The sequence below is a fragment of the Variovorax sp. Soil_C_33 genome (assembly GCF_057656935.1).
Map to the genome: position 1 here is coordinate 1 of NZ_JBDGJK010000009.1, position 222,502 is coordinate 222,502.

At 68.2% G+C, this 222,502-nt stretch carries 207 protein-coding genes, 1 tRNA gene and 2 pseudogenes (1 of these 210 cut by a window edge); 103 read left to right on the forward strand and 107 right to left on the reverse strand.

All coding sequences use genetic code 11. The annotated features are described in order from the left end of the window. Positions 1–208: 208 nt before the first annotated feature. Together AC3A6B_RS15185 and AC3A6B_RS15190 are read right to left on the reverse strand one after the other, a co-directional pair. Complete coding sequence (locus tag AC3A6B_RS15185) at positions 209–1,321, reverse strand: M14 family metallopeptidase (RefSeq protein WP_487837729.1); 1,113 nt, start codon at positions 1,319–1,321, stop codon at positions 209–211. After that, complete coding sequence (locus AC3A6B_RS15190; RefSeq protein WP_487837522.1) at positions 1,308–2,645, reverse strand: MFS transporter; 1,338 nt, start codon at positions 2,643–2,645, stop codon at positions 1,308–1,310. The genes AC3A6B_RS15185 and AC3A6B_RS15190 overlap by 14 nt, the downstream gene beginning before the upstream one ends. Before the next feature lie 110 nt (positions 2,646–2,755). Here AC3A6B_RS15190 and AC3A6B_RS15195 point away from each other — a divergent pair, with 110 nt between their 5' ends. After that, complete coding sequence (locus tag AC3A6B_RS15195) at positions 2,756–3,442, forward strand: alpha/beta hydrolase (protein WP_487837523.1); 687 nt, start codon at positions 2,756–2,758, stop codon at positions 3,440–3,442. Here AC3A6B_RS15195 and AC3A6B_RS15200 read toward each other — a convergent pair. Continuing rightward, the gene (locus AC3A6B_RS15200) at positions 3,403–4,623 is read right to left on the reverse strand and encodes a DUF2252 domain-containing protein (RefSeq protein ID WP_487837524.1); all 1,221 of its coding nucleotides are present in this window, start codon (positions 4,621–4,623) and stop codon (positions 3,403–3,405) included. The two genes, AC3A6B_RS15195 and AC3A6B_RS15200, sit on opposite strands and share 40 nt — an antisense overlap. A gap of 143 nt (positions 4,624–4,766) precedes the next feature. On the opposite strand from AC3A6B_RS15200, the gene gshA reads away from it, so the two are divergent. Continuing rightward, positions 4,767–6,347, forward strand: coding sequence for a glutamate--cysteine ligase (gshA, locus tag AC3A6B_RS15205; RefSeq protein WP_487837525.1), 1,581 nt, complete (start codon positions 4,767–4,769; stop codon positions 6,345–6,347). Here the strand turns inward: gshA and AC3A6B_RS15210 are convergent. Then, a complete protein-coding gene (locus AC3A6B_RS15210) occupies positions 6,322–7,359 on the reverse strand; it encodes an ornithine cyclodeaminase (RefSeq protein ID WP_487837526.1) in 1,038 nt (345 codons plus the stop codon). The genes gshA and AC3A6B_RS15210 overlap by 26 nt on opposite strands. Positions 7,360–7,498: 139 nt before the next feature. Between AC3A6B_RS15210 and AC3A6B_RS15215 the strand changes: the two genes are divergently transcribed. From AC3A6B_RS15215 to AC3A6B_RS15225, 3 genes are all read left to right on the forward strand, one after another. Then, the gene (locus AC3A6B_RS15215; RefSeq protein WP_487837527.1) at positions 7,499–7,879 is read left to right on the forward strand and encodes a response regulator; all 381 of its coding nucleotides are present in this window, start codon (positions 7,499–7,501) and stop codon (positions 7,877–7,879) included. Positions 7,880–7,981: 102 nt separating this feature from the next. Continuing rightward, positions 7,982–8,395, forward strand: a complete 414-nt coding sequence (locus tag AC3A6B_RS15220) for a nuclear transport factor 2 family protein (RefSeq protein WP_487837528.1) — start codon at positions 7,982–7,984, stop codon at positions 8,393–8,395. Then, a complete protein-coding gene (locus tag AC3A6B_RS15225; RefSeq protein ID WP_487837529.1) occupies positions 8,385–8,840 on the forward strand; it encodes a MerR family transcriptional regulator in 456 nt (151 codons plus the stop codon). Before AC3A6B_RS15220 ends, AC3A6B_RS15225 begins: the two co-directional genes overlap by 11 nt. Positions 8,841–8,849: 9 nt before the next feature. Here AC3A6B_RS15225 and AC3A6B_RS15230 read toward each other — a convergent pair whose 3' ends face one another. Next, a complete protein-coding gene (locus tag AC3A6B_RS15230) occupies positions 8,850–9,206 on the reverse strand; it encodes an HPF/RaiA family ribosome-associated protein (protein WP_487837530.1) in 357 nt (118 codons plus the stop codon). Positions 9,207–9,315: 109 nt separating this feature from the next. Between AC3A6B_RS15230 and AC3A6B_RS15235 the strand changes: the two genes are divergently transcribed. Next, entirely contained in the window at positions 9,316–10,224 is a 909-nt protein-coding gene (locus AC3A6B_RS15235; protein ID WP_487837531.1) for an aminotransferase class IV, read from the forward strand. 1 nt (position 10,225) lies between these two features. On the opposite strand, the gene bamE is transcribed toward AC3A6B_RS15235, so the two are convergent. Both bamE and AC3A6B_RS15245 read right to left on the reverse strand, forming a co-directional pair. After that, positions 10,226–10,816 (reverse strand): outer membrane protein assembly factor BamE domain-containing protein, encoded by a 591-nt coding sequence (gene bamE / locus AC3A6B_RS15240; RefSeq protein WP_487837532.1) that lies wholly within the window; start codon positions 10,814–10,816, stop codon positions 10,226–10,228. 83 nt (positions 10,817–10,899) lie between these two features. Then, a complete protein-coding gene (locus AC3A6B_RS15245; protein ID WP_487837533.1) occupies positions 10,900–12,075 on the reverse strand; it encodes an acyltransferase family protein in 1,176 nt (391 codons plus the stop codon). Between the two features lie 153 nt (positions 12,076–12,228). Between AC3A6B_RS15245 and AC3A6B_RS15250 the strand changes: the two genes are divergently transcribed. The 3 genes from AC3A6B_RS15250 (at position 12,229) to AC3A6B_RS15260 (ending at position 14,535) form a co-directional block, all read left to right on the forward strand. Continuing rightward, positions 12,229–13,098 (forward strand): LytTR family DNA-binding domain-containing protein, encoded by an 870-nt coding sequence (locus tag AC3A6B_RS15250; RefSeq protein WP_487837534.1) that lies wholly within the window; start codon positions 12,229–12,231, stop codon positions 13,096–13,098. A 46-nt stretch (positions 13,099–13,144) separates the two neighbouring features. Then, positions 13,145–14,095, forward strand: coding sequence for a ribosome biogenesis GTPase YlqF (gene ylqF, locus AC3A6B_RS15255; RefSeq protein ID WP_487837535.1), 951 nt, complete (start codon positions 13,145–13,147; stop codon positions 14,093–14,095). Between the two features lie 152 nt (positions 14,096–14,247). Next, complete coding sequence (locus tag AC3A6B_RS15260) at positions 14,248–14,535, forward strand: putative quinol monooxygenase (RefSeq protein WP_487837536.1); 288 nt, start codon at positions 14,248–14,250, stop codon at positions 14,533–14,535. On the opposite strand, the gene AC3A6B_RS15265 is transcribed toward AC3A6B_RS15260, so the two are convergent. From AC3A6B_RS15265 to AC3A6B_RS15280, 4 genes and pseudogenes are all read right to left on the reverse strand, one after another. Further along, the gene (locus AC3A6B_RS15265) at positions 14,532–15,737 is read right to left on the reverse strand and encodes a restriction endonuclease subunit S (protein WP_487837537.1); all 1,206 of its coding nucleotides are present in this window, start codon (positions 15,735–15,737) and stop codon (positions 14,532–14,534) included. The genes AC3A6B_RS15260 and AC3A6B_RS15265 overlap by 4 nt on opposite strands. Next, complete coding sequence (locus tag AC3A6B_RS15270) at positions 15,734–16,093, reverse strand: hypothetical protein (RefSeq protein ID WP_487837738.1); 360 nt, start codon at positions 16,091–16,093, stop codon at positions 15,734–15,736. Before AC3A6B_RS15270 ends, AC3A6B_RS15265 begins: the two co-directional genes overlap by 4 nt. A 71-nt stretch (positions 16,094–16,164) precedes the next feature. Further along, positions 16,165–16,416 (reverse strand): annotated as a pseudogene (locus AC3A6B_RS15275) (HsdM family class I SAM-dependent methyltransferase); the annotation flags it as partial. Then, positions 16,353–17,402, reverse strand: a complete 1,050-nt coding sequence (locus AC3A6B_RS15280) for an HsdM family class I SAM-dependent methyltransferase (protein WP_487837538.1) — start codon at positions 17,400–17,402, stop codon at positions 16,353–16,355. The pseudogene AC3A6B_RS15275 and the gene AC3A6B_RS15280, both read right to left, overlap by 64 nt. Positions 17,403–17,530: 128 nt before the next feature. Between AC3A6B_RS15280 and AC3A6B_RS15285 the strand changes: the two genes are divergently transcribed. Then, positions 17,531–18,469 carry a M14 family metallopeptidase gene (locus AC3A6B_RS15285; protein ID WP_487837539.1) on the forward strand — a complete coding sequence of 313 codons (939 nt, stop codon included), beginning with the start codon at positions 17,531–17,533 and terminating at the stop codon, positions 18,467–18,469. Positions 18,470–18,483: 14 nt separating this feature from the next. Here AC3A6B_RS15285 and AC3A6B_RS15290 read toward each other — a convergent pair whose 3' ends face one another. After that, a complete protein-coding gene (locus AC3A6B_RS15290) occupies positions 18,484–20,277 on the reverse strand; it encodes a glutamine--tRNA ligase/YqeY domain fusion protein (RefSeq protein WP_487837540.1) in 1,794 nt (597 codons plus the stop codon). Positions 20,278–20,413: 136 nt separating this feature from the next. On the opposite strand from AC3A6B_RS15290, the gene AC3A6B_RS15295 reads away from it, so the two are divergent. Then, a complete protein-coding gene (locus tag AC3A6B_RS15295) occupies positions 20,414–20,764 on the forward strand; it encodes a hypothetical protein (protein WP_487837541.1) in 351 nt (116 codons plus the stop codon). A gap of 77 nt (positions 20,765–20,841) precedes the next feature. On the opposite strand, the gene AC3A6B_RS15300 is transcribed toward AC3A6B_RS15295, so the two are convergent. The 4 genes from AC3A6B_RS15300 to AC3A6B_RS15315 are packed head-to-tail and all read right to left on the reverse strand — an operon-like array spanning position 20,842 to position 23,601. Continuing rightward, entirely contained in the window at positions 20,842–21,672 is an 831-nt protein-coding gene (locus AC3A6B_RS15300) for a LytR/AlgR family response regulator transcription factor (protein ID WP_487837542.1), read from the reverse strand. Further along, positions 21,669–22,733 carry a sensor histidine kinase gene (locus tag AC3A6B_RS15305; RefSeq protein WP_487837543.1) on the reverse strand — a complete coding sequence of 355 codons (1,065 nt, stop codon included), beginning with the start codon at positions 22,731–22,733 and terminating at the stop codon, positions 21,669–21,671. The genes AC3A6B_RS15300 and AC3A6B_RS15305 overlap by 4 nt, the downstream gene beginning before the upstream one ends. After that, complete coding sequence (locus tag AC3A6B_RS15310) at positions 22,730–23,023, reverse strand: 2TM domain-containing protein (RefSeq protein ID WP_487837544.1); 294 nt, start codon at positions 23,021–23,023, stop codon at positions 22,730–22,732. Before AC3A6B_RS15310 ends, AC3A6B_RS15305 begins: the two co-directional genes overlap by 4 nt. Before the next feature lie 44 nt (positions 23,024–23,067). Continuing rightward, entirely contained in the window at positions 23,068–23,601 is a 534-nt protein-coding gene (locus tag AC3A6B_RS15315) for a DUF6622 family protein (protein WP_487837545.1), read from the reverse strand. A gap of 235 nt (positions 23,602–23,836) precedes the next feature. Between AC3A6B_RS15315 and AC3A6B_RS15320 the strand changes: the two genes are divergently transcribed. Genes AC3A6B_RS15320 through AC3A6B_RS15335 form a run of 4 tightly spaced genes read left to right on the forward strand, consistent with a single transcriptional unit; the run spans position 23,837 to position 32,946 of the window. Next, positions 23,837–25,120, forward strand: coding sequence for an efflux RND transporter periplasmic adaptor subunit (locus AC3A6B_RS15320; protein ID WP_487837546.1), 1,284 nt, complete (start codon positions 23,837–23,839; stop codon positions 25,118–25,120). Positions 25,121–25,134: 14 nt separating this feature from the next. Further along, entirely contained in the window at positions 25,135–28,269 is a 3,135-nt protein-coding gene (locus AC3A6B_RS15325) for an efflux RND transporter permease subunit (RefSeq protein ID WP_487837547.1), read from the forward strand. After that, the gene (locus AC3A6B_RS15330) at positions 28,266–31,523 is read left to right on the forward strand and encodes an efflux RND transporter permease subunit (protein ID WP_487837548.1); all 3,258 of its coding nucleotides are present in this window, start codon (positions 28,266–28,268) and stop codon (positions 31,521–31,523) included. Before AC3A6B_RS15325 ends, AC3A6B_RS15330 begins: the two co-directional genes overlap by 4 nt. A 7-nt stretch (positions 31,524–31,530) precedes the next feature. After that, positions 31,531–32,946: an efflux transporter outer membrane subunit gene (locus AC3A6B_RS15335; protein WP_487837549.1), complete on the forward strand. Its 1,416-nt coding sequence runs from the start codon at positions 31,531–31,533 to the stop codon at positions 32,944–32,946. A gap of 1 nt (position 32,947) precedes the next feature. On the opposite strand, the gene AC3A6B_RS15340 is transcribed toward AC3A6B_RS15335, so the two are convergent. Beyond that, a complete protein-coding gene (locus AC3A6B_RS15340) occupies positions 32,948–33,817 on the reverse strand; it encodes a MurR/RpiR family transcriptional regulator (RefSeq protein ID WP_487837550.1) in 870 nt (289 codons plus the stop codon). 125 nt (positions 33,818–33,942) lie between these two features. Here AC3A6B_RS15340 and AC3A6B_RS15345 point away from each other — a divergent pair, with 125 nt between their 5' ends. The 6 genes and pseudogenes from AC3A6B_RS15345 to AC3A6B_RS15370 all read left to right on the forward strand — a co-directional run bounded on the left by AC3A6B_RS15345 (position 33,943) and on the right by AC3A6B_RS15370 (position 40,435). Further along, on the forward strand, positions 33,943–35,271 hold the full coding sequence (locus AC3A6B_RS15345) for an aspartate aminotransferase family protein (protein ID WP_487837551.1): 1,329 nt from the start codon (positions 33,943–33,945) through the stop codon (positions 35,269–35,271). A gap of 29 nt (positions 35,272–35,300) precedes the next feature. Further along, entirely contained in the window at positions 35,301–36,206 is a 906-nt protein-coding gene (locus tag AC3A6B_RS15350) for a transporter substrate-binding domain-containing protein (RefSeq protein WP_487837552.1), read from the forward strand. A gap of 10 nt (positions 36,207–36,216) precedes the next feature. Continuing rightward, the gene (locus AC3A6B_RS15355) at positions 36,217–36,861 is read left to right on the forward strand and encodes an aspartate/glutamate racemase family protein (RefSeq protein ID WP_487837553.1); all 645 of its coding nucleotides are present in this window, start codon (positions 36,217–36,219) and stop codon (positions 36,859–36,861) included. Positions 36,862–37,034: 173 nt separating this feature from the next. Then, positions 37,035–37,388: an ESPR domain-containing protein gene (locus AC3A6B_RS15360; protein ID WP_487837554.1), complete on the forward strand. Its 354-nt coding sequence runs from the start codon at positions 37,035–37,037 to the stop codon at positions 37,386–37,388. Between the two features lie 196 nt (positions 37,389–37,584). Further along, positions 37,585–39,542, forward strand: a pseudogene (locus AC3A6B_RS15365) (autotransporter family protein); the annotation flags it as partial. Between the two features lie 68 nt (positions 39,543–39,610). Next, on the forward strand, positions 39,611–40,435 hold the full coding sequence (locus AC3A6B_RS15370) for an undecaprenyl-diphosphate phosphatase (RefSeq protein ID WP_487837555.1): 825 nt from the start codon (positions 39,611–39,613) through the stop codon (positions 40,433–40,435). A gap of 37 nt (positions 40,436–40,472) precedes the next feature. Here the strand turns inward: AC3A6B_RS15370 and AC3A6B_RS15375 are convergent, their stop codons facing one another. From AC3A6B_RS15375 to AC3A6B_RS15410, 8 genes are all read right to left on the reverse strand, one after another. Next, positions 40,473–41,312: a proteasome-type protease gene (locus AC3A6B_RS15375; protein WP_487837730.1), complete on the reverse strand. Its 840-nt coding sequence runs from the start codon at positions 41,310–41,312 to the stop codon at positions 40,473–40,475. 24 nt (positions 41,313–41,336) lie between these two features. After that, positions 41,337–43,970 (reverse strand): DNA mismatch repair protein MutS, encoded by a 2,634-nt coding sequence (gene mutS, locus AC3A6B_RS15380; RefSeq protein ID WP_487837556.1) that lies wholly within the window; start codon positions 43,968–43,970, stop codon positions 41,337–41,339. Beyond that, positions 43,967–44,365, reverse strand: coding sequence for a PIN domain-containing protein (locus tag AC3A6B_RS15385; RefSeq protein WP_487837731.1), 399 nt, complete (start codon positions 44,363–44,365; stop codon positions 43,967–43,969). The genes mutS and AC3A6B_RS15385 overlap by 4 nt, the downstream gene beginning before the upstream one ends. After that, a complete protein-coding gene (locus AC3A6B_RS15390) occupies positions 44,365–44,577 on the reverse strand; it encodes an AbrB/MazE/SpoVT family DNA-binding domain-containing protein (protein ID WP_093102362.1) in 213 nt (70 codons plus the stop codon). Before AC3A6B_RS15390 ends, AC3A6B_RS15385 begins: the two co-directional genes overlap by 1 nt. Positions 44,578–44,692: 115 nt before the next feature. After that, positions 44,693–45,331, reverse strand: coding sequence for a GDSL-type esterase/lipase family protein (locus AC3A6B_RS15395; RefSeq protein WP_487837557.1), 639 nt, complete (start codon positions 45,329–45,331; stop codon positions 44,693–44,695). 82 nt (positions 45,332–45,413) lie between these two features. Further along, a complete protein-coding gene (locus AC3A6B_RS15400; RefSeq protein WP_487837558.1) occupies positions 45,414–45,932 on the reverse strand; it encodes a hypothetical protein in 519 nt (172 codons plus the stop codon). Between the two features lie 112 nt (positions 45,933–46,044). Further along, positions 46,045–46,884, reverse strand: coding sequence for a siderophore-interacting protein (locus AC3A6B_RS15405; RefSeq protein ID WP_487837559.1), 840 nt, complete (start codon positions 46,882–46,884; stop codon positions 46,045–46,047). Between the two features lie 140 nt (positions 46,885–47,024). Beyond that, complete coding sequence (locus AC3A6B_RS15410; protein WP_487837560.1) at positions 47,025–47,573, reverse strand: PadR family transcriptional regulator; 549 nt, start codon at positions 47,571–47,573, stop codon at positions 47,025–47,027. Between the two features lie 74 nt (positions 47,574–47,647). On the opposite strand from AC3A6B_RS15410, the gene AC3A6B_RS15415 reads away from it, so the two are divergent. Next, a complete protein-coding gene (locus AC3A6B_RS15415; RefSeq protein ID WP_487837561.1) occupies positions 47,648–48,607 on the forward strand; it encodes an AraC family transcriptional regulator in 960 nt (319 codons plus the stop codon). On the opposite strand, the gene AC3A6B_RS15420 is transcribed toward AC3A6B_RS15415, so the two are convergent. From AC3A6B_RS15420 to AC3A6B_RS15430, 3 genes are read right to left on the reverse strand one after another with little or no spacing between them, the layout of a single operon-like run. After that, entirely contained in the window at positions 48,608–49,924 is a 1,317-nt protein-coding gene (locus tag AC3A6B_RS15420) for a sulfatase family protein (RefSeq protein ID WP_487837562.1), read from the reverse strand. It abuts the gene before it with no gap. A gap of 7 nt (positions 49,925–49,931) precedes the next feature. Continuing rightward, a complete protein-coding gene (locus AC3A6B_RS15425) occupies positions 49,932–50,897 on the reverse strand; it encodes a Bug family tripartite tricarboxylate transporter substrate binding protein (RefSeq protein WP_487837563.1) in 966 nt (321 codons plus the stop codon). 15 nt (positions 50,898–50,912) lie between these two features. Beyond that, entirely contained in the window at positions 50,913–51,899 is a 987-nt protein-coding gene (locus AC3A6B_RS15430; protein WP_487837564.1) for a Bug family tripartite tricarboxylate transporter substrate binding protein, read from the reverse strand. Positions 51,900–51,990: 91 nt separating this feature from the next. On the opposite strand from AC3A6B_RS15430, the gene AC3A6B_RS15435 reads away from it, so the two are divergent. From AC3A6B_RS15435 to AC3A6B_RS15450, 4 genes are all read left to right on the forward strand, one after another. After that, positions 51,991–52,482 carry a MarR family winged helix-turn-helix transcriptional regulator gene (locus tag AC3A6B_RS15435; protein ID WP_487837565.1) on the forward strand — a complete coding sequence of 164 codons (492 nt, stop codon included), beginning with the start codon at positions 51,991–51,993 and terminating at the stop codon, positions 52,480–52,482. A 127-nt stretch (positions 52,483–52,609) separates the two neighbouring features. Further along, positions 52,610–52,786 carry a DUF3606 domain-containing protein gene (locus AC3A6B_RS15440; RefSeq protein WP_487837566.1) on the forward strand — a complete coding sequence of 59 codons (177 nt, stop codon included), beginning with the start codon at positions 52,610–52,612 and terminating at the stop codon, positions 52,784–52,786. A gap of 56 nt (positions 52,787–52,842) precedes the next feature. Next, positions 52,843–53,565 (forward strand): sugar transferase, encoded by a 723-nt coding sequence (locus tag AC3A6B_RS15445; RefSeq protein WP_487837567.1) that lies wholly within the window; start codon positions 52,843–52,845, stop codon positions 53,563–53,565. 140 nt (positions 53,566–53,705) lie between these two features. Continuing rightward, positions 53,706–53,894 carry a DUF3606 domain-containing protein gene (locus AC3A6B_RS15450; RefSeq protein ID WP_487837568.1) on the forward strand — a complete coding sequence of 63 codons (189 nt, stop codon included), beginning with the start codon at positions 53,706–53,708 and terminating at the stop codon, positions 53,892–53,894. 128 nt (positions 53,895–54,022) lie between these two features. Here AC3A6B_RS15450 and AC3A6B_RS15455 read toward each other — a convergent pair whose 3' ends face one another. The 3 genes from AC3A6B_RS15455 to AC3A6B_RS15465 are packed head-to-tail and all read right to left on the reverse strand — an operon-like array spanning position 54,023 to position 58,346. Next, positions 54,023–55,087, reverse strand: a complete 1,065-nt coding sequence (locus tag AC3A6B_RS15455; RefSeq protein ID WP_487837569.1) for a mechanosensitive ion channel family protein — start codon at positions 55,085–55,087, stop codon at positions 54,023–54,025. After that, complete coding sequence (locus AC3A6B_RS15460) at positions 55,087–57,321, reverse strand: FUSC family protein (RefSeq protein WP_487837570.1); 2,235 nt, start codon at positions 57,319–57,321, stop codon at positions 55,087–55,089. Before AC3A6B_RS15460 ends, AC3A6B_RS15455 begins: the two co-directional genes overlap by 1 nt. Beyond that, positions 57,321–58,346 carry an inositol monophosphatase family protein gene (locus AC3A6B_RS15465; protein WP_487837571.1) on the reverse strand — a complete coding sequence of 342 codons (1,026 nt, stop codon included), beginning with the start codon at positions 58,344–58,346 and terminating at the stop codon, positions 57,321–57,323. Before AC3A6B_RS15465 ends, AC3A6B_RS15460 begins: the two co-directional genes overlap by 1 nt. A gap of 88 nt (positions 58,347–58,434) precedes the next feature. Here AC3A6B_RS15465 and AC3A6B_RS15470 point away from each other — a divergent pair, with 88 nt between their 5' ends. Together AC3A6B_RS15470 and cysE are read left to right on the forward strand one after the other, a co-directional pair. Beyond that, positions 58,435–59,187 carry an RNA methyltransferase gene (locus AC3A6B_RS15470; protein WP_487837572.1) on the forward strand — a complete coding sequence of 251 codons (753 nt, stop codon included), beginning with the start codon at positions 58,435–58,437 and terminating at the stop codon, positions 59,185–59,187. Positions 59,188–59,222: 35 nt separating this feature from the next. After that, a complete protein-coding gene (gene cysE / locus AC3A6B_RS15475) occupies positions 59,223–59,996 on the forward strand; it encodes a serine O-acetyltransferase (protein WP_487837573.1) in 774 nt (257 codons plus the stop codon). Between the two features lie 4 nt (positions 59,997–60,000). On the opposite strand, the gene mog is transcribed toward cysE, so the two are convergent. Together mog and yjgA are read right to left on the reverse strand one after the other, a co-directional pair. Next, positions 60,001–60,597 carry a molybdopterin adenylyltransferase gene (gene mog, locus AC3A6B_RS15480; protein ID WP_487837574.1) on the reverse strand — a complete coding sequence of 199 codons (597 nt, stop codon included), beginning with the start codon at positions 60,595–60,597 and terminating at the stop codon, positions 60,001–60,003. Beyond that, positions 60,594–61,250, reverse strand: coding sequence for a ribosome biogenesis factor YjgA (yjgA, locus tag AC3A6B_RS15485; RefSeq protein ID WP_487837575.1), 657 nt, complete (start codon positions 61,248–61,250; stop codon positions 60,594–60,596). Before yjgA ends, mog begins: the two co-directional genes overlap by 4 nt. A gap of 58 nt (positions 61,251–61,308) precedes the next feature. Here yjgA and pmbA point away from each other — a divergent pair, with 58 nt between their 5' ends. Next, positions 61,309–62,679: a metalloprotease PmbA gene (pmbA, locus tag AC3A6B_RS15490; protein WP_487837576.1), complete on the forward strand. Its 1,371-nt coding sequence runs from the start codon at positions 61,309–61,311 to the stop codon at positions 62,677–62,679. Positions 62,680–62,694: 15 nt separating this feature from the next. Here the strand turns inward: pmbA and AC3A6B_RS15495 are convergent, their stop codons facing one another. The 13 genes from AC3A6B_RS15495 to nirB all read right to left on the reverse strand — a co-directional run bounded on the left by AC3A6B_RS15495 (position 62,695) and on the right by nirB (position 76,795). After that, positions 62,695–63,423, reverse strand: coding sequence for an alpha/beta fold hydrolase (locus AC3A6B_RS15495; RefSeq protein WP_487837577.1), 729 nt, complete (start codon positions 63,421–63,423; stop codon positions 62,695–62,697). Between the two features lie 91 nt (positions 63,424–63,514). After that, the gene (locus tag AC3A6B_RS15500) at positions 63,515–64,471 is read right to left on the reverse strand and encodes an AraC-like ligand-binding domain-containing protein (protein ID WP_487837578.1); all 957 of its coding nucleotides are present in this window, start codon (positions 64,469–64,471) and stop codon (positions 63,515–63,517) included. A gap of 36 nt (positions 64,472–64,507) precedes the next feature. After that, on the reverse strand, positions 64,508–65,263 hold the full coding sequence (locus AC3A6B_RS15505) for an alpha/beta fold hydrolase (protein ID WP_487837579.1): 756 nt from the start codon (positions 65,261–65,263) through the stop codon (positions 64,508–64,510). 180 nt (positions 65,264–65,443) lie between these two features. Then, positions 65,444–65,920, reverse strand: coding sequence for an NUDIX domain-containing protein (locus AC3A6B_RS15510; RefSeq protein ID WP_487837580.1), 477 nt, complete (start codon positions 65,918–65,920; stop codon positions 65,444–65,446). 2 nt (positions 65,921–65,922) lie between these two features. Continuing rightward, on the reverse strand, positions 65,923–66,372 hold the full coding sequence (locus AC3A6B_RS15515; RefSeq protein WP_487837581.1) for a GatB/YqeY domain-containing protein: 450 nt from the start codon (positions 66,370–66,372) through the stop codon (positions 65,923–65,925). 98 nt (positions 66,373–66,470) lie between these two features. Beyond that, entirely contained in the window at positions 66,471–66,683 is a 213-nt protein-coding gene (rpsU, locus tag AC3A6B_RS15520) for a 30S ribosomal protein S21 (RefSeq protein WP_007833691.1), read from the reverse strand. A gap of 111 nt (positions 66,684–66,794) precedes the next feature. Next, on the reverse strand, positions 66,795–67,997 hold the full coding sequence (locus tag AC3A6B_RS15525) for a BaiN/RdsA family NAD(P)/FAD-dependent oxidoreductase (RefSeq protein ID WP_487837582.1): 1,203 nt from the start codon (positions 67,995–67,997) through the stop codon (positions 66,795–66,797). 64 nt (positions 67,998–68,061) lie between these two features. Further along, positions 68,062–69,192, reverse strand: a complete 1,131-nt coding sequence (locus AC3A6B_RS15530) for a sterol desaturase family protein (RefSeq protein WP_487837583.1) — start codon at positions 69,190–69,192, stop codon at positions 68,062–68,064. A gap of 80 nt (positions 69,193–69,272) precedes the next feature. Then, complete coding sequence (gene cobA / locus AC3A6B_RS15535; RefSeq protein WP_487837584.1) at positions 69,273–70,070, reverse strand: uroporphyrinogen-III C-methyltransferase; 798 nt, start codon at positions 70,068–70,070, stop codon at positions 69,273–69,275. Beyond that, positions 70,067–70,981 (reverse strand): DNA-binding protein YbiB, encoded by a 915-nt coding sequence (gene ybiB, locus AC3A6B_RS15540; RefSeq protein WP_487837585.1) that lies wholly within the window; start codon positions 70,979–70,981, stop codon positions 70,067–70,069. The genes cobA and ybiB overlap by 4 nt, the downstream gene beginning before the upstream one ends. Positions 70,982–71,067: 86 nt before the next feature. Next, complete coding sequence (locus AC3A6B_RS15545; RefSeq protein ID WP_487837586.1) at positions 71,068–73,866, reverse strand: nitrate reductase; 2,799 nt, start codon at positions 73,864–73,866, stop codon at positions 71,068–71,070. A gap of 29 nt (positions 73,867–73,895) precedes the next feature. Further along, entirely contained in the window at positions 73,896–74,321 is a 426-nt protein-coding gene (nirD, locus tag AC3A6B_RS15550; protein WP_126836737.1) for a nitrite reductase small subunit NirD, read from the reverse strand. Between the two features lie 17 nt (positions 74,322–74,338). Continuing rightward, positions 74,339–76,795, reverse strand: a complete 2,457-nt coding sequence (nirB, locus tag AC3A6B_RS15555) for a nitrite reductase large subunit NirB (RefSeq protein ID WP_487837587.1) — start codon at positions 76,793–76,795, stop codon at positions 74,339–74,341. 58 nt (positions 76,796–76,853) lie between these two features. On the opposite strand from nirB, the gene AC3A6B_RS15560 reads away from it, so the two are divergent. Beyond that, positions 76,854–78,560, forward strand: a complete 1,707-nt coding sequence (locus AC3A6B_RS15560; protein ID WP_487837588.1) for a bifunctional protein-serine/threonine kinase/phosphatase — start codon at positions 76,854–76,856, stop codon at positions 78,558–78,560. Positions 78,561–78,592: 32 nt separating this feature from the next. Here AC3A6B_RS15560 and AC3A6B_RS15565 read toward each other — a convergent pair whose 3' ends face one another. Beyond that, entirely contained in the window at positions 78,593–79,870 is a 1,278-nt protein-coding gene (locus AC3A6B_RS15565) for an MFS transporter (protein WP_487837589.1), read from the reverse strand. A 265-nt stretch (positions 79,871–80,135) separates the two neighbouring features. Between AC3A6B_RS15565 and AC3A6B_RS15570 the strand changes: the two genes are divergently transcribed. After that, on the forward strand, positions 80,136–81,401 hold the full coding sequence (locus AC3A6B_RS15570) for a type IV pili methyl-accepting chemotaxis transducer N-terminal domain-containing protein (protein ID WP_487837590.1): 1,266 nt from the start codon (positions 80,136–80,138) through the stop codon (positions 81,399–81,401). A 21-nt stretch (positions 81,402–81,422) separates the two neighbouring features. On the opposite strand, the gene AC3A6B_RS15575 is transcribed toward AC3A6B_RS15570, so the two are convergent. The 4 genes from AC3A6B_RS15575 to AC3A6B_RS15590 all read right to left on the reverse strand — a co-directional run bounded on the left by AC3A6B_RS15575 (position 81,423) and on the right by AC3A6B_RS15590 (position 86,025). After that, on the reverse strand, positions 81,423–82,229 hold the full coding sequence (locus AC3A6B_RS15575) for an ABC transporter ATP-binding protein (RefSeq protein ID WP_487837591.1): 807 nt from the start codon (positions 82,227–82,229) through the stop codon (positions 81,423–81,425). Then, the gene (gene ntrB / locus AC3A6B_RS15580) at positions 82,226–83,152 is read right to left on the reverse strand and encodes a nitrate ABC transporter permease (RefSeq protein ID WP_487837592.1); all 927 of its coding nucleotides are present in this window, start codon (positions 83,150–83,152) and stop codon (positions 82,226–82,228) included. The genes AC3A6B_RS15575 and ntrB overlap by 4 nt, the downstream gene beginning before the upstream one ends. Positions 83,153–83,162: 10 nt before the next feature. Then, the gene (locus AC3A6B_RS15585) at positions 83,163–84,407 is read right to left on the reverse strand and encodes a CmpA/NrtA family ABC transporter substrate-binding protein (protein ID WP_487837593.1); all 1,245 of its coding nucleotides are present in this window, start codon (positions 84,405–84,407) and stop codon (positions 83,163–83,165) included. Between the two features lie 316 nt (positions 84,408–84,723). Next, positions 84,724–86,025, reverse strand: a complete 1,302-nt coding sequence (locus AC3A6B_RS15590) for a nitrate- and nitrite sensing domain-containing protein (protein ID WP_487837732.1) — start codon at positions 86,023–86,025, stop codon at positions 84,724–84,726. Between the two features lie 84 nt (positions 86,026–86,109). Here AC3A6B_RS15590 and tsaD point away from each other — a divergent pair, with 84 nt between their 5' ends. Beyond that, positions 86,110–87,162, forward strand: a complete 1,053-nt coding sequence (gene tsaD, locus AC3A6B_RS15595; protein WP_487837594.1) for a tRNA (adenosine(37)-N6)-threonylcarbamoyltransferase complex transferase subunit TsaD — start codon at positions 86,110–86,112, stop codon at positions 87,160–87,162. On the opposite strand, the gene AC3A6B_RS15600 is transcribed toward tsaD, so the two are convergent. Further along, positions 87,107–87,838 (reverse strand): alpha/beta hydrolase, encoded by a 732-nt coding sequence (locus tag AC3A6B_RS15600; protein ID WP_487837595.1) that lies wholly within the window; start codon positions 87,836–87,838, stop codon positions 87,107–87,109. The genes tsaD and AC3A6B_RS15600 overlap by 56 nt on opposite strands. On the opposite strand from AC3A6B_RS15600, the gene AC3A6B_RS15605 reads away from it, so the two are divergent. Beyond that, positions 87,824–88,066: a hypothetical protein gene (locus tag AC3A6B_RS15605; protein WP_487837596.1), complete on the forward strand. Its 243-nt coding sequence runs from the start codon at positions 87,824–87,826 to the stop codon at positions 88,064–88,066. The genes AC3A6B_RS15600 and AC3A6B_RS15605 overlap by 15 nt on opposite strands. On the opposite strand, the gene AC3A6B_RS15610 is transcribed toward AC3A6B_RS15605, so the two are convergent. Beyond that, positions 88,059–88,430, reverse strand: a complete 372-nt coding sequence (locus tag AC3A6B_RS15610; protein ID WP_487837597.1) for an Hsp20/alpha crystallin family protein — start codon at positions 88,428–88,430, stop codon at positions 88,059–88,061. The two genes, AC3A6B_RS15605 and AC3A6B_RS15610, sit on opposite strands and share 8 nt — an antisense overlap. A gap of 122 nt (positions 88,431–88,552) precedes the next feature. Between AC3A6B_RS15610 and AC3A6B_RS15615 the strand changes: the two genes are divergently transcribed. The 25 genes from AC3A6B_RS15615 to AC3A6B_RS15735 all read left to right on the forward strand — a co-directional run bounded on the left by AC3A6B_RS15615 (position 88,553) and on the right by AC3A6B_RS15735 (position 112,325). After that, positions 88,553–89,839: a branched-chain amino acid ABC transporter substrate-binding protein gene (locus AC3A6B_RS15615; protein WP_487837598.1), complete on the forward strand. Its 1,287-nt coding sequence runs from the start codon at positions 88,553–88,555 to the stop codon at positions 89,837–89,839. Between the two features lie 18 nt (positions 89,840–89,857). After that, positions 89,858–91,015, forward strand: a complete 1,158-nt coding sequence (locus AC3A6B_RS15620; RefSeq protein WP_487837599.1) for a pyridoxal phosphate-dependent aminotransferase — start codon at positions 89,858–89,860, stop codon at positions 91,013–91,015. A 152-nt stretch (positions 91,016–91,167) separates the two neighbouring features. Continuing rightward, on the forward strand, positions 91,168–91,434 hold the full coding sequence (gene rpsO / locus AC3A6B_RS15625) for a 30S ribosomal protein S15 (RefSeq protein WP_007837783.1): 267 nt from the start codon (positions 91,168–91,170) through the stop codon (positions 91,432–91,434). 205 nt (positions 91,435–91,639) lie between these two features. Further along, on the forward strand, positions 91,640–93,931 hold the full coding sequence (pnp, locus tag AC3A6B_RS15630) for a polyribonucleotide nucleotidyltransferase (RefSeq protein ID WP_487837600.1): 2,292 nt from the start codon (positions 91,640–91,642) through the stop codon (positions 93,929–93,931). Between the two features lie 80 nt (positions 93,932–94,011). After that, positions 94,012–95,010, forward strand: coding sequence for an NAD(P)H-quinone oxidoreductase (locus AC3A6B_RS15635; RefSeq protein ID WP_487837601.1), 999 nt, complete (start codon positions 94,012–94,014; stop codon positions 95,008–95,010). 11 nt (positions 95,011–95,021) lie between these two features. Next, entirely contained in the window at positions 95,022–95,774 is a 753-nt protein-coding gene (gene tpiA, locus AC3A6B_RS15640) for a triose-phosphate isomerase (RefSeq protein ID WP_487837602.1), read from the forward strand. Between the two features lie 39 nt (positions 95,775–95,813). After that, on the forward strand, positions 95,814–96,245 hold the full coding sequence (gene secG / locus AC3A6B_RS15645; RefSeq protein WP_487837603.1) for a preprotein translocase subunit SecG: 432 nt from the start codon (positions 95,814–95,816) through the stop codon (positions 96,243–96,245). 119 nt (positions 96,246–96,364) lie between these two features. After that, positions 96,365–96,449 (forward strand) — tRNA-Leu (locus AC3A6B_RS15650). Positions 96,450–96,506: 57 nt separating this feature from the next. Then, complete coding sequence (locus tag AC3A6B_RS15655; protein WP_028248911.1) at positions 96,507–96,866, forward strand: NADH-quinone oxidoreductase subunit A; 360 nt, start codon at positions 96,507–96,509, stop codon at positions 96,864–96,866. A 15-nt stretch (positions 96,867–96,881) separates the two neighbouring features. After that, positions 96,882–97,361, forward strand: a complete 480-nt coding sequence (locus AC3A6B_RS15660; protein ID WP_021008163.1) for a NuoB/complex I 20 kDa subunit family protein — start codon at positions 96,882–96,884, stop codon at positions 97,359–97,361. A gap of 13 nt (positions 97,362–97,374) precedes the next feature. Further along, positions 97,375–97,983, forward strand: a complete 609-nt coding sequence (locus AC3A6B_RS15665) for an NADH-quinone oxidoreductase subunit C (RefSeq protein WP_214692652.1) — start codon at positions 97,375–97,377, stop codon at positions 97,981–97,983. Between the two features lie 7 nt (positions 97,984–97,990). Further along, positions 97,991–99,244, forward strand: coding sequence for an NADH-quinone oxidoreductase subunit D (locus AC3A6B_RS15670; protein ID WP_487837604.1), 1,254 nt, complete (start codon positions 97,991–97,993; stop codon positions 99,242–99,244). An 8-nt stretch (positions 99,245–99,252) separates the two neighbouring features. Then, the gene (locus AC3A6B_RS15675) at positions 99,253–99,777 is read left to right on the forward strand and encodes an NADH-quinone oxidoreductase subunit NuoE family protein (protein ID WP_487837605.1); all 525 of its coding nucleotides are present in this window, start codon (positions 99,253–99,255) and stop codon (positions 99,775–99,777) included. After that, on the forward strand, positions 99,777–101,150 hold the full coding sequence (gene nuoF, locus AC3A6B_RS15680; protein WP_487837606.1) for an NADH-quinone oxidoreductase subunit NuoF: 1,374 nt from the start codon (positions 99,777–99,779) through the stop codon (positions 101,148–101,150). The genes AC3A6B_RS15675 and nuoF overlap by 1 nt, the downstream gene beginning before the upstream one ends. A 4-nt stretch (positions 101,151–101,154) precedes the next feature. After that, on the forward strand, positions 101,155–103,308 hold the full coding sequence (nuoG, locus tag AC3A6B_RS15685) for an NADH-quinone oxidoreductase subunit NuoG (RefSeq protein WP_487837607.1): 2,154 nt from the start codon (positions 101,155–101,157) through the stop codon (positions 103,306–103,308). Then, positions 103,305–104,381 carry an NADH-quinone oxidoreductase subunit NuoH gene (gene nuoH / locus AC3A6B_RS15690; protein WP_487837608.1) on the forward strand — a complete coding sequence of 359 codons (1,077 nt, stop codon included), beginning with the start codon at positions 103,305–103,307 and terminating at the stop codon, positions 104,379–104,381. Before nuoG ends, nuoH begins: the two co-directional genes overlap by 4 nt. 11 nt (positions 104,382–104,392) lie before the next feature. Continuing rightward, the gene (nuoI, locus tag AC3A6B_RS15695; protein ID WP_093102433.1) at positions 104,393–104,911 is read left to right on the forward strand and encodes an NADH-quinone oxidoreductase subunit NuoI; all 519 of its coding nucleotides are present in this window, start codon (positions 104,393–104,395) and stop codon (positions 104,909–104,911) included. Between the two features lie 39 nt (positions 104,912–104,950). Next, complete coding sequence (locus AC3A6B_RS15700) at positions 104,951–105,598, forward strand: NADH-quinone oxidoreductase subunit J (RefSeq protein ID WP_214692663.1); 648 nt, start codon at positions 104,951–104,953, stop codon at positions 105,596–105,598. Further along, positions 105,595–105,903: an NADH-quinone oxidoreductase subunit NuoK gene (gene nuoK, locus AC3A6B_RS15705; RefSeq protein ID WP_086922746.1), complete on the forward strand. Its 309-nt coding sequence runs from the start codon at positions 105,595–105,597 to the stop codon at positions 105,901–105,903. The genes AC3A6B_RS15700 and nuoK overlap by 4 nt, the downstream gene beginning before the upstream one ends. Positions 105,904–105,912: 9 nt before the next feature. Further along, positions 105,913–107,949: an NADH-quinone oxidoreductase subunit L gene (gene nuoL / locus AC3A6B_RS15710; RefSeq protein ID WP_487837609.1), complete on the forward strand. Its 2,037-nt coding sequence runs from the start codon at positions 105,913–105,915 to the stop codon at positions 107,947–107,949. A gap of 27 nt (positions 107,950–107,976) precedes the next feature. Further along, on the forward strand, positions 107,977–109,455 hold the full coding sequence (locus tag AC3A6B_RS15715) for an NADH-quinone oxidoreductase subunit M (RefSeq protein ID WP_487837610.1): 1,479 nt from the start codon (positions 107,977–107,979) through the stop codon (positions 109,453–109,455). Between the two features lie 24 nt (positions 109,456–109,479). Beyond that, positions 109,480–110,967 (forward strand): NADH-quinone oxidoreductase subunit NuoN, encoded by a 1,488-nt coding sequence (gene nuoN / locus AC3A6B_RS15720; protein WP_487837611.1) that lies wholly within the window; start codon positions 109,480–109,482, stop codon positions 110,965–110,967. 12 nt (positions 110,968–110,979) lie between these two features. After that, positions 110,980–111,285 (forward strand): DUF2818 family protein, encoded by a 306-nt coding sequence (locus AC3A6B_RS15725; RefSeq protein ID WP_126836764.1) that lies wholly within the window; start codon positions 110,980–110,982, stop codon positions 111,283–111,285. A 1-nt stretch (position 111,286) separates the two neighbouring features. Continuing rightward, positions 111,287–111,877, forward strand: a complete 591-nt coding sequence (locus AC3A6B_RS15730; RefSeq protein ID WP_487837612.1) for an NUDIX domain-containing protein — start codon at positions 111,287–111,289, stop codon at positions 111,875–111,877. A gap of 10 nt (positions 111,878–111,887) precedes the next feature. After that, positions 111,888–112,325: a DUF1178 family protein gene (locus AC3A6B_RS15735; protein ID WP_487837613.1), complete on the forward strand. Its 438-nt coding sequence runs from the start codon at positions 111,888–111,890 to the stop codon at positions 112,323–112,325. 6 nt (positions 112,326–112,331) lie between these two features. On the opposite strand, the gene AC3A6B_RS15740 is transcribed toward AC3A6B_RS15735, so the two are convergent. After that, positions 112,332–114,116, reverse strand: a complete 1,785-nt coding sequence (locus AC3A6B_RS15740) for an ABC transporter transmembrane domain-containing protein (RefSeq protein ID WP_487837614.1) — start codon at positions 114,114–114,116, stop codon at positions 112,332–112,334. Positions 114,117–114,191: 75 nt separating this feature from the next. Between AC3A6B_RS15740 and AC3A6B_RS15745 the strand changes: the two genes are divergently transcribed. The 10 genes from AC3A6B_RS15745 (at position 114,192) to AC3A6B_RS15790 (ending at position 124,885) form a co-directional block, all read left to right on the forward strand. Further along, positions 114,192–114,722: a MarR family winged helix-turn-helix transcriptional regulator gene (locus AC3A6B_RS15745; protein WP_487837615.1), complete on the forward strand. Its 531-nt coding sequence runs from the start codon at positions 114,192–114,194 to the stop codon at positions 114,720–114,722. A gap of 16 nt (positions 114,723–114,738) precedes the next feature. Beyond that, on the forward strand, positions 114,739–116,172 hold the full coding sequence (locus AC3A6B_RS15750) for an efflux transporter outer membrane subunit (RefSeq protein WP_487837733.1): 1,434 nt from the start codon (positions 114,739–114,741) through the stop codon (positions 116,170–116,172). A gap of 28 nt (positions 116,173–116,200) precedes the next feature. Then, positions 116,201–117,517 carry an EmrA/EmrK family multidrug efflux transporter periplasmic adaptor subunit gene (locus tag AC3A6B_RS15755; protein WP_487837616.1) on the forward strand — a complete coding sequence of 439 codons (1,317 nt, stop codon included), beginning with the start codon at positions 116,201–116,203 and terminating at the stop codon, positions 117,515–117,517. A gap of 17 nt (positions 117,518–117,534) precedes the next feature. Further along, positions 117,535–119,097, forward strand: a complete 1,563-nt coding sequence (locus tag AC3A6B_RS15760) for a DHA2 family efflux MFS transporter permease subunit (protein ID WP_487837617.1) — start codon at positions 117,535–117,537, stop codon at positions 119,095–119,097. Positions 119,098–119,267: 170 nt separating this feature from the next. Then, on the forward strand, positions 119,268–120,038 hold the full coding sequence (locus AC3A6B_RS15765; RefSeq protein ID WP_487837618.1) for an ABC transporter ATP-binding protein: 771 nt from the start codon (positions 119,268–119,270) through the stop codon (positions 120,036–120,038). Beyond that, on the forward strand, positions 120,038–120,748 hold the full coding sequence (locus AC3A6B_RS15770) for an ABC transporter ATP-binding protein (protein WP_487837619.1): 711 nt from the start codon (positions 120,038–120,040) through the stop codon (positions 120,746–120,748). The genes AC3A6B_RS15765 and AC3A6B_RS15770 overlap by 1 nt, the downstream gene beginning before the upstream one ends. 48 nt (positions 120,749–120,796) lie before the next feature. Then, on the forward strand, positions 120,797–121,993 hold the full coding sequence (locus tag AC3A6B_RS15775; protein ID WP_487837620.1) for an ABC transporter substrate-binding protein: 1,197 nt from the start codon (positions 120,797–120,799) through the stop codon (positions 121,991–121,993). 86 nt (positions 121,994–122,079) lie between these two features. Beyond that, positions 122,080–122,955 carry a branched-chain amino acid ABC transporter permease gene (locus AC3A6B_RS15780; RefSeq protein ID WP_487837621.1) on the forward strand — a complete coding sequence of 292 codons (876 nt, stop codon included), beginning with the start codon at positions 122,080–122,082 and terminating at the stop codon, positions 122,953–122,955. Next, positions 122,952–123,938, forward strand: a complete 987-nt coding sequence (locus AC3A6B_RS15785) for a branched-chain amino acid ABC transporter permease (RefSeq protein WP_487837622.1) — start codon at positions 122,952–122,954, stop codon at positions 123,936–123,938. The genes AC3A6B_RS15780 and AC3A6B_RS15785 overlap by 4 nt, the downstream gene beginning before the upstream one ends. A gap of 8 nt (positions 123,939–123,946) precedes the next feature. After that, the gene (locus AC3A6B_RS15790) at positions 123,947–124,885 is read left to right on the forward strand and encodes an SMP-30/gluconolactonase/LRE family protein (protein WP_487837623.1); all 939 of its coding nucleotides are present in this window, start codon (positions 123,947–123,949) and stop codon (positions 124,883–124,885) included. 21 nt (positions 124,886–124,906) lie between these two features. Here AC3A6B_RS15790 and AC3A6B_RS15795 read toward each other — a convergent pair whose 3' ends face one another. From AC3A6B_RS15795 to AC3A6B_RS15820, 6 genes are all read right to left on the reverse strand, one after another. Continuing rightward, entirely contained in the window at positions 124,907–125,905 is a 999-nt protein-coding gene (locus AC3A6B_RS15795; protein ID WP_487837734.1) for a transketolase family protein, read from the reverse strand. 11 nt (positions 125,906–125,916) lie between these two features. Further along, a complete protein-coding gene (locus AC3A6B_RS15800) occupies positions 125,917–126,753 on the reverse strand; it encodes a transketolase (protein WP_487837624.1) in 837 nt (278 codons plus the stop codon). Positions 126,754–126,790: 37 nt separating this feature from the next. Then, a complete protein-coding gene (locus AC3A6B_RS15805) occupies positions 126,791–128,050 on the reverse strand; it encodes a TRAP transporter large permease (protein WP_487837625.1) in 1,260 nt (419 codons plus the stop codon). Positions 128,051–128,052: 2 nt separating this feature from the next. After that, positions 128,053–128,514 (reverse strand): TRAP transporter small permease, encoded by a 462-nt coding sequence (locus AC3A6B_RS15810; protein WP_487837626.1) that lies wholly within the window; start codon positions 128,512–128,514, stop codon positions 128,053–128,055. Between the two features lie 164 nt (positions 128,515–128,678). Then, a complete protein-coding gene (locus AC3A6B_RS15815; RefSeq protein WP_487837627.1) occupies positions 128,679–129,656 on the reverse strand; it encodes a TRAP transporter substrate-binding protein in 978 nt (325 codons plus the stop codon). Positions 129,657–129,686: 30 nt separating this feature from the next. Next, positions 129,687–130,436: an SDR family NAD(P)-dependent oxidoreductase gene (locus AC3A6B_RS15820; RefSeq protein WP_487837628.1), complete on the reverse strand. Its 750-nt coding sequence runs from the start codon at positions 130,434–130,436 to the stop codon at positions 129,687–129,689. A 119-nt stretch (positions 130,437–130,555) separates the two neighbouring features. Between AC3A6B_RS15820 and AC3A6B_RS15825 the strand changes: the two genes are divergently transcribed. Beyond that, the gene (locus AC3A6B_RS15825) at positions 130,556–131,476 is read left to right on the forward strand and encodes a LysR substrate-binding domain-containing protein (RefSeq protein ID WP_487837629.1); all 921 of its coding nucleotides are present in this window, start codon (positions 130,556–130,558) and stop codon (positions 131,474–131,476) included. On the opposite strand, the gene AC3A6B_RS15830 is transcribed toward AC3A6B_RS15825, so the two are convergent. The 5 genes from AC3A6B_RS15830 to chrA form a co-directional block, all read right to left on the reverse strand. Continuing rightward, positions 131,473–132,513 (reverse strand): lipocalin-like domain-containing protein, encoded by a 1,041-nt coding sequence (locus AC3A6B_RS15830; protein WP_487837630.1) that lies wholly within the window; start codon positions 132,511–132,513, stop codon positions 131,473–131,475. The genes AC3A6B_RS15825 and AC3A6B_RS15830 overlap by 4 nt on opposite strands. Positions 132,514–132,564: 51 nt before the next feature. Then, a complete protein-coding gene (locus AC3A6B_RS15835) occupies positions 132,565–134,358 on the reverse strand; it encodes a cytochrome c biogenesis protein DipZ (RefSeq protein ID WP_487837631.1) in 1,794 nt (597 codons plus the stop codon). A gap of 24 nt (positions 134,359–134,382) precedes the next feature. Then, positions 134,383–135,699, reverse strand: coding sequence for an ATP-binding protein (locus tag AC3A6B_RS15840; protein WP_487837632.1), 1,317 nt, complete (start codon positions 135,697–135,699; stop codon positions 134,383–134,385). A gap of 23 nt (positions 135,700–135,722) precedes the next feature. After that, the gene (locus AC3A6B_RS15845) at positions 135,723–136,142 is read right to left on the reverse strand and encodes an organic hydroperoxide resistance protein (protein ID WP_487837633.1); all 420 of its coding nucleotides are present in this window, start codon (positions 136,140–136,142) and stop codon (positions 135,723–135,725) included. A gap of 149 nt (positions 136,143–136,291) precedes the next feature. Further along, entirely contained in the window at positions 136,292–137,476 is a 1,185-nt protein-coding gene (chrA, locus tag AC3A6B_RS15850) for a chromate efflux transporter (RefSeq protein WP_487837634.1), read from the reverse strand. Between the two features lie 106 nt (positions 137,477–137,582). Here chrA and AC3A6B_RS15855 point away from each other — a divergent pair, with 106 nt between their 5' ends. Next, positions 137,583–138,323: a response regulator gene (locus AC3A6B_RS15855; protein WP_487837635.1), complete on the forward strand. Its 741-nt coding sequence runs from the start codon at positions 137,583–137,585 to the stop codon at positions 138,321–138,323. Positions 138,324–138,458: 135 nt separating this feature from the next. Here the strand turns inward: AC3A6B_RS15855 and AC3A6B_RS15860 are convergent, their stop codons facing one another. After that, on the reverse strand, positions 138,459–139,019 hold the full coding sequence (locus AC3A6B_RS15860; protein ID WP_487837636.1) for a thioredoxin family protein: 561 nt from the start codon (positions 139,017–139,019) through the stop codon (positions 138,459–138,461). 153 nt (positions 139,020–139,172) lie between these two features. After that, positions 139,173–139,964: a DUF2182 domain-containing protein gene (locus AC3A6B_RS15865; protein ID WP_487837637.1), complete on the reverse strand. Its 792-nt coding sequence runs from the start codon at positions 139,962–139,964 to the stop codon at positions 139,173–139,175. 146 nt (positions 139,965–140,110) lie between these two features. Between AC3A6B_RS15865 and AC3A6B_RS15870 the strand changes: the two genes are divergently transcribed. Together AC3A6B_RS15870 and AC3A6B_RS15875 are read left to right on the forward strand one after the other, a co-directional pair. Further along, a complete protein-coding gene (locus AC3A6B_RS15870; RefSeq protein WP_487837638.1) occupies positions 140,111–140,725 on the forward strand; it encodes a DUF1326 domain-containing protein in 615 nt (204 codons plus the stop codon). A gap of 35 nt (positions 140,726–140,760) precedes the next feature. After that, positions 140,761–141,642, forward strand: a complete 882-nt coding sequence (locus tag AC3A6B_RS15875; protein ID WP_487837639.1) for an FkbM family methyltransferase — start codon at positions 140,761–140,763, stop codon at positions 141,640–141,642. Here AC3A6B_RS15875 and AC3A6B_RS15880 read toward each other — a convergent pair. The 3 genes from AC3A6B_RS15880 to AC3A6B_RS15890 are packed head-to-tail and all read right to left on the reverse strand — an operon-like array spanning position 141,626 to position 145,784. After that, positions 141,626–144,157: an FtsX-like permease family protein gene (locus AC3A6B_RS15880; protein ID WP_487837640.1), complete on the reverse strand. Its 2,532-nt coding sequence runs from the start codon at positions 144,155–144,157 to the stop codon at positions 141,626–141,628. The two genes, AC3A6B_RS15875 and AC3A6B_RS15880, sit on opposite strands and share 17 nt — an antisense overlap. Before the next feature lie 24 nt (positions 144,158–144,181). Then, positions 144,182–145,426, reverse strand: coding sequence for an RNA polymerase sigma factor (locus AC3A6B_RS15885; protein ID WP_487837641.1), 1,245 nt, complete (start codon positions 145,424–145,426; stop codon positions 144,182–144,184). A gap of 7 nt (positions 145,427–145,433) precedes the next feature. Further along, positions 145,434–145,784, reverse strand: a complete 351-nt coding sequence (locus AC3A6B_RS15890; RefSeq protein WP_487837642.1) for a YciI family protein — start codon at positions 145,782–145,784, stop codon at positions 145,434–145,436. A gap of 281 nt (positions 145,785–146,065) precedes the next feature. Here AC3A6B_RS15890 and AC3A6B_RS15895 point away from each other — a divergent pair, with 281 nt between their 5' ends. Next, on the forward strand, positions 146,066–152,041 hold the full coding sequence (locus AC3A6B_RS15895; RefSeq protein WP_487837643.1) for an SdrD B-like domain-containing protein: 5,976 nt from the start codon (positions 146,066–146,068) through the stop codon (positions 152,039–152,041). Continuing rightward, positions 152,038–156,276 carry an OmpA family protein gene (locus tag AC3A6B_RS15900; protein ID WP_487837644.1) on the forward strand — a complete coding sequence of 1,413 codons (4,239 nt, stop codon included), beginning with the start codon at positions 152,038–152,040 and terminating at the stop codon, positions 156,274–156,276. The genes AC3A6B_RS15895 and AC3A6B_RS15900 overlap by 4 nt, the downstream gene beginning before the upstream one ends. Here AC3A6B_RS15900 and AC3A6B_RS15905 read toward each other — a convergent pair. The 10 genes from AC3A6B_RS15905 to mutL form a co-directional block, all read right to left on the reverse strand. Then, positions 156,273–157,493, reverse strand: coding sequence for an MFS transporter (locus AC3A6B_RS15905; protein WP_487837645.1), 1,221 nt, complete (start codon positions 157,491–157,493; stop codon positions 156,273–156,275). The genes AC3A6B_RS15900 and AC3A6B_RS15905 overlap by 4 nt on opposite strands. Before the next feature lie 150 nt (positions 157,494–157,643). Continuing rightward, positions 157,644–158,918: an amidase gene (locus AC3A6B_RS15910; protein WP_487837646.1), complete on the reverse strand. Its 1,275-nt coding sequence runs from the start codon at positions 158,916–158,918 to the stop codon at positions 157,644–157,646. Further along, positions 158,918–160,276, reverse strand: a complete 1,359-nt coding sequence (locus AC3A6B_RS15915) for an NAD(P)H-dependent oxidoreductase (protein ID WP_487837647.1) — start codon at positions 160,274–160,276, stop codon at positions 158,918–158,920. The genes AC3A6B_RS15910 and AC3A6B_RS15915 overlap by 1 nt, the downstream gene beginning before the upstream one ends. A 3-nt stretch (positions 160,277–160,279) precedes the next feature. After that, the gene (locus AC3A6B_RS15920; protein ID WP_487837648.1) at positions 160,280–161,155 is read right to left on the reverse strand and encodes a phytanoyl-CoA dioxygenase family protein; all 876 of its coding nucleotides are present in this window, start codon (positions 161,153–161,155) and stop codon (positions 160,280–160,282) included. After that, positions 161,152–161,847 (reverse strand): GntR family transcriptional regulator, encoded by a 696-nt coding sequence (locus AC3A6B_RS15925; protein ID WP_487837649.1) that lies wholly within the window; start codon positions 161,845–161,847, stop codon positions 161,152–161,154. Before AC3A6B_RS15925 ends, AC3A6B_RS15920 begins: the two co-directional genes overlap by 4 nt. 81 nt (positions 161,848–161,928) lie before the next feature. Next, complete coding sequence (locus tag AC3A6B_RS15930) at positions 161,929–162,576, reverse strand: ABC transporter ATP-binding protein (RefSeq protein ID WP_487837650.1); 648 nt, start codon at positions 162,574–162,576, stop codon at positions 161,929–161,931. Further along, positions 162,573–163,502: a tRNA (adenosine(37)-N6)-dimethylallyltransferase MiaA gene (gene miaA / locus AC3A6B_RS15935; protein ID WP_487837651.1), complete on the reverse strand. Its 930-nt coding sequence runs from the start codon at positions 163,500–163,502 to the stop codon at positions 162,573–162,575. Before miaA ends, AC3A6B_RS15930 begins: the two co-directional genes overlap by 4 nt. Beyond that, positions 163,492–164,739, reverse strand: a complete 1,248-nt coding sequence (locus AC3A6B_RS15940) for a multidrug effflux MFS transporter (RefSeq protein WP_487837652.1) — start codon at positions 164,737–164,739, stop codon at positions 163,492–163,494. Before AC3A6B_RS15940 ends, miaA begins: the two co-directional genes overlap by 11 nt. A 35-nt stretch (positions 164,740–164,774) precedes the next feature. After that, complete coding sequence (locus tag AC3A6B_RS15945; RefSeq protein WP_487837653.1) at positions 164,775–165,728, reverse strand: alpha/beta hydrolase; 954 nt, start codon at positions 165,726–165,728, stop codon at positions 164,775–164,777. A gap of 159 nt (positions 165,729–165,887) precedes the next feature. Further along, positions 165,888–167,714, reverse strand: a complete 1,827-nt coding sequence (gene mutL, locus AC3A6B_RS15950) for a DNA mismatch repair endonuclease MutL (RefSeq protein ID WP_487837654.1) — start codon at positions 167,712–167,714, stop codon at positions 165,888–165,890. Between the two features lie 50 nt (positions 167,715–167,764). Between mutL and AC3A6B_RS15955 the strand changes: the two genes are divergently transcribed. Beyond that, positions 167,765–168,415: a DedA family protein gene (locus AC3A6B_RS15955; RefSeq protein ID WP_487837655.1), complete on the forward strand. Its 651-nt coding sequence runs from the start codon at positions 167,765–167,767 to the stop codon at positions 168,413–168,415. A 55-nt stretch (positions 168,416–168,470) separates the two neighbouring features. Here AC3A6B_RS15955 and AC3A6B_RS15960 read toward each other — a convergent pair whose 3' ends face one another. After that, entirely contained in the window at positions 168,471–168,749 is a 279-nt protein-coding gene (locus tag AC3A6B_RS15960) for a YMGG-like glycine zipper-containing protein (RefSeq protein ID WP_487837656.1), read from the reverse strand. 210 nt (positions 168,750–168,959) lie between these two features. Between AC3A6B_RS15960 and AC3A6B_RS15965 the strand changes: the two genes are divergently transcribed. After that, on the forward strand, positions 168,960–170,420 hold the full coding sequence (locus AC3A6B_RS15965; RefSeq protein WP_487837657.1) for an NCS1 family nucleobase:cation symporter-1: 1,461 nt from the start codon (positions 168,960–168,962) through the stop codon (positions 170,418–170,420). Between the two features lie 15 nt (positions 170,421–170,435). Here AC3A6B_RS15965 and AC3A6B_RS15970 read toward each other — a convergent pair whose 3' ends face one another. After that, the gene (locus AC3A6B_RS15970) at positions 170,436–171,884 is read right to left on the reverse strand and encodes an N-acetylmuramoyl-L-alanine amidase (RefSeq protein ID WP_487837658.1); all 1,449 of its coding nucleotides are present in this window, start codon (positions 171,882–171,884) and stop codon (positions 170,436–170,438) included. Continuing rightward, on the reverse strand, positions 171,881–172,381 hold the full coding sequence (gene tsaE, locus AC3A6B_RS15975) for a tRNA (adenosine(37)-N6)-threonylcarbamoyltransferase complex ATPase subunit type 1 TsaE (RefSeq protein WP_487837659.1): 501 nt from the start codon (positions 172,379–172,381) through the stop codon (positions 171,881–171,883). Before tsaE ends, AC3A6B_RS15970 begins: the two co-directional genes overlap by 4 nt. On the opposite strand from tsaE, the gene queG reads away from it, so the two are divergent. After that, positions 172,367–173,431, forward strand: a complete 1,065-nt coding sequence (gene queG, locus AC3A6B_RS15980) for a tRNA epoxyqueuosine(34) reductase QueG (RefSeq protein WP_487837660.1) — start codon at positions 172,367–172,369, stop codon at positions 173,429–173,431. The genes tsaE and queG overlap by 15 nt on opposite strands. Here the strand turns inward: queG and AC3A6B_RS15985 are convergent. Then, entirely contained in the window at positions 173,418–173,840 is a 423-nt protein-coding gene (locus AC3A6B_RS15985) for a hypothetical protein (RefSeq protein ID WP_487837661.1), read from the reverse strand. The genes queG and AC3A6B_RS15985 overlap by 14 nt on opposite strands. Before the next feature lie 17 nt (positions 173,841–173,857). Beyond that, positions 173,858–174,763: an AEC family transporter gene (locus AC3A6B_RS15990; protein ID WP_487837662.1), complete on the reverse strand. Its 906-nt coding sequence runs from the start codon at positions 174,761–174,763 to the stop codon at positions 173,858–173,860. 105 nt (positions 174,764–174,868) lie between these two features. On the opposite strand from AC3A6B_RS15990, the gene AC3A6B_RS15995 reads away from it, so the two are divergent. The 5 genes from AC3A6B_RS15995 (at position 174,869) to AC3A6B_RS16015 (ending at position 179,033) form a co-directional block, all read left to right on the forward strand. Beyond that, a complete protein-coding gene (locus AC3A6B_RS15995; RefSeq protein ID WP_487837663.1) occupies positions 174,869–175,843 on the forward strand; it encodes a tripartite tricarboxylate transporter substrate binding protein BugE in 975 nt (324 codons plus the stop codon). A 70-nt stretch (positions 175,844–175,913) separates the two neighbouring features. Further along, complete coding sequence (gene xerD, locus AC3A6B_RS16000) at positions 175,914–176,816, forward strand: site-specific tyrosine recombinase XerD (protein WP_487837664.1); 903 nt, start codon at positions 175,914–175,916, stop codon at positions 176,814–176,816. Position 176,817: 1 nt separating this feature from the next. Next, positions 176,818–177,558 (forward strand): DUF72 domain-containing protein, encoded by a 741-nt coding sequence (locus AC3A6B_RS16005; protein WP_487837665.1) that lies wholly within the window; start codon positions 176,818–176,820, stop codon positions 177,556–177,558. A gap of 22 nt (positions 177,559–177,580) precedes the next feature. Then, the gene (locus tag AC3A6B_RS16010) at positions 177,581–178,543 is read left to right on the forward strand and encodes a Bug family tripartite tricarboxylate transporter substrate binding protein (protein WP_487837666.1); all 963 of its coding nucleotides are present in this window, start codon (positions 177,581–177,583) and stop codon (positions 178,541–178,543) included. Between the two features lie 43 nt (positions 178,544–178,586). Beyond that, complete coding sequence (locus AC3A6B_RS16015; protein WP_487837667.1) at positions 178,587–179,033, forward strand: MaoC family dehydratase; 447 nt, start codon at positions 178,587–178,589, stop codon at positions 179,031–179,033. On the opposite strand, the gene AC3A6B_RS16020 is transcribed toward AC3A6B_RS16015, so the two are convergent. After that, positions 179,030–179,833, reverse strand: a complete 804-nt coding sequence (locus AC3A6B_RS16020) for a ferritin-like domain-containing protein (RefSeq protein WP_487837668.1) — start codon at positions 179,831–179,833, stop codon at positions 179,030–179,032. The two genes, AC3A6B_RS16015 and AC3A6B_RS16020, sit on opposite strands and share 4 nt — an antisense overlap. Before the next feature lie 38 nt (positions 179,834–179,871). Here AC3A6B_RS16020 and AC3A6B_RS16025 point away from each other — a divergent pair, with 38 nt between their 5' ends. Then, on the forward strand, positions 179,872–180,396 hold the full coding sequence (locus tag AC3A6B_RS16025) for a gamma carbonic anhydrase family protein (protein ID WP_487837669.1): 525 nt from the start codon (positions 179,872–179,874) through the stop codon (positions 180,394–180,396). A 23-nt stretch (positions 180,397–180,419) separates the two neighbouring features. Next, positions 180,420–181,418 (forward strand): Hsp33 family molecular chaperone HslO, encoded by a 999-nt coding sequence (gene hslO, locus AC3A6B_RS16030; protein ID WP_487837670.1) that lies wholly within the window; start codon positions 180,420–180,422, stop codon positions 181,416–181,418. On the opposite strand, the gene AC3A6B_RS16035 is transcribed toward hslO, so the two are convergent. The 7 genes from AC3A6B_RS16035 to pyrG are packed head-to-tail and all read right to left on the reverse strand — an operon-like array spanning position 181,372 to position 187,260. After that, positions 181,372–182,367, reverse strand: coding sequence for a hypothetical protein (locus tag AC3A6B_RS16035; protein WP_487837671.1), 996 nt, complete (start codon positions 182,365–182,367; stop codon positions 181,372–181,374). The two genes, hslO and AC3A6B_RS16035, sit on opposite strands and share 47 nt — an antisense overlap. Before the next feature lie 13 nt (positions 182,368–182,380). Continuing rightward, positions 182,381–182,845, reverse strand: a complete 465-nt coding sequence (locus AC3A6B_RS16040; RefSeq protein ID WP_487837672.1) for a hypothetical protein — start codon at positions 182,843–182,845, stop codon at positions 182,381–182,383. A 4-nt stretch (positions 182,846–182,849) separates the two neighbouring features. Beyond that, positions 182,850–183,125 (reverse strand): cell division protein FtsB, encoded by a 276-nt coding sequence (ftsB, locus tag AC3A6B_RS16045; RefSeq protein WP_214692761.1) that lies wholly within the window; start codon positions 183,123–183,125, stop codon positions 182,850–182,852. 18 nt (positions 183,126–183,143) lie between these two features. Continuing rightward, complete coding sequence (eno, locus tag AC3A6B_RS16050) at positions 183,144–184,427, reverse strand: phosphopyruvate hydratase (RefSeq protein WP_126836822.1); 1,284 nt, start codon at positions 184,425–184,427, stop codon at positions 183,144–183,146. Between the two features lie 24 nt (positions 184,428–184,451). Continuing rightward, a complete protein-coding gene (locus AC3A6B_RS16055; protein WP_487837735.1) occupies positions 184,452–184,742 on the reverse strand; it encodes a DUF1330 domain-containing protein in 291 nt (96 codons plus the stop codon). Then, positions 184,736–185,593, reverse strand: a complete 858-nt coding sequence (gene kdsA / locus AC3A6B_RS16060) for a 3-deoxy-8-phosphooctulonate synthase (protein WP_487837673.1) — start codon at positions 185,591–185,593, stop codon at positions 184,736–184,738. The genes AC3A6B_RS16055 and kdsA overlap by 7 nt, the downstream gene beginning before the upstream one ends. Then, on the reverse strand, positions 185,590–187,260 hold the full coding sequence (gene pyrG / locus AC3A6B_RS16065) for a CTP synthase (RefSeq protein ID WP_487837674.1): 1,671 nt from the start codon (positions 187,258–187,260) through the stop codon (positions 185,590–185,592). Before pyrG ends, kdsA begins: the two co-directional genes overlap by 4 nt. 184 nt (positions 187,261–187,444) lie before the next feature. On the opposite strand from pyrG, the gene coaBC reads away from it, so the two are divergent. The 4 genes from coaBC (at position 187,445) to AC3A6B_RS16085 (ending at position 190,235) form a co-directional block, all read left to right on the forward strand. Next, positions 187,445–188,671 carry a bifunctional phosphopantothenoylcysteine decarboxylase/phosphopantothenate--cysteine ligase CoaBC gene (gene coaBC / locus AC3A6B_RS16070; RefSeq protein ID WP_487837675.1) on the forward strand — a complete coding sequence of 409 codons (1,227 nt, stop codon included), beginning with the start codon at positions 187,445–187,447 and terminating at the stop codon, positions 188,669–188,671. Next, entirely contained in the window at positions 188,668–189,132 is a 465-nt protein-coding gene (locus AC3A6B_RS16075; protein WP_487837676.1) for a hypothetical protein, read from the forward strand. The genes coaBC and AC3A6B_RS16075 overlap by 4 nt, the downstream gene beginning before the upstream one ends. After that, on the forward strand, positions 189,133–189,579 hold the full coding sequence (gene dut / locus AC3A6B_RS16080; protein WP_487837677.1) for a dUTP diphosphatase: 447 nt from the start codon (positions 189,133–189,135) through the stop codon (positions 189,577–189,579). Between the two features lie 164 nt (positions 189,580–189,743). After that, positions 189,744–190,235, forward strand: coding sequence for an outer membrane lipoprotein (locus AC3A6B_RS16085; protein WP_487837678.1), 492 nt, complete (start codon positions 189,744–189,746; stop codon positions 190,233–190,235). Between the two features lie 55 nt (positions 190,236–190,290). Here the strand turns inward: AC3A6B_RS16085 and AC3A6B_RS16090 are convergent, their stop codons facing one another. Then, entirely contained in the window at positions 190,291–190,815 is a 525-nt protein-coding gene (locus AC3A6B_RS16090; RefSeq protein ID WP_487837679.1) for an FKBP-type peptidyl-prolyl cis-trans isomerase, read from the reverse strand. Between the two features lie 14 nt (positions 190,816–190,829). Between AC3A6B_RS16090 and AC3A6B_RS16095 the strand changes: the two genes are divergently transcribed. The 3 genes from AC3A6B_RS16095 (at position 190,830) to AC3A6B_RS16105 (ending at position 192,831) form a co-directional block, all read left to right on the forward strand. After that, complete coding sequence (locus AC3A6B_RS16095) at positions 190,830–191,969, forward strand: JmjC domain-containing protein (RefSeq protein WP_487837680.1); 1,140 nt, start codon at positions 190,830–190,832, stop codon at positions 191,967–191,969. Continuing rightward, the gene (locus AC3A6B_RS16100) at positions 191,959–192,465 is read left to right on the forward strand and encodes a hypothetical protein (RefSeq protein WP_487837681.1); all 507 of its coding nucleotides are present in this window, start codon (positions 191,959–191,961) and stop codon (positions 192,463–192,465) included. The genes AC3A6B_RS16095 and AC3A6B_RS16100 overlap by 11 nt, the downstream gene beginning before the upstream one ends. Before the next feature lie 93 nt (positions 192,466–192,558). After that, positions 192,559–192,831: a hypothetical protein gene (locus tag AC3A6B_RS16105; RefSeq protein ID WP_487837682.1), complete on the forward strand. Its 273-nt coding sequence runs from the start codon at positions 192,559–192,561 to the stop codon at positions 192,829–192,831. Positions 192,832–192,880: 49 nt separating this feature from the next. Here the strand turns inward: AC3A6B_RS16105 and AC3A6B_RS16110 are convergent, their stop codons facing one another. The 6 genes from AC3A6B_RS16110 to AC3A6B_RS16135 form a co-directional block, all read right to left on the reverse strand. Next, a complete protein-coding gene (locus AC3A6B_RS16110; protein WP_487837683.1) occupies positions 192,881–193,657 on the reverse strand; it encodes an MBL fold metallo-hydrolase in 777 nt (258 codons plus the stop codon). A 34-nt stretch (positions 193,658–193,691) separates the two neighbouring features. Further along, on the reverse strand, positions 193,692–194,777 hold the full coding sequence (bamC, locus tag AC3A6B_RS16115) for an NlpB/DapX family lipoprotein (protein WP_487837684.1): 1,086 nt from the start codon (positions 194,775–194,777) through the stop codon (positions 193,692–193,694). A gap of 115 nt (positions 194,778–194,892) precedes the next feature. Further along, positions 194,893–195,816: a 4-hydroxy-tetrahydrodipicolinate synthase gene (gene dapA / locus AC3A6B_RS16120; RefSeq protein ID WP_487837736.1), complete on the reverse strand. Its 924-nt coding sequence runs from the start codon at positions 195,814–195,816 to the stop codon at positions 194,893–194,895. A gap of 5 nt (positions 195,817–195,821) precedes the next feature. Continuing rightward, entirely contained in the window at positions 195,822–196,328 is a 507-nt protein-coding gene (locus AC3A6B_RS16125) for a class I SAM-dependent methyltransferase (RefSeq protein WP_487837685.1), read from the reverse strand. A 29-nt stretch (positions 196,329–196,357) separates the two neighbouring features. Continuing rightward, positions 196,358–196,498, reverse strand: a complete 141-nt coding sequence (locus AC3A6B_RS16130; RefSeq protein ID WP_487837686.1) for a hypothetical protein — start codon at positions 196,496–196,498, stop codon at positions 196,358–196,360. 11 nt (positions 196,499–196,509) lie between these two features. After that, positions 196,510–197,727, reverse strand: coding sequence for an MFS transporter (locus tag AC3A6B_RS16135; RefSeq protein ID WP_487837687.1), 1,218 nt, complete (start codon positions 197,725–197,727; stop codon positions 196,510–196,512). A gap of 153 nt (positions 197,728–197,880) precedes the next feature. Here AC3A6B_RS16135 and AC3A6B_RS16140 point away from each other — a divergent pair, with 153 nt between their 5' ends. The 5 genes from AC3A6B_RS16140 to AC3A6B_RS16160 are packed head-to-tail and all read left to right on the forward strand — an operon-like array spanning position 197,881 to position 204,530. Further along, positions 197,881–199,857: a DNA topoisomerase IV subunit B gene (locus AC3A6B_RS16140; protein ID WP_487837688.1), complete on the forward strand. Its 1,977-nt coding sequence runs from the start codon at positions 197,881–197,883 to the stop codon at positions 199,855–199,857. Between the two features lie 47 nt (positions 199,858–199,904). Continuing rightward, positions 199,905–200,783: a lytic transglycosylase domain-containing protein gene (locus tag AC3A6B_RS16145; protein WP_487837689.1), complete on the forward strand. Its 879-nt coding sequence runs from the start codon at positions 199,905–199,907 to the stop codon at positions 200,781–200,783. Positions 200,784–200,788: 5 nt separating this feature from the next. Continuing rightward, a complete protein-coding gene (locus AC3A6B_RS16150) occupies positions 200,789–201,895 on the forward strand; it encodes a Kelch repeat-containing protein (RefSeq protein ID WP_487837690.1) in 1,107 nt (368 codons plus the stop codon). 49 nt (positions 201,896–201,944) lie between these two features. Further along, positions 201,945–204,335 carry a DNA topoisomerase IV subunit A gene (gene parC / locus AC3A6B_RS16155; RefSeq protein ID WP_487837691.1) on the forward strand — a complete coding sequence of 797 codons (2,391 nt, stop codon included), beginning with the start codon at positions 201,945–201,947 and terminating at the stop codon, positions 204,333–204,335. A gap of 15 nt (positions 204,336–204,350) precedes the next feature. Beyond that, positions 204,351–204,530 (forward strand): hypothetical protein, encoded by a 180-nt coding sequence (locus AC3A6B_RS16160; protein ID WP_487837692.1) that lies wholly within the window; start codon positions 204,351–204,353, stop codon positions 204,528–204,530. A 9-nt stretch (positions 204,531–204,539) separates the two neighbouring features. On the opposite strand, the gene AC3A6B_RS16165 is transcribed toward AC3A6B_RS16160, so the two are convergent. Continuing rightward, positions 204,540–205,631 (reverse strand): MBL fold metallo-hydrolase, encoded by a 1,092-nt coding sequence (locus tag AC3A6B_RS16165; RefSeq protein WP_487837693.1) that lies wholly within the window; start codon positions 205,629–205,631, stop codon positions 204,540–204,542. Between the two features lie 368 nt (positions 205,632–205,999). Between AC3A6B_RS16165 and AC3A6B_RS16170 the strand changes: the two genes are divergently transcribed. Both AC3A6B_RS16170 and AC3A6B_RS16175 read left to right on the forward strand, forming a co-directional pair. After that, complete coding sequence (locus tag AC3A6B_RS16170; protein WP_487837694.1) at positions 206,000–209,554, forward strand: patatin-like phospholipase family protein; 3,555 nt, start codon at positions 206,000–206,002, stop codon at positions 209,552–209,554. Positions 209,555–209,589: 35 nt separating this feature from the next. Beyond that, positions 209,590–210,462, forward strand: coding sequence for a GDSL-type esterase/lipase family protein (locus tag AC3A6B_RS16175; protein WP_487837695.1), 873 nt, complete (start codon positions 209,590–209,592; stop codon positions 210,460–210,462). Here AC3A6B_RS16175 and AC3A6B_RS16180 read toward each other — a convergent pair. Both AC3A6B_RS16180 and AC3A6B_RS16185 read right to left on the reverse strand, forming a co-directional pair. Further along, entirely contained in the window at positions 210,455–211,666 is a 1,212-nt protein-coding gene (locus tag AC3A6B_RS16180) for an acetate/propionate family kinase (RefSeq protein WP_487837696.1), read from the reverse strand. The two genes, AC3A6B_RS16175 and AC3A6B_RS16180, sit on opposite strands and share 8 nt — an antisense overlap. An 8-nt stretch (positions 211,667–211,674) precedes the next feature. Next, positions 211,675–213,378, reverse strand: a complete 1,704-nt coding sequence (locus AC3A6B_RS16185) for a hypothetical protein (RefSeq protein ID WP_487837697.1) — start codon at positions 213,376–213,378, stop codon at positions 211,675–211,677. A gap of 153 nt (positions 213,379–213,531) precedes the next feature. On the opposite strand from AC3A6B_RS16185, the gene AC3A6B_RS16190 reads away from it, so the two are divergent. The 5 genes from AC3A6B_RS16190 to AC3A6B_RS16210 all read left to right on the forward strand — a co-directional run bounded on the left by AC3A6B_RS16190 (position 213,532) and on the right by AC3A6B_RS16210 (position 219,187). Beyond that, positions 213,532–214,482, forward strand: a complete 951-nt coding sequence (locus tag AC3A6B_RS16190) for a sugar kinase (protein WP_487837698.1) — start codon at positions 213,532–213,534, stop codon at positions 214,480–214,482. Further along, a complete protein-coding gene (locus tag AC3A6B_RS16195) occupies positions 214,482–215,465 on the forward strand; it encodes a 2-hydroxyacid dehydrogenase (RefSeq protein ID WP_487837699.1) in 984 nt (327 codons plus the stop codon). Before AC3A6B_RS16190 ends, AC3A6B_RS16195 begins: the two co-directional genes overlap by 1 nt. A 14-nt stretch (positions 215,466–215,479) precedes the next feature. Further along, positions 215,480–216,505: a LacI family DNA-binding transcriptional regulator gene (locus tag AC3A6B_RS16200; RefSeq protein ID WP_487837700.1), complete on the forward strand. Its 1,026-nt coding sequence runs from the start codon at positions 215,480–215,482 to the stop codon at positions 216,503–216,505. A 121-nt stretch (positions 216,506–216,626) separates the two neighbouring features. Continuing rightward, complete coding sequence (locus tag AC3A6B_RS16205; RefSeq protein WP_487837701.1) at positions 216,627–217,811, forward strand: saccharopine dehydrogenase family protein; 1,185 nt, start codon at positions 216,627–216,629, stop codon at positions 217,809–217,811. 146 nt (positions 217,812–217,957) lie between these two features. Next, the gene (locus AC3A6B_RS16210) at positions 217,958–219,187 is read left to right on the forward strand and encodes an MFS transporter (protein WP_487837702.1); all 1,230 of its coding nucleotides are present in this window, start codon (positions 217,958–217,960) and stop codon (positions 219,185–219,187) included. Here AC3A6B_RS16210 and AC3A6B_RS16215 read toward each other — a convergent pair. The 4 genes in view from AC3A6B_RS16215 to AC3A6B_RS16230 are tightly spaced (at most 2 nt apart) and all read right to left on the reverse strand, a layout consistent with a single transcriptional unit that may run on beyond the window. Next, positions 219,176–219,625: an Lrp/AsnC family transcriptional regulator gene (locus AC3A6B_RS16215; protein WP_487837703.1), complete on the reverse strand. Its 450-nt coding sequence runs from the start codon at positions 219,623–219,625 to the stop codon at positions 219,176–219,178. The genes AC3A6B_RS16210 and AC3A6B_RS16215 overlap by 12 nt on opposite strands. Further along, a complete protein-coding gene (locus AC3A6B_RS16220; protein WP_487837704.1) occupies positions 219,626–220,084 on the reverse strand; it encodes a RidA family protein in 459 nt (152 codons plus the stop codon). Further along, entirely contained in the window at positions 220,081–221,082 is a 1,002-nt protein-coding gene (locus AC3A6B_RS16225) for a transglutaminase family protein (RefSeq protein ID WP_487837705.1), read from the reverse strand. Before AC3A6B_RS16225 ends, AC3A6B_RS16220 begins: the two co-directional genes overlap by 4 nt. A 2-nt stretch (positions 221,083–221,084) precedes the next feature. Further along, on the reverse strand, positions 221,085–222,502 hold the 3' portion of the coding sequence (locus AC3A6B_RS16230; RefSeq protein WP_487837706.1) for a circularly permuted type 2 ATP-grasp protein. 1,279 nt of this gene lie beyond the right edge of the window; only the last 1,418 of its 2,697 coding nucleotides appear in the window; the start codon falls outside the window, past its right edge; it ends in the stop codon at positions 221,085–221,087.

The window sequence follows — 222,502 nt, forward strand, 5'->3', positions numbered from 1 at the left end:
AACCGCCAGGAGCAGCAGCCAAGCATCCGCCACCACATTCGCTTGACAACACAGTCCTCATAGAAGGGCCTGTTCACCCCTAAATCACCCGGAGGGCCGGGGCGGCAAGGGGCGCATGGCGTCGTTGCGGTCCTTGCCCGGGGATCACCCCGGGCTGCGGCCCACGCCTAGCCCTGCACCCCTTGCCGCCCCGGCGCGCGGGGGTGATTTAGGGGTGAACAGGCTCTGCCGTCTTGAGGCCTTGCACGGTCTGCAGCAAGGCCGTGCGCGCCTGGCCCAGCACCATGCCTTTCCACTCCTCGTTGTCGCAGTAGAAGGCGTCGCGCAGCTGCTGGCGAATAGTGCGCTGCTGTTCGGCCGGCGCTTGCGCGTGGCTGCGCAGCCAGGTGTCGGCGCGCAGGCGGTTCAGCACCTCGAGGTCGGGCAGGGTGCCGAACTCCAGGCCCATCAGCGCCACGCTGGCCTGCGGGCATTCGTCATAGACGGCCGAGACCACCGGCCCCGATACGTCGGCCGAGGCCGACTGGCCGTCGAAAGGCGCGAACACGTCGGCGCCCCACCAGGCGCGCGCCTGGGCGAGGCCGTCCGGGCGGCCCGGGTAGATCTTCTCGCCGTGGCCGTAGGGGCCGAGCCCGGTGTGGATGTCGATCCAGCCGATGTGGGTGGCGGCGCCGCCGAACTTCCGCAGGATGCCGCGCACGGTGCGGTTGCTCCACGATGGCGCCCGGCCGCCGTAGAACAACCCGTCGGGCGCGACGTACTGGCCGGTCGTGACGGCGGTGCGGTACGCGCGCATGCCGTGCTTGTCGATGTAGGCTGCCATCGCCGCCTCGTCGTCGGCGCTGGGCGGCCAGGTCGCCGGCAGCACGAAAGGCTCGACCTCCGCATAGGCCGCATTGACCGGCAGCGGCGCATCGAAGTCGATGTGGTTGCGGTTGAGGTCGATGTTGTCTTCGTTGGTGCGGTGCAGGTGCGAGAACCCGTGCGGATTGATCGCATGCACCAGCAGCAGCCCGACGCCCGCCTGTTCGATGCGCGAGAGCAGGTCGTCGTCGTGCAGCGTCGCGATCTGGCAGCCCGAGCCACAGAAGCCCTCGGGCCCGTGCGTGCCGGAGCTGACGATCAGGAGCCTGGCCGCGCCCGGCGTGCCGAGATAGGCCGTGTCGGTGGCCAGCGTTTCGCCCAGGGCGCCGCGATGGGCTTCGAGCACGAAGGATTCGACAGCTGCGCCGCGCGCCGCGGCGGCGTCGAGGAACTTGCGGCGGGCTTCGGCGTAGCTGCCGGAGAAATAACGGGTGGCAGCGCTGCTATGCACGGGCAGTCCTTGCAGAGGGTTCGGCGTCCGGGCGGTGGGCCGCGGCGTCGTCGATGTCCTTGCCGGTGAAGTCCTTGAGCCACAGCAGGCCGATGAAGGACACCAGCGTCATTCCCAGCAGATACCAGGCCGGCGCCAGCTTGCTGCCGGTGGCGTTGACCAGCCAGGTGCTGACGAAAGGCGAAAAGCCGCCGAACAGCGAGACGCCCACACTGTAGACCAGCGACATGCCGCTCGCGCGCACGTGCTTGGGAAACATCTCGGGCAGCATCGTGATCGCGGGCACGGTCTGCACCACCAGCGCGATGCTCAGCAGGCCCACCACGGTGAACAGCACGGCCGGCGTGGGCGACATGTTGAGCCACAGAAAGCCCGGATAGATCAACACCATCATCGCGATGCGGCCCCAGACGATCAGCCGCTTGCGGCCGACACGGTCGGACAGGAGGCCCACCAGCGGCGCGAGCCCGAAGGACAGCAGCCCGGTGAGCGCGGCGCCGAACAGCGCCACCGTCGGCGGCAGGCCCAGTTGGCGCACCGCATAGGTGGGCATGTAGAAGGTCACGACATAGGCTGCCGCGGTGCCGCCGGTGATGGCGAGGATGGCCGACAGCACCGTCTTCCCGTGCTCGCCGCACACTTCGGCGAGGCTGCTGCGCCGCTCGGCCGACGCAGCCTGCACGGCCTCGGTATCGAGTGACTCGTGCAGGTGGCGCCGGATGTACATGCCCACCGGCGCGATCAGCATGCCGATAACGAAGGGCACGCGCCACCCCCAGCTCTCCATGCCCTGCGGCCCGAGCGCGAAGGAGAGCCCGCCCACCACCGCGGCGCCGAGCAGGATGCCCAGGCCCTGGCTCGCGAACTGCCAGCTCGCCAGGTAGCCGCGGTTGGCCGGCGTGGCGTGCTCGACCAGCAGGGTGGTGGATGCGCCCACCTCGCCGCCGGCCGAGAAGCCCTGGATCAGCCGCGCCAGCACGATGAGCACGGGCGCCGCGACGCCGATCTGCGCATAGGTGGGCGCGACCGCGATCATGGCGCAGCCCAGCGCCATCAGGAAGATCGTCAGCGTCATCGCCTTCTTGCGGCCGGCACGGTCGGCATAGGCGCCGATCAGGATGCCGCCCAGCGGCCGCATGATGAAGCCGACGCCGAAGCTCGCCACCGTCAGCAGCAGTTGGCCGTAGCTGTCGAAGGTCGGGAAGAAGAGCTTGCCGATCACCAGGGCCAGGAAGCCGTAGACGGTGAAGTCGAAGAACTCGAGGGCGTTGCCGATGGTGGTGGCGACGATGGTTCTGCGCCGGCTGATCGGCGTGATGGGAGAGGTCACAGGAACTCCTGTTGTTGTTGGCGCGTCGCGCCGGATGCTAGCAGCCGGTGGCGACAAGTGCCGCAGGCAAGGCACACTCGCGGCATCCAGGCAACCCAAGACCTTTGATCATGTCCCTCGCTCCCATCGAAATCGAAACCGGCCCCCACCCCACCGCCACCGTGCTCCTCATGCACGGCCTCGGCGCCGACGGCAACGACTTCGTGCCGATCGCCAACGAACTCGACCTGTCGGCCGTCGGGCCGGTGCGCTTCGTGTTCCCCAATGCGCCGGTGATTCCGGTCACCATCAACGGCGGCTACCGCATGCCGGCCTGGTACGACATCGCCGCAGCCGACCTGGTGAAGCGCGAGGACGAAGCCGGCCTGCGCCGTTCGCAGGCTTCCATCGAGGCGCTGATCGCAAACGAGAAGGCGCGCGGCATCGCAGCGAACCGGATCGTGGTCGCCGGCTTTTCGCAGGGTTGCGCGATGGCGCTCCTGACCGGGCTGCGCCATGCCGAGCGGCTGGCCGGCATCGTCGGCCTGTCGGGCTACCTGCCGCTGGCCGCGACCACGGCCGCCGAGCGCCATGCGGCCAACCACGACACGCCGATCTTCCTGGGCCACGGCATGCACGACGGCGTGGTGCAGATCGAGCGCGCCCGGGCCTCGCGCGATGCGCTGGCCGCGCTCGGCTACGCGGTCGAATGGCACGAGTACCCGATGGAGCACTCGGTGTGCATGGAAGAGATCGCCGATCTCAACCGCTTCCTGGATCAGGTCTTGAAGGCGCCGTCGTCGAAGGCTTCGCTGTAGGCCTTCCAGTCCAGGGCGACGTCGACGGCGCAGTCCCGCGACGCATCGAGCAGGGGCTGGCGCCACTTGCGGCTGTGGCCGTGGGCGACGAGCTCGTCGGCGATGGCCGAGCCCTGGCGGCCCGCGCTGCGCAGCTGGCCCCACGCGACCATGCGGCCCATGGTGCGCAGCACTTGCTCCAGCGTCTTCAGCTTCTGCGCCGAGCGGTCTAGCGTCACGCGGTCTTCCGAAGGCTGCAGGTGGCGCAGCACGAAGGGCGCGCCGCCCATGCGCAACGGCTGCAGCAGGCCGGCCGACACCGCCTGCACGCGCTGCTGCAGCGCCACCGCGCGCTGGGCTTCGTTCTTCCATGCCGGCTGGGTTGACTTCAGGTGCGGCAGCAGCGAAGAGGGGTTGACCCGCTTCAGGTCGAGCAGGCCGTTGCCGCCGGGCGAGCCCTTGCCGTCGATGAGGATCACATAGCGCTCCACGCCTAGGCTGCCGGTGCCGGCGATGCGCCGCGCCACGTCGAGCACCTTGTAGTAGCCCGGGTTCGGCTGTTTCTCGGCGAAGCTGCGGATGGCTTCGGTGACGCGCTCGCGCTGCGCGCGGTTCGCGGGCAGCGCTTTCTTGCCGTCGGTGCGCAGCTTGCGCCGGAACCGGCTGCGCTTGCCTGCTGTGCGCTTGAGCTTGGTGCGTTCGTCGAGGAAGGGCACGCGCTTGCGCTCGCGCAGGCCGCGCAGCAGCGCACCCACCAGCCCGTCGGCCGTGTCACGCTCCACCCAGCGCACCTCGCCCAGGGCCAGCGTCTCGGCATAGGCATCGAGGAAAGCGCGGCACAAGCGCTGCGCCTCGGCGCGGTCGACCGACATGCTGGCCGCGCCGACGCGCACGCTGGCCAGGAAGCGCACCAGGTCCCAGGCGGTCGGGGCGAGGGCGGACTCGTCGAAGTCGTTGATGTCGAAATACACCAGGCCGTTGTCGCCCTTGAAACTGCCGAAGTTCTCGAGGTGCAGGTCGCCGCATACCCAGCCGGTCGGCGAGGCGGGCAGGGCGCCGGGCGCGAGGCGCTCGTAGAAGCGGTGACAGCTGCCGCGCAGGAAGACGAAGGGGCTCTTGCGCATGGCCTCGTATTTCATCTGCAGGCGCTCTGGGTCGCGGCCCGCATTGAATGCCTGTACGCTGCGCACGACGTCGATCATGGTTTCCCCTGAGTCGCCGGAGGGATGGCCGGCACCGTCGCGGGTATAGCAGAAACGGCGTTTTCGCTTCAAATCCCGAGGCCAGCACGGCGTGCGTGACCGTGCTACCTTCCGCCCCACAAAGATTCACGGGTCATAACGACATGAGCAAACTGAACGAGCGCCTGGGAGCGCTCACACCCGCGCGACTGAAGGGAGCCCGTAGAGGCATCGAGAAGGAGAGCCTGCGTGCCGAGCCCGACGGCACGCTGGCGCTGACGCCGCATCCGGCGGCGCTCGGTTCGGCGCTCACGCACCCGCACATCACCACCGATTTCAGCGAGTCGCAGCTGGAGCTCATCACCGGCGTGCACACCGACGTGGAGGCCTGCCTGGCCGAGCTCACGCAGGTGCACCAGTTCACCTACCGCGTGCTTCATGAAGCCGGCGACGAACGGCTGTGGGTTTCGAGCATGCCCTGCGGCCTGCCGGCCGACGAGACCATTCCGATCGGGCGCTACGGCGCCTCCAACGTGGGGCGCGCCAAGAGCGTCTACCGGATGGGCCTGAGCCACCGCTACGGCCGGCGCATGCAGACCATCTCGGGCATCCACTACAACTGGTCGCTGCCCGAGGTGTCGAGCGAGCAGTACTTCGCGCTGATCCGCAACTTCCGCCGCCACGCCTTTCTGCTGCTCTACCTGTTCGGCGCTTCGCCGGCGCTGTGCTCGAGCTTCGTGGCCGGCCGGCCGCACGAGCTGCAGCCGCTGGGCGAGGGCAGCATGCACATGCCGCACGGCACCTCGCTGCGCATGGGGCGGCTGGGCTACCAGAGCGAGGCGCAGGCTTCGCTGGCGGTCAGCTACAACAGCCTCGACGGCTACGGCGCCTCGCTGCAGGACGCGCTCACGCGGCCCTGGGCGGCCTACGAGGCCATCGGCATCCGCAATCCCGGCGGCGACTACAACCAGCTCGCCACCAGCCTGCTGCAGATCGAGAACGAGTTCTACGGCACCATCCGCCCCAAGCGCGTGATCTACCCCGGCGAGCGGCCGCTGCATGCGCTGCGCGAGCGCGGCGTCGAATACGTGGAGGTCCGCCTGATGGACCTCGACCCCTTCGAGCCGATCGGCATCGCCGCGCCCACCATGCGCTTTCTCGACGTCTTCCTGCTGCACTGCCTGCTGGCCGACAGCCCGCCCGACACGCGCGAGGAGATTGCCGAGCTGGCCCACAACCAGCACCTCACGGCCGCGCGCGGCCGCGAGCCCGGCCTCGCGCTGCAGCGCGGCGGGCGCGACGTTGCGCTCACCGAATGGGGTGCCGAGCTGCTGGAGCAGTTCGCGCCGATTGCCGCCGCGCTCGATGCCGCGCACGGCGGCACCCGGCATGCCGAAGCGGTGCGCGCGGCGGAGGAAGCTCTGGCCGACCCCGCCACCCTGCCTTCTGCGCGCGTGCTCGACGCGATGGCGCGCGCGCACGACAACTCCTTCATCAGCTTCGTGCGGGCGCAGTCCGAACGCACGCGCACCGAGCTGCTGGCCTTGCCCTTTTCCGCCGAAGAGCGCGCGAACTTCGAGCGCATGACGCAGAGTTCGATCGATGCGCAGAAGGAGATCGAGGCCAACGACAGCATGCCCTTCGAGGTCTACCGCGAGCAGTACGTCTCGCCCTTGCGCCTGGGCTTCAAGAACCACTGGGCGGAGATGCCGTCGCTCGCTATGACCCAGCCTGCGGCCTGGTGAAGCGGAACAGGTCCTTGGGGTCGCCGGCAGCCGGCACGAGCTCGATGTCCCGGCCCGCCCCATGCTGCAGCGCGAGCGCGTGGATCAGGCGCAGCGCGGAATAGTCTTCCAGCGCGAAGCCCACCGAGTCGAACACGGTCACCTGGTCCTCGCTCTGCCGGCCGGCCTCGGCGCCGGCCAGCACGCGCCACAGCTCGACCACCGGGAAGCCGGCCGCCATCTGTTGGATCTCGCCCTCGATCCGGGTCTGCGGCTCGTACTCGACGAACACGCGCGCGGCGCGCAGCACCTCCGCATGCAGCTCGGTCTTGCCCGGGCAGTCGCCGCCGACCGCGTTGATGTGCATGCCGGGTTCCAGCATGTCGGGCGTGACGATGGTGGCGCGCGCCTTGCGCGCCGTCAGCGTGCTGACGATGTCGGCGCCGCGCACCGCTTCGGCGATGCTCGCGGCACGCTGCACCCGCAGAGCCGGAAAGGCCGCCAGGTTGCGCTCCAGCTTGTCCATCGCCTGGGCATCGATGTCGTGGATCCGCAGTTCGTCGATACCCAGCAGCGCATGGAAGGCCAGGGCCTGGAACTCGCTCTGGGCGCCGTTGCCGATCAGCGCCATGCGGCGCGATCCCGGCCGCGCCACGGCCTGCGCGGCCAGGGCCGACATGGCGGCGGTGCGCAGCGCGGTGGTCAGCGTGAGCTCCGACAGCAGCACCGGCTGGCCGGTCTCCACCTCGGCCAGCACGCCGAAGGCCATCACGGTCGGCAGGCCCTGCGCCGTGTTGCCGGGGTGCCCGTTGACGTACTTGAAGGCGTAGCGCTGTCCGTTCGACACCGGCATCAGCTCGATCACGCCGAGCGCCGAATGGCTGGCCAGCCGGGCCGATTTGTCGAACTCGGTCCAGCGTAGGAAATCTTCCCGGATGGTGTCGGCCAACGCGTCCAGGAAGCGGGATGTTCCCAGGGCCCGAACCAGGCCGGAAAGCGCTTGGACATCTACGAAGCGTGTTGTTGTTGCCATGTCTTGTTGCAGAACTTCCGTGCTAATCGGGTAGGCCTTCGCCTACCCGCATTGGCCGAGATGACTCACCGAGGCGCACAAGTCTCGCAGCTCATCATGACATCAACTTTCCCTACCCATCCGCATCCATGCACCCCCCATGACAACGAAGACCTATCTGGTCGAAGACAACGCCGTGATTCGCGAGAACCTCGTTGGATTCCTCGAAGACATTGCCGATGCCACCGTCGTCGCCCATGCGAGCGGGGAGGCCGAGGCAGTGGACTGGCTGCGCAATCATCGCGACAGCTGGGACGTGGCCATCGTCGACCTGTTCCTGAACCAGGGCAACGGCCTTGGCGTCCTCACTGCCTGCCGCGAGCGGTCGAGGCATCAGAAGGTGGTGGTCCTGAGCAACTACGCGACGCCCGACATGCGGGCGCGCACCAAGGCGCTGGGCGCCGACGCCTTCTTCGACAAGTCCGCCGAGATCGAGCTGCTGCTCGATTACTGCGAGAAGCTCAGTCGCTGCAACGACTGAGGCCCCGGCTTCCGCCCTGGCGGAAAAATCGCTCTTGACCTAGAGTGCGCGCTAGCATTTCCAATGGTTTCACCGGGTCGTCCGGTGAACACGGAATACGCCATGAACGCCATCGAGAACAAGAGATTCATCCAGGGCATCCACGCCGAGCTCGCCAAGGGCAACGGCAAGCCGTTCGTCGACAGCCTCGCCGAGGACTTCAGCTGGATCATGAAGGGACGCACGGCCTGGTCGCGCATTTACAAGGGCAAGCAGACCGTGCAGAACGAATTGCTCAAGCCCCTGTACGCGCAATTCGAGGGCCGCTACCTCAACACGGCCGAGCGCTTCATCGCCGAAGACGACCTCGTCGTCGTGCAGTGCAACGGAGACGTCGAAACGAAGCGCGGCAAGCGCTACGACAACCAGTACTGTTTCATCTACCGCCTGGAGGGCGGCAAGGTGGTCGAGCTCACGGAGTACCTCGACACCGCGCTCGTCGACCAGGCGCTGGAGGCGCCGGCGCGTGCCGGGTAGCGCCTTCCGCATCGGCGAACTGGCCGCGCGCACCGGCCGCAGCGTGCACGCCATCCGCTGGTACGAGGCCCAGGGCCTGGTACCCGGCGTGGCGCGCGACGAAGGCGGGCGGCGCGTCTACGGCGAGCTGCACGTGAGCTGGCTCGACCTGATGGAGCGCTTGCGCGCGACCGGCATGTCGATCGCCGAGATGCGCGAATACACCGCGCTGGTGATGCAGGGCAGCCGTACGCTGCGCCAGCGCCGCGACATGCTGGCCGCCCATCGCGAGCGCGTGAACGCCACCGTTGCCGAATGGCGGCGTGCGCTGACGCTGGTCGACAAGAAGATCGATTTCTACGACACCTGGATGCAGACCGGCCAGCGCCCGCCGCTGATTCCGGCCGACACGCCGCGCGCAGTGCGCAAGAAGGCGCTGCCCGCGCCCGCGATCAGGAAGCGCTGAAGTCGGCGCTTATTCGACGACCGTGCCGCCGTCCTTGCGGATCGATTCGCGCCCGTGCTTGCCGAGGCGGCCCAGCGCGTTGTCGAGTGCGCGCTTGAGCTTGTCGGCGGCACCGCGGAAGGCTTCGTCGAGATTCGGTGCGTGCTGCGTCACGGCCACCGGCTGATGGCGCGCGAGGCGCGCTTCCATCGCGCAGCGCTTGTCGCCGCCGCCGCTCTGGTCATGGTTTTCGTCGCTCAGGTGCACCTCGACCCGTGTCACGTCCGTCGCGAAACGGCTCAATGCCTGCCTGATCTCCTCATTGGCCCAGCGTTCCAGGGCATCCTTGTTTTCGACGCCGTTGCTGGTGTTCACTTGAATCTGCATGTCAGGTACCTTTCGTCCTCTGCTGTTGATGCGCACCACCGACTCTGCGCTCAACCCAGGCTCCCTGCGTAAGCATCTGGAGCATGCAACCGAAGGAGATTCCAAGTCCATGCCCTCCGTGTCCGACCTTTCCGCCGGTGTTGCCTTCGTCGGCGGCAGCTACGTGCCCATCGCCGAGGCCGCCATCCCCATCACCGACTGGGGCTTCTTGCGCTCCGACGCCACCTACGACGTGGTCACCGTGTGGGAGGGCGCCTTCTTCCGGCTCGATGCGCATCTGGAGCGCTTCATGCGCAGCTGCGAGCGCTTCCGGCTCGACCCCGGCCTCACGCCAGCGCAGATCACCGAGGTGCTGGCCGAATGCGTGCGCCGGAGCGGCCTGCGGAATTCCTATGTCGAGATGATCGTCACGCGCGGCCAGCCGCCCTGGGGCTCGCGCGATCCGCGCCAGGCGGTCAATTGCTTCTACGCCTTCGCGGTGCCCTTCGTGTGGATCGCCGACGAGGCGCAGCGCGAGCGCGGCCTGCACTTGAAGGTGAGCGAGGTGCAGCGCATTCCGGCGAGCTCGGTCGATCCGAAGGCCAAGAACTACCACTGGAACGACCTCACCATGGGCCTCCTGGGTGCGCTCGATGCGGGCGCCGACACGGTGGTGCTCAGCGACGCGGCCGGCAACGTGGTCGAAGGTCCGGGCTTCAACGTCTTCTGCGTGCAGGGCGGCACGATCGTGACGCCGAAGGACGGTGTGCTCGAAGGCATCTCGCGCCGCACGGTGATCGAGATCGCAGAGATGCTCGGCATGCGGGTCGAGCTGCGCGCGCTGCCGGCCGAGGAACTGCGCAGCGCCGACGAAGCTTTTCTGAGCACCTCCGGCGGCGGCGTGCTCCCGGTGACGCGGGTGGACGGCCGGGTGCTGGGCGACGGCGTGCCCGGCTCCGTCACGCAGCGCCTGCTCCAGACCTACTGGGACTGGCACCGCGACCCGGCCTACAGCCGGCCGATCGACTACGGCCGGTGAATCAGGGCAGCGAGACGCGGTTCAGCGTCGCCGGACTGGCGACGACGTTCTTCACCGTGCCGCCCGGCTCGAACACCACCTGGTACTCGGCCCAGGTGTCGAGCCAGTAACGCCAGACGGGGGCGTCCAGCTTCGGGTTCTCGCTGCTGACGGGATAGCCCAGCGCCATCAGTACCTGCTCGCGCGTCATGCCGGGCGTGACCTTCATGGCGGCGATGGCTTGACGCGTCTTTTCCGGGTAACCGGCCAGCTTGATCTTCGGGTCCTCGGTCACGACATAGCGCTGCCCGAAGGCGATGTTCGTGAGGTCGCGGCTGTAGTCGTTCTTGAGCCGCTGCGGGCGGCCGCCGACGTCCAGGTCGACCCAGCGGAAGTCGTAGCCGGTGATGCGCGCGGGCGTGCCTGCCGCCACGATGCTCATGCCCTGCTCGTCGTAGTTGATGTCGCTGATCTGCTTGCCGTAGCTGCGCATGTTGCAGCACAGGTAGCCCTGGAGCATCGGGCCCTGGGGCGGCGCGGGGCGCTGGGCATGGGCGGCGGACAGGGGAAGGGTGGCCGCCAGGACGGCGGCCAGGGCGAAGCGCTGGAACATCGGAACTCCCTCGTTGGATGTTGTTGGACGCTGCGAGCCGGGGCGACGCGCAGCGCGAGGGATTCTAGGGGTGTTGTTACAACTCAGCGCGCTACAAAGTCTCGAAATCGCGCTTCATCGGCGGCCGCCGGGGCGCGCCGCTTGAGCCCGAACAGTGGCCTGAGCCAGCCGATGCGGCGGATGAGGCCGTCGCTCAGCGCCCAGCAACCGAGCACCGTCAGCGCCACCAGCAAGACCGGCTCCAGCACCGGGCCGAGCTCCCAGGGCGCGAGCGCGACGGCGCCGGCGACGATCAGCGTCTGGTGCAGCATGTACCAGGGGTAGACCGATTCGTTGGCCCAGCCCAGCCAGGGCCAGGGGCGGTCGAGGTAACGATGGGCGAAGCCCAGGATGGCCGCGAGCGCGCTCCACAGGTAGAGCGCGCGCGGCACCCGCAGCAGCCAGGCATCGGCGCCGGCCAGTTTCAGCGCGAAGTAGGCGGCGAGGAGGGCCGCCGCCAGCGCCAGCGCCCAGCCGCGCAGCCGCGCCAGCTCGCGCCAGAGGCCGGCATCGATGCCCATCCACCAGCCGTAGAGAAAGACCGTGAAGTAGAGGGCATGCAGGTACCAATCGTGGACCAGGTCGTGGGTGGCCGGGAAGCGCGGCCCGAGCGCCAGCGTGAAGAGCACGAGCGGCAGGGCCGGCAGCACCAGCAGGCGCCAGCGCCGCAGGCCGGTGAAGGCGGTGCGCAGGCGCTGCCCCGCGGCCGAGCGCAGCACCGGCAGCAGCAGCGCCACCAGCGCCGTGTAGGCGAAGAGGTAGGGCAGGTACCACAGGTGGTTCCAGGTCATGCCGAAATCGGAACCGGCGAAGGCGCCCTTCGGCCAGGGCCCCATCGCCAGGTAGCGCGCCATGAAGGCGCCGAATCCCGGCGCCACCAGCCCCTTGGCCACGGCTTCGGCGTAGGCCTGGTAGGGCACCACCACCGTCATGCCGATCGCCAGCGGCAGCAGCAGCCGCAGCGCACGCTGTCCCACCAGGCGCAGCGGATCCTGGCCGCGCAGCAGAAAACCCAGCGCCACGCCCGACACCAGGAACACCAGGTCCATGCGCCAGATGTTGACGGCCTGCATCGGCCACTTCAGCCATTCGGCGGCATGGGGGCTCTTGAGGTGCCAGGGCCAGTCGGCCACGTAGTACATCGCCACGTGGTAGAGGATCAGCAGCCCGAAGGCCAGCGCGCGCAGCGCGTCGATGTCGTGTCGTCGGTCGGTGCTCATGGTCCGGCTCCTTGGATGGCGAGGCGGTCATGGTGGCGTCCGATGCGGCGCAGAGGGACGGCCGGGGGATGATCTGCCGGCGCTTTGTGACGAACGGCGGCTTCGGAGGGACGAAATCCGGCCGTCCCGACCCGGATTCACGAGAATCCCGCCATGCCGAAGAACCTGTTCGAACGCTACCAGCCCTACCGGCGGCGGGCCGAGATCGCCTTCTGGGTGATCGTGATTGCGCTGCAGGCGCTCTTCAACACCGCCGTCGCCGTGGTCGACGCCGGCAAGATGCAGCGCGAGGTGCCGCTGTGGCAGCCGGTGACCTGGGAGCTTTCCAGCCATCTCGTGCTGCTCGCGCTGGTGCCGGCCGTGTTCGCCTTCGAGCGCCGCTTTCCGCTGACCCTGGCCACGCTCGGCCGCAATTGGGCCTGGCACCTGGCCGGCAGCGTGGTCTTCAGCCTGGTGCATGTGGCCGGCATGGTGGGGCTGCGCCATGCGGTCTATGCGCTGGTCGGCAGCCAGTACGACTTCGGCCCCTGGGCCGAGAAGTGGTTCTACGAATACCTCAAGGACGTGCGAACCTACGCGCTGTTCCTCGTGACCTTGCTGGGCTACCGGCTCTTCATGCTGCGGCTGCAGGGCGAGGCGCGCGTGCTCGATGCGCCGGAGGGCGCGGCCGAGCCCGCGCCGCCCGCGCCCGAGGCGGCCCCGCAGCGCCCCGAGCGCTTCCTGGTGCGCAAGCTCAGGCGCGAGTTCCTGATCGCGGCCAGCGACATCGACTGGCTGCAGGCCCAGGGCAACTACGTCGGCCTGCGCGTCAACGGCCACGACTACCTGCTGCGCGCCACGCTGACCGACTTCCTGGCCCAGCTCGATCCGGCCCGCTATGCGCGCGTGCACCGCAGCTACGCGGCCAACCTGGACCGGGTGGCCGAGATCGAGCCGCTGGACGGCGGCGACGCCCGCCTGCACATGCGCGACGGCACGCAGATTCCCTGCAGCCGGCGCTACCGCGACGCCCTGCGGGCCTGAGGCGACAATCGCCAGCCTTCCCGCAGCAAGAGAAAGAACATTCCCGATGGCCATCCAGTGGTTCCCCGGTCACATGCACCTGACCCAGAAGGCCATCGCCGAGCGGATCAAGGACATCGACGTCGTCATCGAGCTGCTCGATGCGCGCCTGCCGGGCTCCAGCGGCAACCCGATGCTCGCCGAGCTCACCGGCCACAAGCCGGGGCTCAAGGTGCTCAACAAGCAGGACCTGGCCGATCCCGAACGCACCGCGCTCTGGCTGGCCCACTACAACGCACAGCCGGCCACGCGCGCGATCGGCCTCGATGCCAGCCAGACCACGCCGGCGCGGCAGCTGATCGACGCCTGCCACGAACTCGCGCCGAACCGCGGCGGCATGGCCAAGCCGATGCGCGTGCTGATCTGCGGCATTCCCAACGTCGGCAAGTCCACGCTGATCAACACGCTGACCGGCAGCCGCAAGGCCAAGACCGGCGACGAAGCCGGCATCACCAAGCTCGAGCAGCGCATCGTGCTGGCCGACGACTTCTATCTTTGGGACACGCCCGGCATGCTGTGGCCGCGCATCATCGTGGCCAAGAGCGGCTACAACCTGGCCGCCAGCGGCGCCATCGGCCGCAATGCCTTCGACGAGGAAGAGGTGGCGCTTGAGCTGCTGGGCTACCTGAAGTGCGACTACGCCGGCCTCATCGAGGCGCGCTTCAAGCTCGACTCGATCGAGGGCTTCAGCGACGAGCAGGTGCTCGAAGCCATCGGCCGCAAGCGCGGCGCGCTGCTTGGCAAAGGCCGCGTGAACCTGCAGAAGGCGGCCGAGGTCGTGATGCACGAATTCCGCAGCGGCAACATGGGCCGCATCACGCTGGAGACGCCGCAGGAATTCGCACAGTGGCTCGCGGCGGGACAGTTGCTCGATGCTGAGCGCCGGGCGAAGAAGGAGGCGCGCTCGCGCAAGAAGCGCCCTTCGGAGCGGGAAGACAATCCGCCTGAGACGCCGTAGCCTGCGCTCGGCGGGGCGCAGGCGCCGCAGTGCGCCCCAGGCCGATCCTTGTCAATAGGCCGGGAGTGCGAGCGGGAAAATCCCGGGCGCCACGATGCTTTGCCGCGCAATGATGCAACACCTGTCCGATTCCCCTCCAGCCGGAGCCGACCATGCATTACGTCCTCGCACGCATCACCGTCAAACCTGAGGTCGCCGAGCTCGCCAAGGGCATCCTCGTCGACCTGGCGACCAAGTCGCGACAGGAACCGGGCTGCATGGGCTACGAGCTCTACCAGCAGGCCGAGGCGCCGCACGTGTTCCAGACCGTCGAGCAGTGGCAGGCCAAGGCGGATGCCGATGCGCACATGGCGACGCTGCACGTGGGCGCGGCGATCGCCGCCGCGGGGCCGCTGTTTGCGGCGGCGCCGGAGATCGTGGCGTACAGCCGGCTGATCTAGGACCTGAAGGTCCTGGCGAGCAAGGCCTCGAAGGTCGCTTCGGCATTGACCAGGGCGGCCTGCTGCTGGAGCGAGATCGAGTGCAGGGCCGTCGCATGGTCCGCGAAGGCCTGCTGATGCGCGAGCGGCGGGACCATGATCGGCAGCGTGCGCAGCCGTTCCTTCGAGATGTTGAGCATCGATGCGGCCGTTCCGCTGGCCATCAGCCGAAGCCGTCTTCGCATGGCCGGCGCCGTCAGCAGCGCCCACAGGTAGAGCGGATGCGCGCCCGAATCCGGCCGCGGGCAGAGGCGGAAGATCAGGTCGGGCAGGAGAATTCGGCCCTGCGTCTCCCAGACATAGGCCGGCGTGCCCACGAGCTCCAGCGTGTTCTTGCGGCTGAGCAGCAGGTCGCCGGGCCGGACCTCGCAGCGCGCATCGGGCACTTCCTTGTCGGGCAGGGTCTTGTGCTCCGACTCGTTGTAGGCGGCATTCTTCAGCGCGCTCAGGCGCAGCACGCCCCATTCGCCGGGCGCCTTCGGCCGATCGTGGCAGCGCGGGCTCTTGCCGCTGTCGATGCGCTCGATCACATCGCCCAGTGTCGCCACCGGCCAGCCCTTGGGATTGGCGGCGGCGTCGCCGAACATGTCGGCGTGGATGGCGAGGATCAGCTGCCGGTCTTCCTGCGCGCTTCGCGCCGGAGCCGGACGATGCTTTCCGCACAGGACAGCACATCGACCATGCGGCGCTGTTCGGCCAGTTCCGGCACCGGGATGGCCGCGCCCGCCATGAAGGCTGCGGGCACGCGCTGCTGGCCGGCGGTGCCGGTGAAGCTCCTGCGCGCCTCGCGCCGAAAGCGCTGCTGGCGCACGAAGTAGTAGAGCCACTCGGGCAGAACGGATTCGCGCGCGCAGCACATGGAACTCGGTGGAGCCGAAGCCCTGTCCGCCGGCCAGGCCGCGCGCGATGGCCGCCTTGCCGTTTTCCATGCACGGCGTGATCTTCGCGAAAAGCACGTCGTCCTCGGCGAAGGGGGTGTAGCCCTTCTTCACCTCGGCGAAGCGGCGCGTCAGGCGCCGCTCGATGGTGCCGGAGGCCTCGTTCACCGCCGCCATCGGGACGAAGCCGACCTCGCAGTCGTCCTGCAGCCCATGCGCCTTCGGCAACCTCGGGTTGATGTCGCAGACCTCGCCGAGCAGCGCGGTACGGGCTGGCGGCATCATGGGATGCGCTCCGCCAGGGCGACGCGCAGCGCCTCGATCTCTTCCACGATCTCGGCCTCGATCGCCGCCAGTGCGCCGAGCAGCTCGCGCGGATCCTGGTGCTCGACCTGCGCCTGGCTCATCGGCCGGTAGCGGCTGGCCGACAGGTTGAAGTCGTTCGCGCGCAGCGCAGCCGCATCGGCGAACCACCATTTCTCGGCCCACTCGGCATCCGCATCGCGTGCCTGCCAGCGCGCCCAGGCCGCATCGCGATGCGCATAGGCCTGCGACAGCGCGGGCAGGTCGTCCGCTTCGATGGGCGTGTCGTGGTTGGCGTCGAGCCGGTAGCCGTCGTCGTCGGCATGCAGAAACTGCACGCGCTCGGTGCGCCGCCCCGGCGAAAAAACAGCACCGAGGTCTCGACGCCCGAGTAGGGCTGGAACACCCCGCTGGGCAGGCTCAGCACGGCCTCGACGCGGTGCTTCTCAATCAGCTGCCGGCGCAGCTCGCGGTGCGCCAGCGTGGAGCCGAAGAGCACGCCTTCCGGCACCACCACGGCGGCCCGGCCGTCGGGGCGCAGGCTGTCGAGCATGTACTTGAGGAACAGCAGCTCGGTGGCGCTGGTGCTGCCGATCTTCACCTCGTCGACGATGCGGTCCTTGTCGACCCCGCCCGAGAAGGGCGGATTCGCCAGCACCACGCGTGAAAGCCTTCCGCCGGCAGGCCCAGCGCGGCCTTGTAGCCGGCGTCGAGCGAGGTGGTTAGCACGTTGCGCTGCAGGATGCGCACGGTGGCCAGGCCGCGCAGCGTGAGGTTCATGGTCGCCAGCCGCACCATCTTCGGGTCGACGTCGTTGCCGAAGAAGGTGGCGGTCTGCAGCGTGGCCAGCTGGCCGGCCGAAAGCTGGTCGCCCAGGCCGCGCCGGTGCGTCTTGCCGTCGAGCTCGGCCTCCACGATGCCGCCGGGCGAGGAGTTCGCGAGCCGGATCTGGTTGTAGGCCGCCACCAGGAAGCCCGCGGTGCCGGCCGCCGGGTCGTAGACGGTCTGGCCGACCTGCGGATCGACCATCTCGACGATGATGCGGATGATGTGGCGCGGCGTGCGGAACTGGCCCAGCTCGCCGGCCTGCTTCATCTGGCGCAGCACGTGCTCGAACAGATCGCCCTTGGTGTCGGCATCGGCCTGGTCGAGCCTGAGTCCGTCCACCAGGCGGATGACCTGCGTCAGCACCGCGGGATCGTCGATGCCCAGGCGCGCGCCACGCATGAAGTCGTAGGCCGAGGCTTCGCCGATCTCGGCGAAGAAGGGGAACACCTCGTCGCGCACGAAGCGCACCAGCTGCTCGCCCGAGAGCTCACGCGACCAGCGCGACCAGCGAAAACGGCTGCGCGCGATGGTCGGCGCGCCGGTGTGCAGCACGGTGGCGGCCAGGTTGCCTTCGCGGACGGACGGCACGAGGGCATTCAAGGGATTCCGGAGCTCCCACTCGCCGTCGAACAGGCTGATGGAGCGCGTCTTCAGCATGCGGGCGCGCGCCTTGGCCTCGGCGTCGATGCCCTCGACGAGATAGAAGAAGAACAGGAAGGACAGCTGCTCGGCGTTGTTGACAGGGTCCGGGTAGCCGCCGCCAAAAAGGTAATCGCGAATCTGGTCGATGGACCGTCGCATGTCGGCAGTCAGGGGCATGAGGGCAGGGCGCTCGAAGAATTTGTGTTTGTGGGTCGCGAGTCTACGAGGCAATTGGAGGGGGTTGACGGCCTCCACCGCGCGGCGCCGCTGTAGCAAACTGGGGGACCTGTCGAGAACACCCCGCCATGCCGCCCACCCCGCCCCTGCTCGAAGTCACCCAGCCCGACCTTTCCGCCTACCGCCAGGGCAACACCGGCGTCGACTATGTCCACCGCTTCGAATCGGGCCGGGCCGGGCCGCATGTGCTGATCAATTCGCTGACCCACGGCAACGAAATCTGCGGCATGGTGGCCGCCACCCATCTGCTCGACAGCGGCGTGCGCCCCAAGATCGGCACGCTCACTGTGAGCTTCGCCCACGTGGAGGCCTACAACGCCTTCGACCCGGAGCAGCCTTTCGAGAACCGCCAGCTCGTGCACAACCTGAACCGCATCTGGTCCGACGAGTGGCTGGACGGCCCCGAGGACAGCCCCGAGCTGCGCCGCGCCCGCGAGCTGCGGCCGGTGGTGGCCGCGGCCGATCACATCCTCGACATCCACTCGACCAGCCAGCCGGTGGCGCCTTTCTGGGTCTACCCGGCCTTCGCGCGCAACACCGCGGTGGCGCTGGCGATCGGGCGCCCCCCGATCCACCTGCTCATGCCCAAGGGCCTGGGCTCGGGCACGCCGCTGATCCAGCATGGTCGCCACGGTGACGAGCAGAGCCCGGCCGGCGCCGCCATGGTGGTCGAGTGCGGGCAGCATTTCCTGCAGGCCACGGCCGACCTGGCCACGGCCGTGAGCCTGGATTTCCTGGCCCATTTCGGCCTGGTCGAACACGATCAGGCCGCGCCGGCGCCCGGCCCGCAGCAGCGCTTCGAGCTGCTGGAAACGCGCATGGTCAAGACCGAGGAATTCCGCTTCGTGCGGCCGCTGCTCGGCTTCGAGGTGTTCGCGAAGGGCGAGCTCATTGCGACCGATGGGGCGGAGGAAATTCGGGCGCCCTGCGAGGATTGCACCGTGCTGATGCCGGCGCGGGTGCCGATCGTGGGGCGGGAGGCGGTATACCTGACCCGGCCGTTGTAAAAAGCCGGGCTGGGTTACTTGCCCCAGCTGTCCTTCATGCCGGCCGCGCGATTGAACACCAGCCCGTTGCTCTGCCGCGTGTCCGGCACGAAGTAGCCATGCCGCTCGAACTGGAAGGCAGCCCCGCCGGCGGCCGTGGCCAGCGCGGGTTCGACATAGGCGCTGGTCGTGGTCAGGCTCGTGGCGTTAAGGTCTTCCTCCAGTCCGCCACCGCCGGGCTGGGGCGCCGCAAAAAGCCGCTCGTACAGCCGCACCTCCGCCGGCACTGCATCCGCCGCCGCCACCCAGGTGATGTTGCCCTTGACCTTGATCGCGTCCGCACCGGGCGTGCCGCTCTTGGTGTCTGGCACCAGCCTGGCCTGCACTTCGACCAGCTTGCCATCCGCGTCCCGCGTGCCGCCGGTGCATTCGATGACGTGGCCGTACTTCAGGCGCACCTTGTTGCCCGGGAACAGGCGGAAGAAGCCCTTGGGCTGCACGTCCTCGTAGTCGGTGCGCTCGATCCAGACCTCGCGGCCCAGCTTGAAGCTGCGCTTGCCCATCTCGGGGTGGTGCGGATGCACGGGCGCCGTGCATTCGTCCAAGAAGCCGGCGCCCATCAGCTCGTCCCAGTTGGTGATGACCAGCTTGACCGGGTCGAGCACGGCCATGGCGCGCGGGGCGACCGGGTCCAGGGTGTCGCGCAGCGCGGCTTCGAGGCTCGCGTAATCGATCCAGCCGCCGGACTTGGTGACGCCCGAGCGTTCGCAGAAAAGCTTCAGCGCCTCCGGCGTGTAGCCGCGGCGGCGCAGGCCGGCCAGGGTCGGCATGCGGGGGTCGTCCCAGCCGTCGACATGGCCATCCTCGACCAGCTGGCGCAGCTTGCGCTTGCTGGTGATCACGTGGGTCACGTTGAGCCGCGCGAACTCGTACTGGCGCGGATGCGGCGTGGCGATCAGGCCGCCCTCGGCCAGGCGATCGAGCAGCCAGTCGTAGAAGGGGCGCTGGTCTTCGAATTCCAGCGTGCAGATGCTGTGGGTGATCTGCTCCAGCGCGTCCTCGATCGGATGCGCGAAGGTGTACATCGGGTAGATGCACCACGTGTCGCCGGTGTTGTGGTGCGTGGCGCGGCGGATGCGGTAGAGCGCCGGGTCGCGCATGTTGATGTTGGGGCTTCCCATGTCGATCTTCGCGCGCAGCACGGCGGCGCCGTCGGCGAGCTGGCCGTCGCGCATGGCGCGGAAGCGATCGAGGTTCTCCTGCACGCTGCGGCCGCGGAAGAGGCTGTCGGTGCCCGGGGTGTTGAAGTCGCCGCGGGTGGCGCGGATTTCCTCGGCGCTCTGCTCGTCGACGTAGGCCAGGCCGGCACCGATCAGGTACTCGGCGGCGCGGTACATGAAGTCGAAGTAGTTGCTCGCGAAGTAGACGTGCTCGTTGGGCGCGCCGAGCCGGGCCGGATCGTCGGCCAGCACGGTGTCGTATCCAAGCCACTTCACGGCGTCGCGGATGGCGTCGACGTACTCCTGCTCTTCCTTCTCGGGATTGGTGTCGTCGAAGCGCAGGTGGCACACGCCGCCGTATTCCCTGGCCAGCTCGAAGTTGAGCCAGATGCTCTTGGCGTGGCCGATGTGCAGATAGCCGTTGGGCTCGGGCGGGAAGCGCAGGCGCACCCGCGCCGGGTCCTGCATGCCCTGGGCATGGTGCGCCGCATCGCCGGGGGAGCCGCCCCACTGGCGGCCGGCATAGTGGCCCTGTTCGAGGTCGTTTTCGATGACGTGGCGCAGGAAATTGCTCGGTTTGGCGGTGTCGTGGTCGGCAGGGGAAGTCATCCGTTCATTCTAGGTGGGCCCCTCGCGGCGTTACCTTTTGCAACTTTCTTCACCCGGGAATGTGAACGGCGTTGACAGTTGGCGCGTTCAATACGGGCATGGGCGGTTTGCGCCCTCCCCACAAGGAGTCCACAAAATGAGCCTCACTCGTTCCGCTTTCTTCAAATGGGCTGCCGCCGGAGCGGTCGCAGCGGGCGCGTTGTTCACCGCAACTTCGGCCAGCGCCGGCAACGTGAACTGGTCGGTCGGCATCCACACGCCGGGCGTGGTCGTGGGCGTGGGCGGTCCCCCGGTGTATTACGCGCCGCCGCCGGTCTACTATGCGCCGCCGCCGCCGGTCTACTACCGTCCGGCACCCGTGTACTACGGTCCGCCGGCCCCGGTTTACTACCGTCAGCCGCACGGCTACTACCGCCATCACTACTACCGCGGTCACGGCCACCGCCATGGTCACGGCCATGGTCATCGTCACGGCCACTGGCGCTAAGCAAGCAGACACGATTTCCCGCTGTCACATGAAAAACCGGCCCCCGAAGGGCCGGTTTTTTCATGGGCGCCTCGTTCTTACATGGCGCGGAACAGATGAGCGTAAAGGCGGCTGACCGGGATCTTCTCCTGGCGGCCGCGCAGTGCCAGGTGCAGCTTGCCGGCCTCGTCGCGATGCACCGACTCGATGGCGTCGCTGCGCACCACCATGGCGCGGTGCACCTGCCAGAAGACGCCGGCGTCGAGCTGCGGCAGCAGCTGCTTGAGCGGCGTGCGGATCAGGTATTCGTGGCTGGCGGTCAGCACGCGCACGTACTTGTCGGCCGCCTCGAAATACTGCACCTCGTCGATCGGCACCATGCGCACGGTGTTGCCGGAGCTGCCGGCCTCGCTGGCGGCAATCAGCTTGAGCGGCGTGGTGGCGCTGCCGCCGCCCGGCGGGGCGGCCGCCGCCAGCAGCTTGCGCCACTGCGAGAGGGTGCTTGCCAGTGCGTCTTCAGCCGGCACCGCGGGGGAATTGCGAAGTTCCAACGCGTCCTTCAGGCGCGCAACGGTGCGCTGCAGGCGCTCGGGCTGCACCGGCTTCAGCACGTAATCGATGGCCTGGGCGTCGAAGGCGCGGGCCGCGTACTCGTCGTAGGCGGTCACGAACACCAGTTGCGGCATCGGCGTCTCGTCGGCCGGCCAGGCATCCGCCAGTTCGGCGGCGGCGGCCAGGCCGTCCTGGCCCGGCATGCGGATGTCGAAGAACAGCACCTGCGGCAGCAGGCGCAGCGCCTCGCGCACCGCACTCTGGCCGTCTCCCGCGGTGGCGAGCACCTGCAGTTCGGGCCATGCAACGGCGAGTTCGGCGTGCAGGGCCTGGGCCAGCAACGGTTCGTCTTCGGCGATGAGGGCGGTGGGCTTCATGTAGGCAAGGGAAGGGTGATGGTGGCGCAGGTGCCGCCGGTGGGAAGCGCGCTCAGGCTCAGCGAGCCTTGCGGACCGTAGACCGTGGCGAGCCGCTCGCGCACCTGCGCGAGGCCGAAGCCGCCATCTTCGGACGGCGCCCGCGCTTTGTCGATGCCCGCGCCGGTGTCGCGCACCTCGACCAGGAGATTCTGGCCTTCGCGCCGCGCGCCGACCGTGATCTCGCCGCCTTGCACCTGGGCCTCGAGGCCGTGCCGGATGGCGTTCTCGACCAGCGGCTGCAGCAGCAGCGGCGGCACCGGCAGCTCGCGCAGGTCCTCGGGCAGCTCGAGCCTGTAGGCGAGCCGCGCGCCCATGCGCACCGACATCAGTTCGAGGTAGTCGCGCAGGCGCTGGAACTCGGCCGCCAGCGGATGCGCGAGCGCGCGCGAGCCGCTGAGCGTCACGCGCAGGTAGCTGTTGAGGCTGTCGAGCATGGCCACGGCGCGCTGCGGATCGGTGGTGATCAGCGCGCGCAGGTTGGCCAGCGTGTTGAAGAGCATGTGCGGCTCGAGCTGCGTTTCGATCAGCTTGAGCCGCGCGTCGGTGGCGTCGCGTTCGGCGAGCGCGATCTGGCCTTCGAGGTACTTGGCCTTGCCGCGGCTGTAGTAGTAGTAGCAGATCGCGATGGTCGCGACCAGCGTGATCACCAGCGTCGAGGCCAGCCGGTCCGGCGAGAGGCTCCAGAACTCCAGCATCGGCTTGCCGGTCCAGACGTCGCCGATCGCGTTGCCGCCGAGAAAGCCGATCGCGGCGCCTCCGAGGACCAGCAGGACGCCCGGCAGGCCCATCGGCCAGCGCGGGTCGCTGCGCCCGGCCAGCAGCAGGCGGCCGATGTCGATCACCAGCCAGCTGATCAGCCCGATCGAGAGCGAGTAGACGAGCTGCGATGCCCAACTGCTGCCGCGCGACATGGCCAGCGCCACCGCGATCACGCAGCAGAACACGGCGGTAGTGAGGCCGTGCCGCAGCAGGTCCTTGAGATTCTCCGGCGTGAAGGTGCGCGCCGGCGCGTCGATCACCCGCGGTCTCCGCTGCGCAGGGACTTGCGTTCGCGTTCGAGCAGGCGGTCGTAGAGATTGCCGCCCGGCGCGACAAAGAAAACGACCGCCCCGTGGATCAGGAGACCCAGGCCCCAGCCGAGCAGCGGGTACATGGCCCAGTCCTGCCCGCGCGAGGTGGCCAGCAGCACGAGGAAGAGGTTGACCAGTACATAGACGGTGGCATGGATGTACCAGCCCATCTTGGCGCCGGCGCGGCGGCGGGCGAGCCGCTCCATCGGATCATGGTTGGAGGAGGAGTCGTCGTTCATGGTGTCGCCTCTTTTCTGGAGGGGGAAGAAGATTCTGGCCGATCCTAGGCGCGTGCCGCCGGCAGTTCGGCCTGCGCGCGGTCGGCGCGCAGCGCCAGGGTCCACAGGCGCAGCGCACGGGCCGCGAAGATGCCGCTCGCGCCGCCATAGAGCGCGCTGATGCCGAGCGCGAATGCCGCCTGCTGCTTGAGCTCGGGATGCATCGCGAGCAGCACGCCGACCGCGTACCTGGTGAAGAAGATGCCCATCATGAGCGCCAGCGGGACCGCGCTGCCGGCGACATGGAATTCGCGCGCCGCGGCGTCGTAGCGCGTGCCGGCGGCGAGCGGCCTCTGCAGCACGGTCCACAGCGCGAGCGAAGCCGCGCCGGCCCAGGCCATGAGGGCCATCGGCGAACTGCCGAAGCCGGAAAGAACGCCGTAGACCGACAGACCGGTCATGGCGATCGGCATGAGGGCGATGCGGGTCAGGCTCACGCTGCCGGCGAGCAGTTGCTTCGCGCCCAGCCACACGAGGAAGGCGAAGAGCGCGAACACCCAGCGCGGGGTGTGGGCCAGGATCTGGGTCAGCATCAGCATGTCGTTTCTCCAGCTAGAGGGGTCGGAAGTTGTCGATGGAGCGGACTTTGCCGGCAGGCCGCGGCGCCCGCCACGCCCTTGCGACGAAGCGCATCCGGACGGCGCGAGTTGCAATCCGTCGTCGCCGGATGCATAGGTCAACGCCGGCTTTACCTTGGCTTTACGGTTCGTAAGAACGGGGCGCTACGATTCGGCGCTCCACTCAGGGCTGCCTCCGTACTGCCCTTTTTGACCGATGTCTTCCCCCACCCCCGAGCCTCCAGACGCCATCCCCGCCGGTCCACACGCGCCCCGGCCGCCATCGCGCCGCCGGCGCTGGCTGGGCAGCCTGGCCGCTCTGGCGCTGGTTCTGGCCCTGGGGGGCGGCGCCTGGTACCTGATCAAGCGCTCGAACGAACCGGCCGGCGGCCGCGGCGGCTTCGGCGGTGCGAGCTCCACCGTCGGCCATGCCGCGGCGCGCCGGGCCGAGCTGCCGGTCACCATCGAGGCGCTGGGCACGGTGACGCCGCTGGCGACCATCACCCTCAAGCCGCAGGTCGGCGGCGTGCTCACCGAGGTGCTCTACACCGAGGGCCAGACCGTCACCAAGGGCCAGCTGCTGGCGCGCATCGATCCGCGTCCTTACGAGCAGGCGCTGATGCAGGCCCAGGGCACGCGCGTGCGCGACGAGGCGCAGCTCGAGGCCGCGCGCGTGACGCTGGCGCGCTACCGCACGCTGCTCGGCCAGGACTCGATCGCGCGGCAGGACGTCGACACCCAGGCCGCGCTGGTCAAGCAGCTCGAAGGCACCGTGATCACCGACCGCGCGGCGGAGGCCGCCGCGAAGCTCAATGTCGAGTACACGCGCATCACCGCGCCGGTGGCCGGGCGCATCGGCCTGCGCACGGTCGACCCCGGCAACACGGTCACGGCCAATGCGAGCACCGGCATCGCCGTCATCACGCAGATGAATCCGATCGACGTGCAGTTCGCGGTGCCGCAGGACCGCCTGCCCGACATCCAGGCCCAGCTCGCCAAGGGCGTTCCGCTCACGGTGAAGGCGCTGGACCGTACGCGCAGCGTGACGCTCGACACCGGCACCTTCTCCACGCTCGACAACGTGGTCGACACCAGCACCGGCACCGTGAAGGGCAAGGCGCGCTTCGGCAATGCGGCGGTCACGCTGTTCCCGAGCCAGTTCGTCAACATCCAGATGACGCTGCGCACCGTGAACGCCATCGTGGTGCCGGTGACCGCGGTGCGCACCGGGCCCAACGGCAACTACGTCTACGTGATCAACGAAGACCGCACGGTCTCGATGCGCGCCGTCAAGCGCGGCGAGTCCACGGTCGACGTGGTGGCGATCACCGAGGGCCTGGAGGCCGGCGAGAACGTGGTGACCGAGGGCGGCGACCGCATCAAGGACGGCGCCCGCGTGCAACTGCAGGGCGACAAGCCGGTGACCGGCCCGCGCGCCGCTGCTTCGGGTCCGAGAGGCCCGCGCGGCGAAGGCAGGCGCCAGCGGCCCGCGTCACCTTGAACGAGGTGCTCTGAATGAGCCCTTCACGTCCTTTCATCGAGCGCCCGGTGGCGACCGCGCTGCTGATGGTCGCGATCGTGCTCGCCGGGCTGGTGGGCTTCCGCTTCCTGCCGCTGGCGGCGCTGCCGCAGGTCGACTACCCGACCATCCAGGTGCAGACGCTCTATCCGGGCGCCAGCCCCGAGGTGATGAGCCGCACCGTCACCGCGCCGCTGGAGCGCCAGTTCGGCCAGATGGCGGGGCTCGACCGCATGAGCTCCACCAGCTCGGCCGGCGTGTCCATCGTCACGCTGCAGTTCGCGCTCGACCAGACGCTCGACGTCGCCGAGCAGCAGGTGCAGGCCGCGATCAACGCCGGCGGCTCGCTGCTGCCTGCCGACCTGCCGGCGCCGCCCGTCTATGCCAAAGTCAATCCGGCCGATGCCCCGATCCTCACGCTCGCCGTGAGCTCCGAGACCATGCCGCTGACCGAGGTGCAGAACCTGGTGAACACGCGACTGGCGCAGAAGATCAGTCAAGTGAGCGGCGTCGGATTGGTCTCGCTGTCGGGCGGGCAGCGGCCTGCGGTGCGCATCCAGGCCGACACCAATGCGCTGGCTTCGGTCGGCATCGGCCTGGACACGCTGCGCACCGCGATCGCGGCGGCCAATGCCAACAGTGCCAAGGGCAGCTTCGACGGACCGAAGCGCGCCTACACCATCAATGCCAACGACCAGCTGGTGACGGCGGCCGACTACAAGAGCCTGATCGTCGCCTGGAAGAACGGCGCGCCGGTGCGCATGACCGACGTCGCGCGCGTGATCGACGGCGCCGAGAACACGCAGCTCGGCGCCTGGGCCGCGCAGCGCAGCGAAGACGCGAAGGCCGACAGCGAGGCAGCACCATCGCTGTACCGTGCCATCATTCTCAATGTCCAGCGCCAGCCGGGTGCCAACGTGATCGGCACGGTCGACGCGATCAAGAAGCTCTTGCCCGATCTCGAGGCCTCGCTGCCCGGCTCGCTCAAGGTCGAGGTGCTGAGCGACCGCACCACCGGCATCCGCGCCTCGGTGCACCACGTGCAGCTCGAACTCGCGCTGGCCGTGGTGCTGGTGGTGCTGGTGATCTTTTTCTTCCTGCACAGCCTGCGCGCCACCGTGATCGCGAGCATCGCGGTGCCGATCTCGCTCATCGGCACGCTGGGGCTCATGTACTTGCTGGGCTACAGCCTCAACAACCTGAGCCTGATGGCGCTCACCATCGCGACCGGCTTCGTGGTCGACGACGCGATCGTCATGATCGAGAACATCGCGCGCTATCTCGAAGAGGGCGACCCGCCCTTCAAGGCGGCGCTCAAGGGCGCGACGCAGATCGGCTTCACCATCATTTCGCTGACGGTGTCACTGGTGGCGGTGCTGATCCCGCTGCTCTTCATGGGCGACGTGGTGGGCCGGCTGTTCCGCGAGTTCGCCGTCACGCTGGCCATCACCATCCTCATTTCGGCCGTGGTTTCGTTGACGCTGGTGCCGATGATGTCGGCGCGCTGGCTCAAGCCGCAGGCCGAGGAGGGCGGGCGCTTCGGCGCGCGGGTGCAGCAGTTCATCGATCGCGTGATCGCGCGCTACGACGGCTGGCTCCAGTGGGTGCTGCGCCACCAGCCGCTGACGCTGGTGGTGGCGCTGCTCACGCTGGTGCTCACGGTGCTGCTCTACATCGCCATTCCCAAGGGCCTGTTCCCGACCCAGGACACGGGGCAGCTGCAGGCGCGCATCGAGGCGGCGCAGGACGTTTCGTTCGTGCGCATGGCCGAGCTGCAGCAGGCCGCGGCCAACGCGATCCTGGCCGACCCCGAGGTGCGCAGCATCAGCTCGGTGGTGGGCGTGGACGCGGCCAACAACACGGCGCTCAACACGGGCCGCATGCTGGTGAACCTGCGCGCCGACCGCGGCAACCAGGAAGAGACCATGCAGCGCCTGCGCGAGCGCGTGCGCGCGGTGGCGGGCGTGACGCTCTACCTGCAGCCGACGCAGGACCTGACCATCGATGCCGAGACCGGACCCACCGAGTTCCGCGTCTCGCTCGAAGGCGTGGACACCGCGACCGTGAACGAATGGGCGAGGAAGCTGGTGGAGCGCCTGCGCACCGTGCCCGAGGTGCGCAACCCGACCACCGATGCGGGCGCGCAGGGGATGGCCGCCTATGTGGACATTGACCGCAACACCGCCTCGCGGCTGTCGGTCACGGCCAGCTCGGTCGACGATGCGCTCTACAGCGCCTTCGGCCAGCGCATCGTCTCGACCATCTTCACCGAGACCAACCAGTACCGCGTGATCCTCGAGGCCCAGCGCGAGGCGCTGTCCTCGCCGCAGGGCCTGGGCAACCTGCAGCTGCGCACCGGCGCAGGCACGCCGACGCCGCTGTCCTCGCTGGCGACGGTGCGCGAGCAGCTGGCGCCGTTGCAGGTCACGCGCGTGGCGCAGTACCCGGCCGCGACCGTGGGCTTCGACACCGCCTCCGGCGTGTCGCTCGGCAAGTCGGTGGCGGCGATCCGCGCCGCGGCCAAGGACATCGCGCTGCCCGCGAGCGTGGGCATGACCTTCCTCGGCGCGGCCGGGGCCTACGAGAAGTCGCTGACCAACCAGCTGTGGCTGATCCTCGCGGCGGTGGTGTGCGTGTACATCGTGCTGGGCGTGCTCTACGAGAGCTACATCCATCCGCTGACGATCCTGTCGACCTTGCCTTCGGCGGGCGTCGGCGCGCTGCTGGCGCTGATGGTGACGGGCAACGACCTCGGCGTGATCGGGATCATCGGCATCATTCTTCTGATCGGCATCGTGAAGAAGAACGCGATCATGATGATCGACTTCGCGATCGATGCGGAGCGCCATCAGGGCAAGTCGCCGCAGGAGGCGATCCACCAGGCGGCGCTGCTGCGCTTCCGGCCGATCCTGATGACGACGCTGGCGGCACTGTTCGCCGCCTTGCCCTTGATGTTCGGCTGGGGCGAGGGGGCTGAGCTTCGGCGTCCTCTCGGCCTGGCGATCTTCGGCGGCCTGGTGGTGAGCCAGGTGCTGACGCTGTTCACGACGCCGGTGATCTATCTGGCCTTCGACCGGATGGGGCGCAGGTTCGGAGGGAAAAGGAGCCGGGCGGAGGGCCAGGAGGCATGAACCTCTCCAGGCCCTTCGTCGAGCGCCCGATCGCCACGGTCCTGCTGACGATCGGCGTCGCGCTGGCCGGCATGGTCGCCTTCTTCGCGCTGCCGGTCTCGCCGCTGCCGCAGGTCGACTTCCCCACCATCTCGGTCCAGGCCAGCCTCGCCGGCGCCAGCCCGAGCACGATGGCATCGAGCGTCGCCACGCCGCTGGAACGCCGGCTCGGCATCATCCCCGGCGTCAACGAACTGACCTCGACCAGCTCCAACGGCTCGACGCGCATCACGCTGCAGTTCGACCTGAAGCGCAACATCGACAGCGCCGCGCGCGAAGTGCAGGCGGCCATCAACGCGGCGCGCGCCGATCTGCCCGCCACCTTGCGCAGCAACCCGACCTACCGAAAGCGCAACCCGACGGCGGCGCCGGTCATGATCCTTGCGCTGACTTCCAAGACGCGCACGCCGGGACAGATCTACGAAGCGGTATCGAACATCGTCAGCCAGCGCCTGTCGCAGGTCGAAGGCGTGGGCGAGGTCGAGATCGGCGGCGGTTCGCTGCCGGCGGTGCGGGTCGAGCTCGAGCCCTTCGCGCTCAACCGCATGGGCATCAGCACCGAGGACGTGCGTGCCGCGATCCAGGCCAACAACGCGAACCGGCCCAAGGGCGCGATCGAGAGCGGCGACCGCCGGCTGCAGGTCTACACGCCCGCGGCGGGGCGACGCGCCGACGACTACCGCGACCTGGTGATCGCCTGGCGCAACGACTCCGCGGTGCGCCTGGGCGACGTGGCGCGGGTGATCGACAGCGTCGAGAACACGCGCACGCTGGGCCTTTTCAACGGTGCACCCGCCGTGGTCGTGCTGCTGACGCAGCAGCCCGGCGCCAACATCATCGAAACCGTGGACGGCGTGCGCAAGCTGCTGCCCGAACTGCGTGCGCAGCTGCCCCAGGACATCGAAATCCAGGTCGCCTCCGACCGCACCAACTCGATCCGCGCCTCGCTGCGCGAGATCGAGTTCACGCTGATGGTCTCGATCGTGCTGGTGGTACTGGTGGTAGGCCTGTTCCTGCGCAAGGCGCGCGCCACCATCATCCCGGCGGTGGCCACCGTGGTCTCGCTGCTGGGCACTTTCGGCGTGATGCACCTCTTGGGCTACAGCCTCAACAACCTGAGCCTGATGGCGCTCACGGTGGCCACCGGCTTCGTGGTGGACGACGCCATCGTGGTGCTGGAGAACACCGCGCGCCACGTCGAGGCCGGCATGAACCGCATGGAGGCGGCGCTGCGCGGCGCGCGCGAGGTGGGCTTCACGGTGCTGTCGATCAGCCTCTCGCTGGTGGCGGTGTTCATTCCGCTGCTCTTCATGGGGGACCAGGTCGGCCGATTGTTCCGCGAGTTCGCGGTCACGCTGTCGGCGGCGGTGCTGATCTCGCTCGTGATCTCGCTGACCACCACGCCGATGATGTGTGCCATGCTGCTGCGCAGCGAGGCGGAAGAGAAGCCGGGCAAGAAACCCGGCCGCGTGCGTGCCTGGCTCGGCAGCCGCGCCGAGGGTGCCTGGCAGTGGACCCTGCGCACCTACGCCCACAGCCTCGACTGGGCGCTCGCCAGCAAAGGTGTCGTGATGGTGGTGCTGCTGGCAGTGATCGCGCTCAACGTCTACCTGTTCAACGCCATCCCCAAGGGCTATTTCCCGCAGCAGGACAACGGGCAGCTCAATGCGGGTCTCAGGGCCGACCAGAGCATCTCGTCGGCGGCGGTCGCCGAGAAGCTGCGCCAGGCCGTGGACATCATCCGCAAGGACCCGGCGGTCGACACGGTGGTGGGCTTCTCGGGCGGCGGCCGTGCGGGCGGCGGCTTCATGTTCGTCAACCTCAAGCCGGTGTCCGAGCGCACCGAAAAGACGGCCGCGGTGATCGACCGCCTGCGCCCGCAACTCAACCAGCTCACCGGCCTGCGCGTGTTCCTGAACCCGGTGCAGGACCTGCGCATGGGCGGGCGTTCCAGCAACTCGAGCTACCAGTACACGCTCAAGAGCGACAACCTGGGCGACCTGCGTACCTGGTCGACCAAGCTGGCCGAGCGCCTGCGCCAGGAAACCGCGCTGACCGACATCGACAGCGACGATGCCGACAACGGCGTCGAGACCTACGTCGAGGTCGACCGCGATGCCGCGGCCCGGCTCGGCGTGACCTCGAGCGCGGTCGACAGCTCGCTCTACAACGCCTACGGCCAGCGCTCGGTGGCCACCATCTACGACGAGCTCAACCAGTACTCGGTGATCATGGAATGGGCGCCGCGCTTCCAGCGCGCGCCGATCGCGCTCAAAGACCTGTACGTGCCCTCGACGCTGAGCACCACCACCACCGCGAGCGGCGCGACCAGCACCAGCTCGCTGCAGGCCAACACCGACGCGACGACCGGCACCTCGACCGCCACCTCGGCCAACCCGGCGTCGCGCACCTCGTCGGCCGGCCAGCAGATCGCGACCAGTACCACGCCGATGGTCCCGCTCTCCGCCTTCGCCAAGCTGAGCGAGCGGGCCGTGCCGACATCGATCGACCACCAGGACACCGAGCTCGCGAGCACCGTCTCGTTCAGCCTGGCCGAAGGCGTGAGCCTGGCGCAGGCCAAGCGCATCGTCGCCCAGGCCGAGGCCGACATCGCGATGCCGGTCAACGTGCGCGGCAGCTTCCAGGGCACGGCCCTGGCGGCGCAGCAGTCGCAGGCGCAGCAGCTGTTCCTGATCCTCGCGGCGCTGATCGTGATCTACATCGTGCTCGGCGTGCTCTACGAGAGCCTGGTGCACCCCATCACGGTGCTGACCACGCTGCCTTCAGCCGGCGTCGGCGCGGTGCTGGCGCTGCTGCTGTTCCGCATGGAGTTCTCGATCATTGCGCTGATCGGCGTCTTCCTCCTGATCGGCATCGTGAAGAAGAACGCCATCCTGATCATCGACTTCGCGCTCGAGGCCGAGCGCGCGCGCGGCCTGAGCGCGGTGGAGGCGGTGCGCGAGGCCTGCCTGCTGCGCTTCCGCCCGATCCTGATGACCACGCTGGCGGCCGCGCTCGGCGCGCTGCCGCTCGCGATCGGATTCGGCCAGGGCGCGGAGCTGCGCCAGCCGCTGGGTGTCGCGATCATCGGCGGCCTGATCGCGAGCCAGCTGCTGACGCTGTTGACCACGCCGGTCGTCTACGTGCTGCTCGACAAGCTGCGCCGCCGCCCGGCCAACGAGAAATACCTGAGCCGTGCCGCAAGCTCGGCATGAAGACCTGATGACGACGAACAGAAGAACCCACCTGGCCCTGGCGCTTGCGGCCCTGCTCGCGGGCTGCGCCGTCGGCCCGCGCTACGAGCAGCCCTCCACCGCCTTGCCCGACACGTGGAAGGAGGCGGCCGCCGCCGAAGGCTGGCTGCCCGCCGCCCCAGCGGATGCGCTGGACCGCGGCGAGTGGTGGAAGCTGTTCGGCGACCCGGCGCTCGACGAGCTCGCGGCGCGCGTGCAGGTGTCGAACCAGAACATCGCCGTCGCCGTGGCCAATTACGCGCAGGCCCAGGCGCTGGTACGCGAGCAGCGCGCGGCGCTGTTCCCCAACGTGACGGCGGACGGCGGCGCCCGCCGCTCCGGCGCGCGCAACACCTCGCCTTCCAACACGGCCAGCGCCTCGCTGCAGGCCGACTGGGCGCCTGACGTCTGGGGCCGGCTGCGCCAGGCGGTCGGCGGTGCGCAGGCCAGCGCCCAGGCCAGCGAGGCCGACCTGGCCTCGGCGCGCCTCTCGGCCGTGGGTGAGCTCGCGACCAACTACTTCGCGCTGCGCGAAGCCGATGCCGAGCTGCAACTGCTGGCCGTGACGCTCCAAGGCTACGAACGCAGCCTGGAGATCGCTCGCAACCGCTACAACGCCGGCATCGCGGCCCAGACCGACGTGCTGCAGGCGCAGACGCTCTACGTCAACACCCAGGCCGAGCGCGTCGCGCTGCAGCGCACCCGCGACACACTGGAGCATGCGATCGCGGTGCTGGTCGGCGCCGCGCCGGCCGAGTTCGTTCTGCGCCCGGCCGACTGGACGCCCGTCGTGCCCGGCATCCCCGCCGGTGTGCCCTCGACCCTGCTGCAGCGCCGGCCCGACATCGCGGCGGCCGAACGCGCGGTGGCGGCCGCCAACGCGCAGATCGGCATCGCCCGTTCGGCCTACTTTCCGAGCCTGACGCTGAATGCCGCGCTCAGCAGCAGCGCGAGCCGGGTCGGCGACCTGTTCAATGCCTCGAACATGCTCTGGTCGCTGGGCCTGTCGGTCGCGCAGACGGTGTTCGATGCCGGCGCCATCGGCGCGCGCGTCGATGTGGCCAAGGCCTCGCACGAGGCCGCCGTCGCGAGCTACCGCCAGACCGTGCTCACTGCATTCCAGAATGTCGAAGACCAGCTCACCGCGGGCGCCAGCCTCGCGCAGCAGGAGGGCCTGCGCCGCGAGGCCTCGGCCGCGGCGGACCTCACCGAGCAGCAGTTCCTCAACCGCTACCGTCAGGGCCAGGTGAGCTACACCGACGTGGTGACGGCGCAGGTCTCGGCACTCAACGCGCGGCGCACGCTGCTGCAGCTGCAGGTCAATCGGCAGAGCGCGGCGGTGGCGTTGATCCAGGCGCTGGGGGGCGGGTGGCAGGCGGGGTGGAGCGCACCGCCCGCATCCTGAGTCACGCCCCGCGAGGCCGCGGCGCCTGCAGGTAGGCGCCTGATTCGAAGAGCTGCGACTCGGCCTCGTCGATGCGCCGGATCACCGGCTTGCCGGCGCGGCTGGCCAGCATTTCCACCAGCGCCTCGGTGACCGCGACGCCCGCCGCGACCGAAGGAAAGAAGGACGGGCTGTCGATCGCGAACAGCAAGGTCTCGTCCGCCAGCAGCGACAACGGCGAGGCGATGCTGTCCGTGACGGCCACGATGCGGCAGCCCGCCGCCTTCGCGGCCTGCGCGACCTGCAGCGCCTCGCGCGAGTAGGGGACGAAGCTGGCCACCACCAGCGCGTCGCCCTTGGCGAAGGCGCGCTGCTGCATCTCGAGCGAGCCGCCCTGGCCGTCGACCAGGTGCACGCTCGAGCGGAACATCCGGTAGACGTAGACGAAGGAGAAGGCGATCGGAAAGCAGGCGCGAAAGCCCGCAGCATGCACGGCGCCGGCCTTCTCCAGCACGGCGCAGGCCTTCTGCAGCGCCGCCTCGCTCTGGCGATGCGTGTTCTCGAGGTTGCGCCGCTGGACTTCGAACATCTCGCCGGCCAGGCCCTGGTCCTTGGCGCGGCCGATCAGGGTCTTGGCGCGCGCGCCGTAGGCGTCCGAGGAGCCCAGGCCCATCTCGGCGGCCACCGCGTCCTTGAACTGCGGCCAACCCGCGTAGCCCAGGTGCTGCGCAAAGCGCACCAGCGTGGCCGGCGTGCTGCCGGCGCGCGTGCCGACGCTGCGCATCGAGCTCGTCACCACGTCGTTCGGATGGTCCAGCACGTGCTTCGCGACCTGCTGCAGGGCAGGGCTCAGGCTCTCGTAGCGCTGGCGGAGATCGTCCTTGACACCCATGGGGCTTTCCTTCGTCGATGGAACGAATGTACCGGATGGAACAGTGGCGTTTCATGGACTTCTTGACGGAACAAATGTTCCAAACAATAATTAGCTCAATACATTAGTTCCATGCCTGAACCGCGATGACGCACGTCTTCCACCGCCACCTCCGCCATACGCCCCAGCTCGCCGTCGCCGCCCAGGGCATGACGATCCGCGACGCCGCGGGCCGCGCGTACCTCGACGCCTCGGGCGGGGCGGCGGTGTCCTCGCTGGGCCACGGCCACCCGGACGTGATCGCCGCGATGCATGCGCAGATCGACAAGCTCGCCTACGCCCACACCAGCTTCTTCACCAGCGAGGTCGCCGAGCAACTCGCCGACGAGCTGATCCGCACCGCGCCGGAAGGCATGAGCCATGTCTACCTGGTGAGCGGCGGCTCGGAGGCTGTGGAGTCGGCGCTCAAGATGGCGCGCCAGTACTTCGTCGAGATCGGCCAGCCGCAGCGCACGCACTTCATCGCGCGCCGCCAGAGCTACCACGGCAACACGCTGGGCGCGCTCGCGGTCGGCGGCAACGCATGGCGGCGCGCGCCCTTCGCGCCGATCCTGGTGCCGGCGACCCATGTTTCGCCCTGCTATCCCTACCGCGAGCAGCGCGCCGACGAAACGCCCGAGCACTACGGGCGGCGCCTGGCTCATGAACTCGAAGCGGCGATCCTCGGGCAGGGGCCCGACAGCGTGATCGCCTTCGTCGCCGAAACGGTGGGCGGCGCGACCGCCGGCGTGCTGACGCCGGTGCCCGGCTACTTCAAGGCGGTGCGCGAGGTCTGCGACCGCTACGGCGTGCTGCTGATCCTCGACGAAGTGATGTGCGGCATGGGCCGCACGGGCACGCTCTATGCCAGCGAGCAGGAAGGCGTGGTGCCTGATCTGGTCACCATCGCCAAGGGCCTGGGCGGCGGCTACCAGCCGGTCGGCGCGGTGCTGGCGCAGCGCAAGATCGTCGAGGCGATGTCGCAGGGCAGCGGCTTCTTCCAGCATGGCCACACCTACCTCGGGCATCCGGTGGCCTGCGCCGCGGCGCTGGCGGTGCAGGAGGTGATCCATCGCGACGGGCTTCTCGCCAAGGTGCGCGCGGACGGCGAGGCCTTCGGCGCCATGCTGCGCGAGATGCTGGGCGCCCATCCGAACGTGGGCGACATCCGCGGCCGCGGCTTCTTCTGGGGCGTGGAGCTGGTGGCCGAGCGCGCGGGCAAGGCGCCTTTCGCGCCGGCGCTGAACCTGCACGTGCGCATCAAGAAGGAAGCCATGGCGCAGGGGCTGCTGTGCTATCCCTTCGGCGGCACGGTCGACGGCAGGCTCGGCGACCACGTGCTCTTGGCACCGCCTTTCATCGCGACTCGGCAGGACCTGCGCGAGATCGCGACGCGGCTCGCGGCGTCCATCGACGCCGTCGTGCGCGGCCTCTGATTTCTTCCACCATTCCGAGGAGCTTTTCCATGACCTTCCCACGCCTGTCGACCCTGGGCGCCGCGCTCGTGGCCGTCTTCACCCTGATGCCTCTGGCCGCCGTGCACGCGCAGGACGGCGGCACGCTCGCCAAGGTCAAGGCGAGCGGCACCATCACCTTCGGCTACCGCGAATCGTCCTTCGGCTTCTCGTACCTCGACGGCAACCTCAAGCCGGTGGGCTACAGCATCGAGATCTGCAACCGCATCGTCGAGGCGATGAAGACCGAGCTCAAGATGCCGGCCATCGAGATCCGCTACCAGGCCGTGACCTCGGCCAACCGCATGCCGCTGGTCGCCAACGGCACGGTCGACATCGAGTGCGGCAGCACCACCAACCTGGTCGAGCGCCAGAAGCAGGTGGCTTTTTCGCCCGACATCTTCCGCTACAACGTGCGCATGCTGGTGAAGGCCGATTCGGGCATCAGGAGCATCGCCGACCTGCAGGGCAAGACGGTGGTCACCACCACCGGCACGACGTCGTTCCGCCTGCTGCGCGAAGCCGACAAGGGCAAGAACCTCGAAGTGACCAACCTGGCCGGCAAGGACCATACCGACTCCTTCCTGCTGGTGGAGAGCGGCCGCGCCCAGGCCTTCGTGCTCGACGACATCCTGCTCGCCGGCCAGATCGCGAACGCGCGCAATCCCAAGGACTTCGTCATCACCGGCGAGAGCCTGCGCACCGAGAACCAGTCGCTGATGTTCCGCAAGGACGACCCGGAGTTCAAGGCGCTGGTCGACCGCGTGGTGGGTGGCATGATGAAGTCGGGCGAGATGGAGAAGCTCTATGCCAAGTGGTTCTTGTCGCCGATCCCGCCCAAGAACATCAACATCAACTATCCGATGAATGCCGAGACGAAGGAGGCCTTCGCCAATCCGTCGTCGAAGGGCATCTGAAACCTCGTTCATGACGCGCATCGCCCTGATCCATGCATTGAGCCACTCGGTGGCGCCCATCAACGCCGCCTTCGCGCGCGATTGCCCTGAAGCGCAATTGATGAACCTGCTCGACGACAGCCTCTCGGCCGACCTGGCTCGCGGCGGCCGCGGCCTGGACGAGGCGATGCATGAACGCTTCCAGCGCTTGGCGCAGTACGCGGTCGACACGGGTGCGAAGGGCATCCTCTTCACCTGCTCGGCCTTCGGCCCGTGCATCGAGGCGGTCGCACGGCGGCATGCGGGAATGCCTGTGCTGAAGCCCAACGAGGCGATGGTTGCGGAAGCTGCGGCGGGCTCAGGGAAGCTGGGGCTTATCGCGACCTTCCAGCCGACGCTCGACTCCATGCCGCCGGAGTTTCCGGCCGGCGTGGAACTCGAGCTCGCGCTGGCCGAGGGCGCGCTCGATGCGCTCAACGCAGGCGATGCAGCGCGGCACGACGCGCTCATCGCGCAGCAGGCCGGCGCGCTGCGCGACAAGGGCTGCACCCGCATCGCGCTGGCGCAGTTCAGCATGGCGCGTGCGCGCACGGCCTGCGAAAGCGCGTCGGGGCTGCCGGTGCTGACTACCGTCGACAGCGCGGTTCGCGCGCTGCGTCACATCTGGCCTGAGTGAATTCTCGCTTTTCGTCGCGAAATCTGACGCGAACCTGGCCGCGTTTTTAGGATTTGCGGCAAGCGCAGTTGCCTCCGATCGCCCGCATCAGCGGGCCGCCGACACCGCGTGCGATGCGGGTCGCGACTGTCCATCTGCGAACAGGACCGGGTCGCTCACCAAGGTCTTGTTCGATGAATCACATCTACCGTCTCGTCTTCGATCGTGCGCTCGGCGTTCGCCAGGTCGTGCCTGAGTGCGCCAGGGCGGGGTGCGGGGCAACGAGGGGCAGCACTGTCGTGCGATGCGTTCTCTGGGCGGCCTTGTCGTCTGCCGCGTCTTCCGCTTTCGGCGCTGGCGGAGCGGGTGGCGACGTCGACTTCCTTGATCTGTTCGGCGAATTACCTGGGCGGCCGCGGCGGCAGAGGTGGAGCGGGCGGAGCCGGCTTGTCGATGGCGTCGCAAACGGCCGTTTCCAACGCCGGGACCATCATGGGTGGAGAGGGAGGAAACGGCGGTGCCGGCGGCGACGGGTACGGCGGGCGTGACGGAGCGCACGGTACAAGTGGCGGCAACGGTGGGCGGGGCGGAATCGGCGTGTCGGCGGCGTCTGATGCAACGATCGAGAACACGGGCAACATCACCGGGGGTGCGGGCGGCAGGGGCGGGCTTGGGGGGCCGGTGGTCACCGCCGTGAATCCCCCTCCTCGACGCGCAGCGCCCTCCGGCGCCGGCGGCGCAGGCATCGAGGCCGCCGGGGCGACCATCACCAACAACGGAACGATCACCGGCGGCTTGTCGGGAGACGGTGCCACGCGCGCCAGCGCGATCCGGTTCACCGGTGGCGGCAACACGCTGAACTTGCAATCCGGTTCAGCGATCGTCGGTGCGGTCGAGATCGCCAACCCGTCCACCACAGCGACGATCCATGTACGAGCCAGCGGCGTGCGGCTGGACCATGGCCTCATCCTGGGCGGCGCGGCAACAGTGAACACCGGAGGCAACCAAATGGATATCGCCGGCCACATCACGGGCGCCGGCAGCTTCACCAAGACCGGCGCCGGTGCGCTCGGCTTGTCGGGTACCAACACCTACGGCGGGGGCACCACCGTCGCCGAAGGCACCCTGCGCGCCGGCGCCGCCCACACCTTCAGCGCCGCCTCCGTCCACACCGTGGCCCCAGGCGCATTCGCTCGACCTGGCCGGCCACAGCCAGAGCGTGGCGTCGCTCGCCAACAGCGGCGCCGTCTCGCTCGTCGGCAATGCACCGGGCACCACGCTCACCGTCACCGGCCCCTACGCCGGCAACAACGGCGTGCTGAGGCTAGGCACCGCCCTGGGCGGCAGCGCCAGCGCAAGCGACCGGCTCGTGCTCAACGGCCCGAGCGCGATCGCCAGCGGGCGCACCGCCGTGCAAGTCGTCAACCTCTGCGGGCTGGGTGCCTCCACCTCGGGCAACGGCATCGAAGTCGTCAGTGCCCTCAACGGCGCCACCACCACCGCGCAGACCACCAGGGACGCGTTCTCGCTCGCCGGCGGCCACGTGGACGCCGGCGCCTACGAATACCGGCTGCACGCGGCCGATGCCGCCGGCGCGGGCGAGAACTGGTTCCTGCGCTCCACCACCACCGTGATCGTCCCGCCACCGGCCGCTCCGGGCTCGCCCGTTACGCCCGCTGATCCCCCTGATCCCACTTCACCCACTTCACCCACTTCACCCACTTCACCCACTTCACCCACTGCGCCCGCTGCGCCTGCAGCCGCTGCCGCGACTGCCGCCTTGCAGTTCGTGGAACTGCCCACCTACCGCGCCGAGGTCCCGCTCTTCGCTGCGCTGCCGCAGCAGCTGCGCCAGGGAAGCCTGGCCATGCTCGGCAACCTGCACCAGCGCACCGGCGATGGTCCGGGCGGCGAGCGGCGCGCCTGGGGCCGCGCGATCAGCGCCGACGCGAACATCCGCCAGAGCGGCACCGTCAGTCCTCACAGCGGTGGCCGCCAGAGCGGCTTCCAGGCCGGCGCCGACCTGTGGGCAGACTCGAACTGGCGCGCCGGCCTCTACGTCGGCCAGCTCGACGGCGACATGCATGTCAGCGGCTTCGCCGGCGGCATCGCCGACAAGCAAGTCGGCAGCAACGACCTGCGCAGCCGCTTCCTCGGCGGCTACGCCACCTGGGGCGGCGAAGGCGGCTTTTACGCAGACGCCGTGCTGCAGGCCGGCCGGCACCGGCAAGGGCAGCAGCATGCTGGCGTCGCTGGAAGTGGGCCAATCGTTCGCGCTGGCCGAGGGCTGGCAGATCGAGCCGCAGCTGCAGCTCGCGCATCAGCGTCTCAAGCTCGACGACGCAACCATCGCGGGCGCGCACGTGCAGCAAGGCAGCGACAAGGGCTGGTTCGTGCGTGCGGGCGTGCGCGTGAAAGGCGAAGTGGCCACCGGCGCCGGCCAACTGCAGCCCTACAGGCGCTTCGACCTGTACCGCGCCTCGGGCGGCAGCGACGTGGTGCGCTTTGCAACGCCGGCGGCGACGACGGGCATCGCGAGCAGCACCGGCGGCATCGCCACGGCGCTCGCCGGCGGCTTCACGCTGGCGCTCGGCGAGTGCAGCAGCCTCTATGGCCAGCTCGGCAAACAGTGGGCCTCGGGCGGACAGACCCGCGTCAAGTCCTCGGTGCAGGGATCGCTGGGCCTGCGGATCAAGTGGTGAGCCGCACCCGCCTGAACCGAAGCTGACTTCCGCCCTCGCGATAATCGGCGCTCTTACAAGGAGCGCGCGTGGATATCGTTTTGCTGGTCAAGGCCGCCATCATGGGCATCGTCGAAGGCTTGACCGAGTTCCTGCCGATCTCGTCGACTGGCCATCTGATCCTCGCGGGCTCGCTGCTGGGATTGAACGGCGACAAGTTCAAGGTTTTCGAGATCGCGATCCAGACCGGCGCCATCTTCGCCGTCATCCTGGTCTATTGGCAGAAGATCCATTCGACCGTCGTCGCGCTGCCGCGCCAGCCGAGAGCGCGGCGCTTCGCGCTCAACGTACTGATCGGCTTCCTGCCCGCCGTGGTGCTGGGGCTCGTGTTCGGCAAGCTGATCAAGGCGCACCTGTTCACGCCGGTGGTCGTGGCCAGCACCTTCATCATCGGCGGCTTCATCATCCTGTGGGCCGAGAAACGGCCGCCGGGTTCGGTGCATATCGAGAACGTCGACGACATGACGCCGTGGGACGCCCTCAAGGTCGGGCTGGTGCAGTGCTTCGCGATGATCCCGGGCACCAGCCGCAGCGGCGCCACCATCATCGGCGGCATGCTCCTGGGCCTGTCGCGCAAGGCGGCAACCGACTTTTCCTTCTTCCTTGCCATTCCGACGCTGATCGGCGCAGGCGTCTACAGCCTCTACAAGGAACGGGCGCTGATGTCGTCCGCCGACATTCCGCTGTTCGCCGTCGGGCTGGTCTTTTCGTTCGTGAGCGCCTGGCTCTGCGTGCGCTGGCTGCTGAAGTACATCAGCTCGCACGACTTCATTCCGTTCGCCTGGTACCGCATCGCCTTCGGCATCGTGGTGCTGGCGACGGCGTGGAGCGGGGCGGTGGTCTGGGCCGACTAGCGGGCGGCCGCCGGGCCGGATTCGCGTGCCGGCGTGTTCAGATGAGTTTCTCTTCCGGTGTCGAGATCTTGCGCAGCGCGCTGTGGCGCGTCGCAGGCATCTTGAGGGGATGGGCCGTGTAGGCGTCGTCCCAGACCGGGTCCTCGATGCTGTCGAACACCTCGCGCAGCTTCTGGCCCCAGCTGTTGTGCATCATCCGGTAGTAGGGGTTCTCGGCGTCGATGCAGACCACCTTCTCGGTTTCGAGCCGATTGGCTTCGTAGACCACGAGGTCGAGCGGCAGGCCGACGGAGAGGTTCGACTTCATCGTCGAATCCATCGACACCAGCGCGCACTTGGCGGCTTCGTCGAGCGGGGTGTCGGGCGTCAGCACGCGGTCGAGCACCGGCTTGCCGTACTTGGATTCGCCGACCTGGAAGTAGGGCGTCTCGTTGGTCGCCTCGATGAAGTTGCCGGCCGCGTAGACCAGGAACAGGCGCATGCCCTCGCCCTTCACTTGGCCGCCGAAGATGAAGGAGACGTTGAAGTCCAGCCCGGCGTGCTTGAGCGCCTCGGCGTCGCGGTCGTACACGTGGCGCACTGCCGAGCCGAGCACGCGCACGGCATCGAACATGCTCTTGGCGTTCCAGATCGTGATCGGCGGGCTGTCTTCGCCGTCCTCCCTGTTTTCGCGCAGCTCCTCGATCTGCAGGATCTCGCGCACCGACTGCGAGATGCTCAGGTTGCCGGCCGACAGCAGCACCATGAAGCGGTCGCCCGGCTGCTCGTAGACGATCATCTTGCGGAAGGTGCTGATGTGGTCGACGCCCGCGTTGGTGCGCGAGTCGGAGAGGAACACCAGTCCGGCGTTGAGTTTGATGCCGACGCAGTAGGTCATGAGGTCGTCTCGCACGAACCGGGCCTAGCCCTGCTCACGTGCATGGAGTTTTTTCAGTGTGTAGAGCGCTTCGAGCGCTTCGCGCGGGCTCATCGTGTCGGGGTCGAGCACGGTCAGCGCGGATTCTACGGCGCTCACCGGCGGCGCATCCACCGCCGGCGGCGGCGCGAACAGGTCGACCTGGGCGCGCGTCTGCGTCTGCTGCGCCTCCAGCGCCTCGAGGGCCTGGCGCGCATGGTTGACCACTGCGGCCGGCATGCCGGCGAGCCGCGCGACCTGGATGCCGTAGCTCTTGCTGGCCGGGCCCGGCTGCATCTCGTGCAGGAACACGATGTCGCGGCCGGCCTCGGTGGCGCTCACGTGCATGTTGACCGCACCGTGGTGCGTGGCCGGGAACTCGGTCAGCTCGAAGTAGTGGGTGGCGAAGAGCGTGAAGGCGCGCGTGCGGTCGTGCAGCTGTGCCGCGATGCCGGCGGCGAGCGCGAGGCCGTCGAAAGTACTCGTTCCGCGGCCGATCTCGTCCATCAGCACCAGCGAATGGGCGCTCGCGCCGTGCAGGATCTGCGCCGCCTCGGTCATCTCGAGCATGAAGGTCGACTGCGCGTTGGCCAGGTCGTCGGCCGCGCCGATGCGCGTGTGGATGGCATCGATCGGCCCGAGCCGGCAGGCCTCGGCTGGCACGTGCGAGCCGATCGAGGCCAGCAGCACGATGATCGCGACCTGCCGCATGTAGGTCGATTTGCCGCCCATGTTGGGGCCGGTGATCACCTGCATGCGTTGTTGAGGGCCCATGCGGGTGTCGTTCGCAATGAACGCGCCCGATGATTTTTCCGCGAGGCGCGCCTCCACCACCGGATGGCGGCCTTTCTCGATCTCGATGCAGGGATGGGCGACGAAGCTCGGCGCGCGCCAGTGCAGCGTATGCGAGCGTTCGGCGAGCGCGCACAGCGCATCCAGCGTGGCCAACGCACTGGCCAGCCGCGTGAGCGCCGCCACCGAGGGCTGCAGCGCGTCGAGCAGCTGCTCGTAGAGCCACTTCTCGCGCGCCAGGGCGCGGTCCTGCGCCGACAGCGCCTTGTCCTCGAAGGCCTTGAGCTCGGGCGTGATGAAGCGCTCGGCGTTCTTCAGCGTCTGGCGCCGGCGGTAGTTGTCGGGCACCTTGGCGAGCGCGCTCTGCGTGACCTCGATGTAGAAGCCGTGCACGCGGTTGAACTGCACGCGCAGGTTCGAGATGCCGGTGCGCTCGCGTTCGCTCGCTTCCAGCTGCAGCAGGAAGGCGTCGCTGTTCTCGCTGATGGCCCGCAGCTCGTCGAGCTCGGCATCGTGGCCGTCGGCGATCACGCTGCCGTCGCGCACCAGTGCGGAGGGCTCGGGCTGGATCGCCGCCACCAGAAGGCCGACGCAGCCGGGCGGCGGCGCCAGCTGTTCGGCCGTGAGTTCGAGCAGCGAGGCCGAGGCCGGCAGGGCGGGCGCCAGCTCCTCGGCCTTCGCAAGTGCCATGCGCAGCGCGACCAGCTCGCGAGGCCGCACCTGCCTGAGCGCGATGCGCGCGGCGATGCGCTCGACGTCGCTGGTGTTCTTGAGCCGATCGCGGAGCAGGCGCCACGGTGCCGAGGTGGCGCCTGGCGCCGTGGCCTGCAGAGCGTCGATGGCCTCGAGCCGCGCCTGCGCGTCGCCGCGCTCCCGGCGCGGCGCCAACAACCAGCGCTTGAGCAGGCGGCTGCCCATGCCCGTCATGCAGGTGTCCAGCAGCGAGAACAGCGTGGGCGAGTCCTCGCCGCGCAGGGTCTGCACCAATTCGAGATTGCGCCGCGTGGTCGGCGGCAGCTCGATCAGCTCGCCGTCGCGTTCGACCGAAAGCCGCTGCACATGCGAGAGCGTTCTGCCCTGCGTGTGCTCCGCATAGCCCAGCAGCGCCGCGGCGGCCGCATGGGCGTTGGCCAGCGCCTCGGCGTTCCAGGCGGCCAGGCTGTTGCTGCCCATCTGCTCGCACAGCTTGCGCTCGCCCAGGCCGCCGTCGAATTGCCAGGCGGGCCGCACCGAGAGCGTGAAGGGCGCGCCGTTGCGTGCGGCCTTCAGGCGCTGCTCGAAGCCGGGCGTGACCTCGGCGCTGTAGAGCAGCTCGCTCGGCGCGATGCGCGCGATCCAGGCTTCCAGCGCATCGGCCGGGCATTCCGCCAGCCGCAGCTCGGCGCCGGTGACGCTGAGCCAGGCCAGGCCGCAGAAGTTGCGCGTACCGGCGTGCACCGCGAGCAGCAGCGAATCGCTCTTGTCGTTGAGCAGTTCGGCGTCGGTCAGCGTGCCCGGCGTGACCACGCGCACCACCTTGCGTTCCACCGGACCCTTGGCGGCGCCGACCTCGCCGACCTGTTCGCAGATGGCCACCGATTCGCCGAGCTTGATGAGCCGCGCGAGGTAGGTGTCGACCGAGTGGAAGGGCACCCCGCACATCACCACCGGCTGCCCGGCCGACTGGCCGCGCTGCGTGAGCGTGATGTCGAGCAGGCGCGCGGCCTTCTCGGCATCGGCATAGAACAGCTCGTAGAAGTCGCCCATCCGGTAGAACAGCAGCGTGTCGGGATGGTCCGCCTTGAGCCCGAGGTACTGGGTCATCATCGGCGTATGCGAGGCGAGCTCGGCTGTGTCGCCTCGGCTCATGAGCGCTCCGTTTTTTGAAAGTACATCGTGTTGCGCAAGCCTTCGAAATGGGCATCGCAGGTCAGCAGATCAGCGCCCTGGTGTCGCGCCGTTGCGTAGACGATGGCATCCGCCGTCGCCAGCTTGTGCTCGCGGTGCAATTCGGCCGCGAGAAGAGAGATGGAGGTGTCCAGCGGCACGACCACGCATTTTTGCGTATAGGCGATGAGCTGGTCCGCTTGATCTTCTCCGACCTCGCGCATCAGCCATTTCGACAGTTCGAGCTGGACGATGGTTGGAACGATGCAGCGCGCCTTGTCGGGAAATTCCTTGCCGAGTTTCTTGCCGAGCGCGCTGCCGGCCAGCCATTCGATCCAGGCCGAGGTGTCGACCACGCGCAATGTCGCCGTCGCCATCAATAGCGGTCCTTGCGATCGCGGTAGCCGTCTTTTCTTGCGCCCTTGGCGATGCCGGACAACTGGTCCAGTTCCGGCACCGGCATGACCAGCACACCTTTGCCCTTGGGAACGAAAACGAACTCCTGGCCTGCCTCCCAGTGCTGTTCTTCGCGAACAGCCTTGGGAATGGAGATCTGGAACTTGCTGGACAGCGTCGCGGTGGCGGTCATGTTCGTACCTCGGGTCGATCGATGCGGATTTGGTAAGAATATACCGCTTTCGAGGCACGAGCCCCCAGGGGAAGCCAAGCGGTGACGGCCGCAACACGCGAGCCGGGTCTGCAGCTCAGCGCCACCCGGCCGCCTGCAGCTGCTGCGCCAGCTGCTGGGCCACCTGCGCATAGCCCTGGGCGTTGGCATGGATGCGATCCGAGCGCAAGGCGGCGTCCGAGAGCACGCGCGCGTACACGTTCGGGATCAGGAGCGCCTGTTCGGCCTTGGCGACCTCTGCATAGAACGCCGCGTCGCTGAGCGAGCCGATCGCTGCGCGCATCGGTTCTGGCGCGGGCGTGGCGATCACGCCGACATGGGGTGTGTGCGCGCGTGCCTGGCGCACGATGGCGGCGAGGTTGTCGATGGTGGCTCGCGATGACAAGCCGCGCAGCATGTCGTTGCCGCCGATGCCGACCAGGATCGCGTCGTAGCGATTGGCGGCCAGCAGGCCCTCGAGGCGCTGCAATGCGCCGAGGGATGTGTCGCCGTTGAGTCCTTCGTTGACGACCGTCCAGCCGGTCAGCTGCGAGAGCTTGTTGGGCCATGCGTCATCGGGCGCCGCGCCGTGGCCCGCGGTGAGGCTGTCGCCCAAGGCCAGCACGGTCGCGCCCGGCTTGAGCGCTGCCGCGCCCGGCGCGCGTTTGCCGCAGGCGCCGAAGAGCAGGGCAGTCGAAGAGGCGGCCAGCAGGCCAAGCAGGTTTCGGCGGTTCATTGGCGGCGCGTGGTCGGCGAAAGCGAAGCGCCGCAGTGTAAGCGGCACGCCTACAGGCGATGCCGATGCGCGCTTGCTGTGCCTACAGCTGCCCGCGGCGCCGGCGCGCGACGCGCACGGCGTCGACCCAGGTGTCGATGTTGAAGCGCTGGCCCGACTCCGCGATGCGCGCCCCGGTGATCTGGTGCAGCGGAATCCGGCGCAGATCGCCCGGCAGTTCGCCGTGGCCGTGGAGGATTCTCTTCTGCACGTCGAGGTGGTCGACCTGCATCGTGCACTCCGACTTCTGGCCGCGGGCGTCGACATAGCGCACATGGATGCGCGGTTGTTCGTCGACGACCGCATGTTCGCCCTTGCCCTGGATGAACCACTCGGGCAGCGTGTCGGGCGGCGCATCGCCGCCGCTCACGCGCAGGCCGCCGCGCACGGTCGGAATCTCGAGCGGTATGTGACCCGACCGCACCCTGGCCGCCGCGATGCGGCGTTCGGTTTCGCGCCGCTCGGCGATGCGGTGCCAAGCGATCCACATGATGACGAACAGGAGCAATGCCCCCGTCAACAGCGCCACCAGGAACTGCCATTGCGCAAGTCCGATGTCCATCTGTCCGCTCCCGAGATATAGCCTTTAGTACTCAACCTGCAAATTCTGGGTGCGCGGACATGGGGTGTCAAACAACCTCGCGGCATAGGGCGTTCGGCCGGTCGCGCGGGGCTCAGTCGTCGTGCGTGTCGTGCGTGGCCACCGCGCCACGGCGCCAGTAGCCGGAGGCCCGGATCCATTTGGGATTCGCGCCGCGTTCGCCGACCAGGTGGGCGCGCAATGCCTTGGCGGCGGCCGATTCGCAGGCCACCCAGGCATGGAAGTCGCCCGCCGGCAGCGTGCGCTCGCGCAGCGCATCGAGCAGGCCGCTGCCGGTGCCGGGCTCGGCGCCGCGCCGGTGCACCCATTGCAAGTCCAGTCTGGCGCGGGTCTCGAAGGGGATTTCGTCGGCTTCGCTGTCGACCTCGGCCAGCACGACCGCATGCGCCCCGGCAGGCAGCTCGGCCAGCCGGCGCCAGATGGCGGGCAGGGCGGTGTCGTCGCCGATCAGGAGGTGCCAGTCGAAGTCGGTCGGGACGATAAAGGAGCCGCGCGGCCCACCCACGCCCAGCAGGTCGCCGACCTTGGCCTGTTCGGCCCACTGGGTGGCCGGGCCGGCCTCGTGGAGCGCGAAGTCGAGCTCGAGCGTGCCGGCCGCGGCATCGTGGCGGCGCGGCGTGTAGTCGCGCATGGTCGGCTTCGGGCCCTCGGGCCAGAGCGGTCCGTCGGGGCCGGCGGTCGGCACGGTGAGCACGCCGGTCCCGGCGTTGGGGAAAAAGATCTTGGCGTGGTCGTCGAAGCCCGGGCTGGTGAAGCCAGCCAGTTCCTCGCCGCCGAGCGTGATGCGAATCAGGTGCGGCGCGACGCGCTGCACCGCGCGCACCTCGAGCTTGCGAAAGCGAAGTTCATGGCGCACGCGACGCGGCAGGCGGTGGGGGCCAGGAGAAGAAGGGGGAGAGGAAAGATAGGTCATGTCGTTGATTTCAGTTGCTGGCCGGCGAAGCCAGGCCCGTTCGGGGAACACCGCGGAACCGGCTTCGCCGGGCCGCTGGTATTGCCCCCGGTAAGGGGGTTGGGGTAGCGACACGAGGTGCGCGAAGCCTGGGGGTGAGCTCAAATCCTTTCAAGTTGTTGAGCGGCGCTGTCGAGCACCGCGGCGAATTCGTGGGCTTGTTGTTCGGTGAGGGGTTCGCGCGCGAGGCGCATGCGCATCGCGAGCTTGAGGTTCTCGATGGCGCGCACCACCTGCGGCGGGCGGCCGTGGCGCGGGCCCGCGCCGTCGACGCCGCCCTTCATGCGGGCCATCATTTCGTCGGTGATCTCGCGGTTGGCGGCCAGGAATCCGCGGCCGGGCTCGGTGATGCTGTAGCGCTTGCGGCCGCCGGCTGCATCGACGCTCACATAGCCCATTTCCTCGAGCAAAGTGAGCGTGGGATAGACGATGCCCGGACTCGGGCTGTAAGTGCCGCCCAGGCGCTCCTCGATGGACTTGATCAACTCGTAGCCGTGGCTGGGCTTGTCGGCGATGAGCTGCAGCAGCACGAAGCGCAGGCCGCCATGGCCGAAGATGCGTCCGCTGCCACCGCCGCCGCGCCCGCCGGCCATTCCGTCGCCATGGTCGCCGCGGGGATGGCCGCGTAGAAAGTGTTTGAAAGATCGCATTGGAATGGCTCGATGTCGTTATCTGATTCATTAAAGATATATCTAAATACTATCTTAGTCAAGACTTGAGGCCAATGATCAGCCCGCGCCACACCTATATCGCCCGCATCAACCGCGTGATCGACCACATCGACGCGCACCTTGCCGACCCGCTCGATCTCGCGACGCTGGCCGGCGTGGCGCACTTTTCTTCCTGGCATTTCCATCGCGTGTTCCAGGCCATGACCGGGGAGACGCTGGCCGAGCGCGTGCGGCGGCGCCGCCTGGAGGTGGCGGCCGGCCGGCTGCTGGGCCTGCCGTCCGAGCCGGTGCTGGCGATCGCGCTGGATGTTGGCTTCGGCTCGGCGGCGGTGTTCACGCGGGCCTTCAATGCGCATTTCGGCGTCACGCCCACGGACTGGCGGCGCGGCGCATTCCGTTCGTGGGCCGAACGCCACCGCGTCGAACTCGGCAAGATCCATCAAGCCGACCGCAAGGCGCATCAAGCCGTGGCCGAGGCTTTCCGACAGGATCAACGTTCCTGGCCCAAGGGGCCTGTTCCTCGTTCAGTAGACAGCGAAATGAAGATCGAACTGAAGACCCTGCCGGAGGTCCGCGTGGCCTACATGCGGCACGTCGGCCCGTATGGCGACTCGGGCATCACGCGCACCTGGCAGCGCTTCGCCGCCTGGTGCGGCGAGCACGGCCTGATGGATGCGCGGCGCACGATGTACGGCGTGAGCCACGACAACCCCGACGTCACGCCGCCGGCGAAGTGCCGCTACGACGCCTGCATCGAAGTCGACGGGGGCTTCCGGCCCGAGGGCGAGATCGGCGTGCAGACCCTCGGCGGCGGGCGCTATGCCTGCACCGAATTCGCCGGTCCGTCGACCGAAATTCACACGGCGTGGATGAAACTGTGCGACTGGTTGCCGGACAGCAGCTGGCAGGCCGCCGACGGCGCGCCGCTCGAGATCTATGGCCGCGACTTCGTGATGGACGAGAAGACCGGCGCGTTCAACTGCACGCTGTGCATGCCGGTGCGGCCGCTCTGACTAGCGCTGTGGCATGTCCTTGACCGAGTAGCCCAGGCTCACGGTCGCGTCGTCCGGGATGGGCGGCATGCCTGCGTTCCAGGCCAGCCAGGTCTCGCGCATCGCGACCAGCCGCTCCGGCTCGCGCGGCGCCTGGTTGGCGCGCTCGCGTTCGTCGGCCGGGATGTTGAACAGGTACTCGTTGCCGTCGATCTGCAGGTACTTCCAGTCGCCATCGCGCAGGGCGCGCTGGCCGCGGTGGTTCATGCGCCAATGCAGCGGCCTGTGGAAGCTTGTTGCCGCATCGCGCAGCACCGGCAGCAGCGATCTGCCGTCCAGCGGGCAGCGCGCATCGGCCTTGGCGCCTGCCGCATCGAGCATCGTGGCGGACCAGTCCATGGTCATGCAGTGCTGGGCGCTCTCGCCGCCGGCCTCGACGACGGCAGGCCAATGCGCGATCCACGGCACGCGGATGCCGCCTTCGGTCAGATCCATCTTGCCGCCCACCAGCGGCCAGTTGTCGGAGTAGCGCTCGCCGCCGTTGTCGCTGGTGAACACGACCAGCGTGTCGGCGGCGATGCCGTGCTTCTCGAGCGCCGCCATGATCCAGCCGATGCCTTCGTCCATGTGGTGGATCATGCGGCGGTAGGTGTGGATGCTGCCGCCCGCCAGGTCGAACAGATTGTTCTTCACGGCCGGCGCCTTGGCTGCGTCCTCGCGCGTTTCCCAGGGCCAGTGCGGCGCGGTGTAGTGCAGGCTCAGGAAGAAGGGCGCGTCCTGGTTCGCCATGCGCGCCACGTAGTCGACCGCGCGCCGCGAGAGCAGGTCGGTGAGGTAGCCCTCTTCCTGCCGATCCTCCTCGCCCGACCAGAGGTCGTGCCGGCCGCTCGAATCGCAATGCGTGAAGTAGTCGACGCCGCCCGACATCGGTCCGAAGAACTCCTCGTAGCCCGAGCGCAGCGGGCCGAATGAGGGCGGATAGCCCAGGTGCCACTTGCCGATCAGCGCAGTGCGATAGCCCGCGTCGCGCAGCAGCGAGGGCAGGGTCGGGTGCTCCGGCGGCAGGCCCAGCGTGGCGCTGCCGCGGCTCTTGCTGTTGATCGGCTCTTCGGCGGCGCCGCGCAGGCGGTACTGGTAGCGCGCCGTCATCAGCGCGAAGCGCGTGGGCGAACACACCGGCGAGTTCGCATAGCCCTGCGTGAAGCGGATGCCCTTGGCGGCCAGGCCGTCGAGCACCGGCGAGACGGGGCCGAAGTCGGCCTCGCGCCCGCCGTAGCAGCCGAGGTCGGCGAAGCCGAGGTCGTCGGCGACGATGAAGACGATGTTGGGGCGTTGCATGAAAAGCTCAGGGTTGGTAGCCGGATTTCTGGACCACGGGCGCCCACTGGGCGCGATAGGCCTTGAGCATGGCCGCCGTCTGCTCCTGCGTGCTGACCACCGGCGTCATGAGCGAATCCTTGAAGCGGCGCACGGTGTCCGGATCCTGCATGACCTCGCGAATGGCTTGCGACAGGCGAGCCACCTTGTCGCGCGGCATGCTCGCGGGCGCGAAGAAGGTGTTCCAGCCGGTGGCGACCAGGTCGAGCCCGGCCTCCTTGAAGGTCGGCACCTCGGGGGCGAAGGGCGAGCGCTTCGCGCCCGACATGGCGAGGATGCGGATCTTGCCGGCCTGGTGCTGCGGGATGACCACGTCCAGCGTGTCGACGGCGATCGGCACCTGCCCGCCGATCAGGTCGGTCAAGAGCGGGCTGGAGCCGCGGTAGCCGACCACCTGCGTCGGCACCTTGGCCTTCTCGCCCACCATGAGCCCGAAGAAGTGCGGCAGGCTGCCGGTGGCGGGCACGCCGACGTTGGCCTTGTCGGGATTGGCGCGCATCCAGGCCAGCAGGTGCGGCAACTCGCGCACCGGCACGGCAGTCGCCACCGACAGCGCGAACTCGTAGTCGTTGACATGCGAGACCGGCACGAAGTCGCGCTCGGCGTCGTAGCCGTTGTCCTTGAAGACCAGCGGGGCCACGACCATCACGGCCGGGTTGGCCAGCATCAGCACGTTCTGCGATGCGGGCGCGGCCTTGACCTGCTGGGCCGCGAGGCGGCCGCCTGCACCGGGCTTATTGTCGACGACCACCGGGACGCCGAGCTTAGCCTGCAGCTTGTCGCCGACGATGCGCGCCACGCGGTCGGTGGCGCCGCCGGGCGCGTAGCCCACCACGATGCGCAGCGGGCTGTCCAGCGGCTGGGCCGCGGCGGCGCAGGCGACGGCGGCCAGGGCGAGGGTGCCGGTGAGCCGGCGAAGCATGTGTTTCAGCATGGAGAGGGTTCCCGTTCAGTCGTTGGCTTGGAAGTTCACGGCCCGCATGATGCCGCCCCAGCGCGCCGTGTCTTCGCGCATGGTCTTCAGCAAGGCCGCTGCATCGTCGCCCACGGGGTACATGCCGTTCTGCAGCAATTGCTGGCGCACCTCGCGCACATTGACGGCGCGGGTGAATTCGGCGCGCAGCCTGTCGACGATGGGCTGCGGCGTGTTGCGCGGCGCGTAGTAGGCGAACCAGGCCGCGGCGACCACGTCCTTGTAGCCGGCCTCGACGAAGGTCGGCAGGCTGGGCATCAGCGGCGAGCGCTTGTCGCCGCTGGTGGCCAGCACCTTCACGCGGCCGGTGGTCTGCAACTGGAGCGCGCCGCCCACGGTGTCGAAGTAGACCGGCACGGTGCCGCCCATCACGTCCTGCCGCGCCGGCGTCGAGCCGCGGTAGGCGACGTGGACCATCTTCAGGCCGGCGGCGCGGTTGAGCATCTCGCCGAGGAAGTGCGAAGGCGTGCCGGCGCCGTAGGAGGCGAAGCTGAGCTTGTCGCCCTGGCTCCTGGCCCAGGCGATGAACTCGGGCAGCGTGTTCGCCGGCACGTCCTTGTGCACCACCAGCGCCAGTTCGAAGCGCGCTGCATTGACGATCGGCACGAAGTCCTTGATCGGGTCGTAGGAGAGATGGCGGTACGCGTTCGGGAACATGGTCATCATGCTGGCCGTTCCGAGCAGCAGGGTGCGGCCGTCGGGTGGCGCGGTCTTCACGGCTTCGACCGCGATGCGGCCGGCCGCGCCGGAGCGGTTGTCGACCACCAGCGGCCCGAGCGAGTCGCGCACCTCGTGCGCGATGGCGCGGGTCAGCACGTCCTGCGTGCCGCCGGCAGGCACGCCGATCAGCACCTTGATCGGCTGGCCGGGGCTGAAGGCAGCTTGGGCGCCGGCCAGCGGCGCGAGCGCGAGGCCGCCGAGGGCGGCAAGGGCCTGGCGGCGGTCGATCGAAGCAAGGGGCATGGTTGGCGTCTCCTGGGTATGCCGTGGCGCCGCACGACTCTAGAGGCTCGACAATCGATTGATCAAATCAACTGTTCTGCGGAAAAACCCGATGGCCGAAGCGCTCAGACCGCTCGACGACCTGCTGCTCTACCGGCTCAGCCGCCTGCTGTCGGTGGCCGGCGGCATGGTCATCCGCTTGTGCGAAGGCCGCTTCGGCATCACGCGGCGCGAGTGGCGCCTGATCGCGACGCTGGCCAGCCGCGGTGCGCTGGGCTCGTCGCAGCTCGCCGAGCACGCGCAACTGGACCGTGCGCGCACCTCGAAGGCGGTGGGTTCGCTGGTGGCGAAGGGGCTGGTGTCACGCACCCAGCCGGGCGGCGACCGGCGTCATGTGCTGCTGCGCCTCACGGCCGAGGGCGGCGCGCTCTATGCCGAACTCTTTCCGCTCGTGTCGGCAATCAATGCGCAGCTCATGTCGGTGCTCGACGAGCGCGCCGCCGCGCAGTTTGACGCGTCGCTGTCGAGTCTGCAGGCGCAGGCCGAAGCGATTGCAGCCGACGCGGTGCTGCCCAAGGCCGATCGCGGGCGGCGCGGTCCCTAGGGCCCGCGGCGGCATTCTTGCAAACCAAGGTTTGCAATCCGAAGACACCCACGCCAGATGAGGACCCGGGACTACACGGCCCGCCGCGGAGCTCGGCACCCTGACCTGATCTCAAAGGAGACCAAATATGGCAGACGACAAGACGAAGGTGGGCGATCAGGACCGCCAGCGCATCAACCTCAACCAGGACTATGAGGTCAGGGACTGGACCAAGTCGCTGGGCGTCACCGAGGACGAGCTGCGCAAGGCGGTTGCCGCGGTGGGCAACGAGGCCGATAAGGTGCGCGAGTGCCTGAAGAAGTGAGGCCTCCGCCATGCCCGCTAAAAGTTGAGGCGGCACCCGTCTGGTGGATTTTCTAGATGTTTCGTTCCGACTCGACCGCACACGGCAACGTGGTCCGACGCTTCACCCCTGATGGCGGTGGATCGTCCGCGCCTCCAGCGTATGTACACCCACGCAAACTCACTCGACTCGAACGCGCGACGAAGCGCACTATCGACATTGTGGGCGCACTGACTTTCTTCATCCTCTTCGGGCCTCTCTATCTGCTCGTCGCCCTCGGCGTTCGCATCAGCATGGGCCGTCCGGTCCACTTCTGGCAGAACCGCCTTGGAGAAAGCGGCCAGAGATTTCGCTTCTACAAGTTCCGCTCGATGGTGCACAACTCCGAAGTGGTGCTGGACGAGTTCCTGAGCCGCAACGACATGGCCCGCACCGAGTGGGACACCTTTCAGAAGCTCGAGAAGGATCCGCGCATCACGCCCATCGGCCAGTTCATCCGCAAGCTGAGCCTCGACGAACTGCCCCAGTTCTGGAACGTGCTCAAGGGCGACATGAGCCTGGTCGGCCCGCGTCCCTGCATGGAGCGCCAACGCAGCCTCTACGGCAAGGGCTGGGAACACTATTGCGCCATGCGCCCGGGTATCACGGGCCTGTGGCAGGTCAGCGGCCGCAATCGCCTGTCCTATGCAAGACGCGTCGAACTCGACATGGAGTACGTCAGCAACTGGTCGCTCTGGCTCGATATCAAGATCCTGTTGAAGACCGTGCGTGCTGTCATCACCGGCGAGGGTTCGAGGTGAGCGCGATTCAGCCGATCGTCCTCTGCGGCGGCAGCGCTAAGCGTCACCGTTTCGCCGCGCCGCTTGTGGGGCGGTTTCCTACATCTTGTGACATTGCACTCGGTCAGCCTGGGATTTCCAACTCAACAGGGAGATCTCTGATGCTCACCCATACGAGCAACGCCGCTCCGAGTAGCAAGTTCATTTCGCTCCGTTGGCCACATGAGGTTCGCCATTGGACCCGATCACTCGGCTGCACGGAGAACGAGCTCCGCGACGCAGTGATGGCCATTGGCTACTCAGTCGCAGAGCTCCGGCTTTATCTGCTTCGCCGACGCCGCAGTCGTTGATTCTTAAAACAACGTTGGCTCTGCCGGGGCCGCGCTCTTCGGTTGCGCGCGCCGGGCCTGCGCTTCGGCTCCTTGGGAAGCCAGGCCGGCGCCTGACCAGCGTCGAAGATCTCGACTGGCGCGAGCTTCTAGGCCGGCGAGGCCTGCGGCGGGGCGCCGTCCTCGATGCGCAGCCTGGGCAGGAACTGCGGGTACTCGCGCTGCATAAAGTCGATCAGCCCTTCGCGCACCGTGCAGCGCAGGTCGAAGGCCAGCGACGAGGATGCCGCGGTGCAGAGCACGCGGATCTGCATGCTGCGCTCGGTGGCGTCGGTCACGCGCAGGTTGAAGAAGCGGCCGTCCCACTCGGGCGCCGCCTTCACGATGCGCTCTGCCTCTTCGCGCAGCGGCGCGAGCGGCATGCCGTAGTCGGCATGGATGAAGACCGAGCCCAGCAGCTGCGCGTCGTGGCGGGTCCAGTTCTGGAACGGCTTCTCGATGAAATAGGACAGCGGCAGGATCATGCGCCGGTCGTCCCAGATCCTGAGCACGACGAAGGTGCCGGTTATCTCCTCGACGCGACCCCATTCGCCTTCGACCACCAGCACGTCGTCCATGCGGATCGGCTGCGCCAGCGCGATCTGCAGGCCGGCGATGAGGTTGCTGAACACGGGCTTGGCGGCCAGGCCGGCCACGATGCCGATCACGCCCGCCGAGGCCAGCAGGCTGGCGCCGACCTGGCGTGCGCCGGGAAAGGTCATCAGCATTAACGCGCCGCCGGCCACCAGCAGCATCGAATTGGCGGTGCGCGCGAGCACGCGCGTTTGCGTGAGCACGCGGCGCGCCCGCAGGTTGTCGGTCACGTCATAGGGGTGCTGGGCCAGCACGCCGTCGGCGAAGCCGTTGACGGCTCTGGCCGCGAGCCAGGTGGTGGCCGCGATCAGCAGCAGGCCGTTGAGATGCCGCACGCTGTTGACGAAGCGCAGGTCGTCCGGCGCGGCTTGCCACACCATCTGCAGCGCCACCAGCGGCAGCACGATGCGGGCGATCGCCTGAATGCGCAGCAGCATCGCGTGCAGCGCGGGCGTGGAACGGGTCACGCGCTTGAGCACGACGCCGCCGATGCGGTGCACGAGCAGCGCCAGCGGAATGGCGATCAGCGCGGCCAGGCAGGGGCCGAACCACGGGTGGGCGAGCAGCACTTCCTTGTTCATCAGGCGGTCTTGGGGATGTCGTCGGTGAGTGGTTGCAGAATGCGTGCCGCGTCGTCGCGCAGCTGCGCGGCGATGCCGGTCGCCAGGTCGAGCCGGCGCAGCAGCCAGGGGCTGATGTCGTTGTCGAAAGGGTCCGGCAGCGGGATCGGACCGGCCAGTGCGGTGGCGGGGGCGCTCTCGGGCATCACCGGCCCGCCGGTGGGTGCGCTGCCGATCGCGGCCTCGATGCGCTCGGCCGTGCGGGCGAGCGGGCCTTCGATCTCGGCCGGCGTGAGCCGGTCGCGCCTGAGCACCAGCATCGACTTGACCGCACTCAACTGGGCCAGCAACTGGTAGCTGTGCGCCTGCAGATGTTCGAGCGGCTCGAGCGGCGGCTGCACCGCGCGCGGCTCCGACAGCGAGCGCTGCGTGGCCTGCACCAGCGCCGAGAGGCTGTCGTAGGCCTCGCGGCGCGCGAGCCGCCATTCGAGCTCGGGGCTGGTGACCACCGAGCGCAGCTGGCCGAGGCCCAGCGCCAGCCGGGCATGGCGTGCCTGCGCCGTCAGCGTGCGCGCCACCAGCGCCGGGATCTGGCTGCGCTCCCACGAGGGCAGCACGTAGCAGAAGGCCCAGGCCAGCGCGGCGCCGATCAGCGTGTCGGCCACGCGCTCGAACAGCGCGAACGTAGGGCTCATGCCGACGTTCAGCATGTGGGCCTGGAGCAGGCCGAGCACGGTGGCGGCGACGGAGGTGACCAGGTAGCGCCGCACCGCGAAGCCGTGCGCGATCGCCTGCGCCACCGTCACCGCGGCCAGCATGCCCAGCGGCGAGGGATGCGCGGACAGCAGCGCCACCGCGAGCACGCAGCCCAGCAGCGTGCCGGCCACGCGGCTGTTGCGCCGCTCCAGCGTCTGCGACAGGCTGCCGCGCAGCACCACCACGATGGTCAGGAGGATCCAGTAGTCGTGCGAACCCCAGGGCAGCATCAGCGCGATCGCGTAGCCGGTGGCGATGGCGAGCGCGGCGCGGATCGCATGGCGCAGCGGCGGCGCGTCCCAGCGCCACAGCGCGAGAAAGGGCATCAGCGACCATTCGGTGGGGCTCACGAACATCTGCCAGTTGGCGCGCACCACGGTGAGGTCGGGCTCGACGTCGCCGCGCGCCAGGGCCACCAGGCGCAGCACTTCGTCGTTGATGTGGCCGATGCGGCTGGCCAGCCCGCGCGCGAGCATGGCGGGTGTAGGCCCGACATGGCCGGCGGGCGGCGGCGCGTCTTCGTCCTCGAGGTGGATGGCCGCCAGCTCGGGACGGCGGTCGGGCACCGGCGCAGGCTGCCGCCCCAGCAGCAACGTATCGGCCAGCGTTTCGGTCTCGTCGGCCAGCTCGTCGAGCACGCGCTGCATTTCGTAGAGCGCGGCGGCATGGCCGGGATGCGCCTTGAGCGCGTCGAGGTCGAGTTCGCTGGCCAGCAGCAGGTCGCGCAGCTCGAGCACCAGCACCAGCATGCCAGCCAGCCGCTGCCGGCGCGGCGTGCGCGGCGATTCGAGCACGATGTCGCGCGTGGCCTGCAACTGGTCGGCCAGCGCGGCCTGCTCGCGCAGCAACTGGCCGAGCAGCGGGGCCGGCACTTCGCGCACGTCGCCGGAATCGTCCCTGGGCGTGAACTGCCGGGCTTCGGTGCGCATCAGCGCGGCCAGCGAGAGCAGCACGTCGGCCATCGCCTGCACGCGGTAGCGGCCGTTGAGCGCATGGTTGGCGAGCACCGCGTAGATCACGTAGAGGCCTGCGCCGATGCCGAATTGCAGCGTGCGTTCGAGCGCTTCGGCCATGCCGGTGGGCGCGGGCGTGGCCATCGAGAAGATCATCGAGAACATGACCGCGATCGCGATTGGAATGCCGCGCTTGCCCCAGGCCATGGCCACGAAGGCCAGGAAGGTCGCGGGTACCAGCAGCAGGCCGAGGCGCAGCGGCGCCGAGTGCAGCAGCTGCACGAAGAAGAACAGCGGCAGCCCGATCAGCGGCGAGGGCAGCATCTGCCAGAACTTGCCGCGGCGCGGGCCGGGCAGGTCGGGCGGCGCGCTGACGATCACGCCGACGGCGGCCGCCGAGGCGGCCAGGGTGCCTAGCAGCAGGTGCACGCCGCCGGAGATCAGCATCAGCCCGAAGGCGACCGACAGGCCGTTCGCGACATAGTGCGAAAGCGCCACGCGCAGCGCGGCGCGGCCCCGGTTCCCGGTGGCGCGCTGCGCCCGCATCACTCGGCGGAGGAGTTGCCTTCGGCGGGCCCCACGGGCGCCTCGCGGCGCAGGCGCGTGAGCTTGCGCGGCGCCGGCGCGGCCGCCGTATCGGCCGGTGCTTCGGCATCGGCCTGCGCACCGACGACCGTGCTGCGCGCGTAGACGTCGCCCGGGTGTGCCGAGGGATCGACGGCGCGAACGCGGTCGCTGGCGCGCAGCTTGTCGTCGACGCCGGCGAACTTCGAATACTTGGCCAGGATCGGCACCAGCTGGCCGTAGATGCGCGGGGCGCCGGCAAGGCACTCGCGCTGCTCGAGGAAATCGGGTTCGCCGGTGAAGTTGCCGATCAGGCCGCCCGCTTCGGTGACGATCAGCGAGCCGGCCGCAACGTCCCAGATGTTGAGGCCGGTTTCGAAGAAGGCATCGGTGAAGCCGGCCGCCACGTAGGCCAGGTCGAGCGCGGCCGCGCCGGGGCGGCGCAGGCCGGCGGCGCGCGGCATCAGGTCGGCCATGATGGCCAGGTACTGCTTGAAGTTGTCACCCGTGCGGAAGGGAAAGCCGGTGGAGATCAGGCATTCGCTGAGCCGCGTGCGCTTGCTCACGCGCAGCCGGCGGTCGTTCATGAAGGCGCCGCGGCCCTTGGTGGCCGTGAAGAGATCGTTGCGGCTGGGGTCGTAGATGACGGCCTGCTCGACCTTGCCCTTGACCGCGAGCGCGATCGAGACGCAGTAGACCGGGAAGCCGTGGATGAAATTGGTGGTGCCGTCCAGCGGATCGATGATCCAGACGTAGTCGGAATCCTTGGCGCCGTGCTGGGTGCCCGATTCCTCGGCCAGGACGCCGTGCCCCGGGTAGGCGCCGAGCAGCGTCTCGATGATCGCTCGCTCGCTTGCGTGGTCGACTTCGGTGACGAAGTCGTTGACCTGCTTCTGCGAAATGCGCACCGCTTCGACATCGAGCGCGGCGCGGTTGATGATGGCGCCGGCGGCGCGGGCGGCCTTGACGGCCACGTTGAGCATGGGGTGCAGGTTGGGGGACGACATTGGATTGTGGGAAGAACGGCGGGCGGCGCCTGAACGCGCCCTGGAATGCGGCCCGGCGATGCGGGCGGCGAGAATCGGGGGATTTTACATGCGCACCCGTTTCATCCTGATCCAGACCAGCCACGCCGGCAATGTCGGCGCCGCCGCCCGCGCCATGAAGACCATGGGCTTCGGCGATCTCGTGCTGGTGGCGCCGCGCTGGGCCAATGTGCTGCGGCGCGAGGAGACCATCCAGCGCGCGAGCGGCGCGCTGGATGTGCTGGCCAACGCGCGCATCGTCGAGACGCTGGACGAGGCGCTCGACGGCGTCACCCACCTGTGCGCGACCGCCATGGTGCCGCGCGACTTCGGCCCGCCCACGCGCACGCCGCGCGAACACCTGGAGCCGCTGGCCAAGGAAGAAGGGCAGCACGTGGCCTTCCTGTTCGGCTCGGAACGCTTCGGCATGCGCAACGAGGATGTCTACCGCTGCAACGTCGCGCTCAGCATTCCGACCGATCCGAGCTTCGGCTCGCTGAACCTCGGCGCGGCGATCCAGGTGATTGCCTACGAATGGCGGCTCGCGCTGGGCGGCTACGCGGTGCGCGATGCCACCGCGCCGTCGCCCGCGGCTGATGCGCAGGCCGTGGCCGGCATGCTCGAGCACTGGGAGCGCTCGCTGGTGCAGATCGGCTTCCTGGACCCCGAGGCGCCCAAGAAGCTGATGCCGCGGCTGCAGCAGCTCTTCAACCGCGCGCAGCCGACGCCGGAGGAGATCCACATCCTGCGCGGCATCGCCAAGGCGATGGCGGATGCGGCACGGAAAACCCCATCGCCGGTACGCGAAGACCCGAGCCCTTAGACTGCGCGGCCCATATAGCCATAACAAGAACATCCATGTTCTCGCGCCTGCGCTCCGACATCCAGTGCATCCTCGACCGCGATCCGGCCGCCCGGACGCGCTGGGAAGTGCTGACCCTCTATCCGGGCCTGCATGCCGTGGTGCTGCACCGCCTCGCACACTGGTGCTGGGGCCATGGCCTGAAGTGGATCGGGCGCTTCATCTCGCAATGCTCGCGCTGGTTCACCGGCATCGAGATCCATCCCGGCGCGATCGTCGGCGACCGCGTGTTCTTCGATCACGCGATGGGCGTGGTGGTCGGCGAGACCGCCGAGATCGGCGACGGCTGCACGATCTACCAGGGCGTGACGCTCGGCGGCACCTCGCTCTACAAGGGCGCCAAGCGGCATCCGACGCTGGGCAAGGACGTGGTGGTCAGCGCCGGCGCCAAGGTGCTCGGCGGCTTCGTGGTCGGCGACGGCGCCAAGATCGGAAGCAACGCCGTCGTGATCAAGCCGGTGCCCGCGGGTGCCACGGCGGTGGGCATTCCGGCACGCATCATTCCTTCGAAGGCAGGCACCAGTGCCGACGTCACGACTGCCGACAGGAAGTTCACGGCCTACGGGATCACGATGGAAGACGACCCGCTGTCGCAGGCCATGAAGGGGCTGATCGACAGCGCGGCCGGCCAGGATCACCAGATCGCGCTGCTGTGGAAAGCCATCGAGGCCTTGTCCGCGCAGCCCGGAAAGAAGGATTGCGTGCCGGGTGACGCGGCGCGGAAAGAATGCTTCGAGGCGGAGCGGTTGACGCAGCTGGTGGGCAAGTAGGCGATCAGCGCGACCGAATCGCCGACTTCGGCCGGAACGCCTTGCAGACCGACTCGTCGGTTTCCAGATAAGGTCCGCCGATCAGGTCGATGCAGTAGGGCACCGCGGCGAAGATGCCCGCGGCCACCTGCGCGCCCTGGGGATCCTTCAATCCTTCGAGCGTCTCCGCGATCGCCTTCGGCTGCCCCGGCAGGTTGATGATCAGGCTGCGATCGCGGATCACCGCCACCTGGCGGGAAAGAATCGCCGTCGGCACGAAGCGCAGGCTGATCTGCCGCATCTGCTCGCCGAAGCCGGGCATTTCCTTGTGGGCAACGGCGAGCGTTGCTTCCGGCGTCACGTCGCGCAGGGCCGGCCCGGTGCCGCCGGTCGTCAGCACCAGCGAGCAGCCGGCGTCCACCAGCTCGATCAGCGTGGCGCTGATGCCAGCTTGCTCGTCGGGGATCAGGCGCGGTTCGAAGCTGATCGGATTGCGCAGCGCGCGCTGCAGCCACTCCTGCAGCGCGGGCAGGCCCTTGTCCTCGTAGACGCCGCTGGAGGCGCGGTCGCTGATAGAGACGATGCCGATGCGAACCGGATCGAAGGCGTTCGCTTCACTCATGCGTCCTCCTCGCGCGCCTGCGCCGAGGCCTCGGCCGCGTGGTCGTCGGTGCCGTGCACCTCGAGCTGCGCCCGCACGATCTGGAACACCTCGCGGTAGGCCTTGCCCTGGCGCGGCGCTTCGCCGGGCGGTCCGGCCTTGATGTCCTTGCGGGCCTGGCGCACCAGCGCGCGCAGCTGCTGGGCGTCGGTGCCGGGATGGGTCTCGATCCAGCCGCCGAGCGCGTCGTCGTCGGCGATCAGGCGGTCGCGCCAGCGTTCGGCGTCGTGCAGGATCGCCGTCTCCTGGGCCGGGCCGCGGTTCTGCTCGTCGAGTGCGCTGCGCACGGCGTCGAGCGTGGCCGCATCGAGGCCACGCATCAGCTTGCCGATGAATTGCATCTGGCGCCGCTTGCCTTCGAAATTGGTGATGCGCCTGGCTTCGTCGATCGCATCTCTCAGCTTTTCGCCGAGATCGAGCTTGTCGAACAGGCCGGCGCGCAGCGCGAGCAGGGCTTCGCCCAGCGCCTGCAGTTCGGCGCTCTCGCGTTTGAGGTCGGTCTTGCTCGCAGCGTCCGTGCCCTTGAGCTCGCGCTTGAGCTCCAGATCGAGTTCGCTGCCTTCGGCCACGAACTGGCCGCGGACGAAGTAGCCTTTTTTGGGTTTGCGGGACATAGAGGCAATCGTTGGCCGCACCATCGGGAACAGGGGGCGCAAGTATCATAGCCAACACATGAGCACATCTTCCTCGCGCGCCGATTCCGGCTTCGCCTACACCCGCCCCTTCTTTGAAAACCTGGTCGATTCGGCCTTGGCGCACGCCAAGAAGCTCGGCGCCACCGACGCCGGCGCCGAGGCGTCCGAAGGCTGCGGCCTGAGCGTCTCGGTGCGCAAGGGCGAGCTGGAGAACGTCGAGCGCAACCGCGACAAGTCGCTCGGCGTCACGGTCTACGTGGGCCATCGCCGCGGCAATGCCAGCACCTCCGACTTCTCGGAGGCGGCCCTCGCGCAGACGGTGCAGGCGGCCTACGACATCGCGCGCTTCACGGCCGAGGACCCGGTCAGCGGCCTGCCCGACGAAGCCGACATCGTCACCGACCAACCCGATCTCGACCTGTTCCATCCCTGGAACATCAGCAGCGAGCAGGCCGCTGCGCTGGCGCTCGAATGCGAGGCCGCGGCACTGTCGACGGACAAGCGCATCACCAACAGCGAAGGCGCTGGTGTTTCGGCGCAGCAAAGCCATTTCTTCAGCGCCCACACGCGCGGTTTCCGCGGCGGCTATGCGAGCTCGCGTCATTCGATCTCGGTCGCGCCGATCGCGGGCAAGGGCGACGACATGCAGCGCGATGCCTGGTACAGCTCGATGCGCTCGGCCGCCGAGCTGGCGAGCCCGGTGGCGGTCGGCCGCTACGCGGCGGAACGCGCGCTGAGCCGCCTCAAGTCGCGCAAGATCAAGACCGTCGAATGCCCGGTGCTCTTCGAGTCGCCGATGGCGGCCGGATTGCTGGGCGGCCTCGTGCAGGCCACCAGCGGCGGCGCGCTCTACCGCAAGAGCAGCTTCCTGCTCGACTCGCTCGGCAAGCCGGTGCTGGCCAAGCACATCGACGTGCTCGAAGACCCGCACATCCTGCGCGGCAAGGGCAGCTCGCCCTTCGACGACGAGGGCGTCACCACCCGCAAGCGCAAGGTGGTCGACGGCGGCCGGCTCGAGGGCTATTTCCTGAGCACCTACTCCGCGCGCAAGCTGGGCATGAAGACCACCGGCAACGCCGGCGGTTCGCACAACCTCACGCTGAGTTCGCGCCAGACGAAACCGGGTGACGACCTGGACGCGATGCTCGCCAAGCTCGGCACCGGTCTTTTCGTGATCGAGTTGATGGGGCAGGGCGTCAACTACGTGACGGGTGACTACTCGCGCGGGGCGAGCGGCTTCTGGGTCGAGAACGGCAAGATCGCCTTCCCGGTGCAGGAGATCACGATCGCCGGCAACCTGAAGACCATGCTGCTCGGCATCGAGGCCGTCGGCGCCGATGCCTACAACTACGGCGCCAAGACCACCGGCTCGATCCTGGTGAACCGGATGAAGGTCGCCGGCAGCTGACGCGCGTTCGATCGCTCAATCTCGCCCGGCTTCGATCATCTTTTGCGCCAGGAGCGCGGGGTCGGTGAAGCAAAGCTCGTGGCTGCCCGGGCACTCCACCAGGCGGAACAGCCCCAGCCGTTCCGAGAGGCGCGGATGCCACGGAAGGCTGTGCGGCATCGCGCTGTCCTGCTGGCAGTTGAGATAGGACTTCCCGACCTCCAGCGCGGCCAGCTCGGTGCGCAGGCTCAAGGGCTCGGTGAAGGTCCGGTAGGGATGCAGATTGAGCATCTCGTAAGTGCGCTGCGCCGTCGCCAGATCGGCGTCGTTGATGAAGGCATCGCGCCAAATCGGAAAGGGCAGCATCACTGCGTGGTCGTTCTGCGCCGCGATGCTGTCGAACAGCGCCTTGTAGTGCGGCGGGGCCATGTCGTTCAGGCACTCGCCGTGAAGCGGCACGAAGGCATTCCAGTAGACCAGGCGCCGCACCCGTTCGGCGACCAGGTTCATCGCGCCCGAGATCACCATGCCGCCATAGCTATGGCCGACCAGGCGCACGTCCTGCAACGCATGCGCCGCCATGTAGTCGGCCAGCGACTGCACCGCCTCGGTCAGTCCGATGGCGCTGCGCGAATCATCGGGACGATTGCCGGCCAGCGTCGGGCAGTGCACGGTATGGCCCTGGGCCCGGATGGCCTCAGCCACCGGCTCCATCAGCTCGCCCGTGTGCCAGGCGCCGTGAACGAGAACATAGGTATCCGCCATTTCAGCCTCTTCGAGATGCAGAGGCGTGCAAGTTAGCGGCGCTTCGGCGCTGCCGCTGGCCGATGCGTGCCGCGTGGATGGCCGTTGCGCGTCAGCGGCCGCTGTCCAGCGCCAGCCGGCGATACCGGCTCGGCGTGACGCTGCGCTCGGCGCGGAAATGGCGCACGAAATGCGATGCGTCGAGGTAGCCGCAACGCCGTCCGATTTCGGCGCTGCTGGTTCGCACGAAGCGGCGCGAGGCCAGCAGGCGCGCCGCCTCGTCCATCCGCAGCCGGCGCAACGAGCGCGCGAAGCTCTCGCCCGACGCGAACGCGCGATGCAGGCTGCGCAAGGACACGCCCAGGGCATCTGCGACGTCCTGCGCGACCAGGCCGGGTTCGCCGAGGCGCTGCGCCAGCAGATCTATCGCGCGCCGTCGAATGCCGGCGCCTCGGGGATCGTCAGGCGGCGCTGCGCCGGGCATCGCCAGGCTGAGCAGTACGCCGAGCTGGTCGACGAGCAGTGCCGGCGGCAGCCCGGGGACGGCGGCGAATTCCGGCGACAGGTTGGCCAGCAGGCCGCGCAGCGCAAGACCCCAGCCGGCGTCTCCCGCGATGCGGCGAGCGACGCTCTCCGGCCCGGCAGGAAGCCAGCGCTCGGCCCAGGCGATCGGCAGCTGCAGCGACGCGCAATGCACGCCTTCGCGGAAGTGGAATTCATAGCGCTCCCGGGAATCGACCAGCACGGCGTCGCCCGCGGCGAGCGCCGTGTCGCGCCCAGCCTGCACCACTCGCCACGGGCTGTCGAACTGGCTGATCAAGTAGTAGAAGTTGTCGCGGCTGCGGCCGATGGCGGAGTGCGTCCGGTACACGTCCTGCGCGCTGGCACGGACCCGGTTGACCGCGATCGGCCCGAGCGGTTGATGGACGAGACAAGCGTCGAAGGCTTCCTGGCGCGAGCTCGTGACGTCCATCTCGAGAAAGGCTTCGCACACCGCGCCGACCCAGTAGTCCAGGCGCTGCGAACTGGGCACGACGTCCGTGCTCCATTGGCGGGGAAGTGTTTGCATGACCGCGGTCTCCAGGCCGGTATCGGCGCGCCCGAACTATAGAGCGGGCATGCGCGGTCGGGTAAGCCTGATGAAGTCGAGCATGAGCGGCACGGCCGCGGCGGCGTGTGTCTCGAGCAGCTTGTGGCCGGCGTCGAAAACATGGGCTTCCATTCGCGGAAGGTCCTGCATCCAGGACAGGACCTCGGCGAGATCAAAGAATGGATCGTGCCTTCCCCAGAGCAGCAGCGAAGGCGGCTGCCGGCGCGCAAGATAGTCTGCGATCGCGTCGAACCGACCGATGTATCTCCCATAGTCCCTGATGAGCGCCCGCTGCGTGTCCATCCGGCCCGGCAAGTTCATCACGCGCCAGTCCTCTTCCCAGCTTTCGGGCGGGATGCGCGCGGCCACGTCCGGCGGAGCACCGGAAATGTATGTACCGCGCGTCCCTTCGAATGTGAGGTGTGCGGTCGCGGCCGCCTCGTTCTCAGGGGTCGGTTGCGACCAGTAGGGGGCTTGCGTCGCATCCCATTGCGCACCGAGCCCGGTTCGATGAGCGTTGGCGTTCTGAACGATGAGGCCCAAAACTCGTTCGGGCGCCTGCATCGCGATGTGCAAACCCACTGGGGCCCCGTAATCATGCAGATAGATGTATCGCGGCCCGATCGAGAGCCGGTCCAGCAGCTCCGAGATGGCTTGACCGAATGCAGGAAACGAAGGCGACTGCAGCACGTCGGACTCGCCAAAGCCCGGCAGATCGGGCGCGATCACGTAGGCGGCCTGCGACAGCTCGGGCATGACCTCCCGGAACATTCGCGCGGAGCTTGGAGATCCGTGCAGGAGCAGCACGGCGGGCTTGGATGCCTCGCCTGCCCGTGATGAAGGACAACTCCGTGCCGCCGGACAGGCGAAGTCGTTGCCGGGTGGCTGGGTTCATGTCCGAACTGCTCTCCTCGATCGTCCGATGCTGGCAAGGCCTGCGCGGAGCAAATGCTAAGCGGGCGGCATCGGAAGGTCCAGCGGGAGCGCCTCGCGCACCCTGGCGATGGCATTGAGGTAGGGCAAGGTGAAGCCGTCCAGGGGCGCATCCGGCGCCAGCCAGCTGAAGCTGAAAACGAGGCCGTCTTCTTCGGGGCTGCCCATGGCCACGTGGTCGAAAGTCTCGGGCAGCGAGGAGGGCGCACGCATCAGGAACAGGTGCCAGAGCTGGGCATGCCGGTGCATGTTGCCTTCGATGCCGGGCTCGCATTCGCGCTCCAGCGTCCCCAGCGGCTGCAACTCGCCGCGATAGTCGATGCCCGACTCTTCCAGCAATTCGCGCCGTACTGCGTCTTCTGGCGCTTCACCGGCTTCGACCGTGCCCTTGGGCAGCTGCATGCCCTTGTCGCCGGGGTGATGGAAGACCAGCAGGCGATTCCGGTCATCCACCAGGCAGGCGCAGGCCTTGTGGATCGCGGCGCGTGCCTCCACCCTCAGCCGCCCGTGAGCGCGGCCTTCACGGCGGCGCTGACCTGGCCCATGTCGGCCTTGCCGGCCAGGCGGGTCTTGACCGCGCCCATCACCTTGCCCATGTCGCCGGGTCCCTTGGCGCCGAGTTCGGCCACGATGGCCCTCACTTCGGCAGTGATCTCGTCCGCGCCCATGCGCTGGGGCAGGTACACCTCGAGTACCTTGATCTCGGCGGCTTCCTTGTCGGCCAGGTCGGTGCGGCCGCCCTGGGTGAAGGCGGCGACCGAGTCCTTGCGCTGCTTGACCAGCTTGTCGACGATGGCCACGACCATCGCATCGTCGAGCTCGATGCGCTCGTCGACTTCCTTCTGCTTGAGGGCGGCGAGCAGCAGGCGGATGGTGCCCAGGCGCTCCGAGTCCTTGGCGCGCATCGCGGTCTTCATGTCTTCGGTGATCTGGTCCTTGAGGCTCATGGCAGGCTTTCTTGACAGGCTAAAAACAAGAGCCGCGGCAGGTATCCCTGGCGCGGCTCTGAACCGGACGCTGGCTTCGGCGCCAGCGCGGCGGATGCTCAGTACAGCTTCTTGGGAAGCTGCATGCTGCGCACGCGCTTGTAATGGCGCTTGACCGCTGCGGCCTTCTTGCGCTTGCGCTCTGCGGTCGGCTTTTCGTAGAACTCGCGGGCGCGCAGGTCGGTCAGCAGGCCGAGCTTTTCGATGGTGCGCTTGAAGCGGCGCAGCGCGACGTCGAAGGGCTCGTTTTCTTTAACGCGGATGGTGGTCATTTAAAAATCGGTCTTGTTGAATTTGGCCTGGGGAAGATCGGGCCCCGGGCCGGGGTTCCTCAACTGAAAAATGGGGGAGGCCGTTGAGGGGAGGCCAAAGTTAGCCCGACATTATAGCGCGTGCGCGCAGGCATGCGCGCTGGCCCAGGCCCACTGGAAGTTGTAACCCCCGAGCCAGCCCGTCACGTCGACCACTTCGCCGATGAAGTACAGGCCGCGCTGCTTCGACTCCATGGTCTGCGACGAGAGCTCGCGGGTGTCGATGCCGCCGGCCGTGACCTCGGCTTTCTTGTAGCCCTCGGTCCCGCTGGGGGTGATCTGCCAGCGCGCGACGCGCTCGGCAAGCGCGGCCAGCGCCCGGTCGGCCGCCTCGTTGATCGGGCGCTGCAGCGCCGCGTCCTGCCCGACCCAGGCGTCCGCCAGCCGCGAGGGCACCAGCGCGGCCAGCTCGTTGCCGATGCGCTTGCGCGAGCGTTGCTTGGCCTCGCCGAGCGAGGCCCGGACGTCCACCCCGGGCGCGAAATCGATGGTGAGCGGCGCGCCCGGCTGCCAGTAGCTCGAAATCTGCAGCACCGCCGGGCCGGAGAGGCCGCGGTGGGTGAAGAGCAGGTCTTCGAGGAACACCGCGCGCTCCTTTTTTGCGCCGGTCTCGATCTGCACCGGCAGCGCCAGGCCGGCCAGCTCAGCATAGGGCGCCCAGGCCTCGCCGCCGAAGGTCAGGGGCACCAGGGCAGGGCGCGGCGCGACCACGCGCAGGCCGAACTGGTCCGCGAGCCGGTAGCCGAAATCGCTGGCCCCGATCTGGGGTATGGAAAGGCCGCCGGTCGCAATCACCAGCTTGGGCGCCTGGACGCTGCCTCGGCTGGTTTCGACCCGGTAGCCGGCGTCATCGGAGAACGCGATCTCGCCGACGCTGCAGGGCTGCCAGTGCGCGACGCCGCCGGCCGCGCACTCGGCCAGCAGCATGTCGATGATCTGCTGCGAGCTGCCGTCGCAGAAGAGCTGGCCCTTGTGCTTCTCGTGGAAGGCGATGCCGTGACGCTGCACCAGTTCGATGAACTGCTGCGGCGTGTAGCGCGACAGCGCCGAGCGGCAGAAATGCGGGTTGTCGCCGATGAAATGGCGCTGCGGCGCGCGCACGTCCAGGTCGCGATTGGTGAAGTTGGCGCGCCCGCCGCCCGAGATGCGGATCTTTTCCGCGATGCGCTCGCCATGGTCGATGAGCAGCACCTTCAGGCCGCGCTGCCCCGCGAGTCCGGCGCAGAAGAGACCGGCGGCGCCCGCGCCGAGGACCACCGCGTCGAACGCGATCATTCAGCAAACCTCCGCGCTGCGCGCTGCGGTTTGAGCCCCTTCGGGCGGCCGGGCGGGGCGGGGCTCACCCTTTCCACACGAACGGGAACTTCAGCTGCTTGAAAAAGCCGTTGGGCACGTAGTCGCCGACCACGCCATAGCGCTCGGGCCAGAGCCTGGTGCTCTTGACGGCCGTGCCGAAGAGGTAGTCGAGAAAGGCGTAATGCGCGGCGTAGTTCTTGTCGATCGCCTCGTCGTCCTGACTGTGGTGCCAGTGATGGAAGTTGGGCGTGACGATGAGGTAGCGCAGCGGCCCGAGGCGCACGCTCACGTTGCAGTGGTTGAAGACCGCCTGGAAACCGACCACCACGATGTAGGCGTCGATCACTTCCTTGCTGAAGCCCAGCACGTAGATCGGCGCCAGCACCAGTGTTCGCGTGATCAGCAGCTCGAGGATGTGCTGGCGCGAGCCGGCCATCCAGTCCATGCTCTTCACGCTGTGGTGCACCGCGTGCAGGCGCCACAGGAGCGGCACCTCGTGGTAGGCGCGGTGCGTCCAGTACTGCACCAGGTCGGCCACCAGGATGATCAACAGTACGCCGGCCCAGAAGGGCAGCCCGGCGACCCAGCCGCGCACGCCGTCGTTGGCCGCCCAGCCGAAGAGCTTGTGCACCAGCAGGTTGGTCGCGAGCAGCACGAAGCCCACGATCATGTGGTTGACGACGAAGTGGTGGAAGTCGGTCTGCCACTCGGCGCGGAACACCGGCTGCTCCTTGCGGTGCGCGAACAGCTTCTCGATGAAGATGAAGATCAGCGAGGAGCCCAGCAGGTCGAGGATGAACCAGTCCAGGCCGATGTAGGGCGTGTTGTCGGCGAAGTCGTTGACCGGCACCTTGTGGCCGCCGAGCAGCGCCGCCGCGGCCACCAGCAGGAAGGCGAAGGAGGAGAGCCAGCGCGAGCGGTTGAAGATGATGTTCACCAGCGAGAGGCCGCCCGCGACGACCATCGCCGCGAGCAGCACGATGCGCATCATGTCGACGTTGTAGCTGCGGCGCAGCTCGGGCGTGCTGAGGTATTGCGGGAAGTGGAAGACCAGCACGCCCAGGAAGCACAGGATGCCCAGCGAGAGCGCGATGGTGCCCGTGACCAGGCCCTTGCCGCGTTGCAGCTCGCCGTGGCTTTCGGTGAATTCGGTGAGTTTGTCGAGCTCCAGCATCCTGATCTCCCGCCCATTGTTCGAGGGCTGCAGGATTCTAGGGGCCGCGCCGGAAACTGCCGACAGGCCGAACGGCCGATTCAGGTGCCGAAGCGCGTCGCCGGCAGGCCGGCCGCGGCCAGGCCGCGCAGCACGTCGCCGACCACGATCACCGACGGGCTGCCGAGCCCCGCTGCCGCCAGGTCGAAGGGCAGGCGCGCGAGCGTGGTCGCGATGTGGCGCTGCTGCGGCAGGCTCGCATGCTGGATCACGGCCACCGGCGTGTCGCCCGCCAGGCCGTGCAGCAGCTCGTTCTGGATGTGGGCCACGCCCGTGACGCCCATGTAGATCACCAGCGTGAGCCGCGCGTCGCGCGCCGTTGCGGCCAGCTGCCGCCAGTCGGTCGGATGCTGGTCGGCCGCATGGCCCGTCTTGGCGTGGCCGGTGACGAACACCACGCCCTGCGCGTGGTCGCGGTGCGTGAGCGGCACGCCCAGCGCGGTGACGGCGGCGAGGCCCGCCGTGATGCCGTTGACCACCCGCACCTCGATGCCTTCTTCGCGCAGGTGTTCGACCTCCTCGCCGCCGCGGCCGAAGATGAAGGGGTCGCCGCCCTTGAGGCGCACCACGGTCTCGCCTTCGCGCACCGCGGTGATCATGAGCCGCTCGATGAAGGCCTGCGGCGTGCTCCTGCAGCCGCCGCGCTTGCCGACATGGACGATGCGCGCGCCGGGCCGCGCGTAGGCCAGGATCTCCTCGCTGACCAGGTCGTCGACCAGGAGCACGGTCGCCGCCTGGATCGCCTTGACGGCCTTGATCGTGAGCAATTCGGGGTCGCCGGGGCCGGCGCCGACCAGGGTGCAGCTGCCGAGGGAACCGTAATGGGAAGAGTGGCTCATGCGTGCTCCGTCTGTCGCGCCAGTTGCAGGACGTGCTCGACCTGTTGCGCGATCGCGTCCGGCACCGGCGCCTGGCCGGCCAGCACGCGCCGCGTGTAGTCGGCCGTGGTCTCGATGTCGATTTCCTTGGGCAGCCCGGGCACCTCGGCTTGCGTGCCGGGCTCCTGGGCCTGCAGTGCGACGCGTCGGCCGCGCACGAAGCCGTCCACTTGCGCGGTACGGCGCGGGTCGGCCACGCTCTCGCCTTCGAGTCCGCGCGAGAGCAGGGCGGTCATGCCCATCAGTTCGAAGGTCGCAGCCATCGACTCGGCGTAGGCGGGGTGCGTGTAGCTGCCGACCACCACGCAGGCGCCCTGGCTCGGCTGCATCAGCTTGACCACGCTGTGTCCGGGATTGCGCAGGCCGACCACGCGACGCACGTCGAGCAGGCGCTTGAGGCCAGGGCTGAGCAGCTCGGTCGGCGCGAAGACCGCCTCGCCGTCGGCAATCGGACGGATGGCCGCGAGCGGCTGCACGTCGAGCGCTGCGAGCACATTGGAGGCCAGCACCCGGGTCGATTCGGTGGCCGCGCCATGCACCAGCACCGGCAGGCCTTCGCGGGCAAGCAGCAGCGCGAGCAAGGGCGTGAGCACCGGCAGGCGGCGCGCGCCGTTGTAGCTGGGCAGCACCACCAACGGCCGGCCGGTGGCGGGAAAGCGCGCCAGGCGCGCATGGGTGGCATCGAGAAAGCCGGCCATCTCTTCGGGCGTCTCGCCCTTGATGCGCATCGCCAGGCAGAAGGCGCCGGTCTCCAGATCGGTCACGGTGCCGTCGAGCACCTGGCCGAAGAGGTCCGCGGCCTGTTCGCGGTCGAGCGGCCGCGCACCGCGCGCGCCGCGGCCGATTTCCTTGATGTAGTGGCTGATTCCCATGGGTAGGCCCATTGTCCTGCAAGGCTTATGCCGCAATGCGGCTGCGCTTATGCCCTGGAACACAGGAAGGGAAGCCGTCCATGCCCTCATGGCTCGGCCAGGGCCGGTGCCCCGCTGGCGCGCACCATGCGCTTGAGCTCGGGCAGGCAGGAGCCGCAATTGGTGCCGCATTTCAGTGCGCCCTGCAGTGCGGCGAGGCGATCGCTCTCCGAACCCGAAGCGGCCGCCAGGCGCTCGCCGATGGCGGTCTGCGTCACGCCGAAGCAACTGCAGATGACCTTGCCGCGCGCCGTCACGCCTGCCGGGGCGGCGGCGCCGGGCTTGAGCAGCTGGCGGCCATAGGCCTGGGCGGGCAACTGGTCCTGCAGCAAGGTCTTGATCCAGGCCTCTGCGCGCGTGTCGCCGGCCAGCAGGAAGCCTTCGAGATGCGCATCCTGGCCTTCGCGCACCAGCCGCGCCGCGCGCCGCTGCCCGTGCTTGGCATCGGCATAGCGCAAGGTGTCGGCGCCGCCGAGCCCCAGCAGGCCTTCGATGCGGGTGAGCACGTCGTTGGAAGGCGCGTCGTAGGCGGCCGCGCGAAAGAGGATGCCGGTGCGTTCCGGCCCGCTGCCCTCCAGGGCGCCGCCGGTTCCGAACGGCACGCAGCTGGCAAAGGGGAAGGACAGCATCAGTGCGCGCAGGGCCTCGCGGATGTCCAGGGACGCGTCCTGCGGCAGCCAGGCGAGCGCCAGCAAGGACCAGGGCAGTTCGGCCTTGAGGATCTTGACGGCCGCGTGCTTGAGTTCCGGCTGTTTCGAATCGGGGCAGAAGACCGGCGTCGTGAGCGCATTGACGCCGGCCAGTGGCTCGCCGGTGCTGGAGCGGCCGCTGAGGTATTCACCGCCCCAGTGCATGGCGATGAAGGCCTGGCTCATCCCCACCTCGGCACTGGCCGCGACGGGCAGCACGATCGATCCGCGCCGCGAGGTGACGTGCACCAGGTCGCCCTCCTTCAACTGGCGGCGCGCCATGTCCTGCGCGTGCATCTGCACCGTCGGCTCCGCCATGTGGCCGAACAGGCGGCCCAGCGTCCCGGTGCGGCTCATGCCGTGCCACTGGTCGCGCAGGCGGCCGGTGTTGAGCGAGAACGGAAAGCGTGCCTCGCGGGCTTCGGCCACCGGCTTGTAGGCGACGTCGGCGAAGCGCGCACGGCCGTCGGGCGTGGCGAACACGCCGTCTTCGTAGAGGCGCGCGCGGCCGGTGGTCTCGCCCTCGCGCAGCGGCCATTGCCGCGGCGCAGCCTCGAGCATCGCGTAGCTCATGCCGGTGATGTCGAGATCGCGGCCGCGCGTGGATTCGCGATGCTCGTTCCAGATCGCTTCGGCGCTCGAATAGGGGAACAGCGTGTTCGCGCGCGCCAGCCGTGCTTCGAGCCGGCGCGCGAAATCCATCGCGATGGCCCAGTCGTCGCGCGTCTCGCCCGGCGCCGCGACGGCCGGGCGCACGCGCGAGACGCAGCGCTCGCTGTTGGTGACGGTGCCGTTCTTTTCGCCCCAGGTGGTGGCCGGCAGCAGCAGGTCGGCGAAGTCGCAGGTGGAGGTGGTCGAGAAGGCTTCCTGCACCACCACGAACTCGCAACGTTCGAGCGCGCGGCGCACGGTTGCCTGGTCGGGCATCGACTGCGCGGGATTGGTGCAGGCGATCCAGAGCGCGCGGATCTCGCCGTCGGCGGCGGCCTGGAACATTTCGACCGCGGTCTTGCCGGGCTTCTCGGGCACCGAGGGCAGGCCCCAGAGCGCGGCGACCTCGGCGCGATGCTGCGGGTTGGCGAGGTCGCGGTGCGCCGACAGCAGGTTGGCCAGGCCGCCCACTTCGCGGCCGCCCATCGCATTGGGCTGGCCGGTCAGCGAGAAGGGGCCGGCGCCGGGCCTGCCGATCTGCGCGGTCGCCAGGTGCAGGTTGATCAGCGCTGCGTTCTTGGCGGTGCCCGACGAGGACTGGTTCAAGCCCTGGCAATAGAGGCTCAGCGTCGCGGCCGAGGTGGCGAAGAGGCGTGCGGCCGTGAGCAGATCGTCCTTCGAGATGCCGCAGACCTGCGCCACGCGATCGGGCGTGTAATCGCGCACGGTGGCCTTGAGCGCCTCGAAGCCGCTGGTGTGGGCGGCGATGTAGCGCGCATCGGTCCAGCCTTCCCACAGCATCAGGTGCAGCATGCCGTTGAAGAGCATCACGTCGGTGCCCGGCTGGATCGCCAGGTGCAGGTCGGCGATCTCGCAGGTGTCGGTGCGGCGCGGATCGGCCACCACGATCTTCATCGCCGGGTTGGCGGCCTTTGCGTCCTCGATGCGGCGGAACAGGATCGGATGCGCCCAGGCCGTGTTGCTGCCGGCGATGAACAGGCACTCGGCGTGCTTCAGGTCGTCGTAGCAGGCCGGCGGCGCATCGGCGCCCAGCGTCTTCTTGTAGCCGGCCACCGCGCTGCTCATGCACAGGCGCGAATTGGTGTCGATGTTGTTGGTGCCGATCAGGCCCTTGGCCAGCTTGTTGAAGACGTAGTAGTCCTCGGTGAGCAACTGGCCCGAGACGTAGAAGCCGACGGCCTCCGGGCCGTGGTCGTTGATGACCTGCGCGAACTTGTCGGCGGCCGTGTCGAGCGCAATGTCCCAGCCGACGGCCTCGGGCGCCGCACCGCGCTCGGCACGCCGCATCGGCTGCAACAGCCGCGTCTGCCGCGTGACCGCCGCGCTGGCCGTCAGGTGCAGGGTCGAGCCCTTGGTGCACAGGCGGCCGAAGTTGGCCGGATGCTCCGGGTCGCCGCGCACGCCGGTGATCTGCGCGCCATCGGACTCGATGACCACGCCGCAGCCCACGCCGCAGTAAGGGCAGGTGGAACGGGTTTCAACCATGGCAGGCTAGATCTCTTCCATCGTCGCGGCTATATGCCGTGCGGCGCCTGCACGTCGAAGCTCTCGTCGCCCAGCTTGCCCGCCGTTGCAGCGCCGGGGCCGGCGCGAGGTGGAGCCAGGTCGAGCGCCAGCGTGGCCAGTTCGCGCGCGTCCAGCATGACCTGCTCGCCTTCCACCTTGCACGCGAAGCGCGGCGTGCAGCCTTCGTCGGGCGATTTCGCGCAGCCGTCGTCCAGGCCGATCGCCCAGTTGTGCAGCGGACAGGCCACGCTGGTGCCGAACACGATGCCCTGCGACAGCGGCCCGCCCTTGTGCGGGCAGCGGTCGAGCAGCGCGAACACCTGGTTCTCGGCATTGCGGAATACCGCGACGTCCACGCCCACCGGACGCGCCACGCGGCGCGCGCCGAGCACGGGGATGTCGTCGACGCGGCAGATGACTTTCCATTCGCTCATCGGTGTTTTCCTTTTTTTCAAGCCGGCTGGGCGGCGTTGTCGACGACGGCCACGGGCGTGAACTGCCGCACGTCGACCGAGGCCTGGCTCGATTCGAACCACGGGTCCGGTTCGCCGTCGAGCGCGAACTGCAGCCGCTCCCACAAGGCCTTGCGGCCTTCGGCGTCCTCGAGGATCTTCTTCTTGACGTAGTCCAGGCCCACGCGGCCGATGTAGTGCACCGTGCGCTCCAGGTACCAGCCCTCTTCGCGGTAGAGCTGCAGGAAGGCGCCCGCGTACTCCATCACTTCCTCGGAGGTCTTGACCTTTACGAGGAACTGCGCCACCTCGGTCTTGATGCCGCCGTTGCCGCCGACGTAGAGTTCCCAGCCCGAGTCGACGCCGATCACGCCCACGTCCTTGATGCCGGCCTCGGCGCAGTTGCGCGGGCAGCCCGAGACCGCCAGCTTGACCTTGTGCGGCGAGTACATGGCCCAGAGCGCGCGCTCGAGGTCCTTGCCCATCTGCGTCGAGTCCTGGGTGCCGAAGCGGCACCACTCGCTGCCGACGCAGGTCTTCACCGTGCGCAGCGACTTGGCGTAGGCAAAGCCCGAGGGCATGCCGATGTCCTTCCAGACGTTCTCCAGGTCTTCCTTCTTCACCCCCAGCAGGTCGATGCGCTGGCCGCCCGTGACCTTGACGGTCGGGATCTTGTACTTGTCGGCCGCGTCCGCGATGCGGCGCAGCTCGTCGGGCGTGGTGTGGCCGCCCCACATGCGCGGGATCACCGAGTAGGTGCCGTCCTTCTGGATGTTGGCGTGGCTGCGCTCGTTGATGAAGCGGCTCTGCGGATCGTCCTTCGCCTCCTTGGGCCAGGTCGAGATCAGGTAGTAGTTGACGGCCGGGCGGCAGGTGGCGCAGCCGTTGGGCGTGCGCCAGCCGAGGCCGCGGTACACCTCGTCGTGCGTGAGCCAGTGCTCCTTGCGGATCGCGTCGCGCACGTCCTGGTGGCTGGCGTCGGTGCAGCCGCAGACCGCCTTCTTCTTCGGCGTGGCCGAGTAGTCGCCGCCGGCGGTGAACATCAGGATCTGTTCCACTAGGCCGGTGCAGGAGCCGCAGGAGGCGCTGGCCTTGGTGTGCTTCTTGACCTCTTCGAGCGTGAACAGGCCCTTGTCCTTGATCGCCTTGCAGATGGTGCCCTTGCTGACGCCGTTGCAGCCGCAGACCTCGGCGTCGTCGGGCATGCTGGCCGCCTTGCTGTGGCCTTCGTGGCCGGTGTCGCCGATGTTGGATTCGCCGAACATCAGCTTGTCGCGGATGTCGCTCACGCTGCGGCCGTCGCGCAGCAGCTTGAAGTACCAGCTGCCGTCGACCGTGTCGCCGTAGAGGCAGGCGCCGACCAGCTTGTCGTCCTTGATCACCAGCTTCTTGTAGACGCCGCCGAAGGGATCGCTCATCACGATCTCCTCGGTGCCTTCGCCGCCCATGAACTCGCCGGCGGAGAACAGGTCGATGCCGGTGACCTTGAGCTTGGTCGAGGTCAGCGAGCCGAGGTAGCGGCCGATGCCGAACTGCGCCAAGTGGTTCGCCGCCACCTTGGCCTGCTCGAACAAGGGCGCCACCAGGCCGTAGGCGATGCCGCGGTGAGCCGCGCATTCGCCCACCGAATAGATGCGCGCGTCGGTCACGGTCTGCATGGTGTCGGTGACCACGATGCCGCGGTTGCAGTGCAGGCGCATCTTCTCGGCCAGCTCGACGTTGGGGCGGATGCCCACGGCCATCACGACCAGGTCGGCCGCGACTTCGGTGCCGTCCTTGAAGCGGATGGCATTGACGCGCCCCTCATCGTTGCCGACCAGCTCCTGCGTCTGCGCGCCGATCAGGAACTTGAGGCCGCGGTCCTCCAGCGACTTCTGCAGCAGCTTGCCCGCCACGTCGTCGAGCTGGCGCTCCATGAGCCAGGGCATGACATGCACCACGGTCACGTTCATGCCGCGCAGCATCAGGCCGTTGGCCGCTTCCAGGCCCAGCAGGCCGCCGCCGATCACCACCGCGTTCTTGTGCGTCTTCGCGGTCTCGATCATGTAGTCGGTGTCGGCGATGTCGCGGTAGGCGATCACGCCCTTCAGGTCCTTGCCGGGCACCGGCAGCATGAAGGGATTGGAGCCGGTGCACATCAGCAGGCGGTCGTAGGCGGCCTCGGTGCCGTCCTCGGCGCGCACGATGCGCTTGACGCGATCGACCTCGACCACCTTCTTGCCGGCATGCAGCGTGATGTTGTTCTCGGCATACCACTCCCAGCTGTTGAGCACGATCTCGTCGACCGTCTGCTCGCCGGCGAGCACCGGCGACAGCAGGATGCGGTTGTAGTTGGGATGCGGCTCGGCGCCGAAGACGGTGATGTCGTAGAGATCGGGCTCGATCTTCAGCAGCTCTTCGAGCGTGCGCACGCCGGCCATGCCGTTGCCGACCATCACGAGTTTCATCTTCTTCATGGGGTGGGACCTTTCAAGCAAAGAGGGGGCTCGCGGCTTGCGCGGACAATCGCGCGCCATGAGCTTCGAAGTAGAGATCGGCTACAGCAGCCACCGCGGGCCGCGCCCGCAGAACGAGGACTTCGCCGGCGCGGTGCATGCGCCGCGCGGCGAGGAGTCGCGCGGGCTGATCGCGGCGATCGCCGACGGCGTTTCTTCGGGCGGCCACGGGCTGGAGGCGGCGCAGACCACCGTCATCGGCCTTTTGGGCGACTACTTCGCCACGCCCGACACCTGGGAGCCGACGGTCGCGATGGACCGCCTGATCGCCGCCCAGAACGCCTGGCTGGCCGATCACAACCGGCGCCGCCGCCAGGACAGCGCCATGACCACGCTGACCGCGCTGGCCTTGCACGGGCAGAGCTACACGCTGGCCCACGTGGGCGACACGCGCGCCTGGCGCGTGCGCAAGGACGAGGGCGCGGCCACGCAGTTGAGCGTCGACCATGCGCTGGACCATCCCGACCTGCGCAGCCGCCTGACGCGCGCGGTGGGCCTGGACGACCATGTGCGCGTCGACTACATGCAGGGCGAGCTGCGCATCGGCGACTGCTTCGTGCTCAGCACCGACGGCGTGCACGGCGTGCTGAAGCCCGCGCGCGTGGCCGAGCTCGCGCTGGCCACCAATGCGCAGCAGGCCAGCGACGCGCTGGTCGACGCCGCCATCGCCGCCGGCACCCGCGACAACGCCACCGCGCTGGTCATCCGCGTGCTCGGGCTGGACGCGCGCCAGCTGCACGACGAGCTGGGCGATGCGCGCCGCCTGGATCCGCCCGCGGCCCTGAAGGTGGGCGAGGTGCTGGACGGCTACGCGATCACCGCGCTGGTGGCCGACACCGGCGTGCATCGGCTCTACCAGGCCCGCCACGCGCAGAGCCGCGCGTTGGTCGCGCTCAAGACCCTGCATCCTTCGCGCGCCAGCGATCCCGAGGAGCGCGCCATGCTGGCGCACGAGGCCTGGCTGGGCCTGCGCGTGGGCGGCCGCGGCGAGCCCGGCTTCGTGCGCGTGCACGAACGCGCACCCGAGGCCAGCGCGCTCTACACCGTGTTCGACTGGCATGGCGGCCGCACCGTCGAGCAGATGCTGCGTTCCGGCACGCGCCCGAACGTGGCCGAGGTGGTGGCCGCCGCGGTCCAGATCTGCAAGGCGCTGGGCCGGCTGCACCGCCACGGCGTGGTGCATCGGGACATCAAGCCCGGCAACCTGCACCTGGGCGACGACGGCTGCTGGCGCATCCTCGACCTCGGCGTGGCGCTCTCGGGCCGGGAGGGCGGGGCGCAGCGCGAGCTGCATGCCGGCACGCCCAGCTTCATGAACCCCGAGCAATGGGAGGGCGCCGTGCCCGATGCGGGCAGCGACCTGTTCGCCCTCGGCGTGGTGCTGTACCAGTGGCTGGGCGGGCGCTTGCCCTACGGCGAGATCGAGCCCTACCAGATCGCCCGCTACCGGCGCGACCCTGTGGCGCTGTCGCGCATCCGGCCGGACGTGCCGATCTGGCTCGACCACTTGGTGCGCAAGGCGGTGGCGCGCGATTCGCGGCAGCGCTTCGAGACTGCCGAGGAAATGCTGCTGGCCCTGGAGCGAGGCGCGGCCCGCCCCGTCGGCGCGCCGACCGCCACGCCGCTCGCGCGGCGCGATCCGGCCCTGCTGTGGAAGATCGCGCTGGCCGCGTCGCTGCTCTTCAACGCGCTGCTCGTCTACTGGCTGCTGTTCCTGCCGCGCTGAGCGCAGGAGGGGGAGGGGGCGACGCATGGTCGTCAACGTCCGGCGCTGCGGCGCAGCGGCCGAACCGGCCGGTCGCCCTCGTCGGCCGGATCGGCCGGTACGCTGCGCGCGCGGCCGCCCTTTTCGGCCCAGGTCCGCGTCCAGCGGATCTGCATGACCCGCATCACGCCCAGCATCACCAGGGCCAGCACCGCGAACAGCATGAAGCCCCACATGTAGGTGCCCAGATACTGTTTCGACAAGCCCATCGCATTGGGCACCAGGCCGCCGCCGAGGGCGCCGATCTCGCCGATCATCGAGCCGGCTACGGCCGTGGTCGTCGGCCAGCGCAGCGGCACCAGCTGGAACAGCGCGCCGTTGCCCGCGCCCAGGGCTGCGAAGCACACCATCAGCAGCAGCGTGGTGATCGCGAGCGAGCCGGATGAGAGCCCGATCAGCGCCAGCGAGACCGCCGACACCACCAGCACCAGCGTCAGCGTGTTGACGCCGCCCCAGCGGTCGGAAATCCAGCCGCCCATCACGCGCACCGCGGCGCCCATGAATGCGGCCAGCATCGTCAGCTGGCCCGCCTGCACCTTGCTCACGCCGAACTGGTCGTGGTAGTAGGAAGGCAGGAAGGTGGTGAGGCCGATGAAGCCGCCGAAGGTGATGCCGTAGATCAGGCTGAAGGCCCAGCCGTCCTTCTCGAACAGGCAGGCCATGTGCTCGCGCAGGCTGGCATGGCTGTCGACGTCCGGCGGCTCCTGGGCGAACAGCACCATCACAGCCATGGGCACCAGGATGGCCACTGCCGCCACGCCGTAGACGGCCTGCCAGCCGAGCCACTGCGCCAGCGGCGGCGCGACCAGCACCGACAGCGCCGTGCCCACGTTGCCGGCGCCCACCAGACCCATCGCCAGGCCCTTGTTCTGCGGCGGGAAGGAGCCCGAGCCCAGCGACAGGGCGACGCCGAAGCTGGCGCCGGCGATGCCCAGCAGCACGCCCATGGCCAGCAGGTCGTTGAAGCTGTGCACCATGAAGAAGCCGAACAGCATCGCCACCGCGATCAGCCCCATCTCCACAAGCGTGGCGTTCTTGCGCCCGATGTACTGCGACAGGATGCCGAGCGGAAAGCGCATCAGCGCGCCGGCGATGATCGGGATCGACAGCATCAGCCCCTTCTGCGCCGGGTTCAGCTGGAAGGCCTCGCTGATGAAGGGTGCCATCGCGCCGTTCAGCACCCAGATGCAGCACGAGAACATGAAGTAGAAGAAGGCCGCAAAGAGGGTGGGTGCGTGCCCGGAGCGCAGGAATGACTTGAAGCTGGACATGGCGGTGGCAATGCGAAAAGCATCCGCACGGCCGTGGCGCGGCTGCGTGGATGGGCGATGAATAGGAGTTTCCCGCCGGGCGCCGGCGGGACGGATGGGTGGCGAGCGAGCCCCTGCCGGGACCCGGGTCGGCGTGCTGGCCGAGAACTTCACCAAAGCGGTGCTTCGTTACACCGCGACCTTCGTTACGCAAGACGCGTGCCTGCCGCCAAACGCGCGCTTCGCCTATGCTGCGCTCGCCCCCCTTGTTCGCGATCCAACTTCCATGATTCGACTCTTGCTCGTCTTGCCCGACTCCGATGCCGAGGCGCTGAGCCCGATGCTGGCGGGCGCGGACGGCGTCGCCATCGGCTTCAGCACCTGCGACACGATGGTGCAGGAGGCCGCGATGCTCGCACCGCAGCAGGTCCTGATCCACAGGCCCCCATCCATCCCCGAGCTGCAGGCTGCGCTGCATGCGTGGGCCGGTGCGCCGCCGCATCCGGTCGTGGTGGTCAGCGGGCCGCTGTCGCCAGAAGTGCATGAGGCGCTCGTCGAGCTGGGCGTGCACGCCTGGGCGTGCGCCGAGACCCTGGATGCGCAGGGTCTGCGCGCCGTGCTGGCGCGCGCGCAGGCGCGCTGGCAGCGCGAGGCGGCGCTGCGCGACACGCTGGCGCGCTCGCTCGCCCACCTCGACGAGCGCAAGTGGGTGGACCGCGCCAAGGGTCTCCTGATGTCGGCCCGCGGCATCGGCGAGGACGCCGCCTTCGGCCTGCTGCGCGGTGCCGCGATGCATGCCAACCTGCGGGTCGGCGAACTCTCGCGCTCGGTGGTCGAGGCGGCCCAGTGGGCCGAGGCGATCAACCGTGCCGGGCAACTGCGCATGCTCTCGCAGCGGCTGGTGCGCCTGGCGGCGCAGGCGCTTGCAGATGTGGATGCGCGGCGCAGCCGCGCCTTGCGCGCGCAGTCGGTCGAGCGGGTCAAGGACAACCTCGATCACCTGGCTTCCCTCCCGCTGGATCCGAGCTCGATGCAGGCGCTGGCGGCGGTGCGCGCGGCATGGGATGCCATGGATGCGGCGCTGACCTCGCGGCTGTCCGCGGCCTCGCTGGCCGCCATCGACGCCAGCGGCGAAGAGCTGCTGATCGCGGCCGAGGCGCTCACCGACGTGCTCGAGTCCTCCGCCGGCCGCAGGGCCTTGCGCATCGTCAATCTCTGCGGGCGGCAGCGCATGCGCGCCCAGCGGCTGGCCAAGGACGCGCTGCTTGGCGCGATGCTGCCCGAGGGCGCGTGGAGCGCGCGCCTCGCGCCCACCATGGACACCTTCGAGTCCTCGCTGCTGGAGCTGGAGCGTGCGCCGCTGAGCTCGCCCGAGATCCGCGAGGCGCTCCACGGCGCCCGCGACGAATGGCTGCGGCTGGTGCGCGGCGTGCGCCAGGCCGACCGGGCCGAGGGACGCGCCGATCTGGTGCGCGCCAGCGAGGTGCTGGCCGACACCTTCGACCGGCTCACCGCTTCATATGAACACAGCCTGCAGGTCATCATGTCCTGAGCCGGTGTTCGGCCTGCTCGCTCAGGCCGTGACCTTCTCCACGTGCGCCTGGCGCGTGTAGAGAAAGTCGATCACGGCCTTGCGGGCGTGCACGTAGACGGGGTCTTCCGCGAGCTCGACGCGGTTGCGCGGGCGCGGGATGTCGACTGCCAGCACCTCGCCGATGGTGGCGGCCGGGCCGTTGGTGAGCATGACGATGCGGTCCGACAGCAGCACCGCCTCGTCGACGTCGTGCGTGACCATCACCACCGTGCTGTGCGTCTTCTGCACGATGGCCAGCAGCTCGTCCTGCAGCTTGGCGCGCGTGAGCGCGTCGAGCGCGCCGAAGGGCTCGTCCATCAGCAGCACCTTGGGCTCCATCGACAGCGCGCGCGCAATGCCCACGCGCTGCTTCATGCCGCCGGAGATCTCGCCCGGGCGCTTCTGCGCGGCCGGCGTGAGGCCGACCAGCGCGAGCGCCGCTTCGGTGCGCGCCTTGAGCTGCGCCTTGTTCTCGGTCGAGGCGAACACGCGCTCGACGGCGAGGTAGACGTTCTCGTAGCAGGTGAGCCAGGGCAAGAGCGAATGGTTCTGGAACACCACAGCGCGCTCGGGCCCCGGGCCCTTGATCTCGCGGTTGGCGCACAGCAGCACCCCCTGCGTGGGCGTGGTGAGGCCGGCGATCAGGTTCAGCAGCGTCGACTTGCCGCAGCCCGAATGCCCGATCAGCGTGATGAACTCGCCTTTGGCCACCTGCAGGTTGATGTCGCGCAGGGCGAGGAAGCTGCCCTTGGGCGTCTTGAAGCGCTGTTCGACCTCGTGGATTTCGATGTATTTCTGATCGCTCATGCTTTCACCTCTTCGAACGTGAATGCGGTGGCGATCCGGATCAGCGCGAACTCGAGCGCGAGCCCGACCATGCCGATGACGAAGATCGCGATGATGATGTTGGCGACGTTGAGGTTGTTCCACTCGTCCCAGACCCAGAAGCCGATGCCGACGCCGCCGGTCAGCATCTCGGCCGCAACGATCACCAGCCAGGCGGTGCCGACCGCCAGGCGCACGCCGGTCAGCATGTAGGGCAGCACGGCGGGGAACAGGATCTTGGTGAGAATCTTCCACTCGGAAAGATTGAGCACCCGGGCCACGTTCATGTAGTCGCTCGGCACGCGCTGCACGCCCACCGCGGTGTTGATGATCATGGGCCAGATCGAGCAGATGAAAATGGTCCAGATGGCGGCCGGGTTGGCGCCCTTGAAGACCAGCAGGCCGATCGGCAGCCAGGCCAGCGGAGAGACCGGGCGCAGCAGGCTGATCAGCGGGTTGAACATGCGCGAGAGGAACTCGAAGCGGCCGATCGCGAAGCCGGCCGGGATGCCGACCGCGGCGGCGAGACCGAAGCCGAACGCCACGCGCTGGAGCGACGAGAGCACGTTCCAGCCCACGCCCTGGTCGTTGGGGCCCTTGCTGTAGAAGGGATCGCTGAACACGGCGAGCGCCTGTTGCCAGACGGCGGCCGGCGACGGGAAGCCGGTGGTGCTTTTCAGCGCCACCAGTTCCCAGATCAGCACCAGCAAAGCAAAGCCCAGGATCGGCGGCAGCACGCGCAGCCAGATCCAGCTGAAGTCGCGCGGTGCGCGGGGCGCGGCCTCTTCCCGCACCGCGGGCTCTGCAGGCGGGATGGAGGCGGCCGCTGACTTCCTGGCGGCTGCCGGCGTGGCGAGCTGCCCCTGGGCAGCCTCGAGCGGGGAGTGAAAGACGGCACTGACCATGGCGGGCTCCTCAGGCATTGACCTTGAACGACTCGGCGTACTTCTTCGGATCCTTGCCGTCCCACACCGCGCCGTCGATCAGCTTGCTGCTGCGCATGGCGTCCTTGGGAACGGAGGTCTTGGTCGCGGCTGCAGCCTGCTTGTAGATATCGATGCGGTTGATCTCCGTGGCCACCTTGAGGTAGTCGGGATGCTCCTTCAGCAGGCCCCAGCGCTTGTGCTGCGTGAGGAACCACATGCCGTCGGACAAGTAGGGGAAGGTCGCCGCGCCGTCGTTGTAGAACTTCATGTGGTTCGGGTCGTCCCAGTTCTTGCCCAGGCCGTTGGTGTAGCGGCCCAGGATGCGCTGGTTGATGGCGTCCACGCTTGTGTTGACGTAGCTCTTGTCGGCGATGGTTTCGGCCATCTTGTTCTTGTTCTGCAGGCCGGCATCGATCCACTTGCCGGCTTCGAGAATCGCGGCCGTCACCGCGCGCGCCGTGTTGGGGTATTTCTTGACGAAGTCGCCGGTGGTGCCGAGCACCTTCTCGGGATGGTCCTTCCAGATGTCCTGCGTGGTGACGGCCGTGATGCCGATGCCGTCCATGATCGCGCGCTGGCCCCACGGTTCGCCGACGCAGTAGCCGTCCATGTTGCCCACGCGCATGTTGGCGACCATCTGCGGCGGCGGCACGGTGATGACCTTGGCATCCTTCAACGGGTTGACGCCGTTGGCGGCCAGCCAGTAGTAGAGCCACATCGCGTGGGTGCCGGTCGGGAAGGTGTGGGCGAAGGTGTATTCGCCTTTCTCCTTCGCCATCACCTTGGCCAGCGAGGCGCCGTCGACCGCGCCCTTGTCGGCCAGCTTCTTCGACAGCGTGATCGCCTGGCCGTTGTTGTTGAGCGTCATCAGGATGGCCATGTCCTTCTTCGGCCCGGCGGTGCCGAGGTGCACGCCGTAGATCAGGCCATAGAGCACGTGAGCGAAGTCGAGCTCGCCATTGACCAGCTTGTCGCGCACGCCGGCCCAGCTCGCTTCCTTGCTCGGCACGATCTTCACGCCGTATTTCTTGTCGATGCCGAGCACCGAGGCCATGACGACGCTGGCGCAGTCGGTCAGGGGGATGAAGCCGATCTTGACTTCTTCCTTTTCGGGCTTGTCCGAGCCCTGGGCCCAGACGGCTGCGCGCAGGGCGGGGTCGAGCCCGACTGCGCCGATGGCGGCGGCTTGCAGCACGCGGCGGCGATTCAACTTCGGTTTCAGCACATCGGTCATGGGGCGAGCTCCGGAATGAAAAAGACGAAAGGCACAAAACAAAAAAAGGCGTCCCGACCGCGCAGGGGCCGCTCGATGTCGAGCCCTGCGGGATGGGGACGCCTTTGTCCGGTTCGGTGGGTCGCACCCGCCGTTGGATGCCACCTGCCAGAAGACCCTTGCAGGTCTATGCAGGTTTCTTTAGCAAACTGCGTGCCAGCAGTTCATGGAGATGGGTTGCTATCAAATCGATAGCTTCGGAAGCCTGTACCGTGAGCAAAGGGCGCCGGATCCTTTGAACTGCGATCGAAGCACAGTTGTTGTGCAGTGCACCAATTCAGGTGCGAGGCGCCCGGGATGCCGGCTCGCGGGGCAGGTATTCGGCCATCGAAAGCACCGATTCGGCGACATCGACCAGCCTGCGGTTCTGGCTCATGGCCGTCTGGCGCAGCATCTTGTGTGCCTCCTCCTCGCTGATGCGGCGATGCGCCATTAAGAGGCCCTTGGCGCGTTCGACCAGCTTGCGCTCGTTGAGGGCCGCGCGCACGGTGTCGAGCTCGTCGCTCATCGCCTGCAGGCGATGCGACTGCTCTTGCACCATCTCCAGAATCGATCGTTCGAGCTGCCGGCCGTAGGGGGGTGCGGCGGCGATGGATTGCGAATGAGGCGGCGAGTCGGCGACAGGCTGCTCGTCGAAGAAGGCTGCCGCCGGTGCGCCTGCCTCGCGCGCCAGCTTGGCCAGCAGCGCGTCGTGAGCTTCCAACTCGGCTCGGGCCTGACTCGTTTTTTGTTCGCAGGTCCGGCGCAGGTCGGCGGCCAGGCGCTCTTCGACCGATTGCATGGCGTCGATGCGCCGGCTGCAGCAGTCGAACCAGGTCTGGCTCAGCTCGGTATCGAGCGCCACGCCCGCAGGTGCTGCGCAGGCGATGCGGCGCAGCCGTTCCTGCTCGGCCGACGGCGCGGCGGACTGGCCGGCGCGCCAGAGCTCCGCCAGGTCCGTGCCCGAGAACTCGGCGAAAACCTGGAAGCAGCGCTCCTGCGATTCGATCAGATGCAACCACTGCTGCTGGCGCGCGCTGTCGTTGTAGCCCGAGGCGAAGGCCGCCGCGCCGCAGGCGCGCTCCTGGCCGGCGAACTCCTTGCCTTGCATGAAATTGAACATGGCCACGAGCTGGCGAGAGATTTCCGGATCGGTGGCGCCGTCCGCGGCTTCGAACACGACCGCGAGCAGCCCGGCGACCAACTTGACGAAGGCGGCCGTTGCCTCGGCGGGGCTGAGCTCCAAGGCACCGACGCGGCGGCGCAGCTCGGGCAGCGCCTCGAGGCCCGGCAGCACCCAGGCGATGCGGCTGAACAGGCGCGCACCGTTGCCGATGCGGCCGGCATCGGCCTCGAGCTGATCGAACGAAAGGCGCACCGCTTCTTCTGCGCGCAGGCATTCGGCGATCTGCTCGCTGCGTTGCGAGGCGAAGCGCTGGCCGCGCGAAGCCAGCAGCACGTTCGAGATGCCGCGTTCGCGCTGCAGCGCATGGACCAGGCGGCCGATCGTGCCGACCAGCGCACTGGTGCGGGCGAGCTGCTCCAGTGCGTCGATTTCGCAACGCAGCGCGGCAATCAGAAAGCTCAGTCCGGATTTCATCATGGATGCGATGGCTGCAGAGCCATCCTAAGGACATGCAGCAACATCCGTGCCCCGATACCGTGCGCACCCTACACTCGTCGCATGTTTGTATTGGGAATCGAATCGTCGTGCGATGAGACCGGCGTGGCCCTGGTCGAGTCCGGCGCGAGCGGCTTGCCGCGCTTGGCCGCACATGCGCTCCACAGCCAGATCGCGATGCACCAGGCCTACGGCGGCGTGGTGCCCGAGCTGGCCAGCCGCGACCACATCCGGCGCGTGCTGCCCCTGGCGCAGACAGTGCTGTCCGAGGCCGGCCGGGCGCTGGCCGATATCGACGTCGTCGCCTACACGCGCGGGCCCGGGCTGGCCGGCGCGCTGCTGGTGGGCGCGGGGGTGGCCTGCGCACTGGGCGCGGCGCTCGGCAAGCCGGTGCTGGGCGTGCATCACCTGGAGGGCCACCTGCTGTCGCCCTTTCTCAGCGCCGATCCGCCCGAGTTCCCCTTCGTCGCGCTGCTGGTCTCTGGCGGTCACACGCAACTGATGCGGGTCGACGGCGTGGGGCGCTACGAGCTGCTCGGCGAAACCATCGACGATGCAGCCGGCGAAGCTTTCGACAAGAGCGCCAAGCTGATGGGCCTGCCCTATCCCGGCGGCCCCTGGCTCGCCAAGCTGGCAGAGCAGGGCGATGCCGCGGCCTTCAAGCTGCCGCGGCCCCTGCTGCACAGCGGCGATCTCGACTTCTCCTTTGCCGGCTTGAAGACGGCGGTGCTGACCCAAGCCAGGAAGCTCGGTGCCGAGCTCGAAGCGCGCAAGGCGGATCTGGCCGCCTCCACGCAAGCGGCGATCGTCGACGTGCTGCTGAAGAAGTCGCTGGCCGCCATCGAGCGGACGGGGCTGGACCGTCTGGTGGTGGCCGGCGGCGTGGGCGCCAACCGGGCTTTGCGCGAACAGCTCGATGCGGCATGCGCAAAGCGCGGGGTGCGCGTGCACTACCCCGAACTGCATCTGTGCACCGACAACGGTGCCATGATCGCGATGGCCGCCGCGATGCGCCTGCAGGCCGGCCTGGGGCAGACGAGCGAGCGCTATGCCTTCGACGTCAAGCCGCGATGGCCACTGGCTTCCCTCTGCGCGCCGGAGCCGCGGTTCGGGTAGTCGCGCGCTTCTTGCCGTGCGAGGGCAGCGGCAGCACCTCGAGCACCTTGCGCCAGAGTTGCGACCACTGCGGCCAGTCGTGACCGCCTTCGGTGGTGAACACGCGCCCGGCAGGCAAGGCCTCCGCCAGCAGGCGGTGATTGGCCGCAAAGCGGTCGGCAAGGCCGAAGCCCAGGTACAGCGGCGGCAGGCCCTTGGCGGGCTTGGAGGCTGCGTACTGCTGAAGCCAGGGCCAGAGCTTGCGATCGACCTCCAGGTCCGGCGGCGGGCCTTCGGGCGCCTTCCAGGCGCGCAGGCCGCCGGCCTTGTGGATTTCGGCGCCGAGCGGCCGCCGTCCGAGATAGGGGGCCAGCGCCACGATGCCGTCGACGGCACCGGGCTTGGCCAGCTCGTGGATCAGGGCGCCGAAACCGCCGATCGAGATGCCCACCAGCCAGATCGACTTGTAACCCGTTGCACGCTGCGGCTGGAGGATGTCGTGATGCAGCCGCTCGATGAAGGTCTGGTCGTAGTAGTACGACACGTCGGCGTCGACGAGCAGAGCGTCGGCCGCCAGATCGCGCTCCCTGACCGCGCTGATGAAGCCCTCGCGCTCGAACTCCTCAGGCTTCAGGAACGCGCCCGGCAGGAACACCAGCAAGGTGTCCGACCGTGAATCGTCGTGAGCAAGCTTCAAGTGCGTTTTCATGGCGCTTTGTCGAGCGCCCGAGACTTTTTCCTGCTGCCGCAGTCAAGGTATCGAACGCAAATTAAGAGGAAAGCATTTGAAAAAAACGCCACAAATGCGACGTTTTCTTGTGCTTATTTTGAGTTCAGAAATGAAACGGGCCGGCAACAAAAAGTTACCGGCCCGTTTACCTTTATTGCCTCTTCTTGGCTTCTGAAACAACTTCGTATCAGTTGATAGTGAGCTGCGCGACGTTGCTCACGGGGACCAGCTTGCCCAGCTTCAGAGTCAGGACGCCGTTTTCGAGCTTGGCTTCGCTGGTGGCGGCATCGATGTCCTGCGGCAGTTCATAGGCAGCCTTGAATTGGCGTTTTGCATCCGCCTTGCTTTCGATGCGAACCACGGCACCTTCGATGCCGATCGTCAGGTCTTCGCGCGAGAAGCCCGGAACGTCCAGCGTCAGCGTCCAGGTCTTTTCGTCCTGTTCGACATTGAGCGAGCGGCGCGCGGCGGCAAAGGCATCGTTCACGAAGCGCTCGAGGCTCTGGTCATATGCGCGCGGCACGAAGCGGGCGGTGCGAATTGCGGGTGCAAAAAACATGATGGGAACTCCTGAATGAACACAATGGGGACAAGAATGTGTGTCCCTTACACTGCGCGGCGTTTCAATCAACACAAGTGCCGCTTGCCACCTCATCTAGGCGCGGCGGGAGGCGTTTCAAGATGAGTTTTTCCAGCTTTATTTGGCGCCGCAAGGCCTTGAAATTCGCCGCTCTGGCGCTATGCGCGGCGGCGTTCGCGCCGGTGCATGCTCAGCCTGTGCCGCCGCCGATCCGGCTCGCGCTGATCGAGAGCGTGAGCGGGCCGTTCGCCAACACCGGCGAAGCGGTGTTCCGCAACCTGCTGTGGGCTGTCGAGCGCGTGAATGCGCGCGGGGGCATCAAGCTGCCCGGCGGCGCCCGGCCGCTGCAGCTGGACCGCTACGACAGCAAGGGCCAGAACGAAGAGGCGTTGTCGGCGCTGCGCGCGGCCATGGACGACGGCGCGCGCATCGTGCTGCAGGGCAACTCCTCGGCCACGGCCGCCGCGCTGGTGGATGCCATCGAGAAGAACAACGAGCGCGACCCGTCGCGCCGCGTGCTGTTCCTCAACTACTCGGCGGTCGATCCGGCGCTCACCAACGAGCGCTGCAGCTTCTGGCACTTTCGCTTCGATGCGCACGCCGACATGCGCATGACCGCGCTGATGGACGTGCTGAAGAACGACGCCGCGCTCAAGCGGGTCTACCTGATCGGGCAGGACTACAGCTTCGGCCAGGCGGTGCTGCGCGAATCGAAGCGGCAGCTCGGCGCGCTGCGGCCCGACGTGCAGATCGTCGGCGACGAGTTGCATCCGATGGGCCGCGTGAAGGACTTCGCGCCCTACGCCAGCAAGATCCTCGCGAGCGGCGCTCAGGCCGTGATCACCGGCAACTGGGGCAACGACCTCACGCTGCTCGTGAAGGCAGCGCGCGAGGCGGGTTTCAGCGGCAGCTTCTACACCTTCTATGGCAATGCGCTCGGTGCGCCGGCGGCCATCGGCGACGCCGGCATCGGCCGAGTGGTTGCCGTGGCCGACTGGTTGCCGAATGTGCAGACGCGGGAATCCGAAGTCTTCTACCGCGCCTTCCGCGAGCGCTTCCCCAAGCCGGCCGAGGACTACGTGCACATGCGCATGCAGTTGCTGGTCGAGTCGCTGGCGCAGGCGATCGAACGCGCCGGCAGCGTCGAGACGGTGGCCGTGGCGCGCGCGCTCGAAAAGGCCGAGGTCACGCTGGCGGGCCAGAGCGGCCGCATGCGCGCCGCCGATCACCAGTTTCAGCAGAACCTGGTGGTCGGTGTGATGGACAAGCAGGGCACACCCGGCGTGAAGTTCGACGTCGAAGGTTCCGGCTACGGCTTCCGCGTGGTGAGGACAATCCCTGCCGAACGGGCCGAGATGCCCACCAGCTGCAAGATGCAGCGCTCCTGACCTCCAAGGAACAAGCCGATGCGCGAAGCCATCCACAACCTCGAAGCCTCCAAGATCCGCGAGGTTGCCAACGCCGGCCTGGGCCGCAGCGACGTGCTGGCCTTCTGGTTCGGCGAGAGCGACGAAGTGACGCCCGAGGTGATTCGCCAGGCGGCGATCGATTCGCTGCAACAAGGAGAAACCTTCTACGCTCACAACCTGGGCCTGCCGGAATTGCGCGAGGCCGTTGCGCAGTACATGAGTGCCCTGCACCCGGCGATCGAGGCCTCGCGCATCGCCATAACCTCGGGCGGCGTCAACGCGCTGATGCTGGCGGCGCAGGCGCTGGTCGATGCGGGCGACGAGGTGGTGGCGCTCACGCCCGTGTGGCCCAACCTGACGGCGCAACCTGCGATCCTCGGCGCGCGCGTGCGTTCCGTGCCGCTGGTGCCGAAGGCAGGACAATGGACGCTCGAGCTCGACGCGTTGCGCGCCGCGATCACCCCGGCGACGAAGCTGCTCATCGTCAATGCGCCGAACAACCCGACCGGCTGGACACTGACGCGCGCCGAGCAGCAGGCGATCCTCGATCATTGCCGGCGGACCGGCACCTGGATCCTGGCCGACGAGGTGTACGAGCGGCTGTACTTCGACCCCACGCCGAAGGGATGCGCACCCAGCTTCCTCGACATTTCGGCGCCGGACGACCGGCTCGTCGTCGCCCACAGCTTTTCGAAGAGCTTTCTCATGACCGGCTGGCGCCTGGGCTGGCTGGTGCTGCCGCCGGCGCTGATGGATGGCATGGGCAAGCTGATCGAATTCAATACCTCCTGCGCGAGCGTGTTCACGCAACGTGCCGGCATCGCTGCGCTGGCCCACAGCCAGGAAATCACGCCGCGCGTGGTCGCCCACCTCAAGGCCTGCCGCGACACGCTGGTGCCCTTGCTCGCCGACATTCCGGGCATCGAGGTGGCGCCCGCGCGCGGCGGCATGTACGCCTTCTTCAGGCTCGAGGGCTTCGATGATTCACTGGCGCTGGCCAAGCGCCTGGTGGCCGAAGCCGGGCTCGGACTCGCGCCGGGCAGCGCCTTCGCACCCGAGGCGCAGGGCTGGCTGCGCTGGTGCTTCGCCTCGAAGGACCCGCAGCGCCTGGTGCAGGGGGTCGAGCGGCTCAAGACCTGGCTGGCAGCCCGATAGCACCCCGGAGGAAGGAGGGCGCGCACGACACGAAGTGCGCGAAGCCTCCGGGCGGGCTATAATCCCAAGGCTTTGCATGCCGCAAGGCGCACGGCGGGTGCAGTTCCAGCGCCCGCCGCAAGTCAAACATCCCGGAACAGGAAAATCATCAAATGATCGCAGCCTCCATCAAGGCGGAAGTTGTCAAGGACAACGCCCGCGCCGCCAATGACACCGGCAGTCCCGAAGTGCAAGTCGCACTGCTGACCGCCCGTATCAACGAACTCACCCCGCACTTCAAGACGCACGCCAAGGACCACCATGGTCGCCGCGGCCTGCTGCGCATGGTGAGCCGCCGCCGCAAACTGCTGGACTATCTCAAGTCCAAGGACGCCGACCGCTACACCGCGCTGATCGCCAAGCTGGGTCTGCGCAAGTAAGCCGAATCGCATGCAAGAACGCCTGGGTTAGTCCGCTAGCTCAGGCGTTTTTTACTTCGGAGCCGCCAAAACAGAGCGAAGCTGTGTCATTCCAACGAAGTTCCCCTCGAATTTCTCTGGAATGGCATCGTGTTCTGGAAAGCGCTCCGGCCCCGCGGGACCTGTGACTGCCACAGCAAACCCGCTATCAAAACAGGAGCTAAACATGAGCCTCTTCAACAAAGTCACCAAGACCTTCCAGTGGGGCGGCAAGACCGTCGTCCTGGAAACCGGCGAAATCGCCCGCCAAGCCAGCGGCGCCGTGATCGTGGACATCGAGGGCACCGTGGTGCTGGCTACCGTGGTCGCTTCCAAGACCGCCAAGCCGGGCCAGGACTTCTTCCCGCTGACCGTCGACTACATCGAGAAGACCTATGCCGCCGGCAAGATCCCCGGCAGCTTCTTCAAGCGCGAAGCCAAGCCCAGCGAGCTCGAGACGCTGACCTCGCGCCTGATCGACCGCCCGATCCGTCCGCTGTTCCCTGAAGGCTTCTTGAACGAAGTGCACGTGGTGATCCACACGCTGTCGCTCAACCCCGAAGTCGATGCCGACATTGCCGCCATGATCGGCGTGAGCGCCGCGCTGTCGATCTCCGGCATTCCCTTCAGCGGCCCGATCGGGGCCGCGCGCGTGGGCTACATCAACGGCCAGTACGTGCTGAACCCGGGCCAGACCGAGCGCAAGGATTCGCAGATGGACCTGGTCGTCGCCGGGACCGAGGCGGCCGTGCTGATGGTCGAGTCCGAAGCGCTGCAGCTGAGCGAGGAAATCATGCTCGGCGGCGTGGTGTTCGGCCATGAGCAGGCCAACATCGCGATCAACGCGATCCACGAACTCGTGCGCGACGCCGGCAAGCCGGTGTGGGACTGGCAGCCGGCCCCCAAGGACGAAGTCTTCATCGCCAAGGTCAACGGCCTGGCCGAGGAAAAGCTGCGCGCCGCCTACCAGATCCGCAGCAAGCAGGCCCGCACGCAGGCCCTGCGCGAAGCCACCGCCGGCGTGATGGCCGCGCTCAAGGATGGCGGCGAGCCCTTCGATGCCGCCAAGGTCGAAGGCCTGCTGTTCGACATCGAAGCCAAGATCGTGCGCAGCCAGATCCTCTCGGGCGAGCCGCGCATCGACGGCCGCGACACGCGCACTGTGCGCCCCATCGAGATCCGCAACGGCGTGTTGCCCCGCACCCACGGCTCGGCCCTGTTCACGCGCGGCGAAACCCAGGCGCTGGTCGTGACCACGCTCGGCACCGAGCGCGATGCGCAGCGCATCGACGCGCTGGCCGGCGAGTACGAAGACCGCTTCCTGTTCCACTACAACATGCCTCCCTTTGCCACCGGCGAAGTGGGCCGCATGGGCTCGACCAAGCGCCGCGAAGTCGGCCATGGCCGCCTCGCCAAGCGCGCCCTGGTGGCCTGCCTGCCGACCAAGGAAGAGTTCCCCTACACGATCCGCGTCGTGTCGGAAATCACCGAGTCGAACGGCTCCTCGTCGATGGCTTCGGTCTGCGGCGGTTGCCTCTCGATGATGGATGCCGGCGTGCCGATGAAGGCGCACGTGGCCGGCATCGCGATGGGCCTGATCAAGGAAGACAACCGCTTCGCCGTGCTGACCGACATCCTGGGTGACGAGGATCACCTGGGCGACATGGACTTCAAAGTGGCCGGCACGACCAACGGCATCACTGCGCTGCAGATGGACATCAAGATCCAGGGCATCACCAAGGAGATCATGCAGGTCGCGCTGGCGCAGGCCAAGGAAGCGCGCATGCACATCCTGGGCAAGATGCAGGAAGCGATGGGCGAAGCCAAGGCCGAAGTCTCCAGCTTCGCGCCGCGCCTGTTCACGATGAAGATCAATCCCGAGAAGATCCGCGACGTGATCGGCAAGGGCGGCTCGGTGATCCGGGCGCTGACGGAAGAGACCGGCACGCAGATCAACATCGACGAAGACGGCACCATCACCATCGCTTCGACCGATCCGGCCAAGGCCGAAGAGGCCAAGAAGCGCATCGAGCAGATCACGGCGGAAGTCGAGATCGGCAAGACCTATGAAGGCCCGGTCACCAAGATCCTCGACTTCGGCGCGCTGATCAACCTGCTGCCGGGCAAGGACGGCCTGCTGCACATCAGCCAGATCGCGCACGAACGCGTCGAGAAGGTGACCGACTACCTGAGCGAAGGCCAGATCGTGAAGGTCAAGGTGCTCGAGACCGACGAGAAGGGCCGCGTCAAGCTGTCCATGAAGGCGCTGACCGAGCGTCCGGCCGGCATGGAATACAGCGAGCGCCCGCCGCGCGAAGACCGCGGCGAGCGTCGCGAGCGCGGCGATCGCCCGCCGCGCGGCGAGCGCGCACCGCGCTTCGACAACGCCGAACGCGGCGAGCAAGCCGGCGAGCAGGCAGTGGCGGTCGAACAGGACCAGCGTCCGCAAGAGCCCAACGGCGGCGACCGCCAGGCCTGAGAGGCAAGGGCGGTGACGCCTTTGCCGTCAGTTCACCGTGCGTCCGCTCGTGAGGGGCGGGCGCTGCAGCGGAGAAAAGAATGAAAGCCATTGAAATCACTTCGTACGGCGCCCCCGAGGTGCTGCGCGTGGCCGAGCGTCCCGCGCCGGTCGCGGGTGCGGGCGAATTGCTGATTCGCGTGGCCGCGAGCGGCGTGAACCGTCCCGACGTGCTCCAGCGCACCGGCAACTATCCGGTGCCGCCGGGCGCTTCGGATCTGCCGGGGCTCGAGGTCGCGGGCGAGATCGTTTCGGGCGATGCCGCGGCGATGCACGAGGCCGGGCTTGCGGTCGGCGACCGCGTGTGCGCGCTGATCGCGGGCGGCGGCTATGCGGAGCTCTGCGTGGCGCCGGTGGCCCAGTGCCTGCCGGTGCCCAAGGGATGGAGCGATGCGGAGGCAGCGACCCTGCCCGAAACCTTCTTCACCGTGTGGAGCAACGTGTTCGACCGTGCGCGCCTGCAGAACGGCGAGACGCTCATGATCCAGGGCGGCTCGAGCGGCATCGGCGTCACGGCCATCCAGCTCGGCAAGGCCTTCGGCGCGACGGTGATCGTGACGGCCGGCAGCGACGACAAGTGCGACGCCTGCAAGAAGCTCGGCGCCGACCACGCGATCAACTACAAGACCTCCGATTTTGTCGAAGAGGTCAAGCGCCTCACCGGCGGCAAGGGCGTCGACGTGGTGCTCGACATGGTGGCCGGCGCCTACGTTCCGCGCGAGATCGAGTGCATGGCCGAAGACGGCCGGCTCGTGATCATCGCGGTGCAGGGCGGCACGAAGAGCGAATTCAATGCCGGCCTGGTGCTGCGGCGCCGGCTCACGATCACGGGTTCGACCCTGCGTCCGCGGCCGGTCGCATTCAAGGGCGCGATCGCGAAGTCCTTGCGCGAAAAGGTCTGGCCGCTGCTCGAAAGCGGCGCCGTCAAGCCGGTGATCCACAGCACCTTCGCCGCACAGGGCGAGCCCAGCGGCGCGGCGCAGGCTCATGCCTTGATGGAATCGAACCAGCACATCGGCAAGATCGTGCTGACCTGGTGAACGGGACAGACATGACGACGAAGAAAAAACTCATCGCCGGCAACTGGAAGATGAACGGCAGCCTCGCGGCCAACGAGGCGCTGGTGAAGGCGCTGCTGCAGGGCGTCGGCACGCCTTCGTGTGATGTCGCGGTGTGCGTTCCGGCACCCTACCTGGCGCAGGTGCAGGCGCTCGTCGCCGGGTCGCCGATCGCATTGGGTGCGCAGGATGTATCGGCCCAGCCGCAAGGCGCATTCACCGGCGAGCAATCGGCGGCGATGCTGAAGGATTTCGGCGTCCGCTACGCGATCGTGGGTCATTCGGAGCGCCGGCAGTACCACGGCGAGACGGACGAAGGGGTGGCAGCCAAGACGGCCGCCGCGCTCGCGAACGGCATCACGCCCATCGTCTGTGTGGGCGAAACGCTGGCGCAGCGCGAGGCAGGGCAGACCGAGGAGGTCGTCAAGCGCCAGCTCGCCGCGGTGATCCATATCAATGGCCACTGCATCAGCGAGATCGTGGTGGCCTACGAGCCCGTCTGGGCCATCGGCACCGGCAAGACCGCGACGCCCGAGCAGGCGCAGGCGGTGCACGCCGTGCTGCGTGCGCAACTGCACCACGCGGCGAGCGAACACGCGGCAGGCATTCGCATCCTCTACGGCGGCAGCATGAACGCCGCCAACGCGGCCGAGCTGCTGGCCCAGTCCGACATCGACGGCGGGCTGATCGGCGGGGCCTCGCTGAAGGCGCCCGACTTTTTGCAGATCATTGCCGCGGCACGCTGAGACCAGCGCAGCCGCGAACGAATTTAGGAGTTAGAACGAATGAACGTGGTCCTCAATATCCTGGTGGGCGTACAGATGCTCACCGCACTCGCGATGATCGGCCTGATCCTGATCCAGCACGGCAAGGGTGCCGACATGGGTGCCGCCTTCGGCAGCGGCAGTGCGGGCAGCCTGTTCGGCGCCAGCGGCAGCGCGAACTTCCTTTCGCGCACCACCGGCGTTCTTGCCGCCGTGTTCTTCGCCTGCACCTTGCTGCTTGCCTACTTCAGCCATGCCCGGCCGACGGGCGGCGGCAGCCTGCTCGAGCGCGCCGCGATCGGCGCGCCAGCGCCGGCGCCTGCCCCCGCACCTTCGGGCCCGGCATCGCAGATTCCTTCGGGCAACGCACCTGCTGCGGCACCCGGCGCGGATGCACCGGCATCGGCACCTGCTGCACCGGCTTCGGGCGCTGCGCAGATCCCGACCAAGTGATCCTGTCGTTTTCGATGCGGTCGCCGAGCGAAAACGACTTCATTTCAGGGTAAACTCTAAAGCTGTCCGGAAAGCCAAAACCCTCTCGGGTTCCTCATGCCATCCGGACACACAAAACCGCGGTCGTGGTGAAATTGGTAGACACGCTATCTTGAGGGGGTAGTGGCGAAAGCTGTGCGAGTTCGAGTCTCGCCGACCGCACCAAATCTCGTCGGCAGGAAGCTTCATCTTCCTGTCGGCGTCAAGCGGTAAAAGACCCCGATGAACCTCGATTCCTACCTTCCCGTCCTGTTGTTCATCCTGGTCGGAGTCGGTGTCGGCGTCGCACCGCAGGTTCTCGGTTACATCCTCGGCCCCAACCGGCCCGACGCTCAAAAGAATTCGCCCTACGAATGCGGCTTCGAAGCCTTCGAAGACGCGCGCATGAAGTTCGACGTGCGCTACTACCTCGTGGCGATTCTCTTCATTCTTTTCGACCTCGAGATCGCCTTTCTCTTCCCGTGGGCGATCGCGCTCAAGGAAATCGGTCCGGTCGGCTTCTGGGCCATGATGATTTTTCTCGCCATCCTCGTCGTGGGCTTCGTCTACGAGTGGAAAAAGGGCGCGCTCGACTGGGAATGACAAGGAATCCGCAAAATGGCCATTGAAGGCGTCATGAAGGAAGGCTTCGTCACCACCACCTACGACTCGGTGGTGAACTGGGCCAAGACCGGATCACTGTGGCCGATGACTTTCGGTCTGGCCTGCTGTGCCGTGGAAATGATGCACGCGGGTGCCGCGCGTTACGACATCGACCGCTTCGGCATGCTGTTTCGCCCGAGCCCGCGCCAATCCGATCTGATGATCGTGGCCGGCACGCTGTGCAACAAGATGGCGCCGGCGCTGCGCAAGGTCTACGACCAGATGCCCGAGCCCCGCTGGGTGCTGTCGATGGGCTCCTGCGCCAACGGCGGCGGCTACTACCACTACAGCTACTCGGTCGTGCGCGGCTGCGACCGCATCGTGCCGGTCGACGTCTATGTGCCGGGCTGCCCGCCGACCGCCGAGGCGCTGCTCTACGGAATCATCCAGCTGCAGCAGAAGATCCGCCGCACCAACACGATCGCGCGTGCCTGAGAAGCGAAAGACGATGACCGACTTTGCCATTTCTCCCGAGGCACTGCAGACCCAGATCACCGAAACGCTCGGCCCCAAGGCCAAGAGCGTCACGCTCGCGCTCGGCGAAGTGACGGTGGTGGTCGGCGCGGCCGACTATCTGGAAGCCGCGACCCTGCTGCGCGATGCGCCAGGCTGCCGCTTCGAGCAGCTGATCGACCTTTGCGGCCTCGATTACTCCGACTACCGCGAAGGCGAGTGGGAGGGCGAGCGCTTCTGCGTGGTGACGCACCTGCTTTCCGTGAGCCTCAACCAGCGCGTGCGCCTCAAGGTGTTCGTGCCCAACGAAGACCTGCCGGTGATCGATTCGCTGACCGGCATCTGGAACGCCGCCGGCTGGTTCGAGCGCGAAGCCTTCGACCTCTATGGCATCGTGTTCGAAGGCCATGACGACCTGCGCCGCATCCTGACCGACTACGGCTTCATCGGTCACCCGTTCCGCAAGGACTTCCCGGTGTCGGGCCATGTCGAGATGCGCTACGACGCGGAGCAGAAGCGCGTGATCTACCAGCCGGTCTCGATCGAGCCGCGCGAGATCACGCCGCGCGTGATTCGCGAAGACAACTACGGCGGATTGCACTGAAACCGATATGGCCGAAATCAAGAACTACACGCTGAACTTCGGACCCCAGCACCCCGCAGCGCACGGCGTGCTGCGCCTGGTGCTCGAGCTCGACGGTGAAGTCATCCAGCGCGCCGATCCGCACATCGGCCTCTTGCACCGCGCGACCGAGAAGCTCGCCGAGACGCGCACCTACATCCAGTCGCTGCCCTACATGGACCGGCTCGACTACGTCTCGATGATGAGCAACGAGCACGCGTACTGCCTTGCGATCGAGCGGCTCATGGGCCTCGACGTGCCGATCCGCGCGCAGTACATCCGCGTGATGTTCGCCGAGATCACGCGCCTCCTGAACCACCTGCTGTGGCTGGGCGCGCACGGGCTGGACTGCGGTGCGATGAACATGCTCATCTACTGCTTCCGCGAGCGCGAAGACCTGTTCGACATGTACGAGGCGGTCTCGGGCGCGCGCATGCACGCGGCCTACTTCCGTCCGGGCGGCGTCTACCGCGACCTGCCGGATGCGATGCCGCAGTACAAGGTCAGCAAGATCAAGAACGCGAAGGCGATCGAGCGCCTGAACGAAAACCGCCGCGGCTCGCTGCTCGACTTCATCGACGATTTCTGCAAGCGCTTCCCGAAGATGGTCGACGAGTACGAGACGCTGCTCACCGACAACCGCATCTGGAAGCAGCGCACCGTCGGTATCGGCGTGGTGACGCCCGAGCGCGCGCTGAACCTCGGCTTCACGGGCCCGATGCTGCGGGGCTCGGGCGTCGAATGGGATCTGCGCAAGAAGCAGCCCTACGACGTCTACGATCAGATGGAATTCGACATTCCGATCGGCAAGACCGGCGACTGCTACGACCGCTACCTCGTGCGCGTCGAGGAAATGCGCCAGGCCAACCGCATCATCCAGCAGTGCTCGGCCTGGCTGCGCGCCAACCCGGGCCCGGTGATCACCGACAACCACAAGGTGGCTGCGCCGGCGCGCGAATCGATGAAGGCCAACATGGAGGAGCTGATCCACCATTTCAAGCTCTTCACCGAAGGCTTCCATGTGCCCGAAGGCGAGGCCTATGCCGCCGTCGAGCATCCCAAGGGCGAGTTCGGCATCTATCTCGTGAGCGATGGCGCCAACAAGCCCTACCGGCTGAAGATCCGCGCACCGGGCTTCCCGCATCTGGCGGCGCTCGACGAGATGTCGCGCGGCCACATGATTGCCGACGCGGTCGCGGTGATTGGCACCATGGACATCGTGTTCGGCGAGATCGACAGGTGAGCGAACGAATGACCACCCACAGCAGCAACCAGGCGCCGCTTTCGGCCGCCACGCTGGAGCTTTTTGCGCGCGAGGTCGCCAAGTACCCGCCGGCAGGCAGGCAGTCGGCCGTGATGGCCTGCCTCGCGATCGTGCAGAAGGACGAAGGCTTCGTCAGCGTGCAGCGCGAGCGCGAGATCGCCGCGTACCTCGGCATGGCGCCGATCGCGGTGCACGAGGTCACGACCTTCTACAACATGTACAACCAGCGGCCGGTGGGCAAGTTCAAGCTCAACGTCTGCACCAACCTGCCGTGCCAGCTGCGCGACGGCGCGGTGGCGCTGGCCCATCTCGAGAAGAAGCTCGGCATCCACATGGGCGAGACCACGCCGGACGGCATGTTCACCCTCCAGCAGAGCGAGTGCCTCGGCGCCTGCGCCGATTCGCCGGTGATGCTGGTCAACGACCGCACCATGTGCAGCTTCATGAGCAACGAGAAGCTCGATCAGCTGATCGACGGCCTGCGTACCTCGACGCCGGAGGGCGCGCAATGATGACGCCCGAGCAAGTGCTTTCGCAGTTCCAGGCCACCGGCGTCCAGACCTGCTTTCACAACCGCCACATCGAGCCGCAGATCTATGCCGGCCTCGACGGCACCAACTGGCGCCTGGCCGACTACGAAGCGCGCGGCGGCTACAAGGCGCTGCGCAAGATCCTCGCCGAAGGCATGACGCCCGAGCAGGTGATCGCCGAGGTCAAGGCCTCGGGCCTGCGCGGCCGCGGCGGCGCGGGCTTCCCGACCGGCCTCAAGTGGAGCTTCATGCCGCGCCAGTTCCCGGGCCAGAAGTACCTGGTCTGCAACTCGGACGAGGGCGAGCCAGGCACCTGCAAGGACCGCGACATCCTGCAGTTCAACCCACACATCGTGATCGAGGGCATGGCCATCGCCGCCTATGCGATGGGCATCAGCGTGGGCTACAACTACATTCACGGCGAGATCTTCCAGACCTACGATCGTTTCGAGGAAGCATTGGAAGAAGCGCGCGCCGCCGGCTATTTGGGCGACGGCATCCTCGGCAGCAGCTTCAACTTCCAGCTGCATGCGTCCCACGGCTTTGGCGCCTATATCTGCGGCGAGGAAACCGCCTTGCTCGAGTCGCTGGAAGGCAAGAAGGGGCAGCCGCGTTTCAAGCCGCCGTTCCCGGCCAGCTTCGGCCTCTACGGCAAGCCGACCACCATCAACAATACCGAGACCTTCGCGGCGGTGCCGTGGATCATCGTCAACGGTGGCCCGGCGTATCTGGAATGCGGCAAGCCGAACAACGGCGGCACGAAGATCTATTCGGTCAGCGGCGACGTCGAATTGCCCGGCAACTACGAAGTGCCGATGGGCACGCCGTTCTCGAAGCTGCTCGAGCTCGCAGGCGGCGTGCGCAAGGGGCGCCAGCTCAAGGCCGTGATTCCCGGCGGTTCGTCTGCGCCGGTGCTGCCGGCCTCGATCATGATGGAGTGCACGATGGACTACGACTCCATCGCCAAGGCCGGCTCGATGCTGGGCTCGGGCGCGGTGATCGTGATGGACGACAGCCGTTCGATGGTCGAGTCGCTCAAGCGTCTCTCGTACTTCTACATGCACGAGTCCTGCGGCCAGTGCACGCCGTGCCGCGAAGGCACGGGCTGGCTCTGGCGCGTGGTGGACCGCATCCACAACGGCCACGGCAAGCCGAGCGACATGGAGCTGCTCAATTCGGTGGCCGACAACATCCAGGGCCGCACCATCTGCGCGCTCGGCGACGCGGCCGCGATGCCGGTGCGCGCCATGATCAAGCACTTCCGTCACGAGTTCGAGGCCTTGATTGCCAAGGACGCCCTCACCCCGGCCCTCTCCCAGGGGGAGAGGGTGAGCAAAGAAGCGCGGAGCGCTTAAACACATGATCGAAATCGAACTCGACGGCAAGAAGGTCGAAATCGTCGAAGGCAGCATGATCATGCATGCGGCCGACAAGGCGGGCACCTATATCCCGCACTTCTGCTATCACAAGAAGCTCAGCATCGCGGCCAATTGCCGCATGTGCCTGGTCGACGTCGAGAAGGCGCCCAAGCCCATGCCGGCCTGCGCCACGCCGGTGACGCAGGGCATGATCGTGCGCACCAAGAGCGACAAGGCGATCAAGGCCCAGCAGTCGGTGATGGAGTTCCTGCTGATCAACCATCCGCTCGATTGCCCGATCTGCGACCAGGGCGGCGAATGCCAACTGCAGGACCTGGCCGTCGGCTACGGCGGCTCGTCCTCGCGCTACGAAGAAGAAAAGCGCGTGGTCTTCCACAAGGACGTGGGCCCGCTCATCAGCATGGAAGAGATGAGCCGCTGCATCCATTGCACGCGCTGCGTGCGCTTCGGCCAGGAAGTGGCCGGCGTGATGGAGCTCGGCATGTCGCATCGCGGCGAGCATGCCGAGATCGAGACCTTCCTCGGCGATTCGGTGGACTCCGAGCTCTCGGGCAACATGATCGACCTCTGCCCGGTGGGTGCGCTCACGAGCAAGCCCTTCCGCTACAGCGCCCGCACCTGGGAGCTCTCGCGCCGCAAGTCGGTGAGCCCGCACGATTCGACCGGCGCCAACCTGATCGTCCAGGTCAAGAACAACCGCGTGATGCGCGTGGTGCCGCTCGAGAACGAAGACGTCAACGAATGCTGGATCGCCGACCGCGACCGCTTTTCGTACGAGGCACTGAACGGTCCCGAGCGCCTGACCCAGCCCATGCTGAAGCAGGGCGGCCAGTGGCAGCAGGTCGACTGGCAGACCGCGCTCGAATACGTGGCCAACGGCCTGAAGCAGATCAAGGCCGACCACGGCGTGCAGAGCATCGGTACGCTCGCGAGCCCGCACAGCACGCTCGAAGAACTGCACCTGGCCAAGCTGCTGACGCACGGCCTGGGCAGCGGCAACATCGACTACCGCCTGCGCAACGCCGAGTTCAACGCCTTCGAAGGCGTGCGCTGGCTCGGCACCTCGATCGCATCGCTGTCGCAACTGCAGCGCGCGCTCGTGATCGGCAGCAACCTTCGCAAGGATCATCCGCTGTTTGCGCAGCGCATTCGCCAGGCGGTGCGCAAGGGAGGCGAGCTGAGCGCGCTGACCTCGCCCGATCTGCTGGCCGATGATGAAGCCTGGGCCATGCCGGTGGCGAATGCCGTGCGCGTGCCGGCACAGGACTGGGTGGACGCGCTGGCCGAGATCGCCGGCGCCGTGGCCGCCAGCACCGGCGCCGCGGCGCCGGTGGCCGGCAGCGATGCGCCCGGTGATGCTGCCAAGGCCATCGCGGCGTCGCTGCTTGGCGGCGAGCGCAAGGCCATCCTGCTCGGCAATGCGGCCGCTCACCATGCCGAAGCCGGCACGTTGCTGGCGCTGGCGAACTGGATCGGCGCCCAGACCGGGGCCAGCGTCGGCTATCTCACCGAGGCCGCCAACACGGTCGGCGCGCAGCTAGTCGGCGCGCTGCCCGCCGAAGGCGGGCTGAATGCAGGAGAGATGCTTCGCGGCGCGCTCAAGGCGGTGCTGTTGCTCAATACCGAACCGGTGTTCGACTCGGCCGCCGGTGCCGCCGCGGCCGACGCGCTCACGCACGCCCAGATGGTCGTGACGCTGAGCCCCTTCAAGGCCAACCTCGAATTCAGCGACGTGCTGCTGCCGATCGCGCCTTTCACCGAAACGCCGGGCACCTTCGTCAACGCGGAGGGCCGCGTGCAGAGTTTCCATGCGGTCGTGAAGCCGCTGGGCGAAACACGCCCGGCTTGGAAGGTGCTGCGCGTGCTGGCCAACCTGCTGGGCCTTTCGGGCTTCTCCTTCGAATCGACGGCCGAGGTGCTGGCCGACATCGGCGCAGGCGCCAGCGTGCCGGCCGACAAGCTGAGCAACGCCACTGCGGCCCGCTTCGACGGTGAACGCGCGTCTCATGCCACGCCGCCGGCGGTTGCCGGCATCTACCAGCTCGATTCCATCGTTCGCCGCGCGCCGTCGCTGCAGCTGACCGCGGACGCTCGCGGGGTTCGCAATGCCGCCGCGCAGGAGGTGCTCGCATGATCGACACCCTGCACGGCTTCGGCCAGGGCCTGGTCGCGGCGCACTGGTGGACCGGCCTCGCCTGGCCGGTGATCTGGACCCTGATCAAGATCGTCGTCGTGGTGCTGCCGCTGATGGGCGCGGTGGCCTACCTCACGCTGTGGGAGCGCAAGGCCATCGGCTTCACGCAGATCCGCCTCGGCCCCAACCGCATCGGCCCCCTGGGCTTGCTGCAACCCATCGCCGACGCGCTCAAGCTCCTGACCAAGGAAATCATCCTGCCCACGGTCGCGAACAAGGGCCTGTTCCTGCTCGGCCCGATCATGACCATCATGCCGGCGCTGGCCGCCTGGGCCGTGATCCCGTTCGGTCCCGACGTCGCGCTGGCCAACATCAATGCCGGCCTGCTGTTCGTCATGGCCATCACTTCGCTGGAGGTCTACGGCGTGATCATCGCGGGCTGGGCCTCGAACTCGAAGTACGCCTTCCTCGGCGCGTTGCGCGCCTCGGCCCAGATGGTCAGCTACGAGATCGCGATGGGCTTCTGCTTCGTCGTCGTGCTCATGGTCTCGGCCAGCCTCAACATGACCGACATCGTGATGGGGCAGGGCAAGGGGCATTTCGCCTCGATGGGCATCGGCTTCCTGTCGTGGAACTGGCTGTCGCTGCTGCCGATCTTCCTCGTCTACTTCATCTCGGGCCTGGCCGAAACCAACCGCCATCCCTTCGACGTGGTGGAAGGCGAATCGGAAATCGTCGCCGGCCACATGATCGAGTACTCGGGCATGAGCTTCGCGATGTTCTTCCTGGCCGAGTACGCCAACATGTGGCTGGTCTCGATCCTGTGCGCCGTGCTGTTCCTCGGCGGCTGGCTGCCTCCCTTCGACTTCCTCGGCTTCATCCCGGGCTGGATCTGGCTGGGCATCAAGACCTTCGTCGTGGTCACGATGTTCCTGTGGGTCCGCTCGACCTTCCCGCGCTTCCGCTACGACCAGATCATGCGGCTCGGCTGGAAGATCTTCATTCCGGTCACGCTCGTGTGGCTGGTGGTGGTCGGCGCCTGGATGCAGACCCCGTACAACATCTGGAAATAACTGGAATCGCCATGTCTGCGCACACCGCAACCTCGCCGGCGCCGTTCTCGCTCAAGGACTTCCTGTCCAGCTTCATGCTGGTCGAGTTGTTCAAGGGCCTGGCGCTCACCGGCAAGTACGCCTTCAGCCGCAAGATCACCGTGCAGTTTCCCGAAGAGAAGACGCCGCTGTCGCCGCGCTTCCGCGGCCTGCATGCGCTGCGCCGCTACGAGAACGGCGAGGAGCGCTGCATCGCGTGCAAGCTCTGCGAGGCAGTCTGCCCGGCGCTTGCGATCACGATCGAATCGGACGTGCGCGACGACGGCTCGCGCCGCACCACGCGCTACGACATCGACCTGACCAAGTGCATCTTCTGCGGCTTCTGCGAAGAGAGCTGTCCGGTCGACTCCATCGTCGAGACCCACATCTTCGAATACCACGGCGAGAAGCGCGGCGACCTGTACTTCACCAAGGACATGCTGCTGGCCGTGGGCGACCGCTACGAAAAAGAAATCGCTGCCAACAAGGCGGCGGATGCCAAGTACCGCTGAGGCGGCACGGCCCGAACCTCACAAAAACGAACCCGATCCATGGACGTCAAGACCGGCCTATTCTATCTGTTTGCCGCGGTGCTGCTTTTCGCGGCCTTCCGTGTCATCACCGCGCGCAACCCCGTGTACGCTGCGCTCTACCTGGTGCTTGCATTCTTCCAGGCATCGGCCATCTGGCTGCTGCTGCGCGCCGAGTTCCTGGCGATCTCGCTGGTGCTCGTCTACGTCGGCGCGGTGATGGTGCTGTTCCTGTTCGTCGTGATGATGCTCGACATCAACGTCGATGCGCTGCGCGAGGGCTTCTGGAAGCACTTTCCGCTCGCAGCCGGCGTCGGCGCGCTGATCGCGCTCGAAATGGCCGCGGTGCTGATGGGCGGCTTCCGCCTCGCCGAACCGAAGACCGCCATGGCCTCCGGCCCCGGCACTTCCAACACGCTCGAGCTCGGCAAGCTGCTCTACACCGAATACCTCTACCCGCTGGAGATCGCTGCCGTCATCCTGCTGGTCGCCATCGTCGCGGCCATCGCGCTCACGCTGCGCACCCGCAAGGACAGCAAGTACGTGAACCCGGCCGACCAGGTGCGCGTGAAGGCGCGCGACCGCGTGCGCATCGTGCAGATGCCCGTCACGCGCGCGGCGCCGCCTGTGGCTCCAGAAACACCGGCAGCCGGGGAGACCAAGGCATGACGCTCACGCTCGGACATTTCCTCTCGCTGGGTGCGATGCTTTTCGCGCTCTCGGTGATCGGCATCTTCCTCAACCGCAAGAACCTGATCGTGCTTTTGATGTGCATCGAGCTGATGCTGCTTGCGGTCAACGTGAACTTCGTCGCCTTCTCGTACTTCCTGGGCGACATGCACGGCCAGATCTTCGTGTTCTTCATCCTGACCGTGGCCGCGGCCGAGTCGGCCATCGGGCTGGCGCTGCTGGTCCTCTTGTTCCGCAACAAGTCGAACATCAACGTCGACGAACTCAACGCGCTCAAGGGCTAGGACTGACATATGAGCGCAACACTTTCCGCATCCGCACTGCTGGCCGTGCCGCTGGCGCCCCTGGTCGGCTCCGTCCTGGCCGGCCTGTTCGGCACCAAGTTCGGCGGCAACCACATCGGCCGCCGCATCACCCATTCGCTGACCATCCTCGGCGTCTTCATCTCCTTCGTGATCTCGGCCATGACGCTCAAGAGCGTGGTGGCCGACGGCGCCCGTTTCAACGCCACCATCTACGAATGGATGGTGGTCGGCGGCCTCAGGATGGAAGTCGGCTTCCTGGTCGACGGCCTCACCGCGATGATGATGTGCGTCGTGACCTTCGTCTCGCTGATGGTGCACATCTACACCATCGGCTACATGGAGGAAGACGAGGGCTACAACCGCTTCTTCGCCTACATCTCGCTTTTCACCTTCTCGATGCTGATGCTCGTGATGAGCAACAACATGCTGCAGCTGTTCTTCGGCTGGGAAGCTGTGGGCCTGGTGTCCTACCTGCTGATCGGCTTCTGGTACAACAGGCCGAGCGCGATCTTCGCCAACCTCAAGGCCTTCCTGGTCAACCGCGTGGGCGACTTCGGCTTCATCCTCGGCATCGGGCTGATCGCCGCCTATGCCGGCACGCTGAACTACGCCGAAGCCTTCGCCAAGGCCGACGCGCTCGCCAAGCTGAGCTTCCCCGGCACCGAGTGGATGCTGATCACCGTGATCTGCATCTGCCTGTTCATCGGCGCGATGGGCAAGAGCGCGCAGTTCCCGCTGCACGTCTGGCTGCCCGATTCGATGGAAGGCCCGACCCCGATCTCGGCGCTGATCCATGCGGCGACCATGGTGACGGCCGGCATCTTCATGGTGGCGCGCATGTCGCCGCTGTTCGAGCTCAGCGACACGGCGCTTTCCTTCGTGCTCGTGATCGGCGCCATCACCGCGCTCTTCATGGGCTTCCTGGGCATCATCCAGAACGACATCAAGCGCGTGGTCGCCTACTCGACGCTCTCGCAGCTCGGCTACATGACCGTGGCACTCGGCGCCTCGGCGTACTCCGTCGCCGTGTTCCACCTGATGACGCATGCCTTCTTCAAGGCGCTGCTGTTCCTCGGCGCCGGCTCGGTGATCATCGGCATGCACCACAACCAGGACATCCGCTGGATGGGCGGCGTGCGCAAGTACATGCCGATCACCTGGATCACCTCGCTGGTGGGTTCGCTGGCGCTGATCGGCACGCCGCTGTTCGCGGGCTTCTATTCCAAGGACAGCATCATCGAAGCCGTGCACGAAAGCCACCTCTGGGGCGCCGGCTTCGCGTACTGGGCGGTGCTGGCTGGCGTGTTCGTCACCGCCTTCTATTCGTTCCGCATGTATTTCATGGTGTTCCACGGCAAGGAGCGCTACGACCAGAATCCCGAGAACAATCACCACGGCGACGATGCGGAGCCGGATCCGCACGGCCACCACCACGATCACAGCGTGCCGCACGAGTCGCCCTGGGTGGTCTGGCTGCCGCTGGTGCTGCTGGCCATTCCCTCGGTCGTGATCGGCTACATGACGATCGATCCGATGCTCTACGGCGGCTTCTTCAAGGACGCAATCATCGTCGACGAGAGCAAGCACCACGCGATGAAGGAGCTGGCCGAAGCCTTCCACGGCCCGATGGCGATGGCCCTGCACGGCCTCACCGCCGCGCCGTTCTGGCTCGCCCTGGCCGGCGTGGTGATGGCCTGGTACATGTACCTCGTCAATCCGGCGCTGCCGGCGGCGATCAAGCGCGCCTTCGGCCCCGTCCATCGGCTGCTCGACAACAAGTACTACATGGACTGGATCAACGAGCATCTCATCGCGCGCGGCACGCGCGCGCTGGGCACCGGCCTCTGGAAGGGCGGGGACCAGGGGGTCATCGACGGTGCCATCGTCGACGGCTCATGGAAGGCGATCGGCCGCGTCGCCGGCGTCATGCGCTGGATGCAGTCCGGCTACATCTACCACTACGCATTCGCGATGCTGATGGGCATCTTCCTCCTCATGACGTACTTCGTCTGGTTCAACAGGTAAGCGCAAAGCGCCGGAGATAAAACAAAAATGGGTTTGTTGAGCCTTGCCATCTGGGTGCCGATCGCGTTCGGCGCCGCGCTGTTGGCCTTCGGTAAAGACGAGCATGCGAACGGCGTGCGCTGGATGGCGCTGGTCGGTTCGATCGCGAGCTTCCTGGTCACCATTCCGCTGTACACGCGCTTCGAGAACGGAACCGCCGCGATGCAGTTCGTCGAGAAGGGAAGCTGGATCGAGCGCTTCAGCATCCACTACCACGTCGGTCTCGACGGCCTGTCGCTGTGGCTGGTGCTCCTGACGGCCTTCATCACGGTGATCGTGGTGATCTCCGCGTGGGAGGTGATCACCGAGCGCGTCAACCAGTACATGGGCGCCTTCCTGATTCTCTCGGGCCTCATGATCGGCTCCTTCTCGGCGCTCGACGGCATCCTGTTCTACGTCTTCTTCGAAGCCACGCTGATCCCGATGTACCTGATCATCGGCATCTGGGGCGGTCCCAACAAGATCTACGCGGCCTTCAAGTTCTTCATCTACACGCTGCTCGGCTCGCTGCTGATGCTGGTCGCGCTGATCTACCTGTACAACAAGTCGGGCGGCAGCTTCGACATCCTGAGCTGGCACAAGCTGCCGCTTCCCGCGGGCGCGCAGACCTTCCTGTTCTTCGCCTTCTTCGCGGCCTTCGCGGTCAAGGTGCCGATGTGGCCGGTCCACACCTGGCTGCCCGACGTGCACGTCGAGGCGCCCACGGGCGGCTCGGCTGTGCTGGCCGCGATCATGCTGAAGCTCGGCGCCTACGGCTTCCTGCGGTTCTCGATGCCGATCGCGCCCGATGCCGCGCACGAATGGGCCTGGCTCATGATCGGCCTGTCGCTGATCGCGGTGATCTACGTCGGCCTGGTGGCGCTGGTGCAGCAGGACATGAAGAAGCTGGTGGCCTATTCGTCCGTGGCGCACATGGGCTTCGTGACGCTGGGCTTCTTCATCTTCAACGATCTCGGCGTGTCGGGCGGCATCGTGCAGATGATCGCGCACGGCTTCGTCTCGGGCGCGATGTTCCTTTGCATCGGCGTGCTCTACGACCGCGTGCATTCGCGCCAGATCGCCGACTATGGCGGCGTGGTCAACACCATGCCCAAGTTCGCGGCCTTCGCGCTGCTGTTCGCCATGGCCAATTGCGGCCTGCCCGCCACCGCCGGCTTCGTCGGCGAATGGATGGTGATCCTCGGCGCGGTCAAGGCCAACTTCTGGCTCGGCCTGGGTGCCTCCACGGCGCTGATCTTCGGCGCCGCCTACACGCTGTGGATGTACAAGCGCGTCTACCTCGGGCCGGTGGGCAACGACCATGTGAAGGAACTGAGCGACATCAATGCGCGCGAATTCCTAATGCTGGCTTTGCTGGCGGCCGCGGTGCTGTGGATGGGCATCTACCCCAAGCCCTTCACCGACGTGACGAACGCCTCGGTGGCGGAACTGCTGCGCCACGTGGCGACGCCCAAGCTGCCTCAATGAGTCCAAGCTGAACAAGAGAACGAGATGATTGACAAACTCAGCTGGATGACGATCTATCCCGAGGCGGTGCTGCTGGTCATGGCCTGCATCATCGCGCTGGTCGATCTGTCCACCACCAGCACGCACCGCACGCGCACCTACGTGCTGACGCTGCTCACGCTTGCCGTGGTGGCCTTCCTCACCGCGCTCCAGGCGAGCGAGGGCAAGACCCACTACGGCTTCGCCGGCATGGTGGTGAGCGATCCGATGGGCAACTGGCTCAAGTGCTTCGCCACGCTGGCGCTGATGGTCACGCTGGTCTACGGACGGCCCTATGCGGCCGACCGCGGCATGCTGAAGGGCGGCGAGATGTTCACGCTGAGCATGTTCGCCTTGCTCGGCATCTTCGTGATGATCTCGGGCAGCAACTTCCTCCTGATCTACCTCGGGCTCGAGCTGCTCACGCTGTCGAGCTACGCGCTGGTCGCGCTCAGGCGCGACAACGCAGTGGCCAGCGAAGCGGCGATGAAGTACTTCGTGCTCGGCGCCATGGCCAGCGGCTTCCTGCTCTACGGCATGTCGATGATGTACGGCGCGACCGGTTCGCTCGACATTAACGAGGTGTTCAAGGCCATCGCCAGCCGCAAGGTCAACCACCAGGTGCTGGTGTTCGGCCTGGTGTTCATCGTCGCCGGCCTGGCTTTCAAGGTCGGTGCGGCGCCTTTCCACATGTGGGTGCCCGATGTCTACCAGGGCGCGCCGACCGCCGTCACGCTGATGATCGGCGCGGCGCCGGAGCTCGCCGCCTTCGCGATCATCATCCGCCTGCTGGTGGAAGGCCTGCTGCCGCTCGCGATCGACTGGCAGCAGATGCTCGCCTTGCTCGCCATCGCGTCGCTCCTGGTCGGCAACCTCGCGGCCATCGCGCAGACCAACCTCAAGCGCATGCTGGCCTATTCGACCATCGCGCAGATGGGCTTCATGCTGCTGGGCCTGGTGGCGGGCGTGGTCAACAACAACACCTACAACGCGCAGTTCGCCTACAGCGCCTCGATGTTCTACATCGTGACCTACGTGCTCACGACGCTGGCGAGCTTCGGCATCATCCTGCTCCTGGCGCGCGAAGGCTTCGAGAGCGAGGAGATCACCGACCTCGCCGGCCTCAACCAGCGCAGCCCGCTCTATGCCGGCGTGATGGCGGTGGCCATGTTCTCGCTCGCGGGCATTCCGCCGCTGGTCGGCTTCTATGCCAAGCTGGCCGTGCTGCAGGCGCTGATCGCGTCGGGGCAGGGCATCTACATCGCGCTGGCCGTGGTCGCGGTCGTGATGTCGCTGATCGGCGCCTTCTATTACATCCGCGTGGTCAAGGTCATGTACTTCGATGCGCCGGTCACCGCGAGCACGGTGTCTGCGCCGCGGGACGTGCGGGCCGTGCTGACCGTCAACGGCGCGCTGATCCTGGTCCTCGGCATCGTGCCGGGTGGCCTCATGACGCTCTGCGCGCAGGCCATCGTGGCCACGCTGGCGAACTAGGCTTCATCCTAGGTGTCGCAGGGCGCATCGATCTGGGTCGTGCTGCTGGTGGCCCTGGCGGCGGCCAATCTGCCCTTCGTCAACGAACGGCTGTTCGGGCTGGTGCCGCTGTCCGCGCGCACCAAGTCGCTGGGCCTGCGACTGGCCGAACTCCTGCTTCTCTATTTCGTGGCCGGCGGCGTCGGCCTCCTTTTCGAGCGCCGCGCCGGCCAGATCGCGTCGCAGGGGTGGGAGTTCTACGCCGTCACCGGTGCGCTCTTCATCGTGCTGGCCTTCCCCGGCTTCACCTGGCGCTATCTGCTCAAGCATCGGAAATGACATGGACGACGCACATCTGAGGGAAGAGGGCACGAACAGCGAGCTGCTGTTCAAGGGCAATTTCCTGCACGCCAAGCGCGACACCGTGCGCCTGCCCGACGGCAAGAGCGCGACGCGCGAATACGTGATCCATCCCGGCGCGGTGGTGGTGGTGCCGCTGCTCGACGACGGCCGCGTCGTGCTCGAGCGTCAATACCGCTACCCGATCGGCCGCGTGATGACCGAATTCCCGGCCGGCAAACTCGATGCCGGCGAAGACCCACTTTTCTGCGGTCAGCGCGAACTGCTCGAAGAAACCGGCTACAGCGCGCGCGAATGGGCCCACGCCGGCGCCATGCACCTGGCGGTGGCGTACTCGACCGAGATCATCCACATCTATTTCGCGCGCGGCCTGTCGCTCGGCGACCGGCAGCTCGACCACGGCGAATTCCTCGATGTCATCACGGCCACGCCGGGCCAACTGTTCGACTGGTGCCGCGACGGCACCGTGTCCGACGCCAAGACGCTGACCTGCACGCTCTGGCTGCAAAACGTCCTGTCGGGCGCATGGGCGCTCGACTGGCAAACGCCCGCCTTGCCCGCCGGCGCCTGATAATCCGGGCATGAAGGTTCTCAACCTCCAATGCGTCCACGGCCACGGCTTCGAGGGCTGGTTCGCGTCCAACGAGGCGTTCGAGACGCAGCTTGCCGGCGGCCTGGTCTCGTGCCCGATCTGTGCCGACACGGCCATCACCAAGCTGCTGGCCGCGCCGCGCCTGAATCTCGGCAGCCCCAAGCCGCCCGCCGAAACGCCGACCGTCCCTGCGGTTGAAAATTCGCCCGAAGCGCGCTGGATGCGCGCGGTGCGCGAGGTGATGGCCAAGACCGAAGACGTCGGCGAACGCTTCGCCGACGAGGCGCGCAAGATGCACTACGGCGAGGCCGAAGAGCGCGGCATCCGCGGCCAGGCCACGCGCGAAGAGGCGCAGACCCTGCTCGACGAGGGCATCGCGGTGTTCTCGCTTCCGATCCCGCCGGCGCTTAAAGAGACATTGCAGTAGCAGACCCTAGGCCGCGAACTGCAGCGCCGCGAGGCGCGCGTAAACGCCGTTCTGTGCGACCAGCGTCGCATGCGTTCCCTGTTCCACGATGCCGCCGTGGTCGAGCACCACGATGCGGTCGGCCTTCTGCACCGTCGCGAGCCGGTGCGCGATGACCAGCGTGGTGCGGCCCACCATCGCCGATTCGAGCGCGGCCTGCACCATGCGCTCGCTCTCGGCATCGAGGGCGCTGGTGGCCTCGTCGAGCAGGAGCAGCGGCGGATTCTTGAGCATCGCCCGCGCGATCGCGATGCGCTGGCGCTGCCCGCCCGACAGGCGCACGCCACGCTCGCCGAGGAAGGTGTCGTAGCCCTCGGGCAGCGCTTTCAAAAAGCCGTCGGCAAAGGCGGCGCGCGCTGCGGCGTGGACTTCTTCGACGCTGGCATCGGGCCGCCCGTAGCGGATGTTCTCCAGCGCGCTGGCCGAGAAGATCACCGCGTCCTGCGGCACCAGCCCGATGCGCGTGCGCAGCTCGTCGAGTGACAGCGCCGCGAGTGAAGTGCCGTCGAGCGCGATGCGGCCCGATTGCGGGTCGTAGTAGCGCAGGAGCAGCTGGAACACCGTGCTCTTGCCCGCGCCGCTGGAGCCCACCAGCGCCACCGTCTCGCCCGGCGCCACCGCGAGGCTGAAGTCGCGCAGCGCCGGGGTGCCGGGCCGCGAGGGGTAGTGGAAGCTGACGCCCTCGAAGCTGACCGCGCTGCCGGCGGCCGGAACCGCCGCTTTGGCCGGCCGGGCCGGCGAGACGATGACCGGCCTGGCGTGCAGCAGCTCCATCAGGCGCTCGGTGGCGCCGGCCGCGCGCAGCAGGTCGCCGTAGACCTCGCCCAGCACCGCGGCGGCGCTGGCCAGGATGATCACGTAGACCACCGTCTGTCCGAGGTGGCCGGCCGTGATGTCGCCGCGCAGCACGGCCTGCGTGCCCTGGTACAGGCCCCACAGCAGCGCCGCCGAGGTCGCGATGATGATGAAGGCCACCAGCACCGAGCGCGCTTTGGTGCGGCGCACCGCGGTGCGAAAGGCGTTGTCGGTGGAGGCGTCGAAGCGGGCCGCTTCGCGCGCTTCGGCCGTGTAGCTCTGCACCACGGGAATCGCATTCAGCACCTCGGCCGCGATGGCGCTCGAATCGGCCACGCGGTCCTGGCTGGCCCGCGAAAGCCGGCGCACGCGGCGGCCGAACCACATGCTCGGCAGCACCACCAGCACCAGGATGCCGAGCACCTGCACCATCACGTAGGGGTTGGTCCAGATCAGCATGGCCAGCGCGCCGCTGCCCATCACGGCGTTGCGCAGCCCCATGCTGAGCGATGAGCCGACGACGGTCTGCACCAGCGTCGTGTCGGCCGTCAGCCGCGACAGCACTTCGCCGGTCTGCGTGGTCTCGAAGAAGGCCGGGCTCTGGCGCAGCACATGGGCGTAGACCGCGTTGCGCAGATCCGCCGTGACCCGCTCGCCGAGCCAGCTCACGGTGTAGAAGCGCGCCGCCGAGAAGATGCCGAGCGCCACCGCCACGGCGAACAGGGCGAGGAAATGCTCCCGCAGCGCCATGGCCTGGGCGCCGCGGTCAGCGGCAATCAGGCCGCCGTCGATCAGGCCGCGCAGCGCCAGCGGGAACACCAGCGTGGTCGCCGCTGCCAGGACCAGGAACACGGCAGCCAGCAGGATCTGGGTGCGGTAGGGGCGAAGAAAAGGGGTCAGCCCGGTCAGCGACTTGGGGGAGCCCTTGGCAAGCGAGGGCGAAGCAGGGGAAACCATGACTCGATTCTAGCCAACGCTTGCCGCCTCAAAGGCAGCCTTGACAATAGTTGTCGCGACAACTAATATAGCGCCATGTCCGATTCCCCAAGCCCAGGAGCCGTACCGCCGGCCGCCGCCGACTTTTACAAGCCGGAGAACTATCAGGCCGAGGAAAGCGTCGGCCACATGATGCGCCGCATCACGACTCTCGTGAGTCAGGCAGTCGCCAGCGACATGTGGGAACCTGGCGCGCCCACCTTTCCGCAATGGGCACCGCTCTACAAGCTCCATCTGGGCCACGCCACCACCGTCGCGGAACTCGCGCGCGAGTGCCAGCTCGACACCGGTGCCATGACGCGCCTGCTCGACCGCCTCGAAGCCAAGGGCCTGTGCCGGCGCGTGCGCTCCATATCCGACCGGCGCGTGGTCAACATCGAACTCACCGACGAGGGCCGCGCCGCGGCGCGGCAGGTGCCCCATGTCCTGTGCCGCGTTCAGAACGAGGCGCTCGCCGGCTTCAGCCGCGAGGAGTGGGTGCAGCTCAAGGGCTATCTGCGCCGCATCCTCGACAACGCACAGGCCATTGCGGCCCGTGGAGAAAAAGATGAATCAGCTTCCTCCTGAGTCGGCGCGCCGCCGCATGCGCGCCGCGGCCGCTGCAGTGGCGGCGCTTGTTCTGGCCGGCTGCGCAGACATGGCGCATATCGATTCGCATGCCAAGCTGCGTGATGCGGACTCGCTGGGCCTGAGCGCTGCGCAGGCCGCACCTGCCGTCGACAGCCAATGGTGGCTCGGCTTCGGCGATGCCCAACTCAATGCCCTGGTCGGCCAGGCGCTGCAAGGCAATCCCGATCTGCAGGTCGCGCGTGCGCGCCTTGCCCGCGCACGGGCCACGAGCGCCATCGCCGAAGTGGCCGGCAAACCGCAGATCGACGGCGGGCTCGATCTCACGCGGCAGAAGTTCAGCGGCAACTACATCTATCCGTCGCCGCTCGGCGGCTCGATCCAGGAGACCGGCACGCTGCAGCTCAATGCCAGCTGGGAGCTCGACTTCTTCGGCAAGAACCGCGCCGCGATCGAGGCGGCCATCGGCAGCGCGAACGCCGCCGCAGCCGATGCCGATGCCGCCCGCGTCCTTTTGGCCAGCAACGTCGCACGCGGCTACTTCCAGTGGGCGCGGCTGACCGACCAGCTGGCCGTGGCCAGGCGCACGCTGGCGCAGCGCGAAGAGACGTTGAAGCTGGTGCGCGACCGCGTCTCCGCCGGGCTCGACACGCGCCTCGAACTGCGCCAGAGCGAAGGCGGCTTGCCGCAGGCGCGCCAGCAGATCGAGTCCCTCGGCGAACAGATCGCGCTCGCGCAGCACGCGCTCGATGCGCTGGTCGCCCAGCCGAATGCGACGCAGGGCCTGGCCCCGCCGGCGCTCGGCGGCATCCGGCCGATCGCGCTGCCCACGATCCCGGCCGACCTGCTGGGCCGGCGCGCCGACATCGCGGCCGCGCGCTGGCGTGTCGAGGCCGCGACCAGCGATGTCGCGAACGCGAAGACACAGTTCTATCCGAACATCAACCTCGTGGCCTTCGCCGGCTTCTCGAGCATCGGCTTCGACAACCTGGTCAAGTCCGGCAGCCAGCAGTGGGGCGTGGGCCCGGCCATCCGACTGCCGATCTTCGAAGGTGGCCGGCTGCGCGCCAACCTGCGCGGCAAGGCCGCCGATCTCGACGCCGCGATCGAGAGCTATAACGCCTCCGTGCTCGATGCGGTGCGCGATGTCGCCGACCAAGTCGCCAGCGCGCAATCGGTGGCGCGCCAACAGGCCGAGCAGCGCGACGCGCAGAGCGCGGCCGAAGCCGCCTACGACATCGCCGTGCAGCGCTACGGCGCCGGCCTCGGCAACTACCTCAACGTGCTGACCGCGGAGACCTCCGTGCTCGCGCAGCGCCGCGAAGCGGTCGAGCTCGCCGCGCGCGCCCTCGACACGCAGGTCGGCCTGGCGCGCGCGCTGGGCGGCGGCTGGCAGCCCGCCACGTCGACCACCGCTGCGGCCGGCACGACACCGACCCCGCATCCCTGAACACCGCGCGAAACCGAAAGACATTTCCATGGACAGCAAGGACAACACCGACACGAACGTCCCGGCCCAACCCGTCGCCGAGGCATCGCCCCCCAACAACAAGCGCCGCCGCGCGCTGACCGCGCTCGCCTCGGTCGTGGTGCTGGCCGGCGCCGGCTGGGGCGTCTACGAATGGCTGGTCGCGAGCCACTACGAGTCGACCGACAACGCCTACGTGCAGGGCAACGTGATCCAGATCACGCCGCAGATCGGCGGCACCGTGATGGCCATCATGGCCGACGACACCGACCTCGTGAAGGCCGGCCAGCCGCTGGTGCAGCTCGATCCGGCCGATGCCAAGGTCGCGCTCGACCAGGCCGAGGCCGCGCTCGCGCAGACGGTGCGCCAGGTGCGCACGCTCTACGCCAACAACGGCTCGCTGGCCGCGCAGGTCACGCTGCGCCAGTCCGACATCGTCAAGGCGCAGAGCGACATCGCACGCGCGCAGGACGACCTGAAGCGCCGCCAGGCCCTGAGCGGCAACGGCGCGGTGTCGAAGGAAGAACTCAACCATGCCGAGACGACGCTCGCCAACGCCAAGAGCGCGCTCGCGGCGGCGCAGGCCGGCGTGGTTTCGGCGCGCGAGCAGCTCGCGAGCAACCAGTCGCTGACCGAAGGCACCAGCGTCGAGCAGCACCCGAGCGTGCTCGCCGCCGCTGCCAAGGTGCGCGAGGCCTACCTCGCGACGCAGCGCGTCGCGATGCCGGCGCCGGTCGAAGGCTATGTGGCCAAGCGCACCGTGCAGCTCGGCCAGCGCGTCGCGGCCGGCACGCCGATGATGTCGATCGTGCCGCTGAACCAGGTGTGGGTCGATGCCAACTTCAAGGAAGTGCAGCTGCGCAGCATCCGCCTCGACCAGCCCGTCAGGCTCACGGCCGACGTGTACGGCAAGAAGGTCGAATACACGGGCCGGGTCGCCGGCCTCGGCGTCGGCACCGGCGCCGCCTTCGCGCTGCTGCCGGCGCAGAACGCCACCGGCAACTGGATCAAGGTGGTGCAGCGGGTGCCGGTGCGCATCGCGCTCGACCCCGAGCAGCTCAAGGCCAATCCGCTGCGCGTGGGCCTCTCGATGGACGCCGAGATCGACGTCACGCAGAAGGGCGGCAAGATGCTCGCCGACGCGCCGCGCGCCAGCGCGCTGGCGCAGACGCAGGTCTACAGCCGCCTCGACCAGGGCGCCGACGCCGAGGTGCAGCGCATCATCGCGGCCAACATGGGTCGCGGTGCGGCGCTCGCGAGCACGGCGCGGCCCGCGGCCGGCGCCGCATCGGCGAACGTCGCGCCGTCGCACGTCAACCCGATCTGATCGAGGGCTGGCGCACGATGGCGACCGCTTCGACTCCTCCCGCACCCCTGCCGCCGCTCGAGGGTTCCGCCCGGCTGTGGGGCACGATCGCGCTCTCGGCCGCGACCTTCATGAACGTGCTCGACACCTCGATCGCCAACGTCTCGCTGCCGGCCATCTCCGGCGACCTCGGCGTGAGCTCGACGCAGGGCACCTGGGTCATCACCAGCTTCGCGGTGGCCAACGCCATCGCGGTGCCGCTCACCGGCTGGCTCACGCAGCGCTTCGGCCAGGTGCGCCTGTTCATGGCCAGCGTGCTGCTGTTCATCATCAGCTCCTGGCTCTGCGGGCTGGCGCCCAACATGACGACGCTGATCGCGTTCCGCGCGTTGCAGGGATTCGTCGCCGGGCCGATGATTCCGCTGTCGCAGACCCTGCTGCTGTCGAGCTACCCGAAGGCCAAGGCCGGGCTCGCGATGGCGATGTGGTCAATGACCACGCTGGTCGCGCCCGTGATGGGGCCGCTGCTCGGCGGCTGGATCACCGACAACATCTCCTGGCCCTGGATCTTCTACATCAACATTCCGGTGGGCCTGCTCGCCGCGGGCATCACCTGGGCCATCTACCGCAAGCGCGAGAGCACGACGCGCAAGGTGCCCATCGATGCGATCGGCCTGGCGCTGCTGGTGCTGTGGGTGGGTTCGCTGCAACTGATGCTCGACAAGGGCAAGGAACTCGACTGGTTCCATTCGCCGGAGATCGTGGCGATGGCGGTGGTGGCGGTGGTCGGTTTCGCCTTCTTCCTGGTCTGGGAGCTGACCGACAAGCACCCGGTGGTCGACCTCTCGCTCTTCAAGCGCCGCAACTTCTGGTCGGGCGCACTGGCGACGGCGGTGGCCTACGGCCTGTTCTTCGGCAATGTCGTGATCCTGCCGTTGTGGCTGCAGCAGTACATGGGCTACACGGCGACGCAGGCCGGCATGATCATGGCGCCGGTGGGCCTGCTGGCGATCGTGTTCTCGCCGATCGTCGGCCTCACGGTCGCCAAGATCGATCCGCGCCGGTATGCGACCTTCTCCTTCCTGGTGTTCGCGCTGGTGCTGTGGATGCGCTCCAACTTCAACACCCAGGCCGACTTCTGGACCATCATGATCCCGACCGTGATCCAGGGCGTGGCGATGGCCTTTTTCTTCATCCCGCTGGTGACGATCACGCTGTCGGGCCTCGCGCCCGATCGCATCGCGGCCGCGTCCGGACTTTCGAACTTCGCGCGCATCACCGCGGGAGCCATGGGAACGTCCATCGCCACCACGGTGTGGGAAAACCGCGCGGCGCTGCATCACGCGCAACTGGTCGAGTCGGTCAACCAGGGCAACGCCGCCGCGAACAGCGCGATGGCCGGCCTCGCCGGCAGCGGCTTCAGCGCCGAGCAGGTGCTAGGCCAGCTCAACCGCATCGTGGACCAGCAGTCCTTCATGCTGGCGGCGAATGATGTGTTCTATGCATCGGCGGTGCTGTTCCTGCTGCTGATCCCTTTCGTGTGGCTGGCGAAGCCGACACGAAGCGCAGGCGGCTCGGATGCCGCCGCGGGCGCGCACTGATCAAGCCCTCGTGCAACCAGCCGACGCTGGTTGCAGTGCAGCATAGGCATTTGCCCCAGTAGGCAAGTTTGGTTGCCGCTGCAAACAATGCGGTCCGCGCAACCATGGTGGTGCGCTCGGATGGACCGCATGACTGATTCTTCCTGCCAGCACACGGGCGACCGCGCGAGATGAGCGACATCATTCTCGAAACACGCCAGCTCACCAAGGAATTCAAGGGCTTCACCGCGGTCAGCAAGGTTGATCTCTCGGTCGTTCGCGGATCGATCCATGCCTTGATCGGCCCCAACGGCGCCGGCAAGACCACCTGCTTCAACCTGCTCACCAAGTTCCTCGAGCCCACTTCGGGAACCATCCTGTTCAACGGGATGGACATCACGAACGAGCGTCCGGCGCAGATCGCGCGGCGCGGCATCATCCGCTCGTTCCAGATCTCGGCCGTGTTCCCGCACCTGACCCTGCTCGAGAACGTGCGCCTGGGCCTGCAGCGCGCGCTCGGCACCTCCTACCATTTCTGGAAGAGCGAGAAATCGCTGATTCCCCTCAACGACCGTGCGCGCGCACTGCTGGCCGAAGTCGGCCTCGAAGACCTCGCCGACGAACAAACGGTGAACCTGCCCTACGGCCGCAAGCGCGCGCTCGAGATCGCGACCACGCTCGCGATGGAGCCCGAGCTGATGCTGCTCGACGAGCCCACGCAGGGCATGGGCCACGAGGACGTGCACCGCGTGGCCGAGCTCATCAAGCGCGTGTCGGCCGGCCGCACCATCCTGATGGTGGAGCACAACATGAGCGTGGTCTCGACCATCGCCGACACCATCACGGTGCTGCAGCGCGGCGCCGTGCTGGCCGAGGGGCCGTATGCCGAAGTCTCGAGGAATCCGCAGGTGATGGAAGCCTATATGGGCACCGCAGACGGCCAGTTGCAAGGAGCCCACTGATGGCGGCGCCTGCATTGGAAATCAAGGACCTCCACGCCTGGTACGGCGAGTCGCACGTGCTGCACGGCGTGGACATGGTGGTGCAGCCCGGCGAGGTGGTCACGCTCCTGGGGCGCAACGGTGCGGGGCGTACCACCACGATGCGCGCCATCCTGGGCCTCACCGGCGCGCGCAAGGGCAGCATCAAGGTCCATGGCACCGAAACCATCGGTATGGCCACGCACCGCATCGCGCACCACGGCATCGGCTACTGCCCGGAAGAACGGGGCATCTTCGCAAGCCTGTCGGCCGAAGAGAATCTGCTGCTGCCGCCCGTGCTGAAGGGCGCAGGGCAGGGCATGTCGGTGGACGAGATCTACGCCATGTTTCCCAACCTGGCCGAGCGCCGCAACAGCCAGGGCACGCGCCTGTCTGGCGGCGAGCAGCAGATGCTGGCGGTCGCGCGTATCCTGCGTACCGGCGCCAGGCTGCTTCTGCTCGATGAAATCTCCGAAGGCCTGGCGCCGGTGATCGTGCAGGCGCTGGCCCGCATGATCCACACGCTGCGCGGCAAGGGCTACACCGTGGTCATGGTGGAGCAGAACTTCCGCTTCGCGGCGCCGCTGGCCGACCGCTTCTACGTCATGGAGCACGGCCGCATCGTCGAAAAGTTCGGCGCCGCCGAGCTCGACGCCAAGATGCCGGTGCTCCACGAACTGCTCGGCGTCTGAGTGCACGCCGCTATTTTTCGTCCGCTTCAACCCACACCAGGAGACACCATGAAAGCGAAACTCAAGATCGTTGCCCTCATGCTCGGCGCCGCCGGCCTCGCCACGCACGCCGTGCAGGCACAGGAGAAGGTCGTCATCGGCTATATCAGCGACTTGTCGGGCCTTTATGGCGACCTGGAAGGCAAAGGCGGTGCCACGGCCATCCAGATGGCCATCGACGACATGGGCGGCAAGGTGCTCGGCCAGCCGGTGGAAGTGCTGAGCGTGGACCACCAGAACAAGCCCGACATCGCCGCTTCCAAGGCACGCGAATGGATCGATACCGCGGGCGCCACGTTGATTTTTGCAGGCACCAATTCCGGCGTTGCGCTGGCCACGGCCAAGGTGGCGCAGGAGAAGAAGCGGGTGTTCTTCACCAACGGGGCTGCCACCTCGGCACTGACCAACGCCCAGTGCAGTCCCTACACCGTGCACTATGCCTACGACACCGTCGCGTTGGCCAAGAGCACTGGCGGGGCCGTGGTGGAGACCGGTGGCAAGAGCTGGTTCTTCCTGACGGCGGACTACGCCTTCGGTCACGCGCTCGAAGCGGATACCGCCAAGGTGGTCAAGGCCAAAGGCGGCACGGTCGTCGGTGGCGTGAAGGCGCCGCTCAATGCGTCGGACTTCTCGTCCTTCCTGCTGCAGGCGCAAAACTCCAAGGCACAGGTGCTGGGCCTGGCCAACGCCGGGGGTGACTTCATCAATTCGATGAAGGCGTCCAAGGAGTTCGGCATCGACAAGAGCATGAAGATTGCCGGGTTGCTGGTGTTCCTGACCGACGTCAAGAGCCTGGGCCTGCCCGCCACGCAGGGTCTGCTGCACACCACCAGCTGGTACTGGGATGCCGACGACGAGTCGCGCAAGTGGGCCGCGCGCTACGAAGCCAAGACCAAGAACAAACCGACCGACATCCAGGCTGCGGACTACTCTGCGACCATGACCTACCTCAAGGCCGTCGAAGCCGTGAAGTCGACCGATGCCGACAAGGTGATGGCGCACCTCAAGAAGACGCCGATCAACGACTTCTACGCCAAGGGCGTGATCCGCGCCGATGGACGCATGGTGCACGACATGCTGCTGGCCGAGGTCAAGAAGCCGTCCGAATCCAAAGGCCCCTGGGATTTGCTGAAGATCATCAAGAAGGTGCCGGGCGAGCAGGTCTACACCACGAAGGAAGAAAGCACTTGCGCGCTCTGGAAGTAGGGTTCGCGCTGCGGGCGGCCGGACACGGCCGCCCTCTCGACCCTCTCGAATAAGAAAGAAACCGAGGCTTCGGCCTCATCGCATCCATGAACATTTCCCTTCCTGCCTTGTTGAGCCAGCTCCTTCTGGGGCTGGTCAACGGGTCGTTCTACGCGATCCTGAGCCTCGGGCTGGCGGTGATCTTCGGTCTGCTCAACGTCATCAACTTCGCGCACGGCGCGCTGTTCATGATGGGGGCGGTGCTGTCGTGGATGGCGATGAACTATTTCAACATCAACTACTGGGTCATGCTGGTGGTGGCGCCGCTGATCGTCGGCGTCTTCGGCGTGCTGATCGAGCGCTTGCTGCTGCGCTGGATCTACAAGCTCGATCACCTCTACGGCCTGCTGCTGACGCTCGGCCTCACGCTGTTGATCGAAGGCGGCTTCCGCTCGGTGTACGGTGTCTCCGGGCTCGCCTACAGCACGCCGGAAGCGCTCAGCGGCGGCACCAACCTGGGCTTCATGTTCCTGCCCAACTACCGCGCCTGGGTGGTGGCGGTGTCGCTGGTCGTGTGCTTCGCCACCTGGTATGCGATCGAAAAAACCCGGCTCGGCGCCTACTTGCGCGCCGGCACGGAGAATCCGCGCCTTGTCGAGGCCTTCGGCGTCAACGTGCCCTTGATGGTGACGCTGACCTACGGCTTCGGCGTCGCGCTGGCAGCATTCGCCGGGGTGCTCGCGGCGCCCGTCATCCAGATCTCTCCGCTGATGGGGCAGAACCTCATCATCATCGTGTTCGCCGTGGTCGTGATCGGCGGCATGGGGTCGATCATGGGCGCTATCCTCACCGGGCTCGGGCTGGGGGTGATCGAGGGCCTGACCAAGGTGTTCTATCCCGAGGCGTCGGCTACCGTCGTCTTCCTGATCATGGTGGTGGTGCTTCTCATCCGCCCCGCCGGCCTGTTCGGCAGCGAAAAATGAAGAAGATCTCCACTGTTGTCTACGCCGCACTGCTGCTGGCGCTCGTCGCCGCGCCGTTCGTCGGCTTCTATCCCGTCTTCGTGATGAAGGTGCTGTGCTTCGCGCTCTTCGCGTGTGCCTTCAACCTGCTGCTGGGCTACACCGGCATGCTGTCCTTCGGCCATGCCGCCTTCCTCGGCAGCTCGGCCTATGTGACGGGGCATGTCATCAAGATGTGGCATTTCACGCCCGAACTCGGGCTCATCGCAGGCACGCTGATGGGCGCGCTGCTGGGGCTTGTGTTCGGCTGGCTGGCCATTCGCCGCCAGGGCATCTACTTCTCGATGATCACGCTGGCGCTGGCCCAGATGATGTACTTCGTGGCCCTGCAGGCGCCGTTCACCGGCGGCGAGGACGGTCTGCAGAGCGTGCCGCGCGGCAAGCTCTTCGGGCTCATCGACCTGAGCAACGACCTGACCATGTACTACGTCGCCCTGGTGATCGTGGTTGCGGCCTTCCTGCTCATCGCGCGCACCGTGCACTCGCCGTTCGGGCAAGTCTTGAAGGGCATCAAGGAGAACGAACCGCGCGCCATCTCGCTGGGCTACGACGTGAGCCGCTTCAAGCTGCTGGCCTTCGTGATCTCGGCCGCGCTCTCGGGCCTGGCCGGCTCGCTCAAGACACTGGTGCTGGGCTTCGCCTCGCTGTCCGACGTGCACTGGACGGCCTCGGGGCAGGTGATCCTGATGACGCTGGTCGGCGGCCTCGGCACGCTCTCGGGCCCGCTGGTCGGATCGGCCGTGGTAGTGCTGCTCGAGAACAAGATCGGCGACTTCGGGCACCTGATGGCGCGGCTCACCACCATCGACTGGTTCAATACCCTCGGCGAGTCGGTCACCATGGTCACCGGCCTGATCTTCGTGATCTGCGTGCTGGCCTTCCGGCGCGGCATCATGGGCGAGATCATTGCCTTCGTCGATCGGCGCAAGGCGCCGCGTGCGTAGGTCGATCCATGTGGCGTCCCGCTGAACGCTATCCCGACCCGGCCATCGAGATCCTCGACCCGCGCTTCGCCAGATACCGCATCACGAGTGCTGCCGTCGAGCGGCTGGCGACCGGCTTTCGCTGGGCCGAGGGCCCGGTGTGGTTCGGCGACGGCCGCTGCCTGCTGTGGAGCGACATCCCCAACAACCGCGTGATGCGCTGGGACGAGGAGACCGGCGCGGTCAGCGCGTTTCGCAGGCCCTCGAACTTCGCCAACGGCCACACGCGCGACCGCCAGGGGCGGCTCGTCAGCTGCGAGCACGGCACGCGGCGCGTGACGCGCACCGAGTACGACGGCAGCATCACCGTGATCCTCGACCGCTTCGAGGGCAAGCGGCTCAATTCGCCCAACGACATCGTCGTCAAGTCGGACGATTCGATCTGGTTCACCGATCCGCCCTTCGGCATCCTCGGCCACTACGAAGGCCATGCGGCCGAGGCCGAGCTGCCCACCAACGTCTACCGCGTCGACGGCAAGACCGGAGAGGCCACCGTGGTGTGCGGCGACGTGAACCGGCCCAACGGCCTGTGCTTCTCGCCCGACGAGCGCCGGCTCTACGTCGTCGAGTCGGGCACGCTGCCGCGCCGCATCCGCGTGTTCGACTTGAGCGACGACGGCCGCCGGCTCCAGAACGACCGCGTGTTCCTGCAGACCGAGATGGAAGGCTCGCCCGACGGCTTCCGCTGCGACGTCGACGGCAACCTGTGGGCCGGCTGGGGCACCGGCGAGGGCCGCGACGGCGTGATGGTGTTCGCGCCCGACGCCACGCCGATCGGCCGCATCGCCTTGCCGGAGCGCTGCGCCAACCTGTGCTTCGGCGGCGTGGCGCGCAATCGGCTCTTCATGGCAGCGAGCCAGTCGCTCTATGCGCTCTACGTCAACACGCAGGGTGCGCGCGGCGGTTGAGCGCGTTGCCTGATCACCCATTCATAGCCATTCGCGGACACTCGCGGCCATCGCGCTCGTCGAAATGCCGTAGCGTTCGTGAAGCGTCGGCAGAGCGCCGGCGTCGAGGAAGGCGTCCGGCAACGCCACCTGACGGAACGTTCGGGCCACCCCATTGCGCATGAGCAGGCTCGCCACCGCTTCGCCAAGGCCGCCGATCACCGAATGGTTTTCCGCGACAACGACCAGGCGGTCGAGTCGCTTCGCTTCGGCGAGGATGGTCGCGTCGTCCAGCGGCTTGATCGTCGGGACGTGCAGCACGGCGACATCCACATTGTCTGCGCGCAACTTGTCGGCCACCTCGAGGGAGCGCATGGTCATGAAGCCGCTCGAGATGACAAGCACGTCGCGCCCGTCGCGCAGGAGCTTGGCCTTGCCGAGTTCGAACTTGTAGTCGTACTCGTCCAGCACCAGAGGTACCTGGCCGCGCGGCAGCCGCATGTAGACCGGGCCCTGGTGCGCCGCGATCTGCGGCACCGCCTGCTCGATGTCGAGTGCGTCGCAAGGGTCGACGATCGTCATGCCCGGAATGCCGCGCATCAGCGCCAGGTCCTCGGTCGCCTGATGGCTCGGTCCGTAGCCGGTGGTGAGCCCTGGCAATGCGCAGCACAGCTTCACGTTGAGGTTTTCTTCCGCGATCACCTGGTGCACGAAATCGAAGGCGCGGCGCGTGCCGAACACCGCGTAGGTGGTGGCAAAGGGCACGAAGCCTTCCTTGGCAAATCCGCCGGCCGCCGCCATGAGCAGTTGCTCCGCCATGCCCATCTGGAAGAAGCGTTCCGGGTAGGCTTGCGCGAAGAGATGCAGGTCGGTGTACTTGGCCAGGTCGGCCGTGAGGCCGACGATCTCGGGTCGCGATTGCGCCAATTCAACCAGCGCCTTGCCGAACGGCGCCGCCTTGACACGCTGCCCTTCGGACGCGATGGAGGCGATCATTGCCGAGGTCTTCAGGCGCGGCTTCTTTGCGATGTCGGCGGTCATGTTGCTCGTGCTCATGCTGCGGCTCTTTGCGCTTGGTCGAGGTGATCGATGGCCTGTTGCCATTCCGGCGGATCGACGCGTATGAAGTGGTTTTTCTCGCGTTGCTCGAGGAAGGGAACGCCCTTGCCCATCAGCGTGTCGCAGAGAATCACGCGCGGCTTCGCTTCGGGCAATGCACGCGCCGTGTCGAATGCGGCCTTGACGGCCGGCAGGTCGTTGCCATCGACGCGCTGCACGTGCCAGCCGAAGGCGGCCCATTTGTCGCCGAGCGGCTCGAAAGCCATGACCTCGGACGACGGGCCGTCGGCCTGCTGGTTGTTGATGTCCACCAGGCAGATCAGGTTGGCGAGGCCATGGTGGCTGGCCGCCATCGCCGCTTCCCATGTCGAGCCTTCATCCAGCTCGCCGTCGGACATGGAGTTGTAGACGAAGGCCGGGTTGCGCTTGAGCCGCAGGGCCAGCGCCATGCCGACCGCGATCGGCAAGCCCTGGCCCAGCGAGCCGCCGGACATCTCCATGCCGGGCGTGTAGGTTGCCATGCCGGACATCGGGAGACGGCTGTCGTCGCTGCCGTAGGTTTCCAGCTCCTCTTCGGGGATGATCCCGGCCTCGATCAGTGCCGCGTAGAACGCGATGGCGTAGTGCCCGTGCGAAAGCAAGAAGCGATCGCGCGATTCCCACTGGGGGTCATCGGGCCGGAACGTCATCGCGTGGCCGTATGCGGTAGCCAGAACGTCGGCATAGCCGAGCGCCTGGCCGACGTAGCCCTGGCCTTGCACCTCGCCCATGCGCAGGGCGTAGCGCCGAATGCGGTAGGCGCGCTCGGAAAGAGGGGATTGATCAGACATGATGGTCCTTCTTGAAAGATGGAAGAGAGGGGGCGCTTCAGCGAATGGTGAGCCAGGGCAGGTACGCAAAGGCCAGCAGGAGCCCGATCGCGACGAAGTAGAACGGGATCAGCTCCTTCACCACGTCCCCGATGCGCACCTTGGCGATCGTGCTGGTGATGAACAGCGTGGTGCCTATGGGCGGGTGGTAGAGCCCGATAGAGAGGTTGACGATCATCATGATCCCGAGCTGTACCGTGTCCATGCCCACTGCGGCGGCGAGCGGCACGAACATGGGTGTGAGCAGAAGCACGGCTGCGGGCAGGTCGATGAACATGCCGGTGGCCAGCATGATCAGGTTCATCGCCAGGATGATCAGCCAGGGCGACTGCAGCGTTTCCTTCGCGAAGCGCGTGAACTCGGCCGGCAGTTGCTCGTAGGTCACGATCCAGCCGACGACGCTCGAGGCCATGATGATCAGGAGCACCACGCCGGTGGAGATTCCAGCTTCGATCGCGGCGGTCTTGATCTTCGCGAGCGTGAGGTCCTTGTAGACCAGGCCCGAGACGACCAGCGCGTACAGCGTGGACATCACGCTCACCTCGGTGGGCGTCGCGATGCCGAAGCGCAGGAAGACGATGATCAGCACCGGCATCATCAGCGCGGGTGCAGCTTGTGCGAGCAGCCGCCAGAACGCGGGCCACTCGAACGGCGTCGTGTCGCGCGGGAAGTTGCGGCGGCGGCCCTGCACGTAGCACACCGCCATGAAGCCCGCGCACATCAGCAGCCCGGGCAGGATGCCCGCCACGAACAGTGCGCCGATCGAGGCCCCCGAGACCAGCGCGTACACGATCATCGGGATGGACGGCGGGATCAGGATGTCGATCGTCGCCGCCGCAGCCAGCGTGCCGGCCGCGAAGGGCGCCGGATAGCCCAGCTTCTTGAGCCAGGGGATTAGCATCGAGCCGATCGCGGAGGCGTCGGCGACCGCCGAGCCCGAGACGCCGCCGAAGATGGTCGACGACAGAACCCCGACCTGGGCCGGGCCGCCGTGAACGCGCCCGATCATCATCGACAGCAGGCTCACCAGGCTCTGGCCGAGCCGGCCGCTGACCATCAGTGCGCCCGTCATCATGAAGAAGGGAATGGCAATCAGCGGGAAGCTCTGTGTCTGCGAAATCATCTGCTCGACCGCCAGATGCACGGGCACCTTGTCGATGATGAGAAGACCGCCGACAGAGGCAAGGACCAGCGCGTGCGCAATCGGAATCGACAACAGCGCGGTGACGATGAAGAGTCCAACAATGAGTGCGGTCATGGCTAGGCTCCGTGCGCAAGGGCTTCGGCGTCAGGCTCCCGGACGCCGGCGCTGCTCCACAGTGCGGGCAGCTTGCACAAGGTCACCACGCTCAGCAGCCCGAAGCCCAGCATCAGGGCCCACACGCTGACCGAGCCGGGAACCTGCAGCATGGGGCTGCGTTCGTCGGCGGCGATCTCCATCAGGGGCCAGGCCGCCACCGCCAGCGATGCATAGAGCGCCGCGACGGTCAGGGATCCGCCGGCCAGAACCCACCGGCGCGTCGCGCCCAGCTTCTGGGTGAACATGACGACCGCGATGTGCGAGCCGTGTTGCGCTGCCAGGACCACGCCGGCCATGATCATCCAGGGGAACATCAGTTCCGGCAGCTCGGATGCCGATGCGAGACTGGTTCCCGCGACGTAGCGCAGGCCCACGTTGATGCTCAGGATCAGGAACACGATGGTCAGCGTGACGTAGAGCACACCGCGACACGCTCCGCCGATGCATCGGTCAAGGAAAAGAAGGAACGACATATCAATACCCCTTCGAGGAAGGACGCGCGCTGCGGCGCAGTCATGAACTCGGGACGACAGACGTCACCGCAGCGCGTCGCAGCGCTGCGTCGTTCGCCTGTCCTTCGGATGCGCTACTGCGCTTGCTGGACGACGCGCTTGACGAAGTCGCCGCTCGGGCCTGAGCCCCATTTCGTGTAGACGGACTTCGTCGCTTCGACGAATGCCTTGCGGTCCACCGTGTCGATCTGCACGCCCTTGGCTTTCAGTTCGGTGGTCAGCTTTTCATCGGCTTCCTTGGAGAGCTTTCGCTGCATCTGCGTCGCATCGGCCGCCGCTTCGGTGAAGACCTTCTGATCGGCCGGGCTCAGCCGCTCCCATGAACGCTTGCTCATCACGAAGGGGTTGGCTTCGTACTTGTGCCCGGTCAGCGAGAGGTACTTCTGCACTTCATAGAGCTTGGCCGACGCGATATTGGTCAGCGGGTTCTCCTGTCCGTCGACCACGCCCTGCTGAAGCGCCACGTACAGCTCCGAGAACTTGATCTGCTGCGCATCGGCGCCGAGCGCCTGCATGATGTCCATGGTCATCGTGTCGGGCGGGGTGCGGATCTTCAATCCCTTGATGTCCGCCGGCGTCTTGATCGGCCGCTTGTTGTTGGTGACGTGGCGGATGCCGTTGTCCCAATAGCCCAGCACGACCATTCCCTTGGCGGCCGTCCGCTTGGACAGCTCTTCGCCCACTGGCCCGTCGAGCAGCTGCCAGGCCTTCTGGATATCGGTGAACAGGAATGGCAGGCCCAGTGCCGCGTACTCGGGAACCACGTTGGCCATCGCGCCCTGGCTGTTGGCGGAAATGTCCAGTGTTCCCGAGCGCAGCGCGGTGATCATCGCGGCGTCGTCACCGAGCTGCGCGGAATGCGCCACCTGGATCTCGAAGCGTCCGCCGGTCTTTGCCTTGATGGTCTCGGCGAACTTCACGGCCGCCTCATGCCGCGGATTGCCCGGCGCGGCGCCGTGGCCGAAGGTGAGCTTGACGGGCGCCTGCGCAAAGGCAAGGCTGCCCGTGGTGATCAACGTGCCGATGATAACGGCGATGTTTCTGCGTTTCATGGTTTGTCTCCGGTGTAGTGATGGGGTGGATCAGTGAATCAACATGCCGCCGTTCACGTCGAGCGTGATGCCGGTGCAATAGCTCGAGAGGTCGCTGGCGAGAAACAGGCAGGCGCCGGCGACGTCATCGGCGACGCCGATCCGGCCGAGCGGGATCTCGCCGGCGATCTGCGCCTTGCGCTCTTCGGTCAACTTGCCCTTGCTGATGTCGGTGCCGATCAGCCCCGGCGTGATCGAGTTGACGCGGATGCCGTCGGTGCCCAGTTCACGTGCCATCGCTCGCGCGAGACCCAGAACGCCGGCCTTGGCGGCCGAATAGTGGGGACCTCCGAGAATCCCCCCGCCGCGCTGCGCAGAGACCGACGAAATGCAGATGATCGAGCCGCTGCCTTGACGCTGCATGGCAGGAATGGCGGCCTGCGAGAAGAGCAGCGTGCCGCGCAGGCTGACATCGAGTACGGCGTCGTAGTCGGCACCGGAGATGTCCACCGTCTTGCGTGGCTGCGTGATGCCGGCGTTGTTGACGAGGATGTCGAGCCGGCCGAACTTCTCGAGCACGCGCGCCACGGCGGACTCGACCTCGGACTTGTCGGTCACATCGGCAACCAGCCCCAGGTGGCCGCCGCCGAGGGTGGAGGCGACCTGCGCAGGCGCGGCGGCTTCGAGGTCTGTGATGACGACGCGGGCGCCGTGCGAGGCCAGCAGGCGCGCAGTGGCGAATCCGAGGCCGTTGAGGCCGGCGCCTCCGGTGATGAGGGCGACGCGATCGGTGAGCAACATGGACTGTCTCCGTGGTAGTAGCGAGCGGGGTGTGGGGGTAACTATCGATGGAGTGATGCATGAAGACAAACGACACTTCGTCAGCGATGAGTGAATCGCGTTCATAAAGGGTTTACCCGATGCGATCGTCGTTTCCCCCACTGAGCTGCCTGCTTGCCTTCGAGGCTGCGGCGCGCCGCGCGAGCTTCAGCGCGGCCGCCATCGAGCTGCACCTGACGCCCTCGGCGGTGAGCCACCAGATTGCCAAGCTGGAGGAACTGCTCGGCGTGCGGCTGTTCGAGCGTTCGGCGCGCAGCATCGCGCTGACCGAAGCCGGCCGCGAATACATGAGCCGGGTCTCCGGCGCGCTCGACGCGATCAGCTCAGCGACCGACAACGCGCGCAAGGGCGTTCGCAACGCGCTATATGTCCACGCGGCGCCGAGCTTCGCGAGCCTGTGGCTCATGCCGCGACTGGCCGATTTCGCGCAGGCGCACCCCGGCATCGCACTCTCGTTGTCCTCGTCCGTCGTTCACTCCGACTTTGCGAGCGGCCAGGTCGACATCGACATCCGATACGGCGTGCCGAACTGGCCGCATCTCAACGTGCAACCCGTGTTCGAGGAACGGATTCAACCGATGGCGAGCCCGGCGTTCATCGAAAGGCATCGCATCGAGAACCCTGCAGACCTGCTGAACCTTCCGTTGATCCAGTCTGTCGTCAACGTCGTGCAATGGGGCGATTGGTTCCGCAGCCGCAAGATCGCGTTCTCGAGCGGGCAGTTCGCTTTCCGCTTCGATCGAACATCCATGGCCCTCGACGCCGCGGTGCAAGGCCTGGGCATTGCCCTGGACAGCTCATCGGTAGCCGCGGGCCACCTTCACCAGGGCCGATTGAGAAAGGTCTTTGACGAACGCTGGTGCTTGAAGGTCCATGCGCACTTCCTGGTATGCCCTCAGCGCCATCTGCAGCGCAGCGAAGTGACGAACTTCATCGAGTGGATGCGGGAACAGGCGGTCGAGCCGGAGAGCGCTGCAGTGTCGACTTGGACTGCGGCCTAGAGCCGCAGCGCTTGCGCGTAGCCGGTCATCTCGAGATAGCCGCGCCCGACGCGCCGCCCGCTCGCGTCTTGCAGATCGCTCAGTCCTTCCCAGTAGACGGCACCGGTCGAACCCCGGCTGTCGAGCTCCTGGTCGTCCAGCAGTGCCTGCACCCTGAAGACGCCGGCCGGCGTCTGGATGCGCCATCGGGTCGGGTAGGCCGCGCGCGTGCGCGGGCTGGTCCAGGTGCTTTCGGCGTCGAAGCGCAGCTCGTCTGGGCCGAAGACGCGCAGCGTTCCGTCGGCGCTGCGCAGCGAGCCGCCGAACCACTGGGCCGAGCCGTCGCGCCGCCGGATGCGAAAGGCCATCAGCGCGCCGCCGTCGTCGAGGTTCATGCCGATCCAGTCCCAGCCGGCCGCGTCTGGATGCAGGTAGGCTTCGCTCCATTCGTGGTCGAGCCAGGCCTTGCCTTGCACGTCGAAGGCGCGGCCCTGCAAGGTGAGACGGCCCTGCGTCGCGAGCTGCGGCTCGCTGTAGTAGTAGCTGGCCTGCTCGGCGTCGGGGCCCTTGCGCGACAGGCCGTCCTTGCCTTGCAGCAGCACCGGCTGGGCGGGTGAAAAGCGCACGTCGAGTCCGAAGCCCTCGGCCGGCAACTTGGCCGTGTAGCCGCTGGCATCGCGCTTCAGCGTCCAGTTGCGCAGCCGGACGTCGGTGTCCTCTTCGGCCGCCGATGCCACGCCGAAGCCGGCCCGCGCGATGCGCTCGTCGTGCCAGAGCTTGCGGCCTTCGAGATCGGTGATGGCCGCGTGCGCGAAGATCAGCTGACGCGCCGCGAAGTCCGAGCGCATCGCCTGCGTCGCAGCGACGCGCGAGCGGAAGAAGGTGAGCTGGAAGCCGAAGTCGCGCGCGCCGGCCTGTGCATGGCCCGTGATGTACCACCACTCGGTGCGCAGATCCGGATGGCTGCCGAAGTCGCGCGGAAACTGCAGCATGCGCGGCGGCAGCGCCCACGCCGCCGGTGCCGCGAGTGCCGACAGGAGCACGGCACGGCGCGACATGTCGAAAGGGGCGGCGTGAGTCACGCCGACGAGTCTACAAGTCCTTCGCGTTCAACCGAAGGTGAAGGCGTAGGCTTGCGCGCCGGCATCGAGGAATTCGATCTCGAACAGTCGGTCCTTGGCGGGAGACGCCTGGCGCACCAGTTGGTAGAGGCGCTGCGCGTCGATCGTCCCATTGCCCTGGGCATCGACGTCGGAGCCATGGTCGGAGAGCGGCGGCTTGCCGTCCACCAGCACCCTGAAGCGCACGGGCTTGCCGTCGGCCGAGGGACCGAGCACCAGATGCAGATCGCGCGCATGGAAGCGCAAGGCGATGCGGCCGTTGGCGCGATTGACGACCGCGCGTTCGCGCTCCACCGTCCATTCGCCGGCCAGCGCCCACTGGTTGGTTCGCAGCGACACGGCAGCCAGGTAGGTGTTCGCGCGATCGCCGGCAATGCCGCCCGGCGAGGCGAAGTTCTGCGTGCGTTCGTAGCCCAGGTAGGTTTCTTCGGACAGCACGGGTGCCGTGCCCGCCGCGGCCTCGACGCCTTCGCCCCGCGGCGCGACCAGCCCGGACGGAGCATGGCTTCGCCCGACCTCGGCCAGCAGTTGCTGGATGATCCGTTCGAGCTTGTCGTACCGGTTCTCGCCGAACTGGTGATGGCGAATGCGCCCCTCTGCATCGATGAAATAGAACGCGGGCCAGGCCTGGTTGTCGAAGCCGCGCCAGATGGTGAAGTCGTTGTCGATGGCAACCGGGAAGTCGATGCCGAGATCCTTGGTCGCCCGGCGCACGTTAACCGGCCGCTTCTCGAATGCGAACTCGGGTGCATGCACGCCGAGGACCACCAGGCCCGCATCCTTGTACTTCTCCGACCACGCGCGAAGATAGGGCAGGGTGCGCAGGCAGTTGATGCACGAATAGGTCCAGAAGTCGACCAGCACCACCTTGCCGCGCAGGCTTTCGGTCGTGAGCGGGGCGGAGTTGATCCACTCCGTCGCGCCGGCCAGCGAAGGAAAGCGGCCCTCGACGCCGAGCGTCCGCGCGGGTGCCGGCTCGAGGGCGGCTGCCGTCTGCATCGTGCCCGTCGGTTCGAGGGAGACGCTCGCGTCGACGCGCGGCGGCGTCGGCTTCCGGATGCCGGTCTTCTCGACCAGCGCCTGCTCCAGGGCCGAGGTGGTGCCGACCGAGAGGCGCGCGAGCAGGCCGGTGTCCAGGCCCAGCGCGATGGCGCCCACGCCCACCAGGACCGCAGCGCCGGCGGCACGCCGGACCCATTCGCCGGTGTGGAGCGATCCCTTCATCGCTGCGAACACGCGGCCGCCGAAAAGCAGCGCCGCCGCCAGCGAGGTGCACGCGCCGGCGGCATAGGCCAGCAACAGCAGCGAGGTGCCGATGCTGGCGCCATTCAAGGCCGCGCCGGTCAGGATCAGGCCGAGGATCGGACCCGCGCAGGGCGCCCACAGCAGGCCCGTGCCCACGCCCAATGCGAGCGGCGAAAAAATCGAAGGCCGGGCGAAAGAACCGTCAGCCTGCGCGTCCGAGAGCCGGATGCCGAGCGCGACCAGCGGCCGGCTCAGGCGGTCGGCCACGCTCGGGAACAACAGCGTGACGCCGAACACCGCCAGCAGCGCGATCGCCGCGTGGCGCCCGTACTCGTTGAGCTCGACCACCCAGCTGCCGCCCACCGCCGCCAGCGTGGCGATGGCGGCAAAGGCCAGCGCCATGCCCAGCAGCAGAGGCAGGCCGTGCGAGCGGAACGGCCGGTCGGCACGCGCGAACACGAAGGGAAGCACCGGCAGGATGCACGGGCTCAGAATGGTGAGCGCGCCGCCCAGGTAGGCCACGATGAGAAGGAGCATGGTGTCAGTCGATAAGCGCAGCGTTCAGGCCGCGCCGGGTTTGAACAGGGTCACGCGGGCTTCGAGGCCGCCTTCGCTGCGGTTGTGCAGGCTGAGCTCCGCGCCCATCGCGATGGCGAGCTGGTGCGCGATGGCGAGCCCCAGGCCGGTGCCGCCGGTGCTTCGGTTGCGCGAGCTCTCGACCCGGTAGAAGGGCTTGAGCACGGCCTCCAGCTCGTCGGGCGGGATGCCCGGCCCGTTGTCCAGCACCGCGACCACCAGCCGCCCCGCATCGGCCTGCACCTGCACGCGCACGTCGCTGCCGAACTTCAATGCGTTGTCGATCAGGTTGACGAGAATCCGGCGCAGGGCCTGGGGCCGCGTCACGATCGGTGCGTCGATCCGTCCCTCCAGGCGCACGGCCTGGCCCGAATCCTCGTAATCGGCGACCATGCTCTCGAGCAGCGCATCGGCATCGATGCGCAAGGGCGGCTCCGTCGCGCCGTGCAGCGTGCGCGCATAGGTGACGCCTTCTCGCACCAGCGCATTCATGGCGTCGAGGTCCTGGCGGAACTTCAGCTGGTCGCGCTCGTTGTCCATCATCTCGGTGCGCAGCCGCATGCGGGTGATCGGCGTCTGCAGGTCATGGGAGATCGCCGCCAGGATCTCCACGCGCTCGGCCATGTAGCCGGCGATGCGCCGCTGCATCGCGTTGAACGCGCGTGCCGCATGCGCCACCTCGGTGGGGCCTTCTTCCTCGATGTTGCGGGCCTTCAGGTCGGGCCCGAGCTCGTCCGCCGCCGCGGCGAGCCGCGCCAGCGGGCGCGTGACCAGCCGCACCGCGAACCAGGCGCAGACCGCGAGCACCACGAGCTGGACCAGCAGCAGCCACATGACCCAGTTCGACACCGGCATGCCCACCCGCCTGGCATCGACGATCACCGGGCTGCCGTCCGCCAGCTTCACCTGGATCCGAATGCCCTCGGTCGGCTCGGCGACCTGTGCCACCTTCACGACCTCGAAGGGATGCATCGCGTTGACGATGGCCGCGGCGAACTCCTGCGCCAGCGGCGTCGCGGGCGGCGGGCCCGCGACGCCGCCGCCCAGCATGAAACGGTAGTTGCGCCGCTCCAGCCGGCCCAGCCAGCTCGCGCGCTCGGCGGCGGGCAGGCGATCCAGCACGGCGATCGAGCTCGCGATGTCGCGTTCGATGCCGATCATCATCAGCTCGCGCAGCGCCATGCCGCGCTCGTAGCGGATCGCCGCGAAGGTCAGCAGCTGCGCAATCGCGAGGCCGACCACGATGATCAGCGTCACGCGGGCGAACAGCGATTGAGGGATCAGGCGACGCATGGTGGGCATGGACGGGTTATAGACCCCGCCGCTCAGACCAGGTTGATCTCGACGCCGATGTTGCCCCGCGTGGCCTTGGAGTACGGGCAGGTCTGGTGCGCGGCATCCACGAGCGCGCGGGCGACTTCGTGCTCCACGCCCGGCAGGCTGACGTTGAGGCGGGCCTGGAGGAAGTAGGCGCCGTCCGTGGCGCCCAGGTCGACTTCGGCGTCGACGGCCGTGTCGGCCGGCAGCTTGACCTTCATCCTGGCGGCCGCGAGCCCCATCGCACCGATGAAGCAGGCCGACCAGCCGGCGGCGAACAGCTGCTCGGGGTTGGTGCCGGTGCCTGCGGTGCCGGGGGAGGAGAGCTTGATGTCCAGGCGGCCGTCGGAGCTGCGGGATTCGCCGTCGCGACCGCCCGAGGAGGTGTGGGTCTTGCCGGTGTAGAGGACTTTTTCGATGCGGGTCATGGTGTGTTCCTTGATAGGTTGAAAAGCTGAGGCCGCGATTGTTGGCGGCGAACACTCCGCATGACGCGTGGACCGTATTCCTTTGTATCTGGGCGGCATTGCGCAACAGTAAATTTCACTGCCGGCCGCCTCGCATCGAGCGAGAGCGCCTATGCCGACAGCGCCCACCCCGCGAGCGCAGCCAGCGCCACGACGACCACGGGCGAGACCTTGGCGTAGAGCAACAGGCCGAACGCTGCGAGCGCCAAGCCGAAGTCAGCCCTGGAATGAATGGCGCTGGTCCACACCGGGTCGTAGAGCGCCGAGCCGAGGATGCCGACCACACCCGCGTTGATGCCGGCCATCGTCGACTGGATGTCGTTGCGGCGACGCAAGCTCTCCCACAGAGGCAGCGCGCCGACAACCAGCAGGAAGGCCGGCAAGAAGACCACGAGCAGCAGCACCAGTCCGCCGATCCAACCGTGGAGCGGTCCGTTGGCGACCGCGCCCAGGTAGGCTGCGAAGGTGAAGAGCGGCCCGGGGACGGCCTGCGCGGCACCATAGCCTGCCAGGAAATCCGCGTTGCTCACCGCTCCGGCGGGCACCACCGTGGCCTGCAGCAGCGGCAGGACAACGTGGCCGCCGCCGAACACCAGGGCGCCCGATCGGTAGAAGCCGTCCAGGAGCGAAATGGTGGGCGAGCCGCTGGCGGCCGCCCACAACGGCATGCCGACGAGAAGGGCAGCGAACAAGCCCAGGGCTGCGAGCCCGACCCTGCGCGAGATGCCGTAGTCCTGGTGCTGCAAGGCACCCAGCGGCGGCACCTCGATCAACCAGCGTCCCAGCAGACCGGCGGCCACGATGGCGGCGACCTGCGCTGCGGCCGACGGCAGAGCGAGCGTCAGCAGCGCAGCCAGAACGGCGACCCCGGCTCGGAGGCGGTCGGGACACAAGGACTTGGCCATCCCCCACACCGCCTGGGCCACGATCGCCACTGCAACGACCTTGAGGCCGTGCACCCATCCCGAATCCGCAAGCCCACGGTACTCGGTCACGCCGTAGGCGAACAGGATCAACGCCAATGCGGACGGCAGCGTGAAGCCCAGCCATGCCGCGAACGATCCCCACCAGCCCGCGCGCGCCATCCCCAAGGCCATGCCGACCTGGCTGCTCGCCGGCCCGGGCAGGAATTGGCACAGCGCCACCAGGTCCGAATAGCTGCGGTCATCGAGCCAGCGCCGGCGTTCGACGAACTCCGTGCGGAAATAGCCCAGGTGCGCCACGGGGCCGCCGAACGAAGTCAGGCCGAGCTTCAGGAAGATCAGAAACACTTCCCAGGGGTTGCCGAGAAACATAGTGTGGTGGCCGGCAGCGCCGGATACTTGGGCATACAAACGCTTCGCCCCGGTGGAGGGGCGCGGGCTACATTCAGGGAACGACTGCGCTCCAAGCCACATTGCCATGACTCCGAAGCCCAACGACCATATTCTCATCGTCGACGACGATCGCGAGATCCGCGAGCTCCTCACCACCTACCTGGTCAAGAACGGCTTGCGCGTGGCCGCCGTGCCGACCGGCCGCCACATGCGCGCGGCGCTGGAGGAATCTGGCCCCTTCGACCTGATCATCCTCGACCTGATGTTGCCGGGCGAAGACGGGCTGACGCTGTGCCGCGACCTGCGCACGGGCAAGTACAAGGCCACGCCCATCCTGATGCTGACGGCGCGCAGCGAGGAGGCCGACCGGATCCTCGGCCTCGAGATGGGTGCCGACGACTACCTCGCCAAGCCCTTCTCCGCGCGAGAACTGCTGGCACGCATCCGTTCTGTGATGCGCCGCACCCGCATGCTGCCTCCCAACATGCACGCGACGGAGTCGGCGAAGAAGCTCGCCTTCGGCGATTGGCAGGTGGACACCACCGCGCGGCACCTGCTCGACGCGAGCGGCACGATGGTCGCCCTGAGCGGCGCCGAGTACCGGCTCTTGCGCATCTTTCTCGATCACCCGCAGAAGGTGCTGAGCCGCGACCAGCTGCTGGGCCTGACGCAGGGCCGGGAAGCGGAGCTGTTCGAGCGCTCGATCGACCTGCTCGTGAGCCGGCTGCGCCAGCGGCTGCGCGATGATGCGCGCGAGCCGAGGTACATCAAGACCGTGCGCAGCGAAGGCTACGTGTTCGCATCGGCAGTGGATGCGGTCGACTGAGCCGACCGCACGCTAGCTGCGCTTCTCCGCCCCGCGCGTTGACGGGCCGTGATGCAATGGCAGCTCGCCGGATTGCGGATCTCGTGCGAGATGCCGCCCGCCAGGAACAGCAGGGCGAGCCAGATCTTCTTCATCTCAGGAGCCCGCGGACGGCTGCTGCGCAAGAAGCGCCTGGATCTTCTTCTCGGTTTCGCCGTAGCGTCCCTCGCCGAAATGCGAGTAGACGACCTTTCCCTGCTTGTCGATCAGGTAGACGGCAGGCCAATACTGGTTGTTGAAAGCCTTCCAGGTCGCGTAGCTGTTGTCCTGCGCGACGGCGTGCTTGATCTGCAGTTTCCTGATGGCGTCCTGGACGTTCTTGGTCGACTTCTCGAACGCGAACTCCGGCGTGTGCACGCCCACCACGACCAGGCCCTGGTCCTTGTACTTCTCGTGCCACTCCTTGACGTAGGGCAGGTGGTTCAGGCAGTTGATGCAGGTGTAGGTCCAGAAGTCGATGAGGACCACCTTGCCGCGCAGCTCTTCCATCTTCAGCGGCTGCGAGTTGAGCCAGGTGTCGATCTTCTGGAACTCCGGGGCCGACCGCGTAGCGCCGGCAGCGGTGTCGCCGCCGATCGGCGGCGCGGCGAAGGTGAGGGCGGCGACCGAGGCTGCGGCGGCCACGGCGAGGGGAAGTGCGACGGATCGGATGTTCATGGTGATTCCTTCGGGTGAGCGATGAGGCGTTGGCCTGGAGCGAACGGAATTCTTGGCCACCTTCGGCCTCGCAATTGCACATCGCGTATGCCTCTGTATCGGCGCCGGAAATCCACACACTACGTTTCGCAGTCGGCTATTTGCGGGACAGCACTAGCCGGAGCCTGCCATCAGCTTGATGCCGCCCAGGGCGATCAGCACGATGCCGAGCGCTGCAGCCAGACGGTCCCCGCGAGGCAGCAATTTCTCGAGTGAGACGGCGATCGAAAGCGCGGCGACCCAGGCCAGGTTCATGACCCCGCCGACGAACAGCAAGGCCATCAGCGCCCAGCAGCAGCCCACGCAGAACAGCCCGTGCCGCGCCCCCATGACGAAAGCGCCATACGCGCCGGGGCGCCATTCTCCGAGCAGGAAGCCCAGCGGCGTTTGACAGCGCGAAAGACACATGCGCTTGAGGCGCGAGAACTGGTAGACGCCGGCGATCAGCAGCAGCGCCCCGGTCAGCAGCGGCGACGTGCTGAGGATCATCGGGTCGACCCAGCCCAGGAACTGGAGCGTCCACTGCACCGCTGCGGCACCTGCGCTGAAGACGAACCAGGCTGCCAGGTAAGCGGCGATGAAGCTGCGCGCCCGCGCCATGTCCCCGCCGGGCGCGCTCATGTTGACGAAGGTCAGGACCATCGGCATTGCCGAGGGCAGCATCATCGCGGCCATCATGACCGCCCACATGAGCCAGATGGCGAGCACGTTGGACGCGGTCCAGCTCGACGAGGCGGGCATGGTCAGTTGGGCAAAGGGATGGCCCATGTCGATCGCGATCCAGGCCAGGAATGCCCAGGCCATCAAGGCGAGCGCGAGGATCCCGATGGCCCACCTCGGCTGCCGCGCAATGAGAGCGACAGCGCCTGGCGGCCGGTCCGCCGAATCGCGCCTCTCCTGTGCCATCGATAGCCTCCTGTGCGCAACCGCCATTCGATCCAACACCTGCCCCGGACGATCCGCGCCTCGCGTCGGCCTGTCAACCCGGCAACTTGCAGGCACCCGGCGATCGGCATAGCATTCTTGACGGCCCTTCTGTCGGGAGAATCCTGATGACCAACTGGCATGTAGACGGCGAGTACATGGAGACATGCAACTGCGCCTTTCTCTGTCCCTGCATCACCTCCAACCTCACGGCACGGCCGACCGAGGGTGATTGCAAGGCCGCGTTCGCGATGCGCATCGACAAGGGCGAGAAGGACGGCGTGAAGCTCGACGGCCTGTCGTTCATCGTGCTGATGCATTCGCCGGGCGCGATGGCCGACGGCAACATCACGGTCGGGCTGATCGTCGACGACCGTGCTTCGGATCCGCAGGCCGAAGCGATCGCCGCCATCGCGACAGGAGCGGCTGGCGGCCCGATGGCGGCGCTCGGGCCGCTCGTCGGCCGCGTCGCAGGCGTCGAGCGGCGCCCGATTCAATTCGACGTCGACGGGCTGAAGCGCGCGGTGCGCGCCGGCGAGCTGGTCGACCAGGCGTGCGTGGGCATCGCGAGCGCGGTCGCGCCCGACCAGGCCATCGGCGTGGACAACACGGTCCACCCGGTGAACAGCCGGCTGGCGCTCGCCAAGGCGACGCGCAGCAGCGTTCACGCGTTCGGCATCGACTGGGACGACGCGACCGGTACGCGCAACGGACACTTCGCGCCGTTCTCGTGGGCCGGGTAATCCAACCGGGCGCTGGGTAACCACCGGCACTCCCCTTGATCAATTTCGGACGAAGCTACGCAGCGGAACGGCTTTTGAAGAGCGCGGTCTTCACCAAGCTTTTCTTCCCGCTGTTCACGCAGCGGGCGGCCGAAAGGTATCCACAGTTCGTCATCTTTTCCTCCGATCTGATCGGCCAGGGCATCAACCTGTACGGCTACTGGGAGCACGAGGAGCTCGAGGCGCTGGCGCATTGGCTCACGGACCACCATGTCGTCGGGGGCGCGATGCTCGATGTGGGAGCGAACATCGGCAACCACAGCGTCTTTCTCGCCCGGCACTTCGAGGTCGTCCACGCCGTGGAGCCTTCTCCTCGAACCTTCGGCGTACTCATGATGAATGCTTCGCTGGCTTCCAATATCCAGTGCCATCAGATCGCGGCGTCGGACAGAAACGGGCTGGCCGCATTCCGCCTGGAGACGGTGAACGTCGGGTACTCCCGCATCATCGACGCGCCGCTGGGCTGCAACACCATCCAGGTGAACTGCTGGAAGCTGGACGACTATTTCCAGGAGCTGAAGGACATCCGCCTGGTCAAGATCGATATCGAGGGACATGAAGCACAGGCGCTCAAGGGAATGGAGAGAATCCTGCGCGAGTGCTCGCCCATCGTCGTATTCGAACAGCACTTCAGTGCGTTCAAGGACGGCAAGTCGGAGGCGATCGAGTTGCTCAAGGAGAACGGCTACACGGAGTTCTACTTCGTCGACCGGGTTCCTTCGACGCAAGGGGGAGGGCGCGCCGTCAAGCTCTGGTTCTTTCTCTGTTCGCTGCTCATGGGCTTCAGGCTTGTCGTCAAGAAGCGGACCGAGCTGGAGCCGGCCTTCTACGAGATGCTGATCGCCAAGAAGGCGGTGCCCGTCACCAGTCTTCCTTGACTGCCAGCACCGCATCGCGCGCGGCTGCCGCGCGGCCCGCCAGCCAGGCGGTGATGGTGCCGGCCGCCACCACCGCGGCGCACAGCGCGGCGAGGCGCGTCCACGGCACCAGCAGGTCCATGGTCCAGTGGAAGCTCTGCGGGTTGACCACGTGCACCAGCACCACCGAGACCGCGAGCCCGAGCACCAGGCCGGCGAGCGCGCCGATGGCGGTCCAGGCGGCGCCTTCGCCCGCCACCACCGCGAGCACCTGGGCGCGCGTGAAGCCCAGGTGCGCGAGCAGCCCGAACTCCTTGCGCCGCGCCAGCACTTGCGCGCTGAAGCTGGCCGCGATGCCGAACAGGCCGATGCCGATCGCCACCGCCTGCAGCCAGTAGGTGACGGCGAAGCTGCGATCGAAGATGCGCAGCGAGGTCGCGCGCAGCTGGCCGACGGAGGCGATCTCGATCGGCTCGGCGGCGGCGGCCGCACGCACCGCTTGCTGCACCTGCGCTTCCGACGTCCCCGGCGCGAGCCACAGCGAGATGTCGCTCACGCTGCGGTCGCCGGTCAGGCGCTCGAAGTCGCGTGCATCCATGGTGATGGCGCCGAACTGACGCACGTAGTCGCGCCAGACGCCGGCGACGAAGAAGCGCTGGCCGCCGCCGAAGGCCTTGGCAAGCGCGTCGAACTCCGTGCCCGGCTTCGCGCCGTAGAGCTCGACCATCGCCTCGCTGACGTAGATGCCGATCCGGCCCGCGGGCACCGGCAGTGCCGCACCGAGCAAGGGCAATGAGCGCGATGCTTCATCCCCCATGTTGCGCGAGATCAGCGTGACCGCCGGCCGCGTGGGATCGAGCAGCAGCGCGCGCGTGCGCAGCGTGCCGGTGCGCGCCACGCCGGGCACTCGCGCGAGCGCCTGCACGAAGGCCGGCATGAAGGCGGCCTGCTCGCTTTGGCTCGAACTGCCGGCGGTGGCGCTGCGCACATAGAGATCGGCCGGCAGCACCACGTCGAGCCAGTGCGTGACCGACTCGCGAAAGCTCGCGACCATGACGGTCAGCGCCACCGCCAGGCTCAGGCTCGCGACCACGCCGCTGACGGCCACCGCCGCCGTGCCGCGCATGCGCCGTGCGCGTTCGATCGCGAGCATCGGCAGCACCCGGCGCGCGAACAGGGGCGCGAGCCGGTCGTACAGCAGCGCGATCAGCCAGGGCAGGGCGGCGATGCCGCCGACCAGCAGGAAGCCCACCGAGAGGTAGGCCGCGATCGGGATGCCGAAGACCGCCGGTGCCGTCGCCAGCCCCGCACCGGCCGCGATCAACAGCAGCGCCAGCTTGTGCGCGCCGCTTTGCGTCGGCGCGGGGCCCAGGCCCTTGAGCGTCTGCGCCTCGGGCAGCGCCTGGGCCGCGCGCGCGGGCCACCAGCCGCCGACCGCCGCGGCGAGCAGGCCGAGGCCGCCGTAGAGCAGCGCGGCGCCCGAACTCCAGCGCAGGGTCGGTGTCACCCCTTCGAAATAGCCGCCGCCGAGATCGCCTCCCAGCACGCGCAGCGCGAAGGCCGCGAGCGCGGTGCCGAGCGCGATGCCGGCGACGCTGCCGATGACGCCCAGCACCAGCGATTCGGCGAGCACCAGCCGCAGCCGCTCGCGCGGCGTGAGGCCCAGCACGCCTAGCAAGGCGAACTGCTGCGCGCGCTTGGCGACGCTGAGCGCGAGCACCGAGAACACCAGGAAGGCGCCGGTGAACAAGGCCACCAGCGCGAGCACCGTGAGGTTCACGCGGTAGGCCCGCGAGAGATTGCTCACTCGTTCGGCTGCATCGCCGGGCTCGGCAATCCGGATGCCGGCGGGCCAGCCCGGCGATTCCTGCAGCGAGCGGATGAAGGCCGCGCGGTCGATGCCGGGCGCGAGCCGCAGGTCGATGCGCGTGAGCTGCCCGGCGCGGCCGAAGAGATCCTGCGCAGCGCCGATGTCCATCACCGCCAGCGCGCTGCCGCCGGCCGCCACCTGGCCGGCCACGCGCAACGTGTGCTGCTGCGTGCCGATGCGCAGCTGCGCCGTGGTGGCCGTTTCGCCGAACGCGGTGCGCGCGGCGGCATTGAGGAACAGCGTGTCCGGCGCGAACAGCGCGAAGCGGTCGGCGTCCTTTGCCGGCTGCGGCATCAGCGCAGGCGCGATCGTGGGCAGCACCAGCGCATCGACGCCGATCACGCGCAGCGCGATGCGGCGCCCATCGCCCGCGAGCGCCACGGCCTGCGATTCGAGCACCGGGCTGGCCAGCGTCACCTGCGGTTGCTGCGCCACGCGCGCGAACACGGCTTCGTCGAAGCCGCCTTGCGCCGCACGCAATTCCAGGTCCGGCTGGCCGTTGACCGAGCGCACGGCGCTCGCGAACTCGTCGAGCGCCGACGCGTTGATGAGCTGCACCGAGAAGGCCAGCGCCACGCCCAGCATCACCGCCAGCATGGCGGCGGCGTTGCGCCAGGGATGGTGGCGCAGTTCCTGCCAGGAGAAAGTACGAAGAAGCGCTCGCATGAGCTCGCGATTCTGCGCGCTCGTTCAAAGCCGTTCGGCTTGCGCGGCCAGGTAGGCGCGCACCGTCGGGCTGGTGCTGAGGCCGGCCGCGCGCGCATAGGCCTCGCGGGCTGCGGCCGGCTCGCCGGTGCCGCCGAGCAGGTGGGCGCGCGCGGCCCAGTAGGGCTGATAGCTCGCGACTTCTGCGATGGCGATGGCATCGAGCGCCTGCAGGCCCGCGGCCGGGCCTTCGGCGATCGCCACCGCGCAGGCACGGCTCACGCGGGCCCCGATGCTCGGGCGCCATGCGAGCAGCCCGTCGTACAGCGCGACCAGCGCATCCGGCGGAACCTGCGCGCCCAACCGGCGCGCGCAGTGGGCCGACTGGATCGCGGCTTCCATCTGGTAGGTACCGAGCGACTTCAGGGCTGCTGCATGCTGCAGCACCTGTTCGGCCTCTTGGCGCATCGCATGGTTCCAGCGCGCGATGTCCTGCACGTCGAGCGGCACGTAGTCGCCGCCTGCGCCGCGCCGAGCGGCGGCACGGCTTTCGCAAAATAGCATCAGGGCCAGCAGCCCATGCGGTTCGGGCTCGCACGGCATCAGGCCGCACAGGATGCGGCACAGCGCGATGGCTTCGACGGTGAGGCCGCGCTGCGCCGCGTCGGCGCCGTCGACGTCGTCCCAGCCGGTGCCGTAGGCCGCGTAGATGCCATCGAGCACGTCCTGCAGCCGCTGCGCCAGATCGCGCGTCTGCGGAAATTCGAACGGAATGCCGGCCGCGCGAATGCGTGCCTTGGCCCGCACCAGGCGCTGGCCGAGCGTGGAGGGCGCGACCAGAAACGCGCCCGCCATGCGTGCCGCATCGAGCCCGAGCACGGTCTGCAGCATCAGCGGCGCGCGCGCCGCGGCATCGATGGCCGGGTGCGCGCAGACGAAGAAGAGGCGCAGCCGCTCGTCGGGCACGGCCTCGCCGCCGGCCGTGTCGGCCGCGAACTCATCGGCCAGCAGAAGCAGGGTCTGTGTGGCCTCGCCCTGCACGCGGCGGTGGCGCCACGCATCGAACGTGCGGTTGCGCGCCACGCTGAGCAGCCAGGCCTCGGGCTGCTCCGGAATGCCTTCGTGCGGCCAGCGCTCGAGGGCGCGCGCGAAGGCATCGGCCAGCGCGTCTTCCGACGCGGCGATGTCGCGCGTGCGCGCCGAGAGGGTCGCGACCAGCCGGCCATAGGACTGGCGGGCGGCCCGCTCGGCGGCTTCGTGCGCGGCCTGGATGGCGGCAGAGCCTGTCACATGCAGGCTAGGGTGCGATGAAAACCGGACGCACCTCCACGCCGCCGGTGGTGGCGCAGGGCGCGCGCGCGGCCCACTCGAGCGCGGCGTCGAGGTCGGGCACCTCGATCACGAAGTAGCCGCCGAGCTGCTCCTTGGTGTCGGCGAAGGGGCCGTCCTGCACCTGCCGCTTGTCGCCGCGCACGCGCAGCGTGGTGCCGGTCATCGGCGGATGCAGCCCGTGGCCGTTCTGCACGATGCCCGACTGGCGGATCGCGCCGACGTAGTCCATCCAGCCGGCGCGGTACGCCTGTGCCGCCGCCTCGTCGCGCTGGTCGAACTCGGATTGGGGTTGATAGAACAACAGCATGTATTGCATGGGAAAGCTCCGTTCCGGAAGAAAAAGGACCGGCGAGCAGGATCGCTCAACCCAATGACGGCCGGCAATAAGGCATTTCGACAGCGGCATGTGCAGTATTTGCGAATCGCGAAGTAGTTCGGCTGAAACGTTGTGTGCCGTGTACATACATATAGAAACACAAAAGAACAACAAATAACATCGCGCCCGTTTCGCCGTCACACCAAGCACGGCGCGGGTTTTCAAGAGGGTTGGGAATGCTCCGAATTTTCAAAGGGCCGATCGGTCGGTTCAGCCGCCGCATGGCTGTTTCGTTCCTCTTCGCGATGGCGGGGGCGGCGCAGGCGCAGCTGACGATCTCGTCGGTCACCGACACGCCCGATCCGGTTTCGGCGGGGGGCACCGTGACCTACACGGTGGGGATCAGCGAAACGAACGGCCTGCCGGTCACCGGCGGTGCCTTCAGCTTCGATGTTCCAGCCAACGGCGTGTACGCCGGTCCGGGCACCTGGCCGCCGGGCGTGTCGTGCGCGGGCATGGCTGCCAACCAAGCCGGGCCGGGCACCTTGAGCTGTACCGGCGTCAACCTCGCTGCCAACCAGACGGCGCTGATTTCGTTTCTGGTCCGTTCGACGACCGCGGCCGCGGGCTCGTTGCAGGTCACGGCCACGGTTCCGGGCGGCTCCCAGAGCCAGTCGACCACGGTCAATGCCGGGGCCGACCTCAGCGCCACTATCAGCGGTCCCGCGACCGCGCCTGCAGGCAGCACGCAGGTGTTCCAGATTCGCGTCGACAACCTGGGCCCGGATGCATCGCCGAGCTCGACGCTGAGCTACTCGATTCCGCCGGGCTTCACCATCCCGACGCCGCCGGCCGGCTGTTCGGTGGGCGGCTCGACGCTGACCTGCACGGTCGGCGCACTGGCGCTGAATGCGAACCGAATCTTTTCAGTCAGCGGTGTCGTCTCCGCCGGCAACGGCTCCACGCTGACCCATGCGGCAGCGGTCACGGCCGGCGGCGGCGTGGGCGATGGGGTCTCGACCAACAACTCGGCCACGTTCAACACCTCGGTGACGCCGGGCAGTGCAATCTCGGTCGACAAGACCAAGTCAGTGCCCGACCCCGTGGTGACCGGCAGCGATTTCAACTTCCTGCTCGACGCGCGCTACAGCGGCGACTATCCCGCAGGCGTTGAGCTGACCGATCCGATCCCCGCCAACTTTTGCGTGGTGGGGCCGACGAACTTCACGTCGGGTGCCTGGACCTGTACCGCGTCGAGCAGCTGCCCCACGGCAGGCGCCACGCTGTCGTGCACGCGCAGCGGCAGCGGCGCGGCGGGCTACAACCAGACGCTCGGCATCGTGACGGTGCCAGTGCGTGCGCTGACGCCGGTCGTCGGCGTCAACAACACCGCGACCGTGTCGGCGCCCGGCGTGACATCGGCCAACGGCACGGTGGCCACCACGGTGACCGATCCGATCTCCGACCTGCGCGCCAACAAGAGCAAGAGCTGGCCGCAGGCCGCGATTCCGGTCAACCAAGTCTTCGACTACCGGCTCTCGACCACCAACCTCGGGCCGACCGCCTTCCCCGCCACCGGCACCCTCACGCTGACGGACAACCTGCCTGCCGGGCTGCAGGTCAACAGCATCTCTGCGCCCGCCGGATTCTCCTGTGTGCCGAGCGGCGCGCTGCCGCTCGCAGGGCCCGCGACCATCACCTGCACCAGCACCAACGTCGCGCTCGCGGTCAACGCGACCACGCCCGTGATCACGGTGAACGCGCAGGCAACGACCACGGGCGCCACGCTGACCAACAACATGTGCGTCAGCAGCGCCAACGGGCCGATCGACAACAACGCGCCCAACAACTGCGTGGGCGTCGGCATCACGCCGCAGCCGCCTGCGCAGCAGGCCGACATCGCCACCCTGAAGCGCGTCGTCGGCATCGGCGACAGCGCAGGCAATCGCCAACTGGCCGGCGAGTCGATCACCTGGGAGATCGAGATCGTCAACGCGGGACCGGATGTCGCCACGGGCGTGGACGTGACCGACGTGTTCAACAACGTCTTCAACGCCGTGCCAGGCGACTACAGCGTGACGCCCATCGCCGGCATCGGCACCTTCGCACCCGGCTGCACTTTGGTGGCTTCCGCCTCCAACGTTTCGCTGTCCGGCTGCACCGTCACGTCGCTGCCAGTCTGCACGGCCGGCAGCAACTGCCCGCGCGTGCAGGTGGCGGTTCGCCATTTTGGCAACGGCACTTCGGGTAGCGACGACTTCCAGCGCACCAACACGGCGTTCGCACTGAGCCAGACCGTCGCCGACACCGGGTTGGCCAACAACACCTCGAACGCGACGGCCTTCTTCCTCGCACGCACCGACGTCGCGGTCACCAAGACCGATACCCCGGACCCGGTTCCCGCGGGCCAGAAGCTGACCTATGTCATCACTGCGAGGAATCCGTCCGCCACCAGCGCGAGCAACGCGTTCAATGTCACTGTCAACGACACGCTGCCGGCCGGCTTGGTCTTCCTGTCGGCGAGCGCCAGTGGCGGCGCCAGCTGCTCGATCCCGGCTGTCGGCTCCGTGACCGGGCCGGGCAACAACACGCTGTCCTGCACCTGGGCGCAGATCAATCGCGGAAGCCAGCAGACCGTCACGGTGGAGGTGCGTCCGCTCGTTTCCCTGAGCGTCGCGGGTGGCGGATCCGGTTCGATCAGCAACACGGTCGTCATCACCACCGCGACGCCCGAGATCGCCGGCGGCGCCGCCAACAACACGGCCACCGAACCGACCGCGATCACCGGCCCGGCCTACGACCTGCTGGTCAACAACACCGACGACATCGACCCGGTGAACGTGGACGACATCGTGACCTACATGCTGACGGTCACCAACAACGGCGCGTCGGCTGCCGAGAACGTGGTGCTGACCGACACGCTGTCCAGTGTGCCCGGCTCGCCCACCTTCGTGGAAGTGGTCGGTCCGTTGCCCCCGGGCGTGAGCTGCAACACCTCGGGCGTGACCGTCGGCGTCGCCGGCGGCAGCATCAGCTGCACCGTCGCGCTCCTGGGCGGCACGGGCGCGAACGCGACCGGCGAGCCTGCCAGCGTCTCGGTGCGCGTGCGCCTGCGCGGCGTGGCCAAGGGCACTTACACGAACAACGCGACCGTCGCCTTCGCGAACAGCGGCTTCAACAACGGCACCTTCGATCCGCAAGGCAACAACACGGCGGCCGAGCCCACCCTGTTCCGCCTGCGCGGCGACGTGCAGGTGGTCGGCAAGCGCGCCGTCCAGTCCGGCGGCACCACGCCGGTGACGAACGTGGCCATCGGCCAGGTCTTCGACTGGCTGGTGGACGTGCGCAACAACGGCCCGCACGCAGCCGAGACCACGACCTTCAGCGACACGCTGCCGACCAACATGCTGATCGCCGGCGCGCCGGTGTTCACCGTCACGGCAGGAAGCTTCACGCCCGCCGCACCGATCTGCAGCGGCGCGGTCGGCGGCTCGGCTGTCAGCTGCGCCATCGCCAGCATGCCGGTCAACGGCACGGCGACGGTGCGGATTCCGGTGCAGATCGCCGCCGCGACCGCGACGAACTGGACCAACACCGCGAGCATCGTCACCACCGGCTCGATCGACACCAACGGCGGCACCAACCCGGCCGGCGGCAACAACTTCGGAAGCGGCAGCGTCACGCTGCAGACTTCGCCCGGCCTGAGCGGCCAGGTCTATGTCGACAGCAACAAGGACGGCGTGCTGACGGCCGGCGAACCGCCCATCGCCGGCGTCACGCTCACGCTCACCGGCACCAACGCCTCGGGCACGCCGGTCAGCGTGACCACCGTCACCGCTGCGGACGGCAGCTACCAGTTCCTGGGCCTGCCGCCGTCGAATGCCGCCGGCTACACCATCACCGAGACGCAGCCTGCGACCTACGCCGACGCGCAGGAAACGGTCGGCCGCGTCGACGGCGTGACGAACGGCACCGTCGGACCCGACCGCATCACCAACATCGTCTATCCGGGCGGCGTGGCAGCGACGGGCGTCGGCTACAACTTCGGCGAGATCGGCGGGTCGCTCGCGGGCCTGGTGTTCAACGACGTCAACCGCAACGGCGTGAAGGAGCAGAACGACCTGCCGATCGCCGGCGTCACGATCACGCTCACGGGCAACGATGCCAACGGCCAGCCCGTCAGCCGCACCACCACCACCGGCCCCGACGGCCGCTACAGCTTCGCCGACCTGCCCCTGTCCGACGCGACCGGCTACACCGTCACCGAGACGCAGCCGGCGGACTACGACACGGTCGGCGAGCGCCCCGGCACCGCCGGCGGCACCGTGCCTGCGCCGAACCGGATCAACGTGCGCCTGACGGCCGCGAACCCGAACGTCACCGGCTACGACTTCTACGAGAAGACCAACAAGCCGGCCTCGCTGTCGGGCACGGTATGGCGCGACGGCAACCACGATCGCAGCCGTACGCCGGACGAGCCGGTGCTCGCCGGCTGGACGGTCGAGCTGCTGGGCTGCCCGAACGGCGCCGCGAGCTGCGCGCAGTCCGCGCTGAGCGTGATCGACACCAAGACCACCGGCAGCGACGGCGGCTATCGCTTCGATGAGCTGATGCCGGGCAACTACCAGGTGCGCTTCCGTTCGCCGAGCGGCCAGGTGATCGGCGGCGTGTGGCCGACCGATCCGGTGCAGAACGCGTCGGGTGGTCCCAACCCCACCTTGAAGAACTCAGACTCGCTCGCCTTCATTCCGGTCACCCTGAGCGCAGGCGCGTCGGTGATCAACCAGGACTTGCCGCTCGACCCCAGCGGCGTGGTGTACGACAGCGTGAGCGCGCAGCCCGTGCCGGGCGCGCGCGTCACGCTCACCGGCCCGCCGGGCTTCGACCCCGCGGTGCACCTGCTCGGCGGCGCCGGCTCGGTGACGACCGAGGCCGACGGCACCTATTTCTTCTTCCTGCTGCCCGGCGCACCCGCGGGCGACTACGGCCTCGAGGTCGTGCCGCCCGGTGGCTACGAGCTGTCCGGCACCTATCCGCCGACCAACGGTCCGCTGAACCTGCAGAGCTGCGCATCGCCGGCAGGCCGCATCGATTCGAACGGAACCGATCCCTGCGTGGTCACGCCGCCGTCGCAGCCGGTGCCGGCCGGGTCCACCACGGTCTACTTCATGCGCTTCTCGATGCCGGGCGGCGGCGGGCAGCGGCTGGTCAACAACCACATTCCGCTCGACCGCGAGGGCAGCGGCCAGCAGATCGAGCTGCGCAAGACCAGCTCCAAGCTCTACGCGAAGAAGGCCGAGCTCGTGCCCTACACGATCACGGCACGCAACACGCGCCCGGTGATCGCGCGCAACGTGGCGCTGGTCGACACGCTGCCGCCGGGCTTCAAGTATGTCGAAGGCTCGCTGAAGATCCAGACCCTGCCGAGCGGCCCGGCGCTGCCGGCGCCGATCAGCCTGGTCGGACGCCAGTTCACGATTCCCGGCCAGAACTTCGCCGCCAACGAGACCAAGAAGCTCACGATGGTGCTCGGCGTCGGCGTGGGCGTCGGTGAGGGCGAGTACGTCAACCAGGTGCTCGCGCGCCAGGGACCGAACGGGCCGGTGATCTCGAACGTCGCCACCGCCGCGATCCGCGTGGTGCCCGATGCGCTGTTCGACTGCACCGATGTGATCGGCAAGGTCTACGACGACAAGAACGCCAACGGCTACCAGGACGAGGGCGAGCCCGGCCTGGCCGGCGTACGGGTCGCGACCGTCAACGGCCTGCTGGTCACGACCGACGCCGAGGGCCGCTACCACATCGACTGCGCGGCGATCCCGAAGGAGGGCACGGGCAGCAACTTCGTGCTCAAGCTCGACGAGCGCACGCTGCCCTCGGGCTATCGCGTGACTTCCGAGAACCCGGCCGCCGAGCGCATGACGCGCGGCAAGCTGGTCAAGATCAACTTCGGCGCCACGGTGCATCGCGTGGTTCGTCTGGATCTGCACGCGGCTGCTTTCGAGGGCGTGCAACTGAAGCCCGAGTTCGCGACGCAGCTCGACCGCGTCGTCACCGCATTGGCCGAGAAGCCCTCGGTGCTGCGGCTGGCCTATCGGCCGGCCGCCGACGAAGACCCCGACCTTACGAAGCGGCGCATCGCCGCGGTGAAGGAGGAGGTCCTTCGACGATGGAAAGCCTACGGACGCGCGTCCGACAAGGCCCTGTTCAACCTGGACATCGAGGTGGAGCTGGCAGCGGCTTCCGTCAAGCCATGAAGCCGATTCAAGTTTCCGCACGCAAGGTGCTTCGCCGCACCGCCATCTCGAGCGCTGCCGGTACGCTCTGCCTCGCCGCCGCCATCGCGGCAGCGCAAAGCACGCCGAACGATCGCGATCGCCAATGCACGGTCGATGCGCGTGGCCGCATGAGCGATGCATGCCGAGCCGATCCGCGCGCCATCGAGATTAACGGCGCAGATGCGATTCCGCAGACCTCGGAACGCGAGCTGCCGAAGATCAGCTACGTGCTCGGCGACGAGCGCGCGCTGCGCGAGACGCGCACCGAGCGAGTCGAAGCGATGCCCGCGAGCGTCGGCCTGACCTCGGCCACGAGCACGCCGACCTTCGTCTCCGGCGCCGATCTGCTGAGCGCGCAGGACCGCAAAAGCCTCGATGAACTCGCGGCCAAGGTGCAGGGCAAGCAAGGCCTGCGCTTCGAGATCGTGGGCCACACCGACACGCAGCCGATCAGCCCCGCGCTGCGCAGCCGCTTCCCCGACAACGAAGCGCTGGGCCTCGCGCGTGCGCAGGCTACGGGCCGCTACTTGACCCAGCGCCTCGGCCTGCCCGAGAGCGCCTTCGCCGCCAGCTCGCGCGGCTTCGCGCAGCCGCTCGCGACGCCGGCGCAGGATCCGGCCAACTGGGCCGCCAACCGCCGGGTCGAGGTGCAGGTGTTCTGGCAGGAGGCCGCAGCGCCGCGCCGCAGCGAAGTCGTGACGCGCACCGATCCCACCCAATGCAGCATGCTCACGCCGCTGCCCGAGGCTACCGGGCCGCTGCGCATCAGCATCGACGGCAACGCCGAGGGCGAGGTGCAACCCGCTTCGAGCGCCGACCGCCAGCGCTGCGTCGACGTTGGTCTGGAACGCAACGGCCTGCGCCTGCAGTACGACAACCTCTCGCAGCCGCGCCGGCTCAGCGGGGCCGCCTGGCCCACGACCGCGGTGCCGGGCGAGCGCATCCGCTTCGCGGGCTACAGCAATTACCTGCTGTTCCTCGCCAAGGCCGAGCTGCGGCTGTTCACCGCCAACGATGTGCGCCAGGCCACGCCGCTGGCGACCGTGCCGCTCGATGCCGACCTGCGCGGCGAATGGGCGGTGCCGCAGGAACTGATCGAGCGCATCGCCAACAACGCGAGCGACCCCAAGATCTACTGGCGCGTGCGCGTCTATGGCAAGGACGGGCAGTTCGACGAGACGCAGGACTTCTCGCTCACGCTCGCGCCGCGCCGCCTGCCGGTGGCGGGCGACGACGACGAGAAGAAGCAGCTCGCCAAGGCCTACGGCGAAAGCAACCTCGCCGTCACCAACATCCCGCTCTCCGCCGGCACCGTGACGGCCAGCGGCCGCGCGATCCGTGCCGGCGAATCGGTGCGGGCCCTCGGCTTCGCCGTGCCGGTGGACGACAACGGCCGCTTCGTGTTCCAGCAGCTCGTGCCGAGGCGCATGCAGACCGGCGAGATCGCGATCAACGATGCAAGCGGCCAGCCGCGCGTGTTCCGGCGCGATTTCGACCTGCCGGCAAGGGACTGGTTCCTGGTCGGCCAGGCCGACCTCACCGTCGGACGCGACCGCACCAGCGGCCCGGCTGGACTGCTCGCCAACGACAAGAACCGCTACAACAACGACACCTGGACCGAGGGCCGCCTCGCCTTCTACGGCAAGGGCAGCATCAGCGAGCGCTGGCAGCTCACCGCCAGCGTCGACACCGAGGAACGCGAACTCGGCGACCTGTTCCGCAACTTCGACCGCAAGGACCCGAGCTCGCTGTTCCGCCGCTTCGACCCGGTGGATTCGTGGGCCACCTTCGGCGACGACTCCACCAGCATCGAGGACGCACCTACGCAGGGCCGCTTCTACCTGCGCGTGGACGACGGCCGTTCGCATGCGATGTGGGGCAACTTCAAGCTCAACTTCGGCGAGACTGAGCTCACGCAGATCAACCGCGGCCTCTACGGCTTTCACGGGCGCCACCTGAGCGAGGGATCGACGGCCTTCGGCGAAGCGCGCCTGCGCGCCGACCTGTTCGCGGCCGAGCCGGGCACGCTGTCGGCGCGCGAGGAGTTCCGCGGCACCGGTGGCTCGCTCTACTACCTGCGCAACCAGGACATCACGCGCGGCGCCGAGCAGGTGTTCGTCGAGATCCGCGACCGCGACTCGGGCCTCGTGCTCTCGCGCCAGCAGCTGGTGCCGACCAGCGACTACGAGCTCGACTACCTGCAGGGCCGGGTGCTGCTGAGCTCGCCGCTGTCGAGCATCGCGGCCGACTCTTCCCTCGTGCGCGCCGGTGGCCTCACCGGCCACTATGCCTACCTGGTCGTCACCTACGAGTACACGCCGCTGGCCAGCTCGCTCGACACGCTCGCGACCGGCGCCCGCCTGTCATGGTGGGCCAACGACAACCTGCGCCTGGGCGTGACCGCGAGCCGGCAGAAGCAGATCGGCATGGATCAGAGCCTGGGCGGCGCCGACCTGGTGCTGCGCCGGAGCGAGACCACCTTCCTCAAGGCCGAGGTCGCACGCACCGAGGGCACGGGCATCGGCCAGCTCTCGTCTCTCGACGGCGGCTACAGCTTCAACGGCGGCGTGCTCGCACCCGGGCAGGACATCGACGCCAATGCCTACCGCATCGAAGCGCAGGGCGATCTCAAGGACGCCGGCCTCGAAACCCCGGGCCGCGTCACGGGCTACGTGCAGAAGCGCGACGCCGGCTTCTCGGCGCCGGGCCAGCTCACGGCCAACGCCTCGATGCAGGCCGGCGTGTCGACCGCGCTGGCGCTGAGCGACCGCGCTGACCTGCGCCTGAAGGCCGACCACAAGAACGAGACCAACGGCTTTAACACCGAGGTGGCCGAAGCGCAGTTCGGCTACAAGCTAACTCCGCAGTGGAAGCTGGGCACCAGCGTGCGCTACGACGACAAGGGCATGGACTCCGTCTTCACCAGCCCGCTGGTGCCGAGCTCGATGCGCGTCGAAGGCGAGCGCACCGACGCCGCCGTGCAGCTCGACTACGACAGCCTCGACAAATGGAGCGCCTACGGGTTCGCGCAGAAGAGCCTGCACCGCACCGGCACGCGGCTGGAGAACGACCGCCTCGGCTTCGGCGGCCGCTATCGCTTCACCGACAAGCTCTCGGTGCTGGGCGAGCTCTCCGGCGGCGACGGCGGCGGTGCCGGCAAGGCCGGCGTCGACTACCAGTACAACGACCGTTCCAGCGTCTACATGACCTATGTGCGCGACACCGGCCGCAGCGACGAGAACGTGCTCGGCCGCGGCGGCAACCTGGTGACCGGCGTGAAGTCGCGGCTCTCCGACAACGTGAGCATGTTCACCGAGCATCGCCAGTCCACCGGCGTGCAGCCGGGCCTCACGCATGCCTACGGCGTGCAGTACGCGCCCGACAGCCGCTGGACGCTGGGCGCGAACTTCGAGAACGGCACGGTCGGCTCGGAAACCATCGGCGAGGTGCAGCGCGAGGCGGTGGCCTTCACCGCCGGCTACGCATCGGCCGACATCAAGTACAGCGGAGGCGCCGAGTACCGGCGCGACCGCACGCAGCTGGAAGAGCGCAAGAGCTGGCTGCTGCGCAACGCGATCAGCTACAAGACCAGCGACGATGCGCGCTGGGTCGGCAAGCTCAACTGGGCCGACAGCAACAGCGACGCCGGCGCGCTCGCCGCGGCCAAGTACACCGAGGCCGTGGTCGGCTACGCCTTCCGCCCGGTGCTGAACGACCGCCTCAACGTGCTCTTGAAGTACACCTACCTGTACGACCTGTCGTCGCCGGGCCAGGTGTCCTTCACCGACACGACGACGCGGCCGGCGTCGACGCTCGGCGTGGACTACCAGCAGAAGAGCAGCGTGTTCGCGATCGACGCCACCTACGACCTCGACGCGCGCTGGACCCTGGGCGGCAAGTACGCATGGCGCCGCGGCGAGCTGCGGCCCAGCCGCGACGATTCGGCGCAGTGGTTCAAGAGCTCGGCCGAGCTCGCCATCGTGCGCATCGACTGGAAGGTGGTGCGCAACTGGAGCTGGATGGCGGAGTTGCGCTCGCTGCGCGCCAAGGAACTCGGCGACCGCCGCACCGGCTGGTTGACCGCCGGCTACTACCACGTGAACGAGAACTTCAAGGTGGGCGTGGGCTACAACTTCACCGACTTCTCCGACAACCTGACGGATCTCAGCTACCGCAGCCGCGGCTTCTTCGTCAACGTGCTCGGGAAGTTCTAGGCCACCTGCGCCGGCAGCCGCTGCAGCGAGCGGACCGGCGAGCCCAGGATCAGCCAGGCCTGCAGCAGAAAGCCCGCGAGGGCCAGCAGCAGGCAGGCCGGCTCGCCCCATGCCGCGCCGACGATGCCGCCCAGGGCCGCGCCGACCGGACGTGCGCCGGCATTGACCGTGAGGAACACGGCCGAGACGCGGCCCAGCATCGCGTTGGGCGTGACGGTCTGCCGTAGCGTGGTGGAGGTGATGACCCAGACGATCGGACCCACGCCGAACAGGAACAGCGAGATCGCCGCGAGCGCGCCGCTGGGCACCGCCAGCGTGGCCGTCATCAAGAGCGCTGCCAGCACCGAGGACACGGGCCCGAACTGGATCGCCCGGCCCAGCGGCATCGGGGCGACCATGCGCGAAGCCAGCAGCGCGCCGGCCACCATGCCGGCGCCGCAGATGCCCAGGCTCAGGCCGACCGCGCCGGCGCCCAGTCCCAGCGTGCGAACCGCGTAGGGCACGTAGGCAGCCTGCAGCACGAACCACGAGGTGTTCCATGCCGCGGCCGTCAGCAGGATCGGCCGCAGCAGCGCGTGCTGCCAGACCAGGCGCGCCCCATCCTGCAGCTCGAGCAGGGGATGGCGTGGAGTCGCGCGTGCGCGCTGCGGCTCGGCAATTCGCAGCAGCAGCACGACGGCCGATATCGACAACATCGCGGCCAGCACGAAGGCGACCGGCGCGCCGAGCCACGCGACCAGCGCGCCGGCCAGCGCCGGCCCGGCGGCGAAGGCGGCGCTGCGCGCGAGTTCGAGCCGCCCGTTGGCGCGGGCCAGCGCTTCGCGGGGAACGAGCGCGGGCACCAGCGCCGGCGCCGCGACGTTGAAGCCCACGGTGCCGACGGCGCCGATGAAGCCCAGCACTGCCAGCCATTCGATCGACGGGCGCGCCGTCGCCACTACCGCGAGCAGGCCCAGCAGGGCCAGCGCGCGCAGCGCTTCCGCCCACAGCATCAGGCGCTGCCGCGAGCTCCTGTCGGCAATCAGGCCCAGCGGGATCGACAGCAGCAGGAAGGGCAGGGTCTGCACCGTGGCCAGCATGCCGATCTCGCCGGGGCCGGCGCCGAGCGCGAGCACCGCCACCAGCGGCACGGTGGCCAGGCTCAGCTGCTCGGCCGACTGGGCCGCCAGGTTGGACCAGGCCAGCTTGACGAAGGGGCGGGGGAGTTTCGGATTCATGCGCACCATCTTCGGCCGGAGGCCGCCTGGACGCTGGCCGTATGCGGACCTGTGAATGCCGGTCTCAGCCATACTGGTTGCGCGAAACCAGGGCGAGGTGCTGATCGAGTCGCGCCAGGCCAGCGACTCGCTGCGTCTACCTGAAGCGCTTCAGGCCGCGGCCCACACGCGGTGCAGGCGGTCGGCCACGGCCAGCAGCTCGCGCTCGCGCTGCGCATGGCCGACCAGCTGCATGCCGATCGGCAAGCCTTGCGGCCCCCGCAGGCCGGGCACGCCGACGCAGGGTGGGCCGAGCAGGGTCCAGATGCGGTTGAACACCGGGTCGCCGGTGGCGGCCAGGCCCGCCGGCGCCTCGCCGGGTGCTGCGGGCACCAGCAGTGCATCGACATCGCGCATCAGCTCGGGCAGCAGGCGGCGGGCGATGGCGGCTTGCGCTTGCGCCTGCGCATAGGCTTCGTCGCTGCAGTCGCGGCCGGTTTGCAGCAAGGCGCTGAGCGCCGCGCTGAGTTGTTCGGGGTGCTGGCGCCATTCGGTGTCGAGCTGGCGCGCGGCTTCGTAGGCCATCACGGTTTTCTGCGCCTCCACCAGGCTGGCCCATGCGGCGGGCAGGGCGATGTCGCGCAGCGCGACGCCGGCCGCACCGGCCAGTTTCAGCGCCTGCTCGAAGGACGCTGCGCCGCCGGCATCGATGGCCGGCCATTCGTGGGTGCGGCAGACGCCGATGCGCAGGGCGCGTGGTTCGGCCGCTGCCAGCGGCGCGAAGGCCGTGCCGTTCATCGCACAGCGCATCAGTTCCAGGTCATCAGCGCTGCGCGCCAGCCAGCCCAGGGTGTCGAGCGAGGGCGAGAAGGGCTTGATGCCTTCGAGGCTCAGCATGCCGAAGGCGGGCTTGAGCGCGAACACGCCGCAGAAGGAAGCGGGGCGGATCAGCGATCCCGCGGTCTGCGTGCCGAAGGCGATCGGCACCATGCCGTCGGCCACCGCGGCGGCCGAGCCGCTGGACGAGCCGCCCGGCGTGTGGGCCGGGTTGTGCGGGTTGGCCGTGGGGCCGGGCGAGAAGTAGGCGAACTCGGTGGTCACGGTCTTGCCGATCACGAGCGCGCCGGCCGCGCGCGCCAGCGCGACGCACTCTGCATCGGCCGCGGGGCGGAAGCCCTCGTAGATCGGCGAGCCGTAGCGCGTGGGCAGGTCGGCGGTGGCGATGAGATCCTTAACGCCGATCGGCACGCCGCCCAGCAGGCCGGGCCGGCCGCGCACGTCCTGCGCGCGGGCCGCGGCGATGGCGCCCTCGGCATCGACATGCTGCCAGGCATGGATCAGTGGCTCGCGTTCGGCAATGCGCTCGAGCGCGGCACGGGCTGCGGCTTCGGCGGTCAGCGTGCCTGCGGCCATGGCCTGGCGCAGGGCGACCGCGGTCAACCCCATCAGGCGGCCCTGGCTTGCGCCGGCGCGAACATCGATTCCATCTCGTGGCGGATCTTGTAGGCGTGGGTCGTGGTGTCCATCGCCACGTCGGCCCAGCAGAGGCTCTGGCCCTTCCTCACCGGCCGCACGAGCTTGATGTTGTGCGCCAGGCCGAGCGGCAGGCCGCCGATGCGCATCGAACGCTCCGCCGGCAGCAGCTTGCCCCACACGGTGTAGCCGCCTTCGCCGTCCAGCGTTTCGCCGGCCGCGAGGTCGCGCTTGGCGGTGGCCACCACGTCGGCGTTCCAGCAGGTCGCGACGCCGGTCGCCTCGCCGCGCAGCGCCACGCTCGCGACCGAGACGCCGACTTCGAGGCCGATCAGGTGCCAGCGCTTGTAGAGCGTGAAGTAGCGCCCGCTCGGATCGGTGTGCGCGTTGTATTCCTCGAAGCAGTTCTTGATGTACTCGGTCTCGGCCTCGACCGTGACCCACACGCCCATGCGGATGTCGTAGGGGATCTTGCGGCCGTCGGCTTCGAGAGACGAAACCACTTCCACCATGCCCTTGCGTTCGAGCACGCCGCCTTCGCTCTTCGGCCGCGTGACGAAGGGAATGTCTTCCACGCTGGCCGGCGGATAGAGCAGGCCGTCGGAAGGCACGCCGAGCCCGGTGGCGTTGGCCACCGCCGCGCTTTCGATCGAGGGCTTGGAGCCGTCGAGGAAGCTGTTGAACATCTTCGGGTTGAGCCCGCCGCGCCGCGCCTGCTCGGGCGTGAGGCCGTAGTTGTCCCACACGGTCTCGGGAGTCGACTCGCTGAAGTGCGGCAGCCACTTGTGGCCGCGCCCGGCCGCCACCACCGGAAAGCCGCAGGTGCGCGCCCAGTCGACCAGGTCGCAGATCAGCGCCGGCTGGTCGCCGAAGGCGAGCGAATACACCACGCCCGCCTGCTGCGCGCGACGCGCCAGCAGCGGGCCGCAGAAGGCATCGGCCTCGACGGTGACGTTGACCACGTGCTTGCCGTGCGCGAAGGCATCGAGGCAGTGGTCGACCGCAGCCACCGGGTTGCCGGTGCACTCGACCACGATGTCGATCGAGGGCTCGCGCGTCACGGCCTGCCAGTCCTCGGTGATCCAGGTGCTGCCGCTTTGCAGCGCTTCCTGCACCGAACGGGCGGCGGCGCGATCCGGCTTCCAGCCGACGCGTTCGAGGTTGGCGCGCGCAGCGGCAGGCGAGAGGTCGGCGATGGCGACCAGCTGCACACCGGGCGTGCGCGGAATCTGCGCCAGGTACATGGAGCCGAACTTGCCGGCGCCGATCAGGCCGATGCGCACCGGCTTGCCGTCGGCCGCGCGTTGTTGAAGTCGGGTGTGGAGGCTCATGGGTCAGGCCGCCACGGTGTCGATTTCTTCGAGCGAGGTGCGCAAAGCGCTCTCGGGCAGGCCGTTCTTCCACGGCACCTCGACCGGGTAGGACTTCAGCAGGCAGTCGTCCGGCAGCATCTCGATCGGCGTGAAGTCGCGATGCGCGATGTACTCCGGCCGCTTGAAGCGCCGGATGTGGTTGCTGACCGCGCACAGGCTCAGGTACACGGCCACGCGGTTGAAGGGCGAGAGGTTGCTGCCCGAGGCATGCACGAGGCAACTGTGGAAGAGGATCATCGAGCCCGCGGGGCCCTTGGGCGAGACGATGCCTCCGTTCTTCCCGCCGGCGCGATCCACGAGTTGGCGGATCAGGTCGTTGTCGACGGTCCACAGCGGATAGCTGGTGGTCGTGAGGTCGTGCTTGGCCTCCACCACGCCCTTCACGTGGCTGCCGGGTATGAACATCAGCGGCCCGTTGAACTCGTTCACGTCGTCGAGAAAGATTGCGACGTTCATCGCGCGCTCGGTCGGCATCAGGTCGTCGTTGAGCCAGGTGCCGTAGTCCTGGTGCCATTGCCAGACATCGCCCTCGAAGGCCATCTTGCCGTTGATCTTGAACTGGTGCATGTAGACCTGTTCCTCGAACAGGTCGCTCACCGGGCCCACCATGCGCGGATGGCGCGCGAGGCGGGCGAAGGGTTCGCTGATCAGGTGCGCCGCGAAGTTGGTGCGCACGGCGTCGGAGCCTTTCTCGCGCACGTTGAAGGCCTCGCGCCGGCTGTAGAGCTCGGGCACGGCGTCCGTGAGGACCTTGGTCTCTTCGGCAGAGAAGTGGCCGGGGAAGAAGAGGTAGCCGTCGCGCTCGAACTGCGCGTGCTGCTCGGGGCTGAGTCTCATGCGGTATCTCCTGCGTGGGTGGGGGTGCGGGCGGAAAGGCGTTCGGCCAGCCGCTTGCCGAGGGTCAGGCTGGCCTGCGCACCATGCTCTTCGCTCAGGCGCGCGGCGGTGTCGGCGTCGCCGGCCGCGATGGCGCGGGCGATTGCCTCATGCTCGTCCCACAGCGACTCGCGCTGCGGTTCGGACTGCAGCACCGCGCCCATGGCACGGCGCAGGTGGCACCAGTGCTGGTCGGCGCTCTGCGCGATCAGCGGATTGCCCGAGGCGACGTAGATGGCGTGGTGAAAAGCCATGTCGGCATCGATCATGGCTTCGACGCTGCGGCCGCGCGCGGCACGGCGGCCGCGCTCGATCAGCTTGGGATCGATCTGGAAGCGCTGCTCGGCCGCGAGACGCGCCGCCAGCACGTCGAGCGCGCCGCGCACCTGGTAGACCTTGGCGGTCCATTCGGCATCGAGCGGCGCGACCAGAACGCCGCGGCCCGGCGCGTCGAGCACGAAGCCGTCTTTCTTCAAGAGGCGCAGCGCCTGCAGCACCGGCTGGCGCGAGACCGCCAGGCGCCTGGCCAGGTCTTCCTGCGTGATGCGCTCGCCGGGCGCCAGCGAGCCGCCGCTGATGGCATCGAGCAGCGCGCGGTAGACCTGGTCGACGAGGTCGGGGGCGGCGGCGATCTGGACGAGGTGGGCGGGCATCGGCGGGGTCGTTCTGAACTCTGTATACAGAATACGATCTATGACGACAACCGCCACCTGGGGCTTTCCCCAGGCCGGGGATCAGGCCCGGATGCCGCTCGCGCTCAGGTGCAGCACGCGGTCCGCACGCGCCGCGGCCGCCTCGGAATGCGTCACCAGCACCAGCGAGGCGCCATGCTCGCGGGTCTGCGCCAGCAGCACGTCCATCACCTTCCCGGCGGTCTTCGGATCGAGATTGCCGGTCGGTTCGTCGGCCAGGAGCAGCGCCGGCCGGTGCACCAGCGCACGCGCGATGGCCACGCGCTGCAGCTGGCCGCCGCTCAGCTGCTGGGGCAGGCGCTCGCCGAGACCGCCCAGCCCGACCGCATCGAGCATGTGGGCCACGCGCGCCGGGTCGGGTCGCGCGAGCAGCATCAGCGGCAGCGCGACGTTCTGCGCCACGTCCAGGTGCGGAAGCACATGGAAGGCCTGGAACACGAAGCCGACTTGCTTGCGGCGCCACAGCGCGCGCGCCTCGGCATCGAGCGCGCCGATGTCGATGCCGTCGTGCATGACGCTGCCGGCGTCCCAGCTGTCGAGTCCGGCCATGCAGTTGAGCAGTGTCGACTTGCCGACGCCCGATTCGCCGACGACGGCGACGAACTCGCCCGGCGCGACTTCGAGCGACACCTGCTCGAAGACGGTCGCGTCGCCGTAGCGCTTGGCCAGCTCGCTGATCCGCAGCGTCATGCGATCTCGCACACCTGGTGCACGATGCGCTCGACCGCATCGGGCGCTTCCGCCGCGATCACGCGGCGCTCGGGCATGCTGCGCAGCCAGGTGATCTGTCGCTTGGCCAGTTGGCGCGTCGCAGCGATGCCGCGTTCGCGCAGCTCCGCCATGGGAAAGAGGCCGTCCAGCGCTTCCCAGGCCTGGCGATAGCCGACGCTGCGCATCGAAGGCAGCTCTGGCGCGAGATCGCCGCGCGCGCGCAGGGCCCGCACCTCGTCGAGGAGGCCGCCCGCGAGCATCGCGTCGAAGCGTTCGGCAATGCGCTGGTGCAGCCAGGCGCGCTCGGTGGGCTCGAGCGAGAAGAGCGCCAGCGGCGGCATGCCGCCCGCCCCTTGCTCGGCGTGGAAGCTGGCCATGGTGCGGCCGCTCGTCAGCCACACTTCCAGCGCGCGCTGGATGCGCTGGCTGTCGTTGGGCGCGAGCCGCGCGGCGGTCAGCGCATCGACCTCGGCGAGGCGCGCGTGCATCGCGGGCCAGCCCAGCGCAATGGCTTCGGCCTCGAGCTGCCGCCGCAGGGCAGGGTCGGCCGCGGGCATGGCATCGATGCCCTCGGCCAGCGCCTTGAAGTAGAGCATGGTGCCGCCCACCAGCAGCGGCAGCCGGCCGCGCGCGCGGATCTCGGCGATGAGCCGCGTGGCGTCGTTGACGAAGGCGGCCGCACTGTAGGGCTCGCGCGGATCGCGGATGTCGATCAGGTGGTGCGGCACCTCGGCGCGCTCGGCCGGCGTGGGCTTGGCGGTGCCGATGTCCATGCCGCGGTAGACCAGGGCCGAATCGACGCTGACGATCTCGACCTGCCGTGCGTGCGCGATTGCGAGCGCGGCCGCGGTCTTGCCCGAAGCCGTCGGTCCGGCCAGAGCCACGTACCCTGCTCTAGTGTTCATGCGTTGGGCCGTACCTGCGCACCAGCGTCCATGCGACGAGCGCCAGGCAGGCGCTCCAGAACCACATGCCGAGCGCGAGCGGCAGCACGGTGCCGTCCATGCGCGCGCCGAGCCAGCCGCCGATGCCGAAGGCCGCCAGCATCATCAGAAAGCCGTTGAGCGCCGAGGCCGCGCCGGCAGCCTGCGGAAAGGGGCCGACCGCGCCGGTCTGCCCGCAAGGCTGGTGCACGCCGTGCGCCAGCATGATCAGCGTGAGCGGTGCCACGATGGCGGCGACCGAATGCACGCCGGCCAGCGCCAGCAGGCCCATCGCGCTGCCGCCGGCCAGCGAGAGCAGCGAGGCGCGCGCCACGCTGCCGCGCACGCCATAGCGCGGCAGCCAGCGCCGGCAGATGAAAGTGCCGGCGATGTAGGCGAGCGAGCTCCACAGCATCACCAGCCCGTACTGCGTCTTCGTGAGGCCGAGCACCTGGATGAAGACGAAGGACGAGGCGGCGAGAAAGGTGAAGAGCAGGCCGTAGGCCGAGGTGGTGAGCGCCGAGAAGGCGAGGAAGGTGGGATGGCGCAGCACCATCGCCCAGGTGGAGAACAGCGTGGAGACGCGCAGCGCATGCGGATTGGGACGCGCCAGCGTTTCGCCGAAGCGCAGCGCGACCAGCGCGAGCGTGATGGCGCCGAAGACCGTCAGTGCCATGAGCGCGACGCGCCAGCCGAACAGGTCCGACAGCAGGCCGCCCATCGGGGCGCACAGGCAGGCGATCACGCCCAGGCCGGTGAGCGCGCGCGACATGACGCGTGCGCCGTCGGCCGGCTGGTAGAGGTCGCGCACGATGGCGCGCGCGGCCATCACCGCCGCACCCATTGCCGCACCCTGCAGCGTGCGCCAGAGGATCAGCAGCTCGATCGAAGACGCGAGCGCGCCGCCGAGGCTCGCCGCCACATAGGCGCCCAGGCCCCACAGCAGCACGGGCCGACGGCCGAAGCGATCGGACAGCGGCCCCAGCACGAGCTGCGCGCAGCCGAAGGCCAGCAGCAGTGCGCTCAGCGTGAGCTGCGCCTGCGACATGCGCGCGCCGAAGCCGCTGGCCAGGGCCGGGAGCGCGGGAAGGTAGAGATCGGTGGTGACGGGCTGGATGCCCAGCAGCAAGGCCAGCGTGAGCACGACCAGCGCGGGCGACATGACCGTGGCACGCGGCGCGGATTGCGAGAGGGCCGGTGCGTCGGGAAGGGGCGGCATGCGCCCAAGGGTAACAAAGCGGGCGCGGCAGCGGCTCAGATCGCTTGGCCTGTCGGCTGGGCTTGCGGTGGCAGGACGATCACGGGCGCGGCCGGGGCCGGTGCGCCGCTGCTGCCGTCGCCGGCGGCCATCTCGGTCGGCGGCTCCTTCATGCGAAACAGCTGCGACAGGGCCGCGCGGTATTGCGCCTGGCCGACCGAACCGGTGCTGTGGTGCGAGCCGCCCTCGACCAGCACGAACTGCTTGGGCACCGTGGCCGCCTCGTAGAGCTTGCGGCCCAGGGTCGGATTGATCAGGCTGTCGGCCGCGCCATGCACCACCAGCAGCGGGGCGCCGATGTTCTTGACCCGGGTGACCGCTTCGAAGCGCTGGGTGATGAAGGGGCCGAAGGGCAGCCAGCCCCACTTGAAGCTGCTCACCACGTCGGCGATGGAGGTGAAGGTGCTCTCGACGATGGTGCCGCTCTCGTCGTTGACCCGCGAGGCCAGGTCGATACCGATCGCGCCACCCAGCGAGTGGCCGAAGATGTAGCGCGGCTGCTGGGGATGCCGCGCCGCGAGCCAGATCCATGCGGCGCGCGCGTCTTCGCGGGCCGAGTCTTCCGAGGGCAGGGCCTTGCTGCTCTTGCCGAAGCCGCGGTAGTCGATGGCCAGCACCGAAAAGCCCAGCTCGTGCATGCGCCGCATGCGCGGCGCCGAGCCTGCCACGTTGTAGCGCGCGCCATGCAGGTAGAGCAGCACGGGCGTGTTGGCCGATTCAGGCGCGCCGCCGAGCCAGAGGCCGTGCAGACGGGCCGGCTGGCCGGTGACGGAAGACTGGAAGTCGATCCAGACGTGGTCCATGCCCTCGGTCATGGATTCGGAATTGCCCCAACTGCGATCGCTCGGTTGGAAGATCCATTCGCGTTGCCGCTCGTCGAGGGTGGAGCAACCGGCCGCCAGCAAGGTGACCAGCGCGGTGGCGGATGCGAAGAGGGACCAGGATTTCATGGGCAAGGCTGGAAGACAGTTGCTCGGCCGGAAAGTTCAACCAAAGACCACATGCAACGGCCGTGCCCGGCCCATCGATGACCCGTGAAAACCCTCAGTTACGTGTCCAATAGCTGCCAAATGTGAGGACTTTGGCAGCTTGTTCCCAGATACCGCGGTTCAGCGGCCGCGCATGAACAGCGAATCGAGCTCGCGGATCGAGACCTGGCGCCAGGTCGGCCGGCCGTGGTTGCACTGGTCCGAGCGCTCGGTGGCCTCCATCTGGCGCAGCAGGCCGTTCATCTCGTCGATAGTCAGCCGCCGGTTGGCGCGCACCGCGCCATGGCAGGCCATGGTCGACAGCAGCTCGTTCTGGGCCCGCTGCACCACGGTGCTGGCGTCGTGGTTCGCCAGTTCGGCCAGGACGCTGCGGGCGAGCTCCACCGGGTCGCCGTCCGCCAGGGTGCCGGGCACCGCGCGCACCGCCAGCGTGCGCGGCGAGAAGGGCGTGATCTCCAGGCCCAGCGAGGGCAGCACGGCGGCGCAGGCCTCGGCGGTCGCCACTTCCTGCGGCGTGGCGGCGAAGGTGGCCGGGATCAGCAGGGGCTGGCTCGTGATCGCGGCGCCGTCGAGCTGGGTCTTCAGGCGCTCGTAGACGATGCGCTCGTGCGCCGCATGCATGTCGACGATCACGAGCCCCTGGCTGTTCTCGGCCAGGATGTAGATGCCCTGCAGCTGGGCCAGCGCGCGGCCCAGGGGCCAGGCCTGGGCCTCGTCGGCGGCTGGGGTGTGCCTGATCGGCGCAGGCGCGGTGAAGGGCGTGGCCGGCGTCGCGGCCATATCGTTGCGCTCGCCGGGCCACATCGCAGCCGCGTCACCGAGGCCGCGTTCGGCGGCGAAATGGATCGCCGGCTGCGTCCACGAAGGCGCGGGCTGGGGCGAAATCGGCTTGAAGAAGGGCTCGGCGGCCGCCGCTGGCGCTTCGCCGGCCCGCGGCGCGGCCAGCGCGTTCTCGATCGCGTGGCGCACCGCCTGGTGCACCTCGCGCCCGTCGCGGAAGCGCACTTCGATCTTGGTGGGATGGACGTTGACGTCGACGCGCGCCGGATCGATCTCGAGATAGAGCGCGTAGACCGGCTGGCGCTGGCCGTGCAACACGTCTTCGTAGGCGCTGCGCACCGCGTGGGCCAGCACCTTGTCGCGCACGAAGCGGCCGTTGACGTAGAAGAACTGCTGGTCGGCGCGCGAACGTGCCGCATCGGGAATGCCGGCGCGGCCCGCCACGCGCACCGGGCCCGCGGCGTGCTCGACCGCCACGCTCTGGGCGACGAAGTCCTCGCCGAGCGCATCGGCCAGGCGCCGGTCGCGTGCATCGGCGGCGCGCCACTGCTCGAGCAGCCGGCCTTCGTGCCAGACCGAGAAGCCCACATCGGGCCGCGCCAGCGCATGGCGGCGCACCGCCTCGATGCAGTGCGCGAGCTCGGTCGCGTCGGTCTTCAGGAACTTGCGCCGCGCGGGCGTGGCGAAGAACAGCTCCCGCACCTCGACCGTGGTGCCGGCGGCGCGCGCCACCGGCCGCAGCTCGCCGGTGCGGCCGTCGAGCGCGAAGGCGCCGTCGGCTGCGTGGAAGCGGGACTGCAGGCTGAGCTCGGCGATGGCATTGATGGCGGCCAGCGCTTCGCCGCGAAAGCCCATCGTGCCGACGGTCTCCAGGTCGTTCAGGCTCGCGATCTTGCTGGTCGCGTGGCGGCGCAGGGCCAGCGGCAGCTCGTCGCGCGGCAGGCCCTGGCCATCGTCCTCGACCGAGATCAGCCGCACGCCGCCGGCCGAAAGCCGCACCGTGACCTGGCGCGCGCCGGCGTCGAGCGCGTTGTCGAGCAGTTCGCGCACCACCGACGCGGGCCGCTCCACCACTTCGCCGGCCGCGATCTGGCTGATCAGTTCGTCGGGAAGCTCGCGGATCGGACGGCGCGCGGCCGGGGCGAAGGAGGAGGGGAGGGCGCTCACCGGGGCATTCTAGAAGGGGGCTTGCGAAGCTGCCCGGATAATGCGCGTTCATGGAAATCATCAGCTTCTTCATCGACTTCATCCTGCATGTCGACAAGCACCTCGAGGCCTTCGTCGTCGCCTACGGCCCCTGGGTGTATGCGCTGCTGTTCCTGATCGTGTTCGTCGAGACCGGGCTGGTGGTGATGCCCTTCCTGCCGGGCGACTCGCTGCTCTTCATCGTCGGCGCGCTGTGCGGCGCAGGACTGATGAGCTATTCGATCGCGGTGCCGATCCTCATCGTTGCCGCGATCCTGGGCGACCAGTGCAACTACAGCATCGGACGTTATTTCGGGCCCAAGGTCTTCCAGTGGGAGAGCTCGCGCTTCTTCAACCGCAAGGCCTTCGACCAGGCGCATGCCTTCTACGAACGCTACGGCGGAATCACCATCATCCTCGCGCGCTTCATGCCCTTCATCCGCACCTTCGCGCCCTTCGTGGCGGGCGTGGCCGACATGACGCGCACCAAGTTCACGCTCTACAACATCGTCGGCGCGCTGCTGTGGGTGCTGGGCCTGTGCACTGCGGGCTACCTGTTCGGCAACATGCCCTTCGTCAAGGAACACCTCGACAAGATCATCTGGGCCCTGATTATCGTGCCGGGCCTGATCGCGATCTTCGGCGCCTGGCGTGCGGGGCGCACGCCTTCCTCGGCGCGTTGAAGACAAAAAAAGGCGCGTCCTCGGACGCGCCTTCGATCATTCAAGAGCTGCGAGCTCAATAAGTCGGGCCGTTATAAGGGTAGTAGCCGCCACTGCGTTGTCCGCGGTAGTAGTTGCGCTCGTCGGCGCGGCGACCCACCTGGTTACCGATCAAGCCGCCGATGGCGGCGCCACCCACGGTGCTGGCAGTGTTGCCGCCGATCGCATTGCCGACCACGGCGCCACCCACGGCGCCGCCGGCTGTACCCCACTGCTCGTTCGGTCCCGCGGCGCAGCCGGCCAAGGTCATGACGGTCGTGGCCGCTGCGGCCGTGATCCAGAGACGTGTCTTCATGGTGTCCACCTTTCGAGAGTGATGGACACATTCTGTAAAAGCCCTGCGCCACGGGTGTAGGAGTCCGCCGCACCCCCTTGCCCGAGAGCAGGCGCTGCATTCGTGCAACAAAGAGCGCGCATTCCGCAGGCGGCGGCGCACGGCAGGCGGTTGCGAGGGCTGGCCAAGAAAGCTAGTCTGCGCGCATCGATGCGTTCCCAGGAGGCAGCCATGGAGATCCGCAATCCTTCCCCCGGGCTCTACAACGAGGACCTCGCACCCGCCAAGGTGCGCAACTGGGGCGCCTTCAGCATCTTCAACGTCTGGACCTCGGACGTGCACAGCCTGTGGGGCTATTACCTGGCAGCCAGCCTGTTCCTGCTGTGCGGCAGCTTCACCAACTTCCTGCTCGCGATCGGGCTCGGCTCGCTGGTGATCTTCTTCCTCATGAACCTGATCGGCTTCGCCGGCGAAAAGACCGGCGTGCCGTACCCGGTGCTGGCACGCGCCTCCTTCGGCGTCTGGGGCGCCAACCTGGCGGCGCTGGTGCGGGCCGTGGTGGCGTGCTTCTGGTACGGCGCGCAGACGGCCGCCGCGTCGGGCGCCGTGGTCGCCCTGCTGATCCGCGACGGCAGCATGCTCGAGTTCCACAGGAGCACGCAGGTCCTGGGCCATTCGGGGCTGGAGGTGATCTGCTACGTGGTGATCTGGGCACTGCAGTTGCTCATCATCCAGAAGGGCATGGAGACGGTGCGCAGGTTCCAGGACTGGGCCGGCCCCGCGGTATGGATCGCGATGCTGATCCTGGCCATCGGCCTGTGCGTCAAGGCGGGCGGCTTCTCCTTCGATCACGGCATCCCGAGGGACGTGCTGCTGGCCAAGACCAAGGACGCGGGCGTGAGCGGCGAACCGGGCTCTTTCTGGGCCCTGATGGCCGTGGCCGCGACCTGGATCACCTACTTCGCCGCGCTGTACCTCAATTTCTGCGACTTCTCGCGCTACGCCAAGAACAAGGAGGCGGTGGAGAAAGGCAACCTCTGGGGCCTGCCGGTCAACCTGGTCGCCTTCTCGCTGGTCGCCGGCATCACGACCATCGCGGCCTTCAAGGTCTACGGCGAGGTGCTGCTGCATCCGGAACAGATCTCCGCCAAGTTCGACAGCTGGGTGCTGGCGCTGATCGCCGCCATCACCTTCGCGGTGGCCACGCTGGGCATCAACGTGGTCGCGAACTTCGTCTCCGCCGCCTTCGACATCTCGAACGTGTTCCCCCGGCAGATCAGCTTCAAGAAGGGCGGTTACATCGCGGCGGCGATTGCGCTGGTGCTCTATCCCTTTGCGCCCTGGGAGGGCAATGCCGCGAATTTCGTCAACGCCATCGGCGCCACGATGGGGCCGCTGTTGGGCGTCATCCTGGTCGACTACTACCTGGTCGCGAAAGGCAACATCCATGTCGCGGCGCTCTATGACGAGAACGGCGAGTATCGCTACGAGGGCGGCTGGAACGTCAACGCGCTCGTGGCCGCGGGCGTCGGCAGCGTGTTCTCGACTCTTCTTCCGAACTTCACCAGCCTGCTGCCGGCCTGGTGGAACACCTACGGCTGGTTCTTCGGCGTGCTGATCGGCGGCGGCGTGTACCTGTTGATGGCGACCCTGCGGCCGCGCGCCGCGGTCGCCGCAGGTGCGAAGGCCTGACGGCGGCAACGCGCGCTACAGCTGACGGCTGCGGGCCAGCGGCGGGTTCTGTGCGAAGTAGCGCTGGATGCCGCGCATCAATGCATCCGCGAGGTTTTCCTGGTATTCGACGCTGCGCAGCTTTGCTTCTTCCTCCGGGTTGCTGATGAAGGCCGTTTCCACCAGCACGCTCGGGATGTCGGGCGCCTTGAGCACCGCGAAGCCGGCCTGCTCGACCTGCGGCTTGTGCAGCCGTGCGCCCATGCCGCGGATCTCTCCGAGCATCGCGCCGCCGAGCTTGAGGCTGTCGTTGATCTGCGCCGTGGTGCTCATGTCGAGCAGGGCGCGCTGCACCTGGACCTCGTGCGTGCCCACGTTCACGCCGCCGACCTTGTCGGCCTGGTTCTCCTTGTTGGCGAGCCAGCGGGCGGCGCTGCTCGAAGCGCCGGTCTGGCTCAGTGCGAAGACGCTGGCGCCGCGCGCTTCGGGCGTGGTGAAGGCATCGGCATGGATGCTCACGAACAGGTCGGCCTGCACGCGGCGCGCCTTCTGCACGCGCACGCCCAGCGGCACGAAGAAGTCGGCATCGCGCGTGAGAAAGGCGCGCATTGGATTGCCGTTGACGCTGCTCGCATTGATGCGGTCGCGCAGCCGGTGCGCGACCTGCAGCACGATGTCTTTTTCGCGCGTGCCGTTGGGGCCGATCGCGCCCGGGTCCTCGCCGCCGTGGCCCGGATCGAGCGCGACGATGATGATGCGGTCGGTGCGGCTCGCGGTCGCGCCGCCGTTGCGCGCGGTGGCGGAAGATGGCGGCGGAAGGGGCGTTACCGGCGTCGTGCCCACCACGGGCGGCAGCGGCGCCGGAACGACCAGCGCCTGTCCGGCCGGCGAAGAAGGCGAGGGGCGCGTCGCCTGCTGGGCCATCAGTTCGCCCAGCGGATCGACGGCCGGAGGCGCGGGAGTGCGCGGCGCAATGCCCGCGACGGTGCCCTCGCGGCCGGCGGCCTTGGGCGCATCGCGCAGCCGCTCGGCGATCAGGGCTTCCAGCGGATCGAGCGCCTGCTGCGGATAGAGGTCCAGCACCAGCCGGTGCTGATAGGCGGCCACCGGCGCCAGCGAGAACACCTGCGGGGCCACCGACTGCTTGAGATCGAACACGATGCGCACCACGCTGGGCGCGAACTGCCCGACGCGCAGGCCGTTGATGTAGGGATCGTCGGGCTTGATCTTGCCGACCAGCTCGCGCAGCGCCGGATTGAGCTCGATGCCGTCGATGTCGACCGCCAGGCGCGGCGGACTGCCGACCACGAGCTGCTGCGATTTCAGCCGGCCGTCGGACTCGATGGTGACGCGCGTGTAGTCGGCTGCCGGCCAGACGCGCACCGCCACGATGGTGGCTCCGCTCGCGATCTCGTGCACGCCGAGCAAAAGGGCGATGCTGCCGCCTTGCAGCAGCACGCGTCGTTTGAGTTGGCCGGCTTTCATGAGGAAGCGGCGGCCAGCAGCCGGCTGCCGCGCGGCGTGTTCGCGCGCAGGGTCACGGTGCGGGTGTCGTCGGTCATTGCTTCGATTTTAATAGCAAGGTCTGCAAGCGGAATGCGCCCTGCAGCGTTTTCTGGCCATTCCGCGAGTTTGAGGCCCGAACCCGCGAAGATGTCACGGAAGCCCGCATCGTCCCATTCGTGCGGATCGCTGAAGCGGTAGAAATCGAAATGGAAGATGCTGACGCCGCCGGGCGCTTCGTGCGGCTCCACGACGGCGTAGGTCGGGCTCTTGATGCGCGAACCGATGCCCAGTGCGCGCAACAGGTGGCGCACGAAGGTGGTCTTGCCGGCGCCGAGGTCTCCATGCAATGCAATGAACGCGTCAGCCAGGTCGGGCGATGACGCGAGCGCGCGCGCGAGCGCGTCGCAATCGTCTTCGCTGCGCCAGCGTTGCACCAGGCTTTGCGTTTCTACAATCGGCAGGTGATCGGCAGCCATCAACTCGTGATTCGGATTCAGGCCTTGGCCCGGGAGCTCGGATTCTCCCAAATCGGGATCGCGGGCGTCGATCTGTCGAGCGCGGAAGAGGGCCTCATGCGATGGCTGGCCGCGGGCTTCCATGGCGAGATGCACTACATGGCCGCGCACGGCACGCGGCGCGCGCGGCCGGCCGAGCTGGTGCCGGGCACGGTATCGGTGATCACCGCGCGCATGGACTACTTGCCGCGCAGCACGCCCGACGATTGGCAGGCGGTGGAGTTCGACCGCCTGCGCAGGCCCGCCGAGGGCATCGTGTCGGTCTATGCGCGCGGCCGCGACTACCACAAAGTCATGCGCTCGCGCCTCGCGAAGCTGGCCGAACGCATCGCCGACGAAGTAGGCCCCTTCGGCCACCGCGCCTTCACCGATTCGGCGCCGGTGCTGGAAGCCGAACTGGCCTCGCGCAGCGGCCAGGGCTGGCGCGGCAAGCACACGCTGGTGCTGGACCGCGAGGCGGGCTCGATGTTCTTCCTGGGCGAGATCTACGTCGACATGGCGTTGCCGACGAGCGCACCGGTCACTGCGCACTGCGGCAGCTGCAGCGCCTGCATCGACGTGTGCCCGACGCGCGCCATCATCGCGCCCTACCGGCTCGATGCGCGGCGCTGCATCTCCTACCTCACCATCGAGCATGCCGGGCCGATCCCGCTCGAACTGCGGCCGCTCATCGGCAACCGCATCTACGGCTGCGACGACTGCCAGTTGATCTGCCCGTGGAACAAGTTCGCCAGGAAGAGCGCGCTGCCGGACTTCGATGCGCGCGACGGGCTCACCGGCCGCCAGCTCGGCGAGCTTTTCGCGTGGACCGAGCAGGACTTCCTGCGCTACACCGAAGGCAGCCCGATCCGCCGCATCGGCCACGAGCGCTGGCTGCGCAACGTGGCGGTGGCGCTGGGCAATGCCTTGCGTGCGGGCGACGAGGGGGCGCGCGAGATCCTCGCGACGCGGCGCTCGCATCCCAGTGCGCTGGTGCGTGAGCACGTCGAATGGGCCCTCAACGCCGCATGATCGACGAAATCTGCGCCGTTCCCGCGTCGAGCGAACGCATCGAGCTCAGCCGCAGCGAGGCGTACTTGAGCACCGGGTTGTTGATCAGCTTGCCGCTGAAATGCCCGTTGAAGCGCGTGTCCTTGCAGCCGCTCATCGTGAGGTCGAGCGAGGCGTTGGCCGGCGAGACGAAGTCCACGCTGGAGCCCGCCATCGTGCAGCCGGCGCCCGGCACCTGGCCGCGCACCGTGCCGTCGGGATCGATCTGCATCGCGCCCGGATGGACCGCCGGCGGGCCCTGCGCGCCGGTGTCCTGCTGGACCACGTAGAAAAGAAAAGGCCCGCTCCACGCGCCGTGGTAGCGGGTGTGCTCCTGCGCCTGCACCGACCCTGCGAGCAATGCTGCGACAACGGCCGGGAGGTAGCGCATGGTTCGACGATAGCGATTCAGCGCGAGAGCGCCAAGGCGAAGGGCAGGCTTGCCACACCGAGCAGCGTCGACAGCGTCACGAGGCCCGCCACGTACGGGCCGTTGTAGCCCATGCGCGCGGCCAGCACGTAGGCGCTCGACGCGGTCGGCACCGCGGAAAAGGTCATCAGCACCGCGGCCTGCGCGCCGCCGAGCTGCAGCGCGCCGGCCAAGCCCCAGGCGATCAGCGGCAGCACCAGATGGCGGATCGACAGCACCGACACCGCGAGCACCTTGCCGCGCGCGAGCGTCGCGAACTGCATGCCGGCGCCGGCCGCCATCAGGCCGAGCGCGAGCGAGGCGGCGCCGATGCGCGTGAGCGTCGGCTCGAGCCAGTTCGGCACGCCGAAGCCGAGCAGGTTGGCGACCAGGCCGCTGAGTGTCGCGATGATCAGCGGGTTGCGGACCAGCTGCCGCGCCAGGCCGGTCTGCGCATGCCGCGCCATCGGCCACACGGCGGCGATGTTGAACAGCGGCACGCACACGCCGATCAGCACCGCGATCATCAGGAGTCCCGCGGGGCCCGCGATGCGGTCGGCCAGCGCGAGGCAGATGAAGGAGTTGAAGCGGAAGGCGATCTGCGCGCTGGCCGCATGGTCGCTGCGGTCGATGTGCGCGCCGATGCCGGGCAGGAAGGGCAGCATGTATGCAAGCGCGATGCCGGACAGCCCGACGCCGACGCCGGCGGTCAGCAGGTGCGAGGTGGCGCCGAAGTCGAGCGGGCTGCGCACGATCGAGTGGAACAGCAGCACCGGGAAAAGAAAGTAGTAGACCAGGCTCTCGACCTGGTCCCAGACGCGGCGGTCCAGCGGGGTGTAGCGGCAGAGCAGCCAGCCACAGGCGATGAGGGAGAAGTCGGGGAAGAGCAGTTGGGCATAGTTCACCGGTCGAGGATAAACGGCCGGTTTCCATGGGTTATCCACCAACTGGGGCGCTCGCGGACCCGTTAGCATCCTGGCTTCGCTTTTTCGACCTCCAGGAGCTCTTCAATGCAACGTCGTCAATGGAATGCACTCGCCGGCGCCGCCGCGCTGGCGCTGATCGCCGGCCCCAGCTGGGCGCAGGGCTACCCCAACAAGCCCATCGAGCTGCAGGTGCCTTTCGCGCCCGGCGGCACCACCGACATCGTGGCGCGCGTGATTTCCGAGCCGCTGGGCAAGGCGCTGGGCCAGAGCGTGGTGGTGATCAACAAGGCGGGCGGCGGCGGCATCGTGGGCGCCGCGGAGACCGCGCGGGTCGCGCCGGACGGCTACAAGCTCGGCGTGGCGACGGTGTCGAGCACGGCCGCCAACCCGGCCATCAACCCCAAGGTGCCCTACGACCCGATCAACGACTTCACGCCGATCATCAACATCGCGGCGACGCCGAACATCATTGCGGTGCATCCGAGCTTCCCGGCCAAGAACTACGCCGAGTTCGTGGCCGAGATCAAGAAGAATCCGGGCAAGTATTCGTACGCCTCCTCGGGCACCGGCGGCATCGGCCATCTGCTGATGGAGCTCTACAAGAACCTGACCAGCACCTTCATCACCCACATTCCCTACCGCGGCGCCGGCCCGGCCCTGAACGACGTGGTGGCCGGCCAGGTGCCGATCATGTTCGACAACATCCCGTCGGCGCTGCCCTTCATCAAGTCGGGCAAGCTGGTGCCGATCGTGGTTTCGGCGCCGCAGCGCCTGAAGGACCTGCCCAACGTGCCGACCTTCAAGGAAGTCGGGCTCGAGCCCGTCAACCGCATGGCCTATTACGGCATCCTGGGGCCCAAGGGCCTGCCGAAGGAAGTGGTCGACAAGATTAACGCCGGCGTGAAGAAGTCGATCGAAGACCCGGCGGTGCGCAAGCGCATCGAGGACACCGGATCGCTGATCGTGGCCAACACGCCCGAGCAGTTCGCCGCCCAGATCAAGGCCGAGTACGAGGTCTACAAGCAGGTGGTCGCCAAGCAGAAGCTCACGCTCGACTAGACCAACTTTCCTCGATCCAGAGCCGCCCGCGCCACGGGCGGCTTTTCTTTTTTTTGCTATCTTGCGCAGCATGACCGCGGCCATCGACACGCCCGAAATCGACGACTTCATCGACGCGCTGTGGCTCGAGGACGGCCTGTCGAAGAATACGCTGGCAGCCTACCGGCGCGACCTCGCGCTGTTCGCGCAGTGGCTCCGGGCGCAGCGTGGCAGCGCGCTGGACGCTGCGCGCGAAACCGACCTGCAGGCCTACATGGGCGCCAAGCTCTCCGACAAGGGCAAGGCCACTTCGGCCAACCGCCGGCTCACGGTGTTCAAGCGCTATTTCCGCTGGGCGCTGCGCGAGCAGCGCATCGCCGCCGACCCGAGCCTGCGGCTGGCGCCGGCCAGGCAGATGCCGCGCGCGATCAAGACCCTGTCTGAAAAGCAGGTCGACGATCTGCTGGCCGCACCCGAGGTCGACACGCCGCTCGGCCTGCGCGACCGCGCCATGCTCGAGCTGATGTATGCGAGCGGACTGCGCGTGAGCGAGCTGGTTTCGCTCAAGGTGTTCGAGCTGAGCCTCAACGACGGGGTGCTGCGCGTGCTCGGCAAGGGCAGCAAGGAGCGGCTGGTGCCCTTCGGCGGCGAGGCGCGGCGCTGGATCGAGCGCTACCTGCACGAATCGCGCCCCGCCATCCTGGACGGGCAGCAGACCGCCGATTTGTTCGTCACCGCGCGCGGCGCGGGCATGACGCGCGTGATGTTCTGGATCATCGTCAAGAAGCACGCGCTGGCGGCCGGCATCCACGTGCCGCTGTCGCCGCACACGCTGCGCCATGCCTTTGCCACCCACCTGCTCAACCACGGCGCCGACCTGCGCGCGGTGCAGTTGCTGCTGGGCCATGCGGACATCTCGACCACCACGATCTACACCCACGTCGCGCGCGAGCGCTTGAAGCAGCTGCACGCGCAGCACCATCCCCGGGGTTGAGATGCAGGCCTCGCTGCACGTCGGTTGCGCGGGGTGGAGCCTGCCGCGGCCACAGTGGCCGCACTTTCCTGAAGAAGGATCGCACCTGGAGCGCTATGCGGCGCGATTCGACGTGGTCGAAATCAACAGTTCTTTCTACCGGCCGCACCGCCGCGAGACCTATGCGCGCTGGGCGGCGAGCACGCCGGCGCATTTCCGCTTTGCCGTGAAGCTGCCGCAGACCATCACGCACGAACAGCGGCTGGCCGCTGCGATGCCGGCCTTCGACGAATTCCTCATGCAAGTCAGCGGGCTGGGCGACAAGCTTGGCTGCCTGATCGTCCAGCTTCCGCCTAGCCTGGCCTTCGATGCGCGTGTGGCGGCACGTTTCCTCGCTGCGGCGCGGCGGCGCCATCGCGGCCTGCTCGCGCTCGAGCCTCGCCATGCAAGCTGGTTCGTACCCGCGGCCGAGACCCTTCTTGCGCGCTTCGACACCGCGCGGGTGCTGGCCGATCCGGTGCTGCACGAACGCGCCGCGGCGCCCGGCGGCTGGCGAGGGCTTGTCTACCTGCGGCTGCACGGTTCGCCACGGCGCTACTGGTCTTCGTATCCCGATGTGCAGTTGGCGCAGCTGGCGCAGCGATTGCGCCAGGCCGGCCAGCAGGGAACGCCGTGCTGGTGCATCTTCGACAACACCGCGGGCGGCCAAGCGGTCGGGAATGCCCTGGCGCTCAGCGACATGATTGCTGCGGCGTCAAAATGAGTGCTCGCAAGGAGACGCAGCAATGAGTTGCAGAAAAGCATGGGCCGCCATGATTCTCTTCGCGGCGGTTTCGATGGCACAGGCGCAGGCCGTGCCGAAGACCATCCGCATGGTGGTCGCCTATCCGACCGGCGGCGTCAGCGACATCGTGGCCCGCGCGCTGGCCGAGAGGCTCGGCGCGCAACTGGGCAGCACCGTGGTGGTCGAGAACAAGGCAGGCGCCAGCGGCACCATCGGCATGGACGCGGTTGCCAAGGCGGCGCCGGACGGCGCGACGCTGGGTTTCTCGGCCATCAGCCCGCTGGTGTTGAATCCGCATATCGGCAAGTCGCCCTTCGATCCGCAGAAGGACATCGCGCCGGTGGCGAGCGTCATGTACTCGCCGGTGCTGCTGCTGGCCACGGAAGCGACCGGCACCCGCAACTTCCGCACCCTGATCGACGATGCGCGCGCCCGGCCCGGCGCGGTGCGCTGGGCCACTTCGGGCCAGGCCTCGCTCGGCCACATCGTGCTCGAGGAGTTGCGTGCGACCGCGAAGGTGGACATCACGCACGTGCCCTACAGGGGCGGGGCCCAGCAGATGAACGATGCGCTGGGCGCGCAGTTCGAGATTCTTTCGATCAATGCCGGGCCCTCCGTCGCGCCGCACATCCGCTCCGGCAAGCTGCGCCCGCTGGCCGTGGGTGCGCCGGCGCGGCTCGAAAGCCTGCCGAAGGTACCCACCCTGGGCGAGCTGGGCTATCCGGAGGCCAACCTCACCTCGCTGTTCGGCGTGTTCGCCCCGGCCGCCACGCCGCCGATCCTGATCGCCAAGTACAACGCCGAGATCAACAAGGCGCTTGCCAGCCCCGAGCTGCGCGCCAAGCTGACGGCCACCGACAACGTGCCGACCGGCGGCGGCGCCGAGGCCTTTGCCGACGAGATCGCGGCCGAGTACGAGAACAATGCGCGCATCGTGAAGGCGGCCGGCATCAAGTCGGACTGAGTGCTTGCGCGAGATCGGCCGGACCCAAACCCGAGGAGACGTCATGAGCGGAACGCTGTACCTGGAAGACCTGTCGCCGGGCGCTCGCTTCACGAGTGCCGAGCATGCGCTGGACGCGGCGCAGATCGTCGATTTCGCGATGCGCTTCGATCCGCAGCCCTTCCATCTCGACGCCGACGCCGCGAAGCGCACCTTCTTCCAAGGGTTGGCCGCCAGCGGTTGGCACACGGCCTCGATCACGATGCGGCTCATGGTCCAGAGCGGCCTGCCGCTGGCCGACGGCATCATCGGCTCGGGCGGCGAGATCCAGTGGCCCAAGCCGACGCGGCCGGGCGATGTGCTGCATGTCGAGAGCGAGGTGCTGGAAGTGACCCCCTCGCGCTCGCGGCCGGAGCGCGGCATGGTGGTGGTGCGCAGCGAGACGCTCAACCAGCATGGCGATGTCTGCCAGCGGCTCACGACCAAGCTGGTGGTGTCGCGGCGGCCCTAGCCCCTTTCCAGATCCTGCAATTCCTCGTCGGTGAACCCGGCCCGCGCGCGGGCCTCGAGGTTGAAGGGCGCCCGCAGGCGCGGGGCTTCGTGGCGGCGGTACAGCACGCGGTAGTGCGCGATCGGGTCGACGCCTGCGCGCTCGCACAGCCAGCGGTACCAGCGGTTGCCGATGGCCACGTGGCCGACCTCGTCGCGCAGGATGACGTCGAGGATCTCGCAGGCCCTGAGCGCATCGGGCGTGTTCACGCGCCGGAGCTTGGCCTGGATCAGCGGCGTCGCGTCCAGCCCGCGCGCCTCCAGCGTGCGCGGCACCAGCGCCATGCGCGCGAGCACGTCGCCCTTGGTCTTCTCGCACATGCTCCACAGGCCGTCATGGCCGGTGAAGTCGCCGTAGCTGTAGCCCATGCCGCGCAAGTGCTCATGCAAGAGCGTGAAGTGCTGCGCCTCCTCGTCGGCCACGCGCAGCCAGTCGCGGTAGTAGGCCTCGGGCATGTCGTCGAAACGCCAGGCGGCGTCGAGCGCGAGATTGATTGCGTTGAACTCGATGTGGCAGATCGAATGGACCAGCGCCGCCCGGCCCTCGGGCGTGAAGGGCGATCGCTTCTCGACCGCGGTGGCGGCCACGCGCAGCGGGCGATCGGGGCGGCCCGGGACGCCGGCCTCGTCGCCGGCCGTGCGGACGGGCTGCGGCGCCATCGGATGCAGCGCGGCCTGCGCCGCCGTGGCGCGCGTCGCTGCGACCTTGCGGTCGGGATCTGTCAGGCGCAGCGCGGCCAGGGCGCCGAGGCGTGGGTGCATCCCTACAATTCTAGTTTTCCCCTTTCAGGAGCACCGCGATGGCCCTCTACGAAATCGACGGCGTGGCGCCGCAGCTTGCGCCGGGCGCCTACGTCGCGGACAACGCACAGGTCATCGGCCGCGTCGTCATGGGCGAGAACGCGAGCATCTGGTTCGGCGTGGTGGCGCGCGGCGACAGCGACACCCTGACCATCGGCCGCAACAGCAACATTCAGGACCTTTCGATGCTGCATGCCGATGCCGGCGTGCCGCTGACCATCGGCGAGAACGTGACGGTGGGCCATCAGGTGGTGCTGCACGGCTGCACCGTGGGCGACAACTCGCTGATCGGTATCGGGGCGGTAGTCTTGAATAACGCCAGGATCGGCCGCAACTCGATCGTTGGCGCCGGCAGCGTCGTGACCGAAGGCAAGGAGTTTCCGGACAACTCGCTGATCATCGGCTCGCCGGCCAAGGTGGTGCGCATGCTCGACGAAGCTGCCGCCGCACGCCTTCGGCAGAATGCCGACCACTATGTGAAAAACGCCCGCCGCTTCGCGAAGGGCCTGAAGAAGATCGGCTGAAGAAGCCGCTCGGAAAGATTGCCTTGAGCGAGTTGCACAAGTTCCTGTTCGACGGCATGCCGGTGCGCGGCATGATCGTTCGCCTGACGGATGCGTGGCAGGAGATCCTGGCGCGGCGCGCCTCGAACACCAGCACCGGCGCCTACCCGGCCCCGGTGGCCGAGTTGCTCGGCGAGATGGCGGCGGCCGCCACGCTGATGCAGGCCAACATCAAGTTCAACGGCGCGCTGATCCTGCAGATCTTCGGCGACGGCCCGGTCAAGGTTGCGGTCGCCGAGGTCAAGCCCGACCTGAGCCTGCGCGCCACCGCCAAGGTGGTGGGCGAACTCGCGGCCGATGCGCACCTGCCCGAGATGGTCAATGTGAACAACAAGGGCCGCTGCGCGATCACGCTCGACCCCAAGGACAAGCTGCCGGGTCAGCAGCCCTATCAAGGCGTGGTGCCGCTGCATGGCGACAGCGGCGAGAAGCTCGGCCGCCTGAGCGAGGTGCTGCAGCACTACATGCTGCAAAGCGAACAGCTCGACACCACGCTGGTGCTCGCGGCCGACGACAAGGTGGCGGCCGGTCTCCTGATCCAGCGCCTGCCGGTGAAGGGCGAGGCCAACCTCGAAGGCACGTCCGCCAGCGATCGCGATCAGGCGAACGAAGACCAGATCGGCCGCAACGAGGACTACAACCGCATCTCGATCCTGGCCTCCACCCTGACGCGCGAGGAGCTGCTCACGCTCGACGTCGAGACCATCCTGCGCCGCCTGTTCTGGGAAGAGAAGCTGCTGCGCTTCGAGCCGCAGGCCGGCATGCTCGGGCCGCATTTCGCCTGCACTTGCGGCCGCGAGCGCGTGGCCCAGATGATCCGCGGCCTCGGCGCCGAGGAGGCCGAGGGCATCCTCGTCGAGCGCGGCGACATCGAGGTCGGCTGCGACTTCTGCGGCAAGCAGTACCGCTTCGACGCGGTCGATGTCGCGCAGCTGTTCACCGCGCCGGGCGACCAGCTGCCCGCGAGCCCGGTGATGCAGTAGCTCGCTCGAAGCCGCTGAAGCGGATGTCCGGCGCGCTCGTGTTGTGTCGCGAAGGGAGGGTGCGGCCGAAGCGCACTTCCGACGCCTGGAGCGTCGACACTTCCGGCAGCGGCTTGGTCTCGAGGGCGGATTGCGCCGTGGCCCGCCACGACACCTGGCTCATGTCGGCGTTGTCGGGCGCGACGTACATCGAGCGCAGGACCGCGAACCGGGGGCCGTGCCGGCGTCCCGGCTTCATGTCCACATCGAGCGCAGTCCGCGACTCGCTGATTTCCTGAACATCGACCTTCGCTGCGCCGCCGTTCGCGAACTTCAGGCTGAATCGCAGCGGCTGGGTATCGACGGCGATGTCCGTGATGTTCGCCACCGGACGGCCCGCATGCTCGACCGGGCCCATCACGAAGGAGGAGCCGTAGACGCCGTCGCCGAAGCGCGGCGCGGGCAGGGGCTTGATGCGCCAGTAGCCGTCGGCGGGGTACATCACCAGCGCTTCGAGCGGCTTGGCGCCGGTTTTCGCGAAGACCTGGATCATGTGGAATCCCCCCGCGGTCTTGCGGCCGTCCACGCGCACCGGCACCCGGTGCGGCCGCCAGAAGCTGGGCAGCGTCATGCCGACGACCATCCAGCGCGGCCCGTCATGCAGCACTTCGCGGCGCTCCTTGAAGGCATAGCGCGGGTCGGTCGGATGCGTCCCGCCGTCGAAGTTGCAGCCCGAAAAATCCGGCGCAGTGATGTCCTTGTCAATGGATGCCAGGTACGCGGGCGGCAGCGCCTCGACGCGGAACCTGCGGATGTTCCTGCCGCTCAGGTTCAGCGAAACGTTGTCTTCTTCGGCGCAGGCGGTCGCGTGGGTCTGGTTGTCGATCGTCGCCTGGGCCGGCGCGGCCGAAACAGCCGCGGAAGACAGCAGGGCCCACAGCAGGGCGGCCGCACGGAGTCTGAGATGCATTTCTTCGGTTCCTTTACGGGCGCTTCGAGATGAGATCGCTGAACAACTTGTGTTCGCACACGGGATCTGAGCATTTGTCGCAGGACCAGGTCCATGCGGCGGTCGCTCCTCGCGCGGCACTCCGGCGGGCGTCCGGATCTGCGGCCGCGTTGATCGCGTTCCATGCGTTGGCCAGTTGCTCCGTGCCTTCGCCGTGCACCACCGCAAAGCCCAGGTTCGCATCCATCAGCGCCTTGCGCAGCATCTCATCGACCCGTGTCGGCGAGGCCGAGGCAATCAGCAGGATGAGGGCATGGCCGCGATACGCTTCGAGGGCGCTCGCATCGAACCCATGTTCGGGCAAAGGGTCGGCCACGAGCGTGGCGGCGATGCCGCGCTGTGCAAGCCGTTGCGTGAGCGCCTCGGCGAGCTGGGTTTTGCCGCTGCCTTCTGCGCCGAACAGCGCGATCACGCAGCCGGCCGGCAGCGCAGGCGTCATGGCATCAGCGCGCGATCTGCACGAACACTTCGTTGGGCTTGACCATGCCGAGCTCCTGCCGCGCACGCTCCTCGACCATCTCGAGCCCTTCCTTCAGGTCGTTGACCTCGGAGTTGAGCCGGTCGTTGGTCACGGCGGCGCGCGCATTGGATTCCTTCTGCTCGGCCAGCTTGTCCTTGAGCTGGACCACGTCGCGCACGCTCCCGCGCCCGGTCCAGAGCTGCCACTGGAGGATCAGCAGCAACAGGACCAGGATGATCGGGACGATGCGTGAACGCATGGCGTCTCGGTCGCAGGGCTACCGCAGGTTGTAGAAGGCGCCGCGGCCGGGGTAGCTGGCGACGTCGCCGAGGTCTTCCTCGATGCGCAGCAGCTGGTTGTACTTGGCGATGCGGTCCGAGCGCGACAGCGAGCCGGTCTTGATCTGGCCGGCGTTGGTGCCGACCGCGATGTCGGCGATGGTCGAGTCTTCGGTTTCGCCCGAGCGGTGGCTGATCACGGCGGTGTAGCCGGCGCGCTTGGCCATCTCGATGGCGGCGAAGGTTTCGGTCAGGGTGCCGATCTGGTTGATCTTGATCAGGATCGAGTTGGCGATCCCCTTGTCGATGCCTTCCTGCAGGATCTTGGTGTTGGTCACGAACAGGTCGTCGCCCACCAGCTGCACGCGCTTGCCGAGGCGTTCGGTCAGCATCTTCCAGCCGTCCCAGTCGCCTTCGTGCATGCCGTCTTCGATGCTGATGATGGGGTACTTGTCGACCCAGGTCGCGAGCATGTCGATCCAGTTGCCGGCCGACAGCGTGAGGTTCTCGCCGGAGAGAACGTAGTGGCCGTCCTTGTAGAACTCGCTGGCCGCGCAGTCCAGGCCCAGCGCGATCTGCGTGCCTGCCGTGTAGCCGGCCTTGTCGATCGCTTCCAGGATCAGCTGGATCGCGGCTTCATGATTTTCGACGCTCGGCGCGAAGCCGCCTTCGTCGCCCACCGCGGTGCTGATGCCGCGGTCGCCCAGGATCTTCTTGAGCGCATGGAACACCTCGGCGCCATAGCGCACCGCTTCGCGGAAGCTGGTCGCGCCGACGGGGATGATCATGAACTCCTGCAGGTCCAGGCTGTTGTTGGCGTGCGCGCCGCCGTTGATGACGTTCATCATCGGCACCGGCAGCTGCATGCCGCCCATGCCGCCGAAATAGCGGTACAGCGGCAGGCCCGATTCTTCGGCCGCGGCGCGGGCCACGGCCATCGACACGGCCAGCGTCGCGTTGGCGCCCAGGCGGCCCTTGTTGTCGGTGCCGTCGAGATCGTTCAGCGTGCGGTCCAGGAAGGCCTGTTCGCTCGCGTCCAGGCCCAGCACGGCCTCGGAGATCTCGGTGTTGATGTTCTCGACCGCCTTGAGCACGCCCTTGCCGAGATAGCGGCTCTTGTCGCCGTCGCGCAGCTCGATCGCCTCGCGCGACCCGGTCGAAGCGCCGGAGGGAACCGCCGCGCGGCCCATGGTGCCCGATTCGAGCAGCACGTCGCACTCGACGGTGGGGTTGCCGCGGCTGTCGAGAATTTCGCGCCCAACGATGTCAACGATTGCACTCATCTTTTCTCTTTCTCAAAATTTGGATCACAGACCTTCGACAACGATCATTCGCATGACCGCCGCACCTTGGCGAGACGCGCGAGCTTCTCCGTATTCGGGCGACTCGCTGAACTTCTTCGCGGCCTCGACGCTCGGGAACTTGAGCACGACGAGGCGTTGCGGACTCCAATCGCCCTCAAGCACTTCGACCTTGCCGCCGCGCACGCAGACTTCTGCACCGTAGACCTGCATGGCTTTGGAGGACAACTTCTTGTACTCCTCATACTGCGTCGGATTGGTGACTTCGACATTCGCAATGATGTATGCGCTCATGATTGAAACGAGTTCTCCAGGAATGCGTTTTTCTTGGTAACGCCGTCGAGCGCGAGCAGCGTCTCGAGCAGCGCCTTCATGTGCTTGAGCGGCACGGCATTCGGCCCGTCGCTCAGTGCCTTGGCGGGATCGGGGTGCGTCTCCATGAAGAGGCCCGCTACGCCCACGGCCACCGCGGCGCGCGACAGCACCGGCACCATCTCGCGCTGGCCGCCCGAGCTCGTGCCCTGGCCGCCGGGCAGCTGCACCGAGTGCGTGGCGTCGAACACCACCGGCGCGCCGGTCTCGCGCATGATCGCCAGCGAGCGCATGTCCGACACCAAGTTGTTGTAGCCGAAGCTGGCGCCGCGTTCGCAGGCCATGAAGCTGTCTTCGGGCAGGCCCTTTTCCTTGGCGGCCGCACGCGCCTTGTCGATCACGTTCTTCATGTCGTGCGGCGCGAGGAACTGGCCCTTCTTGATGTTGACCGGCTTGCCCGACTGCGCCGCGGCGCGGATGAAGTCGGTCTGGCGGCACAGGAAGGCGGGCGTCTGCAGCACGTCGACCACCTGCGCGGCGGCCGCGATGTCCTCTTCGGTGTGCACGTCGGTCAGGACCGGCAGGCCCAGCTCGCGCTTGACCTTGGCCAGGATCTCCAGGCCCTTGTCGCGGCCCGGGCCGCGGAAGCTGGTGCCCGAGGAGCGGTTGGCCTTGTCGAAGCTGCTCTTGAAGATGAAGGGAATGCCGAGCGCGGAGGTGATTTCCTTCAGCGTGCCGGCAGTGTCCATCTGCAGTTGCTCGGACTCGACGACGCAGGGGCCGGCGATCAGGAAGAAGGGCTTGTCGAGCCCGATGTCGAATCCGCAGAGTTTCATGCAACGACTTTCAGTGCCTTCTTGTCGGCGCCCTGGTGTTCCAGCGCCGCCTTGATGAAGGCGTTGAACAAGGGATGGCCGCTCCACGGCGTGGACTTGAATTCGGGGTGGAACTGCACGCCCATGAACCAGGGGTGCACGTCCTGCGGCAGCTCGACGATTTCGGTCAGTTGTTCGCGCTGGGTGAGCGCCGAGATCACGAGGCCGGCGCGGCGCAGCTCGTCGAGGTAGTTGACGTTGGCCTCGTAGCGGTGGCGGTGGCGCTCGGTCACCACGTCGCCGTAGATGCTGTGCGCCAGCGTGCCCGGCGCTACGTCGGAGCTTTGCGCACCCAGGCGCATGGTGCCGCCGAGGTCGGACTTCTCATCGCGCAGCTTGATCGTGCCGTCGTTGTCCTTCCACTCGGTGATCAGCGCGATCACGGGGCAGGAGGTTTCGGGATCGAACTCGGTGCTGTTGGCGTTCTTGAGCCCGGCGACGTTGCGCGCGTACTCGATGGTCGCGACCTGCATGCCGAGGCAGATGCCGAGGTACGGAACCTTCGTTTCGCGGGCAAACCGCGCCGCCGAGATCTTGCCCTCGACGCCGCGCTGGCCGAAGCCGCCCGGCACCAGGATCGCGTCGTACTTGGCCAGCCGGGCCACGTCCTGCGGCGAGATGGTTTCCGAGTCGACGTAGTCGATCTTTACGCGCGCATGGTTCTTCATGCCGGCATGACGCAGCGCCTCGTTGAGCGATTTGTAGCTGTCCGAAAGGTCGACGTACTTGCCGACCATCGCGATCGCCACTTCCTTCTGCGGATGCTCGACCTCGTAGACCAGGTCGTCCCAGCGCTGGAGCTTGGCCGGCGGCGTGTTGATGCGCAGCTTGTCGCAGATCAGGCCGTCCAGGCCCTGCTCGTGCAGCATGCGCGGCACCTTGTAGATGGTGTCGACGTCCCACATCGAGATCACGCCCCATTCGGGCACGTTGGAGAACAGCGAGATCTTGGCGCGCTCGTCGTCGGGGATCGGCCGGTCGGCGCGGCACAGCAGGGCGTCGGCCTGAATGCCGATGGCGCGCAGTTCCTTGGCGGTGTGCTGGGTGGGCTTGGTCTTGAGTTCGCCGGCGGCGGCGATCCAGGGCACGTAGCTCAGATGCACGAAGGCCGAGTTGTTGGGACCCATGCGCAGGCTCATCTGGCGCGCGGCTTCGAGGAAGGGCAGCGACTCGATGTCGCCGACGGTGCCGCCGATCTCGACGATCGCCACGTCGACCTCGTGCGGCGTGCCGAGTCCGGCGCCGCGCTTGATGTATTCCTGGATCTCGTTGGTGATGTGCGGGATCACCTGCACCGTCTTGCCGAGGTAGTCGCCGCGGCGTTCCTTCTCGAGCACCGACTTGTAGATCTGGCCGGTGGTGAAGTTGTTGGCGCGGCGCATGCGCGTGGTGACGAAGCGCTCGTAGTGGCCGAGATCGAGGTCGGTTTCGGCGCCGTCGTCGGTGACGAAGACCTCGCCGTGCTGAAAGGGCGACATCGTGCCGGGGTCGACGTTGATGTAGGGGTCCAGCTTGATGAGGGTGACTTTGAGGCCGCGCGATTCGAGGAGCGCGGCGAGCGAGGCGGAGGCGATTCCCTTGCCCAGGGAAGACACCACACCACCGGTGACGAAGACGAATTTGGTCATGCCAGTTCCGAACTTGCAGGTCCGGGCAGTGGGAAATGGGGATTATAGGTGGGGCCTCTTGCCCTGGCCGCCGTAGGGCCGCCACAAGGCCACCGCAGGGCCGTCCCGCGGCGGCCGCGCCCCCTCGGAGGGCAGCGAGTCCACGCAGTGACGGAGCGTGGGGGCGACAGATACACTGCCGGCCATGCAAGAACTCGCGGGTAAGCACATTGTTTTGGGCCTCACGGGGGGCGTCGCCTGCTACAAGTCGGCCGAGTTGTGTCGCTTGCTCGTCAAGGCCGGCGCCACCGTGCAGGTGGTGATGACCGAGGCCGCCACGCAGTTCATCACGCCGGTGACCATGCAGGCGCTGTCCGGCCGGCCGGTCTACACCTCGCAATGGGACGGGCGCGAGGCCAACAACATGCCGCACATCAACCTGAGCCGCGAGGCCGATGCGATCGTGCTGGCGCCCGCGAGCGCCGATTTCATCGCCCGGCTGGTGCAGGGCCGCTCCGACGAGCTGCTGAGCCTCCTGTGCCTCGCGCGTCCGGCCGAGCGCGTGCCGCTCTTGATCGCGCCGGCCATGAATCGCGAGATGTGGGTTCATCCGGCCACGCAGCGCAACCTGCGCCAGGTCGACGCCGACGGCGCCCGGGTGCTGGGGGTCGGCAACGGCTGGCAGGCCTGCGGCGAAACCGGCGACGGCCGCATGCTCGAGGCCGAGCAACTGCTCGAAGAAATCGTGGCGCAGTTCCAGCCCAAGGTGCTGGCCGGCCGGCGCCTGGTCGTCACGGCCGGCCCGACCTTCGAGGCACTCGATCCGATTCGCGGCATCACCAACCACTCTTCCGGCAAGATGGGTTTTGCGATCGCGCGCGCGGCGCGCGAGGCGGGCGCCGAAGTCACGCTGGTGGCCGGCCCGGTGCACCTGCCCACGCCGCGCGGCGTCGCACGCATCGACGTGATGTCGGCCAGGGAGATGCTCGACGCGACCCTGCGCGCCACGCAGGATGCTGCGGTCTTCGTCGCGACGGCGGCGGTAGCCGACTGGCGCCCGGCTTCCCACAGCGAGCACAAGATCAAGAAAGACGGCAGCGGCAAGCCGCCGGTGCTCCATTTCGTCGAGAACGAGGACATCCTGCTGACCGTCGCACAAGGCGAGCGCGCCAAGGCCGGCCAACTGTTCTGCGTCGGTTTTGCGGCGGAAAGCGAAAACCTGGCGGAGCACGCGAAGGCCAAGCGCGAACGCAAGGGCATTCCGCTCCTGGTCGGCAACATCGGCCCGCTGACCTTCGGGCAGGACCACAACAGCCTGCTCCTGGTCGACGCCAAGGGCGTGCGCGAGTTGCCGTGTGCGCCCAAGCTCACGCTGGCGCGCGAGCTGGTGGCCGAGATCGCGGCACGCCTGCCGGCAAGGAGCCAGCGATGAATCCCCAATGGAACACGCCGCCTGATGGCGACTTCGCGAGCTACGTGGAGCGGCTGACCGCGCAGGCGGCACTCCCCAGGCGCGAGAACCAGAACGGCGAGCACGGCCTGGACGTCGGCATGACGCCTTCCTCCGAGCCGCACGGCGCGGTCGCGGACGCCGCCTCCGCCGCGCGGCGCAGCGCCCAGTCGAACGGCGAGGTGCGCCCCGCGGCGGGCAGCGGCGACGTGATGCGCAAGATGATCAAGGCGCTGGCCATCGTCTGGGTCCTGATCCTGCTGGTGCTGCTGGCGCTCGACGTGCCCTTGGGCATCGTCGCCGTGGTGTTCGCGTTCGGCCTCTGGCTCGCGCACAAGCTGCGGCGGCTGGCGCTTCCGCCCGGCATGGAAAACTGGAAGCAATGGGTCGAGGCGGCGGCCCGGAAGCAACAGGAACAACAGCAGCAAAGGCGTGGCAAGTAAGTGAAAGTCGACCTCCGAATCCTCGATCCCCGTATGCAGGACCAGTTGCCTGCCTATGCAACACCCGGCAGCGCGGGCCTGGACCTGCGCGCCTGCCTGGAGGCGCCCATCACGCTGGAACCGAACGCGTGGCAACTGGTGGGCACGGGCATCTCGATCCACCTGGCCGATCCCGGCTACGCCGCGCTGATCCTGCCGCGCTCGGGCCTGGGCCACAAGCACGGCATCGTGCTCGGCAACCTCGTCGGGCTGATCGACAGCGACTACCAGGGGGAGCTGAAGGTCAGCGCTTGGAACCGCAGCGACACCGCCTTCGTGCTGCAGCCGATGGAGCGGCTGGCCCAACTGATGATCGTGCCGGTGGTGCAGGCGCAGTTCCGGGTGGTGTCGGAATTCCCGCCCAGCGAGCGCGGCGAAGGCGGCTACGGCTCGACCGGCAAGCATTGAGGCGAAGGGCTGTAGGCCCGCTCCCACAGGTAAAGAATGGAACCTGCGATGCAGCTTGCGCATCGAAGGTTTCAACATGTGTGCACGGTCATCGCGCAAGTGCGCGATGCGTTAAGACACATGCAGGGCGCATCGCGCCAGACCTGTTCGAGGAGCACTACACCATGAAGATTTCGATCCGCCTTGTTTCCGTCGCTGCATCCGTTCTTGCGCTCGCGACTCTGACTGCCTGCGTGGCGCCGGCGCCGGTCTATCAGACCTCGCGCTATCCGTACCAGCCGGTGCAGCCGGTTGCCCAGTCGCCCTATGTGGAATACGGCCACGTGGCCAACATCGAGGTGCTGCGCAGCCAGACCGCGGGCACCGGCACCACCGGCGGCGGTGCAGTGGCCGGCGGCGTTCTCGGCGGCGTGGTCGGCAACCAGTTCGGCCATGGCAGCGGCCGCGCGGCGGCCACCGCACTGGGCGTAGTCGGCGGCGCCTTGCTGGGCAACAGCATCGAGGCCAACCGCAACGCGCCGCGCGTCTACGAAAGCTATCGTGTCTCGATCCAGACCGACAACGGCGGCTACCGCTCCTTCGATGTGCCGAGTCCGGGCGACCTGCGTGTCGGCGACCGCGTGCGCATCGACGGCGGCCAGATCTCGCGCTTCTGAGGCAGCGCGCACAAAGGAAAAGCCGGGCAGTAGCCCGGCTTTTTGTCCTTGTCCGTTAATGCAGCAGGTCGTTCCCCGGCGCCATCGGCGGCACCTTGAAGAAGCCGGTGCCCGCCGTGCCCCGGCCAATCTCTTCTTCAGTGGCTTCGCGCACCGACTTCACCGTCATGTCGAGCCGGATCGCGATGCCTGCGAGCGGATGGTTGCCGTCGAGCACCAGGTGCTCGGGATAGACCTCGCTCACGGTGTAGATCGCGTTCTTGGGAATGTCGGGATTCACGCCCGCCGGCAAGGCGGCGCCGTCGAAGGTCATGCCTTCTTCCGTGCCTTCCGGAAAGAGGGCGCGCGGCTCGAGGAAGAGCAACTGGTCGTTGAAGTCGCCGAAGGCCTGTTCGGGTTCGAGCTGGAGCAGCACTCGCGCACCCGGCCCGTGGCCGAGCAGGGCAGCCTCGATCGCATCGAAGAGATCGTCGCCGCCGACCAGGAACTCGACCGGATCGTCGAGTACGTCGAGCACCTCGCCCAGGGTGTCTTTCAGCGTCCAGGTCAGGCCGACCACGCATTGTTCAGAGATTTCCATTGCAGAATTCTCCCATGGAGATTCATCGACCCTTGCCCTTGCTCGGCGGCCTCAGCGCTTCGCAATTCATGCGCCGTCACTGGCAGAAGAAACCGCTGCTCGTGCGCCAGGCCGTGCCCGCCATGGTGCCACCGATCGAGCGCCAGGCGCTGTTCGCGCTGGCCGAGCGCGAGGAGGTGGAGTCGCGGCTGATCCGCCACGGCAAGGCCGGCTGGACCCTGCGGCATGGCCCCTTGCCGCGCAAGTCGCTGCCGTCGCTGAAGCACTCCGAGTGGACGCTGCTGGTGCAGGGCGTCGATCTGCATCACCAGGGCATTCATGAATTGTTGCAACAGTTCCGTTTCGTTCCCGACGCGCGGCTCGACGACCTGATGATCAGCTACGCGGGCGACGGCGGCGGCGTCGGCCCGCACTTCGACAGCTATGACGTGTTTCTGCTGCAGGCGCAGGGGCAGCGCCGCTGGTCCATCGGCAAACAGCGCGACCTGCGGCTTCAGCCCGGGGTGCCGCTCAAGATCCTGGCGCAATTCGAACCCGAACAGAGCTTCGTGCTCGAACCCGGCGACATGCTCTATCTGCCGCCGCGCTATGCGCACGACGGCGTCGCGGTCGGCGGCGACTGCATGACGTATTCGATCGGCCTGCGCGCGCCGGCTGCCGCCCCGCTCGGCGTCGATCTGCTCGCGCGCATCGCGGAGGCGCAGGCCGAGGCGCTGGAAGATGCGCCGATGAAGACGGTCGTTCACTACCGCGATCCCGCGCAGCCTGCCGTGGAGACGCCGGCGGCGATACCGCCCGCCCTGCAAGCGTTTGCGCGCGATGCAGTGCTCGCCGCTTTGCGCGACCCCGACGCGATCGACCGTGCGCTGGGCGAATCGATGACCGAGCCCAAACCCACGGTCTGGTTCGACCAGGGCGAGCAGCCGTCGGCGCTGGCCGGCGTTGCGCTCGACCGCCGCACGCGTATCCTCTATGACGCGCGGCATCTCTACATCAACGGCGAAAGCTTTCGCGCCTCCGGCCGCGATGCGAAGCTGATGCGCCTGCTGGCCGACCAGCGTGCGCTCGGTCCGCGCGATCTCCGAGGCGCGAGCGAAGATGCGCTGGCGTTGCTGGGCGACTGGTGCGAAGCGGGGTGGCTGCATGCCGAATGAAGAAGTCGACGACACGGCCTTGCCCGAAGGGCCTTTCGATGGGCGCCATGCCTTTCAGGCCCACCTGCATGCGGCGCTCGCTGCCGCCGCGCAGCAGAACTGGCGCGAGATCGTCCTTTGCGATCCCGGCTTCGGCGACTGGCCGCTGGGCGAGCGTGCCATCGCCGATGCGCTGCAGGCCTGGGCGGCCAACGGGCGCAGCTTGGTGCTGCTGGCGCAGCGCTTCGACGTGTTCGAGCGCGAACATGCACGCTTCGTGCACTGGCGCCGCATGTGGAGCCACATCGTCGATTGCCGGGCCTGCGACGGTCCGGGCCTGCCTCAGGTGCCGAGCGGCATCTGGACGCCGTCATGGTTCCTGAATCGCATCGACGTCGAGCGCAGCCGCGGCGTCTGCGGGCACGAACCCGAGGGGCGGCGCGCCTTGCGGGAACGAATCGACGAATGCCTGCGCCACGGCCGGCCGGCCTTTCCGGCTTCCACGCTGGGCTTGTAAGCCAATGCCGCGAATCGCCCCTCCATACATCATCCTGCGAAGGTGCAGGTCTAGAATTTTTCTTTCGAGACCTTCATCCAAAGGAGTCATGTAATGAGAAATTCCGTCCTGCTCGCCTCGCTGATCGCCGCTGCTGCACTGGTTGCTTGCGGCAAGAAGGAGGAATCCGCGCCGGCCGTCGTCACCCCGCCGCCTGCCTCCGTCACGCCGGCGCCCGCGCCTCCGCCTCCGCCGGCAGCAGCACCTGCAACGCCCGATACGTCGGCCACGACGCCTGCACCGTCGCCCGGCTCGCAGTCGGCACTCGATGCGGCCAATGCCGCGACCGAAGCGGCCAAGAAGAAAGAGGAAACGCCCAAGCAGTAAGGCTGCAGCAGATGCGGAAAGGCCGCCTTCGGGCGGCCTTTTTCATTGCCTAGAGATCGAGCCAGGGCGAGCCTTCTGCGGCGTTCGCCGTCAGCATCTCGTGCTCGCCGGCGCCGAGCGCCTCGGCCATCGCGCGCCGCACGATCTCGGGCCGGTTGTTCTGTTCGCTCAGGTGGGCTGCCAGCACGTGGCGCAGCCCGCCGTGATGCACGGCGCGTGCGATGGCTGCCGCGGCGGCGTTGGACAGGTGGCCGTAGTTGCCGCCGACCCGCAGCTTCAGGAAGGGCGGGTAGGCCGAGCCGGCCAGCATGTCGCTGTCGTGATTGAACTCGAGCAGCAGGGCATCGAGCCCCATCAAGCGGGCCAGCACGTGCGGCGTCGCATGCCCCAGGTCGGTCAGCACGCCGAGGCTGCGCGCGCCGTCGGTGCAGCGCAGTTGCAGCGGCTCGCGGGCATCGTGCGGGACGGTGAAAGGCTGGACCAGGATGTCGCCGACTTCGATGTCGGCGCCGTCGCGCGCGAGGCCCAGCCGGCCGTCGAAATCGCGCCCGCCGGCGGCGAGCCACGTGCCCTCGCTCATCCAGACCTGCAGCCGCTCGCGGCGCGACAGCGCGTGCACGCAGCCGATGTGATCGCCATGCTCGTGGGTGACGAAGACCGCGTCGATGTCGCAGGCCGCGAGGCCCGCGCGCGCGAGCCGCGCATCGAGCTGCCGCAGCCCGAAGCCGCAATCGATCAGGAGCCTCGACGTGCGGCCGCCGCTCGTCGCTTCGACCAGTGTGGCATTGCCCGTGCTGCCGCTGCCCAGGCTGCGGAAGCGCAGCATCTCTAGCGACGTGCGCGAAGCCCGGGGGAGACCGTCATTTCAGGTCGTCGGCAATGACCTGCACGATGCGCTGGGCGTTGGCCGAGGTCTCGGGCGCGCCGCTTTCATTGAGTACCGCCACCGTGCTGGCTTCGCCCTGGCCCTTGACCAGGATGCGGTACTTGAGCGGCGCCTCGGTCTTGCCCGAGCCGCCGAAGGTGAACAGCTTGCCGAAGAAGCCGGGCTCCTTCTTGTCCGGGTTGGGCGCCACATAGCGCACGAAGTAGGTGCCGGCGCTGCGGTCGCGGTCTTCGACGGTGAAGCCGGTGCGGTCCAGCGCTAGGCCGACGCGGCGCCATGCCCGCTCGAAGTTCTCGTTGATCTGGACCACCGGCTGGCCGCCGACGTTGGCGACGCTGGCAGTGCGCGCCGGTGCGCTGGTTGCGGCGAGCAGTTTCGACTGCTCCTGCGAAACGCCCAGCTTCACCATCAGGCGGCGCAGGAATTCGGTTTCGAGCTCGGGGTCGGTGGCGCGCGGCTGCCAGACCGTCTGGTCCTTGCGCGCGGTGTTGTAGACCTCTTCCATGCCGCGGTGGCTCACGAAGATCTCGGTGCCGTTGGGCGTGCGCTCGAGGCGGGTGCGAAAGCGATCGAGTTCGCCGGTGGAATACACCGAATCGACCAGCTTGCCGAGCGTGCCGCGGATGATGTCCTGCGGCAGCTTGGCGCGGTTCTCGGCCCAGTCGGTTTCCATGATGCCGAGATTGCGTTGCTCGCTGGTGAGCAGGAAGCCGTTTTCCTGCCAGAAGTCGCGCACCGGCTCCCAGAGCTGATCAGGCGAGCGGTTGACGACGATCCAGCGCTGCGAACCCGAGCGCTCCATGCGCACGTCGCCGATGTTTCCGACCGCCGTGGGGACGCTCGGCGCGTTGGCAATGCCGGCCTGATAGCCGCTGGCCGTGACCGCGCCGCCGGGCACTGCGTAGCGGTTTTCGCGCGAGAGCTGCGTGAGATCGGGCGGCACCTCGAGCGTGGGTGCCTTGCCGGCGCTCTTGTAGTCGATCTTGTCGCTCTCGAGGACCGAGCAGGCAGCGAGGCTGGCAATCAGGGCCAGCAGTGCGAATCGCGAAATGGTTTTCAACGTCGTCTTCCTTGTGGAATGTTTAGCTCAATCGATGGGCAGCAGCGTCCCGCTGTGTCAGAGCGCCGGCTGCGCAAAAGGTTGCCGGCGTTCGCGAACGGCGCTGCGGATGGAATCAGTCCTTGAGCAGGCCGCTGGCGCGCAGCGCGGACTCGACCACCGGACGGCTTGCTTCGGCGAGCTCGGTCAGGGGCAGGCGCAACGCGCCGCCGCACAGGCCGAGCCGGGCCATGGCCCACTTGACGGGGATCGGATTCGGTTCGACGAACAGATGGCGATGAAGCGGCATCAGCTCGAATTGGATCTGCATTGCGCGCTTCGTGTCGCCGGCGATGGCGGCCATGCACAGCTCGTGCATCTTGCGCGGCGCCACGTTGGCCGTGACGCTGATGTTGCCCTGGCCGCCGCACAGCATCAGCGCAACGGCGGTCGGATCGTCGCCCGAATAGACCGCGAAATTCTTTGGCAGGTCGCGGATGAGCCACTGTGCGCGCTCGATGTTGCCGGTGGCTTCCTTGATGCCGACGATGCCGGGCACCTGTGCCAGGCGCAGCACGGTGTCGTGCGCCATATCGGCCACCGTGCGGCCGGGCACGTTGTAGAGCACGACGGGCAGGTCGCCCACGGCCTCGGCGATGGCCTTGAAGTGCCGGTACTGGCCTTCCTGCGTCGGCTTGTTGTAGTAGGGCACCACCTGCAACTGGGAATCGGCGCCTACGCCCTTGGCGAACCTGGCGAGCTCGATCGCTTCCTTGGTCGAATTGGCGCCGCAACCGGCCATCACGGGCACGCGGCCCTTGGCTTGTTCGACCGCGATGCGGATGATCTCGCAATGCTCCTCGACGTCGACCGTCGGCGACTCGCCGGTGGTGCCGACCACGCCGAGGCAATCGGTGCCTTCGTCGATGTGCCAGTCGATCAGCCGGCGCAGGGCGGGATAGTCGACACTGCCGTCGTCATGCATCGGCGTGACGAGCGCGACGATGCTGCCTGTCAGTTGCTCCAAGGGTGGTCTCTTTGTCGGGTGGACGAAAAGCAGCCATTCTACTGACTCAGAGGCGGCCCCCCGGGGGCCGCGCCGACCGGTCTGATGGCGGCGATCCGTTGCACGAATCGCGCCGGCGCCGGCAGGAAGCCGTCCTCGTAGGCCACGATCCGCAGCCCCGCGCAGGCGATCAGCAGTTCGCCGGGCTGCAGCAGGAAATCCGGGCGCGAGGGCTTGCCCACCGACTCGTTTCCCGCGGCGAAGGTTTCGTAGAGCAGCACGCCCCCGGTCGCGACCGCCGAGACGATATCGGGCAGGCGCGGCCGCCAGAGGTAGTTGGTGACGATCACCGCCCCGAAGACCCGGCCGGCAAAGGGCCAGGGCCCCGCCTCGATGTCGGCGAGCAGTGCCTGGCCGAAACCGGCTGCGGAGGCGACGGCCTCCGGCGACCGGTCCACGCCCGTCGCCGGATGGCCGCGCTCGGCGAACCAGCGCATGTGCCGGCCCGCGCCGCAGGCCACGTCGAGCACGTCGGCGCCGGGCGCGAGCAGGTGCGACCAGCGCACGATCCAGGGGGAGGGCGGGAGGTCGTGGCTCAGAAGCAGGCCCAGATCTGGTCCGCCAGTGTCACGAGGAAGGCGGGGCGCGTGTAGAGCGCGAACACGGCCAGCAGCACCAGCGCGGCCGCGCCCAGCCAGCCGGCTTGCACGAGGCGATGGCGTGTGCTCGGGCGCATGGTGGAAGACCTCAGGCCGGTTGAGGAAGCGGGCGCGCGATCGCGCCTTCCTTGACCGGCAGGTTGACCAAGGCAGCGAATACGCCGAGCGCGATCGCGAGATACCAGACGATGCCGTAGCTGCCGGTGCTGTCGTAGAGGTAGCCGCCGAGCCAGACGCCAAGGAAGGAGCCGACCTGGTGGCTCAGGAACACGAAGCCGCCCAGCATCGACAGGTGCGCCACGCCGAAGATCTGGGCGATGATGCCGCTGGTGAGCGGCACGGTCGACAGCCACAGGAAGCCCATCACGCTCGCGAACACGTACACCGAGAGCGGCGTGATCGGCGCCGTCAGGAAGATCGCGATCGACGCCGCGCGGCTGAAGTAGATGGCGGCCAGCAGCTTGCGCTTGGCCAGCCGGGCCCCGAGCGAGCCCGCGACGTAGGTGCCGAAGATATTGAACAAGCCGACCAATGCCAGCGCATAGCTGGCCACCTCGGGCGAGAGTCCCTTGTCGCGCAGGTAGCTCGGCATGTGCACGCCGATGAACGCCAGCTGGAAGCCGCAGACGAAGTAGCCCGCCATCAGCAGCACGAAGCTCGGATACTTGAAGGCCTCGCCCACCGCCTGCAGGATGGTCTGCTCGCGGTGCACGACGGCGGCAGTGCCGACGCGCGGCTCGCGCAGGCCGAAAGCGAGCGGCACGATCAGCAGCACCATGACGGCCAGCACCAGCAGGGCGGTGTGCCAGCCGAAGCCCGCGATCAGGTGGCCTTCCACCGGCACCATGAGGAACTGGCCGAAGGAGCCGGCCGCGGCGGCCACGCCCATCGCCCAGGAGCGCCGCTCCACCGGAATCTGGCGGCCGATCACGCCATAGATCACGGCGTAGGTGGTGCCGGCCTGAGCGGCGCCGATCAGCACGCCCGCCGTCAGCGCGAACATGAGCGGCGTGGGCGAGAGCGCCATGCCCGCCAGGCCCAACGCATAGAACACCGCGCCCGCCACCAGCACGCGAAAGGCGCCCAGCTTGTCGGCCAGCATGCCGGCGAAGACGCCGATCACGCCCCAGGACAGATTCTGGATCGCGAGCGCGAGCGAAAAGCTCTGCCGCGACCAGCCCTGTTCCTGCGTGATCGGCTGCAGCCAGAGCCCGAAGCCGTGGCGGATGCCCATCGAGAGGGTGACGATCATGGCGCCGCAGAACAGGACCTGCTTGAGCGACAGCGGCTTGAGTGTGGGATTCATCCAGGCAATGTATCCAAAGCGGGGGCAGCCGCATGGCACGACGGCGACGGCAATTGTTGATCTTTTTGGCCGGCACTGATGCGGCAGCCGCATCAGAGGGCTTCTGTATGTTCATACAGGTTTTTTGCCGGGCCACGCATACAATCCGCCCCCATGGCGATCCTCAGCAAGACTCCCCCGGCCTATTCGGAAGGCTCGATCCGCGTTCTCAAGGGCCTCGAGCCCGTCAAGCAGCGTCCGGGCATGTACACCCGCACCGACAACCCGCTGCACATCATCCAGGAAGTGCTGGACAACGCGGCCGACGAGGCGCTCGCCGGCTACGGCAAGAAGATCAAGGTCACGCTGCACACGGACGGCTCGGTCAGCGTCGAGGACGACGGCCGCGGCATCCCCTTTGGCCTGCACCCCGAAGAAAAGGCGCCGGTGGTCGAACTGGTGTTCACCCGGCTGCACGCGGGCGGCAAGTTCGACAAGGGCTCGGGCGGCGCCTACAGCTTCTCGGGCGGCCTGCACGGCGTGGGCGTGTCGGTGACCAATGCGCTGTCGAAGCGCCTCGAGGTCCAGTCCTTTCGCGAAGGCAAGGCAGCGCAGCTCGCGTTCTCGGGCGGCGACGTGATCGAACCGCTGGTCGTGCGCGCCAACGACGGCGGCGAGCGCAAGCAGGGCACTACGGTGCGCGCCTGGCCGGACGCCAAGTACTTCGAATCGCCCCAGCTTCCCATCAACGAACTGACCCACCTGCTGCGCAGCAAGGCCGTGCTGATGCCGGGCGTGACCGTCACGCTGGTGGTCGAGAAGACCAAGGAAACGCAGCAGTGGCTCTACAAGGGCGGCCTGCGCGACTACCTGATGCAGACGCTCAACGGCGATCCGGTGATCCCGCTGTTCGAAGGCGCGGGCCATGCCGACAAGAATGCCGACAACTTCGCCGAAGGCGAGGGCGCCGAGTGGTGCGTGGCCTTCACCGAGGACGGCCAGCCGGTGCGCGAGAGCTACGTCAACCTCATTCCCACCAGCGCCGGCGGCACGCACGAGAGCGGCCTGCGCGACGGCCTGTTCAACGCGGTCAAGAGCTTCATCGAACTGCATTCGCTCTTGCCCAAGGGCGTGAAGCTGCTGCCGGAGGACGTGTTCGCGCGAGCCTCCTACGTGCTCTCGGCCAAGGTGCTCGATCCGCAGTTCCAGGGCCAGATCAAGGAACGGCTCAATTCGCGCGACGCCGTGCGCTTGGTGTCCAGCTTCGTGCGGCCCGCGCTGGAGTTGTGGCTCAACCAGCACGTCGACTACGGCAAGAAGCTCGCCGAGCTGGCCATCAAGGCTGCGCAGACGCGCCAGAAGGCCGGCCAGAAGGTCGAGAAGCGCAAGGGCTCCGGCGTCGCCGTGCTGCCCGGCAAGCTGACCGACTGCGAGAGCAAGGACATTGCGCACAACGAGGTGTTCTTGGTCGAGGGCGATTCGGCCGGCGGCAGTGCCAAGATGGGCCGCGACAAGGAAAGCCAGGCCATCCTGCCGCTGCGCGGCAAGGTGCTCAACACCTGGGAAGTGGAGCGCGACCGCCTGTTCGCCAACACCGAGATCCACGACATTTCGGTTGCGATCGGCATCGATCCGCACGGCCCCGAGGACACGCCCGACATGTCGGGCCTGCGCTACGGCAAGGTCTGCATCCTGAGCGATGCCGACGTCGACGGCTCGCACATCCAGGTGCTGCTCTTGACGCTGTTCTTCCGTCACTTTCCGAAACTGATCGAAGCCGGCCATGTGTATGTCGCCAAGCCGCCACTGTTCCGCGTCGACGCGCCGGCGCGCGGCAAGAAGCCGGCTTCGAAGGTCTACGCGCTCGACGAGGGCGAACTGGTCGCCATCCTCGACAAGCTGCGCAAGGACGGCGTGCGCGAAGGCGCCTGGAGCATCAGCCGCTTCAAGGGCCTGGGCGAAATGAGCGCCGAGCAGCTGTGGGAAACCACGCTCAACCCCGACACGCGGCGCCTGCTGCAGGTGCGCCTGGGCCGCTTCGACGTCTCGGGCACGCAGGGAGAGATCACCAAGCTCATGGGCAAGGGCGAGGCCGCGGCGCGGCGCGAGCTGATGGAGCTGCGGGCGGACGATGTGGAGCTCGATGTCTGAGTGCGTGACGCGGTAGGCGTTCGCGCCGAAAATGCGTCCCTGACCCCATGCGCACCCTTGGCCGTTTCCTCCCCTTGCTGCTGGCCCTGCTGCTGTCGATGACGCAGCCGCTCGCGCACGCGGCCGACATCTTTGGCTACGTCGACGACAAGGGCGTCGCGCATTTCGCGCCCGAGAAGCTCGACGAGCGCTACCAGCTGTTCTTCCGCGGGGGCCAGAGCTTCGATACGGCGGACGGCATCGGCCCGCTTCTGCGCGGCCGCACCGGCAGGATCGACGGCAAGGTGCCGCGCGCCTCGCAGACCCTGCTCGCGCTGTTCGAGGCTTCGCCCAGCTACAAGCCCGCCCAGGGCGCGCTGCGCGAAGCCGCCAGGCGCCACGCAATCGACTACGAACTGCTGCAGGCCCTGATCGCCACCGAGTCGGGCTTCGACGCGCAGGCCGTGTCGCCCAAGGGCGCGCTCGGCCTCATGCAATTGATGCCGGCCACCGCGCAGCGCTACGGCGTGCAGGCCGACAAGCGCGGCTCGCTCGAGAAGAAGCTGTTCGACCCGCGCATCAACATCGCGGCCGGCTCGCGCTACCTGAGCGACCTGATCGAGATGTTCCCCGGCGACATCGAGCTCGCGCTTGCGGCCTACAACGCGGGCGAGGGCGCGGTGCAGCGCGCCGGCAACAAGATACCGAACTACCGCGAAACGCAGAACTACGTGAAGACGGTGCTGCAGCTCTATGCCTACCTCAAGCCGCAGGCGGTCGCCGGACGTGGCGGCAAGGCGCCGGGGCGCGTGCGCATGGAACTCGCGCCGCCGCGCGGCGGCGCGATCGGCCGCGGCAACATGCCGCCGGATTCGCGCGGCGCGCCCGCGATGCCGTCCCTGCCCGAGCCGCCGCAGGGGCTGCGGCTCGATCCCGCCCTGTCCTGAAGTCGATGCAGCGCCGAAACTTCGTTCTTGCCACCGCGCTGGCCGCCACGGCCGGCGCGGGGCGCGCGCAGCACCATCTGCCCGTGGCCCCGTCCTCGGCCGAGCCCTACGCCAGGCTGCAAGGCGGCGTGCCCCATCACATGACGCCCGAGCAGCAGGCGCAGCGCGTCACCGTCAGCCCGGCGCCGGCCGGCGCGCCGGGCCGCTGGGTGCCGCGCGCGGCCCTGCCGATCCCGCGCAGCGAGATGGCCTGGGCCACCGCCGCGCAGGGCCCCATGCACGTGGTCGGCGGCTACGGCGAAGGCGCGGTCAACCGCGACTACCACCACATCTACGATCCGGCCGCCGATCGCTGGCTCGACGGCGCGCCGCTGCCGCGCGGCGCCAACCACGTCGCGGTGGCGGCCGAGGGCGGGCGCGTCTATGCCCTCGGCGGCTTCATCGAACAGAACCGCCGCTCCGACACCAACGCCTACGTCTACGAGATCGCGGCCGATCGCTGGACCGCCATCGCGCCGCTGCCGCGCCCGCGCGGCGCCGCGGCTGCAGTGATGCAGGGCGGCGCGCTGCACCTGATCGGCGGCGCCTCCGAGCCGGCGGCCGAACGCGCCAGCGTCGGCTGGCATGAGGTCTACGACCCCCAGGCTGACCGCTGGTCTTCCCGCAAGCCGCTGCCGGGTGCGCGCGACCACGTGGGCTGCATCGCGCACAACGGGCAGATCCACGTGATCGGCGGGCGCTTCAACACCTTCGAATACAACACCGAGCTGCACCACGTCTACCTGCCGGCGCGCGACACCTGGGAGTTGCGCGCGCCGCTGCCCATCGCGCGCTCTGGCCATGGTCTGGTGGTCTATCGCGGCCGCTTCTATGCGATGGGCGGTGAGGGCGGCTTCCTGGTCGGCGGCGTGCCGCGCCAGGCCAAGGTCTTCGGCCAGATGGAAAGCTACGATCCGGTAGCCGACACTTGGCAGCGCCATGCGCCCATGCCCACGCCGCGCCATGCGGTGGGCGCGGCCGTGATCGGCGACTGGATCTACGTCGCGGGCGGCGGCGCGGTGTTGGGCGGCAGCGTGCAGTCGGCGGTGCACGAAGCATTCACACTGGGCTGAGCGCGCTCGCGCGCGACGGCCTGATTTCTTTTTCTTCTCTCTCTTCTTCATGGACTCCCAACCTCCGCTCGATCTCCTGGGCCCTGCCGACGAAGGCGACAACGCCCTCACGCTGGCCGACTACGCACAGACCGCCTACCTCGAATACGCGCTCAGCGTGGTCAAGGGCCGCGCGCTGCCCGACGTCAGCGACGGCCAGAAGCCGGTACAGCGGCGCATTCTTTATTCGATGTCGCGCATGGGCCTGGGCTTCGGCGGCGCCAACGGCACCGTGGGCGCCAAGCCGGTCAAGAGCGCGCGCGTGGTCGGCGACGTGCTGGGCCGCTTCCATCCGCACAGCGACCAGGCGGCCTACGACGCGCTGGTGCGCATGGCGCAGGATTTCTCGCAGCGCTATCCGCTGGTCGACGGCCAGGGCAACTTCGGCAGCCGCGACGGCGACGGCGCCGCGGCCATGCGCTATACCGAGGCGCGGCTGGCGCGCATCACCAGCCTCTTGCTCGACGAGATCGACGAAGGCACGGTCGACTTCATTCCCAACTACGACGGCTCGACCGAAGAGCCGCGCCTGCTGCCGGCGCGGCTGCCTTTCACGCTGCTCAACGGCGCGAGCGGCATCGCGGTCGGCCTGGCCACCGAGATCCCGAGCCACAACCTGCGCGAGATCGCAGACGCCTGCGTGGCGCTGATCAAGTCGAACGGCAAGCTCAGCGAAGAAGAGCTGTTCGCGCTGGTGCCCGGCCCCGACTATCCGGGCGGCGCGCAGATCATCAGCGGCCCGGCCGACATCGCCGAGGCCTATCGCACCGGCCGCGGCTCGCTCAAGGTGCGCGCGCGCTGGAAGATCGAAGACCTCGCGCGCGGCCAGTGGCAGCTGGTGGTCAACGAGCTGCCGCCGGGCGTCAGCACGCAGAAGGTGCTGGAAGAAATCGAGGAGCTCACCAACCCCAAGATCCGGGCCGGCAAGAAGGCCCTCTCGGCCGAGCAGACGCAGCTGAAGGCGGCCGTGCTCTCGGTGCTCGACGTGGTGCGCGACGAATCGAGCAAGGACGCGGCCGTGCGCCTGGTGTTCGAGCCCAAGACCTCGCGCATCAGCCAGGAGGAGTTCATCACCACGCTGCTGGCGCAGACCTCGCTCGAAAGCTCTTCGCCGATCAATCTCACGATGGTCGGCATCGACGGCAAGCCGACGCAGAAGTCGCTGCGCCAGATGCTCAACGAGTGGATCGCCTTCCGCGAGATCACGGTCGAGAAGCGCTCGCGCCATCGCCTGGGCAAGGTGCAGGACCGCATCCACATCCTCGAGGGCCGGCAGCTGGTGCTGCTCAACATCGACGAGGTGATCGCGATCATCCGCGCGGCCGAGGACCCGAAGGCGGCGCTGATCGCGCGTTTCGAGCTGAGCGAGCGGCAGGCCGAGGACATTCTCGAGATCCGCCTGCGCCAGCTGGCGCGGCTGGAGGCCATCAAGATCGAGCAGGAGTTGAAGGGCCTGCGCGAGGAACAGAAGAAGCTCGAGGACATCCTCGCCAGCCCGGCAGCGCTGCGCCGCCTGCTGGTGAAGGAGATCGAGCAGGATGCGAGGAGCTTCGAAGACCCGCGCCGCACGCTGATCCAGGCCGAGAAGCGCGCCGTCGCCGAAGTGCGCGTGGTCGACGAGCCGGTGACGGTGATCGTCTCGCAGAAGGGCTGGGTCCGCACGCAGAAGGGCTGGGCCAGCGAGCGCGCCGCGGGTGCGGCCGCGCCCGAATACAGTTTCAAGTCCGGCGATGCGCTCTACGGTGCGTTCGAGTGCCGCTCGGTCGACACGCTGCTGGTCTTCGGCACCGCCAAGGACAAGACCGTGCGTGTCTACACCGTGCCCGTGGCTTCGCTGCCCGGCGGGCGCGGCGACGGCCAGCCGGTCACGACGCTGATCGATCTCGACAGCGGCACGCACGTGGCGCACTACTTCGCCGGACCGCCCGGAGCGGCGCTGCTGCTCGCCAACACGGGCGGCTACGGATTCATCGCCTCGGTCGAGAACATGATGTCGCGCCAGCGCGGCGGCAAGGCCTTCGTCGACGTGGGCGAGGGCGAGCAGCTCTGCAGGCCTTCGCTGGTCGGCGGCGCGAGCGGCGCCGAGCCGATGCCGCCGGCGACCCACGTGGCCTGCGCCTCGACGGGCGGGCGCATCCTGACCTTCGAGATCCTCGAGATGAAGGCGCTGCCCAAGGGCGGCCGCGGGCTCATGCTGATCGACCTCGACGCCAAGGACACGCTCGCCGGCGCCGCGGCCTACACGCGCAGCGTGAAGATCGAAGGCATCGGCCGCGGCGGCAAGGAGCGCGAGGAGACGCTGGAGATCCGCACGCTCAACAACGCGCGTGCCAGCCGCGCGCGCAAGGGCAAGGCGGCCGATCTCGGCTTCAAGCCGGCCAGCATCGTGCGCGTGCTCTGAAGACCGGAGACACGCATGGATTTCGGACCGGTCGGCATCTTCGTTCTCGTCGTCACCAGCGCCTGCAGCTTCCTGTTCGCGCGCTGGCTCGGCAAGCGCCGGCGCGATGCGCGCCGGGAGCGCGAACGGCGCGCGGCGGAGGCTGGGCAGAGCCGGCAGGTGCGGCGCGCGCGAGAGCGGCGGCAGCAGCGCTGAAGCCGGCCGCTACTTCAATCCTTCCCACCAGCGCACATTCGCGCGCGGCCTTCCCACCGTCAGCACCTCGCCGATCTCCGGCGTTGCGAGCTCGATCTTCTTCGCCTGAGAGAGGTTGGCAATGCGGTCCAGCGGATCGCGCCAAGTGTGGAAGGCCAGGTCGAAGGTGCTGTTGTGCACCACGTAGAGCATCTTGCCCCGCAGATCTTCGAAGGCCTGCACGCTCTGTTCGGGCGTCATGTGCACCGAGGGCCAGTAGCTGTCGTAGGCGCCGTTTTCCATCAAGGCCAGGTCAAAGCCGCCGAAGCGCTCGCCGATCTGCCTGAAGCCCTGGAAGTAGCCCGAGTCGCCGCTGTAGAAGATGCGCTCACCGCCGCTCTGGATGACCCAGGAGACCCACAGCGTCTTGTTGCGGTCGTTCAGCGTGCGGCCCGAGAAATGCTGCGCCGGCGTCGCCGTGAGGCCGATGCCGTCGTGCTCCGCCGCCTGCCACCAGTCGAACTCGGCCACGCGCTCGGCCGGCACGCCCATCTCGAGCACGCGGGCCCGCACGCCCAGGGGCACGAAATAGCGCTGCACGCGCTGCGCCAGGTACTCGATGGTCGCCACGTCGAGGTGGTCGTAGTGGTCGTGCGAGAGGATCAGACCTTCGATCGGCGGCAGTTGCTCGAGCGTGAGCGGCGGCTGGTGGAAGCGCTTCGGTCCGATCCACTGGAAGGGCGAACTGCGTTCGCTGAACACCGGGTCGATCAGCCAGTACTTGCCGCGCAGCTTGAGCAGGTGGGAGGAGTGGCCGAGGCGGATCACATGGTTGCCCTGCGGATCCAGGGCATCGAGCTGCGCAGTGCTGAGGCTGCGCACGGGAATCGGGTCCACCGGCACGGTGCCGTTCTTGCTGGCCGTGAGGAAGCGCGACCAGATCTTCCAGGAGCCCTGGGAGGGCAGGGCTTGCGGATTCGGCATGTTCTCGAAGACGCAGCCCTTGAACTGCGGCGAGGCGCCGTACGGGCTCTCGCAGGCGCTGGTGCTGCTGGCGCAGCCGGCGATCAGGCCGAAGGCGGCGGTCAGGAAGAGGCTTTTGACGATGAGGTCGGCGGTCATCGCGCGAGCTTAACTAGGGCCTATTCGCACATCAATCACCCCCGCGCCGGGGCGGCAAGGGGTGCAGGGCTAGGCGCGGGCCGCAGCCCAGGCTGGCCGCCTGGGCAAGGACCGCAACGACGCCATGCGCCTCTTGCCGCCCCGGCCCTTCGGGTGAGGCCCCACAGAGGGCCCACTCGTCGTTGCCAATGCTCACTGGGTGTGCAACCCAGTTCCGCTTGGCGCCTAGATTGGGCCCTCTGTGGGGCCTCACGCGGGGGTGATTGATGTGCGAATAGGCCCTCGACCTGCATCCGGCATAGACCGTTTGCGGCATTGATACCCCTCGCCAAGCGTGAAATATTCCACGCGGAACGACGAGGAGCCGCATGGACGACACCATCCAAGAGCTGGTGGCAACGCGCCGCAAGGCGCTGGCGGGCGTCGACGACGGCCGCAGGCCCTGGGGCCTCGCGCTGTCGGGCGGCGGCATCCGCAGCGCCACCTTCTGCCTCGGTCTGATGAAGGCGCTGGCCGCGCGCCGGCAACTGCTCAAGTTCGACCTGATCTCGACCGTCTCGGGCGGCGGCTACATCGGTGCCACCTTCGGCCGGCTCTGCACCGAAGCGAAATCGGTCGAAGAGGTGCGCGACATCGAGCGCGCGATGGGCGATGTCGACCGCGCGCGCTTCGGCTGGTGGCTGCGCAGCAACGGCCGCTACCTCATCCCGGGCGGGCTGCGCGACACGCTGTTCGCCAGCGCGCTCTATCTGCGCAACCTGCTGGGCACGCACATCGAGATCGCGATTGCCGCCGGGCTGATCGGCATGGTGCTGGCCGCCATCAACCTGCTGCTGTGGGACGCGGTGTTCCGCGCCGTGGACCTCAACAGCCTGCCCTCGGAGGCGCAGGCCGGCGTGACCGATCTCGCAAGCGTGCAGTCGGTGCGCCTGCTGGTGCAATGGTCGACGCAGTGGCCCACGCTGTGGTTCACGCTGGTCGGGCCCTTCATTGCGTCTGTGATGCTGGCCTGCGCCTACTGGTCGGTGCGCGACAAGCCGTCCACCTCGTCGATGCTGCTGCAGGTGGCGATGTGGTGCGCGCTCGGCGCCGGCGCATGCTGGATCGGGCCGCGCCTGGTGCGGCACTACAGCGGGCCGCTCTGGCTGGCGCCCGCCTTCGTGGCCTTCGCGCTGTGCTGGGTCGTTGCGCTGCTCTGGGTGCTGTGGCGCGGCAGCAAGCGCACGCCGGCGCAGCTGCGCAACGAGCTGACGGAGGCGCTCGCCGCGGTGATCAACACGGCCTTGCTGATCGTGATGCTGGGCCTGCTCGACCGCAGCGCCTGGTGGCTCGCGGCCGAAACGCAGCGCGAGCGCGCTTCCTACGGCGCGGCGCTGCTGATCGTGGCCGCGGCGCTGCGCGGCGTGCTGCCGATGCTGCTGTCGCAGAAACGCCAGGCGCCCGGCATCGGCAAGACGCTGATGCTGACGCTCGCCAGCCTGTTCGGCCTGCTGCTGGCCTTCTGCCTGGCGGCGTGGTGGGTCGGCGTGGTCTATTCGGTGGCGCTGCTGCCGGTGTTCACGCCCGAGGGGCTGGACTTCTCGCGCGGCTGGGTCTGGCTCGGCACCATCGCCGTCATCGTCGGCAGCTATGCGCTGGTCACCGGGCGCAACTTCGGCTTTCTCAACGTCTCCTCGCTGCACATGTTCTACAAGGCGCGCATCGTGCGCGGCTACCTCGGCGCCGCCAACGCCAAGCGCCTGGGCGCCAGCCCGACGGACGCGGTCTCGGGCCTCGAGCCGCCGCGGGTGCCGGTCGGCGAGGTCGACGCGCGCGACGACATTTCGCAGCTGCGCTATGCGCCGCATCTGCATGGCGGGCCGGTGCATCTGGCCAACGTCTGCATCAACCAGACGCACGACCCCAAGCAGCGCCTGTTCAACCGCGACCGCAAGAGCCAGCCGCTCACGATCGGCCCGCTGGGCTGGATGCAGGCCGGCGGCGCCAACTGGGCGCAGGCGCACGGCGACGGCGCGCTCACGCTCGGCGCATGGACTGCGATCTCGGGCGCGGCCTTCGCGCCCGGCCTCGGCCGGCTCACCAAGCGCGGCATCGCGGCGCTGTCGGTGTTCGCGGGCCTCAGGCTCGGCTACTGGTGGAACAGCGCCGAGGCCGGCATCGTGCAGCGCGGCGCCGCCGTGCATGCCAGCCCGCTCCTGATGAAGACGCGCTTCATGCTGCTCGAATGCTTCGGCGCCTTTCCCGGCAGCAGCTCGGCCAACTGGTACCTGAGCGACGGCGGCCATTTCGAGAACACCGGCGCCTACGCGCTGCTGCGCCAGCAGGCCTCGCTGATCGTGATTGCCGACTGCGGCGCCGATCCCGAGTACCGCTTTTGCGATCTCGAGGTGCTGATCCGCCGCGCCCGCATCGACCTCAACGCCGAGATCACCTTCATGAAGCCGCGGCCCGGCGCCGACTGGGTGCACCTGGGCGCCTTCGGTTCGCTCAACGATCTCGCCTCGCCGCACAGCCAGGCCTGCCTGGCGCTGGCGCAGGTGCGCTATGCGAGCGGCGCGACGGGGCAGATCGTGCTGGTCAAGCCCAATGTCTCGGCGGCGCTCCCGGTCGACCTGGTGAATTTCAAGGCCTCCAATCCGCTCTTTCCGCAGCAGCCGACCACCGACCAGTTCTTCGACGAGGCCCAATGGGAAAGCTACTTCCGGCTCGGCGCCGAGATCGGTTCGCGCCTTGAAGGCGAGATGCTCGACCAGGTGGCGATGGGCGCGCCCGGGCTCTTCGTTCCCGACGACGGGCAGGTGCAACCGGCCGCGCGTGCGGTCGAAGCCGATGCCGACGACAAGGACGGCGCCGCCGCGACCACGGTTGGCGCAATGAGCCGGCTGCAGGCCCGCGTGATGAGGGCCGGCGCGATGACGGCTTCGGTCGGGCTCGGCACTGCCGCCACCTTCGGCGTCGCGGCCTGGCAAGGCATCGACAGCTGGCGCGTGCAGCGCGCCGAGACGCAGAAGGCCGAGAACAGCGCGTTCAAGGACCTCACCGAGCTCTGGGCCCGCCTGCGCGCCGGCACCCCGACGAGCAGCGAAGCGCCGGCGCTGCTGGCCGCCGAGCTGCTGCGCACCGGCGACCTGCTGTGCCGCGACGGCAGTGAGAACTTCATGGCGAAGTTCCGGCTCTCGGTGCGCATCGTCGACGATGCCAAGCAGGCCTGCACCAATGAAGCATCCGAACAGCGCACGCCGGCCTGCGCGCGCTTGCTTGACCCGGGCAACGGCATCGATTGCCTGCAGCCGGCGCAGGCGCCGGCCTGCGCGCCGCGCTACTGGGCGCGCGACTACTCCGGGCAGACGGGTTCCAAGCAGAACTGCAGTGGCACCTTGCCCGAGCCTTGGCCGGTGGTGGTGTGGCTGCGCGATCGGATCGCCGGGCCGCCCGACGTGCAGATCGCCGCCGCGCCACCGCCGGCCGCGCAGGGCGCGCAGCCGCCTTACATGCCGCGGCCCGCCCAGAACGGCGAAGCGCCGGCGAACGGCACGCCTGCCGCGCCCGCCGCAGTCGCGGCGCCGCCGCCCGGCGTGTGCAACGACACCGTGGTCTATATCCAGACCTACGGTTCCTCGCTGCGCGACAAGGCCCGCTCGTGGCGCGGACCCTGGCGCGCGCTCGGCGCTTCGGTGCCGCCGATCGAGGACGTGCTCAGCACCTCGCGCCGCGCCGGACGCTCGCCGCCCACCGGGCATCCCGAGCCCAGCGTGATCATCCGCGACGAAACGGCGCGCGCCTGCGCGCAGGCCCTGGTCCAGACTGCCGCCTCGCCGACCGGCCAGCCCTGGGTCATCAAGCTGCTGCCGCGCTCGATCAAGGCGGCGCCCGGCGCGATCGAGGTGTGGCTGCCGCGGAGCAAGGACGCGTCCGCGGGCTGATCGATCCCGTCGCGAGCGCAGAAGGAGTCGAACCCATGGCCACATCCGGCAAGCCCGTCCGATGCATTCGCCCCGAGCAGCTCGGCTTCGACGAACACAGCGTCAGTCCCTCGGATTTCGGCTGGCACATGCTGGCCGAAGGCGACTCGTGGTTCTCCTTCGGCTCGCTCTTCGGCAACAACCTGCTGAATCGGCTGGCCCTCGGGCGCAGCACGCTGGTGACCAGCACTGCGCGTCCGAGCGATACGCTGGCCCGCATGGTCGACTGGTGGCGCGACCCGGCCTTCGCCACCTTGATCGACGGCGGTCCGCAGGGCCTGCGGGCCTGGGAGTTCGATGCCATCCTGCTGAGCGGCGGCGGCAACGACCTGATCGATGCGGTCAGCGCCAAGCGGGTCGACCAGCAGCTGCTGCGCAAGCTGCCGCCGGGCAGCGATCCGGCTTCGCCCGCGGACTGCATTCATCCCGAGGCATGGCTGATGTTCGAGCGCTACCTGCGCGAGAACTTCGGCATGGTGTCGCGCCTGGCCGCGAACAGTGCGCTCAACAGCGCCACGCCGATCTTCGTTCACACCTACGAGTACCCGACGCCGCGCAACGCGGCGGCAGCGCCGGGCAGGGGCCCCTGGCTGCTGCCGGCGCTGGTGGCGCACGGCATTCCGCCATCGATGCATCTGGCGCTCGCGAAGCACCTGATCGACCGGCTGGCCGGCGTCGTGCGCACGCTGGCCCTCGCCAACGTGCATGTGATCGACACGCTGGGCACCACGCTGACGCCCGCCGATGCGGACAGCGAGGGCGACAGCAACGATTGGCTGAACGAGATCCACCCCAATTCGAAGGGCTACGGCAAGCTGGCTGCCGTATGGCGCGATGCGATCGAAGCGGTGATCGCGCCCGTCACCTAGGCGCGCACGCGCGGGCGATGCGCAGCGCGTGGCGCGCGATCGTCGCTTCCTCGTCGGTCGCGATGACCCAGGCGCTCACCGTCGAGCCGAGCGCGGAGATCACGCGGTCGCCGCGCTCTTCGCACTGGGCGAGGGCGTCCGCGTCGTCGAACGCGATGCCGAGCCAGCCCAGTTCGGCCAGCACGGCCGCACGCACGCGTGCCGAATGCTCTCCGATGCCGCCGGTGAAGACGAAGGCGTCGAGGCCGCCGAGCGATGCTGCGAGCGCGCCGGCCTCGCGGCGGACGCGGGCGCAGAAGTACGCGATGGCCTCGTCCGCGCGCGGATCGCCGGAGGCCTCCAGCTCGCGCATGTCGTGCGAGATCCCCGACAGGCCCTTGAGCCCCGACTCCTTGTAGAGCAGATCGGAGAGCCGCGCCGCGTCGTAGCCCTCCGTGTCGAGCAGGTACAGCAGCACGCCCGGATCGATCGCCCCGCAGCGCGTTCCCATGGGCAGCCCGTCGAGCGCGCTGTAGCCCATCGTCGTGTCGATCGAGCGGCCGGCGCGCAAGGCGCACATCGATGCGCCGTTGCCGAGGTGGGCGACGATCACGCGCCCCGCCGCTTCGCGCGGCGACAGCTCGGCAAGGCGCTGCGCGATGTACTCGTACGAGAGGCCGTGGAAGCCGTAGCGCCGGATGCCTGCGTCGTAGTGGCTGCGCGGCAGCGCGTAGGCTTCGCGCAGAAAATCATGGCCGCTGTGGAAGGCGGTGTCGAAGCAGGCCACCTGCGGCACGTCGGGGAACGCGCTGCGCGCGGCCTCGATGCCGGCGATGTTGTTCGGCAGGTGCAGCGGGGCGAGCGGCACCAGGGCGCGCAGCTGCGCGAGCACCGCGTCGTCGACCGCGGTCGATGCGCTGAAGCGCATCGCGCCGTGAACGACGCGGTGGCCGATCGCGGCCAGCCGCAGCTGCGGAAATGCGGCGCCCATCAACGCCAGGATCGCGTGGAATGCGTCGCGGTGCCCGCGAAGCGCGCCGGCCAGCAGGTGGCCGTCGTGCAGGATGCGTCCGTCCGCGGCCTGCGCCTCGAAGTGCGCGTCGGCGCCGAGCCCGTCGACCTGGCCCGTGGCGGCCCGCTGCGCAACCCCGCCTGCGTCGACCGAGAACAGCGCGAACTTGACCGACGAGGAGCCGGCGTTGAAGGTGATGACGTGGTCGGACACGACGCCCCTCAGTCAGAGCCCGGTCGCCAGACCCGCATCAGCACTGCCAGCTTGGTGCGCAAGGTATGGCGCTCGTCCGAGAGCGCATCCAGAAAGTCCGAGAGCCGCTTCGACTTGACCATGGTGTAGACCGTGAGGCAGGTGGTCAGCACGCCCACCACGGCGAACCACACCAGCTTGCGCGCGAGCGGCGCCTCGGCCTCGGCCAGCAGGTTCATGCCGAGGAAGCCGGTGGTGATGGTGCCGATCAGGCCGAACAGCGTGACCACCGTGAGCCGCACCACGGTGTTGGCCTGGCGGCGCAGGCTGTCGGCGTCGAGGTACGTGTTCATGTCGGCGATGCGCACCTTGACCTCCTCGTAGAGCGGATCGAGCCCGAGGTGCGTGGTGCACAGGTGCGACAGCGCGCGCACTTGCGCCTGCTCGGAGATCTCGTGGAACCAGTAGCGGTGCGTGAAGCGAAGAAAGCCCTCGAAGCTCCTGCGGATCGCGCGCTTGAAACGCTTGACGCTGGCCACGTCGTGTATGTCGAGCATACGCAGCGCCTCGACCAGGCGATCGGAGAACATCTGCAACGCGGCCTTCTGGAAATGCGCGATCAGGAACAGCAGGAAGTGCTGGTGGCGGAACTGAGCCAGCACGCCGCGGTCGCGGCAGCAGAAGAACTCGGAGCGCGCGTCGCCGACCACGATGAGCGCGCGGCCGTTGCACATGTAGCGCGTGTTGGGCGCGGCGCCGGCATCGACCCAGAAGCGGTCGTAGCAATACTTCTGCTCGAAGTCGGCCACGTGTGCTTCGGCGTAGGGCAGCGGCCCGGCGCCGCCGACCGCCGGCTCGGCCGCGCCCGTGACCAGGGCCAGGCGGACGAAGTCGTTGCGCGTGAGACGGCGCGGGTCGTCGAGCGAGAGGTACGCCATCACCGGCATGCGGTAGTACTCGAGCTGGCGGAAGCGCAGCTCGCCCGGCTGCTCCGAATGGTCGCTCACCAGCGGCTGCATCAGCCAGGCCCAGTGCGCGGCAATGCGCGGCGCGCGGTGCTCGGCGACGTGCGAGAGAAAGGCCTCGCGGTTCTGCACGTCCGAACTCGAAAGCACGCTGCCGTCGCGGCCCAGCCATTCGACACTGTGCATGCAATGCAGTGCGGCGCCCTGGGCATCCCAGCCGCCTGGATAGGCGCGACCGAAGCGGTAGAGGATCTCCTGCGCCAGCGGCAGGCTCAGGTCGTCGGTGCCGACTTCCATGTTCAGCAGCACCACGTCGACGTCGTAGAAGAAATAGAGGTCGACGTGCACGACCTGCAGCACGACGGGCGCATCGCCAGGGCGGGGCACCACGCGCACGGCGGCGATGTCGCGCCGGCGGAAGATGCGCATCGGCGAGTCGCCGCCGTCGGGGCCTCCAGGCTGGCGCCGTGCGCGGCCTTCGCCGTAGAGGAAGCGCTGCACATACGGCAGGAAGCTCACGAACTCGTTGTAGTGGCGCTCGTGGAAGCGCTCGCTGTCGCCCGTGTACTCGTCGATCTGCTCGCGCCAGGGAGAGGCATCGCCGAGCTCGCGCAGCACGTCCCAGGGGCTGCGCTGCGCGTGGCGCGGCTGCGTCGTCGGCATCAGCCGCAGGGGCCACAACAGGGCCTGGCGCAGATGGCGCACGGTGGGCGCGGCGACCGCACTTTCGCCTTGTGGCGCGGCGTGCGGCAGAGTGGGGGTCAGCATCGTGCGAGTGTAGGCAGAAGGCCGACTAGGGGAAATCCCGGATGTGGGCATGAAACCGGTTTCATACACTTCGTTCCCTCGCACCGACGTCTTGTCCCCAGCGCGGGATGCACCATCGCGCGACCAGGTCGCGCATATCCGAGCATTGCGAACATGACAAACCCTGCCTTCGATGTCGCGCTCTTCGGCGAGGCCATGCTCTTGCTGGTGGCCGACCAGCCCGGCCCGATCGAGAACGCCACCGCCTTCCACAAGCGAACGGCCGGTGCCGAAACCAATGTGGCGATCGGCCTCGCGCGTTTGGGCTTCAAGGTCGGCTGGGCCAGCCGGCTCGGCACCGATACGATGGGCCGCGCGCTGCTCGCCGCCATGCAGGGCGAAGGCATCGATTGCTCGCACGTGATCAGCGACCCGACGCAGCGCACCGGCATCCAGTTCAAGGGCCGCGTGACCGACGGCAGCGACCCGCCGGTGGAATACCACCGCAAGGGCTCGGCCGCGAGCCACATGAGCCCGGCCGATGTCGACGAGGCTTGGCTGCGCTCGGCACGGCATCTGCATGCGACCGGCGTGTTCGCGGCCATCTCCAACACCAGCCTGCAGGCCGCGATCAAGAGCATGGAGGTGATGCGCGCGGCCGGCCGCACGATCTCCTTCGACCCGAACCTGCGGCCCACGCTGTGGGCGTCGACCGATGTGATGCGGCGCTCGATCAACGACCTCGCGGCCCGCGCCGACTGGGTGCTGCCCGGCATGGAAGAAGGCTTTCTGCTCACCGGCGAAAGCACGCCCGAAGGCGTGGCGCATTTCTACCGGCAGCGCGGCGCGAAGCTGGTGGTGGTCAAGCTCGGCGCCGAGGGCGCCTACTATGACGGCGATGCGGCCGGCACCGGGCGCGTCGACGGCTTTCCGGTGGCGCAGGTGATCGATACCGTGGGCGCTGGCGACGGCTTCGCAGTCGGCGTGATCAGCGCGCTGCTGGAGGGCAGGACGGTGCCCGAGGCGGTGCGGCGCGCCGCCTGGATCGGCGCCCGTGCCGTGCAGGTGCTGGGCGACACCGAAGGCCTGCCGACGCGGGCGCAATTGAACGAAGCGAGGTTGTGATGCGCAAGAAGATCCTGGTCTTTCGCGAACTGCCCGACGACCAGCTCGCCCGTCTGCAGGCGGTGCACGAGGTCACGGTCGCCAACCCGCGCATCGCCGCCGAGCGCGAGGCCTTCGAGGCCGCGCTGCCGCTGGCCCGGGGCCTGATCGGTTCGAGCTACCCGGTGGACGACGCGCTGCTCGAGCGCGCGCCCAGGCTCGAAGTGATCTCCAGCGTCTCGGTCGGGGTCGACAACTACGCGCTGGCCGCCCTGCATGCGCACGGCATCATGCTGTGCCACACGCCCGGCGTGCTCGACGAGACGGTGGCCGACACCGTGTTCGCGCTCCTGATGGCGACCAGCCGCCGCGTGGTGGAGCTCGCCAACCTTGTGCGCGAAGGCCGCTGGGCCGGGAACATCGGCGAGGACCTGTTCGGCTTCGATGTGCACGGCAAGACGCTGGGCCTGCTGGGCTTCGGCCGCATCGGCCAGGCCATCGCGCGCCGTGCCGCCCTGGGCTTCGGCATGCCGGTGCTCTATCACGCGAGGCGCCCGGTCGATCTGGCCGTGCAGTCGCCCGAGCTGGTGGCACGCGCGATGCACACGCCGCTCGATGAACTGCTGGCACGCGCCGACTTCGTGGTCGCGATGCTGCCGCTGTCCGACAGCACGCGCGGCATGGTCGACGAGCGCATGTTCGGCCTCATGAAGCCGGGCGCCATCTTCATCAACGGCGGCCGCGGCGCCACCGTGCAGGAACACGCGCTGCTCGCCGCGCTCGACCAGGGCACATTGCGGGCCGCCGGCCTCGACGTGTTCGGGACCGAGCCTCTGCCCATGGATTCGCCGTTGCGCACGCATCCGCGCGTGACGCCGCTGCCGCACATCGGCTCGGCCACGCACGAGACGCGGCATGCGATGGCCGAGCTGGCCACCACCAACCTGCTGCAGGCGCTGGCGGGCGAGCGGCCGGCGGCGGTCTACGACACGGCCTTTGCTTGAACGCGCGATCGCCCATGCAGCGCCCGGCCAAAGCAACGATTGCGGACGTCGCCAAGACGGCGGGCGTCTCCAAGGCCACCGTCTCGCGCTTTCTCAACCACCGCGAACGGCTGCTGAGCCCCGACATCGCGGCGCGCGTCGAGGCCGCGGTCGCGCAGCTGGCCTACACGCCGAGCCCGATGGCGCAGGCGCTGAGCCACGGCCGCTCGCGCCTGATCGGCCTCATCGTGGCCGACATCACGAACCCCTACTCGGTGGCGGTGCTGCGCGGCGCCGAGAAGGCCTGCCAGGACGCCGGCTACCTGGTGATGCTGTTCAATCTCGGCAACGACATCGGCCGCGAACGCGAAGCCATCGATGCGCTCGCCGGCTACCAGGTGGACGGCTTCATCCTCAACACGCTGGGACACGGCGCAGGGCTGGTCGATGCCGACGCGCTGCACGGCAAGCCCGCGGTGCTGGTGGACCGCCGCCATGACGGCATGCACGCCGACTTCGTGTCGCTGGACAACCCGGCGGCGATGCAGGCCGCCTGCGGCCATCTGGTCGAGGGCGGATACAGCGAGCTGCTCTACATCACCGAGCCGCAAAAGGGCGTGAGCTCGCGGCGCGAACGCGCCGCCGCCTTCGGCGACTGCATCGCGGCCCACGAACCGCGCGTCGCGGGGGAAGTGTTCGAGAGCACCGGCGACGACGGCGAAGCGCTCGACGCCGCGCTGCGCGCCCTGCACAAGCGCGCCAAGCGCGGGCGGCGCGCCGCCGTGCTGGCCGGTAACGCGGTCGTGACCTTGCGCGTGGCCTCGGCGATGGCGCGCCTGGGCTGGCGCTTCGGCGAGGAGCTCGGTTTCGTGGGCTTCGACGATCCGGAATGGGCGCCCTTGATCGGGCCGGGCCTCAGCGCCATCGCGCAGCCCACCGATGCGATCGGGCGCGCTGCGGCGACCTGTTTGATCGAACGCCTGCGGGGTCTCGAAGGCCCGCCGCGGCAACTGCTGCTGCCGGGCGAGCTGGTGGTGCGGGGGTCGTCGGGCCCGGCCTGACGATTCGATCGTCCGGGGCGTCGTTCCACCGGAAACGCGTGTGTTCGCGTCGCATTGGCGGCTTCCGGCTGCCAGCCCTCGCTCCTACAGTGTCCTCATCCAAACGATGAGGAGGTGCACGATGAGCCCGCAAGACATCCGCAAGGTCCTGGTGCTGGGCGCCGGCAAGGTCGGCAGCACGGTGGCCGACATGGTGGCCGAGCACCACCACCTGCCGGTCACGCTCGCGGACCGCACGCATGCCCATGCCGAGCCCGGCGACCGGCTGGTCGAGCGCGTCACGCTGGACGTGGAGGAGGGCGCGGCGCTGGCAGCCGTGCTGGCGGGGCACCAGGTGGTGATCAATGCCTTGCCCTTCTATCTCGCGGCCCGTGTGGCCACGGCGGCGCGGGCGCAGGGCGTGCACTACTTCGACCTGACGGAGGACGTGGCGGCCACCGCAGCCATCCGTGCGCTGGCCGAGGGCGCATCCACGGTGCTGATGCCGCAGTGCGGGCTGGCGCCGGGCGTGATCGGCATGTTGGGCATGCAGCTGGCCGGCCGTTTCGACACGCTGTACGACCTGCATCTGCGCGTCGGGGCGCTGACGCGCCACGCCACCAACCGGCTGCGCTACAACTTCACCTGGAGCATCGACGGCCTGATCAACGAGTACTGCAACCCGTGCGCGGCCGTGGTGCAGGGCCGGCCCGTGTCGCTGCAGCCGCTGGAAGGGCACGAGACCCTGGTGCTCGATGGCGAGGCCTTCGAGGCCTTCAACACCTCGGGCGGGCTGGGCACGCTCGGCGAGACGCTGGCGGGCCGCGTGCGCAACCTCGACTACAAGTCCCTTCGCTACCCCGGCCACCGCGATGCGATGGATTTCCTGCTGCACGACCTGCGCCTGGTCGAGCGCCGCGACCTGCTGCGCGAGGTGCTGGAGCATGCCGTGCCCCACAGCCGCGAGGACACGGTCATCGTGTTCGCGTCGGCATCGGGCGAGCGGGGCGGACGCTTCGAGCAGCAGACCCGCTTGGCCTGCATCGACGGCGGCCGGCTGCGCGGCGTGGACCGCACCGCGATCGAGCTCGCCACGGCCGCCGGCGTGGTCGGTGTGTTCGAACTGCTGCACGCCGGCCGACTGCCGGCGCAGGGCTTCGTGGGGCAGGAGCAGGTCTCGCTCGAAGCCTTCCTGTCCACGCGTGTCGCCAACTGCTATGCGGCGCTGGGCGACACCAAGGCCGGCGCGTCGCAGGCGCCTGCGGTCGCTCATCGGGCGCTTCATGCCGGCAGGCGCGCGCGGAGCAACGCCGCAAAGCAGACGTAGAGGCCGGGTCGATTGTTGGTGAAGAGGAAACGGTGAGCTTCCGCCGGGTGGCTTCTGCGCTGCCGATGCGGCTTCAAACTCAGACCTCGCACTGCAACAAGCCGCGGCACGCTTCGCCGGGGCTCCCTTCCAAGGCTTCTCCACCCATGAATGCACCCTGCACCTCATGCGCCGATGCGCTGCCCTCTGTTTCTGAAACCACCGAAACCCCGCGCTCCGCCTGGCTCGCGGTCGGCTCTATCGCCATCGGAACCTTCTCGATGGTGACGACGGAATTCCTGCCGATCGGCTTGCTGACCGACATCGCCGCCGGCCTCAACGTCAGCGACGGCACGGCAGGCCTGATGGTCACGATGCCGGGCGTGCTGGCCGCCTTCGCCGGGCCGGCGTTGATCGTCGCCTCCGGCCGCCTCGACCGCCGTACCGTGATGATCGCGCTCTCCGGTCTGTTGGTCGCGTCGAACCTGCTGGCCGCCTTCGCGCCCAACTTCGCGACCATGCTGGTGGCGCGCTTCCTGCTCGGCCTGTGCATCGGCGGCTTCTGGACCTTCGCGCCGGGCGCCGCCACGCAACTGGTGCCGGACATGTCGAAGGCGCGCGCCATGTCGCTCGTGTTGGCGGGCGTCTCGGCGGCGACGGTGTTCGGCGTGCCGGCCGGCGCCTTCATCAGCAACTTCGCCGGCTGGCGTGCGGCCTTCGCGGTGACCGGGCTGCTCGCGGCCGTCGTGCTGGCGGCGCAGATCTGGCTGCTGCCGGCCATGCCGCCGGCACGCGCGATTCGCCCGCGCGACCTGCTGACGCCGCTCACGCGGCGCATGGCGCAGGTCGGGCTGCTGGCGGTGCTGTTCCTCATCGCCGGGCATTTCGCGGCCTATACCTACCTGACGCCGCTCCTGCAGCAGACCTTCGGGCTGGCGCCGGGCGCGGTGACGACGCTGCTGCTGGTCTATGGCGCGACCGGCTTCATCGGCACCTTCGTCGGCGGCAGCCTGGTGGCGCGCAGCGTGCGCGGCACCACGCTCTTGGCGACGGTGCTGCTCGCGGCGGCGCTGTTGCTGTCGACCGTGGCCGGCAGCGGGATCGTGGCCGGCGCGGCGGTGGTGGTCGTCTGGGGCCTGGCCTTCGGCCTGATTCCGGTCTCGCTGACCGGCTGGATGATGGAAGCCGTGCCCGATGCGCAGGAGGCCGGGCAGGCGTTGCTCGTGAGCGGGTTCCAGGTCGCCATCGCGTCGGGCGCGCTGGTCGGCGGCCTCGTGGTCGACAACCATGGCATCTCGAGCACCATGCTCTTGAGCGCCGCGCTGGTGCTCGTGGCCACCGCCGTCGTCGGCACGCTGGGCCGTGGGCAGCGGCCGCAGGCGCGCTCAGCCGCTTGACGGCACCGCGCTGCGGCGATCGACCTTGCGGCTCAACACCACCGAGGTGTGGGTGTGCTGGATGCCCTCGATCAGCCCGATGCGGTCGAGCAGGGCGTCGAGCTGCTCGTTGGTTTCGCAGCGCAGGGCCAGCATGTAGTCGTACTGGCCGCTGACGGCCGAGAGCTCCTCGACCTCCGGCAGCCGCTCGAGCGCACGGACCACGGCGGTGGCCGACTTCGGCGCCACGCTGAGGCCGCAGTAGGCCCGCACCGCGGCATGTTCGAGCCGCTGCCCGAGGCGCACGCCGTAACCGCCGATCACGCCCTCGCGTTCCAGCCGCGCGATGCGCGCCACCACCGTCGTGCGCGCCACCTTGAGCTTGCGCGCGAGCTCGGCAGCGGGCTCGCGGGCATTGGCCTGCAGCAGGCTCAGCAAATGGCGATCGGTGTCGTCCAACTATTCGACTTCGGCGATCAGTTCGATTTCGACGCAGGCACCCAAGGGAACCTGCGCCACGCCGAAGGCGCTGCGCGCATGCGCGCCCTTCTCGGGGCCGAAGACCTCGGCGAAGAAATCGCTGGCGCCGTTGGTGACGAGATGCTGCTCGGTGAAAGTGCCGACCGAGTTGACCAGGCTCATCACCTTGACGATGCGCTTGACCTTGTTCAGGTCGCCGACCGCGGCCTGCAGCGTGCCGAGCAGGTCGATCGCGATCGCGCGCGCGGCCTGCTTGCCTTCGTCGGTGCCGAGCGTGGCGCCGAGCTGGCCGACCCAGGGCTTGCCGTCTTTCTTGGCGATATGGCCGGAGAGGAACACCAGCTTGCCGGTCTGCACATAGGGCACATAGGCGGCGGCAGGAGCCGACACCGGCGGCAGCGTGATGCCGAGGATGGAAAGTTTGTCGTAAACGCTCATAGAGGGTCCTCGTCTTGTTGGGATTGCGATTGTGATTGCGTCTGAGTCGGCATTTGTGACTGCGCCGATTGCGCCGATTGCGCCGCTTGCCGCGCCTCGGCCCGCAGCTCTTCGAGCGGCCGCACAGTGACGCTGACGTCGAGCGTGTGGCGCGCGCCGCCGTGCAGCACGCCGCGCATCGGCGAGACGTCGGAATAGTCGCGGCCGATGGCCAGCACCACGTAGTCCTCGCCGGGCTGGCGCCCGTTGGTCGGGTCGAACTCGGCCCAGTCGCCGGGCCCGTCGTCGCCGGGCAGGTAGACCGAGACCCAGGCATGCGAGGCATCGGCGCCGACCAGCCGCGGGCGCCCGGGCGGCGGCTGCGTCAGCAGATAGCCGCTGACGTAGCGCGCCGGCAGGCCCAGCGTGCGGAAGCAGGCGATCATGATGTGGGCGAAGTCCTGGCACACGCCGTGGCGCTGCGCCAGCGCCTCGATCGCCGGCGTGCTGATCTCGGTGCTCTCGGTGTCGTAGACGAAGTCGTGGTACATGCGCAGCGTGAGGTCCATCGCCGCGTCGAACACCGGTCGGCCGGGCGCGAAGCTGGGTCGCGCGTAGGCGGCGAACTCATCGTGCCGCGGCACGTAGCGCGAAGCGAAGACGAATTCGGAGGCCGGATCGAAGGGCAGGTCCTTGGCGTAGCGGAAGCGCTCGCGCACCTCCTCCCAGGGCAGTGTGAGCGACGCCGCCGGCGACAGCGCCGGCACCCCGGTCTCGACCACGCTCTCGGCCGTGACCACCAGTTCCTCGTGCGTCGAATCGAGCGCGAAGAAGGCGCGCGCGTTGCCGTAGACATCGGGCGACTCGCCGCGCTGCGCGGGCTTGGGGCTGATCGCGAGGGCGTGGCTCACCAGCCGCTGCGAGCCGGTTGCCAGCGGCTTCAGGTGCGCGAGATGCTGCGCGGTCTCGACCGGCGGCGTGTAGGCGTAGCGTGTTTCGTGGGTGACGTGCAGCAGCATGGTCAGGCTCCGACGGAGCGGAGGGACTCGGAGGTCAGGGTGAAGTAGCGGATGCCGATGGCGTCCGAGACATGGTAGGCCGCCGTCTCGCAGTTCTCGAGCACATTCTCCAGCGCGGGATGGCGTCCGTCGGGCCCGGCTTCGCAGAGATGTTCGAGCGTCCACGTGGCCGGGTCGGGCAACTCGTGCGAGAGGGCAGTGAGCTTGCCCGGCGCGCTGCCTGCCAGCCGCGCGATGCGGCCGCGCAGCGTCTGCGTCACCCAGGCGAGCGACCGCGGGTTGTCGCCGTCCTGCACCAGCAGGTCGACCAGCGTCGCCACGTCGCGGCGTTGCTGATAGCGCGCATGGAAGGTGATCGTGCTGTCGAACAGCGCGACCATGGCCTCGAAGCCGCTCACCTCGTGCACCGAGCCGATCTCGAGGCCGGCCGCCAGCGAACTGGAGAGGAACCCGAGCCGCTCGATATGGCGGCCGATCGAGAGCAGCCGCCAGGCGTCGTCGCGCGTCATACGGTCGGTCTGGGCGCCGGTGATCGCGGCCAGCGCGGCGCTGGTCGATTCGAGCATGCGCAACGCGCCGGCGCTCGCATAGCTGCCTTCGCCGCGCTCGCCGGCCTGCTCGGCGGCACGGCGCAGGAATTCGGCCTCGGCGCGCACGATCTGATTCCAGTTGTCCTGCGACAGCCGCTCGCGCACCGCGGCCGCGGCCTGGCGCACGCAGCGCAGGCTGTAGCCGACGCTGCCGCCTTCTTCGACGTCGCCCAGCTCCGCGATCAGCGCGCGTTCGAACACGCGGCGCGATTTCGGGATGGTCGGTACATCGCGCGGCACCAGCGCATTGCGCAGCGTCAGCCGGTGCAGCCAGCTCAGGAGCGCCGGCGAGGACTGGTCTTCGCCGCCGAGCACGTCGAGCGTGAGCCGCGCGAGGCCCACCGCGTTCTCGGCGCGCTCGGTGTAGCGGCCGAGCCAGAACATGTTCTCGGCCGCGCGGCTGGTGACCGGTGCGCGGTGCCGCGCCAGCGAGGCCGGCGTGGCGTGCGGCTGCAGCAGGGTGGTGCGATCGACCTCGCCGTGGGTCTGCACCCAGACGTCGGCGCTGCTGCCGCCGCGCTGCATCGAGGCGATCTGCGCATCCGCGCCCGCGAGCCGCGCCAGGCCGCCGGGCAGTACGCGCCACGACTTTGCGCCGTCGCTGACCGCGAACACGCGCAAGAGCACCGCGCGCGGCGCGATGTGACCGGCGCCGAGGTCCTGCGTCCAGGTCGGCATCTGCGACAGCGGCAGGTAGCTCTGCACCGTGTGCTCGTCGCCCTGGCGCACGATGCGGCCTGCCCATTCGTCGAGCTCGCGGCGTCCCATGCGGCTGCCGAGCACGGCATCGAAGCTGGTGTGGGAATCGTCGCCCGGGTAGGTGGACTTGA

Bases quoted from the DNA above. Each gene is read 5' to 3' on its own strand.
- AC3A6B_RS15195 (WP_487837523.1), top strand. From the start codon at position 2,756: ATGTCCCTCGCTCCCATCGAAATCGAAACCGGCCCCCACCCCACCGCC.
- AC3A6B_RS15200 (WP_487837524.1), bottom strand. From the start codon at position 4,623: ATGATCGACGTCGTGCGCAGCGTACAGGCATTCAATGCGGGCCGCGAC.
- gshA (WP_487837525.1), top strand. From the start codon at position 4,767: ATGAGCAAACTGAACGAGCGCCTGGGAGCGCTCACACCCGCGCGACTG.
- AC3A6B_RS15210 (WP_487837526.1), bottom strand. From the start codon at position 7,359: ATGGCAACAACAACACGCTTCGTAGATGTCCAAGCGCTTTCCGGCCTG.
- AC3A6B_RS15215 (WP_487837527.1), top strand. From the start codon at position 7,499: ATGACAACGAAGACCTATCTGGTCGAAGACAACGCCGTGATTCGCGAG.
- AC3A6B_RS15220 (WP_487837528.1), top strand. From the start codon at position 7,982: ATGAACGCCATCGAGAACAAGAGATTCATCCAGGGCATCCACGCCGAG.
- AC3A6B_RS15230 (WP_487837530.1), bottom strand. From the start codon at position 9,206: ATGCAGATTCAAGTGAACACCAGCAACGGCGTCGAAAACAAGGATGCC.
- AC3A6B_RS15235 (WP_487837531.1), top strand. From the start codon at position 9,316: ATGCCCTCCGTGTCCGACCTTTCCGCCGGTGTTGCCTTCGTCGGCGGC.
- bamE (WP_487837532.1), bottom strand. From the start codon at position 10,816: ATGTTCCAGCGCTTCGCCCTGGCCGCCGTCCTGGCGGCCACCCTTCCC.
- AC3A6B_RS15245 (WP_487837533.1), bottom strand. From the start codon at position 12,075: ATGAGCACCGACCGACGACACGACATCGACGCGCTGCGCGCGCTGGCC.
- AC3A6B_RS15250 (WP_487837534.1), top strand. From the start codon at position 12,229: ATGCCGAAGAACCTGTTCGAACGCTACCAGCCCTACCGGCGGCGGGCC.
- ylqF (WP_487837535.1), top strand. From the start codon at position 13,145: ATGGCCATCCAGTGGTTCCCCGGTCACATGCACCTGACCCAGAAGGCC.
- AC3A6B_RS15260 (WP_487837536.1), top strand. From the start codon at position 14,248: ATGCATTACGTCCTCGCACGCATCACCGTCAAACCTGAGGTCGCCGAG.
- AC3A6B_RS15265 (WP_487837537.1), bottom strand. From the start codon at position 15,737: ATGATGCCGCCAGCCCGTACCGCGCTGCTCGGCGAGGTCTGCGACATC.
- AC3A6B_RS15280 (WP_487837538.1), bottom strand. From the start codon at position 17,402: ATGCCCCTGACTGCCGACATGCGACGGTCCATCGACCAGATTCGCGAT.
- AC3A6B_RS15285 (WP_487837539.1), top strand. From the start codon at position 17,531: ATGCCGCCCACCCCGCCCCTGCTCGAAGTCACCCAGCCCGACCTTTCC.
- AC3A6B_RS15290 (WP_487837540.1), bottom strand. From the start codon at position 20,277: ATGACTTCCCCTGCCGACCACGACACCGCCAAACCGAGCAATTTCCTG.
- AC3A6B_RS15295 (WP_487837541.1), top strand. From the start codon at position 20,414: ATGAGCCTCACTCGTTCCGCTTTCTTCAAATGGGCTGCCGCCGGAGCG.
- AC3A6B_RS15300 (WP_487837542.1), bottom strand. From the start codon at position 21,672: ATGAAGCCCACCGCCCTCATCGCCGAAGACGAACCGTTGCTGGCCCAG.
- AC3A6B_RS15310 (WP_487837544.1), bottom strand. From the start codon at position 23,023: ATGAACGACGACTCCTCCTCCAACCATGATCCGATGGAGCGGCTCGCC.
- AC3A6B_RS15315 (WP_487837545.1), bottom strand. From the start codon at position 23,601: ATGCTGATGCTGACCCAGATCCTGGCCCACACCCCGCGCTGGGTGTTC.
- AC3A6B_RS15320 (WP_487837546.1), top strand. From the start codon at position 23,837: ATGTCTTCCCCCACCCCCGAGCCTCCAGACGCCATCCCCGCCGGTCCA.
- AC3A6B_RS15325 (WP_487837547.1), top strand. From the start codon at position 25,135: ATGAGCCCTTCACGTCCTTTCATCGAGCGCCCGGTGGCGACCGCGCTG.
- AC3A6B_RS15330 (WP_487837548.1), top strand. From the start codon at position 28,266: ATGAACCTCTCCAGGCCCTTCGTCGAGCGCCCGATCGCCACGGTCCTG.
- AC3A6B_RS15335 (WP_487837549.1), top strand. From the start codon at position 31,531: ATGACGACGAACAGAAGAACCCACCTGGCCCTGGCGCTTGCGGCCCTG.
- AC3A6B_RS15340 (WP_487837550.1), bottom strand. From the start codon at position 33,817: ATGGGTGTCAAGGACGATCTCCGCCAGCGCTACGAGAGCCTGAGCCCT.
- AC3A6B_RS15345 (WP_487837551.1), top strand. From the start codon at position 33,943: ATGACGCACGTCTTCCACCGCCACCTCCGCCATACGCCCCAGCTCGCC.
- AC3A6B_RS15350 (WP_487837552.1), top strand. From the start codon at position 35,301: ATGACCTTCCCACGCCTGTCGACCCTGGGCGCCGCGCTCGTGGCCGTC.
- AC3A6B_RS15355 (WP_487837553.1), top strand. From the start codon at position 36,217: ATGACGCGCATCGCCCTGATCCATGCATTGAGCCACTCGGTGGCGCCC.
- AC3A6B_RS15360 (WP_487837554.1), top strand. From the start codon at position 37,035: ATGAATCACATCTACCGTCTCGTCTTCGATCGTGCGCTCGGCGTTCGC.
- AC3A6B_RS15375 (WP_487837730.1), bottom strand. From the start codon at position 41,312: ATGACCTACTGCGTCGGCATCAAACTCAACGCCGGACTGGTGTTCCTC.
- mutS (WP_487837556.1), bottom strand. From the start codon at position 43,970: ATGAGCCGAGGCGACACAGCCGAGCTCGCCTCGCATACGCCGATGATG.
- AC3A6B_RS15385 (WP_487837731.1), bottom strand. From the start codon at position 44,365: ATGGCGACGGCGACATTGCGCGTGGTCGACACCTCGGCCTGGATCGAA.
- AC3A6B_RS15390 (WP_093102362.1), bottom strand. From the start codon at position 44,577: ATGACCGCCACCGCGACGCTGTCCAGCAAGTTCCAGATCTCCATTCCC.
- AC3A6B_RS15395 (WP_487837557.1), bottom strand. From the start codon at position 45,331: ATGAACCGCCGAAACCTGCTTGGCCTGCTGGCCGCCTCTTCGACTGCC.
- AC3A6B_RS15400 (WP_487837558.1), bottom strand. From the start codon at position 45,932: ATGGACATCGGACTTGCGCAATGGCAGTTCCTGGTGGCGCTGTTGACG.
- AC3A6B_RS15405 (WP_487837559.1), bottom strand. From the start codon at position 46,884: ATGACCTATCTTTCCTCTCCCCCTTCTTCTCCTGGCCCCCACCGCCTG.
- AC3A6B_RS15410 (WP_487837560.1), bottom strand. From the start codon at position 47,573: ATGCGATCTTTCAAACACTTTCTACGCGGCCATCCCCGCGGCGACCAT.
- AC3A6B_RS15415 (WP_487837561.1), top strand. From the start codon at position 47,648: ATGATCAGCCCGCGCCACACCTATATCGCCCGCATCAACCGCGTGATC.
- AC3A6B_RS15420 (WP_487837562.1), bottom strand. From the start codon at position 49,924: ATGCAACGCCCCAACATCGTCTTCATCGTCGCCGACGACCTCGGCTTC.
- AC3A6B_RS15425 (WP_487837563.1), bottom strand. From the start codon at position 50,897: ATGCTGAAACACATGCTTCGCCGGCTCACCGGCACCCTCGCCCTGGCC.
- AC3A6B_RS15430 (WP_487837564.1), bottom strand. From the start codon at position 51,899: ATGCCCCTTGCTTCGATCGACCGCCGCCAGGCCCTTGCCGCCCTCGGC.
- AC3A6B_RS15435 (WP_487837565.1), top strand. From the start codon at position 51,991: ATGGCCGAAGCGCTCAGACCGCTCGACGACCTGCTGCTCTACCGGCTC.
- AC3A6B_RS15440 (WP_487837566.1), top strand. From the start codon at position 52,610: ATGGCAGACGACAAGACGAAGGTGGGCGATCAGGACCGCCAGCGCATC.
- AC3A6B_RS15445 (WP_487837567.1), top strand. From the start codon at position 52,843: ATGTTTCGTTCCGACTCGACCGCACACGGCAACGTGGTCCGACGCTTC.
- AC3A6B_RS15450 (WP_487837568.1), top strand. From the start codon at position 53,706: ATGCTCACCCATACGAGCAACGCCGCTCCGAGTAGCAAGTTCATTTCG.
- AC3A6B_RS15455 (WP_487837569.1), bottom strand. From the start codon at position 55,087: ATGAACAAGGAAGTGCTGCTCGCCCACCCGTGGTTCGGCCCCTGCCTG.
- AC3A6B_RS15460 (WP_487837570.1), bottom strand. From the start codon at position 57,321: ATGCGGGCGCAGCGCGCCACCGGGAACCGGGGCCGCGCCGCGCTGCGC.
- AC3A6B_RS15465 (WP_487837571.1), bottom strand. From the start codon at position 58,346: ATGTCGTCCCCCAACCTGCACCCCATGCTCAACGTGGCCGTCAAGGCC.
- AC3A6B_RS15470 (WP_487837572.1), top strand. From the start codon at position 58,435: ATGCGCACCCGTTTCATCCTGATCCAGACCAGCCACGCCGGCAATGTC.
- cysE (WP_487837573.1), top strand. From the start codon at position 59,223: ATGTTCTCGCGCCTGCGCTCCGACATCCAGTGCATCCTCGACCGCGAT.
- mog (WP_487837574.1), bottom strand. From the start codon at position 60,597: ATGAGTGAAGCGAACGCCTTCGATCCGGTTCGCATCGGCATCGTCTCT.
- yjgA (WP_487837575.1), bottom strand. From the start codon at position 61,250: ATGTCCCGCAAACCCAAAAAAGGCTACTTCGTCCGCGGCCAGTTCGTG.
- pmbA (WP_487837576.1), top strand. From the start codon at position 61,309: ATGAGCACATCTTCCTCGCGCGCCGATTCCGGCTTCGCCTACACCCGC.
- AC3A6B_RS15495 (WP_487837577.1), bottom strand. From the start codon at position 63,423: ATGGCGGATACCTATGTTCTCGTTCACGGCGCCTGGCACACGGGCGAG.
- AC3A6B_RS15500 (WP_487837578.1), bottom strand. From the start codon at position 64,471: ATGCAAACACTTCCCCGCCAATGGAGCACGGACGTCGTGCCCAGTTCG.
- AC3A6B_RS15505 (WP_487837579.1), bottom strand. From the start codon at position 65,263: ATGTTCCGGGAGGTCATGCCCGAGCTGTCGCAGGCCGCCTACGTGATC.
- AC3A6B_RS15515 (WP_487837581.1), bottom strand. From the start codon at position 66,372: ATGAGCCTCAAGGACCAGATCACCGAAGACATGAAGACCGCGATGCGC.
- rpsU (WP_007833691.1), bottom strand. From the start codon at position 66,683: ATGACCACCATCCGCGTTAAAGAAAACGAGCCCTTCGACGTCGCGCTG.
- AC3A6B_RS15525 (WP_487837582.1), bottom strand. From the start codon at position 67,997: ATGATCGCGTTCGACGCGGTGGTCCTCGGCGCGGGCGCCGCCGGTCTC.
- AC3A6B_RS15530 (WP_487837583.1), bottom strand. From the start codon at position 69,192: ATGCTGGAGCTCGACAAACTCACCGAATTCACCGAAAGCCACGGCGAG.
- cobA (WP_487837584.1), bottom strand. From the start codon at position 70,070: ATGAGCCACTCTTCCCATTACGGTTCCCTCGGCAGCTGCACCCTGGTC.
- ybiB (WP_487837585.1), bottom strand. From the start codon at position 70,981: ATGGGAATCAGCCACTACATCAAGGAAATCGGCCGCGGCGCGCGCGGT.
- AC3A6B_RS15545 (WP_487837586.1), bottom strand. From the start codon at position 73,866: ATGGTTGAAACCCGTTCCACCTGCCCTTACTGCGGCGTGGGCTGCGGC.
- nirD (WP_126836737.1), bottom strand. From the start codon at position 74,321: ATGAGCGAATGGAAAGTCATCTGCCGCGTCGACGACATCCCCGTGCTC.
- nirB (WP_487837587.1), bottom strand. From the start codon at position 76,795: ATGAAGAAGATGAAACTCGTGATGGTCGGCAACGGCATGGCCGGCGTG.
- AC3A6B_RS15560 (WP_487837588.1), top strand. From the start codon at position 76,854: ATGAGCTTCGAAGTAGAGATCGGCTACAGCAGCCACCGCGGGCCGCGC.
- AC3A6B_RS15565 (WP_487837589.1), bottom strand. From the start codon at position 79,870: ATGTCCAGCTTCAAGTCATTCCTGCGCTCCGGGCACGCACCCACCCTC.
- AC3A6B_RS15570 (WP_487837590.1), top strand. From the start codon at position 80,136: ATGATTCGACTCTTGCTCGTCTTGCCCGACTCCGATGCCGAGGCGCTG.
- AC3A6B_RS15575 (WP_487837591.1), bottom strand. From the start codon at position 82,229: ATGAGCGATCAGAAATACATCGAAATCCACGAGGTCGAACAGCGCTTC.
- ntrB (WP_487837592.1), bottom strand. From the start codon at position 83,152: ATGGTCAGTGCCGTCTTTCACTCCCCGCTCGAGGCTGCCCAGGGGCAG.
- AC3A6B_RS15585 (WP_487837593.1), bottom strand. From the start codon at position 84,407: ATGACCGATGTGCTGAAACCGAAGTTGAATCGCCGCCGCGTGCTGCAA.
- AC3A6B_RS15590 (WP_487837732.1), bottom strand. From the start codon at position 86,025: ATGAAATCCGGACTGAGCTTTCTGATTGCCGCGCTGCGTTGCGAAATC.
- tsaD (WP_487837594.1), top strand. From the start codon at position 86,110: ATGTTTGTATTGGGAATCGAATCGTCGTGCGATGAGACCGGCGTGGCC.
- AC3A6B_RS15610 (WP_487837597.1), bottom strand. From the start codon at position 88,430: ATGTTTTTTGCACCCGCAATTCGCACCGCCCGCTTCGTGCCGCGCGCA.
- AC3A6B_RS15615 (WP_487837598.1), top strand. From the start codon at position 88,553: ATGAGTTTTTCCAGCTTTATTTGGCGCCGCAAGGCCTTGAAATTCGCC.
- AC3A6B_RS15620 (WP_487837599.1), top strand. From the start codon at position 89,858: ATGCGCGAAGCCATCCACAACCTCGAAGCCTCCAAGATCCGCGAGGTT.
- rpsO (WP_007837783.1), top strand. From the start codon at position 91,168: ATGATCGCAGCCTCCATCAAGGCGGAAGTTGTCAAGGACAACGCCCGC.
- pnp (WP_487837600.1), top strand. From the start codon at position 91,640: ATGAGCCTCTTCAACAAAGTCACCAAGACCTTCCAGTGGGGCGGCAAG.
- AC3A6B_RS15635 (WP_487837601.1), top strand. From the start codon at position 94,012: ATGAAAGCCATTGAAATCACTTCGTACGGCGCCCCCGAGGTGCTGCGC.
- tpiA (WP_487837602.1), top strand. From the start codon at position 95,022: ATGACGACGAAGAAAAAACTCATCGCCGGCAACTGGAAGATGAACGGC.
- secG (WP_487837603.1), top strand. From the start codon at position 95,814: ATGAACGTGGTCCTCAATATCCTGGTGGGCGTACAGATGCTCACCGCA.
- AC3A6B_RS15655 (WP_028248911.1), top strand. From the start codon at position 96,507: ATGAACCTCGATTCCTACCTTCCCGTCCTGTTGTTCATCCTGGTCGGA.
- AC3A6B_RS15660 (WP_021008163.1), top strand. From the start codon at position 96,882: ATGGCCATTGAAGGCGTCATGAAGGAAGGCTTCGTCACCACCACCTAC.
- AC3A6B_RS15665 (WP_214692652.1), top strand. From the start codon at position 97,375: ATGACCGACTTTGCCATTTCTCCCGAGGCACTGCAGACCCAGATCACC.
- AC3A6B_RS15670 (WP_487837604.1), top strand. From the start codon at position 97,991: ATGGCCGAAATCAAGAACTACACGCTGAACTTCGGACCCCAGCACCCC.
- AC3A6B_RS15675 (WP_487837605.1), top strand. From the start codon at position 99,253: ATGACCACCCACAGCAGCAACCAGGCGCCGCTTTCGGCCGCCACGCTG.
- nuoF (WP_487837606.1), top strand. From the start codon at position 99,777: ATGACGCCCGAGCAAGTGCTTTCGCAGTTCCAGGCCACCGGCGTCCAG.
- nuoG (WP_487837607.1), top strand. From the start codon at position 101,155: ATGATCGAAATCGAACTCGACGGCAAGAAGGTCGAAATCGTCGAAGGC.
- nuoH (WP_487837608.1), top strand. From the start codon at position 103,305: ATGATCGACACCCTGCACGGCTTCGGCCAGGGCCTGGTCGCGGCGCAC.
- nuoI (WP_093102433.1), top strand. From the start codon at position 104,393: ATGTCTGCGCACACCGCAACCTCGCCGGCGCCGTTCTCGCTCAAGGAC.
- AC3A6B_RS15700 (WP_214692663.1), top strand. From the start codon at position 104,951: ATGGACGTCAAGACCGGCCTATTCTATCTGTTTGCCGCGGTGCTGCTT.
- nuoK (WP_086922746.1), top strand. From the start codon at position 105,595: ATGACGCTCACGCTCGGACATTTCCTCTCGCTGGGTGCGATGCTTTTC.
- nuoL (WP_487837609.1), top strand. From the start codon at position 105,913: ATGAGCGCAACACTTTCCGCATCCGCACTGCTGGCCGTGCCGCTGGCG.
- AC3A6B_RS15715 (WP_487837610.1), top strand. From the start codon at position 107,977: ATGGGTTTGTTGAGCCTTGCCATCTGGGTGCCGATCGCGTTCGGCGCC.
- nuoN (WP_487837611.1), top strand. From the start codon at position 109,480: ATGATTGACAAACTCAGCTGGATGACGATCTATCCCGAGGCGGTGCTG.
- AC3A6B_RS15730 (WP_487837612.1), top strand. From the start codon at position 111,287: ATGGACGACGCACATCTGAGGGAAGAGGGCACGAACAGCGAGCTGCTG.
- AC3A6B_RS15735 (WP_487837613.1), top strand. From the start codon at position 111,888: ATGAAGGTTCTCAACCTCCAATGCGTCCACGGCCACGGCTTCGAGGGC.
- AC3A6B_RS15740 (WP_487837614.1), bottom strand. From the start codon at position 114,116: ATGGTTTCCCCTGCTTCGCCCTCGCTTGCCAAGGGCTCCCCCAAGTCG.
- AC3A6B_RS15745 (WP_487837615.1), top strand. From the start codon at position 114,192: ATGTCCGATTCCCCAAGCCCAGGAGCCGTACCGCCGGCCGCCGCCGAC.
- AC3A6B_RS15750 (WP_487837733.1), top strand. From the start codon at position 114,739: ATGCGCGCCGCGGCCGCTGCAGTGGCGGCGCTTGTTCTGGCCGGCTGC.
- AC3A6B_RS15755 (WP_487837616.1), top strand. From the start codon at position 116,201: ATGGACAGCAAGGACAACACCGACACGAACGTCCCGGCCCAACCCGTC.
- AC3A6B_RS15760 (WP_487837617.1), top strand. From the start codon at position 117,535: ATGGCGACCGCTTCGACTCCTCCCGCACCCCTGCCGCCGCTCGAGGGT.
- AC3A6B_RS15765 (WP_487837618.1), top strand. From the start codon at position 119,268: ATGAGCGACATCATTCTCGAAACACGCCAGCTCACCAAGGAATTCAAG.
- AC3A6B_RS15770 (WP_487837619.1), top strand. From the start codon at position 120,038: ATGGCGGCGCCTGCATTGGAAATCAAGGACCTCCACGCCTGGTACGGC.
- AC3A6B_RS15775 (WP_487837620.1), top strand. From the start codon at position 120,797: ATGAAAGCGAAACTCAAGATCGTTGCCCTCATGCTCGGCGCCGCCGGC.
- AC3A6B_RS15780 (WP_487837621.1), top strand. From the start codon at position 122,080: ATGAACATTTCCCTTCCTGCCTTGTTGAGCCAGCTCCTTCTGGGGCTG.
- AC3A6B_RS15785 (WP_487837622.1), top strand. From the start codon at position 122,952: ATGAAGAAGATCTCCACTGTTGTCTACGCCGCACTGCTGCTGGCGCTC.
- AC3A6B_RS15790 (WP_487837623.1), top strand. From the start codon at position 123,947: ATGTGGCGTCCCGCTGAACGCTATCCCGACCCGGCCATCGAGATCCTC.
- AC3A6B_RS15795 (WP_487837734.1), bottom strand. From the start codon at position 125,905: ATGACCGCCGACATCGCAAAGAAGCCGCGCCTGAAGACCTCGGCAATG.
- AC3A6B_RS15800 (WP_487837624.1), bottom strand. From the start codon at position 126,753: ATGTCTGATCAATCCCCTCTTTCCGAGCGCGCCTACCGCATTCGGCGC.
- AC3A6B_RS15805 (WP_487837625.1), bottom strand. From the start codon at position 128,050: ATGACCGCACTCATTGTTGGACTCTTCATCGTCACCGCGCTGTTGTCG.
- AC3A6B_RS15815 (WP_487837627.1), bottom strand. From the start codon at position 129,656: ATGAAACGCAGAAACATCGCCGTTATCATCGGCACGTTGATCACCACG.
- AC3A6B_RS15820 (WP_487837628.1), bottom strand. From the start codon at position 130,436: ATGTTGCTCACCGATCGCGTCGCCCTCATCACCGGAGGCGCCGGCCTC.
- AC3A6B_RS15825 (WP_487837629.1), top strand. From the start codon at position 130,556: ATGCGATCGTCGTTTCCCCCACTGAGCTGCCTGCTTGCCTTCGAGGCT.
- AC3A6B_RS15830 (WP_487837630.1), bottom strand. From the start codon at position 132,513: ATGTCGCGCCGTGCCGTGCTCCTGTCGGCACTCGCGGCACCGGCGGCG.
- AC3A6B_RS15835 (WP_487837631.1), bottom strand. From the start codon at position 134,358: ATGCTCCTTCTCATCGTGGCCTACCTGGGCGGCGCGCTCACCATTCTG.
- AC3A6B_RS15840 (WP_487837632.1), bottom strand. From the start codon at position 135,699: ATGCCCACCATGCGTCGCCTGATCCCTCAATCGCTGTTCGCCCGCGTG.
- AC3A6B_RS15845 (WP_487837633.1), bottom strand. From the start codon at position 136,142: ATGACCCGCATCGAAAAAGTCCTCTACACCGGCAAGACCCACACCTCC.
- chrA (WP_487837634.1), bottom strand. From the start codon at position 137,476: ATGTTTCTCGGCAACCCCTGGGAAGTGTTTCTGATCTTCCTGAAGCTC.
- AC3A6B_RS15855 (WP_487837635.1), top strand. From the start codon at position 137,583: ATGACTCCGAAGCCCAACGACCATATTCTCATCGTCGACGACGATCGC.
- AC3A6B_RS15860 (WP_487837636.1), bottom strand. From the start codon at position 139,019: ATGAACATCCGATCCGTCGCACTTCCCCTCGCCGTGGCCGCCGCAGCC.
- AC3A6B_RS15865 (WP_487837637.1), bottom strand. From the start codon at position 139,964: ATGGCACAGGAGAGGCGCGATTCGGCGGACCGGCCGCCAGGCGCTGTC.
- AC3A6B_RS15870 (WP_487837638.1), top strand. From the start codon at position 140,111: ATGACCAACTGGCATGTAGACGGCGAGTACATGGAGACATGCAACTGC.
- AC3A6B_RS15880 (WP_487837640.1), bottom strand. From the start codon at position 144,157: ATGCGAGCGCTTCTTCGTACTTTCTCCTGGCAGGAACTGCGCCACCAT.
- AC3A6B_RS15890 (WP_487837642.1), bottom strand. From the start codon at position 145,784: ATGCAATACATGCTGTTGTTCTATCAACCCCAATCCGAGTTCGACCAG.
- AC3A6B_RS15895 (WP_487837643.1), top strand. From the start codon at position 146,066: ATGGCTGTTTCGTTCCTCTTCGCGATGGCGGGGGCGGCGCAGGCGCAG.
- AC3A6B_RS15900 (WP_487837644.1), top strand. From the start codon at position 152,038: ATGAAGCCGATTCAAGTTTCCGCACGCAAGGTGCTTCGCCGCACCGCC.
- AC3A6B_RS15905 (WP_487837645.1), bottom strand. From the start codon at position 157,493: ATGAATCCGAAACTCCCCCGCCCCTTCGTCAAGCTGGCCTGGTCCAAC.
- AC3A6B_RS15910 (WP_487837646.1), bottom strand. From the start codon at position 158,918: ATGGGGTTGACCGCGGTCGCCCTGCGCCAGGCCATGGCCGCAGGCACG.
- AC3A6B_RS15915 (WP_487837647.1), bottom strand. From the start codon at position 160,276: ATGAGCCTCCACACCCGACTTCAACAACGCGCGGCCGACGGCAAGCCG.
- AC3A6B_RS15920 (WP_487837648.1), bottom strand. From the start codon at position 161,155: ATGAGACTCAGCCCCGAGCAGCACGCGCAGTTCGAGCGCGACGGCTAC.
- AC3A6B_RS15925 (WP_487837649.1), bottom strand. From the start codon at position 161,847: ATGCCCGCCCACCTCGTCCAGATCGCCGCCGCCCCCGACCTCGTCGAC.
- AC3A6B_RS15930 (WP_487837650.1), bottom strand. From the start codon at position 162,576: ATGACGCTGCGGATCAGCGAGCTGGCCAAGCGCTACGGCGACGCGACC.
- miaA (WP_487837651.1), bottom strand. From the start codon at position 163,502: ATGAACACTAGAGCAGGGTACGTGGCTCTGGCCGGACCGACGGCTTCG.
- AC3A6B_RS15940 (WP_487837652.1), bottom strand. From the start codon at position 164,739: ATGCCGCCCCTTCCCGACGCACCGGCCCTCTCGCAATCCGCGCCGCGT.
- AC3A6B_RS15945 (WP_487837653.1), bottom strand. From the start codon at position 165,728: ATGAAATCCTGGTCCCTCTTCGCATCCGCCACCGCGCTGGTCACCTTG.
- AC3A6B_RS15955 (WP_487837655.1), top strand. From the start codon at position 167,765: ATGGAAATCATCAGCTTCTTCATCGACTTCATCCTGCATGTCGACAAG.
- AC3A6B_RS15960 (WP_487837656.1), bottom strand. From the start codon at position 168,749: ATGAAGACACGTCTCTGGATCACGGCCGCAGCGGCCACGACCGTCATG.
- AC3A6B_RS15965 (WP_487837657.1), top strand. From the start codon at position 168,960: ATGGAGATCCGCAATCCTTCCCCCGGGCTCTACAACGAGGACCTCGCA.
- AC3A6B_RS15970 (WP_487837658.1), bottom strand. From the start codon at position 171,884: ATGAAAGCCGGCCAACTCAAACGACGCGTGCTGCTGCAAGGCGGCAGC.
- tsaE (WP_487837659.1), bottom strand. From the start codon at position 172,381: ATGGCTGCCGATCACCTGCCGATTGTAGAAACGCAAAGCCTGGTGCAA.
- AC3A6B_RS15985 (WP_487837661.1), bottom strand. From the start codon at position 173,840: ATGCGCTACCTCCCGGCCGTTGTCGCAGCATTGCTCGCAGGGTCGGTG.
- AC3A6B_RS15995 (WP_487837663.1), top strand. From the start codon at position 174,869: ATGCAACGTCGTCAATGGAATGCACTCGCCGGCGCCGCCGCGCTGGCG.
- xerD (WP_487837664.1), top strand. From the start codon at position 175,914: ATGACCGCGGCCATCGACACGCCCGAAATCGACGACTTCATCGACGCG.
- AC3A6B_RS16005 (WP_487837665.1), top strand. From the start codon at position 176,818: ATGCAGGCCTCGCTGCACGTCGGTTGCGCGGGGTGGAGCCTGCCGCGG.
- AC3A6B_RS16010 (WP_487837666.1), top strand. From the start codon at position 177,581: ATGAGTTGCAGAAAAGCATGGGCCGCCATGATTCTCTTCGCGGCGGTT.
- AC3A6B_RS16015 (WP_487837667.1), top strand. From the start codon at position 178,587: ATGAGCGGAACGCTGTACCTGGAAGACCTGTCGCCGGGCGCTCGCTTC.
- AC3A6B_RS16020 (WP_487837668.1), bottom strand. From the start codon at position 179,833: ATGCACCCACGCCTCGGCGCCCTGGCCGCGCTGCGCCTGACAGATCCC.
- AC3A6B_RS16025 (WP_487837669.1), top strand. From the start codon at position 179,872: ATGGCCCTCTACGAAATCGACGGCGTGGCGCCGCAGCTTGCGCCGGGC.
- AC3A6B_RS16035 (WP_487837671.1), bottom strand. From the start codon at position 182,367: ATGCATCTCAGACTCCGTGCGGCCGCCCTGCTGTGGGCCCTGCTGTCT.
- AC3A6B_RS16040 (WP_487837672.1), bottom strand. From the start codon at position 182,845: ATGACGCCTGCGCTGCCGGCCGGCTGCGTGATCGCGCTGTTCGGCGCA.
- ftsB (WP_214692761.1), bottom strand. From the start codon at position 183,125: ATGCGTTCACGCATCGTCCCGATCATCCTGGTCCTGTTGCTGCTGATC.
- eno (WP_126836822.1), bottom strand. From the start codon at position 184,427: ATGAGTGCAATCGTTGACATCGTTGGGCGCGAAATTCTCGACAGCCGC.
- kdsA (WP_487837673.1), bottom strand. From the start codon at position 185,593: ATGAAACTCTGCGGATTCGACATCGGGCTCGACAAGCCCTTCTTCCTG.
- pyrG (WP_487837674.1), bottom strand. From the start codon at position 187,260: ATGACCAAATTCGTCTTCGTCACCGGTGGTGTGGTGTCTTCCCTGGGC.
- coaBC (WP_487837675.1), top strand. From the start codon at position 187,445: ATGCAAGAACTCGCGGGTAAGCACATTGTTTTGGGCCTCACGGGGGGC.
- AC3A6B_RS16075 (WP_487837676.1), top strand. From the start codon at position 188,668: ATGAATCCCCAATGGAACACGCCGCCTGATGGCGACTTCGCGAGCTAC.
- AC3A6B_RS16085 (WP_487837678.1), top strand. From the start codon at position 189,744: ATGAAGATTTCGATCCGCCTTGTTTCCGTCGCTGCATCCGTTCTTGCG.
- AC3A6B_RS16090 (WP_487837679.1), bottom strand. From the start codon at position 190,815: ATGGAAATCTCTGAACAATGCGTGGTCGGCCTGACCTGGACGCTGAAA.
- AC3A6B_RS16095 (WP_487837680.1), top strand. From the start codon at position 190,830: ATGGAGATTCATCGACCCTTGCCCTTGCTCGGCGGCCTCAGCGCTTCG.
- AC3A6B_RS16100 (WP_487837681.1), top strand. From the start codon at position 191,959: ATGCCGAATGAAGAAGTCGACGACACGGCCTTGCCCGAAGGGCCTTTC.
- AC3A6B_RS16105 (WP_487837682.1), top strand. From the start codon at position 192,559: ATGAGAAATTCCGTCCTGCTCGCCTCGCTGATCGCCGCTGCTGCACTG.
- AC3A6B_RS16110 (WP_487837683.1), bottom strand. From the start codon at position 193,657: ATGCTGCGCTTCCGCAGCCTGGGCAGCGGCAGCACGGGCAATGCCACA.
- AC3A6B_RS16130 (WP_487837686.1), bottom strand. From the start codon at position 196,498: ATGCGCCCGAGCACACGCCATCGCCTCGTGCAAGCCGGCTGGCTGGGC.
- AC3A6B_RS16135 (WP_487837687.1), bottom strand. From the start codon at position 197,727: ATGAATCCCACACTCAAGCCGCTGTCGCTCAAGCAGGTCCTGTTCTGC.
- AC3A6B_RS16140 (WP_487837688.1), top strand. From the start codon at position 197,881: ATGGCGATCCTCAGCAAGACTCCCCCGGCCTATTCGGAAGGCTCGATC.
- AC3A6B_RS16145 (WP_487837689.1), top strand. From the start codon at position 199,905: ATGCGCACCCTTGGCCGTTTCCTCCCCTTGCTGCTGGCCCTGCTGCTG.
- AC3A6B_RS16150 (WP_487837690.1), top strand. From the start codon at position 200,789: ATGCAGCGCCGAAACTTCGTTCTTGCCACCGCGCTGGCCGCCACGGCC.
- parC (WP_487837691.1), top strand. From the start codon at position 201,945: ATGGACTCCCAACCTCCGCTCGATCTCCTGGGCCCTGCCGACGAAGGC.
- AC3A6B_RS16160 (WP_487837692.1), top strand. From the start codon at position 204,351: ATGGATTTCGGACCGGTCGGCATCTTCGTTCTCGTCGTCACCAGCGCC.
- AC3A6B_RS16165 (WP_487837693.1), bottom strand. From the start codon at position 205,631: ATGACCGCCGACCTCATCGTCAAAAGCCTCTTCCTGACCGCCGCCTTC.
- AC3A6B_RS16170 (WP_487837694.1), top strand. From the start codon at position 206,000: ATGGACGACACCATCCAAGAGCTGGTGGCAACGCGCCGCAAGGCGCTG.
- AC3A6B_RS16175 (WP_487837695.1), top strand. From the start codon at position 209,590: ATGGCCACATCCGGCAAGCCCGTCCGATGCATTCGCCCCGAGCAGCTC.
- AC3A6B_RS16185 (WP_487837697.1), bottom strand. From the start codon at position 213,378: ATGCTGACCCCCACTCTGCCGCACGCCGCGCCACAAGGCGAAAGTGCG.
- AC3A6B_RS16190 (WP_487837698.1), top strand. From the start codon at position 213,532: ATGACAAACCCTGCCTTCGATGTCGCGCTCTTCGGCGAGGCCATGCTC.
- AC3A6B_RS16195 (WP_487837699.1), top strand. From the start codon at position 214,482: ATGCGCAAGAAGATCCTGGTCTTTCGCGAACTGCCCGACGACCAGCTC.
- AC3A6B_RS16200 (WP_487837700.1), top strand. From the start codon at position 215,480: ATGCAGCGCCCGGCCAAAGCAACGATTGCGGACGTCGCCAAGACGGCG.
- AC3A6B_RS16205 (WP_487837701.1), top strand. From the start codon at position 216,627: ATGAGCCCGCAAGACATCCGCAAGGTCCTGGTGCTGGGCGCCGGCAAG.
- AC3A6B_RS16210 (WP_487837702.1), top strand. From the start codon at position 217,958: ATGAATGCACCCTGCACCTCATGCGCCGATGCGCTGCCCTCTGTTTCT.
- AC3A6B_RS16220 (WP_487837704.1), bottom strand. From the start codon at position 220,084: ATGAGCGTTTACGACAAACTTTCCATCCTCGGCATCACGCTGCCGCCG.
- AC3A6B_RS16225 (WP_487837705.1), bottom strand. From the start codon at position 221,082: ATGCTGCTGCACGTCACCCACGAAACACGCTACGCCTACACGCCGCCG.